Origin of the sequence: Schlesneria sphaerica (assembly GCF_044336245.1) — a bacterium.
Classification (GTDB): Bacteria; Planctomycetota; Planctomycetia; order Planctomycetales; family Planctomycetaceae; genus Schlesneria; species Schlesneria sphaerica.
Genome location: NZ_CP172346.1, coordinates 427672 through 658357, shown reverse-complemented (window position 1 = coordinate 658357; position 230686 = coordinate 427672). Strand labels below are relative to the sequence as shown.

Annotated in this window: 169 protein-coding genes, 2 tRNA genes, 1 other RNA gene and 1 pseudogene (1 of these 173 cut by a window edge); 72 read left to right on the top strand and 101 right to left on the bottom strand. The window is 55.7% G+C overall.

Going from position 1 to position 230686, the window contains the following annotated elements:
- From ACGY09_RS02370 to ACGY09_RS02355, 4 genes are all read right to left on the bottom strand, one after another.
- Positions 1-1794 carry the 5' portion of a flagellar biosynthesis protein FlhA gene (locus ACGY09_RS02370; protein ID WP_397570330.1) on the bottom strand. It extends 396 nt beyond the left edge of the window, so only the first 1794 of its 2190 coding nucleotides appear in the window; its start codon is at positions 1792-1794; its stop codon lies beyond the left edge, outside the window.
- A gap of 559 nt (positions 1795-2353) precedes the next feature.
- Entirely contained in the window at positions 2354-3685 is a 1332-nt protein-coding gene (locus ACGY09_RS02365) for a replication-associated recombination protein A (protein ID WP_397570329.1), read from the bottom strand.
- 25 nt (positions 3686-3710) lie between these two features.
- A non-coding RNA gene (ssrS, locus tag ACGY09_RS02360) (6S RNA) lies at positions 3711-3908 on the bottom strand.
- A 260-nt stretch (positions 3909-4168) separates the two neighbouring features.
- Complete coding sequence (locus ACGY09_RS02355) at positions 4169-5437, bottom strand: mandelate racemase/muconate lactonizing enzyme family protein (protein ID WP_397570328.1); 1269 nt, start codon at positions 5435-5437, stop codon at positions 4169-4171.
- Positions 5438-5909: 472 nt separating this feature from the next.
- On the opposite strand from ACGY09_RS02355, the gene ACGY09_RS02350 reads away from it, so the two are divergent.
- Positions 5910-7700 (top strand): aspartate kinase, encoded by a 1791-nt coding sequence (locus ACGY09_RS02350; protein WP_397570327.1) that lies wholly within the window; start codon positions 5910-5912, stop codon positions 7698-7700.
- Positions 7701-7955: 255 nt separating this feature from the next.
- Entirely contained in the window at positions 7956-8843 is an 888-nt protein-coding gene (locus ACGY09_RS02345; RefSeq protein WP_397570326.1) for a YihY/virulence factor BrkB family protein, read from the top strand.
- Between the two features lie 111 nt (positions 8844-8954).
- Here the strand turns inward: ACGY09_RS02345 and ACGY09_RS02340 are convergent, their stop codons facing one another.
- From ACGY09_RS02340 to ACGY09_RS02330, 3 genes are all read right to left on the bottom strand, one after another.
- Positions 8955-9293 carry a transporter gene (locus tag ACGY09_RS02340; protein ID WP_397570325.1) on the bottom strand — a complete coding sequence of 113 codons (339 nt, stop codon included), beginning with the start codon at positions 9291-9293 and terminating at the stop codon, positions 8955-8957.
- 138 nt (positions 9294-9431) lie between these two features.
- The gene (locus tag ACGY09_RS02335; protein ID WP_373651694.1) at positions 9432-10790 is read right to left on the bottom strand and encodes a DUF1501 domain-containing protein; all 1359 of its coding nucleotides are present in this window, start codon (positions 10788-10790) and stop codon (positions 9432-9434) included.
- A gap of 155 nt (positions 10791-10945) precedes the next feature.
- On the bottom strand, positions 10946-11275 hold the full coding sequence (locus tag ACGY09_RS02330; RefSeq protein ID WP_397570324.1) for a TfoX/Sxy family protein: 330 nt from the start codon (positions 11273-11275) through the stop codon (positions 10946-10948).
- A 260-nt stretch (positions 11276-11535) separates the two neighbouring features.
- Here ACGY09_RS02330 and ACGY09_RS02325 point away from each other — a divergent pair, with 260 nt between their 5' ends.
- From ACGY09_RS02325 to ACGY09_RS02305, 5 genes are all read left to right on the top strand, one after another.
- The gene (locus tag ACGY09_RS02325) at positions 11536-11934 is read left to right on the top strand and encodes a heavy metal-responsive transcriptional regulator (protein ID WP_397570323.1); all 399 of its coding nucleotides are present in this window, start codon (positions 11536-11538) and stop codon (positions 11932-11934) included.
- Between the two features lie 39 nt (positions 11935-11973).
- Positions 11974-14202 carry a nitric-oxide reductase large subunit gene (locus tag ACGY09_RS02320; protein ID WP_397570322.1) on the top strand — a complete coding sequence of 743 codons (2229 nt, stop codon included), beginning with the start codon at positions 11974-11976 and terminating at the stop codon, positions 14200-14202.
- Positions 14199-14393: a DUF542 domain-containing protein gene (locus ACGY09_RS02315; RefSeq protein WP_397570321.1), complete on the top strand. Its 195-nt coding sequence runs from the start codon at positions 14199-14201 to the stop codon at positions 14391-14393. The genes ACGY09_RS02320 and ACGY09_RS02315 overlap by 4 nt, the downstream gene beginning before the upstream one ends.
- Before the next feature lie 32 nt (positions 14394-14425).
- A complete protein-coding gene (locus ACGY09_RS02310; RefSeq protein WP_397570320.1) occupies positions 14426-14758 on the top strand; it encodes a cupin domain-containing protein in 333 nt (110 codons plus the stop codon).
- A 206-nt stretch (positions 14759-14964) separates the two neighbouring features.
- Complete coding sequence (locus ACGY09_RS02305) at positions 14965-15681, top strand: MOSC domain-containing protein (RefSeq protein ID WP_397570319.1); 717 nt, start codon at positions 14965-14967, stop codon at positions 15679-15681.
- Between the two features lie 33 nt (positions 15682-15714).
- Here ACGY09_RS02305 and ACGY09_RS02300 read toward each other — a convergent pair whose 3' ends face one another.
- The 6 genes from ACGY09_RS02300 to ACGY09_RS02275 all read right to left on the bottom strand — a co-directional run bounded on the left by ACGY09_RS02300 (position 15715) and on the right by ACGY09_RS02275 (position 24600).
- Positions 15715-16062: a DUF488 domain-containing protein gene (locus ACGY09_RS02300; protein ID WP_397570318.1), complete on the bottom strand. Its 348-nt coding sequence runs from the start codon at positions 16060-16062 to the stop codon at positions 15715-15717.
- A 169-nt stretch (positions 16063-16231) separates the two neighbouring features.
- Positions 16232-17458, bottom strand: a complete 1227-nt coding sequence (locus ACGY09_RS02295; protein ID WP_397570317.1) for a zinc-dependent alcohol dehydrogenase — start codon at positions 17456-17458, stop codon at positions 16232-16234.
- A 704-nt stretch (positions 17459-18162) separates the two neighbouring features.
- The gene (locus ACGY09_RS02290) at positions 18163-19488 is read right to left on the bottom strand and encodes a Gfo/Idh/MocA family protein (RefSeq protein ID WP_397570316.1); all 1326 of its coding nucleotides are present in this window, start codon (positions 19486-19488) and stop codon (positions 18163-18165) included.
- A 216-nt stretch (positions 19489-19704) separates the two neighbouring features.
- Positions 19705-20856 (bottom strand): acetyl-CoA C-acyltransferase, encoded by a 1152-nt coding sequence (locus ACGY09_RS02285; RefSeq protein ID WP_397570315.1) that lies wholly within the window; start codon positions 20854-20856, stop codon positions 19705-19707.
- A gap of 62 nt (positions 20857-20918) precedes the next feature.
- Complete coding sequence (locus tag ACGY09_RS02280) at positions 20919-21359, bottom strand: hypothetical protein (protein WP_397570314.1); 441 nt, start codon at positions 21357-21359, stop codon at positions 20919-20921.
- Positions 21360-21369: 10 nt separating this feature from the next.
- On the bottom strand, positions 21370-24600 hold the full coding sequence (locus ACGY09_RS02275) for a DUF1553 domain-containing protein (protein WP_397570313.1): 3231 nt from the start codon (positions 24598-24600) through the stop codon (positions 21370-21372).
- A 345-nt stretch (positions 24601-24945) separates the two neighbouring features.
- Here ACGY09_RS02275 and ACGY09_RS02270 point away from each other — a divergent pair, with 345 nt between their 5' ends.
- Together ACGY09_RS02270 and ACGY09_RS02265 are read left to right on the top strand one after the other, a co-directional pair.
- Positions 24946-31089: an alpha-2-macroglobulin family protein gene (locus ACGY09_RS02270; RefSeq protein ID WP_397570312.1), complete on the top strand. Its 6144-nt coding sequence runs from the start codon at positions 24946-24948 to the stop codon at positions 31087-31089.
- A 764-nt stretch (positions 31090-31853) separates the two neighbouring features.
- On the top strand, positions 31854-33038 hold the full coding sequence (locus ACGY09_RS02265; protein WP_373651708.1) for an alanine--glyoxylate aminotransferase family protein: 1185 nt from the start codon (positions 31854-31856) through the stop codon (positions 33036-33038).
- Between the two features lie 136 nt (positions 33039-33174).
- Here ACGY09_RS02265 and dapF read toward each other — a convergent pair whose 3' ends face one another.
- The 3 genes from dapF to ACGY09_RS02250 all read right to left on the bottom strand — a co-directional run bounded on the left by dapF (position 33175) and on the right by ACGY09_RS02250 (position 36608).
- Entirely contained in the window at positions 33175-34020 is an 846-nt protein-coding gene (dapF, locus tag ACGY09_RS02260) for a diaminopimelate epimerase (protein ID WP_373651709.1), read from the bottom strand.
- 115 nt (positions 34021-34135) lie between these two features.
- Positions 34136-35737, bottom strand: coding sequence for an amidophosphoribosyltransferase (locus ACGY09_RS02255; protein ID WP_373651710.1), 1602 nt, complete (start codon positions 35735-35737; stop codon positions 34136-34138).
- A gap of 382 nt (positions 35738-36119) precedes the next feature.
- Entirely contained in the window at positions 36120-36608 is a 489-nt protein-coding gene (locus ACGY09_RS02250; protein ID WP_397570311.1) for a GNAT family N-acetyltransferase, read from the bottom strand.
- A gap of 1142 nt (positions 36609-37750) precedes the next feature.
- On the opposite strand from ACGY09_RS02250, the gene ACGY09_RS02245 reads away from it, so the two are divergent.
- From ACGY09_RS02245 to ACGY09_RS02225, 5 genes are all read left to right on the top strand, one after another.
- The gene (locus tag ACGY09_RS02245; RefSeq protein ID WP_397570310.1) at positions 37751-38860 is read left to right on the top strand and encodes a DUF1559 domain-containing protein; all 1110 of its coding nucleotides are present in this window, start codon (positions 37751-37753) and stop codon (positions 38858-38860) included.
- A 246-nt stretch (positions 38861-39106) separates the two neighbouring features.
- Entirely contained in the window at positions 39107-39565 is a 459-nt protein-coding gene (locus ACGY09_RS02240; protein WP_397570309.1) for a hypothetical protein, read from the top strand.
- Between the two features lie 77 nt (positions 39566-39642).
- Complete coding sequence (locus tag ACGY09_RS02235; RefSeq protein ID WP_397570308.1) at positions 39643-41373, top strand: tetratricopeptide repeat protein; 1731 nt, start codon at positions 39643-39645, stop codon at positions 41371-41373.
- Positions 41374-41671: 298 nt separating this feature from the next.
- A complete protein-coding gene (locus ACGY09_RS02230; RefSeq protein ID WP_397570307.1) occupies positions 41672-43948 on the top strand; it encodes a transglutaminase family protein in 2277 nt (758 codons plus the stop codon).
- A gap of 177 nt (positions 43949-44125) precedes the next feature.
- Positions 44126-45289 carry a glycosyltransferase family 4 protein gene (locus tag ACGY09_RS02225; protein WP_397570306.1) on the top strand — a complete coding sequence of 388 codons (1164 nt, stop codon included), beginning with the start codon at positions 44126-44128 and terminating at the stop codon, positions 45287-45289.
- 117 nt (positions 45290-45406) lie between these two features.
- Here the strand turns inward: ACGY09_RS02225 and ACGY09_RS02220 are convergent, their stop codons facing one another.
- On the bottom strand, positions 45407-46921 hold the full coding sequence (locus ACGY09_RS02220) for an HTTM domain-containing protein (RefSeq protein ID WP_397570305.1): 1515 nt from the start codon (positions 46919-46921) through the stop codon (positions 45407-45409).
- A 256-nt stretch (positions 46922-47177) separates the two neighbouring features.
- Positions 47178-47795: a hypothetical protein gene (locus tag ACGY09_RS02215; RefSeq protein WP_397570304.1), complete on the bottom strand. Its 618-nt coding sequence runs from the start codon at positions 47793-47795 to the stop codon at positions 47178-47180.
- Between the two features lie 453 nt (positions 47796-48248).
- Between ACGY09_RS02215 and ACGY09_RS02210 the strand changes: the two genes are divergently transcribed.
- Positions 48249-49286 (top strand): isoaspartyl peptidase/L-asparaginase family protein, encoded by a 1038-nt coding sequence (locus ACGY09_RS02210; protein ID WP_397570303.1) that lies wholly within the window; start codon positions 48249-48251, stop codon positions 49284-49286.
- A gap of 197 nt (positions 49287-49483) precedes the next feature.
- Here ACGY09_RS02210 and ACGY09_RS02205 read toward each other — a convergent pair whose 3' ends face one another.
- The 5 genes from ACGY09_RS02205 to leuC all read right to left on the bottom strand — a co-directional run bounded on the left by ACGY09_RS02205 (position 49484) and on the right by leuC (position 56817).
- Positions 49484-50884, bottom strand: coding sequence for a DUF1501 domain-containing protein (locus ACGY09_RS02205; RefSeq protein WP_397570302.1), 1401 nt, complete (start codon positions 50882-50884; stop codon positions 49484-49486).
- 509 nt (positions 50885-51393) lie between these two features.
- Positions 51394-52677 (bottom strand): L,D-transpeptidase family protein, encoded by a 1284-nt coding sequence (locus ACGY09_RS02200; RefSeq protein WP_397570301.1) that lies wholly within the window; start codon positions 52675-52677, stop codon positions 51394-51396.
- 247 nt (positions 52678-52924) lie between these two features.
- On the bottom strand, positions 52925-54175 hold the full coding sequence (locus tag ACGY09_RS02195; protein WP_397570300.1) for a beta-ketoacyl-[acyl-carrier-protein] synthase family protein: 1251 nt from the start codon (positions 54173-54175) through the stop codon (positions 52925-52927).
- Positions 54176-54728: 553 nt separating this feature from the next.
- Positions 54729-55229, bottom strand: a complete 501-nt coding sequence (locus ACGY09_RS02190) for a hypothetical protein (RefSeq protein WP_373651724.1) — start codon at positions 55227-55229, stop codon at positions 54729-54731.
- A 181-nt stretch (positions 55230-55410) separates the two neighbouring features.
- Complete coding sequence (gene leuC / locus ACGY09_RS02185; RefSeq protein WP_397570299.1) at positions 55411-56817, bottom strand: 3-isopropylmalate dehydratase large subunit; 1407 nt, start codon at positions 56815-56817, stop codon at positions 55411-55413.
- Positions 56818-57928: 1111 nt separating this feature from the next.
- On the opposite strand from leuC, the gene ACGY09_RS02180 reads away from it, so the two are divergent.
- From ACGY09_RS02180 to ACGY09_RS02165, 4 genes are all read left to right on the top strand, one after another.
- Positions 57929-58738, top strand: a complete 810-nt coding sequence (locus ACGY09_RS02180; RefSeq protein ID WP_397570298.1) for an MBL fold metallo-hydrolase — start codon at positions 57929-57931, stop codon at positions 58736-58738.
- 516 nt (positions 58739-59254) lie between these two features.
- On the top strand, positions 59255-59677 hold the full coding sequence (gene tnpA / locus ACGY09_RS02175) for an IS66 family insertion sequence element accessory protein TnpA (protein WP_397570297.1): 423 nt from the start codon (positions 59255-59257) through the stop codon (positions 59675-59677).
- On the top strand, positions 59602-60852 hold the full coding sequence (locus ACGY09_RS02170) for an IS4 family transposase (RefSeq protein ID WP_397570296.1): 1251 nt from the start codon (positions 59602-59604) through the stop codon (positions 60850-60852). Before tnpA ends, ACGY09_RS02170 begins: the two co-directional genes overlap by 76 nt.
- 147 nt (positions 60853-60999) lie before the next feature.
- Positions 61000-62727 (top strand): RHS repeat-associated core domain-containing protein, encoded by a 1728-nt coding sequence (locus ACGY09_RS02165; protein WP_397570295.1) that lies wholly within the window; start codon positions 61000-61002, stop codon positions 62725-62727.
- A gap of 458 nt (positions 62728-63185) precedes the next feature.
- Here the strand turns inward: ACGY09_RS02165 and ACGY09_RS02160 are convergent, their stop codons facing one another.
- The 3 genes from ACGY09_RS02160 to ACGY09_RS02150 all read right to left on the bottom strand — a co-directional run bounded on the left by ACGY09_RS02160 (position 63186) and on the right by ACGY09_RS02150 (position 64965).
- Positions 63186-63335, bottom strand: a complete 150-nt coding sequence (locus ACGY09_RS02160; RefSeq protein ID WP_397570294.1) for a hypothetical protein — start codon at positions 63333-63335, stop codon at positions 63186-63188.
- A gap of 243 nt (positions 63336-63578) precedes the next feature.
- Complete coding sequence (locus ACGY09_RS02155; RefSeq protein WP_397570293.1) at positions 63579-64709, bottom strand: transposase; 1131 nt, start codon at positions 64707-64709, stop codon at positions 63579-63581.
- A 64-nt stretch (positions 64710-64773) separates the two neighbouring features.
- Positions 64774-64965, bottom strand: coding sequence for a hypothetical protein (locus tag ACGY09_RS02150; protein ID WP_397570292.1), 192 nt, complete (start codon positions 64963-64965; stop codon positions 64774-64776).
- A 465-nt stretch (positions 64966-65430) separates the two neighbouring features.
- On the opposite strand from ACGY09_RS02150, the gene ACGY09_RS02145 reads away from it, so the two are divergent.
- From ACGY09_RS02145 to holB, 11 genes and pseudogenes are all read left to right on the top strand, one after another.
- Positions 65431-66126, top strand: coding sequence for a hypothetical protein (locus ACGY09_RS02145; RefSeq protein WP_397570291.1), 696 nt, complete (start codon positions 65431-65433; stop codon positions 66124-66126).
- Positions 66127-66232: 106 nt separating this feature from the next.
- A complete protein-coding gene (tnpC, locus tag ACGY09_RS02140) occupies positions 66233-67633 on the top strand; it encodes an IS66 family transposase (protein ID WP_397570290.1) in 1401 nt (466 codons plus the stop codon).
- A 608-nt stretch (positions 67634-68241) separates the two neighbouring features.
- The gene (locus tag ACGY09_RS02135; RefSeq protein ID WP_397570289.1) at positions 68242-68529 is read left to right on the top strand and encodes a hypothetical protein; all 288 of its coding nucleotides are present in this window, start codon (positions 68242-68244) and stop codon (positions 68527-68529) included.
- Between the two features lie 357 nt (positions 68530-68886).
- A complete protein-coding gene (locus tag ACGY09_RS02130) occupies positions 68887-70326 on the top strand; it encodes a hypothetical protein (RefSeq protein ID WP_397570288.1) in 1440 nt (479 codons plus the stop codon).
- Positions 70327-70974: 648 nt separating this feature from the next.
- On the top strand, positions 70975-71445 hold the full coding sequence (locus ACGY09_RS02125; protein ID WP_397570287.1) for a hypothetical protein: 471 nt from the start codon (positions 70975-70977) through the stop codon (positions 71443-71445).
- A gap of 18 nt (positions 71446-71463) precedes the next feature.
- Entirely contained in the window at positions 71464-72429 is a 966-nt protein-coding gene (locus ACGY09_RS02120) for a nucleotidyl transferase AbiEii/AbiGii toxin family protein (protein ID WP_397570286.1), read from the top strand.
- A gap of 89 nt (positions 72430-72518) precedes the next feature.
- Complete coding sequence (locus tag ACGY09_RS02115) at positions 72519-73511, top strand: hypothetical protein (protein ID WP_397570285.1); 993 nt, start codon at positions 72519-72521, stop codon at positions 73509-73511.
- 262 nt (positions 73512-73773) lie between these two features.
- A pseudogene (locus ACGY09_RS02110) lies at positions 73774-73947 on the top strand (SEC-C metal-binding domain-containing protein); the annotation flags it as partial.
- Positions 73948-74079: 132 nt separating this feature from the next.
- The gene (locus tag ACGY09_RS02105) at positions 74080-74526 is read left to right on the top strand and encodes an AAA family ATPase (RefSeq protein WP_397571840.1); all 447 of its coding nucleotides are present in this window, start codon (positions 74080-74082) and stop codon (positions 74524-74526) included.
- Entirely contained in the window at positions 74516-75313 is a 798-nt protein-coding gene (locus tag ACGY09_RS02100; protein ID WP_397570284.1) for a tRNA(His) guanylyltransferase Thg1 family protein, read from the top strand. The genes ACGY09_RS02105 and ACGY09_RS02100 overlap by 11 nt, the downstream gene beginning before the upstream one ends.
- 353 nt (positions 75314-75666) lie before the next feature.
- On the top strand, positions 75667-76743 hold the full coding sequence (gene holB, locus ACGY09_RS02095) for a DNA polymerase III subunit delta' (protein WP_373651742.1): 1077 nt from the start codon (positions 75667-75669) through the stop codon (positions 76741-76743).
- Positions 76744-76888: 145 nt separating this feature from the next.
- On the opposite strand, the gene ACGY09_RS02090 is transcribed toward holB, so the two are convergent.
- From ACGY09_RS02090 to ACGY09_RS02075, 4 genes are all read right to left on the bottom strand, one after another.
- Positions 76889-78583, bottom strand: a complete 1695-nt coding sequence (locus tag ACGY09_RS02090; protein ID WP_397570283.1) for a cyanophycinase — start codon at positions 78581-78583, stop codon at positions 76889-76891.
- A 197-nt stretch (positions 78584-78780) separates the two neighbouring features.
- Complete coding sequence (locus ACGY09_RS02085) at positions 78781-80205, bottom strand: NADH:flavin oxidoreductase (RefSeq protein ID WP_397570282.1); 1425 nt, start codon at positions 80203-80205, stop codon at positions 78781-78783.
- Positions 80206-80377: 172 nt separating this feature from the next.
- Complete coding sequence (gene uvrA, locus ACGY09_RS02080; protein WP_397570281.1) at positions 80378-87931, bottom strand: excinuclease ABC subunit UvrA; 7554 nt, start codon at positions 87929-87931, stop codon at positions 80378-80380.
- 139 nt (positions 87932-88070) lie between these two features.
- Positions 88071-88355, bottom strand: coding sequence for a hypothetical protein (locus tag ACGY09_RS02075; RefSeq protein ID WP_397570280.1), 285 nt, complete (start codon positions 88353-88355; stop codon positions 88071-88073).
- A 267-nt stretch (positions 88356-88622) separates the two neighbouring features.
- Here ACGY09_RS02075 and ACGY09_RS02070 point away from each other — a divergent pair, with 267 nt between their 5' ends.
- The 4 genes from ACGY09_RS02070 to ACGY09_RS02055 all read left to right on the top strand — a co-directional run bounded on the left by ACGY09_RS02070 (position 88623) and on the right by ACGY09_RS02055 (position 94252).
- On the top strand, positions 88623-89150 hold the full coding sequence (locus ACGY09_RS02070) for a hypothetical protein (RefSeq protein WP_397570279.1): 528 nt from the start codon (positions 88623-88625) through the stop codon (positions 89148-89150).
- 360 nt (positions 89151-89510) lie between these two features.
- Positions 89511-91871: an aminotransferase class III-fold pyridoxal phosphate-dependent enzyme gene (locus tag ACGY09_RS02065; RefSeq protein ID WP_397570278.1), complete on the top strand. Its 2361-nt coding sequence runs from the start codon at positions 89511-89513 to the stop codon at positions 91869-91871.
- 148 nt (positions 91872-92019) lie between these two features.
- Positions 92020-92751, top strand: a complete 732-nt coding sequence (locus ACGY09_RS02060; protein WP_397570277.1) for a FadR/GntR family transcriptional regulator — start codon at positions 92020-92022, stop codon at positions 92749-92751.
- An 82-nt stretch (positions 92752-92833) separates the two neighbouring features.
- Positions 92834-94252 carry a DUF1501 domain-containing protein gene (locus ACGY09_RS02055; protein ID WP_397570276.1) on the top strand — a complete coding sequence of 473 codons (1419 nt, stop codon included), beginning with the start codon at positions 92834-92836 and terminating at the stop codon, positions 94250-94252.
- Positions 94253-94352: 100 nt separating this feature from the next.
- On the opposite strand, the gene ACGY09_RS02050 is transcribed toward ACGY09_RS02055, so the two are convergent.
- The 4 genes from ACGY09_RS02050 to ACGY09_RS02035 all read right to left on the bottom strand — a co-directional run bounded on the left by ACGY09_RS02050 (position 94353) and on the right by ACGY09_RS02035 (position 97231).
- Positions 94353-94649, bottom strand: a complete 297-nt coding sequence (locus ACGY09_RS02050; protein ID WP_397570275.1) for a biotin/lipoyl-containing protein — start codon at positions 94647-94649, stop codon at positions 94353-94355.
- Positions 94650-94655: 6 nt separating this feature from the next.
- Positions 94656-95186 carry a molybdopterin adenylyltransferase gene (gene mog, locus ACGY09_RS02045; RefSeq protein ID WP_397570274.1) on the bottom strand — a complete coding sequence of 177 codons (531 nt, stop codon included), beginning with the start codon at positions 95184-95186 and terminating at the stop codon, positions 94656-94658.
- A 145-nt stretch (positions 95187-95331) separates the two neighbouring features.
- Positions 95332-96285, bottom strand: coding sequence for a tetratricopeptide repeat protein (locus ACGY09_RS02040; protein WP_397570273.1), 954 nt, complete (start codon positions 96283-96285; stop codon positions 95332-95334).
- Between the two features lie 418 nt (positions 96286-96703).
- Positions 96704-97231: a hypothetical protein gene (locus ACGY09_RS02035; RefSeq protein WP_373651754.1), complete on the bottom strand. Its 528-nt coding sequence runs from the start codon at positions 97229-97231 to the stop codon at positions 96704-96706.
- A gap of 290 nt (positions 97232-97521) precedes the next feature.
- Here ACGY09_RS02035 and ACGY09_RS02030 point away from each other — a divergent pair, with 290 nt between their 5' ends.
- The 3 genes from ACGY09_RS02030 (at position 97522) to polA (ending at position 102960) form a co-directional block, all read left to right on the top strand.
- Positions 97522-97866, top strand: a complete 345-nt coding sequence (locus ACGY09_RS02030) for a hypothetical protein (protein ID WP_373651755.1) — start codon at positions 97522-97524, stop codon at positions 97864-97866.
- Positions 97867-98035: 169 nt separating this feature from the next.
- On the top strand, positions 98036-100081 hold the full coding sequence (locus ACGY09_RS02025) for a YjhG/YagF family D-xylonate dehydratase (protein WP_397570272.1): 2046 nt from the start codon (positions 98036-98038) through the stop codon (positions 100079-100081).
- A complete protein-coding gene (gene polA, locus ACGY09_RS02020) occupies positions 100078-102960 on the top strand; it encodes a DNA polymerase I (RefSeq protein WP_397570271.1) in 2883 nt (960 codons plus the stop codon). Before ACGY09_RS02025 ends, polA begins: the two co-directional genes overlap by 4 nt.
- Before the next feature lie 232 nt (positions 102961-103192).
- Here polA and ACGY09_RS02015 read toward each other — a convergent pair whose 3' ends face one another.
- Positions 103193-104506, bottom strand: coding sequence for a DUF1080 domain-containing protein (locus ACGY09_RS02015; protein ID WP_397570270.1), 1314 nt, complete (start codon positions 104504-104506; stop codon positions 103193-103195).
- Positions 104507-104606: 100 nt separating this feature from the next.
- Positions 104607-106388 (bottom strand): ATP-binding protein, encoded by a 1782-nt coding sequence (locus ACGY09_RS02010; protein WP_373651759.1) that lies wholly within the window; start codon positions 106386-106388, stop codon positions 104607-104609.
- Positions 106389-106907: 519 nt separating this feature from the next.
- Between ACGY09_RS02010 and ACGY09_RS02005 the strand changes: the two genes are divergently transcribed.
- The 3 genes from ACGY09_RS02005 to ACGY09_RS01995 all read left to right on the top strand — a co-directional run bounded on the left by ACGY09_RS02005 (position 106908) and on the right by ACGY09_RS01995 (position 109110).
- Positions 106908-107267 (top strand): STAS/SEC14 domain-containing protein, encoded by a 360-nt coding sequence (locus tag ACGY09_RS02005; RefSeq protein WP_397570269.1) that lies wholly within the window; start codon positions 106908-106910, stop codon positions 107265-107267.
- Between the two features lie 67 nt (positions 107268-107334).
- Positions 107335-107598, top strand: a complete 264-nt coding sequence (locus ACGY09_RS02000; RefSeq protein ID WP_397570268.1) for a hypothetical protein — start codon at positions 107335-107337, stop codon at positions 107596-107598.
- 87 nt (positions 107599-107685) lie between these two features.
- A complete protein-coding gene (locus tag ACGY09_RS01995) occupies positions 107686-109110 on the top strand; it encodes a carbohydrate porin (RefSeq protein ID WP_397570267.1) in 1425 nt (474 codons plus the stop codon).
- Between the two features lie 752 nt (positions 109111-109862).
- On the opposite strand, the gene ACGY09_RS01990 is transcribed toward ACGY09_RS01995, so the two are convergent.
- Positions 109863-109949, bottom strand: a tRNA-Ser gene (locus ACGY09_RS01990).
- A 657-nt stretch (positions 109950-110606) separates the two neighbouring features.
- On the opposite strand from ACGY09_RS01990, the gene ACGY09_RS01985 reads away from it, so the two are divergent.
- Positions 110607-110975: a hypothetical protein gene (locus ACGY09_RS01985; protein WP_373651762.1), complete on the top strand. Its 369-nt coding sequence runs from the start codon at positions 110607-110609 to the stop codon at positions 110973-110975.
- Between the two features lie 15 nt (positions 110976-110990).
- Here the strand turns inward: ACGY09_RS01985 and ACGY09_RS01980 are convergent, their stop codons facing one another.
- Complete coding sequence (locus tag ACGY09_RS01980; protein WP_397570266.1) at positions 110991-111377, bottom strand: hypothetical protein; 387 nt, start codon at positions 111375-111377, stop codon at positions 110991-110993.
- Between the two features lie 441 nt (positions 111378-111818).
- Positions 111819-113510 carry an MFS transporter gene (locus tag ACGY09_RS01975; protein ID WP_397570265.1) on the bottom strand — a complete coding sequence of 564 codons (1692 nt, stop codon included), beginning with the start codon at positions 113508-113510 and terminating at the stop codon, positions 111819-111821.
- A 526-nt stretch (positions 113511-114036) separates the two neighbouring features.
- On the opposite strand from ACGY09_RS01975, the gene ACGY09_RS01970 reads away from it, so the two are divergent.
- Together ACGY09_RS01970 and ACGY09_RS01965 are read left to right on the top strand one after the other, a co-directional pair.
- The gene (locus ACGY09_RS01970) at positions 114037-114909 is read left to right on the top strand and encodes a hypothetical protein (protein WP_397570264.1); all 873 of its coding nucleotides are present in this window, start codon (positions 114037-114039) and stop codon (positions 114907-114909) included.
- Positions 114910-114941: 32 nt separating this feature from the next.
- A complete protein-coding gene (locus tag ACGY09_RS01965; RefSeq protein ID WP_373651766.1) occupies positions 114942-115919 on the top strand; it encodes a rhomboid family intramembrane serine protease in 978 nt (325 codons plus the stop codon).
- A 274-nt stretch (positions 115920-116193) separates the two neighbouring features.
- On the opposite strand, the gene ACGY09_RS01960 is transcribed toward ACGY09_RS01965, so the two are convergent.
- Positions 116194-116631, bottom strand: coding sequence for a RidA family protein (locus ACGY09_RS01960; RefSeq protein ID WP_373651767.1), 438 nt, complete (start codon positions 116629-116631; stop codon positions 116194-116196).
- A gap of 63 nt (positions 116632-116694) precedes the next feature.
- Positions 116695-117597: an SMP-30/gluconolactonase/LRE family protein gene (locus ACGY09_RS01955; protein WP_397570263.1), complete on the bottom strand. Its 903-nt coding sequence runs from the start codon at positions 117595-117597 to the stop codon at positions 116695-116697.
- A gap of 268 nt (positions 117598-117865) precedes the next feature.
- Between ACGY09_RS01955 and ACGY09_RS01950 the strand changes: the two genes are divergently transcribed.
- Positions 117866-118282: a bacterioferritin-associated ferredoxin gene (locus tag ACGY09_RS01950; protein ID WP_397570262.1), complete on the top strand. Its 417-nt coding sequence runs from the start codon at positions 117866-117868 to the stop codon at positions 118280-118282.
- 175 nt (positions 118283-118457) lie between these two features.
- Here ACGY09_RS01950 and ACGY09_RS01945 read toward each other — a convergent pair whose 3' ends face one another.
- The gene (locus ACGY09_RS01945) at positions 118458-118958 is read right to left on the bottom strand and encodes a metallophosphoesterase (RefSeq protein ID WP_397570261.1); all 501 of its coding nucleotides are present in this window, start codon (positions 118956-118958) and stop codon (positions 118458-118460) included.
- A 230-nt stretch (positions 118959-119188) separates the two neighbouring features.
- Here ACGY09_RS01945 and ACGY09_RS01940 point away from each other — a divergent pair, with 230 nt between their 5' ends.
- The 8 genes from ACGY09_RS01940 to ACGY09_RS01905 all read left to right on the top strand — a co-directional run bounded on the left by ACGY09_RS01940 (position 119189) and on the right by ACGY09_RS01905 (position 126346).
- Positions 119189-120028, top strand: coding sequence for a transketolase (locus ACGY09_RS01940; protein WP_397570260.1), 840 nt, complete (start codon positions 119189-119191; stop codon positions 120026-120028).
- A gap of 163 nt (positions 120029-120191) precedes the next feature.
- The gene (locus ACGY09_RS01935) at positions 120192-121151 is read left to right on the top strand and encodes a transketolase family protein (protein WP_397570259.1); all 960 of its coding nucleotides are present in this window, start codon (positions 120192-120194) and stop codon (positions 121149-121151) included.
- 71 nt (positions 121152-121222) lie between these two features.
- Positions 121223-122209 carry a GNAT family N-acetyltransferase gene (locus ACGY09_RS01930; protein WP_397570258.1) on the top strand — a complete coding sequence of 329 codons (987 nt, stop codon included), beginning with the start codon at positions 121223-121225 and terminating at the stop codon, positions 122207-122209.
- Between the two features lie 83 nt (positions 122210-122292).
- Complete coding sequence (locus tag ACGY09_RS01925) at positions 122293-123546, top strand: RNA polymerase sigma factor (RefSeq protein WP_373651774.1); 1254 nt, start codon at positions 122293-122295, stop codon at positions 123544-123546.
- Positions 123547-123672: 126 nt separating this feature from the next.
- On the top strand, positions 123673-124047 hold the full coding sequence (locus ACGY09_RS01920; protein ID WP_397570257.1) for a YciI family protein: 375 nt from the start codon (positions 123673-123675) through the stop codon (positions 124045-124047).
- A 71-nt stretch (positions 124048-124118) separates the two neighbouring features.
- Positions 124119-124487 carry a YciI family protein gene (locus tag ACGY09_RS01915; RefSeq protein WP_373651776.1) on the top strand — a complete coding sequence of 123 codons (369 nt, stop codon included), beginning with the start codon at positions 124119-124121 and terminating at the stop codon, positions 124485-124487.
- A gap of 251 nt (positions 124488-124738) precedes the next feature.
- Positions 124739-125617 (top strand): GyrI-like domain-containing protein, encoded by an 879-nt coding sequence (locus ACGY09_RS01910; RefSeq protein WP_397570256.1) that lies wholly within the window; start codon positions 124739-124741, stop codon positions 125615-125617.
- 192 nt (positions 125618-125809) lie between these two features.
- Positions 125810-126346 carry an SRPBCC family protein gene (locus tag ACGY09_RS01905; RefSeq protein WP_397570255.1) on the top strand — a complete coding sequence of 179 codons (537 nt, stop codon included), beginning with the start codon at positions 125810-125812 and terminating at the stop codon, positions 126344-126346.
- Here the strand turns inward: ACGY09_RS01905 and ACGY09_RS01900 are convergent.
- Positions 126343-127578: a deaminase gene (locus ACGY09_RS01900; RefSeq protein WP_373651779.1), complete on the bottom strand. Its 1236-nt coding sequence runs from the start codon at positions 127576-127578 to the stop codon at positions 126343-126345. The two genes, ACGY09_RS01905 and ACGY09_RS01900, sit on opposite strands and share 4 nt — an antisense overlap.
- 813 nt (positions 127579-128391) lie before the next feature.
- On the opposite strand from ACGY09_RS01900, the gene ACGY09_RS01895 reads away from it, so the two are divergent.
- Positions 128392-129030, top strand: a complete 639-nt coding sequence (locus ACGY09_RS01895; RefSeq protein WP_397570254.1) for a hypothetical protein — start codon at positions 128392-128394, stop codon at positions 129028-129030.
- A gap of 598 nt (positions 129031-129628) precedes the next feature.
- Here the strand turns inward: ACGY09_RS01895 and ACGY09_RS01890 are convergent.
- From ACGY09_RS01890 to ACGY09_RS01820, 15 genes are all read right to left on the bottom strand, one after another.
- Positions 129629-130798, bottom strand: a complete 1170-nt coding sequence (locus ACGY09_RS01890; protein WP_397570253.1) for a citrate/2-methylcitrate synthase — start codon at positions 130796-130798, stop codon at positions 129629-129631.
- A gap of 241 nt (positions 130799-131039) precedes the next feature.
- Entirely contained in the window at positions 131040-132764 is a 1725-nt protein-coding gene (locus ACGY09_RS01885) for a response regulator (protein ID WP_397570252.1), read from the bottom strand.
- A 767-nt stretch (positions 132765-133531) separates the two neighbouring features.
- The gene (locus ACGY09_RS01880; RefSeq protein WP_397570251.1) at positions 133532-134800 is read right to left on the bottom strand and encodes a DUF1552 domain-containing protein; all 1269 of its coding nucleotides are present in this window, start codon (positions 134798-134800) and stop codon (positions 133532-133534) included.
- A gap of 104 nt (positions 134801-134904) precedes the next feature.
- On the bottom strand, positions 134905-137265 hold the full coding sequence (locus ACGY09_RS01875; protein WP_397570250.1) for a DUF1592 domain-containing protein: 2361 nt from the start codon (positions 137263-137265) through the stop codon (positions 134905-134907).
- Between the two features lie 483 nt (positions 137266-137748).
- Positions 137749-138804 carry a dTDP-glucose 4,6-dehydratase gene (gene rfbB, locus ACGY09_RS01870; RefSeq protein ID WP_397570249.1) on the bottom strand — a complete coding sequence of 352 codons (1056 nt, stop codon included), beginning with the start codon at positions 138802-138804 and terminating at the stop codon, positions 137749-137751.
- Between the two features lie 119 nt (positions 138805-138923).
- Positions 138924-139823: a glucose-1-phosphate thymidylyltransferase RfbA gene (gene rfbA / locus ACGY09_RS01865; protein ID WP_373651785.1), complete on the bottom strand. Its 900-nt coding sequence runs from the start codon at positions 139821-139823 to the stop codon at positions 138924-138926.
- A 78-nt stretch (positions 139824-139901) separates the two neighbouring features.
- Positions 139902-141134, bottom strand: coding sequence for a glycosyltransferase family 4 protein (locus ACGY09_RS01860; protein ID WP_397570248.1), 1233 nt, complete (start codon positions 141132-141134; stop codon positions 139902-139904).
- Entirely contained in the window at positions 141118-142431 is a 1314-nt protein-coding gene (locus ACGY09_RS01855; RefSeq protein ID WP_397570247.1) for a nucleotide sugar dehydrogenase, read from the bottom strand. The genes ACGY09_RS01860 and ACGY09_RS01855 overlap by 17 nt, the downstream gene beginning before the upstream one ends.
- Before the next feature lie 181 nt (positions 142432-142612).
- Positions 142613-143467 carry a glycosyltransferase gene (locus ACGY09_RS01850; protein WP_397570246.1) on the bottom strand — a complete coding sequence of 285 codons (855 nt, stop codon included), beginning with the start codon at positions 143465-143467 and terminating at the stop codon, positions 142613-142615.
- 86 nt (positions 143468-143553) lie between these two features.
- Complete coding sequence (locus ACGY09_RS01845; RefSeq protein ID WP_397570245.1) at positions 143554-144276, bottom strand: CatB-related O-acetyltransferase; 723 nt, start codon at positions 144274-144276, stop codon at positions 143554-143556.
- Between the two features lie 512 nt (positions 144277-144788).
- Positions 144789-145712, bottom strand: a complete 924-nt coding sequence (locus tag ACGY09_RS01840; protein ID WP_397570244.1) for a glycosyltransferase family 2 protein — start codon at positions 145710-145712, stop codon at positions 144789-144791.
- A gap of 153 nt (positions 145713-145865) precedes the next feature.
- The gene (locus ACGY09_RS01835; RefSeq protein ID WP_397570243.1) at positions 145866-147236 is read right to left on the bottom strand and encodes a hypothetical protein; all 1371 of its coding nucleotides are present in this window, start codon (positions 147234-147236) and stop codon (positions 145866-145868) included.
- A gap of 551 nt (positions 147237-147787) precedes the next feature.
- Positions 147788-149281: an oligosaccharide flippase family protein gene (locus tag ACGY09_RS01830; RefSeq protein ID WP_373651792.1), complete on the bottom strand. Its 1494-nt coding sequence runs from the start codon at positions 149279-149281 to the stop codon at positions 147788-147790.
- Between the two features lie 978 nt (positions 149282-150259).
- Positions 150260-151309 carry a GDP-mannose 4,6-dehydratase gene (gene gmd / locus ACGY09_RS01825; RefSeq protein WP_397570242.1) on the bottom strand — a complete coding sequence of 350 codons (1050 nt, stop codon included), beginning with the start codon at positions 151307-151309 and terminating at the stop codon, positions 150260-150262.
- A gap of 144 nt (positions 151310-151453) precedes the next feature.
- Positions 151454-153106: an exopolysaccharide biosynthesis polyprenyl glycosylphosphotransferase gene (locus ACGY09_RS01820; protein WP_397570241.1), complete on the bottom strand. Its 1653-nt coding sequence runs from the start codon at positions 153104-153106 to the stop codon at positions 151454-151456.
- Between the two features lie 1444 nt (positions 153107-154550).
- On the opposite strand from ACGY09_RS01820, the gene ACGY09_RS01815 reads away from it, so the two are divergent.
- From ACGY09_RS01815 to ACGY09_RS01805, 3 genes are all read left to right on the top strand, one after another.
- On the top strand, positions 154551-155693 hold the full coding sequence (locus ACGY09_RS01815) for a polysaccharide biosynthesis/export family protein (RefSeq protein ID WP_373651795.1): 1143 nt from the start codon (positions 154551-154553) through the stop codon (positions 155691-155693).
- A 118-nt stretch (positions 155694-155811) separates the two neighbouring features.
- Positions 155812-156417: a hypothetical protein gene (locus tag ACGY09_RS01810; RefSeq protein WP_397570240.1), complete on the top strand. Its 606-nt coding sequence runs from the start codon at positions 155812-155814 to the stop codon at positions 156415-156417.
- Between the two features lie 117 nt (positions 156418-156534).
- Entirely contained in the window at positions 156535-157083 is a 549-nt protein-coding gene (locus ACGY09_RS01805) for a hypothetical protein (RefSeq protein ID WP_397570239.1), read from the top strand.
- A gap of 759 nt (positions 157084-157842) precedes the next feature.
- Here ACGY09_RS01805 and ACGY09_RS01800 read toward each other — a convergent pair.
- The gene (locus tag ACGY09_RS01800; protein WP_373651798.1) at positions 157843-158238 is read right to left on the bottom strand and encodes a hypothetical protein; all 396 of its coding nucleotides are present in this window, start codon (positions 158236-158238) and stop codon (positions 157843-157845) included.
- Between the two features lie 405 nt (positions 158239-158643).
- On the opposite strand from ACGY09_RS01800, the gene ACGY09_RS01795 reads away from it, so the two are divergent.
- From ACGY09_RS01795 to ACGY09_RS01775, 5 genes are all read left to right on the top strand, one after another.
- Positions 158644-160728, top strand: coding sequence for a carboxy terminal-processing peptidase (locus ACGY09_RS01795; protein ID WP_373651799.1), 2085 nt, complete (start codon positions 158644-158646; stop codon positions 160726-160728).
- 189 nt (positions 160729-160917) lie between these two features.
- A complete protein-coding gene (locus tag ACGY09_RS01790) occupies positions 160918-161904 on the top strand; it encodes an ATP-binding cassette domain-containing protein (protein ID WP_397570238.1) in 987 nt (328 codons plus the stop codon).
- The gene (locus ACGY09_RS01785) at positions 161901-162734 is read left to right on the top strand and encodes an ABC transporter permease (protein WP_397570237.1); all 834 of its coding nucleotides are present in this window, start codon (positions 161901-161903) and stop codon (positions 162732-162734) included. The genes ACGY09_RS01790 and ACGY09_RS01785 overlap by 4 nt, the downstream gene beginning before the upstream one ends.
- Before the next feature lie 53 nt (positions 162735-162787).
- On the top strand, positions 162788-164011 hold the full coding sequence (locus ACGY09_RS01780; RefSeq protein WP_397570236.1) for an MFS transporter: 1224 nt from the start codon (positions 162788-162790) through the stop codon (positions 164009-164011).
- Positions 164012-164123: 112 nt separating this feature from the next.
- The gene (locus ACGY09_RS01775; RefSeq protein ID WP_397570235.1) at positions 164124-165686 is read left to right on the top strand and encodes a hypothetical protein; all 1563 of its coding nucleotides are present in this window, start codon (positions 164124-164126) and stop codon (positions 165684-165686) included.
- Between the two features lie 198 nt (positions 165687-165884).
- Here ACGY09_RS01775 and ACGY09_RS01770 read toward each other — a convergent pair whose 3' ends face one another.
- On the bottom strand, positions 165885-167027 hold the full coding sequence (locus ACGY09_RS01770) for a substrate-binding domain-containing protein (RefSeq protein WP_373651804.1): 1143 nt from the start codon (positions 167025-167027) through the stop codon (positions 165885-165887).
- A gap of 208 nt (positions 167028-167235) precedes the next feature.
- On the opposite strand from ACGY09_RS01770, the gene ACGY09_RS01765 reads away from it, so the two are divergent.
- From ACGY09_RS01765 to ACGY09_RS01755, 3 genes are all read left to right on the top strand, one after another.
- Complete coding sequence (locus ACGY09_RS01765; RefSeq protein ID WP_397570234.1) at positions 167236-170142, top strand: DUF1553 domain-containing protein; 2907 nt, start codon at positions 167236-167238, stop codon at positions 170140-170142.
- A gap of 214 nt (positions 170143-170356) precedes the next feature.
- The gene (locus ACGY09_RS01760; RefSeq protein WP_397570233.1) at positions 170357-171745 is read left to right on the top strand and encodes a DUF1501 domain-containing protein; all 1389 of its coding nucleotides are present in this window, start codon (positions 170357-170359) and stop codon (positions 171743-171745) included.
- Positions 171746-171953: 208 nt separating this feature from the next.
- Positions 171954-173459: a hypothetical protein gene (locus tag ACGY09_RS01755; protein ID WP_397570232.1), complete on the top strand. Its 1506-nt coding sequence runs from the start codon at positions 171954-171956 to the stop codon at positions 173457-173459.
- Positions 173460-173564: 105 nt separating this feature from the next.
- On the opposite strand, the gene ACGY09_RS01750 is transcribed toward ACGY09_RS01755, so the two are convergent.
- The 9 genes from ACGY09_RS01750 to ACGY09_RS01710 form a co-directional block, all read right to left on the bottom strand.
- Positions 173565-174905, bottom strand: coding sequence for a DUF1552 domain-containing protein (locus ACGY09_RS01750; protein WP_397570231.1), 1341 nt, complete (start codon positions 174903-174905; stop codon positions 173565-173567).
- 151 nt (positions 174906-175056) lie between these two features.
- Positions 175057-177432: a DUF1592 domain-containing protein gene (locus ACGY09_RS01745; RefSeq protein ID WP_397570230.1), complete on the bottom strand. Its 2376-nt coding sequence runs from the start codon at positions 177430-177432 to the stop codon at positions 175057-175059.
- Positions 177433-177610: 178 nt separating this feature from the next.
- On the bottom strand, positions 177611-178801 hold the full coding sequence (locus ACGY09_RS01740) for a pyridoxal phosphate-dependent aminotransferase (protein WP_397570229.1): 1191 nt from the start codon (positions 178799-178801) through the stop codon (positions 177611-177613).
- Positions 178802-179116: 315 nt separating this feature from the next.
- Complete coding sequence (locus tag ACGY09_RS01735; RefSeq protein ID WP_397570228.1) at positions 179117-180118, bottom strand: DUF3500 domain-containing protein; 1002 nt, start codon at positions 180116-180118, stop codon at positions 179117-179119.
- A 662-nt stretch (positions 180119-180780) separates the two neighbouring features.
- Positions 180781-180924 carry a hypothetical protein gene (locus tag ACGY09_RS01730; protein WP_397570227.1) on the bottom strand — a complete coding sequence of 48 codons (144 nt, stop codon included), beginning with the start codon at positions 180922-180924 and terminating at the stop codon, positions 180781-180783.
- Positions 180921-181187 carry a hypothetical protein gene (locus ACGY09_RS01725; RefSeq protein WP_397570226.1) on the bottom strand — a complete coding sequence of 89 codons (267 nt, stop codon included), beginning with the start codon at positions 181185-181187 and terminating at the stop codon, positions 180921-180923. The genes ACGY09_RS01730 and ACGY09_RS01725 overlap by 4 nt, the downstream gene beginning before the upstream one ends.
- A 406-nt stretch (positions 181188-181593) precedes the next feature.
- Positions 181594-182094, bottom strand: a complete 501-nt coding sequence (locus ACGY09_RS01720) for a hypothetical protein (protein WP_397570225.1) — start codon at positions 182092-182094, stop codon at positions 181594-181596.
- A complete protein-coding gene (locus ACGY09_RS01715; protein WP_397570224.1) occupies positions 182088-182576 on the bottom strand; it encodes a hypothetical protein in 489 nt (162 codons plus the stop codon). The genes ACGY09_RS01720 and ACGY09_RS01715 overlap by 7 nt, the downstream gene beginning before the upstream one ends.
- A 56-nt stretch (positions 182577-182632) precedes the next feature.
- Positions 182633-182842, bottom strand: a complete 210-nt coding sequence (locus tag ACGY09_RS01710; RefSeq protein ID WP_397570223.1) for a hypothetical protein — start codon at positions 182840-182842, stop codon at positions 182633-182635.
- Between the two features lie 324 nt (positions 182843-183166).
- Between ACGY09_RS01710 and ACGY09_RS01705 the strand changes: the two genes are divergently transcribed.
- The 3 genes from ACGY09_RS01705 to ACGY09_RS01695 all read left to right on the top strand — a co-directional run bounded on the left by ACGY09_RS01705 (position 183167) and on the right by ACGY09_RS01695 (position 184901).
- Positions 183167-183535: a hypothetical protein gene (locus ACGY09_RS01705; protein WP_397570222.1), complete on the top strand. Its 369-nt coding sequence runs from the start codon at positions 183167-183169 to the stop codon at positions 183533-183535.
- A gap of 64 nt (positions 183536-183599) precedes the next feature.
- The gene (locus ACGY09_RS01700; protein WP_397571839.1) at positions 183600-184307 is read left to right on the top strand and encodes a DUF1353 domain-containing protein; all 708 of its coding nucleotides are present in this window, start codon (positions 183600-183602) and stop codon (positions 184305-184307) included.
- Between the two features lie 300 nt (positions 184308-184607).
- The gene (locus ACGY09_RS01695; RefSeq protein WP_397570221.1) at positions 184608-184901 is read left to right on the top strand and encodes a hypothetical protein; all 294 of its coding nucleotides are present in this window, start codon (positions 184608-184610) and stop codon (positions 184899-184901) included.
- A gap of 1013 nt (positions 184902-185914) precedes the next feature.
- Here the strand turns inward: ACGY09_RS01695 and ACGY09_RS01690 are convergent.
- The 11 genes from ACGY09_RS01690 to ACGY09_RS01640 all read right to left on the bottom strand — a co-directional run bounded on the left by ACGY09_RS01690 (position 185915) and on the right by ACGY09_RS01640 (position 195964).
- The gene (locus ACGY09_RS01690) at positions 185915-188155 is read right to left on the bottom strand and encodes a hypothetical protein (protein ID WP_397570220.1); all 2241 of its coding nucleotides are present in this window, start codon (positions 188153-188155) and stop codon (positions 185915-185917) included.
- A gap of 657 nt (positions 188156-188812) precedes the next feature.
- The gene (locus ACGY09_RS01685; RefSeq protein ID WP_397568574.1) at positions 188813-191200 is read right to left on the bottom strand and encodes a DUF3987 domain-containing protein; all 2388 of its coding nucleotides are present in this window, start codon (positions 191198-191200) and stop codon (positions 188813-188815) included.
- Positions 191201-191204: 4 nt separating this feature from the next.
- The gene (locus tag ACGY09_RS01680; RefSeq protein WP_397568575.1) at positions 191205-191462 is read right to left on the bottom strand and encodes a hypothetical protein; all 258 of its coding nucleotides are present in this window, start codon (positions 191460-191462) and stop codon (positions 191205-191207) included.
- 72 nt (positions 191463-191534) lie between these two features.
- The gene (locus ACGY09_RS01675; protein WP_397568576.1) at positions 191535-191915 is read right to left on the bottom strand and encodes a hypothetical protein; all 381 of its coding nucleotides are present in this window, start codon (positions 191913-191915) and stop codon (positions 191535-191537) included.
- Between the two features lie 119 nt (positions 191916-192034).
- On the bottom strand, positions 192035-192586 hold the full coding sequence (locus ACGY09_RS01670; protein WP_397568577.1) for a hypothetical protein: 552 nt from the start codon (positions 192584-192586) through the stop codon (positions 192035-192037).
- Between the two features lie 81 nt (positions 192587-192667).
- Positions 192668-192859, bottom strand: coding sequence for an excisionase family DNA-binding protein (locus ACGY09_RS01665; RefSeq protein WP_397568578.1), 192 nt, complete (start codon positions 192857-192859; stop codon positions 192668-192670).
- Between the two features lie 194 nt (positions 192860-193053).
- Positions 193054-193536 carry a DUF3102 domain-containing protein gene (locus ACGY09_RS01660; protein WP_397568579.1) on the bottom strand — a complete coding sequence of 161 codons (483 nt, stop codon included), beginning with the start codon at positions 193534-193536 and terminating at the stop codon, positions 193054-193056.
- Between the two features lie 28 nt (positions 193537-193564).
- Positions 193565-193819, bottom strand: coding sequence for a helix-turn-helix domain-containing protein (locus ACGY09_RS01655; RefSeq protein ID WP_397570219.1), 255 nt, complete (start codon positions 193817-193819; stop codon positions 193565-193567).
- A complete protein-coding gene (locus tag ACGY09_RS01650) occupies positions 193813-193980 on the bottom strand; it encodes a hypothetical protein (RefSeq protein WP_397570218.1) in 168 nt (55 codons plus the stop codon). Before ACGY09_RS01650 ends, ACGY09_RS01655 begins: the two co-directional genes overlap by 7 nt.
- A gap of 148 nt (positions 193981-194128) precedes the next feature.
- Complete coding sequence (locus ACGY09_RS01645) at positions 194129-194755, bottom strand: hypothetical protein (protein ID WP_397570217.1); 627 nt, start codon at positions 194753-194755, stop codon at positions 194129-194131.
- Between the two features lie 24 nt (positions 194756-194779).
- Positions 194780-195964 (bottom strand): tyrosine-type recombinase/integrase, encoded by a 1185-nt coding sequence (locus ACGY09_RS01640; RefSeq protein ID WP_397570216.1) that lies wholly within the window; start codon positions 195962-195964, stop codon positions 194780-194782.
- A gap of 87 nt (positions 195965-196051) precedes the next feature.
- Here ACGY09_RS01640 and ACGY09_RS01635 point away from each other — a divergent pair.
- The 3 genes from ACGY09_RS01635 to ACGY09_RS01625 all read left to right on the top strand — a co-directional run bounded on the left by ACGY09_RS01635 (position 196052) and on the right by ACGY09_RS01625 (position 197729).
- A tRNA-Ile gene (locus ACGY09_RS01635) sits at positions 196052-196124 on the top strand.
- Between the two features lie 247 nt (positions 196125-196371).
- Positions 196372-197004: a DsbA family oxidoreductase gene (locus ACGY09_RS01630; RefSeq protein ID WP_397570215.1), complete on the top strand. Its 633-nt coding sequence runs from the start codon at positions 196372-196374 to the stop codon at positions 197002-197004.
- A complete protein-coding gene (locus ACGY09_RS01625) occupies positions 197004-197729 on the top strand; it encodes a DUF1643 domain-containing protein (protein WP_397570214.1) in 726 nt (241 codons plus the stop codon). Before ACGY09_RS01630 ends, ACGY09_RS01625 begins: the two co-directional genes overlap by 1 nt.
- 48 nt (positions 197730-197777) lie before the next feature.
- On the opposite strand, the gene ACGY09_RS01620 is transcribed toward ACGY09_RS01625, so the two are convergent.
- From ACGY09_RS01620 to ACGY09_RS01595, 6 genes are all read right to left on the bottom strand, one after another.
- On the bottom strand, positions 197778-198581 hold the full coding sequence (locus ACGY09_RS01620; RefSeq protein WP_397570213.1) for a hypothetical protein: 804 nt from the start codon (positions 198579-198581) through the stop codon (positions 197778-197780).
- Between the two features lie 254 nt (positions 198582-198835).
- Positions 198836-199252 carry a hypothetical protein gene (locus tag ACGY09_RS01615; RefSeq protein WP_397570212.1) on the bottom strand — a complete coding sequence of 139 codons (417 nt, stop codon included), beginning with the start codon at positions 199250-199252 and terminating at the stop codon, positions 198836-198838.
- Positions 199253-199610: 358 nt separating this feature from the next.
- On the bottom strand, positions 199611-199895 hold the full coding sequence (locus ACGY09_RS01610; RefSeq protein WP_373651816.1) for a GlsB/YeaQ/YmgE family stress response membrane protein: 285 nt from the start codon (positions 199893-199895) through the stop codon (positions 199611-199613).
- Between the two features lie 767 nt (positions 199896-200662).
- On the bottom strand, positions 200663-202204 hold the full coding sequence (locus ACGY09_RS01605; RefSeq protein WP_397570211.1) for a sulfatase: 1542 nt from the start codon (positions 202202-202204) through the stop codon (positions 200663-200665).
- A gap of 222 nt (positions 202205-202426) precedes the next feature.
- The gene (locus ACGY09_RS01600) at positions 202427-203785 is read right to left on the bottom strand and encodes a DUF1501 domain-containing protein (RefSeq protein ID WP_397570210.1); all 1359 of its coding nucleotides are present in this window, start codon (positions 203783-203785) and stop codon (positions 202427-202429) included.
- A gap of 193 nt (positions 203786-203978) precedes the next feature.
- Entirely contained in the window at positions 203979-205310 is a 1332-nt protein-coding gene (locus ACGY09_RS01595) for a DUF1501 domain-containing protein (RefSeq protein WP_397570209.1), read from the bottom strand.
- A 600-nt stretch (positions 205311-205910) separates the two neighbouring features.
- Between ACGY09_RS01595 and ACGY09_RS01590 the strand changes: the two genes are divergently transcribed.
- Together ACGY09_RS01590 and ACGY09_RS01585 are read left to right on the top strand one after the other, a co-directional pair.
- On the top strand, positions 205911-206483 hold the full coding sequence (locus tag ACGY09_RS01590; protein WP_397570208.1) for a hypothetical protein: 573 nt from the start codon (positions 205911-205913) through the stop codon (positions 206481-206483).
- 611 nt (positions 206484-207094) lie between these two features.
- The gene (locus ACGY09_RS01585) at positions 207095-209158 is read left to right on the top strand and encodes a TolC family protein (RefSeq protein ID WP_397570207.1); all 2064 of its coding nucleotides are present in this window, start codon (positions 207095-207097) and stop codon (positions 209156-209158) included.
- Between the two features lie 44 nt (positions 209159-209202).
- Here ACGY09_RS01585 and ACGY09_RS01580 read toward each other — a convergent pair whose 3' ends face one another.
- From ACGY09_RS01580 to ACGY09_RS01510, 15 genes are all read right to left on the bottom strand, one after another.
- A complete protein-coding gene (locus tag ACGY09_RS01580) occupies positions 209203-212409 on the bottom strand; it encodes a heme-binding protein (protein WP_397570206.1) in 3207 nt (1068 codons plus the stop codon).
- A gap of 109 nt (positions 212410-212518) precedes the next feature.
- Positions 212519-213493, bottom strand: a complete 975-nt coding sequence (locus tag ACGY09_RS01575) for an AAA family ATPase (protein WP_373653779.1) — start codon at positions 213491-213493, stop codon at positions 212519-212521.
- An 80-nt stretch (positions 213494-213573) separates the two neighbouring features.
- Positions 213574-214422: a DUF4159 domain-containing protein gene (locus ACGY09_RS01570; protein ID WP_373651823.1), complete on the bottom strand. Its 849-nt coding sequence runs from the start codon at positions 214420-214422 to the stop codon at positions 213574-213576.
- Positions 214423-214520: 98 nt separating this feature from the next.
- Positions 214521-217301 carry a tetratricopeptide repeat protein gene (locus ACGY09_RS01565; RefSeq protein WP_397570205.1) on the bottom strand — a complete coding sequence of 927 codons (2781 nt, stop codon included), beginning with the start codon at positions 217299-217301 and terminating at the stop codon, positions 214521-214523.
- A gap of 251 nt (positions 217302-217552) precedes the next feature.
- Complete coding sequence (ilvC, locus tag ACGY09_RS01560) at positions 217553-218557, bottom strand: ketol-acid reductoisomerase (protein ID WP_373651825.1); 1005 nt, start codon at positions 218555-218557, stop codon at positions 217553-217555.
- A gap of 109 nt (positions 218558-218666) precedes the next feature.
- The gene (ilvN, locus tag ACGY09_RS01555) at positions 218667-219209 is read right to left on the bottom strand and encodes an acetolactate synthase small subunit (RefSeq protein ID WP_373651826.1); all 543 of its coding nucleotides are present in this window, start codon (positions 219207-219209) and stop codon (positions 218667-218669) included.
- Between the two features lie 485 nt (positions 219210-219694).
- Complete coding sequence (locus tag ACGY09_RS01550) at positions 219695-219916, bottom strand: hypothetical protein (protein WP_373651827.1); 222 nt, start codon at positions 219914-219916, stop codon at positions 219695-219697.
- Between the two features lie 39 nt (positions 219917-219955).
- The gene (locus tag ACGY09_RS01545; protein WP_373651828.1) at positions 219956-222922 is read right to left on the bottom strand and encodes a PVC-type heme-binding CxxCH protein; all 2967 of its coding nucleotides are present in this window, start codon (positions 222920-222922) and stop codon (positions 219956-219958) included.
- A gap of 511 nt (positions 222923-223433) precedes the next feature.
- Positions 223434-224231 carry a PEP-CTERM sorting domain-containing protein gene (locus ACGY09_RS01540; protein WP_397570204.1) on the bottom strand — a complete coding sequence of 266 codons (798 nt, stop codon included), beginning with the start codon at positions 224229-224231 and terminating at the stop codon, positions 223434-223436.
- 584 nt (positions 224232-224815) lie between these two features.
- The gene (locus tag ACGY09_RS01535) at positions 224816-225142 is read right to left on the bottom strand and encodes a hypothetical protein (RefSeq protein ID WP_373651830.1); all 327 of its coding nucleotides are present in this window, start codon (positions 225140-225142) and stop codon (positions 224816-224818) included.
- Between the two features lie 116 nt (positions 225143-225258).
- Positions 225259-225513 carry a hypothetical protein gene (locus tag ACGY09_RS01530; RefSeq protein ID WP_373651831.1) on the bottom strand — a complete coding sequence of 85 codons (255 nt, stop codon included), beginning with the start codon at positions 225511-225513 and terminating at the stop codon, positions 225259-225261.
- A gap of 344 nt (positions 225514-225857) precedes the next feature.
- Positions 225858-227069, bottom strand: a complete 1212-nt coding sequence (locus ACGY09_RS01525) for a hypothetical protein (protein WP_373651832.1) — start codon at positions 227067-227069, stop codon at positions 225858-225860.
- Between the two features lie 563 nt (positions 227070-227632).
- Complete coding sequence (locus tag ACGY09_RS01520) at positions 227633-228484, bottom strand: hypothetical protein (RefSeq protein ID WP_397570203.1); 852 nt, start codon at positions 228482-228484, stop codon at positions 227633-227635.
- A 69-nt stretch (positions 228485-228553) separates the two neighbouring features.
- The gene (locus ACGY09_RS01515) at positions 228554-229630 is read right to left on the bottom strand and encodes a prenyltransferase/squalene oxidase repeat-containing protein (protein WP_397570202.1); all 1077 of its coding nucleotides are present in this window, start codon (positions 229628-229630) and stop codon (positions 228554-228556) included.
- Between the two features lie 433 nt (positions 229631-230063).
- Positions 230064-230399: a hypothetical protein gene (locus ACGY09_RS01510; RefSeq protein WP_397570201.1), complete on the bottom strand. Its 336-nt coding sequence runs from the start codon at positions 230397-230399 to the stop codon at positions 230064-230066.
- Between the last annotated feature and the right edge of the window lie 287 nt (positions 230400-230686).

The window sequence follows — 230686 nt, the reverse complement described above, 5'->3', positions numbered from 1 at the left end:
CTGTTGACAGATTGTGCGACTGAGGGCATTGCGAACGAGTTCGGTCAACGTCGTGATATTGGTGGTCTGATCTGCGTAAGTTCCGAGAGTCTCCAAGATCGTTTCAAGGTCTCGAACCGGAACGTTTTCTCGCAGAAGATTGCAAAGGATCTGGTGGACTTGAGCTGGTTTCAGGAGCGTTGGGATCAGTTCTTCGACAACCTTGGGTGAGGTTCGGCCGAGTGTTTCCAGTAGCTGATGAACATGCTGTCGGGTCAGCAGCTCGTCTGCATGTGTTTTGACGATCTCGGCCAGGTGAGCCATCAGCACGACGGCGGGCTCGACGACCTTATATCCGCAGACCTTTGCATTCTCGACTTGCGATGACTCAATCCATTTCGCGGCGCGACCGGTGGATGGTTCGATGACGTCCTGGCCGTTCACCTCGCCGCTGACCAGCCCGGTGTTGACCGCCAGCAGCATTTCGGGGCGAAGTACGCCGGAGGCCACCGTGACATTTCGCAGCTTGATTCGATAACCGCAGTCGCTCAATCGCAGGCTGTCGCGAATTTTGACCTTCGGCAGGATGATTCCCAGCTCCAGCGCAATCTTGTTTCGCAACTGAGTGACCCGGTCCATCAGGTCGCCCCCTGCATCGGGGTCGGCCAGCTTGATCAGGCGAAAGCCGAGTTCGAGTTCGATTGGTTCAATGGCCAGTTTATCTTCTGGACGCTGCTCACGCTTGAACTGAGCGGGCGAGACGGAATGTACTTGAGTCGAATTTACTGCCGGAGAGCTGTTCGCAGAGGCCGCGGCTTGGGTTTTCGACGAGGTGACTGATTTGACGCTCAGTCCGATCAGAACACAGCCGACTGCCAAAGTCGCCAGAGGAATCATGGGCAGGCCGGTGAAGGCCAGAGCGGTGGCGAAGGCCGCTGCCAGGAAGAGTGCCGTGGGCTCCTGGAACATCTGGTGAGCCGCATCGTGCGACAGGTTCGACTCGCGAGAACTTCGCGTCGCCAGTAACCCTGCAGCGATCGCGATCAGAAATCCGGGAACCTGCGAGACAAGACCGTCTCCGATAGTCAGGGTTGAGTAGACTTCCAGTGCATTGGGGATGGACATGCCATGCTGAATGACGCCGATAGACAAGCCGCCAACAAGATTGATGACAGTGATCAGGACGCCAGCGATCGCATCACCGCGAACAAATTTACCGGCTCCATCCATGGCGGCATGAAAGTCTGCCTGGTCGGTCAGTTCCTGACGACGGAGTCGGGCCTGTTCCTGAGTGATCGTCCCGGCAGCTACGTCGGCATCAATCGCCAATTGCTTGCCGGGGAGGCTGTCGAGCGAGAATCGTGCAGCGACTTCGCTGATTCTTGTGGCACCCTTTGTGACGACCACAAACTGAATCACCACGATAATTGCAAACAGGATCAGGCCAACGATCAGTTGCCCCTGAGCGACGAATCGTCCGAAGGTTTCGATGACGACGCCGGCGGCCTCTGTTCCTGCGGTGGGCCCCTGAGTCAGAATCAGGCGAGTCGAAGCAACGTTCAGAACGAGCCGAACCAGAGTCGTCACCAGCAGCAGTGACGGAAAGACACTGAACTCCAGTGGTTTACGGACAGAAATCGTCGTCAGCAGGATCAGGACGGATGCGGTCACGTTGGCGGCGAGTAAGAGGTCCAGGACGACTGGCGGCACGGGGGCAATCAGCACCAGGACGGAAAGGACCACCAGGATTGGAAAAACCATTCCCAGGGAACTTCCTGCAACAGAGTGCGGACCGTGTCCGACAGCAGTGGTCATGTTGACTCCACGCAACGAAATGATCGCGTCGCCGAAAGTGACGTGATACGAACGAATTGAATTGGGAAAAGGAGAAGTGCGGGCGATTGATAAGAGAAAGAGAAATGTCTGTCCAGATGAATGGGATCTGTTCGGTGCCCGATTCTACGTCACCATTCCCAAACAGGAGTGACTGCAGGCAGGACTTGCCGGAGCGCCGCCCGAAAGCGTTCAAAACGAGCTAAATTGGCCGCAATTAAGGAATTTGTCTCATTGGATGCGAGCTGACGGAGCTGAATTTCCACTCGCTGCCGGGAAAGCGAGCTGAATGTTGAGGGGAGACTGCATACAGAGAGGGCAATTTATCGAGCGGGAACATGGGGCGTCCCGCACCGTTACCTCTTATTTCTCTGAACAAATTGACACTGGCCCAAGTCACAACGCGCACGTGTCGCCAAAACCTCGCACACGGCTGAGAGCCACCTTATGGCGCCAGAATTGCGCCGGCTCACACATCTCAGGGGATAACCCAGCTTGTTGAAGTTGAGATGGGCACCGTATGTTGGCCATATGACCTGAATTACTCAGGTTGAGAATCCGGTGCCGTTCTGCGCATTTGTCGCAGTTGATCCAGTCGTCGCTTCATCTCTGTTTCCGCGCCCCGCTCAACCGGTTCGTAGTAACTGCGATCGACTCCCAGATAATCCTGAGCGATCCAGCCCTCAGGGGCGTCGTGCGGGTATTCGTAACCCTTGCCATGCTCGAGTCTGGCTGCACCTTGGTAGTGTGCGTCCCGCAGATGGACTGGGACGGGCAGCAGTCGTGAATTGGTGACATCCTCCATCGCAGCGTCGATGGCCTTGTAAGCCGCATTCGATTTCTGTGCGAGGGCCAGATAGGTCACTGCCTGGGCGAGAATGATTCGGCATTCCGGCATTCCGATGAATTCCGTGGCGGCTGCCGCGGACTGGGCCAGGACCAGGCCGTGGGGATCCGCATTACCGATGTCTTCAGCAGCCGAGATCACCAGCCGACGTGCGACAAACCGGGGTTCCTCGCCCGCTGCCAGCATCCGGGCCATCCAGTAGATGGCTGCGTCCGGGTCGCTGCCACGGATACTCTTGATCATGGCGCTCGCTGCGTCGTAGTGATCATCTCCATCGGCGTCGTAGCGAATCTGCTTTTTCTGGATCGATTCTTCGGCCGCGGCCAGATCAAACTCAGCGGTCTTCGGATCGAGCGACAACACGCCGATTTCCAGAGCGGTCAACGCCCGGCGGGCATCGCCATCGCAGACGGTGGCCAGAAATTTCAGCGCCTCAGGTGTCGCTGTGACTTTTTTTGCTCCCAGACCCCGCACGGCGTCTTTGAGTGCGGCTTCGAGCAAGTAAACGACATCCTCCGTCGAGAGGGGTTGCAACTCAAAGATCTGGCTGCGGCTCAGCAAGGGCGAAATCAATGCGAAGAAGGGATTGGCCGTCGTCGCTGCGACAAGTGAGACAATTCCATCCTCCACATCAGGCAAGAGGACATTCTGTTGCTGTTTGTTGAAATGGTGCAGTTCGTCGATGAAGAGAACTGTCCGGTTTCCGCCAGTGGAAACATCCGCGCGTGCTTTGTCGAGCACGTCGCGCAGCTCTTTGACTCCCGCAGCGGCAGCGTTCAACGAACGGAATGTTCGCTTGGTGTGTTGGGCGATGAGTTCGGCCAGGGATGTCTTGCCTGTTCCCGGTGGCCCGTAGAAAACAACCGATGAGATTCGGTCCGCCTCCAGCATCCGGCGGAGAAGCTTGCCGGGGGCGAGGATATGGTGCTGTCCGACAAATTCACTCAGTGTTCTTGGTCGCATCCGCGCGGCTAAGGGGCGAACCGCGTTGCGATGCTCTGCTTCCAGCCGGTCGAACAAGGCCATGAAAAATCGTCTCGCTGGATAAAAAGAAGCCTCCGCCAGTGCCGTTGGAACGCTGAGGTTCTGAACCCAAAGGATTCAGGGGGGAGCCTCATGTCCGGGTTGTGTGAGCCGGGAAGGCACCGAAGTGCGATCGCGGATATACACGCGGCCGAACTAGAAAACTCCCGCATGAAGAAGTTGTAGGGTCAACGCACAAGCCCCGTATCGAACACGGCAGAGGTTTCTCGAATCCCGAAGGATCCGGGATCGATGCTAACGAGGGGCAGGCCCACATTCAAGACGAATGGTGAGCGCAGTGTTCGAACGATCGCCGTTCAGCGGACTCACACTCACGCGCCTCAGACACGCCCCAATTTGACGCCGGTCGGTAACTGATGGCGGTGCAAGACTTAACTGGAATGTGACTGGCTTCGTCCGAACCGAGACGAGATGAGGGCGATCGGAAAATATTCTTATGAAAAACCGGGGACGCAGGTCTGCATTTCACGACACCGCGTAGGTTCTCACAAAGTCCTCATCGACGGTGATTCCCAGTCCCGGACCGGTCGGTACATCGATGAGACCGTCTTTGAGAGGGAACGAGCCCTTGGCGATTCCGTCGCGCCACGGGTTTTCGGACTGATCGAGTTCCAGAAGGGGCGTGTCAGTAGGCAGGCCCCAGTGTGGGTCGGGCAGCAAAGAGACAAGGTGGGTTGTGGCGGCGATCAGGACGTCACTCCCCCAGCAGTGCGGGATGCAGCGGATGCCGGAAAGGGCAGCAGTCTCGGCGATGTAAAGGGCTTCGGCCAGGCCTCCACACAGACTGATATCGGGCTGGATAATGTCCATCGCCCGCCGGTCGATCAGATCCTTGGCGCTGGCTCGGGAGTCAACCACTTCCCCCGCAGCCAACGATAAGGGGAGCTTCCGACGCAATTCTTCATACCCGGCATAGCGAGGGGACTGGGGAAGTGGTTCTTCAAACGCTTCGAAGCCGAGTCGATTCAAAACATTTCCCATCCTGACTGCCGATTCCAGCGTGTAGGCCCCGTTTCCGTCGGCCATCAGCAGAATGTCGGGACCGACTGCGTCTCTGACAGCTTCAGCGACTTTGGCTTCACGGGCGACGGAATATCGTCCCAGTCGCATTTTCATCGCTTTGAAGCCGAGTTTCTTCTTCTCGACTGCCTCTTCGGCATAGTGATCTTCCGGCTGAAGGCCTTCCAGGTAGTTCATGGCCGATGCGTAGGCGGGGATCCGGTCGCGGAGTCGTCCACCGAAGAGTTCTGCAACGGGTAAGTTGAGGGCTTTTCCTCGCAGATCGTTAAGGGCGATGTCCACTCCCCCTACCGCAAGTCCGTTTCCGAAGTTCGCTCCCCACATTTGCCGCCAGAGTCGACGGTATTCAAGGGGATTTTTCCCAATGAGCTGAGGGGCCAGCACCTCGTCGATTGCCGCTCGAATGCCCCCAATCGGAATGGTTTCGCCCCAGCCGACCAGTCCCGAGTCGGATTCAATTTTGACGAGCAGGACTTCTCGCGTGGAATCGAGAGGTACGGAGACGGACACGCCGAAAGGACGCTTCAAAGTTGTCCGGAGCAGATAGGTTTTGACCGAAGCAATTTTGAGCTTGGGAGCCCCAGAAAGCGCTGCCTCTTCGGCAGCTCTCAGCGGTTCCGGAAACCTTCCTCTCCCCATTGCCGAGAGGAAGGCGCCGGATGCCATCGCACCAGAAACCAGAAAATTCCGTCGATTGGTTCGAAATGAATTCATCCGAAAACTTCCGTTGAGGTGATCGAATCAGGGGCGACGACAAGGATTGTCCGGGTGTGTAGAGCTACAACTGCAGAGCCTGAAATCATTTCCGACAGCAGGACAGGGAATAGTGAAAGGAGTCAACGATCAGCAGCCGTTACGTTGAATGATTTATAGACATTGATTTATGCGAGGCTACCCTTGTCAGAAAGGGGCTGTCAAACGCACTCACGGAGCAATGGACGCCAGACGACAACCTGGCTGCAGAAGACCACGCGTTGTCCCAAGGCAGTCCGTTGGTGCTGTCAGCGAAGACGACGCGTTCATCACCGTCGGTCAATGCCCTGAAAAGGCGGAATCTCGTCGCTGTGGAAAACTTCTGCTATTCTATCGGGCTTCATCGGTGCGCCAGAACGACGGGGTTCACTCGAGGTTGTGCCCGGTAAGGGAAGAAATAGTCGTAATCGGATACTTTTTTCGGAAGATTCACGTGGCGTTGATCGTACAAAAATTCGGTGGCTCCAGTGTCGCGGATGCTCAAAGAATCATGTCCGCAGCCAAGCGGGCTGTAGACGCGAAACGAGCCGGCAACCAGGTTGTGATGGTCATTAGTGCTCGTGGAGACAAAACGGACGAACTGATCGACCTCGCCCGCCAAGTCAGTGAAGTTCCGCCTCCACGGGAAATGGACATGCTGCTGGCGACCGGTGAGCAGGAATCTGTCGCCCTGGTCGCTATGGCGGTTCAGGCCTTGGGTGAACCGGCCATCAGCCTGACCGGTTACCAGATCGGTATCCTCACCGATTCGACCTATACGAAGGCACGAATTCGCGAAATCAAAACAGACCGCATGCGGAAAGCCCTTGCCGAAGGGAAGATCGTCGTCGCCGCTGGCTTTCAGGGGATCGATGACGACTTCAACATCACGACCCTGGGACGGGGCGGAAGTGATACCACCGCGACGGCGCTGGCGGCGGTGCTGGAAGCGGATGTTTGTGAAATCTATACCGATGTCGAAGGGATCTTCACGACCGACCCGCGGATGATTAAGGATGCTCGCAAGCTTCCCCGGATTTCATACGACGAGATGCTGGAACTGACCAGTCTCGGCGGCGGAAAGATGCACTCGCGTTCCATCGAGTTTGCCAAGAAATACCGTGTCCTCCTGCAGGTGCGGCCTGCCTACACGGACGGCGAAGGAACACTCATCGCACCGCCTCAAGAAGGCACCGTTCCAATGGTGACCGGCGTGGCTCTCGTCAAGAGCGAGGCGATCGTGAATCTGCGTCAGCTCCCCGACCGCCCTGGGGTGCTGGCAACTCTGTTTACCAAGATGGCCGAACGTCGGATTCCGATCGACATGGTGATCCAGGACATCGCCGAAGAAGGGATCGCCGAGGTCACCTTCACCGTTCCGCAGGACGATCTGGCCGAAGCACTCACCGCGGCCGAACAGGCTGTACGGGCCTTGGGATTCGGGGAAGTCCATCACGGCACAAACGTCGCGAAAGTCTCGGTTGTCGGTGCGGGAATGCGAACCCACACCGGCGTCGCAGCTCAGATGTTCAAATCGCTTTCGGATTCGGGCGTCAACATCCAGATGATCACGACCAGTGAAATCAAGATCTCGGTCCTGGTCAACCGCGACCAGCGTGAACAGGCACTGAAGTCCGTTCACGAAGGGTTCCAACTGGATCAGGAAATCTCGACCCCGCCTGCAATCGGCTTTGCACAGATCGGAAAACCCAAGTCGCACGTTTCGCGTGATGAACTCGAACGAGACGTCGTTTCCCGACTGGCCAGCATGGAAGACATCGTTGTCAGTGAGGTTCAACTCGACACAAACCAGTCCCGGATCACGGTTCGCAATATTGCGGATCAGCCTGGAGTGGCTGCCGAAATTTTCGCGGCGGTCGCCGAAGGTGGCGTGATGGTCGACCTGATTGTGCAGAATATCGGACACGGTCATCAGGCCGATATCTCGTTCACCGTCCCGCGAACGGATCTGGAACGCTGTCTGCTATTACTGCGTGAACTGGTCGAGCGATGGCCGGGGACCAACGTCAGCTTCGAGAAAGAAATCGCCATGCTTTCAGTCATGGGGATTGGACTGCGAAGTCATACTGGCGTCGGCGAGAAGATGTTCCGCGCGCTGGCTTCCGCGGCTGTGAACATTCAGATGGTCAACACCAGTGAGATTCGAATCAGTGCGGTCGTGGCTCCCAAGGACGCCACAAAAGCACATACTGCCCTGCTGAATGTTTTTGGCCGGGAACACTGAGAGTTCCGGTATCGCTGAAGCCGATTTCACGGGATCCTGCAGTCGATTGCGGGGTCCCGTGATTTCATAAAAGCCGTCGGCAGAGGTGAATTTCACTGTCTCAGACCTGCAGCAGTCCAGTTACCGTGATTACCGCATCCTCAACATCGAGTCTGGCTCCGTTTGCTGTCACCGACGATGGACTTGGCCGCATTCACTGACGAGTCGTTTCAGAAAGTGTTACCGCGAGGAATTACGGCAGGAGACCGAACGACCATGTTTCACTTCCTCTGGCGACTCGTATCCGGCTCCATGTCCGAATTTGTCAACGACCGTGGTGCCCGTCTCGGAGCGGCCCTGGCGTTCTACTCAACCTTTTCCGTTGCACCGTTGCTGGTGATCTCAATCGGTATTGCCAGTCTGTTTTTCGGAGCCGATGCCGTCCAGGGACAGCTCAAACAGCAGTTGGATGGACTCGTCGGTGAAGACAGTGCCGAGGGGATCCAGGCCATGATCACTGCGGCGAGTAAAGAAAAGCATGTTGGCCTGGTCTCTTCGATCCTCGGGGTCGTCGCGCTGCTATTTGGAGCGACAGGAGTCTTCGTCGAGCTCAAAGATTCGATGAATACGATCTGGGGAGTGAAAGTGAAACCCGGCCTGGGAGTTTGGGGACTGGTGAAAGACCGGGCCCTTTCGTTTGCCATGGTCCTGTCAATCGGCTTTCTGCTGCTAGTTTCCCTTTGCCTCAGCACCCTGCTGTCGACCATCAGTCACTGGATCGATGTGCCCGTGTTGTCGCCGCAGATTGTCGATTACGTCAGCTCTTCTGTCGTGATCCCGATACTGTTCATGTTCATTTTCAAGTTCCTGCCGGATGCGCACGTGAAATGGCAGGATGTCTGGATCGGTGCCATTGTGACGTCGTTGCTCTTCACATTCGGCCGGTACTTGATTGGATTGTACCTCGCGAAAGCGGCAGTCTCGTCGGCGTATGGGGCGGCCGGATCGCTGGCTGTGTTTCTGTTGTGGACATATTACTCGTCGCAGATCCTGTTTTTCGGTGCGGAGTTCACGCAGGTGTATGCCCAGTTGAGAGGTCATCACATTGTTCCCACTGAACATGCTGTCACGGCAGAGCCTGAAGAACAGCCGGATGGAACTTGAGAGAAGTCTCGACTCTGAGTCGCTGCTGTCGAGTCAATCGCTGCAGTCGAGTCGCGACCGGCCCGGTTGATTTATCACGCTTCTGGAGGGCCCTGCAGCACGAACGATTCGTCAGGAAAAACGCGTTAAGAGAAGGAGCGCGCCGACGGCCATTACCAAGCCGACGATCTCAAGTGAACTGAGACTTTCCTGAAAGAAGACGACTCCCATCGTGGTCAGCAGGAGAACCATTGAGACAGAGTAGACCATGCTGACGGTCGCGAGCTTGAGGTGCTTCATCACGAACAACCACCCAAAGGCGGTGGATGCGTACAAAACGAAACCGACGTAAAACCAGGGGGATCGGAGGGAATCCTTCTGCTGGCTCGCCAGTTTCAGAAAGTAGTCCCCACAGACTCCGACAATGCTGAAGGCCAGAGTGACGATGATCGCCAGGTTCGACTGTTGCATTGGTCACAGTTCTGTGAGGAGACTGTTCTGCTACGGGCGATGAGTACTGAAGCTCTCAAAAAACATCGGGAGCCTCGTGAATCAGAGTTCGTACGAAGCGCTCTGCTTAGAGGGAACGATTTCTCGCTTCCCGTGAAACTATCCCACCAGTTCTGGAATCGGGCGATGGCCGTCGATCAGGTAGCGTGGTCGTCCCCCCGGATCGCGTACAGTGGCGGTTTCGACATCCACCCCCAGATTGTGATAGAGCGTCGCGAGAACTTCGCAGTAATGGACAGGGCGCGATTGAGCCGACTCAGCGAGCCGGTTCGTTGATCCGATCACTTGCCCCGTTTTCATCCCCCCGCCAGCCAGCAGTGCACAACTGACCTGCGGCCAGTGGTCGCGGCCAGCGGTTGCATTGATGCGAGGTGTTCGTCCAAATTCACCCCATGCGACGACACTGACGTCATCGGCCATCCCTCGCTCGTGCAGGTCGTCGACGAGAGCCGTAATTGCCTGGTCGAAGACAGGGAAGACCTTCCTTCCGAATGCAAAGTTGGAACCGTGCCAGTCAAAATCGGCGAACGAGACGGTCACGCAGCGGACACCCGCTTCGACCAGTCGTCGGGCCATCAGGAATCGCGACACGAGCGCCCGGTACCCCAGGTTAGAGTAGGGCAGAATCTGAAGATCATCTGCGCCGTATCGTTCGCGGACCTTGGGGTCTTCCCGGTCCAGGTCCAGTGCCTGCATCACACGACTGGAAGTCAGGACGTCGAGTGCCTGATCGACATGGGTTTCCATGCCGCCGATATGGCGGTGCGCATCTGCCTCGTGGCGGAAGCGATCGAACGACGTTAGCAGCATCCGGCGATCATCCATCCGTGGTGCCAGACTTTCGTTGAGCACCATGTTGGCACGCGTGTCGCCATCAGGCCGGAAGGGCTGGTGGACTGATCCCAGGAAACCCGGTCCTCCCACGTTATAAGGGAGATGCTGCATCATGTCCGAGAGATCTGCGACGGCAGGAACCGCTCGATGTGTCTGTCCCTGCAGGGCCGAGATCATCGAACCAAAGTGGGGTGCTCCTCCGGGAATTTTGTTTCCGTAGGGGGCCCCGGTAACGCACAGGTTTGAGGCGTGGGCACCATCGGACCCGACAAGTGACCGGATGATCGCAAACTTGTCCATCCGCTGAGCCAGTCGGGGCATCAGTTCGCAAATTTCGATCCCCGGGACCGAGGTCGCAATCGGATCAAACTCTCCCCGAACTTCCGCAGGGGCATCCGGCTTCAGGTCATACATGTCCTGGTGGGGCGGGCCCCCCGGCATATAGATCATGATCGCACTGCGTTGACGGGAGGTCGAAGGCTGATTGCCGCTCGAAGAATGTTCCGCTTGTAACAGGCGGGGAAGTGTCAATCCCCCCATGAAGAGACCGCCGACCTGGAGGAAGGAGCGGCGCGTGACTTTGTCACAAAAACGCGAGATTCGGGGGCCCGTCAATGTCAACATCAGCAACTTCTCCAATCGCAGGACATCAGTTGTATCACCGCATAATACATCAACCGTCGTTTACGGGAAACGTTCGTCGGCAAAAAACCAGCCCGCCTCTCTTTGTCCTTGCGAATGGCGTTGTTCGTCTCCCCTGGGGATTCGCCGGAACGCGACTATTTCTTCGGCAGTCTCTTCACAACGGATGTCGCTCGATCAATCCACCCCTTCAATTGATCGTCGTCTTCGACCGCCGGCGGTTCGACCAGGACCCAGTTCCGCATTCTCTTGCCAGTGATATCGAAAGGACGAACAAACGGCTCCCGAAGTGCCAGTTCTGACTCCTCTCTACCAAGCCGTGCAATCAGACAATCCTTTCGAACGCCGGTGAGCAGGTTGCCGTTCAGCAGGAAGCACAGGCAGCCGAACATTTTTTTCGGTTCGATCCCCTTTTTACGAGCAAGCATGTTCCGGATACGACTCGCAAGAATTTCATCGTAGGCCATGAATACTTCCAAAAGATACGACGCATCTGGTGATCGAGTGACTCGACCCTCCCTGTTTGAGCAGGGCAGGGGCGGAAGCTATTTATGGTCTGAGTCGTGAGCGGGAATGGGATATTGAGTTCACGTATCGTACAGTTCGCGGCAGCGGGCGTCTTTCGAATTTGCTTCCCTGATTTGTGCCTTGACTTTGGAGTATACTCGAGAGTGTAAGATCTCGACCTCAATTGAGGTCCGCCCGGGGGTCTACGAAGGGGCTGTCGATGAAAGCGATGAAAATTGGCGAGATCGCCAGACTCTCGGATACAGGGATCGACACGATTCGGTTCTATGAACGGCAAGGTCTGCTGCAGGAACCCGAACGCCGTCCGTCCGGCTACCGACTTTACTATGAGAGAACTGTAGAGCGGCTGAAGTACATCAGGCGCGCGAAGGACCTGGGGTTCACGCTGGCCCAGATACGCGAGTTGCTCGACCTGTCGTTCGTCAACCCTTCCTGCTGCGAGCAGATACGCCAGCGGGCCGAAGCGAAAGTTTGCGACATCGAGGAGAAGATCCAGTCACTTCAGCAGATGAAACGTTCACTCAGCAAGATTGTGAAACGCTGCCGTGGGAATGGAACCTCCCACGATTGCCCACTCGTTCATAAGTCAGTCGAATGAGCTCAGTCACCGACAATAGACCTCCAGCAGGGGCTTTTCATGAAGCGATTGTGGACCGCATTTATCCTTGTCATGGTTCTCTCCTTTCTCGTGCTCGGCTGGATCGGGACTCGCATTTACCAGGAGATGCCCCCGATTCCGTCCAAAGTCACCACGACAGAGGGCCGGCCGCTGATCGACGAAGGTGAAATTCAGGCGGGGCAGGGTGTCTGGCAGTCACTGGGCGGGATGGAAGTCGGTTCGGTCTGGGGGCACGGAAGTTATGTGGCACCCGACTGGACTGCGGACTGGCTCCATCGCGAGGCGGTATTCATTCTTGACCGCTGGGCCACTGCGGACTTTGGAGCCCCGTTTGCCGACCTCGACAGTGAAAAACAGGCTCAACTTCAAGGACGGCTCGCGAAGATCATTCGGACGAACACCTACGATCCGTCGACCCAGACCATCCTCATTGATCCTGTTCGAGCGGAGGCGTTTGAATCGAATCTTGCGCATTACTCGGACGTGTTCATCAATGGTCGAGCCGACTACGCCATCCCCGCGGGAGCGGTGAGCAGCCCGGATCGCCTGCGGAAACTCGCGGCATTCTTCTTCTGGACATCGTGGGGAGCCAGTACGAATCGTCCGGATCAGGACGTGACGTTCACAAACAACTGGCCCTATGAACCACTGGTCGGCAATCGTCCAACCGGCGATACGGTTGTCTGGACTGGCGTGAGCATCATCATGCTGCTGGCGGGGATTTCGGCCATGGTCTGGTGGCACGCGGCCAAAAAGCACGAAGAGGAAGTGACGCCATTGCCTGAAGCGGACCCCCTCGGTCAATGGGTCGCCACCCCCTCACAGCAGGCGACGATCAAGTACTTCTGGGTCGTCTCGGCTCTGATTCTCGTGCAGATGCTGCTGGGGGTTGTCACGGCCCACTATGGGGTGGAGGGGGATGGTTTCTACGGGATTCCCCTGTCGGAGTGGCTGCCGTATAGCGTGACTCGAACGTGGCATATTCAGATGGGCTTATTCTGGATTGCCACAGCCTGGCTGGCGGCGGGATTGTTCATCGGACCTCTGGTCAGCGAACACGAACCACCGGGACAGCGATTGGGCGTGAACATTCTGTTCGCAGCGCTATTGCTGGTCGTGGTGGGGTCGCTGACGGGTGAACTACTGAGCGTTCACAATAAACTCTCGGACACCGTGTCGTTCTACTTTGGTCACCAGGGATATGAGTACGTCGATCTGGGGCGCGTCTGGCAAATCGCACTATTCGCAGGTCTGCTGCTGTGGCTGGTCCTGATGATTCGAGTGCTGCTTCCGGCATTGCGGCGAACAGGCGAGCAGAAACAACTGGTAACGTTGCTGGCAGTAGCCAGCGGCGCGATCGCTTTATTTTACGGCGCGGGGCTCACTTGGGGGCAGCATTCGCACCTGTCGATGGTCGAGTACTGGCGGTGGTGGGTCGTGCACCTCTGGGTGGAAGGCTTTTTTGAGGTCTTCGCCACGACCGTGATCGCCTTTTTCTTTATGCGCCTCGGCCTGGTTCGACCCGGCATCGCTGCTGCCTCAGCCTTATTGTCGGCAACGATTTTTCTTTCGGGGGGCATTATCGGAACTTGTCACCATCTGTACTTTTCCGGAACCCCTACGGTGGCGCTCGCCTGGGGATCCGTGTTCAGTGCCCTGGAGGTCGTACCCCTCACACTGCTGGGGTTTGATGCCATGGAAGACCTGCGTCGGTCACGGCTGACGAAATGGGTGGGACAGTACAAATGGCCGATCTACTTCTTCGTGGCGGTTGCCTTCTGGAACATGATCGGTGCGGGCTTGTTTGGATTCATGATCAACCCGCCGATTGCCCTTTATTATATGCAGGGGCTGAATACCACGCCGCTGCATGGACATGCCGCTCTGTTCGGTGTCTATGGCATGCTTGGGATCGGACTGATGCTGGTCTGTCTTCGAGCGTTGATTCCGGGGCGCGAATGGAATGACGGGTGGCTTCGCTTCTCTTTCTGGTCGCTCAACGTTGGGCTCGCAGCAATGTGTCTGCTGAGTCTGTTGCCCGTGGGGCTGATGCAGACCTGGGCCTCTGTCGAACACGGGTACTGGTATTCACGTAGCGCCGAATTCATGCAAACCGAACTCATGCAGTGGCTTCGCTGGCTGCGTGTTCCCGGTGATACGGTCTTTTTCCTCGGCGCCCTGGCTCTTGTCTGGTTCGTCGCAGGATTGAAGACAGGCCATTCATTCCGGAAGGCGGAAACTCCATGACATCCTGTGATCTCGATACTTCCGTGCCAGACTGGATTATTGAGCATCCCGAAACACTGACTGTGTTTCAGAAACTGGGCATTGATTCTTCCTGCGGCGGAAAGTCGCTCAGATACGCGTGTCAGCAGGAAGGGCTCGATGCCTCAGTCGTCCTGGCAAAGCTGAATCAATGTCTGAGCAGCGATCAATGAGCCCGATGCAATTGCTTTGAATAAGGAGATCGATGATGGCGATATCTCATGCACACCCGGGCGAAGTCATTAACGTACAACCTCTCGGGAAAGAGCTGGCAGCTTCTCAGACACGGACGTTATTCAAGTCAGACAATATTGAAATCATTCGTCTGGTCATGGCGGCGGGTAAGGTGCTGGCAGAGCACAAGGCTCCGCGAGACATCACCCTACAGTGTCTTGAAGGGGTGATCGCCTTCACCGCAATGGGAAAAGTTCAGCAGCTCTCGGCGGGGCAGATGCTTTGTGTCGCCGCCGGAGAACCCCATTCCGTGGAGTGTCTTGAACCCGCGTCGTTTCTGTTGACACTCTATGGTCCCAAGTGAAGGAGTCGACCGATTGAGGTTCTCTCTGTTCACGAAGCTGAGTATTACTTATTTGGTATAGTGTACCTCTCGACGGGATCGGACTGGAGGCACCAACTTTCACTCCTCGGGTTCACCGACCTTGATACACTATGGTGCAGGGTCGCTCGTGGTGACACGGGTACTGTGTGACAAATGCCGTCCAAGCGTGTTCAGGGACTTAAGGCATGACAAGGCCCGTGCTGCAATCGATCCAGGTCGGGTTACCTCGGAAAATGGGGCTCGAGGGTGCCACTGATCCCATGGACCGACCGTGGACAAGCGGATTTCAAAAGTCCCCGGTTCCCGGTCCGGTTCGAGTTGGCAGCACGAACGTGGAGGGAGACGGTCAGGCGGATCTCGAACACCACGGGGGGCCCGACAAGGCTGTTCTGGCCTATTCCGCAGATCACTATGCGCAATGGCGGCAGGTCCTCCAGAAGCCGAATCTTCCCTTCGGCGCATTCGGAGAAAATTTCACGATCGCGGGATTGAATGAGACAACCGTTTGTGTGGGAGACATCTGGCAACTGGGTGACGTTCGACTTCAGGTTTCTCAACCCCGGCAGCCCTGTTGGAAACTGGCCCGACGCTGGCGGATCAAGACACTGGCGCTGCAGGTTCAAGAATCGGGCCGTACCGGCTGGTACTTTCGAGTTTTGACGGAAGGGATGATTACCCCTGGATTGGGATTTCATCTCCAGGACCGGCCGTATCCGGACTGGACGATCGAACGGTCCAACCGAATCATGCACTTTGAAAAAGATGATCTGCGAGCAGCGGCTGAGCTTGCCGCGCTGGCTCCGCTGGCGACAAGCTGGAAATCCACGCTGACAAAGCGAGTCGAGAAAAATGCGAACCCCGATCCCAGCAAACGCTTGATCGGTCCGAACGACCATGGATGATCGTCGCGCTACGATCAACATCCAGTCAGGTGTCTATCGGTGTTTCTCGAGGAAGTCTCTCAACGCGATCGCGCTGTTGTGCTCCTGGTCATGAGACGAATACACCAGGGTGACCGCACCCTCCTCAGACTTCGCTCGCAGGGTCTCCAGCGGCGTCTGGTTTTGTCTCAGTTCCGCCCAGTAGCGTTGACGGAATTCGTCCCACTTCGCCGGGTCGTGCCCAAACCATTTGCGAAGTTCCGTGGTGGGAGCAATTTCTTTAAGCCACAGATCGATTGCCCCCTTCTCCTTGCTCACCCCTCTCGGCCAAAGTCGCTCAACGAGAATGCGTGTTCCATCCTGACTGGATGGTTCGTCGTAGACACGTTTGAGAAAGATCATCACTCGCATCCCAGTTATCAGTTCAGTGCGGGGCACTTTCTCGGTTCCTGCTGCAGGAAAAACGAGGTACCGAGAAAGTACTTCCCCCGCAGTGCTGAGTCTATGCGAGTCTGCAGTCCTCTCCTGTGGGCAAGAATATGCACTTCGAGCAGTTCTGCCCGCCACTTCCCTAAGCGGTGACAGGAAGGCTGAGTTCGACTTTGATCCAGCCTGCGTTTCGCTTGTCAAATTCCTTGTAGGCTTGCAGGACGTTGGTCAGCGGTTCATGTCGTGCGGGAAGGACGGTAAGTGGATCGAGTCGTTGAGAGCTGACCATTTCGACAAGTTTCGGCAGGTACTTACGGTGAGGACAGTTTCCCATCTGGATCGTGATGTTTTTGTTCATCGCAATACCGATGTTGAAGAACTGCGCTGTCTGAGGGTAGACCCCGACGATGGAGAGGGTTCCAGCCTTGGCGATCGATTTCACGGCCCAGTCCAGTACCTGGGACGGGGCATTACCGGGGATCCAGTTGTCGCCGTCTGGCCTCTGGCGCGGAGCGACTTCAGCGACTTGCTCCCGATGTCGGGTTCGTTCCGAGGAAGGGAGCCACGAGGCGATCAGTCCTTCTTCCGGAGCGACGGCATCGACGCCTACCGCGTCAATCACTCGCAGTGCTCCAATGCCGTTTGTTTGCGAGAGAATCGAATTGACGGGATCGGCCTCATTAAAATTGATGGGGATCGCACCGAGTTTTTCGGCCGCTGCAAGTCGGTCGGGCAGAGAATCGATCGCGAAGATCTTACCGGCCCGCATGAGTTTTGCGCTGGCAATGCTGAAGAGGCCCACCGGGCCGCACCCATAGACGGCAACACTGTCCCCCGGTTTGATCTCGGCGATGTCCGCAGCAAAGTAGCCTGTCGGAAAGATGTCCGAGATCAGGATCGCCTGATCGTCACTGACATTCTCCGGCAGTTTCACCAGTCCCGCGTCCGCAAGCGGCACGCGCGCGAACTCGGCCTGCAGTCCATCGAAGGGGCCGGTGGTGGCGGGGCCACCGAAAAAGGCCGTTCCCGCCTGCTTTCCATGCGGATTCGCATTATCGCATTGAGAATGATACCCCGTCTCACAGTATGAGCAGTGTCCACAGGCAATCGTGGATGGGATGACGACACGGTCGCCGACCTGCATGTCGACCACGTCGCTGCCGACTTCTTCGATGATGCCAACCCCTTCGTGGCCCAGGATTGTGCCTGGTACCATGCCCGGCATTGTTCCACGGATCATGTGCAGGTCAGTGCCGCAGATGGCGCTCGCGACAAGTCTGACAATGACGTCCGTTGGTTCTTTGATTTTGGGTTCGCCGACGGTTTCAAGGCGAACATCTCCCACACCGTGAAATACTACAGCCTGCATTTTAAGAGATCTCCTGAGGAAGACTAAGGAAGCGAGGTGCCGCACGCACGGATCAGCGCGTGTGACGACGATGGATCATGCGGCTCCGAAGTTCATCTATGGACGCGGAAACGCAGAGGCGGACTTTGGGGGACAGCTCCGCAATGCTGCAGATGGCCCCTGCTGCTACAGGGGAATGTCGGGGACTTATTCACCGGAGCCAAAACATGCCAATATGGTTGTTGTTCATTCAATTCGACTGAGCGGTTACCAACCTGAGATCAACTCTAATCAGCTCATTCACACAATTGATCCGTAGACGACTCCGGCGAAAGGGCGCCTAACCCTCTCTGGAAGATCGCGTTACCAGATTCACTATTGCAGACGTTCCCCTCCAGCCCTACGCCATAGACGCCACGGCAGGGCTTGCGACGTATCCCTAGTGCATTTCAATCACCAGTATCAGAAGGCTTGTTTCAGGTGGCGGTCATTAACCATGTCTCTGGTATTGGTGACGGAACTACTCTCGCAGCACACGTGCGGTGAGGGTGCAACTGCTGCGCCGCCGAGGGGAGAGCGCCTGCGAGAGATCGCTCGGAAAGCCTCGAGTGATGGACGTGCGGAACCGGGGAGACCGCGCAGAGGATCGGAACCTCCTGGCCCGGCGAGCTGATTCTGGAACTCTGACATTCGGGTTGATCACCGTCCGTCGCTGTTCATCACTTTCAAAGCGACGCCGCGGGCTTCGCCCAATGTTCGCGATATTCCCGTGACAAGAGCTGTGAGGCTTCCGCATCGTCTCGAATCGTCTCGGTGGCGGGGTCGAAGTTCAGAACGCGGCCCGTGCGTGTGGCAATGTTGGCCAGGTGGCACAGCGATGTGGACAGGTGATTGATCTCGATATCGGCGTTCGGGCGTTTCCCGGTGCGGATGCAATCGAGGAAGTTCTGATGGTGTGCGGCGAGATCCGGGCCCGCGCCGGATGACTCTTCAATGAGCTTGTTCTTCGGACCCGTCAGCCGGAACCTGCCGGACTTGCCCATGATCATCATGCCGGATGTTCCGAAGAATGCATTTCCATTTTCGAATCCCTCCTGCACGCAAGGGGACCAGATTCGCTGTTCGTAGACTAGCTGTTGGGGTCTGCCCGATCGCGATGCCCCGGGATACTCGAATGCGACGTACTGGGTATCTGCATGCTGCTGGTCGTCATCGAAGAAGCATTTTCCCCCCAGAGCGGCGATGCGACTCGGATGAGTCGTGACGCCCAGGCCCCACCGGGCAATATCGATGTCGTGAACTCCGTCATTTCCAATATCTCCGCAGCCAAAGTCGTACCACCAGCGCCAGATTCCGGGCAGGAAGTTGGATTGGTAGGGCCGTTCGGGGACCGGCCCCAGCCAGAGATCGTAGTCGAGATTCCTGGGTGGTTGTGAAGGCTTTTGTCGTCCAATGCTGCCGCGAAGCTGGCTGTTCCACGCCTTGGCGACGAGAATTTCTCCAATGATTCCGGAATTCATTTTTTCGAGTGCGGCGGCAATGAAGGGCGTGCTGCGGCTCTGCGTGCCGACCTGCATCACCACATTGTTCTTACGGGCCGCCTCGATCATCAGCCTCCCCTCACGCAGATTGTGTGAGCAGGGTTTCTCAACGTACACATGCTTTCCCGCATTCGCGGCGAGAATTGCTGCTGGCGCGTGCCAATGGTCCGGAGTGGCAATCCACACCGCTTTGATGGCACGATCATCGAGGACTCGTCGCATGTCAGAGACGACCTGAGGGGCATGCCCGGTCTTCTGCATAATCGTCTCTGCCGCTTTAGCAGCACGGTCTGTGTCGACGTCACAGACATAAGCGAGTCGAACGGACGAATTCCCGACCAGTTGGTTGACGTGCGCCATCCCCATTCCGCCGGGCCCGATGATCGCAACAGGCAGGGGCTCTTCTTGACGATCTGATGAGTCCGCAGCAACTCCTGCTGCGGCATAGAGCGACGCGGCAGCGACCGACCCGACTGATTGACCCAGAAAATCGCGTCGTGATTTGGTCATAAGCTCACCCTTGTCAGAGCACCCGGAACGGATAAGAGGTCACTGATGAAGAATGCTACCGAATTCGTGTCCAATCTGTAATGACACCGGGGATGGCGGATTGACAATCTCGGCAATGTAAAAGGACCACGGCGTGCGAACAAAAACAAAACCGGAGGGACCAATTCGATTCCTCCGGCCTCGTTCAAAATCATGCGGTTCGCTCAGGCTCGTGAATTACAGCGACTCGAACGCAGCGGCGATTCCCATTCCGCCGCCGACGCACAAGCTGGCAAGTCCCGATTTCGTGTGACCCGCTGCGATCTGCTGAGCAAGATGGACCGCGAGCCGTGCACCGGAGGCACCGATCGGGTGGCCGACTGCAATCGCTCCGCCAAAGGAGTTGACCTTCTCAAGATCGACCTTCAGTTCGCGCTGGCAGGCGAGTGCCTGAGCAGCAAAGGCTTCGTTGATTTCGATGCGAGCGAAACGATCAACGGTCCAGTCATGCCGCGAGCAGAGCTTTCTGATCGCGTGTACCGGCCCCAGCCCCATCCGCACCGGGTCACAACCCTGCACCGCACCGCCAGAGAGTCGTGCCAGAATGGGCCAATTGTGCTTTCGGGCGAACTCGCCATTAGCGACGACAAGCATGGCGGCGCCGTCGTTGATCCCGGAAGCATTCCCTGCAGTGATTGTCCCGGACGGATTGAATGCCGGTTTCAGACTTGCCAGTTTGTCGAGCACCGTGTCCGCACGGGGGTGTTCGTCTTGCGTTACCTTACCGACGGGAATCACTTCGTCAGCAAAGGCATTCGCGGCGGCTGCGGCGGCATATTGCTTCTGGCTGCGTAGCGCGAACGCATCCTGATCACCTCTTGTGATCTGATAATCCTGCGCAAGTAACTCGACGGAAACACCCATGTGCTTGTGGTCAAAGCTGTCGACCAGTCCATCCTGCAGCAATGAGTCGACGAGAGTGCCGTCGCCCATCTTGTAGCCTTTCCTGGCCTTTGGCAGCAGGTAGGGGGCGTTCGACATGGATTCCGTCCCGCCACACAGAACAGCATGACTGTCGCCCGCGCGAATTGCCTGGGCGGCCAGCAGGACAGCCTGCAGACCCGAGGCACACATCATATTGACCGTGTATGCGGGAACTTCCAGCGGCAAACCAAGTTTCACGCCGACCTGACGCGCCAGGTTCATGCCGAGTCCCGCAGCGAGGACATTCCCGACAATGACCTGATCAATCAGTTGACGATTGATATTCTGAAGGGCGGCCTCGCTCGCCGCGCAGGCCAGCTCAACGGCAGACAAATCCGCCAGCCCGCCAAGAAAGCGTCCGATGGGAGTTCGTTTTCCGGCAACAATGACAACTTCTGTAACCACGTGAATTCCTCTTGATGATTCTGTGCGACGGGTTTGCTGTCCGGCGTCGTCGCGGGTGCTGCTTAATTTCTCTGAAGATCGTCCCAGCGGATTTCCAACGCGACGACCCCGAACAATCCCCCGGGCAGTCCTGGGGATTGGCCGGGATCAAAATCAATCTCGACTTCCAGCGTATTGAACGAGTTCATGTTTGACGTGACCTCGACTTCGATCGACCCTCCCTGAGCGTCGAATTCGCCGAGCTGACGTTGATTCAGGCGGATTCTTGTCTCTCCTCGAATGCCTGAAAACGCGAGGAAGATACGCTCATGCGGCTCAAGATTGGAGGGCCGGTGGAATTTTCTCTGGAATCGAGCTGTTCCGCCCTGGTCGCCGAAAAGCTCTCGCCACTCCTTTGGCATTGTGTGCGTCTCTGGCTTTTGTTCGGCGTCCGAGTGGAGTTCATTGACCTGCGGAGGGAAAACTTCCCAAGGTCCTTTCAATTGAATTCGATGTGCAGGCATTCAATTCCATTCAGCGTTTGGTGACGCATTCGTCAAAGTTCAGAAGGGTTTCCACGACGACAGCCAATGCCGCAACCTCCGTGGGATTGAGGTGTTCGTTTCGCGGTGTTTCACCCACGCTGAGAAATTCTCGTGCGGCTTCCGGCGCGGAGGCGAAGTACCCCTGCTGATCCCGATAGAGACGGGTCAGAATCTGCAGCTCATCGGGTGACGGCTGGCGCGAGAGAACCTGACGGAACGCTTTCCGCAGTCGCGACTCAACGCTGTCGGTCTCGTCGCGAGTCAATATCTCTGAAAGTACGCGAGCGGCTTCCACGAACTGCGGATCGTTGAGCAATACTAAAGCCTGTAGCGGCGTGGCAGTTCGTTCGCGCCTCGCCGTACAGACTTCACGTCCCGTGGCATCGAACGCCAGCATGTTGGGGGGTGGGGAGGTCCGTCGCCAGAATGTGTACAAGCTGCGGCGGTAGAGTCCCGGGCCGTGCGACTGAACATAGTGTTTGCCCGTGCCTGCTTCTTCCCACAAACCGGCTGGCTGGTAAGGCATGACGCTGGGGCCCCCGATCTCGGTCACCAGCAGCCCACTGACAGCCAATGCGTTGTCACGCAATTGCTCGGCCGAAAGTCGATACCGGGGGCCGCGGGCGAGGAGTTTGTTGTCAGGATCGTCGATAAGCAGTTTCGAATCGCCCGGCTGAGAGGACTGCCGATACGTGGCGGAGAGCACAACCTGTTTGCAGAATCGCTTCACATTCCATCCATGCTCGACAAAGTCGCGGGCCAGCCAGTCGAGCAGTTCGGGGTGCGAGGGGGACTGTCCCTGGCCACCGAAGTCCTCGACGGTCACCGTCAGTCCCCGTCCAAAAAAGAGACTCCACAAGCGATTGACCGCGACGCGACTTGTCAACGGATGCTGCGGACTGGTCATCCATCTCGCCAGTCCGAGTCGATTGCGAGGGGCCTCTTCGGGGAAGGGCAGAATGCTCGATGGAACGTCGGCAGTGACAATGTCGCCCGGTGCGTCGTAGGCGCCCCGTTTGAGGATGCGCGTCTCTCGTGGCTGGGGTAGTTCGACCATCGCCATGATCTGGACCACGTTCGAGGCTAGTTCGTTCTCTTCGCGGCGAAGCCGAGTCAACTCACTTAAGGCTTGCCTGTAAGGTTCATCGAACCGCAGCAGATAGTGCTCAAACCGGGCCTCTTCGGCCAGCGTTGACGTTTCGGGAAGGGGAGCTTGGCCCGGCGGTGTGACCTGCCGGCTGAGACCCAGAACTTCCAGTGCAGACAGTTCCTGATCAAACACGAAAAGTTCGTCGATCGCGCCGCCCCGAAAACCGACATCGCGCATCCGTGCTCCTAATGAGAGTTCGATGGGTTGAGCGACGTAATCACCCGATTCCTTTCGGTACCGGATATCACGCGTCAACTTGTCACGGACGACGCTCAGTCGAGCGGGTTGTCCGTTGAGGTAAATGTGCACACCTTCAGCGTGACTGCCGCCGTCGTACGTCACGGCGATATGGGTCCATTCGCCCGCTCGAACCGCCTCTTCAGACTCGACCTGGATGGCGTTTCCGGGCCAGAAATGGATCAGCGAGAACTGCAGTTTTACGTTGTCAAGTACCATGGAGTACCCACGAAATGCAGCGTCTTCTGCCGCCAGACACTGGTGCAGCAGAATAACTCGCGGCTTCAGCTCCGCTGGCTTGATCCAGACTGAAATGCTGAACGGGGACGTTCGACCATATTCTCCGGAACCGGTTCCAGGAAACGCGTCGTCACCGCCAAACTTGATTGCTTGACCGGAAACCCCCTCAACCAGGGTGTTGTCGCCGTTCGGCGTCGCGCTGTCGAAGGAGAGATGCAACTTCGCGACAGGCCCCGTCTGTCGCTGCGGCTCGTTGGGGTTCGCCGGTTGCGGTGCTGCGTCCGTGGATTGACCGACGAACTTTGCGAGCGTGGTTACGTCGGTGGTCGTGAGTTTTGAGAGGGGATGATCTGCGAACCGGCTGCTCGCTTCCGTGCGGATCTGTTTGAGTCCTTCTTCCCGTTGTCGGATTTTTTCCTTCAGCGCGATGTGCCTGGACTTTTGATCCTCGTTGTAGAGCGGAATCGTGGGTGTGGGAGCCGTTTCGGTGAAGTGCGAATACAGTCCGTGTTCGTCAATATTGGCGAAGAATGCGGCCAGACTGTAAAAATCGGCCTGAGAAATTGGGTCGTACTTGTGATCGTGGCAACGGGCACATTCAAAGGTCAGGCCCAGAAATGCAGTTCCATTGGTCACGACGCGATCGGCGATGTAGGACTGACGGAACTCTTCTTCCACGCTCCCCCCTTCATTCGTCTGACGATGCAAACGATTGAACGCTGTCGCCAGCCGCTGGTCGGGAGTGGCATCGGGAAGCAGGTCCCCCGCAGTTTGCCATGTGATGAATTGATCGTAGGGCAGATTGTCATTGAACGCGCGAATCACCCAGTCGCGCCAGGGCCATAAGTGTGTGTCGCGATCACTCTGGTAACCGAACGTGTCTGCATAACGGGCGACGTCGAGCCATTCATTCGCCATACGCTCACCGAATTGCAGCGATCCCAGCAATCGATCGACAACCTTCTCGTAGGCTTGGGGAGAACAATCGGCGAGAAACAGATTAAGTTCAGCGGGTGAGGGGGGCAGACCGGTCAGATCAAAACTGACGCGCCGCAGCCACGTCTCGCGAGTCGCTTCGCTGGCATGCGCGACTCCTTCTTTCGTCAGCCGATCCAGTACGAATGCGTCAATGGGGGACTTGACCCAGTCCGATGTCACCCCGATGGGAGGGATCGAGATCTGTTCGGGAAGGGGAATGAAAGACCAGTGTGGCTGATAAACTGCCCCTTCCTCGATCCATCGCCGGAGTAGATTTTTCTCGTCCAGAGTGAGTGGTTTGTTGAACTTGGGCGGTGGCATGATCGTGTCGTCGTCATGCGAGAAGATTCGTTCCACCAAGGGACTCTGGTCAGGTTCTCCCGGCACTATTGCGCCGGCGGCCATGGCTGCGTCTCGCTGGTCCAGTCGCAGATCGGCTTTTCTGGCCAGTCTGTCCAGTCCATGACAGGCGAAGCAGCGGTCAGAGAGAATGGGACGAATGTCCCGATTAAAGTTGATCTCATCACTTGCGGTACAGAACGAGCCATTCAACAGCGCCAGGGACAACATCGCGATGATCTGGTGACGCTGATTCAATGCAGATTCGTGCTTCATTTTGGATCCGCTTGAGATTTCGGGAACAAAACCAAAGTATCTCGCATCCAAGTCACTTTCGCCAGCAATTCAAGCGATGTCCGCAGCCCCTACAAAGTCAAAAACAATTTACGATGGGAGTGCAAACGTTCTTCGCAGAGCCTTTGAGGTACCTGATTCCAGCGAAATTCACCCTGTAACCGTTCGCAAGCGGCCATGGAAGCTGCGGTCACAGGTGCGATCAATCACAGTGCCTGTGCGGCCGGGAGAATTCGGCATCTGTGACATCTGGAAGACAGTCAAGTATACTGGCACCTCGGGTCGGGAGGACCTGCTTTCCCCATCTCTCAAGGAATGGTTCCTATCATGTCAAAGTTGACGTTCCTGCTCAGTGCGCTCTTTTTCTGCGTTGTCTCATGGTCGGCGCTGGCCGAGGAAGCGGGGGATCCTGTGAATCGCAGTGCGGTACGGAAAGAGTTTGAGGCCGGAAACTTCAAAACAGCCTATGAAGGTGCCCGCAAGTTGTTGCTCGATGAGAAGTCGGACGCCGCGAAGGTCGGCGGGGACCTGGCCCTCGCGGTGCAGTCTCTTCAGAACCTGGGCCGGACGAATGAAGTCGATGAACTGATTGAGGCCGCCGTCAAGACGCACGCCTCCAATTGGCGGTTTCTGGCAGATGCGGGTCGACAGTACGGCGATGTCCTCGTTCACGACGGTTTCCTGATCGCCGGCAAGTTCGAGCGGGGATCCCACCGTGGCGGTGGTCAATACGTGACGGCGGCCAATCGTGACCGAGTTCGGGCTCTTCAGCTTTTCCAGCAGGCCCTGCCATTGGCGCTCAAAGATCCCGACCATAAGGAGGTGGGAAGGCTCTTCATCGACTTTGCTCAGCAGATCAACCGCGTCGCACCATGGAAGTTGCAGACGCTTACCGATCTTGCGGTATTGCCCGATTATGAAGAACAAAGTCCGATGCGCTGGCGAGGGAGGGGGCCATGGGATGAGAGTTCCAAAGGTGCCCCGGTTGATGCTGAAGGTCATCCCGTTCTCCATCAGCTTCCCGCGTCATGGGAGGCTGCAACGACCGACGGAGAACGCTGGCGCTGGGCGCTGATGCAGGCAGTCGAATTTGATAAGACGCTGCAAAACCAAGTCGACTTTTCCTTCGCTCAGTTTCTGCATCAACATTTCGGCGTCCAGACAATCGCCTGGTTGCAGCGGGGTTCGGGACGAAGTGACGACGTGGATGAAAGCGGTCCCTTCGTAGTACAGTCACTCAGCGACGACGAGACAATTGCGAAGCTGGCGACGGGCGTGAAACGCTTCAAGCTGCCCGATGAATTCAACCCCATCAAGCTCTTTCAAACGATTGCGAATCGCGAGCAGAAAGACAGCTACTCGCCTGCTGCGGCCGATCAATTGGCACAGATTTACGAAGATCGTCGACAGTACAAGAAAGCGGCTGCCTCCTGGACGTCGGCGATTCAGAAATTCGGTGCGCAAGAACATCGTCAGCCCCGACTGGATCAGATCGTGAAGAACTGGGGGCGGTTCGAGAATCTGACGGTGGCACCTGCCGGGCGCGGAGCCGTAGTCGATTTCCGTTTCCGCAACGCCAGCGAGGTCTCATTTGAAGCTCGTGTCGTGAAGATTGATAAGCTGCTCGAAGACGTGAAGAGCTACCTGAAATCGTCTCCCGCTCAGCTCGACTGGAGTAAATTCAATATCCAGGATCTTGGCTATCGCCTGGTGACTGAGAACCAGACAGAGTACCTGGGCGAATCCGTTGCCACCTGGAAGCTGGATCTGAAGCCAAAGCCGGATCACTTCGATGATGTTGTTACAGTGACGACCCCGCTCCAGAAGGCGGGAGCCTATCTTCTGACGGGACGTCTGAAGGACGGCAATGTCAGCCATGTCATCGTCTGGCTTGCGGACACGGTACTCGTGCGAAAGCCGCTCGATGGAAAGTCGATGCATTTCGTCGCCGATGCCGTAACAGGCCAGCCGATTGCAAATGCCAATGTCGAGTTTTTCGGGTGGAAGCAGACCCCCGTCGACAAGAACCAGTCACGCTGGAAGTTGACCACAACGAATTTCTCTGAGTTTACGGACGGTAACGGACTGATCTCGCTCCCCTCGAAGCGAATGCCGAACGATCACCAATGGATGATCGTTGCCAGGACGAAAGAAGGGCGACTGGCTTACACCGGCTTCACGCACTCATGGTGGGGACAGAAACATGATGAGGAGTACAACGCGAAACGCGTATACGCCATCACGGATCGGCCGGTCTACCGCCCGGAACAGACAGTGAAATTCAAGTTCTGGATTCAGACAAGCAAATATGATGTGGCTGACAAGGCAGAGTTCGCCAATCGTGAGTTCAAGGTCCTGATCAGTAATCCTCAAGGAGAAGAAGTCTTTCAGAAAGTCTTCACGACGGATCATTACGGCGGGCTCGAAGGGGAATTCCCGCTGCCGAAAGGTGCGATGCTGGGAACGTATCAGCTTGTTGTTCAGAACGAATTCAACCAGGGAGGTTCGTTCCGGGTCGAAGAATACAAGAAGCCAGAGTACGAAGTCAAAATTGATGCGCCGACGGAACCCATCGCACTTGGCGAAAAAATCACGGCGACAATCAAGGCAAAGTACTTCTTCGGTGCTCCGGTCACCAAGGCGAAAGTGAAATATAAGGTTCAACGATCTGCGCATGACAGCCATTGGTATCCCATCGCCAACTGGGACTGGCTCTATGGACGTGGATACTGGTGGTTCGCGTCGGACTACACCTGGTATCCGGGCTGGAGTCGCTGGGGCTGCGTTCGACCCAAAGGATGGTGGATCGGTCACAACCCAGCTCCGCCCGAACTGATCACAGAACAAGAGGTAGAGATCGGCGAGGACGGAGAGGTCCGTGTCGAGATCGACACCCTGGCCGCGAAAGAAATTCACGGCGACGAAGATCACTCCTACACCATCACGGCAGAAGTGGTGGATGAGTCACGTCGAACGATCGTCGGGACTGGGAATGTTCTCGTCGCCCGTCAGCCTTTCAAAGTCTTCACCTGGGTCAACCGAGGTCACTACCGTGTCGGCGATGACATTCACGCTTCGTTTCAGGCCCACACGCTTGATAATAAACCCGTCAAAGGGACAGGAGAGCTGACGCTCTTTCAGATTTCTTATGACGCGGATCAAAAGCCGGTCGAAACAGCGGTGCAAAGCTGGAAACTGGATACGAACGAACAAGGGCATGCCCAGCAACAGATCGCGGCAAGTAAAGCGGGACAATACCGTCTGTCGTACAAGCTGACCGATTCGAAACAGCATTCGATCGAGGGAGGATATGTTTTCGTGGTACGAGGCGACGGCTTCGACGGACGAGAGTTCCGCTTCAACGATCTGGAACTGATCACGGACAAGCAGGAATACGCACCAGGTGACACTGTCAATTTGATGGTCACGACGAACAATCCAGATGGTTGCATCGTGTTGTTCATCCGCCCTTCGAATGGAGTCTACCTTCCACCGAAGGTGATTCGCCTGAAAGGCAAGACGACAGTCGAAGAAGTCGCGGTGATTCAAAAGGACATGCCGAACTTCTTTCTGGAAGCGTTTACGGTCTCGAACGGCAAGTACCATCAGGAGACTCGCGAGGTCGTTGTTCCCCCGGAAAAGCGGATCATCAACGTCGAGGTGCAGCCATCCGCCACGGAGTACCAGCCGGGTGCTGATGCACGGGTGCACGTGAAACTGACCGACCCGACCGGCGAACCGTTCGTGGGATCCACTGTGCTCACCGTTTATGACAAGACCGTCGAATACATTTCAGGTGGAAGCAACGTACCTGAGATCAAAGAGTTCTTCTGGAAGTGGCGTCGTAACCATTTCCCGCAGGGCGACAACACCCTGGATCGCTCGTTCAGCAATCTGATCAAGACTGGCGATATTCCGATGAATGACCTCGGAGTCTTTGGCGGCCTCGACGCAGGAATATCGGGCGATCGCATCGTCTTCCTTTCAGCGGGCAGAGGGCGTGCAGCAGGCGGTCAGAAAATGATGGCAGCACCTGCCGGGGCCATGATGCGGGGAGCGATGCCCATGCCTGCCGCCATGGAGGCGGACTTCGCGTCAACAGGGTCCGTAGAGACGCCGGACGGAGCTGTTGAAGGTGCGATGCAGACTCCCACAATCCGTTCGAATTTCGCCGACACGGCGTTCTGGACGGGTTCGCTGACGACCGATCAGTCAGGTATGGCGGAAGTCAGCTTCAAGATGCCCGAAAGCCTGACCGGCTGGAAGGTGAAGACCTGGGCGATGGGACTGGGCACGAAGGTCGGACAAAGTGAAGTCGAAGTTACGACCAGAAAGAATCTGCTGGTCCGCCTGCAAGCTCCACGATTCTTCGTCGATAAGGACGAGGTCGTCATCAGTGCAAACGTTCATAGCTATCTGAAGTCTGCGAAGTCGGTGGAAGTCACGTTGGCCGTCGACGGCAAGCTTCTTTCGCTGATCGAATCGAATGAACCAAACGGCGGAGAAAATCGCACATGGCCATTGAAGCAGACGATCTCGCTCGAACCGGGAGGCGAGCAACGCGTCAACTGGCGCGTGAAAGTCGCGTCCGAAGGGGTGACTGAAATCACCGTCAGTGCTTTGACAGACGAAGAGTCTGACGCGATGAAGCTATCATTCCCGGTCTATATTCATGGCATGTTGAAGACCGAGTCGTTCAGTGGAGCAATTCGCCCGACGGATTCTGCGGGGCAGGTGACGTTCGTCGTTCCCGAAGCGAGGCGGCAAAATGAATCCAGGTTGGAGGCAAGGTTCTCACCGACTCTGGCAGGAGCGATGGTCGACGCACTTCCTTACCTCGTCGAGTACCCCTACGGGTGTACCGAGCAAACGTTAAATCGTTTCCTGCCGACGGTGATCACGCAACGACTGTTGCTGAAGATGCAACTGAATCTCAAGGACATTCAGGCCAAGCGGACCAATCTGAACGCTCAGGAAATCGGCGATGATGTCGAACGGGCAAAGGGCTGGAAACGCTTCGATCGAAACCCTGTCTTCGACGAAGAAGAGGTTCGATCGATGGTCAAGGAGGGACTCGAGCGACTGACATCGATGCAGGTGTCGGACGGTGGTTGGGGATGGTTCAGCGGCTACGGAGAACGCTCGTGGCCTCACACGACCGCCGTGGTGGTGCACGGTCTACAGGTCGCAAAGGCAAATGATGTCGCGATTGTCCCCGGCGTGCTGGAGCGGGGAATCGAATGGCTGACTCGCTACCAGACTGAGCAGGTCGAGAAACTCAAGAACTGGGGCAAGAAGGATGTTCCGCAAAAGCAGCATGCCGACGCTCTTGATGCGTTCATCTACATGCTGCTGCTGGAAGCAGATGTTTCCAATAGTGCGATGGATGAGTTTCTGTTCAGAGATCGAGTTCAACTGCCGGTCTACGCGAAGGCACTCTACGGTTTGGCCCTGCATCGACAGCAGCAGACAGACAAGCTGAAAGTGGTGCTCGAAAACATTGAGCAGTTTGTCGTCGAGGATGAGGAAAACCAGACCGCCTATCTGAAGCTGCCGCAGGAAGGGTGGTGGTACTGGTACGGAAACGACATTGAAGCGAATGCGTACTATCTGAAGTTGCTGTCGAAGACCAATCCGAACGACCGGCGTGCTTCGCGGTTGGTGAAATACCTGCTCAACAATCGGAAGCACGCGACATACTGGAACAGTACTCGTGACACGGCCCTGTGTATTGAAGCCCTGGCCGAGTATCAGCAGGCCAGCGGAGAAGACAAGCCGAACCTCACTGTCGAAGTCTGGCTTGATGGTCAGAAGCAGAAGGAGGTCAAAATCGATGCCTCAAACCTCTTCACATTCGATAACAAGTTCGTGCTTGAGGGAGACGCTGTGACGACCGGAAAGCACACACTCGAACTCAAGAAGCAGGGAACCGGCCCACTTTACTACAACGTCTATCAGACCAATTTCACTCTGGAAGATTTCATCTCTCGAGCCGGTTTGGAAGTCAAAGTGGATCGCAAGTTCTATAAGCTGACTCGGGTCGAAAAGAAGGTCGACCAGCAGGGAGCCCGAGGCCAGGCCGTCAAGCAGCAGGTTGAAAAGTTCGAACGAACAGAACTTCCGAGTCTGAGTGAGCTGAAGAGCGGTGATCTGGTGGAAGTGGAACTCGAAATCGAAAGCAAGAATGATTACGAGTATCTCCTGTTCGAAGATCTGAAGGCCGCCGGGTTCGAACCTGTCGAAGTTCGAAGTGGCTACAACGGGAATTCGATGGGGGCCTTCGTTGAGTTCCGGGATGAACGAGTCACGTTCTTCGTCCGACAGCTGATGCGAGGTAATCATTCGCTCAGCTACCGATTGCGGGCCGAAACTCCCGGTCAGTTCAGCGCTCTTCCTGCAAAAGCAAGTGCCATGTATGCGCCCGAGCTGAAAGGGAACAGTGACGAGATGAAGGTGAAGATCATCGACTGATTGGTGCCAGATTGACTGACTGAAACGACCCCATTCGAATTCGTTCACTGCGGCATTGCTTTTCTGGCGATCCGCGGTGAACGCCGAACTGGGGTCGGTCTGTTTTCTGATACGGAATCGCGTGGGAAGAACAGCGAATCGAAGGAAAAGCCTGGTGCTGAGACCACTCAGGGGCGACCGGATCTGCGGCACCCAGTCCTGCCGCAACATTTCCGCAGGTATGGAATTCGAATACCGCCGACTGAGGCCCCGAAGGATTCAGTGGCAGAATGGTATCGGTGCCCAATTTTTTGAGACCTGGTTATAATGCCGACGAAGTACAGCCGATCTTTCAATTGCGGAACGGATGCGTCAATTGAGAGCCGCAGTGAGTCCTTCGTTTCATGAGGAACTGGTCGCTTACGCGAAAGCAACAGGGATCACCTGCAGAACATTGTTCGAACTTAAAACCGAGTAAGCAGACGGGGAAAAAGACGACGTGTTGGACAAATCGAGAGAGTGGCCTTGCTCGTGCCGCCGTCGAGTTGCATCTTCTGCTCACACGAAGGAGACGGGCATGAGATGGGCAGGCAGCACTGCTTGAGCCGTCCAGTCACTTCAGCGAAATCTTTGTCAGTTGAATCGCGTGCGAATCTTCATCACTGTTACGGCCGTATTTTATTTGAAAAGGTGCGACGGTCGCCCATCCTGGCTCTCTCCGTCGCTGGCATTGACTGGTTCCCCGCAATCTAACCTCCATCCTCTTTAGAGAGTCACCGAAAACGATGTCTACCGGCATTCCTGCTCCCGTCGCTCCCCCCCGTCGAATTCTCATGGGCCCTGGTCCGAGCGATATTCATCCTCGCGTGCTGCTGGCGATGGCCGCTCAAACGGTGGGCCACCTCGATCCGTACTTCCTCCGGATCATGGATGAAACCCAGGGGATGCTCCGACAGGTTTTCCGCACGCAGAACAAATTGACGCTTGCTGTCAGCGGAACGGGCAGTGCCGGGATGGAGACTGTCGTTGCCAACCTGATTGAACCGGGCGACAAGATGATCGTCTGCGTGAATGGTGTGTTCGGTGGTCGAATGGCCGATGTGGCAGCCCGGTGTGGCGCCGTCGTCATCCAGCTTGACCGCCCTTTTGGAGACATTTTCACGACGGAAGAGATTGAGAAGGCGGTCAAGGAACACCGTCCCAAAGTTGTGGGAATCGTCAACGCAGAAACGTCGACCGGTGCCTCTCAACCCGTCGAGGACATTGCACGCGTCTGTCACGAAAATGGAGCCCTGATTGCGGTCGACTGCGTGACTTCACTGGGCGGTCAGCCCGTTGAAGTTGATGCCTGGCAGCTGGACGCCGTCTACAGCGGTACGCAGAAATGTCTCAGTTGCCCGCCGGGGCTGGCACCCGTCACATTCAGCGATCGTGCCGTCGCCGCCATCGACGCGCGTAAGACGAAAGTCCAGAGCTGGTATCTGGACATGCAGATGGTGAAGGATTACTGGGGAAGTAATCGTGCCTACCATCACACGGCGCCGATCAACATGAACTATGGCTTGCACGAAGCGCTGCGAATCGTTCTTGAGGAAGGCTTGGAAGCTCGATTCGCACGGCACACGCGGAACCATCTCGCGCTAAAGGCAGGCATCAATGCCATGGGGCTTGAGTATGCGGTGAAGGAAGGGCAGCAGCTGCCCATGTTGAACGCAGTTCGAATTCCTGAAGGAGCTGATGACGCTACGGTACGAAAACAACTCCTCAATGAATTCGGCATCGAAATCGGGGGGGGACTCGGACCGATGAAGGGAAAAACCTGGCGCATCGGGTTGATGGGTTCAGGTTCCAGCGCTGCAAACGTCCTTGTTTTCCTTGCGGCACTGGAAAAGTGTTTGCGGGATCAAGGATTGAAAACACCTCCTGGAGCGGGTGTCGCTGCCGCCAACGCCGCATTCCGTCAGTCCTGATCAGCAGGACGACGAACTTTAGAAATGGAAATGGGCACGTCCCGGACGTGCCCATTTTTTAATGCCTGACAATCCCTAGGGCCATCGCGATGCTCCCACGAGGCGCGTGTTCCCATCGTGTCAAATCAGAGGGACTTTACGCGCGATGTGGTTTCCATTCGCCGCTGAAGACTTCTGTTGCCGGGCCCGTCATAAAGACGTCACCGCTTGCGGACCATTCCAGCTTCAGATCTCCACCGCGAAGATGCGCCGTAACCGACCGTTCTGTTCGACCGGTCAGTGCGCCGGCGACCGCTGCCGCGCAGGCACCGGTCCCGCACGCCATCGTCTCGCCACTGCCCCGTTCCCAGACTCGCATGTTGAATTCCGTGGGAGAAATCACCTGAATGAACTCGGCATTCACCCGGCGAGGAAAAGCGGGATGCCGTTCGATCATCGGTCCGATGCGCAGCACCCAATCGTCATTCAGTTCATCGACAAATGTGACGCAGTGGGGGTTGCCCATCGACACGCAGGTGACAGAGATAATCTTGCCACCGACGTCGAGATCGACATTCTTCGGTGGATCACCCGGTAGTAACGTCGGGATACGGTCTGATTCGAGAATGGGGGCACCCATATTGACTCGAACCTGCTCGACGAGCCCATTGGATCCCGGCGTGAGTTGCATCTTCAATACGCCACGCAGCGTTTCGATGTTCAGTTCAGGCTTCTTCGAGATCCCTCGATCGTAAACAAATTTGGCAACGCACCGAATGGCGTTCCCACACATCTCAGATTCGCTGCCATCGGCATTGAACATTCTCATGCGGGCGTCAGCGACTTCGGATGGGCAGATCAGGACGATGCCGTCACCGCCGATTCCCGTATGTCGATCACTCACCGCAACCGCTGTTGAGACGATATCTTCCGGGATGGGCTCCTGAAAACAATCTACATAAATGTAGTCGTTTCCTGCCCCATGCATCTTTGTAAATCGCATACAGTCTTTCTGGTCGGAAATCGACGGCTGGCATTCATTCAATCTCGTGGGACGAACAGAGCCTGATCCGTCAGTCTGGCGAAAACGAGTGCGAGTGACCGGTGGCCCGATCAGATCATTTCACTGTCGCGACGAGTGGCGTGTCAAAGACCCGCGTGCCGGAACACCCTTTACCGCAGTTGGTACTGATATCTTCTTCGTACAGTTTTCTACCCGCTTCGGTGGGGTATCGTCCGTCCACGCACGCCTGACAGAGCGACGAAACGGGCAATTCGATACTGCGGGCGATGGCACCACGCGACAGATATCGCAGGCTGTCTGCACCAATGGCATTCGCCATTTCCTGCTCAATCTCGGGGGTCAAGTCTTCGCCGGGCTCCAGGAACCTGGGGGCAAAAAGCTGTCCGGTCGTCGACATGTCGATGCCGTAAAAGCAGGGAGCGACGATCGGGGGGCAAGCGACACGTACGTGCACTTCTTTAGCGTGACCACGTTCCCGCAACTGCGAGATCAGAACTTTCATGGTGGTCGAGCGGACGATCGTGTCTTCCACGAGCAAGATCCGCTTCCCCGCAAGGACTTCCGGCAGGGGGGTATATTTCATCCGGGCTTTGTCTTCGCGGTTGGTTCCTTCGATGAAGGTTCTTCCCATGTAACGATTTCGGATCAGGCCTTCGAGGCACGGGACACGAAGCGTGTATGCCATGCTGTCGGCAGCAGCCTTCGCGGTGTCCGGGACCGGGACGACGATGGTATCGCCATCATCCAGAGGACACACCGGATTGTTCCGCTCTTGTCTGGCGAGTTCTTCGCCCAGTTGCTTTCGAGTCAGATAAACGCTGCGGTCGTCGAGAGTACTGGCGACATTCGCGAAGTAAATCCATTCGAAAAAGCAGTGTGCCCGGCTGGGACTGGCAACGAACTGTTTGACTTCCAGCTTGCCATTCTGAATCAGTACGGCATGCCCGGGCGGGACATTCCGAATCGATTCCTGTTTGAAACCAAGATTGGCCAGGGCCACACTTTCACTTGCACATGCGAACAGTGAACCCTCGACGGCATAGCACAAAGGCCGGATGCCCAGAGGATCACGCGCGGCGAACATTTCGCCCAGAGCATTCATGAATACGACGTTCCATGCTCCGTCAAGTCGCTCGCTGAGGTGTGAAAGGACTTCCAGCAGCGTCGGCTGACGGTCACCCGACAGCAGCTGGGAAATAATGTGCATCAGCACTTCGGTATCGGTGTCACGAGCGAGATGGAAGTTCGGCTGAGAGAGGATTTCTTCCTTCAGTTCCTTGTAGTTCGCCAGTTGGCCGTTGAAGCCAAATGCGAACCATTTGTGCTTTTCGATGTGATGGCGCTCAAAAGGCTGTGCATTGCCGCGATCGTCCCCGCCACATGTGGCATAGCGTACATGTCCAATGGCGGCCAGTCCTTCGTACTGATCCATCAACTTCGTGGCTTCGTTCTGCTGGTTCAGATTGAAGACCTCAGTGACCGTTCCCACGTCCTTGTACGTGTCGAGCAAACGGGCGTGCCCGGGGCGGTAAACTGTCATTCCCGCAGCGAGTTGTCCGCGGTTTTGAATCTCCAGCAGCAGCCGTGGCATATGCCGTGACACTTGGTTGGGATCTTTTTTCGGAGCCAGTCGACTGGTCTCTCCCGGCAGATGGTAGATCGCGGCAATACCACACTCGTGATAGAGGTCGGCCACAGCGTTTCCTTGGAGAAGGGATTCTTGTCACGTGACTCAGGTTCCGGCAATTATTCTACACCCGAACCCAAGTCTCGCCTTGAATCTTTTGACAGCATCGCGTTTGACAATATCAAAGGAATCAATCATTTGACTCATTCCCAATGGCGTTTATCGGGAACGTACGAAAGCATCATTTAACAAAACGATGGGGATACAATCCCTGTGCCAGAATCCTCAGGTGCATGATTTTCACAGATAATACTCCGTACCGAGTCGCACTCCAACCATCGGACGAAGAACTTCTCGGGATCGAGACAATCATTTCGGGTTGACGCAACTCCGCTCGGCTTTCCCTGCCGAAACTCGCAGAGAGAGCGTTGTTTGCAGCCACTCATCAATATCATCCGTTCCGTTCGAAAAAACGCTCCAGCACCACATAGCCCGCGTGTGTCAGTCCAAGAGTCGCGTAGACGTTCAGTGCCGCTGCGTTGTGCTCTTCTGCGTAAAGCCGAAGTCCAATGACCCCCGGAGTCTGTCGTGCAAGTTCCTCCAGATACTGGAAAAGACGTCGAAAAACGCCGCGCCTCCGAAACTCCGGCAGCACATAGACGCTTTGCAGCCACCAGATCTCACCGTTCCTCCAGTCACTCCACTCCCGCGTGTGCATCAACTGTCCGATGATTTCACCCCCGATCTGGGCGACAAAATAGCGCCCATGCTGGGGGTTTTCGAGCAGAGTTCGTACCCCCCTTGTGATCTGGTCGTGTGACAGCGACTTGTTTTCGGTTTCGTGAGCGAGCCGCTTATTGAATTCCGAGATGACGTCGCAGTCCTCGGCGACAGCGACGCGAATACGGATGTCAACCTGATCGCCCAAATTCTCTTCCATCCTGATATTCCGTGCATTGGGGTGACGAAAATTGAACAATTCGCTTCGAGTTTTCGATTGAGTGTTTCGCGAACTCGTGATGGTGTTTCTTCCGGCCTGAATCTCTTCCCGCTGGCAAGAGGATTTAGGAGGTTGAGGGCGTTGCAGCAAGTCCTCTGATTGAGGGTTTATCTCCGTCGACATCCAGAACGTGGTGGGATCGACTCGCGCTGGCAGATTGCCCAGTTTCGTGGGAGTGCGTTCCTATGGTAGAGAGGGGGGGAGTTGCGGAGCAGACACCACGACCTCGTTCCTGTCAGAAAACCCGATTGGACACTCTGGGATCGACACTGCCCTGTCTTGTGCGGAGGCATTGATTGAACGACCAACGCCCTCCAGAGGCCATTCTCCGTCGAATAGCAATGGCCGGCCGTTGTGCGGCAATCTGCCGTTACTCTGCAGCGTGCTGGAGGAGCTGGGAATGAGTCACGGGTGGAAGCCTCGCAGCGCGCAGGTCGGTAGCTGAAATTACGGCACTCGCCGGAATGCCAACCGGTTTCCCCAATTGATCCCCCGCAGGAAACCACCGGAGAACGGGGCCGCTCGCCCTGGCCATTGCGGCCGAATTGAGATGGGCACGACTGCGAACTCCGTCACCGCCACGATCGAGGGAATTACGAAGTACGACGTATTCTGACACTTGAAGTGTAAGTGCGCTCGATGTGGCCTGACCTCGCGGCATGGAAGTCGATTCCACAAGCGATGCAGGCAGACTCCGCTCTGAACCGAAGGTGGCAGAGGCACGACCGGTCCGCCCTGTAGGTACGTTCATGGGAGATTGGCTCTGGATCTTTGCTGAATGGGCCAGCGGACTCCTGCACAAATGTAGAGGATCAATTTGAAGAGGATGATGCTTGCCCGCCGTGAAGGACGAGTCCGGATTTGTTTGAGATTTTAGGAAAACGTAATCAGACGATATTTAAACTTTCGTAAGATGATGGGTATAGTAGAACCCACTGGCATTCGCCCCCTTCTTAATCTGATCTTTCTGTCATCTGATCTTTCTGTCGATATTCAGTTCTGATTCATGCTTTGACGCGCGAGGTAGGCGCCCTATCCCGACAGCGAGTGTTCTATCGATTCTTGAACAGGAGCATTGTTGAATGTCTTTGACAAATGGAAGAACGCCGAGGCGGCAGCGAGGATTCACACTGATTGAATTGCTCGTTGTTATTGCGATCATCGCCGTGTTGATTGCACTTCTGCTGCCCGCAGTGCAGCAGGCGCGCGAGGCGGCTCGCAGGACGCAATGCAGGAACAACCTGAAGCAATTGGGGTTAGCTTTCCACAACTATGAAGGGACTTTTGGCAACTTTCCCGGTGCGCTGTATGTGGTGAGCGAACAGAGTGGCCCCAGCATTGGCCAGGGAGTCGACAACCAGCCTGCCGGCAGAGCGGATTTCAATGTTCACGCTTGGCCAGAACTGATTCTGCCATACATTGATCAAACAAATCTTTACAACACGATTAATTTTAATGTGGCGATGGGATTCGGCTCAGCCACGGGCGGTGCTCCACCCAACTATGGCAAAGGGGGAACTTACAGCGGTACCCAGAATTTTGCTGCCATTGCCGGTTCGGTGATTCCCTCTTTCATTTGTCCCTCGACTCCGCGATCAGGAAATCTTCGGCCAGCTTATCTTGATGATTGGCTGACGGACGAGTTCGGTTCACCGATGTACCATGCAGGAGGGGCTCTGGACTATGTCGGTATGGCTCCTGCCTGGACGATGAATCAAAACCTTGGTGCGGCAGGAAACTTCTATACCGGGGCCATCCTCGATTGTGAGACCGGAGACGGTGGGCCTTACAGCTGCGGGGTGAGAATCTCTCAGATCACGGACGGTACTTCGAACACTTTGATCTGTGGCGAGTCTTCCCGACCGGATTCCAAAGAATATGCCATGGGTAAAGTTGTTGGAAATCTCACCGATGAGGACGTCGGGTTGATGGGTGATGCCTGGAACGACTGGCAGCACTCATCGGGGCACTTCATGAGTGCAATCGCTCCGGGAAGTATCCGTGGTGCGAAGGCCGACGGCGATTGCACCATCAACTGCAATAACAAATGGAACTTCTATAGCTTCCACGTGGGCGGTGCCCAGTTTGTGATGGCCGATGGAGCCGTCCGATTCATCAGTCAAAACGTTGATCGGCTGACCATGAATCGAGTTTATATCATGGCAGACGGTGCCCCAGTGGGTGAATTCTAAAAAGACTTCACATCTCGACAAACGATCCATCCGTAGGGGGCAGAGTCTGCCTTCGTCATTTCAGTTTTCAGTTCGGACTCAGGTCCTTGCAGGGAAACGCAAAACGAACGAAGGTGGAAACTGGCCCCTTGTTCCTCAGTTGATATCGACAGAGTAAATCACAGCGTCCCTTCTGCTTCGACGAAGCAGGAGGGATCTTACCACAGACGGAATCAGTTGCTTCGAGAAAAAGGACCCGGCAGGGAAATGACGGCAATTAGAAATCTCTTTCTGGCTTGTGCTTTGACTTCCCTTGCTTCAGGCTGCGGGAATGGCAAAGCGGATATGTCCGAGGCGCGTCTGGAGAAAATGGCCGGCGGATCTCTGGAGAAAGTGGTACCAACAAGCGGGATCGTCACCATCGACGGCGAACCCCAAGGAGGCGTGAATGTCTATCTTTACGATAAGACGCCGACAATCGTCCTGAAAAACTGCCGAACTGACGATGAGGGGCAGTTCTGTTTTACGTCGTATCTCTCGTGCGATGGACTGAAGCCGGGTAAATATAAACTTGGGTTTGAGTATGTACCGAAAATGAAAAAGAACGGCACCGGGGTCGATTTGTTCAGCGGCAAGTACAAGAATCCGGTAAAAAATGACTTCAAACTGATCGTCGAAGAGGATAACCCGCAGACGGAGTTGACGTATGAATTGAAATTGAAATAGTCGCTCACGTTCGGATATGGTGGAAGGGCTACATCCGTTTGTGTGACTCGATCGGCTCAATTTCAAAAAGTGACGTCATGGCGGTTGCACCGGTTCAACCTGCAGAAGGTCCTCCAGGGTTTCGGAGAGAGGGGGTTGGATCCAATCATTCCAAGCCCGGCGGGCAATGGATTTTCAATCCTTGGATCGATGCCCTCTTCATCCTGCTGACTCCTCTGGTGGCGTGGCCGGCAGTGCTGATACTCAGTTCCTCGTCGGAACTGATGTCGGCAGAAACTCTGTCGCTCATCGTCACCGCATTTTTTGCGACTGGGCACCATCTCCCTGGTCTGATCCGCGCTTACGGCGACCGGGATCTCTTCCATCGATTCCGCTGGCGCTTTCTCATCGCGCCGCCTCTGGTTTTTCTTGCCTACTTTCCCCTCTACACCTATCACTACAATCTTTACCGACTGATCATTCTTGTCTGGGCGACCTGGCATGGGCTGATGCAAGTTTACGGCTTTGTCCGTATTTATGATGCCAAAGTCGGCTCGAATTCAACGGCGACCGCCTATTGGGACTGGCTCGTCTGCCTGTGCGGATTCATCACTCCGCAACTGTTTCGTGACGAACATGTCGGGACGACACTCGGTCATTGGTATTCCGCGGGCGGACTCTGGCTCTCTCTTCCCGTATTTCAGGCTCTCCGCTGGGCAAGTCTCTTCGTATCAGCAATCGCGTTAACCGGGTTTTCGGCCAAGTACATTGCTCAGATCGTCCGTGGGAAGCAGGTCAGTCCGGTCAAGCCGCTGATGTTGGCGAGTGGGATCGGATTGTGGTGCTTTATCATGCTGTCGGTCGAGAACATGTTGATTGGGGCAGCCCTTTTCGACATCTGTCATGATTTGCAATACCTCGCTATCGTCTGGATGTTTAACTGTCGTCGAGTGAGCTCAAACGTCAATCTTGGGCGGTTCATGACGTTTCTCTTTCGACGTGGCATGGTGCTGCTTTATCTCAGCCTGATTACGGCCTATGGCGCCATCGCGTTTGCAGGGAGTCTGGTTCTGGACGGTACGCTGAGTCGAGTCTTTTACGGGCTGCTGTTCACCTCGACGATCCTTCACTACTACTACGACGGTTTCATCTGGAAGGTCCGAGATACGACAAATCGATCTGGCCTGGGACTGAGCAGCAATGGGGCGTCCGCATCGCAGCGGTCGCTCGCCCATAGCGGCTTCTGGCATCTGCTGAAATGGAGTCCGGTGATCATCGGCCTGGTCATCATGTTCGCAACGGATATGAGTGACCCTGAGCTGACAACAGCGCAGAAGAACGACCTCGAACGAGTCTACGGCCACTCATTGATGGGGAAATCCGTTCTTCCGAAAGGGGAACAAGAGAGGATTTGGCTGTCCTCTCACTTCCAGCAGACACAGGCGATTGCGGACATCATTCCGGATGACATCAAATCCCAATTGAAGGCGGCCGTCCTCCTCGCCAATTTTGGCCGCAATGATGAGGCCCTCGCGCGATTAGAAAAGATACTCTCCCGCCACCCCGGTCACAGTGAATGCAATCTTCTACTCGGGGGAATTCATCTCTACAGAGGCGAAGTCGACAAAGCCTCGCAGTACCTGGAAGCAGCTGTCGATTGCGCGACGACAGCGCGGGATCGTGGAGCTGCCCATATCAAGCTGGGAGAACTTTCCGCTTACCGCGGCGATCAGGAATCAGCTCAACATCATTTTGCTGAAGCGGTACGCAGTGATCCCTCACTGCAAAAAGTTGTCGATGGAATTCGGTCCGCCAACCAGAATCGCTGAAGTGACCTTGAACTTTAGTCTCAAACATTGGCGACCCTTGCGTCCTCACGTTCGCTCATAGGCCACGGCCCAAAAGTACCTCCTTTTCGGCTCCTGATGCCTCGTAATTCAGCTCGGCACATCAGCAGAAGAATGGCGACGGGCGGCCCATTCCGGCCGAAGGACGAAATTTCCAGCAGTGAATCTGACTGTTGGGTGATTAACCCGTCTGATTCTTTCAGTTGAACAACGAAGTTCGACAGACGTAAAATTGGCTCCGCTGCAATCCAGTTCGAGATTCTAACCTGAGGGACTTCGCATGATTTTTGGAACTCGAACGGCGATGCAAAAAATGGCTCGATATTTTGTGCTTTTCAGTCTGGTTCTCGCCCCCATGTCGCTCTGGGCTTCCGATGCGGCGACATTGGTCACTCCGGCCCCCAACAACCTCGAAGTCCCCGCGAAAGCACCGGTGGAAAAATCGGTTCAAGAGTTGGCTGCGACGGTGAAGAAATCGGTCGTCGTCGTGACGTTTACCGGCCGTGACGGACAGAGGCAGGGACTTGGAACGGGTTTCATTGTCTCCGAAGATGGCCTGATCGCGACGAATCTGCATGTGATTGGGGAAGCACGGCCAATCCGGGTGGAGTTGCTCGACGGTCGGAAATTCGATGTTGCGGCCGTTCATGCAACCGAGCGGTTCCACGATTTGGCTCTTTTGAAGATTGACGCTACCGACCTGCCGGCGCTCCCGTTGGGCAATTCTGATGAATTGCAGGAAGGACAACCCGTCGTCGCTATCGGTAATCCACTGGGACTGGAACGGAGCGTTGTCAGTGGAGTCCTTTCCGGACGCCGCGAGATTGATGGTCGGTCAATGCTGCAGATTGCTCTGCCGATTGAACGGGGAAATAGTGGGGGACCTCTACTCGACCTTCAGGGACGTGTGCATGGGCTTCTAACGATGAAGTCGTTAAAGACCGAAAATCTCGGATTTGCTATTGCGGTCAATGCTTTGAAACCGCTGCTTGAAAAGCCGAACCCGGTTCCAATGTCTCGTTGGCTGACCATTGGGGCAATGGACCCGGCGGAATGGACCGTACTACCCGGAGGCCGTTGGCGACAGCGCGCGGGCCAGATTGTCGTCGATGGAATGGGGGGAGGGTTTGGAGGACGCGCACTGTGTCTGGCGACTGAACCAACGCCGCCCGTTCCCTATGAAGTTGCAGTGCAAGTGAAGTTCTCACCAGGCGATGGCGCAGCAGGTCTCGTCTTCAATGCAGATGGTTCCGACCGACACTACGGATTTTATCCCAGCAACGGCGGTCTCCGTTTGAGTCGCTTTGATGGGCCCGATGTTTTTTCCTGGGCCGTTCTCAGAGAAACTCGCTCACCCCACTTCAAAAAAGAGGGCTGGAACTCGCTGAAAGTTCGCGTGGAAGCCGAAAGAACCCTCTGTTACATCAACGGGGAACTGATCTTTGAAACGACCGATTCTGCTTACAAAAGTGGACGAGTTGGTTTGTGCAAATTCCGCCAGACTGAAGCCCAGTTTAAGGGATTTCGCGTCGGCGAATCGCTCAGCGAACCCCGCATCTCCACCGAGTTACTGACCCGGGTCACCTCGACGCTGGATGCACTGCCCGCAGACGATGAATCGAAGGCTAGGGTCGTCAGGGAACTTGCCCGGGAAGACTCGAGTGTGATCGATATCCTGGATGAACAGGTCAAAGCTCTCGAGTCACGCGTCTCACAGCTCAAGCGTCTCGCGAGCGACATCCACCTGACGCGGACGCTCGCCGATTTTCATGCGGCGACAGCGGCAGAGCCAGTCGATCTGCTGCGGGGGGCGTTGCTGATTGCAAGACTCGATAACCCGGAACTGGAGATCGAAAATTACGTCGCGGATGTCGAGCGTCATGCCCGGCAAATCAAAGAAGGGCTGCAAGCGGACGCTTCCGAATATCAGCGGTTGGCGGCTCTCAATCGATACCTCTTTGAAGAACAGGGATTTCACGGAAGCCGGACAGACTACGACAATCGTTCGAACAGCTACGTAAACGAGGTTCTTGACGACCGGGAGGGGCTTCCCATCACTCTTTCGGTTCTCTATATCGAAATCGCGAAACGGGTGGGGCTGAATGTCGTCGGTGTCGGAATGCCCCGTCATTTTCTAGTACGTCATGAACCGCGAGAAGGTTCCTCTCAGTTGGTGGATGTATTCGAAAGAGGACTTCTACTAACCCCCGCCGAAGCTCAAAACAAGTTCGAGGCACTCAGTGATGTTCCCTGGCGTGACTCGTACCTGGACACAACGACTCCGAAAGCCATTCTGGAACGCATCCTTCGCAATCTCTTCAGTAATGCTGCTGACGAGCAGGAGATTGATCGGATGATTCGTTATACGGACGCCATCCTCGTCCTGTCGCCAAACTCGGGGCAGGACCATTTCTATCGCGGCGTGCTCAGCTTCCAGGCTCGCCGCTGGCATGACGCACGTGCGGAAGTGGAATGGTTGATGACTAACGATTCCAATGTCAGTCGAACCGAGGTCGAACGGCTGTCGCAGGCCATCGAAAGCGAGTCGCAGAAGTAGTTCACGCGGTCCGTATCGGGATAAGACCGTGCGATGACGGCGGCCTAGGGCGTGAGACAGGCTTCCTCTGGTGATACCATTTGCCTTCCATCCCCGACAAACACGAAATACAGGCAGTCCCCGCGCCTCCAGTGGCTTGGGCTGCCGCCTGACAATTTTGAAGACAGTAAGTTCCTGATGCACATCGTCCACTACATTACCCGTCTGATTGTCGGCGGTGCACAGGAAAATACGCTTCTCACCGTGGAAGACCAGCATCATCTGCATGGTGATCGAGTCACGCTCATTACAGGGCCCGGAATCGGACCCGAAGGTTCGCTGGAACCTCGCGCTCGGAATGGTGGGATCGACTTGCGGCTGATTTCCGCATCGCAACGGGCAATTCATCCCTGGAACGATTGGCAATCCTATCGAGAACTGCTGCGACTCCTTCGATCCATCAAGCCGGACCTGATTCACACGCACTCTTCCAAGGCGGGCATTATCGGTCGATTTGCGGCAGCCCGTCTGAAGCTTCCCTGTGTTCATACGATTCATGGAGCGTCATTTCATTTCGGGCAGAATCGACTTGCCTTTCAGGCCTATCAGCAGTTAGAGCGATGGGCGGCCCGAGCGACCGATCGATTCATTTCCGTCTGTGATGCCATGACGGATCAATACGTTGCCGCAGGGATTGCTCCGCGCGAGCGGTTCGTGACCGTCTACAGCGGGTTTGACGTGGATCCCTTTCTGAATCCTCCACGTTCTCCTGAAATCGTTCGTGCGGAACTGGGGCTGAACTCAGACCACATTGTGATTGGAAAGGTGGCTCGCCTCTTTCCGCTGAAGGGGCACGAGTACGTTCTCAAGTCCGCGCAGGCAATCGTTGATCACTGCCCTGCGGTCCGTTTCCTGTTCGTTGGAGACGGCATCCTCAGGCCAGAGTTTGAGCGAGAGCTTGAAGCCAGGGGACTGCGAGACCACTTCGTTTTCGCAGGGCTGGTCCCTCCCGAACGGGTACCGGAACTGATTCACGCGATGGACATTGTCGTTCACGCAAGTGTTTGGGAGGGGCTCGCGAGGGTCCTTCCTCAGGGACTGATTGCTGGCAAGCCGGTGGTGAGCTTCGATATTGATGGAGCAAAAGAAGTCATCACGACTAATCAGACAGGGTTTCTCGTAGAACCTCGATCGGCCCCCGGGTTGACGTCCGCTTTATGCCAGCTTGTCGATGATCCCCTGCTGCGGAGACGACTTGGTGAAACCGGGCGAGCCATGTTCACGGACCGCTTCCGGCATCAGACAATGACCCGGGAAATTCGCGAGGTCTACGCCTCTGTGCTGGCGAACCGCCGTCCGTAGTCCGTTTGCGATCACGTCGTCATTAACTTCATCCGCGATTGAAACAGGAACACGACCGACCCGCAGCGCCGGTCGGCCATGTTTATATGAACTGAGAATTCAGAGTCGTTCGTTCTTTTACCGTGAGGCGACGGTTCCGTATTTTGGAAGGACCTGGAATTTCTTCTTGATCACCGGGCGACCTGCCGTCTCGATGTTCAGGGTGTAATCCCCCGGCCGAAGTTCATTGGGAATCGAGAAGTACATATTGACCCGGAACATTTCCCGTGTGGCGATTTCTCGCTTTTTGTCGACGATCCGGTTCTCTTCATCACGAATCTTGCAATCGATGACCAGGTCTTCGTGGGGCGGGATCAGACTGCATTGGGCGATCATGTTTTCGCCCTGTCGGAATGACGTTCGTCGATTGGCAACGATGTCGCTGACAAGGAACGTGCCCATGTCGACAGCGAAGAACTTGTCAAAATCACGCTGTGGTGTCACCGGGGCCAGAAGCTGGCGAGCTCGTTCAGGCTCGATCGCGGTTAACTGATAACGCCCTTCCGGACGACGTTCTCCATAGGGATCGAACTGGTGTTCGATCTGAATTCCGGCCAATGCGACCAACGGGAATGCGGTTGCGAAGACGATACGTGCAGAAGATTTCCATTCCGGGCGACTTCCCATCGCAGACCGAATTTCGATGAGCTTCTGCTGGGCAACCTTCAGCCAGCTTGAGTGACGGATCTTTCGTCGCAGCCAGGCACTTGATTGTTGGACATCGTCTTCATCGATGAAGGCCATGTAGGTGCAGTAGCAGACCATCGGGAACATCAGCAGGCCCAGGGTCAGGGTCGTCATAAAGTGAAACAGCACCCCGATGGGCAGCACGATATGTCGCCAGTAGCTTTTCCACGAACAGAAGATGAACATCAGTTCGAAGACGACCGTGACATAACCAAACGCGACGAGCATTACCGGATAGCCGGCAAGAATTTCTCCCAACCGGTGTTGGTAGTTGAGATGTGTCAACATCCAGTACTGCAACTGATCTCCCGTGAAGAACGCCGGGGTGTGAAGTTTGGTAACGCCCGCACCAAAGTAGACGACTGCAATGTGAAACTGCATCAGCCGGCGTGGCCAGGCGGCAGACTTAGGGTACGCGAACCTGGGTTTTGTGGGATCCAGGTTCTGGCGTCGGCGAGCCATCCAGGCGTCGACGGACCAGATCGAACCGGCCTGAGAAAGCGAAAGGATTAGCAGCATATGCGTGACCATCGCGGTGTACTTCGTCATCGTACTGACGCAGTCCAGCATACTGAAGTAGGTCATCAGAACGCAGGAGACCACGGCGGACGCTCTTGAGCACCAGCCGATGCTGAGTGTCACCAGCGAGAAAATCAGCATCGCGTACAGTGCCGCGACGACGGTGCCCGAGAATTCCGGCAGCATGTCGATATAGCCGAATCCGACGGAAACCTGAGCGGTCGCTCCATCGGCGGAATAAAGCTCGCGACAGACAGACCATCGCGGCAGGACCATGCCCATCAGTACCAGCGGCAAACAAATGCGACACAGTGCCAGTCCGAAGGGGACCTCCTCTGCGTAGAAAAACTTTCGAATCCGATCAGCGGCTTTCTCGGTACTCATCATTTGTACGACCTCTTCTATAAATGCCCCTGCTTGACCGCTCGTGCTTCGTTCAGCTCGGTCAACTGTCAACGCAGGCAGCGTGGTGCTCTTGCCCACACTGACGACTGATCTTGCCTGTCCCGACGAATTCGGCGGATGCGAGTGCTTGAGTCAGGGACGCCCCCAATCCTCCAAGCATCATGAAAAACTGGGCTGCTCAACGGATTTCGCGTCGGGACGATACGGAATGAATCTCTGTTTTTGCCTGATGACGTGATTAGTAGTCTACTGCTTCGGAAGACAATCGCTGATGTGGTGTGAGCACATAATGATCGCGGCCCTGATGCAGATCCCGGATCAACCGTGGATTGTCCGCAACGGTGCTGGTCCGCAGGTACGATAGATAATCGGGGACGTTGCTGATCACGTCGCCAAATTCGTTCATTTCAGAGCGCTGCCAGAAGTAGCTGAAGGGTTCTCGTGGTTCGTCATAGCGCTTGTACCACGAGTAGTCGGACATGTTGTACTTCTTCGCCCAGACCTCTTCGATTACGACGATTCGGTGAATTGGCTCGTGTTCGGTGCGTGCAAGTGCGTTGAGAGCCATTTTGCGATGGGAATTTCCCAACACATCGTAGTGCGTTCGGGGCAAGTCCCCATACGGCATGAACTGCTTCCACGGACCCGGAGCCAGTTCGTATAAGGTGCCGCTTTCACCCTCACCGACTACGTGATAGCGAATTTCATGCGACGACCAACCACAGAACATGTCCCACACAAAGTAGTACATGACAGGGTGCGCAGTCGACGCAAAGTTCATCGTTTGCGCGCCGAGTCCTGCGAAAATCGCCGTGAGGTAGACCCCAATGACGGCGTTGGAAAGCCAACCTTTCATGATGTTCCCTCCTTGGAACAGCGACAAATGTGCGCCAGAAGCGGCGGCGAATCGTCGCAACCTGCGAGTCCTGCCGGTCGAATGCGGCGGAAGCTTACCTATTGGTCCAATTAGGTCAAGATCAAGGTGATTCCCTCAAGCTCCGGAACGCCTGATTCTTCGTTTCTGGAAACCTGCGTGGTCAATCTCATCGTAATCCCCCTCTGCCGAGGACGGGGATTGAGCAAGCGGCAACGCGGCTGGTCGGCTCTGAGGCCTTTGTTGCAGGTTTGTACTCTGGTGAGAGGTGGTCTGCCGGGGTCGCGAGGATTGCTTTGGATTCGGAAACGCCCGGGCAGTGCAGTTCGATGAGGAAATGCGGTTCTCGTGTGCCGTTGGTATACTCGTGTCGCTCATTGCGGTTGGCGTAATGGAACGCCTCTCCGAAAGTGACTTTTCGTGCAAGGTGCCGAGATGATTCGATGGTTTCTCGCTTTGGGAATGGGTATGGGAATGCTCGCGGCAACGAACGGTGCTTCCGCGGTCGATGAAGTCACTCCCAACGTCGTGCTGGGGATTCACGGCGGGATTGGCGAAGACAAAAAGGACATGACGCCTGAACTCGAGGAAAAGGTGCGTGCCGCACTGCATGCCGCCTTGAAAGCAGGGAAAGCCAAGCTGGATGCAGGTGGATCAGGACTGGACGCCGTCGAAGCCGCCATCCGAGTCATGGAAGACGATCCGGTGCTGAATGCCGGAAAGGGAGCCGTCTTCACCCATGAGGGACGAAACGAACTCGATTCGTCGATTATGGATGGCAAGACGAAAAAAGCGGGGGCGGTCGCCAGTGTCACCATCGTCAAGAATCCCATCTCGGCTGCCCGGGCGGTCATGGAAAAGTCGAAGCACGTCATGCTCATTGGCCGAGGTGCAGAAGTTTTTGCCACCCGGCAGGGACTCGAAATCGTCGACCCCGCCTATTTCTGGACCGAGTTCCAATGGAAAGCCATTCAGGACGTCTGGAAGAAAGAAGCCGAAGCGAAGAAGCAATCAGGCGATGCCTCGGACGCACTGGAGATCCCGATCGCCAAGCCCCATTACGGTACCGTGGGGGCTGTGGCACTCGACAAGGACGGGAATCTGGCTGCCGGCACGTCTACAGGGGGAATGACGAACAAAATGTTCGGTCGAATCGGCGATTCCCCGATCATTGGTGCCGGTACCTACGCGGACAACGAAACGGCAGCGATTTCCTGCACGGGACATGGCGAGTTTTTCATCCGTTATTCCGTCTCCCACGAAATTGTGGCTCAGATCAAGTACAAGAAAGTCTCGGCAAAAGAGGCGGTCGAAGACGTCATCAACCGGCAGTTGAAAGACATCAATGCCGAAGGGGCCGCCATCGTTCTCGATAAAGATGGAAAGTTTACGACGGCTCGAAACAGCGAAGGACTCTACCGCGGCTGGATCACTGCAGACGGTAAGGTCCAGGTCCGTGTCTACGACGAATGATTTTCTATCCCTTCATCCACGAGCGTAATGCTCTTCACAAAGCGGTGCGTGGCAAGATCGCCACCACCGCTTTCGCACTTCCGGACACCGTCATGTGCCGGCCCCTAATCGGGTCAGGGGGCCGATCCTGCCGTCCGACGTATTGTTCTCCGCACGTCCAGAAATTAACCGCCAGAGCAGGGCATCGCTCCAGGCGATCACGCCAGAATCGGGGCGATCGGCGATCCATCGCAAATCGTGAGCGGCCGGCCCAGGCTGTCTCGAAGCTGAAGATGAGGATCGATTCCCAAGCTGTGATAAATGGTCGCCACCAGGTCCTGTGGTGCCGTTGGGTTGGAGGCAGGATACGCGGCAAACCGGTCGCTCGAACCATACACGGTCCCTCCCCGGACCCCTCCCCCAGCGAGGACGGACGTAAAGCAACTTGCCCAGTGGTCGCGTCCGTCCGCTCCGGCTCCCGCTCCTCCGACGACTCCCTGACCGATCCGAGGGGTCCGCCCCATTTCTCCCGTCCAGACAATCAGTGTTTCGTCCAGCATGCCCCGCTCCTGCAGGTCGTCGAGCAGGGCACTGAAGGCCTGGTCTGTCACGGGGCAAAGTCTCGTTTTCAGGTCAATAAAGTTTCTGTTGTGAGTGTCCCAGTAAACGCTGACATTGGTCAGTCCGTCGTTGGGCCAGAACACGGTGACGAAGGGGACGCCTGCTTCGACGAGTCTCCGTGCCTGAAGGACCGATTGTCCATGCACGTTCATTCCATATCGTTCTCGAACGGAGGCCGGTTCTTGTGACAGATCGAAGGCCTCGACGGCTCCCTTGGACGAAAGCAGGGTGAATGCCCGTTCGTAGTGGCTGCGAGTCGCCTGGACGAGCTCGTTGCTTTCGATCTGGCCGTCTCGTTCGTCCATTACGCCCAGCAATTCTCGGCGCAGTGATGAGCGAGTGCTCGGTACGTCGGCCAACAGTTCGAAGTCGCCGACTTTGTAGTCGGGTTTGCTCCCGTCCGCATCGATCCGCATCGGATCGAAGGTCGGACCGAGCCAGCCAGCCCCCTGCCCATGCGATGATTCAACGAATCGCGGTGCACCATTCGGGACGACGGGCATCATGGAAATAAACGAGGGAAGAGGGCCCGTACCACGACCCAGTTTTGATACGACAGACCCAATACTCGGCCAATCTTCGCCTAACCCGGCGCCGCGTCGAGGCGTTCTTCGTCCGGTGAGAGGATAGTGAGTCGCGGAAGTATGATCGACGTCGTCATGGGTCATCGACCGGATAACGGCGAGCTTGTCCGCCCGCTGGGCCAGCAGCGGAAGATGCTCGCAGATTTGCAGGCCCGGGACATTCGTGTCAATCGGCCGAAACTCGCCACGGTATTCGACCGGGGCAGTGGGTTTCATGTCCCATGTGTCCTGATGGGCAGGTCCCCCCCACATGAACAGAAAGATACAGGCCTTGGCCCGTGGACGATTGCCGATGGCCCGCTCTTCTGCCATCGCCTGTCTCAGATGAAACCAGCTCGGCAGGTCCAGCCCAAGTAAGCTGAGGCCGCCTGCTTTCAGGCAGTCACGTCGATGGATCTGCTGACACTTCGACATCTGCGCGTCCTGTTTTTGAAGGCTGAATGACCAGCGCGGGCGACCTGAGTCGGTTCCTCATTCCGGAAGCGTGAATGAGATCCTCGCCGGGAACTCTCCTTTCACAGAAAGCCCGGTCAGACCGTTTCGCACCGAATTATTCAGGGGTTCATTTTAGGGAGGCACTTATGGCGTGTTCGCCAGAAGCGACCTGTCACTTCGCAATGCAAATCAACATTTGCTGATCTGTAGTGTGGCCAGTTCTGAGGCTGAAAACAACACCAAACAGTCCAAGGCCGCAGCGATGAAATCAACATTCAGGTGGGGCGAGCAGAGTCATATTCTCGCATGTCAACTGCCGTGTCAGCGGTTGTTCACCTGTTCTTCTCGGCCAGCGGGACCGCAGTTGCAACTCACGCGCATCAGTCGTCTGGGGGGCTCGCCCATTTTCAGTCCAAGAAGGTCTGCCGATGGTGATTGCGGAGCCGATCTGCGGCGCGGGCCGAACCGTTTTCACCTTTGTCGTGCGGCTACTTTCGAATCACGACTTCCGAACCTTTGACGAGGAAGTTATAGACTTCGATCACGTCTTCGTCCCCAAGTCGAATACAACCACGTGACTCGGCCTTTCCGATCGATCCGGGATCGATCGTCCCGTGGATCCCATAGCTGTCACCGAGGTCGATCCAGCGTTCGCCCAGCGGATTAGAGGGATCGTCAGCAGCAATCACTTTTCCATCCGGGCCGGTGTACGGAGGATTCACCACCTTGTTCAGAACGGTGAACTTGCCCACGGGCGAGGAATTGTCTTTACCCGTGCAGACCATGTAGCGCTTCACATAGTACCCCTGCAAATGCACGATCAACTCAAAGCGGTTCAGTTCGACGACGGCGGCGAAGGGCCCCTTCAGCACTTTGAGCTTTTGGCCAATCTGAATGCGTCTCGGTTCAGTTCGATTGAGCTTTGCGAGGTATTCCCACGACAGTTGATACTTCTTTGCGATCACCTCCAGCCGGTCGCCCGATTGAATCACATAGGGTTCGATGAAGTGCGGCTGGCTGTCGAAAAAGATGGACTTCGCAGCAGCGTCAATCTTTTCCTGAAGTTGTGGACGGAGCTCCTGGTGGTTCCAGTACAGTTTTGACAGTATGCGATGAGCTGCCAGGACTTCTCCCGCGGCAAGCTTTTCTTCCGCCGCTGCTAACTGTTCTGACACTCCCCCCTGGGCATCCTCGGTCGTACTGTCAGACTCACTCGGGGGATCTGCGGGGGTTTGATGAGCCGCAGCGCTCACCACACGCCGCGGCTGCGCCCCCTTGCGTGGCTTCGGACTCGACTCCGGGACCGGCTGGCCTGTCCCCTTCTTCAGCAGCCGGATCGGTTTTGAGTTCTCAACCAAGGGCTCCCCTTGATCCGAGTCTGGTAGAGTCAAGGCGGCAGGTTCACGTGACGCGACCTGCTCGGGCTCTTCCTGACGCGCGACGGGAATCACCTGTGAGTAATCCTTTTCCTCCGTCTGTCTGGTCACAGCGATGGTGGAATCCAGATCAGGTTCTGACTGTTGTTCGAAGACGATCGATTCGTCTTCACTTTCGTCGACGGATTCGACTTTCTCTTGTGCGGCGCGGCGTTTACTCGAGGGAGAACGATTCGGGAGCGGCAGTGGTTCCCGCTGCGCAACTTCAATCCCCAGTGTGCCAGTCTTCGCAGGTGCGATGGCGAGGGGGATGTATCCTCGGCTCCAGGAAAAACCAATCGCAAGACCAACGCTAAACACAAGGCACGTCAGAAATGGCAAGTGATTGCGGAACATAGAGCGTCTTCCGTGACGAAATGAGCCGGCATCAGCAACCCCGCAGACACCGTCCAGCCGTACTGAATTGAACGAGCCTTGAGGGATCCGAGTTCGTACTGAGGAAACTGAATGAATGTGGTTTCAGTTGGTGTGCCCGCCGAAACAGGCTTTTAGCACAGGTTGGAAATTGCATCTACACGAATTTCAGCACGGGAAGAGCCGAACATTCCGTCGAATCGATCTGGCACCGATCGTCCTTGCCTGATTATTGCGGAGACTCCGGCCGTGACAGGCAGACCCCCGCCAGGTGGCCTCCGAATCCCATGGAGACCTTCCATGCCTGATTGATGTCCCACTTTCGAGCCTTCTGCGGAGTCAAGTTGAGTCGGCAATCCTCGTCCTGCTCTTCCAGATTCACTGTCGGAGGAATCATCTGATCATGAATTGCGAGTGCCGTCGCTGCCAGTTCGACACTTCCCGCCGCCCCTAAAAGATGCCCCATCCCCCCTTTCAGGCTCGAACACTGGATTCGCCGCGAGGCATCGCCGAAGACTTCCCGAATCGCCCGGCACTCCACAACGTCGTTTGTCGCTGTTCCGGTTCCATGCAGGTTGATGTAGTCCGGGATACGGGTCCGACGACTTAAATCAGACAAGAGTCGTTTCAGTGACGATCCGGTCGTCTCAAGTTGTGTCAGGCTGTTGGCGTCGGACAGGATCTGTCCCTCACGCCATTCGGCGTAGTAAGTGGCCCCTCGTTCCAGAGCCAGATCAAGTCGCTCAAGGATTAGGCAGGCGGCTCCTTCTCCCACGACAAATCCACTTCTCCGATGGTCATAAGGGCGACACGCTGACGCGGGATCGTCGAGTTCCCGCGATAGAACGCCGAGTCTGCGGAACGAGCCGAGCAGGGCGGGCTGCAGCGAGGCATCCGCACTGCCGGCCAACACAAGGTCACAGTCACCGTTTCGGATCAGTTCCGCACCGCGCAGGCAGGCCGCAAGTCCCGTTGCACACGCCATCACTGGGCATAGCACGGGACCGTAGCCACCGATCATCTGACGTAGGACGACCGCCGCGCGGTTAGGAAGGACGTCCAGCCATTCACCAGGATTTGCGGGGAGATCACCTCGTGCGAGATCAGCTTCGAGATCATACGGTTGTCCCAGCAACTGAGTGTAGGTGTGGAGGCCTCCTTTGCTCGTTCCAAACACAACGCCTGTTTCATAGCGGTCGAGACTGACCGAATCGAGTCCCGCGTCGATCAGACTTTCATGAGCCGTCGTCAGGGCCAATTCGATCAGCGGTTCGTGATGACGAAATAATCGTGTCTCGGGAAACCGCACCGGGGCTCCTGCCAGACGAGGTTGCTCGCTCGGCCAGTGCGGGGGGGAGAGCCAGCGAGTGACACTCTTTCCCGACAGCATCCCCTGCCACGTCGATTTGCGGTCAGGGCCATACGGGGTACACAAACCGATCCCGGTGATAACGATTCGGCAATTGTCGCGAGCTGGCATTGAACGGTGTGGTCTAGACCCGGCGGCTTGATCGACAGACTGCGTATCCCGCGGCAGCCATCAGGGCAACAACAACCGCGCCTTCAACATAAAACGGGCGCGACTGCTGTGCGGAATTGGCAGGAGGGATCACGGGGGGCGCCGCAGGGCCCTGGGCCGCGGACTCATTGACTGCGAGGCACAAGCCGATCGACAGGCTCAGCAGAAGGCATTGCAATCTTGTCGTCACAATCAGACTCCGGCCAGATGACACCCACGTCCTCGTTCGTTCCGCCCTCAGACGAAGCGGTATCATACGGAAAACACGTCGTTCGCAACAGGTGGCAGTTTCAATCCCTCAGGACCTGGCGGGACACTGCATCGGCCGCATCGGAAACGGGGCAGGGGGACCCGGTCGTCCACGTCGCTACATTCCCATTCCGCACCCCGGGTTTCGTATCCCGCCGATCGAAATCGCTTCGCAGCAGGGCCCGCCTGGTGAGTGTGAGACATCGCAGTTACGAGGACTTGCTGGCGACGATCTCACACTCGTTCCCGATTCCAGAGCGGTCCACTACTTCGCTGCGGCCGGTGCCGCACCGAATTCTTTTCCGTTTTTCTTCATCGCCGCTTCAAAGGCTGTGCGCGCTGTTTCCCAGGCGGATGACATCAGCGGGATATGACAGCCCCCCTGGCCCTTGCAGGAATTCATCCCGGGATTCTCTCCGCAGCCTCCTTGGCCTTTGCAATCGTTGTGGCCACCGCAAACGGAGTCGGCCACACTCGCGCAGGTCCCCTGTCCGGCACAGGCATTCTCCTTGTCGCGGCCCAGTCCCTTACATGAGTTCAAGCCGCGACACGTGTGCGGCTCGTCCATGATCAACGCTTCTGCTTCAGGAGTCAGGTTGATCTGGTTTGCTGCTGCCGCCGCGCCGGGAGCGGCTGGGGCTGCTGCCGGAGTTCCCGCTCCTCCCCCACCATTGCTGCAGCCCAGGTTCACACCCGCGACCACTCCGCAAAGTGCTGCCAGACTCAGTTGCTGAAACTCTCGGCGGTCCATTCCGGGCTGTGTCATGTGATCTCTCTTCCTTTGGAAATCGTCCGCCCTTGCGAACTACGATTTCAACCACGAGCTGTAATCCAATACTCTGTCTGTCGTTCCCGTCCGTCATCGCATCAGAAGGGATAATTGGGGACAAAGTTCCACTGGCCAGGACCAGTGGAACCCTGGCCGAATCTCTGGTGCGAACCGACTGTTACAGAAGTTCTCGCACGTCACTGACCGAGCCAGCGATGGCGGCTGCGGCAACCATCGCGGGGCTCATCAATAAGGTACGCCCGGTCGGACTTCCCTGGCGACCCTTGAAATTACGGTTACTCGACGAGGCACAGACTTCACGACCCTGCAGCTTGTCCGGGTTCATGGCGAGGCACATCGAGCAGCCCGCTTCGCGCCACTGGAATCCCGCGTTCTCGAAGATCTTGTCCAGGCCTTCCTGAATCGCCTGTTCACGAACGACCTGCGATCCCGGAACCACAAGTGCCTTCACGCCGGGGGCCACTTTACGACCCTTGGCGATCGCTGCCGCTTCCCGCAGGTCGGAAATTCGACCGTTGGTGCACGAACCGATGAAGGCGACGTCAATCTTGACGCCGCGAATCGGCTGCTGCTCTTTCAGATCCATGTACTCATAGGCGTCCTTGATCCCCTTCTGATCGTCCGAACTGAACGACGACACGGCGGGCAAGGTCTCGTTAATTCCGACCGACTGAGCTGGGTTGATGCCCCACGTGACGGTCGGTTCGATTTCGGAACCGTTAAACGTCACGTAGTCATCGAATTCGGCATCTTTCGGTGATGCGAGACTCAACCACCAGGCGGCCGCTCGCTCGAAATCAGCACCGGCAGGAGCGAATGGACGCCCCTTGATGTAGTCGACGGTGGTCTGGTCCGGGTTGATGTAACCGCACCGGGCTCCCCCTTCGATACTCATATTGCAGACGGTCATTCGCTCTTCCATCGACATGCGATCGAAGACTTCGCCGGCGTACTCATAGGCGTAGCCGACACCACCCTGCACGCCGAGCTTGCGAATGATGTGCAGGATCACGTCTTTGGCGAAGACCCCGGGGCGAAGTTTTCCGGTCACTTCGATCTTTCGCACCTTGGGACGGCTGAGTGCCAGCGTCTGCGTTGCGAGGACATCGGCAACCTGACTGGTTCCAATACCGAAGGCGATCGATCCAAATGCCCCGTGCGTGCTGGTGTGACTGTCACCGCAGGCGATCGTCATGCCCGGTTGAGTCAACCCCTGTTCGGGACCGACGATGTGCACAACACCTTGTCGTTTATCTTTGAGATCGAACAGACGAATGCCGAACTCGCGGCAGTTCTTCTCAATCGCCGACATCATTTCTTCGGCCAGGCCGTCCGCGAACGGACGAGACTGCACGTCAGTAGGAATGATGTGGTCGACCGTCGCCAGTGTCCGTTCAGGATAGGGAACCTTCAGCCCGCGGTCACGCAGGATTGAAAACGCCTGAGGGCTCGTCACTTCATGGATCAGATGAAGTCCGATGAACAGTTGCGTCTGCCCTCCGGCAAGCGAACGAACGGAATGGAGATCCCACACTTTATTGAATAAGTTGCGACGGTCGGTCATGTCCTGAAACTCGATTTCCTTGAATGAAAAATAACGGAAACGTCCCACAGTCTAGCAAGTCCGCAGCGGTCATGCGAATGCTGTCGCGGCCAAATCCCGCTGACAAACCACAACGCATCACTTGGCAGGGTAAGGAGATCCCAATCCCTTTCCAGTTTCACGTGGCGCGGCCGGAATTCAAGCCGCCCCCCAACGCCGCGAACCGTTTCATCTACCGGCAGAGCGTTTCTGTCCTGGAATGGCCAAGCATGTCTCCGTAAAACGCATTTGCCAGTGTCGTCCTTCCCTACCGATTTTGACACGGCACCCGCCACGCCCCCCCCCGCGAATCGCTTCAACCCCGCCAGTGAAATGCGCGCTGCACGCGGTTGAGCACCTTGAGCACCTTATTGACCAAACCCCTGTTTTCAGGCATTTTCAATTAGATGCTCAGCTTGAGCATGTTGAGCACCTTGAGCATCTAATCGGTGAGACCGTTTTCGGGCGGGACGGAGTGCTGGTTCTCTTCGTAATCCTTTTGCATAAAACATTTTATGATTCCCATGGTACAGGCGGCAACAGATTGCCACCCTGCGTCAGGGTCCCTCTTCGGGACAACATCGGCTCGATCCGTTCACGCCGTCCGATCGCCAGATCCTCACCAACGCACTGTCCGGCGCCACTTCAGAGCACCTCCAACTTCGCAACTGCATCGTCATCCGCGACAGGGCCGCGGTCTTCTGTCGGATCTTCGCAGTTCTCTCCCCTGAGGAACGGTCGCGCAGGTCAGTAAGCGGTGGTGACCCTTTTCAATTCCTCCGCAAGATTCAGTCGATCATAGCATTAAGAAGTGTTGTCGCAAGTTGTCGTTTCCAATCCTCCGAACGCCGTCTGAGACTCTCTGGGCGAGAACGGTTGGGTCATCTGTACGTGAGGGATGTGGCAGGAATCTGCTCATTCCGAAAACCGTGTCTCGCGCAGTTGGTTCACTGAGTCGCTCGTTGAATTCTGTAGTGTCTTGAGTTGGAGGCGAGCATAACGCTGCCCCCCCACCCCCTGTTTGGCTCGCCGGACCCTCCGTTTCGGGATAGAGTCTCGTCGTTCGCGTCTGACAGTCTCGAAAGGACGAAAAATGCCTAATTACATCTGTTCCACGTGCGGCACGCAGTACGTCGAGACACGGCAGCCCCCTGAGTCCTGTCTGATCTGCACTGATGAGCGGCAGTACGTGAAGAAGTCGGGCCAGCGGTGGACCACGGCGTCCGAACTACGGCAATCACATCACACCACGATCAAGCTCGAAGAGCCGGGGTTGATCAGTATCGGCATCGAGCCTCAATTCGGGATCGGGCAGCGAGCGTTCTTTCTCCGCACACCGCACGGAAACGTCCTCTGGGACTGCATCCCCCTGCTCGACGGCGCGCTCGTGGAAATGCTCAACGCCATGGGAGGGCTGGCGGCAATCGCGATTTCGCACCCGCACTACTACTCCAATGTTGTGGAGTGGAGCCGCGAGTTCGGGAACATTCCGGTCTATCTGCACGCAGCCGACCGACAGTGGGTCATGCGACCCGACGACTGCATCCACTTCTGGCAGGGAGAGACCCGGCCACTGCTCGAAGGGCTGACGCTCATTCGTTGCGGCGGACACTTCGCCGGGGGATCCGTCCTTCACTGGGGAGCCGGCGCAGAAGGGAGGGGAGTCCTTCTCTCCGGGGATATCATCCAGGTCGTCGCGGACAGGAAGAGTGTCAGTTTCATGTACAGCTATCCCAATCACATTCCCCTTGGCCCTGCAGCAATCCAGCAAATCGTGAACGCAGTAGAGCCGTTTCCGTATGATCGAATCTACGGCGCGTTCTGGGATATGGTCATCGAGCGGAATGGAAAAACCGCCGTCAAATCCTCGGCAGAGCGGTATCTGCAGGCGATCAGCCATTGATTGCAGTTTAAGAATCGCACCCTCAATAAGCGGAATTCCCACTCGCAATCACTCGGCCTGAAAAGCCAAAACAAGTCAGCCCGGAGCAAAACGCCGCGACGAACGTCGCACAGCGACGGCTCGGGGTAGCTCCAACATCAAATGTCCAACAACGGCATGCGTACGCGTCCCCCATCGTGGGTTTTGTTCTTCTTCCTGGACTGAAAGGCCAAGACATGACAGCCCGGGGCAAAGCGCCGCGGCCAATGCCGCAGAGCGCCGCCCCGGGATAGTTAAATGGGTGGGCCACGCCCTGTTAAGGGCACAACAAAACGAAAACGGCAGGGAGTCGAAGACGAGTTGCAACCGAGAATCAAAACATGAATCTGGCATGCTCCAATAGTTGTGCGACGTGCTCCGACGCGACGTGCTATGCCCCAATTGACGCTACTCATTCGTAAGCGCACGGTGAAGTGCATCTTGAGCCATGCTTTAGTCTGAGTGGGTTTTGTTACCCTTCAGAGTGGAGATGGCGAGATGTCGCAGGTTGGTTCACGGAGTCGGGAGAAGGAGTCGTACTGGCGTTCCCATTGGGAGCGTCAGTCGTCGTCGGGGGAGTCGATTCGGGGCTATTGTCGTCGTCGCGGGCTTTCGGAGGCGACGTTTCATTACTGGCGGCGTCAGCTCTCGAGTCTCGATCAGGAGTTAACTGTTCGGCGGACCACTGATCCGCAGGTCACCCGCCCGCAGGGAACCGGGATGGCGTGTGTCCCAATACTGTTCGGCACGCCATTTGCGCATGGCCAAGATACTGATTGCAAGATGCCAGAGGGGCATTTTTGCTCGTCATTTGGTCAGTTTATCTGCCATGTCAGCGTGCCCGGATGCCAAAAGAGCAAGCTCCCGATTCGAATGACCAACCAACGCCCAAGATCTCGGTCAAGAATATTCATGGTCTGAAGTACTTTCGGGTGCTGCGGCCCTTCCTGAAGCGTTTACATGCGGTTGGAACCGCACGGGATACAGCGGGAAATCGACAGCTGCACATGGACCAGTATTGCACGCTGGTGCTGCTCTGGTTCTATTCTCCCATCGTCGACTCGCTGCGTGGCCTGCAGCAGGTTTCGCAGCTGAAGAAGATCCAGCAGAGACTCAAGGTTCCTCGGACGTCATTGGGCTCCCTCTCCGAATCGGTGAAGCTCTTTGATCCTGAACCGCTCAAAAAGATTGCTCGCGAGCTGGCTGACCAGTTGCCCGACGCACCAGCCCCGGAGCGCTTCCGAGGGCTGGGTAAGACCCTGGTCGCTGTGGATGGTTCAGTGATTCCCACCTTGGAACGGATCGCTCGACTCGCCTGGATCACCAACTGTTCCGAGAAACCAACGTGCGGCTATCGCCTGCATACACATTTTGAAATCCTGCGTGGTCTTCCGAAGCGGATTGAAGCCACCTCAGCCAACCCGAAGGGAGATGCGGACGAACGAAAAGTTTTGGAGCGGACGATCGAACCAAACCACTGCTATGTTATCGATCGTGGTTACATGACGTTCCGACTCTGGAATAAGATCCATGACGCAGGAAGTAGCTATCTCTGTCGAGTCCGTGACAGGCTGGCGTATGAGACCATTGAGGAACGACCGCTCACGCCCGAGGCGATCGCAGCAGGAGTTCAGGCTGACCAAGTCATCGAATTGCGACACAAGAAGACACGAACCAACCATACCTTGAGGCTGATCTCTGTCCGCTGCTCTGCCCACACCAGCCGCGGTCGACGGCGGGGACGCAAGTTCTCCAGTACAGCTCCCAGCAGCGATGGAACCCTGAGAATCGCCACGGATCTGCTGGACGTTCCCGCAGAACTGATCGCAGAGATGTATCAGCTTCGCTGGACGATCGAGCTCTTTTTCCGCATGTTCAAGCACCTGCTGGGCTGCCGCCACCTGCTGAGCACCCGACAGCAAGGAGTCGAGATTCAGGTTTACTCTGCGCTCATCGCCTGCCTCTTGATCTTGCTTTATACCGGACGCATGCCGACCAAGCGGACGTTTGAGCTGTTGTGCTTTTACCTGATCGGCTGGGTCGACTTCGATGAGATCCAAGGACACATCGATAAGCTTAAGACCGCGTCTTCCTGACGTGAGTCTTTGATAAGAGATCCGTTCCGCGTGAACTACATTCCGCGATGAGAACGGGTGCGCGCCTATATAAATATCCTAAGCGACAACCACTAAATACTAGCCTCACGTCGCGCCGAACTCCTTGTCTCGCGGGATTGATCGGGCGTGAACAGCGACAGAAAGAACGAACCCAAAAAACAGACGAGCCGTATCAAATCTCGTGCCGAACGGTATTGCGTGTGTCCCTGGTGGCTTCTTCAGCCTTATGGGCATCTGGTGAGCGACCGTCGCTCGGGCACCAGCAGCTTCTACCGCTACGACGCCATCCAATCCACCACTGCACTCACAAATAGCGCCGGTACAACAACCGACGAGTTCCGCTACAAGGCCTACGGTTCGGTCCTGTACCACACCGGAACCAGTGATACGCCGTACCAGTACGTGGGCGACCTGGGTTACCGCCAGGACCCGGATACAGGCTCGCTCAACCTCCGGGAACGGCTGTACGCGTCCAAGACCGGGCGATTCGAATCCGAAGACCCGCTCAGGGAAGACGCGGGAGACTCCAACTTCTACCGCTATGTCGCCAATGATCCGATTAACAAAAATGACCCGAGCGGGTTGAACTTCATAGATGGTAAACGCAAATCCATTCCTTTGGGAACTCCACCCGTCCCAATCGGGGACAACGTGGCCAATGCACAATCGAATGGAATAGTTTACGACGGAATCGACAATTTTCACGGCCTAACGTGGTGGCAAAAGCAGAGGCTAAAGTCTGCTGTGCGCGTAGCGATGTGGAATGATCCTCTTTTGTCACCGGGGGAAGCCTACCAGACTGTCGGAATCCCCGTAATTTACGACGGCCAACAGGCAGCACCATCAACGCCCCCGTCACCTCAGCCTGCACCTCCCGCACCGGAACCCGCCCCGCTGCCGCCTCCGCCACCACGTCCGGGTTCAACTCCTGCGCCGCAACCGGACAATGACTTGAAAGCGCCCGGGAATCCCAGTGACTGCAACCAACCGACGGCACAAGGGAATTCGAGCGATACTTTGGCGTCGCTCGATAGCTTCTTCGGATGCTGGGCTGATTCTTTGACGTTTGGCTACAGTACAAAATTACGAGAATTCGGATATGGACCACAAGCGAATGCCAACCTCACCGGTACGCCATGCAATGTGGGATATGGCTTGGGTCTCGTCCACTCCCTGTTCATTGGCGGAATCGCGAAGGGCGCGTCATGGGCTTTGAATGTCGCCCAAGGCTATGGGACGCTCGGCTTCTTGGATAGCACAATTAAATCGATGAATGGATTTTTGAAAGGGGAGTTCACCCTTTCAAACATCGTCGGTATACTTCCATTTGTTGGTCGATATCTTGGTAAGAGTATACCTTCTAACCTGCTCAAAGGACTGAGTGATCGACTCAAAACACTCTTCGATAGGCTAAAGGGGAAACTGGGACGCAATGCTCCAAATGGCAAAGTCACACTCAATGTTGTTGAGGGAACTCAGACTGCTCCTGCCAAATTTGTTCGTACACTAAAGCCGGGGGAGAAGATCCCTGATTTGATTGCTGAGGGGAAATCCGCAACGTGGGTCAACGAAGCCGAACATGCTATTGTCAGTCTTACTGGAGAAGGAAAGATTCGACGGGTTGTCGTAAGTGGCGGGCGAGATGGAATCGACTTCATTCAGAAAGATGGCAAACTCTTCTTCGAGATGGACGGTAGATTGGTCCAAGTCAGGCGAGTGTTGGGTCACACTCACCCACGGGCAACGGGGCCGTCTCAAGGTGACTTGGATGTAATGAAGATTTTAGGGCAATCTCGGTCATACATTTTTGAAATTGGAGGCGAACCCGGTGGGACAATCGTTAGGCCGAAGTGAAGTATTCACAGTCAAAGATTCTTTCGAGATCAAAGATCGGCACGGCACCGGCCATTGCGCCGGAGTTGTAGTCGTATTGGATCGAAGGATTGACTTAGACCCATCATCCCTAAACGGAAAGACCGCTGTTATCGTGCTTCCGAATGATGTGGAACTTTGCCTCACGGTTGACGAAGCCAAGGACCATTTGGCCGCTACAAGCCTTTTCTTCAAAGGAAAGGGACTTCATGAGGTTCCACTCGGGGCAAAGGTCTCGATGTCAACTCCATAAAAAGCAATTCGGGACTCAGTAGAAAATCGTGCCTACTTGTCCTCGGCCAAATTGTGGCCGCAATTCGTGCCAAATTCATTGTATAAGGGGGTGCGGGTGTTGTGAGGGTGGCTAAATTTAGCAGTTTCGACTGATTTTGTAGCAGCGAGTTGCTTAATGGGCGGCTCGCCAGTCATCGTCGGCGAATTTATTGCAGGTCTGGTGTCAGCATGCTGAAGTGAGTTGACGCCGCGAAGTCGGCATACTCACCGTCGAGTTGTTCTTTGGTTCGGCTTCCGTCGTAGACCAACACTCGGTAGCGGAATGTCGCCGACTTGCCGGGCATGGATACGCCCATGGGGACACTGCTTTTTCTGGGGTGAGAGCTGAACACCGGATACTATCCGTCTGATACGGTCAGGATTACGACCGTTGGCACGTCAACGTACGCCAGGCACACTCCAGAAATTGTGGCTGCCTATGTGTTGTTACGGTTGCAGTTCACTCTCGCCTGCCCCGAGTCACGTGCAGCGCGAGCACTTCGGCGACCGCTAGAAACGATCGCTTCAAATCGAGAACTCCTTGGCGCACTACTCCTGCGTCAGGAGAAGACTTCTCGGGTTTCGCTGCGGACGTAGTGTCGGTGCTGGCCGATGCGGCTCCGCGTCAGCTCGATCGTTTGCGGACGACCGGCCACATTGTAGAATAGCCTGCCGAACTTTCTGACCAGAGACAGCCACGTGTTGGTGTTCAGTTCCAGCTTGCCCAGAACTACTTTGAGTTGAGGTGATGTCCGGGGTCGCGTTTCACGGGGGAGTTGCTTTGCCGTCCAGTGGAGTAACTGCAGATAATCCTCCTGTGTCATCGGCAAGAAGCCTTTGTCGCTGCAGCGGGCTCCTGTACGGTTTGCAACCGGACCTGTCTTCCCTTCCCGCTCTTTAAGCGGCAACGGTGCCAGAAATTGATCGACTGACGACGGGTGTTTTTTTGCCGTGTCGTCGGACTTGCTGGCCGAACTGCGGGATTGATTCTTCTCAGCCAATGGGGCATCGCTCGGTTTGCTGGTCTCTCGTGAGGCCGATTGAGGTTGTTGAGCTTGAAGCCGGCGCTGCACAGAGGTGTAGTCGCTGGTCTCCAGACGGTCGGCCATCGCCGCACGAATCGGGTTCAGGTCAACATAAGCAGCACAGGCGACGAGGGCTGCTTCGTCAAGCAGGCGCACCGCCCGAAATCGGCTCTGCCAGAATCGGCCGACCTCTTGGTCTTCGTGGTTGGCGCGCATCGCTACGGTCTGACACAATAACCGCATCCACCAGCCGATGTCGGACAACCGCAAGCGAATCAGCTCCAGCTTGCGGGCATCATTCTGAATGAAATCCAACTCGGCCTGATTCGGCTCCAGGGGATTTCCGTGGTCATCCTTCCGGATGGGACAAAGGAGCAGCCACCGTCTGGCGACCTCCGCATCGTCCCAAGTGGCAACCACATCTGGCCGAGACCGCAGGATCAGATGAAAGTGGTTCGAGAGAATCGCGAAGCCGAGCAGGTCGATCCCAAAGCAAGCGGCATAGCGTTTGAGCAGCTCTTCGATCCACTCCTTTCGGTGATCATAGTTCTTACCGGTCAGCGAATCGGTCCCCAGCAGAAAGCAACGGCGAACAACTCGGTTCATGACATGCACGATCGCGACTTCATCGGGCGAGAAAACTTCCGCACGCGCTAACCGAGCCATGTCATCGCCTCCGATTCAATCGCAAAACCCGAGTAATTCACCCCAACGGCTGCCGACTTCAAGACTATCGAGCTTGTGTAGCAATTGTCAATAGAATATGCTGTGTCCCTATAGCCCCTGTACCCCGGTGGTCATAGTTCTTGCCGGTCAGGGAATCGGTCCCCAGCAGAAAGCACCGCCGGACAACCCGGTTCATCACATGCACAACCGCCACTTCATCGGGCGAAAAGACTTCTGCACGCGCTAACCGGGCCATGTAATCGCCTCCGATTCAATCGAAAAACCCGAGTAATTCACTCCAACGAATTCAAGGCTATCGAGCTTGTGTAGCAATTGTCAACGAAATATGCTGTGTCCCTGTTTGTTTCTCTGTGGAGGGCGGTATGGAGTTCTACTATTTAACTGGCGAGAGGATTTGCGCTGGAGACGCTGTTCTCGCTGGCGGTAAACAGGCGATTGTCGAAAGCGTACTACTCAAGAATACTAACGATGCAAGAAACTTTAGCTGTTATGAGACAGGGGGCGTTCTTTTGGCGTTTCAGGATGGCGATCTCCAGCTTATTCGTGGTAATACATGGTTAAGTAGTAGGTAAAGGGCGAAAAGATGTATTTTTCACTTTACGTGTCAACAGAATAGGCAGCGAGGGCGCGGGGACACTGCATGTTTGCCCTTTGCTGTGTCACTGTTGGATTGCATTAGTGAGTGGAGAGCGTTTTAACTATGGTTTTTGGAAACAACCCTGAGTACCTGTTCGAAAAGGTCATCTCAAACGCGCCATATGCAGGCCCTTCCGCAGAGGTTATAAGTGTTACGATTGACGATGTTGTAGATGATCCCCCATCGACAGCCTGGGCTGATGTATTTGCGCAACTGCTGTTCGCATGTCACGCGGGCGTAGAAGAATCTATAAATTTGGACTACAAGTTTGAATTTCTCGCGGAACGTGTGCCCACTGTGATCGATAAGATTGGATGCGGTGAGGTTTGCAGTCTGGCGCTCGAACATTTCGCCGAGAAACTACAGAACACATTTCCACTCGACGGCAATTTTAACTCTGATAGTCAATTCATATTGGGTATTAGGTGGGCAGTATCTCGCGATCACCTGTTATTTGGAGCGATTCTCTGCGACGATTCATTATCGAAGATAGTTAATCGAGTAAATTTCGTGAGGCCGTCCGTCGTCAATTGGGTCATGAATGTCACAACATCTAGTCGAAGCGCGAATTTTGTGGCATCAGCGATCAATAATGCGATGTGCACAGTGAGCCGGCCGCGGCTTTACGACGAACAGTGCTTTCTTGATGGCGTGAACAACCCTAACATAAGGCGGAAGCATTTCGAATGTGCAAGCGATGAACTATTGCTGTACTTTACCCAGGAGCAGTTTGAATTGGCCGCAGCGATCGTCTGTTGAAGTGGGCAACGCGGACACGACGTGTTCCAAATGACCCGCGAAACGCGTAACTGTTAAGCTATTCTGGGCTTTTCCAGTGGCCAGGGTTTGGTAAATTTTGAGCATCATGGATGATGTTGCGTTACTCAAAGAGCAGGTAGCGGCTTTGCTGCATCGCGTGGCGAAGTTGGAAGCCCAGGTTGCGGAGCGTGATGCTCGGATCTCGGAATTGGAAGCAGAGCTGGAACGGGTTCGCCGTCAGGGTTACAAGCCACAACCCAATCGCAAGCCGCCTGCGGGAAACAAGAAGCAGGATCGTTGCAAGAAGCCATTTCGGCAGCATCCCGGCGTGTTTCGTGATCCGCCGAAGCTCGATGAGATTCCTCCCGGTCAAGTTGAATGTCACGAGGTGGTGCTCGACGCGTGCCCCTGCTGCGGCAGTCGCCGAATCGAGCCGACGGGCCGATTTGATGATCATCTTGTCACTGATATTCCTGAGCCAAAACCTGAATACCATCGCTATCGGCGACATGAGTATCAGTGTCGGGACTGCGGAAAAACCAGCCAGGGTCGTGCGGAACTGGAACTGCCGGGCAGTCATCTGGGACCTCGCGCAAGGCTGCTGAATCTGTATTGCCGGGCTCATCTGGGGATCTCGCTGGGCAAAAGCTGCGATCTGTTGTCGCAGTGGTGGGGAATTCCGTTGAGTCGGGCAGGAGCACTGGGACATCTCGCTTGGGGCGGCAAGCTGTTTGCTCCCGTTGTGACCGATCTGCTCGATCTGTTGCGGCAGCAAAACTTGATTCACGCCGATGAAACCGGCTGGCGCATCAATGGCAAAAACGTCTGGGCCTGGTGCTTCTCGAATCCCAAAATTGCCGTCTACCTGATTCGGCATTCTCGAAGCGGTGCCGTAATTCGCGAGGCACTGGGAGACTCGCTGCCCGGTGTCTTGGTGACGGACTTCTACGCCGCCTACAACGCGATGGAAGCGACCAAGCAGCGCTGCCTGGTCCATCTGCTGCGAGAACTGCACGACCTGCGCCAGAAAGTCCCTGCCATCTGCACAAAGCGGATCATCGAACCACTGATCGCCTTGTTTCAAGAGGCAATGGCACTCGGCAAGCAGCGCGATGAACTGTCGCCGAAGGCTTATACTCAACAATGTGATGCGATTTCAGACCGCTTCGGGGAACTGGCAACGACGATCAGCACAAACACCCATGTTAATCGCATACTCAAGCGATTGCGAAAGTATGCAGATGAACTCTTTACCTTTTTAGATCATCCACACGTCCCCCCAGATAACACACCGGCCGAACGAGACATTCGAAGCGTCGCCGCCACGCGTGCCGACGGAGGAGTGAATCGGACGGATTGGGGTGCGACAGCCTTTGCAAATATCAAATCAATCGTTCGGACATGTCAAAAGCAAGGCTGTCAGTTCCTTCAATACGGACTTGAGTTGATCCGTGCTGTCCAAGCCCGGCAACCCACCCCACTGCCGGTCAGTCAGAACTCCTCTTGAACCACCCACATCCCTCGGGAACCAAGCAAGTCACGATCTGAATCGTCCCCATCATGCGGGAACCGGGGCCGGTGCGCTTAACAGTTACCGAAACGCTGGAAATTGCCGCTGACCCGCCGGTGGTTTCCGTACCAGTTGCAATAGGAGTCAGTTCTGTATGGGATTGAACGTGAGGGCCTGGAGCGAAGGCGCAGGCGTCTTCTCCGGAGCCGTAGCGGAAGGACCACACGTTCGCGTGAACTCCGCCGGGGTCTGATACCCCCGCGAACTGTGAGGTCGCACCTCGCTGTACTGACGTTGCCACGACAAGGCTAAGCTCGCTGCAAAACGCAGTGATTCAGGAAGAAGCCAAGGGGAGACTTCATGTTTTCGATGTGAACAGCGTTCTCCATGCTTTGGACCGGGTCAAGGGGAAAGTCAGTCACACGGAACACAATAGATTCGTGTCGAGTTCCACCGAGGTTGGTTGTCACTCCGCGGCCTCGTGTGAGGTTTCTTTCGCGTCGAGAAGGTATGCTCTGTCCCCCGGGTACGTTCTCCGGGGTATGCTCTACGCCGCTCCCGTTTCTTGTCGTTGAGCCCGATTTTCCTGTTGAAGCTAAACTGGAATGAAACCGAAGACCATCGATATCGAACTGACCCCCAGCGAACGCAAACTCCTGATGCGGCACGGATACCCATTTGAGGGGATCGCAAAGGCCCTGCAGCGAGTGGAGTCCAGTAGAAACATTGAATTGATTCCGATGTCCCCCTTTGAACTCGAAATGCTGATCGGAGACGTCTGCCGTTCGATTAACCGGATGAGAATTGGTCGCACGATGGATCAACTCATGGAACTCTGTGACCGCTTGGAAGTGGCCGAGCGACTGGGCCATGGCATGCTGGACCGAATCTAGCGGGCGGTCCGCTGTCGGAACGCGGGGCTGACAACCACTGCCGTCCGCGTCCCTTGCCAGTAATTTTTGGTTTGCGCCCCAAAAACGACGACTCGTCGGTGTTGCCATCGGCGGAATTCTGATCGTTGTCAGTTGCGACGGCAACTACTTGCGGCTCAGTCAACCCGTTAGCCTGAAATCCGGCCGCCGGGGCCACCCAGCACTGTAGAGACGCACGTTGTGTTGAACAGGCCGGTGCGACTCCTCCGGTTTTCAACGTACGACGTGACGTGTACCATCGGCACGACACTGTGTTGCTCAAATGGCGAACTGACCAGAAGACGATTGAAGTTCCCGCTTTCAAAAGAAAGTACCACGATGAGACACGCCCGGTTGCTGTTCTGTCTGCTTCTCTCACAATTCACTTTCGGCGCATTTGGCAGTGCTGATGCCGCTGCCAGAAAAGAGCTGAAAGCGGGGGCGGCACGCGTCGTCATCAACCCGGACATGGGTGAGCTCATCGTCGGCAATTTCGGAATGCCGCCGGCCACGCAAATTCATGATGACATCACGGCGCGTTGTCTGCTGCTGGACAATGGAGAGGCGCGACTTGCATTTGTGATCGTCGACAGTGTGCATGTTCCACGGGGGATTTTCGACGCGGCACGGGCCCTGATTGCGAAGGATGGCGAGATCCCCCCCGTCGGACTGATCATGTCATCAACGCACACGCATTCCGCAACGTCCTCAGGCGACTGGATGCTCAAGAGCGACGCCCTTTTTAACGTTTACCAGCAGCGGGCCATCAATGGGATTTATGAGGCCGTCAAACAGGCGAGCAGTCATGTCCAGCCAGTACGGGTTGCCTGGGGGAGCTTTGATGAGTCATCTCACCTCAATAACCGAAGATGGTACGTCTCGGATCCCGCGCTTCTGGTGAATCCGATCGGAGGGACAGATCAGGTTCGCATGAACCCTCCGGCCGGATCAGCGGCTCTGGTTCGACCAGCCGGTCCGGTGGATCCCCAGTTTTCCTTTATCAGTGTCAGGACACTGGATGGAACACCGCTTTCTCTACTTGCGAACTACTCGCTGCATTACGTGGGAGGTGTGCCCAGCGGAGTCATCTCGGCGGACTACTTCGGGGTTTTTAATGATCAGATTGGAACGTTGCTGAATGGAGGAAATCCCGTTCCGGGATTTGTGGGACTGTATTCCAATGGGACAAGCGGCGATGTGAATAACGTCGACTTCTCGGGCAAAAACAAGAAAGCATATCAACCATTTGAAAAGATGACGGAGGTGGCAACTCAACTTGCCGAACGAACGGCCGTCGAAGAGAAGAAGCTGCAGTGGCACGACTGGGTGCCGCTGAAACTTGCCGAGACGGAACTCGTTCTGCAGGTCCGTCAACCTGATGAAGCACTTGCCAGGCATGTGGCAGCGGTCCTTACACGCCCCGAAGGAGAAGCGGGGCGACACGGTTTGGAAAGTGTCTATGCTCGCCGGATTAAAAGCCTGATGGATGGACAGAAAGAGATTTCGGCCAGGTTGCAGGCGGCTCGGATTGGCGAGCAGGTGATCACTTCGATCCCGTTTGAAGTCTTTGCAGAAATCGGCCTGGAGATCAAAGAAAAAAGTCCCTTCCCGGCCACGTTCACAATTTCGCTCGCAAATGGGGGCTATGGCTACCTTCCCACGCCTGCACAGCATGCGGTCGGTGGCTACGAAACCTGGCTGGGCACGAATAACGTTCAGTTGGATTCATCAGAAAAAATCGTCGAGCAACTGCTGAAGCTGATCGACACTCTACAGTAGAGAGCGGCGTAGGGGGCACCGCATTTCCTCGTTCAGCATCGCCCGGCGAAGATCGAATTGCAGCAAGCGAATGAGTCCCGGAGTGCAGCTGTTGTTCGTTTCGCTAGCCGGAATGGTCGATACATGTCATCCCGGGCTCTTTGCTGTTGTCACCGCGTCGCACTGCCACTGTGCTGGCCCATCACTGCGTGTCAGGCAGTAGTGGGATTCGATGCGTAACGAGGCGCCGGAAGCAGGCAATGGGCACATTGAATGGATGCACCTTTGATTTGAGAGAGAGTGCTGAGCTGGGGCATCGCCGAACGAAAAGCTGCCTCTGCAAACATCGGCCTCCGAGGAATAACTGGCTTGCCGTTAGGCTGCGAGAATGAGAACTTCCGCGGGGGATTCTTGGTAACATTTGAACGGTTGATCAACATTTAGAAAGCCGGTCTTCCTGTTCAACAAGCCTCGCAGGACTGCGGAACGTTCTGAGAGAGGCGCGCAAGCGTTAACTGAACAGCCTAATCCATGGATTGCTACGAAACACACATTACTGTCGACGCCTGCAGTCCTGAAGTCGCAGAAAGGGTGAGCGATTGGGCCGCTCGGTCTCGGATGAAGTGGACCCACATTTTACTTGAAGGCGGGGAACGACCGTCTCAGCCGATGATCACTTTCTGGGGACAGGGGGCCGTTGAAGAGCAGCTTCGTGTCGCCGCGCAGGTTGGGCAGGAGATTGCTCGGTGGGGACTCTCTGTGGTACGGGTGAAAGTTGAAACGGGTATTGAAGGGGACGAGGTTCCTGAGTGCACATCGGAGGCGTGCGACCGCCTGACTCAGTACTTCGAGCATCATATCAAAGTTGTGCTGTCGGATTTCGAAGCTGTGGATCTGCTGCGGCAGCGGGCGGCAGAACGTGGTGCCCGACTCTCCCAGAACATCAGGCGTCAACGTGCAGATGGGACGGCGGAACGATTCGTGACGCAGAGGGTTTTTGGCCTGGGGCGCGTCGACGCCAGCTCGATACTGAACCAATTGCTGGAGCGACTGCGGGAGTCAGGATTCTGTATTGCCGAAGTGGAACAAGAGTATGTCGTCTTCGACTCGAATCTGGCCGTCGACTCAGGCTGGCTCTGATCCTGAAAGGACTGCCGCGTGTCACTGTTTGAAATCTTGAATCGCTTTCTGGGGAGGAAGAATTCCTCGAAGCAGCCAAACCGTCCGACCCACCCAGCCACTCTCCGTATCGAACTTGCCAACCCGGAGCTCAATCGGCCCATTGTGTTCGATCCGGCATTGAGGCAGTTCACTGCGCATCGGGCAGGTGAACCTGCCTTCGAATCTGGACTTGAAGCGGACATCTGGCATTCCAGTCGCCTGGCAGTCCTGCAGCACATGCTCTGCGTTGTCCGTCAGTCTCGATGGAGCCCGCACCTGATGCTGCGCGGCAGTGCCTTGATGGTGAGTTGGTTTGGGGAACTGGCTCGTCGTCCCGGCGATCTGGATTGGGTCGTTCTTCCCGCCGAGTGGAAAGCCCACGGAAAAGAGTCACGACGCCTGATCGCAGATCTCCTCGAGGGGATCGAGGGGGCGTCGATCGGCGACGAGATTCTGGTCCCACCAGACTCGCACGTGATGGAAGATATCTGGACTTACGAACGCGCCTCAGGGATCCGCATTGTCGTCCCGTGGAATCATACCAATTCCAAATACAACGGATCCGTTCAGATGGACTTCGTTTTTCAAGAAGAGTTTCCCTCTGAGCCACTCAGCACTGCCGTGTCAGTTGGTGATTTCCCGCCTGTGGAACTGTTGGCAGTGAGCCCTCACCAGTCGCTTGCCTGGAAACTGCTTTGGCTTACGTCAGATTCCTACCCGATGGGCAAGGATCTGTACGATGCCGTGCTGCTCGCCGAAAAATTCGGAGCAAGCGTGGACATTATTCGGGAGACCTTTCGCGTTGCCGGGGCAGAACCGACTCAGATCGAACAAATAGGAGTTCTAAGTGAATCGATAGAGTGGAATGAGTTTTTGAAAGAACATCCTCATGTCACTGGCACTGCCGGGGAGTGGCAGCAGCGTCTTACAAACTCTCTCGACTCTGTTTTTAAAAAACGCTGAACCGGAGAGGAAAATCTGTCGTCGGACTCTGACATGATTCCAAGGCGCGAGACTTTCCATTGAGAGCCATACGCCGGATTGATTCTCGAATGAAACTCAGATCGCTCATTATCGTTATTTGTGTCGTGATTGGATGCGAGTCAAATGCGAAGACTCAAAGCGGAAATCAGAGAGAACGGGCGGATCAGGGGACTCGTTTTTTTGCCACGCAAGGCAAGCTCAGGTCTGTACAGATGACGCAGACGCAGTTGTTTGAAATTGCTCAAATGGGCCACTGTCATTCGTCCAAAGATAGGCTTGCGAATTCAATCGTGGCCGCCACTCTCATGACCGCAGGTCCTGCTCAGCTCGACTGCGCACTTCGTCTGGCGGAATGTGAGGACGTCGAGGTACGTAAGACTGCTCTTCTGCTGGCAGCCAATTATCTGCCGAGCATCCCGGAAGCGGGGCGAAACAGCTTGAAAAGCGTTGCGAATTCGGATGCCGCTATGCGGGCTGCGATCATTTTGTCCGAAACCCGGTTAGATGAGCTGGCGATCGGGGCAGTCGATATTTCTGAATTGGTTCGTTCGGCGGCAGCCCGTCGGATCGGTTTTCTGGTCGCGACCCGGAACACCGACGAACTCTCCGCGAAGGGCGTGCTAACCCGACTCATGATCGACGACGACGTTCTGGTTCGGACAAACGCCGTGCTCGCCTGTAGAGAGTTCAGTCCGGCAGCGATTGTGGACCTGCGTCCAATACTCGAGGGGCTGATGCTTGATACCCGAGAGGAAGTACAGATTGAGGACTTGCTGGCAACCGACAACGATGATTCGCTCGTTGAAATGTACTTTCCATCAGAATACCACGGTCATCGCTGGTTGCTTTCGCGCTTTGCGAATGTGCTGGTGCAAAGGGCGCCCAATACAGCTCCCCCGGTCGGCTACGAGCCCTATATCGATCTCACAGGTCCAACCACGATCGGGTGGCGAGCGCTGACGGTGATTAAAGTGCTGGGGGCAGACGATTCGAAAGGTTTCATTGATCGAATGCGAAAAGGGTTTGATCCGCTTTCCCAGCGGCCTCGGGTGCTTGAATGAATCCGTACCAAAGGGCACATGGGGATAGCAGCGCGGGTGTCCCGAAGATGGCGTCGCCCGGATCCATCACATCGCTGGATGGGTCGGCCTTGATCGATTACGTTGCTGGGTTGCTCTGCAATCACAAAATACTTTGCGAACCTGTCGGCGGCTCTCCGTGTCGACGCTGGGCGTTTGAGGTGTCGTGGACATCGGTGGCGGTGTTCGATTGGCTTTTCGTCCGTGACAAACCGGAGGTGCAGCATGTTGACAAACGACGTTCATGATCAGGTGTTTTTTCGAGACGATGAGTAAGCGGCGTCGGGGATTCCCTTCTGAAAAGCAGGTCAAACGTGGCGTGAGGGTGGTGCACGGTGACAAGCTGCTGGAGGAAAAGCTGGGCAGAAACGACCTTTGCCCGTGTGGCTCCCGCAAGCGGTTCAAGAAATGCTGCCTGACAACAGGCTGCTTTCGACGGCGTGAACCGGCACGACTTTTTTCAAAGAGTGACGTTGGTGAAAGTTCGAGCAGGTGCCCCTTTCCGGCGCCGTCGTCGGAGGGGGGCGATCCCATTTTGGGGCCTCAGTTCATGGAAGCCGTGATATTCATCGGTCTGCAGGCCTCGGGGAAATCGTCGTTCTTTAAAGAGCGATTCTTCCGTACCCACGCCCGCATCAGCCTCGACCTGCTCAAGACCCGCAATCGGGAATGGCAGTTCCTGCAGGTTGGTCTGCAGACAGGGCAACGGCTCGTGATTGATAACACGAATCCCACACGTGAAGACCGTGCCCGGTTCATTCGCCCCATCAAGGAAGCCGGATTCCGCCTCGTAGGATTTTACTTTCAGTCTCACATCGATGGCTGTCTGGAACGAAACCGCGATCGATGTCCGGAAGAACGAGTGCCGGACCTGGGGATCTGCTCGACGGCAAAGAAGTTGGAATTGCCGAGTTTCGAAGAAGGGTTCGATCAGCTGTATTACGTCCGACTTGATGCAGGACAGTTTGTTGTCGAGGAATGGCAAGATGAAGTTTGACGACCTCGATCGGAAGATGCGGGTCTACGAAACGGTCGCCGATTATTGCGTGCTACCGGGTGTTCACATGGTCGCCCGCCTGGATGGTCGTAGTTTCACTCGTCTGACCAAGGAAATCTGCAAGTTTGAGGCACCCTTCGATCTACGGTTCCGAGATTTGATGGTCACGACGGCTGAGGGGCTGATGACCTGCGGCTTCCGGGTGATCTATGCCTATACGCAAAGTGACGAGATTTCATTGCTGTTCGATCTCGATGAGCGGCAGTTTGGACGGAAGTTGCGAAAGTTTAATTCCACGCTGGCAGGCGAAGCGAGCGCCCGGTTCTCGCTGCTGCTCGGGAATGTTGCGACGTTTGACTGCCGTATTTCGCAGTTGCCCAACATCGGCCTGGTAGTGGATTACTTTCGTTGGAGAAATGAGGACGCGGCACGCAACGCGATGAGTGCGCACTGCTATTGGATGAGTCGAAAGCAGGGGCTCGATCAGCGGGCCGCTACCGCGAAAAGTTACGGACTGTCCGTGGGTCAGATGAACGAATTTCTTTTCCAGCAAGGGATCAACTTCAATGATCTTCCCAACTGGCAAAAGCGAGGAGTTGGACTTTCCTGGGAGTCGGTCGAACTGGTGACCACAAATCGGAAGACTGGGGACGAAGTCGCGGTGCGGCGACAACGGATCAAACGCAACTTCGACTTGCCGATGAAGGATGAGTACAGTCGGTACATCGAAGCCCTGATCACGAAGCCCGCCAACGACGAGAGGGCGGAAAAGATCAATCTTTCGTAATCCCGTTGGAGCTGACACAGGATTCGCGCCATCTCGGGGCCTGGAATTCGAAGCGATCGTTCGCCGGGTTCACACAGGCCTCCAGCGCAGCCGCGGGATGTGACGACGGGTCGATACGGACGGCCTGTAAACGTTCCGCAGGGGATTGGGAGCCGCAGACGGTCCCGACAGTTGCTGACCGAGGCTACGGCGCAGCCGAGAATCAGCGGCCAAGAAGCCTGTGAGGCCGCAAACGAACCACGATTCCGTGGTGCAGTGGAAGAGTGATCCCGGACTGTTGTCTGCGGTAGCGGGGGAGAAGTGGTCTGCGATACGATGCGACTGCTTTTCACTTTGAACTTGCAGGATTGTCAATGTCGATCTGGTCACCGCTCCGTGGGCATGCCGAACAAAAAGAAATGTTTCGCCGGACGATTCGCCGTAACCGGCTTTCCCAGGCGTATCTCTTCGTCGGTCCCTCGGGAATCGGTAAACGCAAGTTTGCTCAACTGCTGGCGCATGCACTGTTGTGCCAGAATCCCGGTGAGGACCCGCTCGAAGCATGTGGCCAATGTGCGGGCTGCAAGCCATTCCTCGCGGGGGCTCATCCTGATTTCCTCGCCGTCGGGTGTCCCGAAGGTAAGCGAGAGTTGCCGATTGCTTTGCTGCTGGGGCCTGAAGAGCGGCGAGGGCAGGAGGGGTTATGTCACGATCTCTCTCTGGCGCCACTTCCGGGGTCTCGCAAGGTCGCCATCGTCGATGACGCTGACACGATGAACGATGCCAGTGCGAACGCGTTTCTCAAGACGCTTGAAGAGCCCCCTGAACGGGCCATTCTCATTTTGATCGCGTCGAACCTGGATGCACTCTTATCGACGATCCGATCGCGATGCCAGCTTGTGCGGTTCTCGCCATTGGAAACCGAGGATATCCGTGCGATGCTGATCGAGCAGCAGTTGGCTCAGTCAGACGACGACGTCAACTTTGCGGCCGCACTGAGCGAAGGGAGTCTCACCACGGCCACGCAACTGCTGGAGCCTGAGCTTCGTGAGCTGCGAACACTGCTGTATCGGCAACTTGCGCAAGTGAGTTTCAGCGGATTAGGGTTGGCAAAGTCGCTGCTGGAGGGAATTGGCAAGATCAGTTCCGAGACATCAGTGCAGCGGATCAACGCCCAATGGCTGATTCGGTTTCTCGTCGAGTTCTTTCGCATGGCGGTGTGGCAGATCGGCCAGGGGCCGACCGAGTCGGTTCCATTTTCGGCCGAAGTGTCGCAGTTTGTGAATCGACTGATGACCCAGTCAGACGATGTCGAGGTCGTCGGGGGGCTAATTGAACGGTGCGTTGAGGCCGCGATCCATGTGGATCAGAACGTGGCGGTTCCGCTGGTGCTGGAATCGCTCTGCCAGGACCTGTCACGGTTGTTGCGTCTGGCGGCTCCGGCGCATTGATGACCGCTGCGCGCGACGCTCCGGGCGGGGAGCGGGAATAAAAAACGCTGCCTGTCCGGGGGAGGGACAAGCAGCGTGGATGCCGGCCGCTGGAACTGATGCGGCCGGAGTCCTCTTACGATTCCCGAAAGGGGACGTGGCTGAGTTATTTGGGCGTGTCGGCCTCAGCAAGGGCTGTTTCGACGCGACGATGCTGACGCAGGTCATAGCGATCGCCCGATTTCAGGATCGCGAATTCGGGTGTTTCGATTGACGAGTCCGTGGGGCTGTCGAAGACGGTGACCTGATGTTTCCCTACCACCTGCATCGTAGAACCTCGGACGATGAGTGCGGTGGATTCGTCAACACCCAGGCCGATCAGCTCGGGATGAGTCTTCTTGAGTTCCACCATTTCGTTATGCCGTTTGCGTTCGGTGAAGTGCTGGTCGATGGCAACTCCCGGGAGAAAACCGAACCCGCGGTCGTAGCCTTCGCACATGATCTCTTCATTTCCGAGTGGATTACCGCGGACGAGATACTCACCCTGAATCGTCGCACCGGCCGAGGTTCCACCGATGACCCCACCTCGACGCAGAACATCGTGGAACAGTTCCTCGACATTGGTGTCCATGTAGGCATCCACCAATCGCCACTGTCGGCCACCGGTGAACCAGACTCCGCGAGCGGCTTTCAGCAGAGCAATCAGGCTGGGGCTTGAGAGTTCTTCGCCACTTCTTGCGTGCAGCATGGTGACGTTTCTGGCACCTGCGTCCTGTAGCCAGCCGCAGACTTCGCGCTGCTCGGGAGGATAGTCACCCAAGGCATTCGAGACGACGACGATCGGGGCTTCGATTCCTCCCGCCGCTTCCAGGAATGAGTCGATGACTTCTTTCGGGGTGGGGCCACCCCCAGCGATCACCAGGGTTCCGTTCTGAACATCGGGGACGTGACGGTCGGTTGACGCGATGAGCGTATCGACACGTGAGTTTGCGGCACGCTTCAGCGCGATCAGGTCGGCCTTATGTCCGGGAGTCAGTGACTCGATACGGGCAGGCCGTTTTGTGGAAGGGGACAGGCAGATCGAGACGTCGGATTCGCCGATGACTTCCAGCGACCGCCCCTGCACGATCAGGGCTGTTCCTTCGTCAATGCCGAAGCCAACCATACCGGGACGCAACTGCAGGGCGCGCATGAGTCGCTCCTGGCGGTTTCTCTTCTTGAAGTGCTGATCGACGATGGTTCCGGGCAGGAACCCGAGTCCCGAAGAGAGCAGTGGCTCGACTTTCCCGTCGGCAATCATGCTCCGCGACATAATCGCGGCTCCTGCGGAAGTGCCACCAATTACGCCACCGCGTGCTAAAACATTGTGCAACCGTTCTTCGGTGCGGGTACCGACGTAAGTCTGCGCCAGCCAGTTCTGATTTCCCCCGATGAACCAGACGGCGGTGGCAAGATCGAGAATCTGGGAGAAATTTTCATCATCTGCTTCCATTCGTGAACGAGTGTGCAGAATCTGGAGAGATGCGAAGCCATTATCGGCAAGCCGGTCGTACCAGCCTGACATGCGTGCGTGAATGTCGGTATCGGCGATCACGCTGGCTGAGGGGATAATCACGACATGGGCGTCAGGACCACCCCCGAGCTCGATGAAGCGGTCGAGGAGCGTATGGGGCAGAACCCCACCACCACAGATGACGAGCGACCCGGACTTCGTATACAGGGGATCGTTTTCCGTCTGGAAATCGGCGGCGTGCGACTGTGAGGACATGGTAGTGAACACGCTGAGAAACAGCAGAGTTACGAGTGCACAGTAACCGTGTCGACGAATGTGCCACGAGTGGCTGAGTTGAAGCCTCATCATGAAGTCCAGCTCCTTAGAAAAAATCATGAAGAATTTCACGGCCTTCGCATCCGTGCGATCACACAAAAATAGGTTGATCTGTTCGGGTGTGCAAGGTGGCTTTGGGCATTCTTACCGCAAAATCGTTCCTGAAATATTCGTCGGAAAAGTTTGGTTGATCGATGAATTTTGACAGACTTCTCTCTCGTCTATGAAAATTACGTGCCCTTTTTCTTCTCGAGAATGTTTTTCCAGATCGGCCCGTAGGTCTCTTTGTCGAACGGAGGACAACCTGTCGGAGACTGACCCAGCGGGTGATCTTTCGTTCTCATCATGTTTGTACAGTACGAAAAGGTGCGGCAGGTGGTCTTACGACTCAGCCGTCCATGCGTCTCAAGTTGCTGTACGAAGTCGGGTTGTGAGAGCGTTGCCCGCCCCAAACCGACAAACGAACAACGTTTCTGCGTCACGTTTCCGGCAGCAATATGAATCGCGAGCTCCTGCAACCAACTATATGCACTTCCCACAACGTAAACGTGGGGTAGCGAACGCTGGATCAGGGCCGTGGCCTCAAAGTGGCGTAAAACGCCGATTAATGGGTGTTCGGGAGCGAGATACCCATCCATCGGCGGATAGTCCGCAGGACGGAGGACATGTGGGTTCGCATAAGGATTTCCCATAGTGACATTGAGCAGTGAAACGCCCTCTTCCGCGAGCCAGCGTGCCACCTGCAGGGGCTCATCCGGTTTCCAGCGGGTGTGATCGTGTGGATCAACGCCGAAACTCGTCATTAGGGGCCCTGTATGAGGGACAGGGATGCCTACGCCGTCAGCATCTTTGCGATAGGGGATGCCATCGTAGACACCGATGCGTGACCCGATTTCGATGGAAGGAACTTCATCCCGGCAACGTCGGATGATGTTCCGTACCAGCCGGGTTCGATTCTCGAGGCTACCGCCGTATTCGCCTGGCCGGTTGGTCGCGGCGAGCAATTCCGACAGCAGGTATCGATGGCATTGTTTGATATCGATGAAGTCACAGCCGATTCGGGCAGCCAGTTTCGCCGCAACGAGGTACTGGTCTTCGATTCGCTTCAGATCATCATCACTGAGCAGCGGGAACGAGGCGTCAATCGTTTTGCCGGTCGATTTGTCCAGGGTGAACGGATCGAGCAACGGATCGTGCATGGCGATCTGTGGACGACGAAAGCAGTATCGTCCTGAATGCGTCAGTTGGAGTCCGATCACCAGGCCGCTGTCGGAACCATAGACGTCACGGTGAGCAGCGCGACAGCCGTCCAGCATCTGCTCAATCGCACTGGCGCTCCCTTCATGCAGCCAGAGCTGGCGGGGATTCATTCGGGCATCTTCTGCGATGGCTGTCGCCTCGCCCCAGATCAGCTTCGCGCCCCCACCGCCGAACCGGCGATAGCGACGGTAGGTCAGTTCGTCAGGGGCTCCGTCGAGTGTCCCGTCACACCCTTCCATCGGCTGGATGCAGAACCGATTCCCGACATGCAGCCGGCCGACCGTCGCCGGTTCGAAGAGAGGTGAGAAGTCGGCAGACGAGGGCAAATCGCTCCCCAGTTCCTTCGCCTTCTGAACCAGTTCGTCCGCGGTTTTGAAATGAAAGTAGCGTGCCATCGAAATTTGCTCTTGGGAGACGAGCCCGACCGACATCCGGGATGCGCACTTGTGCGGTGAGCGCGGCAAGGCGCAACGCCAGGTCCGGTCCGACGGGGCAACAATGCGACGTCGGGATCATACCGGACTGGCGGTCAGAAATCGCACGCCGCACGTTCACGTCAGGGCTGCGTCAGGATTCAGCCTGAGAATTCGACCAGAGATCCTTCAGGAACTTCTGGAATGGTTTCGAGTTCACGTGTTCGCGCCGGGTGAACCGCAGTTTGACTGCGTCTAGGCCCGCTTTGTCGCGTGGGGCGACTTCCGGATCAATGCCGAATCCCGTGATCTGTCCTAACTGAACCGAGCCCGCCGGAACATAGATCATGCATTCCAGAGCGGCGGGCCGCTTGGTCACCAGACTGACGATCGGGGTCTTGCCGCGGGTGTAGTGCACGACGACCTTGTTCGTCCAATCGACTTCGACAAACGGCAGCAGTTTCTCAAGAAGCGCCGCCATGTCTTCCAGTACGGCCGGTTCCCATTCGATGGTTCCCTGCAGGAAGCCCTTGCGCATCAGGTGCCACTTTCGGCCCAGTTTTTTCCAGGGGGTCAGGTCTTCGAGATTGAGCGCTTCGGGGCGCGCACGACTGACGAAGGCCTCGATGGCTTTCGACAGGAATCGTTTGAACGCGGGACTTTGTGTGTCTTCCGGAGCAACAATCGAGATCGTAATGTCTTCGAATGGACCGTTGGTCGAAGGCCTGATCCGCACACGTGGCTGACGGTTATAGACCGGAATGTCGTCCAGATCGTTGACATCTTTCAGGGCCAGTTCTGCGGCAAGCGTTTCCTGGACGAAGGTTCGTTTCGGCAGTCGGAACTTCAGCGTCAGCAGCCATTCATCACCGGTATAAGCGTGCAGGAACCAGCCGAAGCTACGCGTTTTGGCAGCGATCTCAACGGTGCTTCGTTCTTTCCAGTCAGGCGGACTGAACTCGTCTGTTGCCTCGATTGTCTGGATCAGGCTGGCGAGGATGCTTCCTTTCCAGCGACGCGGTCGCCCATTATTGGCCAGGCCATCCACGGTATGCCACTTGAGGCCGTCGACCTCCCATGGCATCCTGGCATCGGCACCAATTTTGGATGGGTCGAGATCGCCCGACTGTTTCTTCCGAGCGGCTTCCGCGTCGAACGTCTCTCGGTGGCCTCGTCCCCCTTCTGCCAGCACGCCGGCCAGAACCTCGCCCGTAAAGCTGCGATGTGCGGTCCGGGTCGATGAACCGTTGGTGGTAGCGGACGACGCTGCATGGGCGAATTCGCCTGCCTGCTGGACGACGTCTTCGGGAGTCCCTTCCGCGACGATCCAGCCCCCTTCGGCTCCGGCTTGCGGTCCGATATCGACGATCCAGTCGACGGTTTTAATGACATCGAGGTTATGCTCAATGACAACGACCGTATTTCCCGCGTCGACGAGGCTGTTGAGAATCTTGAGCAGTTTGCGGATGTCGTCGAAGTGAAGACCTGTCGTCGGTTCATCAAGTAAATACAGGGTCTTGCCCGATTGGGGGCGAGACAGTTCTGCCGCCAGTTTCACGCGCTGTGCTTCGCCGCCGGACAAGGTCGGGGCGGGCTGTCCCAGCGTAAGATAGTCGAGTCCGATCGCGGCCAGGACGGACAGCGGGCCGCGAATTTTGGGAATGTTGCTGAACAGTTCCAATGCCTGCCCGATCGACATTTCCAGCACGTCGGCGATGCTTTTGCCGCGATAGGTCACCGCAAGCGTTTCGGCGTTATAGCGCTTACCCCGGCAGGTATCACACTCCACCCAGACATCGGGAAGGAAGTGCATTTCGATCAGTTTCTGACCGTTCCCCTCGCAGGTCTCGCAGCGGCCACCCGTTCTGTTGAAGCTGAAGCGTGTCGCACTGTAGCCACGGACCTTGGCTTCGGGCAGTCGCGAGAAGAGTTCACGAATGTGTTCGAAGACACCTGTGTAAGTCGCGGGGTTGGATGCCGGGGTGGTTCCAAGCGGTTGCTGGTCAACCACGATGATCTTACTGAGAAATTCAAGTCCGTTCAGTTCGTCATAGGGACCCGCCTGCGCCGTGGCTCGATTGAGCTTTCGTGAGATGGCGCGGGCAAGCGTATCATCGATCAGGGAGCTCTTGCCACTGCCGCTCACGCCGGTCACTGCGGTCAGGGTTCCCAACGGAATCCGCAGATCGACGTTGCGGAGATTGTGCTGACGAGCACCCAGCAGTTCCAGCCAGCCCCCACCGGGTGGGACCTGATAGGTGTCGTGAATACTGCCGGGGCGACCGCTTTGGGGCGAAGCGACGACGGACAACGTTTCCGCAGGGGGGGCGGCCGCGCTTTTCGACGCTTTTTTCCGGGACTTTTTCGGTGCCGGACCTGTTTGTGGTGTCTCGGTGGAGGTTGCCCCAATTCGCTGCATGCGGCGTTCGAGCGGAATTTTGATCTCTTCGCGACCCGAAAGGAATTTGCCGGTTAGCGAGAGTTCGCTCTGATTGATTTCCGCAGGAGACCCCTGGGCGGTGACCGTACCCCCGAAGCGTCCGGCACCCGGGCCGAAGTCGTAAAGGCGGTCCGCGGCTTGGATCACTTCGCGATCATGCTCGACCATCACCACTGTATTGCCGAGATCTCGCAGCTTGATGAGTGCCGAGAGCAGGCGACCGTTGTCGCTGGGGTGCAGCCCGATGGTGGGTTCGTCGAGGACGTACAGGACGCCGGTCAGGGCGCGACCGATCTGACCCGCCAGGCGAATCCGCTGGGTTTCTCCGCCGGAGAGTGTGGGGAGAGTTCTTCCCAGAGTGAGGTAGTGAAGCCCGACATCGACGAGAAACTTCAGCCGGGACGTGGCTTCGTCCAGCAGGTCACCCGCGATTCTCTTCTGCGAAGGAGTCAGGTTGAGATTGTTCAGGTACTCGAGGGTCTCGCGCAGAGGGAGATCGCAAAGTTGTTTCAGTGTCTTGCCCACGTTTCCGTCAAGATGCGAATGGCTCGTCCGGGAATCGGCGGGGGGCACATCGGCGGCGATCCCCTTGCGCGGGGTCATCAGTTTCACCGCGCTGGCGTCATCTCGCAGGCGACTTCCCTGGCAGGCGGCACAGGGGACTTCTCCGACGAGTTCGAAGAATTTCATACGGTATTCGTAAGATAGACTCGCTGCCTGCTCGATTGCGGGATAGAGACCCTTGTATTGAAAACGAAGGGTTCCACGGGGCGACTTGTCCTTGGCTCCTTTCTTTACGGTCGAGGCCTGATCGGGCGAACCGAGTGACAATGGAATCCAGGTGTCGCCGGTACCGAACAGGACGGCTCGCTGCTGGGCGGCATCGAGTTGCGAGAAAGGGACATCCAGCGGGATGTCGCATTCTTTTGCCATCGAGGCCAGCATCTGTCGGAACAGGGGAGATTTCGCGGGATCGGGCCAGGCACTGACCGATCCTTGTGCCAGGGACCGGGTCTGGTCCGAAATCAGTGCTCCCAGATTCGTCCCTTGCTGAACGCCGATCCCTTCACAGGAATGGCACCAGCCGAGGGGGCTATTAAACGAAAAGTTATGAGGTGCCAGTTCCTCGAATCCCCGCCCGCACGATTCACAAGCGCGGAAGAGGCTGAATGGCTGCACTTTCCACTTTTTCTCATCGCGGTCTTCATCGACGAATGCGACGCGGATCAGGCCCTTACCGATGTCGAACGCCAGTTCGACCGATTCCGCCAGACGGGACCGGCCCGCGCGTGAAAGCGTAATGCGATCGACCACGATTTCGACGTTGTGCTTCCGTTTGCGGTCAATTTCGGGGACCGAATCGAGTGCATGCGTGACGCCGTCGATGCGAACGCGACGATAACCTTGTTCGGCAAGACGTTCCCACAGCTTGGAGTATTGCTGGCCGACGGTGACTTCCTGCGGAGCAAGAATCAGAACTCGTGTTCCCTTACTGGCAGCGGGCGCGGTCTGCCCGTCTGTTGAGGAAGCGTCATCGGCGGGGACGGTCTCGAGCAGTCGCTCGATGACATCATCGACAGTTTGCGACTTCACGGCGATGCCGCAGTCCGGGCAGAACTGCGTTCCGAGACGCGCGTATAGAATACGGAGATAGTCGTAGATCTCCGTGACAGTCCCGACAGTCGAACGGGGTGTATTGCCGACCGTCTTCTGTTCGATGGCAATCGAGGGTTGCAGTCCGTGAATGTGTTCGACGCGCGGCTTGGGCATCTGACCCAGGAACTGGCGCGCGTAAGAGGACAGAGATTCGACGTACCGGCGTTGTCCCTCGGCGTAGAGGGTGTCCATGGCCAGAGAACTTTTTCCCGATCCACTCGGACCGCAGAAAACACTCATCTGGTCTCGCGGAATCTTCAGGTCAAGGTGTTGAAGGTTGTGCTGCGCAGCACCACGAACGACGATCGACGTGTCTGCACCATCGGGTGCCTCGCTGAGCGCAACCGACGTCTGCCACCGGGGTGCACCGGCGGCCAGTGCTGAGTAAGGGGCGAGGGCAGTCACTTCCTCCTTGTTTGCGTTGACCTTTGAAACCTTCTTCTTACCGCGGGGCGTCGAAGCAGGAACCATGCCCGGCACTGTTTTCAGTGCTCGTCCTGTGTGAGATTCCTCGCAGTTCATTACCTCTTCAGGCGTTCCTTCGGCCAGAATTCGTCCACCACCGGAACCCCCTTCGGGGCCAAGGTCAATGACCCAGTCGGCCGTTTTGATCACGTCGAGATTGTGTTCGACGACAATGACGGTATTCCCCGCCTCGACGAAGCCGTGAAGCACTCGCAGCAGGTGTTCAATGTCGACGAAGTGCAGTCCGGTCGTCGGTTCATCCAGAATGTAGACCGTCTTGCCTGTCGAGCGTTTACTCAGCTCTTTCGCCAGTTTGACTCGCTGTGCTTCGCCACCGGACAGTGTTGGCGACGGCTGACCGAGCTTCATGTAGTCCATGCCCACATCGTGAAGCGTCTGGAGCGACTTCACGAGTTTGGGATGGTTTTCGAAATGCTCAAGGCCCTGCTGAATGTCCATTTCGAGGACATCATTGACGCTCTTTCCCTTGAAGCGAACCTCCAGGGTCTCTTTGTTGAACCGTTTCCCCTGGCAGACGGGGCAGGTCACCCAGATATCCGCGAGGAAATCCATTTCCAGTTTGTTGGCGCCATTCCCTTCACACGCCTCGCAGCGTCCACCCGGGACGTTGAATGAGAACCGTCCCGGCTTGAAACCGCGAACTTTCGATTCGGGCAACTGCGTGTAGAGGTCTCGGATCAGATCAAACAGTTTGACGTACGTCGCGGGATTGGACCGGGGGGTTCGTCCGATCGGACTCTGGTCGATGTCGATCGCCTTATCGATCTGTTCAAGACCCGTCACCTGGGTGTAGGACCCCGGGTTGCCGGTTCCTTTATTAATATCGCGGTTGAGGACTTCCCACAGAATGTCATTGACCAGTGAGCTCTTTCCGGAACCGCTGACCCCGGTCACGCAGATGAACTTCCCCAGGGGAAATTTCACCGAGACATTCCGGAGATTGTGGTGGGTCGCTCCGTGAATCTCGATCGCATGACCATTGCCTGGTCGGCGGACCTTGGGAATCTCGATCGAACGACGACCGCTCAGAAAGGCACCGGTCGCACTTCGCTCTGAATTTCGAATGTCTTCGACAGAACCCTGGGCAACGATTTCACCCCCACGAACGCCGGGGCCCGGTCCGAAATCGACGATGTAGTCAGCCGCCTTCATGGTTTCGTCATCGTGTTCGACGACGATCACCGTATTCCCCTGATCACGCAGATCCTTCAGGCTGTCCAGCAGCATCACGTTGTCACGAGGATGCAGGCCGATTGACGGTTCATCGAGGATGTAGACGACCCCCACCAAACCGCAACCGATCTGCCCGGCCAGCCGGATTCGCTGGGTTTCCCCACCAGACAAGGTCGGGGCGGTCCGGTCGAGCGTGAGATAGTCGAGTCCGCATCGCAGCAGGAAGCTGAGCCGGCCGCGAATCTCCTTGAGGGCCTCCTCAGCAATAAACTGACCCGTTTCCGACAGTTCCAGATCGCCGAAAAATTCCCACGCGGCGAGTGTGCTGAGTGAGCAGACTTCGGGTAGCGACAAGCTTTCCACGGCAGTCGCTACCGTCAGTTCACTTTCTCGCGCAGGCTTTTTCCGTTTGGACGTTGCAGTTGGTGTCGCCTGTGCAGCAGAGGGGGACGCGAACTGCTTCTCACGCAGCGTCCGAAGTTCGGTTCGCGCGAGGGACGCACTTCGGGAGGTGAGGCGATAGCTGCTGGCCTCGGGATTCAGTCGTCGTCCCTGGCAACTGTTACAGCCTGTCTCATGCATGTACTTTTCAAGTTGCACGCGCCGCATCGGATTGCGCGTCTTGCGGTATTCGTCCAGAAGTTCCGGGATGAAACCCGCGTACGTTCCGCCCCGTTTCCAGGTGTTACCGCCCGACTTATAGGTAAAGGTGATATTTCGATTGCCGGTTCCGAACAGGAACAATCGCTTTGCCGCTTCGGGCAAATCACGCCATTTGGATTTGAAGAAGCTGTCTTCAGCCAGCCCAAGATCAACTTCAATTGCGCGCCCAACCCCTTTCAAAATATGTCTGCGCCACTTCCCGACGGCACTGAGTTTGCCCAGGACAACGATGGCCCCTTTCTGGATCGAAAGAGAGTCGTCCGGGATCAGTTGGTCGATCGCGAAGTCAAAGCGTACCCCCAGCCCCTGGCAATCGGCGCACATCCCCTGAGGACTGTTGAAGCTGAACAACTGAGGGGATGGCTGCTGGTAGCTGATTCCACAGTGAGTACAGGCGTAGTCACAGGAATAGAGCTGGTCGAACGGGGAAGGGGGATCTTCCGGCGGTTCCTCTTCAGTCGCCTCGCTCCGTCCTTTCTTGCGGCTGGCGGAACTGCTTTTCGTGATGACGGCATCGGTGGAAGTTGCTTCGCTGATGGAGCTGCGGGGGCCTTCGCGCAGGCCCATGTCGGGTTCGCGCGAGATAATCAGTTTCCGCTCGGCCAGATTGAGTGCCGTTTCAATGGCCTCTGCGACACGGGCTCGAGGCGTCTTTCCGGCGATCAGTCGATCGATCACAACGTCGATCGTATGTTTCATCTGCTTGTCGAGCTGCAGATCGTCGGTCAACTGGACAAGTTTGCCATCGACACGCGCGCGCAGAAATCCTCGCTTGAGCAGATCGACGAACAGGTCCTTGAACTCCCCTTTCTGTCGTTGCACCAGGGGGGCCAGAACCTGGTATTTCGTTCCTTCCTCGAGGCGCAGGACACTATCAAGGATGTGGTCCCGTGTCTGAGCGGTAATTGCCCGGCCGCACTGATAGCAACTGGGGGTTCCGACGCGTGCGTAAAGGACGCGTAAATAATCGTAGATTTCGGTGATCGTACCGACGGTGCTGCGTGGGTTGCGACCACTGGCTTTTTGCTGGATTGAGATAGAAGGGGCCAGGCCGGTGATGGAATCGACGTCCGGCTTGGGCATCTGTCCGAGGAACTGGCGGGCATACGACGAGAGTGATTCGACGTACCGGCGTTGTCCTTCGGCATAAAGCGTATCGAATGCCAGTGAACTTTTTCCCGAACCGCTCACCCCCGTCATGACGACCAGTTTGTTGCGGGGGAGTGTAAGACTGACGTTTTGCAGATTGTGCTCGCGGGCACCACGAATCACGATGTCGGCAGCGGGCATGAGCACCACAACGATAAAGAGAACAGGCAAGTGCCTGAAGATGTTCCGAAGACCATCACAAGTATAGGAACCGCTCCTCGCGCTTCAACACTCAAGTACCTGGACGGCTGTCGGAATAGGCTTTGTGGCGATGGCGAAGCTACTGGCCTGCGAGGGCGGTGATCAGGCTCTGAAGTTCGTCGTCCAGTGACATATCCGTAACGGCTGGTTTTCCCGCCCGATGGTACCAGTACCGGGCATTGCCGAGGTCTCCTTCCACGCGGTGCAGGTAGGCGTGGACCCAGGCTGCATTTGAAGACCCGTCGTCCTGAACCAGTTCGTGTGCCCGGTCCCACGCTCCTTTCGCGGCGTGCCAGAGTGCTTGTACCGGCACGGACAGCCCGCGAATTTCGGATTCTGTCATTTCTGTCAGGGATTGCTTCATTCTGTCCGTCTCCTTCGATCCTGAATGGGGGCCACGGCCGCCGCTGCGAGTGGAGACTTTATCGGACAACGCCCGCTGAGCGTACTTACTTGACGGACAAAATGATTGTGTGAGACTGGTACGAAGTCCTGTTGGTTGGCGACTTGTCAGAAGCCAGCGACAGCGAGGTCGATAAGCGGTGGGCGTGGCTGCGCACTCGTCAGGCACTGTTGCGGCAATGAACCGGCCGACGACCGTTTTGACAGAACGTGCCGCCGAGAGAAGAGCATGCAAATTCGCCAAACGTTGTTCCTGATGCTGGTCAGTCCACTCGTGTGGGGTGCGTCATTCGCTGAAGAACCTGCGTCCCGCTACAAGATTGTGACGAAACGCGAACAGGATCGCGTAGAGGTCACGTCCGATGCGGGCAAAGTCGTGTTCTCAATTCGCAGTCCCAACGGGATTGGTCAGGTGAACCTCAGCCGACTCGATGACAAGTGGCCGGACGTCGTAATGTTCCGTCTGCATTTGAGCGGACTGGAACGGTTTCAATTAGCCGTGGGCCAGGTAAAGCTCACCGGAGCTGTCTCAAGCCAGGATGGTTCTGTCCGGGTGTGGCAGGGTGAGGATGAGTCGAAGCCGCTCGATCCCCAGAACCCTAACTGGATCGAAGTCCGCGGGGTGGGGCGAGACGGTCAGCCGACAAAAGTTATTCCTCTTAAAGACGGCTACTTCGAGATTGCTGTTCCCCGGAGGCTACTTGCGGGAAGCGACAAATCGATCAACCTTTCGTGGATCGACTTCTATCGAAACTGACGCGGATCCCTGCGGTGAGTTTTCACGCGACCGATTCCTGATGAGTCAGCACACGTTGGCAATCTTGAATAAATAGTATATATACTGATCGGTCGATCTGGTGCCGGGACGGTTCAAGCAGGGCGAGTCAATTTCAATTTGTCAACTCAGAGGTGGTGCCGTCACCGCGCTGATTCGCGGCGAAGAACGTGTTCTCATCCTGAAATCGGCGAATAAAAGGTATATTTCTTCGTTGGTGCATCGCAGCGACGGGGCGTCAATACGGAGCCGCATGAACGGGCTTCAGCAGTCAGAAACAGGCGGTTAGCAGTCAAAACAGTGTCGGAAACAAGGTGCACGTGATCCGGAGAGCCTCTGACGATGGCAGTCAAACCGACCGACTTTTCGAAGCACGATCAGGAGATCTGGGACGAGGAGCTGCAAGACTTTATTCCCGACCGTGTTTTCGACGCGCACGTGCATTTGTTTAACCCGGTCCATTTGCCTGAGGCAATTCGCGAAAAGCACGCTTGGGGCTACACGGACCTGGCCACGATGCAGCAGTGGGCCGAGCGACTATATCCCGGCCGCGAGACTCACTTCCTGTCGTTAGGTACCCCCATCGCCGGGATCGATGTCGCCGCTCACAACGAATGGTGCATCCAGCAAATCAATCTCGACCCCAATTCTCGCATGAATCGACTGGTGACTCCCTCCTGCTCGGTCCAGCAGATTGAACGGGACATCCGTGAAAAAGGGTTCATCGGGCTGAAGCCATATCGCGTGTTTTCGGTGACCGGCGATATTGCGCAGTGCCGCATTGAAGAATTTCTGCCACATGAGCAACTGGAATTGGCGAACGAACTGGGGCTGTGGGTGACGATGCACCTGTCCCGGTTCCATGGATGCGGGGACGAGGAGAACCTGAAGGACCTGCAGGAGTACACCTGCCGACGCTATCCCAAGGTGAAGTGGATCTTAGCGCATTGCGCTCGCAGTTTTACGTACTGGCCAATTCGCAAGGCGATTGAGCAACTGCGAGAGATGCCCAACATCTGGTACGACGTATCAGCCGTGACGGATGTCCGTCCGATGATCACGCTGTTTACACGTGAAGATCGTCGTCGGATTTTCTATGGTTCTGACGGGGTCGACGCGACCTACTTTCGCGGGCAGTATGCGGCGTTGGGGCGTGCGTGGCAGTATGTCGATACAGATCAGCTCGATATCAAATTCCCCCATTGCGACGGTCGGCCAATCCTGGCGGTCTACGAACAACTCCTTTCGATTAAGCACGCGGCCGAGATTGCTCAATGGTCGCGCGACGATATCGAGCATCTTTTCTGGAAGAATGCGGCAGCGGCGTTCCAGATCCGGTTCAGCGGCGATACCTCGGCGATCTCTGGGGAAGCCGGGTCGCAGACACAAGAGGTCTATCAGCGGGCGAAGCTCAGGATCCCCGGTGGAACTCAGTTGCTCAGCAAGCGGCCTGAGATGTTTGCGCCCGGTCGTTGGCCCGCCTATGCCCGTGAAGCGAAAGGTTGTGAAGTCATCGATCTGGATGGGCGACGGTATATCGACATGACAACCTCCGGAATCGGAGCGTGCCTGCTGGGCTATGCCGACCCTGATGTCACCCAAGCGGTCCAGCAGCGGATTGCGCGGGGTTCGATGTCGTCGCTCAATTCCGCCGAGGAAGTGGAGCTGGCGGATCTGCTGGTCGAGCTTCACCCGTGGGCGGAACAGGTTCGGTATGCGCGTTCGGGAGGCGAATCGATGGCGATTGCCGTTCGAATTGCCCGCGCCGCAACTTCCCGGGACAAAATTGCATTCTGTGGCTATCACGGCTGGTCAGACTGGTACCTTGCCGCGAACGTCACTCCAGGCGGGCCAAATGATGGACTTGGGGCTCACCTCTTGCCCGGTCTTGCGCCGAATGGTGTCCCCAGGGGACTCGCAGGGACGGCTCTTCCCTTTACTTACAACCGGCTGGATGAACTCGAAGATCTGGTCCGAAAGCATGGGGATCAGCTCGCCGCTGTCGTGATGGAACCGACGCGGTCTCATGATCCCGCTCCCGGATTTCTGGAAGGTGTCCGAGACCTTTGTCACCGCTGCGGGGCAGCGCTGGTCTTCGACGAAATCTCGTCAGGATGGCGAATGCATCTGGGCGGCGCGCATCTGAAGTACGGAGTCTTTCCTGATCTGGCCGTATTTGCCAAGGCTATTGGTAATGGTCACCCGATGGCGGCGATCATCGGCCGGCGCGAAGTGATGGACGCGGCTCAGACGTCCTTTATTTCCAGTACGTATTGGACTGAAGGAGTCGGGCCGACGGCGGCACTGGCGACGATCAAAAAACTGAGAAGGGTCGACATCGCTTCCCATACCACGCGAATGGGAGGTCTGGTGCGGGACGGCTGGCGGTCGCTGGGGGAACGAACGGGAGTCCCGGTAAAGGTCTCAGGGCATCCCGCACTTCTGCACGTCGGATTTGAGCACGAGCAGGCAGCGGGGCTGGGGACGTTACTGACGGCGAGAATGCTCGACAGAGGTTTCCTCTGCGGGGGTGGTTATTACCCCAGTTTCGCTCATCGAGAGCGGCATTTGGAGGCGTACTTTGCGGCACTGGAACCTGTGTTTGGGGAGCTGGCCGAAACAATCGAGCGTGGTGACGTGACCCGGAGACTGCAGGAAGCGGGAGTTTCCGTGCGGCATTCCGGGTTCGCAAGACTGTCATAGGTGATCTCCGATTGTGATCGCGAGCCTCGCTCGCGTCGCTTTCGGCAAGACTGGCGGCGACCAAAGAAAGCAGGATGGCACACCGATGTCAGGGATGTTGATATGACGACTGAAGTCTTTTGACGTAGGGCCTGGAAGAGAGCGATTGATGGTGAGTCACGAATCGGCCAGTCGGCCGGAAACTCAAGTCCGGGAACTGGCTCGAATCATTCGGATGCGGATCCAGTCCGAGCAGTTGGAAGAGGGGGCGCTTTTTATGACAGAAGCGCAGCTTGCTGATGAATATAAAGCCTCTCGCACGGTGACGCGCGAAGCGGTCAGCCGACTGCAGGCGCTGGGGATCCTGGAAGGACGTAAACGGAAAGGCCTGATCGTCCGGCGGCCGGATCCACTGAGCCTGTTTCAGCACAGTCTTCCCTCACTGGTGACGTCACCGGAAGACTGGCACGACCTGGGACAGTTTCGTTACGCCTTGGAAGTCGGAGCCATTGAACTGGCGATCCGTAACGCGACCGATGAACAGATTGAACGACTGGCGGAAGTCGAGGCCGAACTCGAACAGGCGGTATTGAAGGATCCTGCCTCGCCGGAGTCCGTTGAGCTGGATATCAAATTTCATTCGCTGATTCTGGAGATGACGGGGTCCCGGATGATTGCCGGTATGCAGCAGATTCTGGTGCAGTTCTTTCAAGAGTCACCACCGACCAATCTGTCCCCTTCGGCGGCCGAGCGAGTATGCTGGGAACATCGTGAGCTGTTGAACGCGATTCGGGACCGGGATGTCGAACGGGCCCGATCAATGATCCGTATTCAGATTCGATCTACGCTCGATTCCGCATCGAGTGTGAGCAGTGGTGAGGCGACGGACGTTTCGCATTAACCGCAACTCGACAGGCTATGGGATGAGTGACCCGGATCAACAAACCGGGATCAACAAACATTGAGTTCGATAGAAGAGAGCCATGAATCATCAATCTTTTCGGAAGTACTCACGACGTGATTTTTTAGTTGCTTCCAGCGTGGGCCTGGCGGTCAGTTCGTTCGGCCGGACGCTTTCGGCAGCATCCACGCCATCCTCGCCGGGCCGAAAAGTTGCGAAGTCGACGATCCTGTTTTTCCTGTGCGGGGGGGCGTCGCATCTGGACATGTGGGATTTGAAGCCCAAGGCTCCACTGGAATATCGGGGCCCCTTCCAGCCGATTGCCACGTCGGCGCCCGGAGTGCAGTTGAGTGAGCATCTTCCTCTGCTGGCGCAGCAGGCCCACCATCTGGCTCTGATCAATTCCGTGGGAGCGACGGTCAACACGAATGATCATCACGCTGGGTACTACCACAATCTGACTGGCCATGTGCCGGACCCGACATTTCTGATTCAGGGGAATAATCGCACTCCGTATCCTGATGACTGGCCTTACATGGGAAGTGTGGTCGCATCGCGTCGTCCGCAAAGGCCGGGCCTGCCGAATGCTGTATCGTTGCCTTACAAGCCGAGTCAGGCTCCTTACACGCGGCCCGGCCAGTTCGGTGCCAAGCTGGGAGTGAAGTTCGATCCCTTGTTCGTATACGGTAAAAACGACAATCCGACGGAATTTCAGGCGCCGGACCTGGCGCTGACGACCGGTGTGACCTCCAATCGATTCAGCCAGCGGAATGGCTTATTGTCGGGGCTGGACGCCGCTCGGCGCGATCTGGATCAGTTCGCCAGTGTGCATACCTGGAACGATCAGCAGCAGCGCGCGATCTCTCTGTTGTCGTCCGCGGCAACGACCCGGGCCTTTGACGTTTCTCACGAGAAGCCAGAGACAATTGCGCGATACGGCAAGACCGTGAATGGAATGAGTCTACTGGCGGCACGCCGACTGGTGGAAGCAGGGGTTCCCTTTGTTACGGTCTTCTGGTCGGAAGAGAACGATGCCGTAGCGAAGAAGTGTCTGAGTGGCGGTGGTTGGGACACCCATGGCAATAACTTCGGCTGCTTGAAAGAAGAACTGTTGCCCGAGTTCGACCGGGGATTCTCGGCTTTGATTGAGGATCTGGCTGATCGGGGTCTATTGGATGAGACCCTGTTGATGGTTACCAGCGAGATGGGGCGAACTCCGAAAATCGGCGATCCTCGCTCGGGAGGCGTCAAAGGAGCTGGGCGCGACCACTGGACTCACTGCCTCACCGATGTCCTGGCTGGCGGGGGAATTCGAGGTGGTCAAACATTCGGATCGAGTGACCGGTTGGCAGAATATCCTGCCAGCCGACCCGTCACGCCTGCGGATGTGACCAAAACCGTCTATCACGCGATGGGGATCGAGAATCTCGAAGCGTTCGACAACCAGGGACGTCCGTTTCATCTCTTGGAAGAGGGACAACCGCTGATTGATCTTTTCTAGGGGAATATTCTGTTCGATCAGGGACAGGGGCCGCGGAAGAGGAGCAGACCTGAATGGGAATTGGGACGGCCCCGGCGACCGCCCCGTGTGAAAAAGCAGACTACGATTCTTGCTCTGGTGTGTCGTTGTCTTCCTGCTCAGCAGGGACGACCTCGTCAATACCATCGTCCAGCCAGCCGAGGATGTCGCCTGTTTTGATCGGGCTATCTGCAAGCTTCTCGATCGTGACGACCCGGCCCGACATTTCTGACAGGATGTCAAACGTCACTGCCGGGATTCTGAGTTCGACAATAAAGTCGCCCGCCAGGATCAGGTCCCCCTCGTCCACCAGCCAGCCACTGACGCAGAGTGGCTCGTTGTCACAGCGCAGATCGGGAACAAGGATGGGAATGCGCATGTGATCTCATTTCCTGGGGCGAAAGGCTTTGATACGTGTTTCATCCGTCGTCAGAAAGGGGCCTTCCAGCAGATCGATACAGTAGGGAATCGCGGGAAAAACGGCGTCGAGGCATTCCTGAATCGCGCGTGGCTGACCCGGCAGGTTGACAATCAGAGCTTGGCCGCAGATGCCTGCTGTCTGGCGCGACAAGATCGCGGTGGGAACTTTTTCCAGTGACACTTTGCGCATGAGCTCACCAAAGCCCGGCATCATCTTTTCGCAGACCGCCTCGGTCGCTTCGGGAGTCACGTCGCGCAGGGCGGGCCCGGTTCCCCCGGTGGTGATCACCAGACAACACTTTTCACGGGTGCACAGTTCACGCAGGGTTTCTTCGATAACAGGTCGTTCATCAGGAATGACTCGGTCGATATGTTCGAAGGGGCTGGTGAGCACATTGCTGAGATACTCGCGGATGGCAGGGCCACCTTTGTCTTCGTATTCTCCCCGGCTGGCTCGATCAGATACGGTCACAATTCCGATGCGGATGGCCTTCATGCGAATGCTTTGATTTTCTATCTCGAGTAAAAAATGATCGGTCAGTGACCATGATTGGTCACTGACACAGGGCAGTGCACAGCAGCAGATCAAGTGCCAGCGTGAACTGGACTCGGGCCGACGAACCGAGCCTCGCCAGCGAGTATTACAGGCTGACTTCCGGGGCGTTGATCAGTTCTTCATGTCCCCGAAGCTCATTGATTTTGCGTTTGACCGCTTTTCGGAGTTCCATCCACTGGTTCACTGCGGTGTGAAACTCTTCCGACACCTCTGCCAGTGCAGATTGTGACTGCGATCCATCTGCCATTGTTCGCTGCAGTTCGATGATGGCGGGTTCGAGCTTTTGTTTCAAGAACTCGATACACCCTTTGGACAAGCGTTCGATCTCCTCCGCGAGATGCTTGACTTCGTGGCGGTCGTCGTAGCGTTCGGCTTCAGAAAGCTCTCGCATCATGGTCACTTGAGAATTCGATTGACGTGATTCGGCGTTGACCAGACGACCGAAGGGGTTTTCGTCATGTTTTGCGGCGTTCGATGCCCGTTCGGCTCGCTTTAATCCTTCGCGGGCTTTGTCGAAATCCGGGCGAACTTCCAGAGCCTTCTTGAAGTAGATGATGGCCATCGGGAGGTTGCCGGAATCCACATAGAGATTCGCGAGATTCTGATACCCTTCAGCAAACTTGGGATTCAATCGAGTTGCTTCTCGATAGGCCGAAATCGCGAGCTGCAACTTATTCTGCTTTCGCTGTGCAATTCCCAGATTGAAGTAGGCTTCGACGCAACGCTTATCTTTCTGAATGGCCTTGCTCAAAACTTCGACCGCTTTCTGATGTTCCTTCATCCGATTGTAGATTGCTCCCAGGTTCGTCAGGTGACGTGCCTCCTGCGGTTGCAGCAGTGTCAGCTTGAGGAAGCGGTCTACGGAGGTGGCAAGGTCCCCTTCGAGGTAGGCAATTGTCGCAATCCCTTCATGAGCATCAATGCAGTCGGGGTCGACCTCAATCGCTTTGTCGTAAAGCTCTTTGGCCTGTTTAAGCTGCTCGAGCTGCAGGCAGTCGCTTGCCAGTTTGCAGAGTCCCTGGGCTTTGGCATTACTCATGTTGAAGAACCTCTGCCATTCGATGACTGGACTTGAGTTCACAGAACACAACATGCACGAGCTGACTGTGCAGAGATCACGCTGCGAAGCCTGCTCGGATCGGTGGCAACTTGATTCAGGGCGAAAAGTGAGGAGGAGTCGTTTTGAGTGGTGTGCGATTATAGAGCGAGTGCGCGCGATTCGTCAAAACGAGATCAAATATCGCTGATGCGAATTTGCGAGCTCGGGCGAGAGCGGAGGGGTTCCCGGGATGGAATTGATTTCACTGGATGACGAAACCCGGCGGCTTATCGAGTGAAGAGATTGGCGGTGTGGGATCCGGGAGGGGAACACTCAGCGTCCTGGCTGTCCCCTTGTTATCACTGTACGGCAGCTTGCATCAGTATGTCGGTCAGACGTGCGAGTCAGGGCTCGACAGTCATTCCAGTTCTTCTTCGAGGTCATCGTCATCGGTCGAGCGCATACTCAGCGAGATGGCTTCCAGCACTTTGCGAGTCTGTTCCAGTTCGTGATCCGTTCCCTGGTAAAGGACCAGAATGGTCTGGTCACTCGTTTGGAACGCCCTGAGGCACGCCGAGTTGATCAGGTCGTAGCACTCGAAATCGAGATCACGTCCGAGTGCGGGGAATCCGCAGAAGCTGCCCACGACATCGACGACATCGATTCCCTCGTAGTCCTGTTCGAATGCGGCCGAGACCGTGTTCAGCACCTCCTCGGGATCGGGCCGGGAAGGGAAGATCACGGCCGTCCAGAACGATGTTCCGGGGCTTTGCACAGTGATGGTCACTTCTTCATCGCTGGCTTGCTCATCCAGGCTCCAGGTGGAAGGGAACTGGAACTGAATGCCGAACTTGCTGTAGTCGTTGAGCTTGCTCGAGGGGGCAGCGTGGCCGCACGTTTCATGATCGTGATGGTCGTGGCCGCACCGATGCTGTGGTTCACTCAAACGGGGATCTCCCAATGCCTGATCTAGAGAATTTGCAATTCCGCAGCGCGAGAGACGACTGCGGGGAGTACCGGGAAGAGTGAATCAAGGGTTGTTCCGATTTCACGATTCGAGTACCTTGGTCTTACACTAATGGTGAGACAGTCAGGCGGCAAGCGGCCTCGTAAGAGATTTCGCTGCTCGACTCTATTTCAAGAATGGGCTAGCTGGGGGACATTCATTCAACTCCGGTAGCATCTGCTTTTCGGAGTTCTTCCGAAGTCCAAACAGCGTAAGAAGAGGAGATAATTGTGGCGTCTGTTCGAGCTGAAGGTGTTGCGGAAGCGCTGTTTGAACTGAAACGACTGGACAAACTGGCGACTTACACACAAGTCGCGACTCGGGCTGGATTCAAGCCCGGCGCGGGTGGCCGAACGCTGATGACATGCCTGGCGGCTGTTCAACGAGACTGGCCCCACCTGCACTGGTGGAGAGCAATTCCCGATGATCGGATGCTCGCCAAAGAATCGGAGCACGCCAAACAACTGATCTCCAGCGGGTACGAAGTCTCTGCCGCTGAAGGGCGCAAGGATATGGTTACGGTCGTGACCATGGATGATACCCTCTTCTCATGGGAAACCCACGTTGTGGCCTGAGGTCTCGTCTGGCGTGAGATGCCTCTACGGCACAATCTCGCCTGACATGCAGGCGGGTTTCTGCAACAATTGATCACAGCCCGACGGCTTGAATCCGTCGGGCTGTTTGTCTTGAATCAACCCTTTCGCCGTCCGAAGACCCTTACAAATTATTCAGGAATCAGGGCATATGACCGGTTCGCTCGACACCCTGCTGGATTCAGCCGACGCAACATTGTGGGAAGTAGTGACGACAGGTGAAGGTCCCCAGGGATCGCTTCCACTGACAGAAGAGATGTTGCTGAACTCACCCAGCGGCGATCTGTTCGGGCTGACTCAGAATGCCGGGATGGGCTGGAATCCGTCAGAACTCCTGCGGAAGCAGTTTCTGATTCTCAGTACGCAAGGGGGAATTCGCGGCGAAGACGGTAAGCCAATCGCACTCGGCTATCACACTGGCCATTACGAAGTCGGTCTGCTGATGCAGGCTGCTGCCGAAGAACTGAAGCGGCTCGAGACACTGCCCTTTGCCGCCTATGTCAGCGATCCGTGCGACGGACGCTCACAAGGAACGGTGGCCATGATGGACAGTCTGGCTTACCGGAACGATGCCGCAGTTGTATTGAAGCGGTTGATCCGCTCATTGCCGACGCGACGGGGAGTGATCGGGGTTGCGACCTGTGATAAGGGGCTTCCCGCCATGATGCTCGCGCTGGCGGCGCAAGATCAGCTCCCCTGTGTCATCGTCCCTGGCGGCGTCACGCTTCCTCCCGCGGTGGGGGAAGATGCGGGGAAAGTCCAGACGATCGGTGCCCGTTTCTCACATGGTGAAATCACCCTCGAAGAGGCTTCGGATGCGGGTTGCCGCGCCTGTGGTTCACCGGGAGGGGGCTGTCAGTTTCTGGGGACCGCCGCCACCGCCCAGGTCGTTGCCGAAGCACTAGGGATGGCGCTGCCACACTCCGCATTGTCACCTTCGGGACAGCCCATCTGGCTGGATATTGCGCGTCGATCGGCACGTGCCGTCTTTGAAATGGAACGCATGGGTAAAACCACGCGTGATATTCTCACTGCTGATGCACTGCATAACGCGATGGTGGTTCATGCAGCCTGCGGTGGCTCAACGAATCTCTTGCTGCATATTCCCGCGATCGCCTTCGAGGCCAAACTCAAGCGGCCGACCGTCGAAGACTGGATCCGACTGAATCGGCAGGTGCCGCGACTGGTTGACTGCCTGCCGAATGGTCCGGTCGGCCATCCGACGGTGCGATTCTTCCTGGCGGGTGGAGTACCTGAAGTGATGCTCCACTTGCGAGAACTTGGCTTGCTCAAACTCGACGCAATGACGGTTGCCGGCAAGTCGCTGGGTGACGTACTTGAATGGTGGGAGCGTTCCGAGCGGCGTGTTCGTCTTCGCGAACTCCTTGTGGCTCGCGATGGGGTTGATCCCGACACGGTAGTCATGTCTCCCAAGGCCGCTCGTGAGCATGGATTGACGAGCACTGTCACGTTCCCGGTGGGAAACATTGCTCCTGAAGGCTCCGTCATTAAGAGCACCGCGATCGACAAAAGCGTGGTCGATTCCGACGGAGTCTATCGCAAGACAGGGCCGGCTCGTGTGTTTACCTCAGAACGTGCTGCCATTGCCGCGATCAAAGGTCGCCCGCTGCGGACACCGAAAGAGGGAACTGCTGCTGCACTGCGAAGTGCAGGGGGAGTTCCCACAGAAAATCTGGCCCCGATCAAGGAAGGGGACGTGATCGTCCTGATGTGCCGTGGTCCGATGGGCTGCGGTATGGAAGAGACATATCAGATCACTTCGGCGCTCCGTTATTTGCCCTTTGGGAAGCATGTGGCCCTGATCACGGATGCCCGGTTCTCAGGTGTCTCGACCGGTGCCTGTATCGGTCATGTCGGCCCGGAAGCGCTGGACGGCGGTCCGATTGGAAAGCTGCGGGACGGTGACCTGATTCAGATCGAGATCGACACCCGCAATCTGACCGGATCACTCAACTTCGTCGGGACCGACGGCTGTGAAGTGACCCCGGAAGAAGGGGGGATGATCCTGGCGGAACGCCAGCCGACACTTCCACTTCATGCTGATCCGAATCTGCCACCGGAAACAAGGCTCTGGGCATTGCTGCAGCGGGCCGGGGGAGGAACCTGGGCGGGGTGTGTTTATGACGTTGATAAAATCGCGGCCGCGCTGGAAGCGGGATTGGCGAGTCAGGAATGAGCGGTACTGTCTACCTGATTGATACGTTCTCGTTGATGTTCCAGGTGTTTCACGCAATCCCGCCGATGACCAGTCCGGCGGGATTGCCGACGAACGCCGTATTCGGCTTCAGTCGAGATCTCATCACGCTGTTGAAGGTACATCAGCCGGCATGGCTGATCTGCGCGATGGACTCATCAGGTCCCGGGACACGCGACGCTCTCTATTCTCAGTATAAAGCGAACCGCAAGGAGATGCCGGAAGACCTTCGCCCGCAGGTTGAACTGCTGAAGGAAGTCATCCGGGCATTCAATCTTCCGCTGATCGAGATGTCCGGCTGGGAAGCGGATGATGTCATCGCGACGCTAACCCGACAGGCCGTGGAACAGGGGCACCAGGTCCGGATTGTGACGAGTGACAAGGATGCACGGCAGCTGCTTGGCCCGCAGGTGCAGCTCTACAACATTCGCAAAAACAGCTATCTGAATGAGGAAGGCCTGCTGCTCGACTGGGGAATCCGCCCCGATCAGGTGGTCGACTTTCAGTCTCTTGTGGGCGATGCGATCGACAATGTTCCCGGCGTGCCGCTCGTCGGTCCTAAGAAAGCGGCTGGGATGCTCAAGGAATTTGGCACGCTCGAGAATGTTCTCGCCAATGCGGATAAGGCGGCCGGGGCGAAGTTGCGCGAGAATCTGAAAACGTATGCGGACCAGGCATATCTCAGTCGTCAACTTGTTCGCCTCAACCAGCAACTTCCCATCGACTTTTCCTGGGATCCAGCCCAGCGACTGTCACCGGATGTCGGACGGCTTCAGGAAATGTTTCGCCGGTTTGGTTTCCGTCGGCTGATCGATGAGGTCGCTCAGTTCGCTCCCCCCGCTGCGAAACCGGAAGTGAGTCCGAATAGAGGATCCGCCGGAGTGGCCTCCAGAAAGGCCAGTCCCGCTGGGAAGGGACAACGGTCTCTCTTCGACGATGATGAGCCTCTGCCGGAAGAACCACTGCCGGAGTCGGGCGAAGCAATCCTGGAAACGAGTGAGACGGATATCCCCGACCCACTCGTGCCGGGTGGTGGGCCTGACCCTGTCTCGCGCGTGTGGCACATAATTGACACGAACGAGACATTCGAAAAATTTCTTGAACTGCTGCGTGGCGTCTCCCGCTTTTGCGTCGATCTGGAAACAACGCATATCGATTCGATGCGTGCCGAAATCATCGGCTGGGCGTTCAGTTGGATCCCGGGAATTGGATATTACCTTCCCGTGCGCGGTCCGGCAGAAAGTCGACTGCTCGATCCGGATCAAACCCTTGAAGCGCTGCGCCCGATCTTCACGAACCCTGATGTTGAGATCATCAATCAGAATCTGAAGTACGATCTGACAGTGCTGAGCCGTGCCCAACTGAAGGTCGCGCCCGAGCAGATCGGTGTCGACACAATGGTGGCGGATTACCTGCTCGACGCCGGGGCCCGTTCGCACAGTCTGGAAGTGCTGATCTCGAAGTATTTAGGAATTGATTCGATTCCCATCTCGGATCTGATCGGAACGGGCAAGCAGCAAAAGAATATGATCGACATCCCCGTCGATAAAGTTGCTGAGTATGCGTCGGAGGATGCCGATCTCACCTGGCGACTTGCCGACATTCTGACAGAGCAATTGAAAAAAGAAGGTCTGTTCGATCTGTACTGGGATCTGGAAAGACCGCTGATTTCAATTCTGTCCGAGATGGAACAGATGGGGATTCGCGTGGATGCGGCGGAGCTTCAGCGGCAAAGCGAGGCCATCACTGAACGTCTGAAAGAGACGATCAAGGAAATCTACGAAATCGCCACGCACGAATTTAATATCGACTCGCCGATCCAACTGCGAAAAGTTCTGTTCGAAGAGCTGCAGCTTCCTGTGCGGAAGAAGACCAAGACAGGGCCCAGCACCGACCAGGAAGTGCTGGAAGAACTGGCACTGATTCATCCCCTTCCCGCAAAGATCACCGAGCACCGGCAACTTTCCAAGTTGAAAGGAACGTATCTCGACGCTCTTCCCGAACTGATTCACCCCGTCACGGGCCGCATTCATTGTTCGTTCAATCAGGTCGTGGCTGCCACCGGGCGATTGAGTTCCAGTGACCCGAATCTGCAAAACATCCCGATTCGAACGTCCGAAGGTCGCCAGATCCGGCGTGCCTTTATTCCGGGGGCTCCGGGATGGAAGCTGGTCTGTGCGGACTACTCGCAAATCGAATTGCGGGTGCTCGCCCATTTCAGCCTGGACGAAGCGCTGATCAAAGCGTTCGAGCAGGGCATTGACATCCATTCGGCTGTTGCTGCGGATGTCTATGGAGTCCCGCTGGAAGAAGTCACATCCGATCAGAGGCGCGTGGCCAAGGCCGTCAACTTCGGCGTGATCTACGGTCAAAGCCCGTTCGGATTGGCGGCCGTATTGGGAATCGAGAAAGATGTTGCCGCAACGTTTATCGGCCACTACTTCGAGACCTATGACGGCGTTCGTCGATTTATCGACGAGACCATTGAATCATGTCGCACGACCGGGTTTGCGAAAACCATTCTCGGCCGACGGCGGGCGATCGAAGGGATTCGTCCGGTGCGTGGTGCGAACATGAGTATGCCCGAGCGGACCGCCATCAATACGGTGATCCAGGGATCCGCCGCCGATTTGATTAAGCGGGCCATGATCCAGGTTCAGTCGCGGTTGAAACGAGAGCAGCATCGAGGACGAATGCTACTTCAGATTCACGACGAACTGGTCTTCGAGGCGCCGCAAGAGGATGTCGCCTCATTAGTCGACCTGGTTCGATACGAGATGGAGCACGCTATGCAATTGCGGGTTCCGCTCGTCGTTGATATCTCCGCGGGTGATAACTGGCTAGACCAGGATTCCGTTTAACCCGAAGACGTTCACCGGATCAACGCCCCCTGCGTGAAGCGGTAATTTACGCGAGGGGCCGAGGGGGCAAGTTTTCGCCAAGCCTGCGACTCAGTCAATGAGGTTGACTCGCAGGCTCAGCAGGGATCTCGAGGTAGAGCAGGTCCATCGCGCTGTAAGCGGAGGACCTGCTCCTCTGGGATAAAACCCTTCGGATCTCACCGCAGTTGTGACCTCACCGTGGCATTGGTGCTCACTTGGAAAGTTCGCGGACAAAGATGTTCGCGAATTCGATGGGGTCTCCATGGTGCTGCAGCGCCAGGGGGCCGCGTTCCGCGATTCCGGGAAGCTGGGCGTTCTCAATTACGAGTTTGCCGTTCAGCCGCACCGTCAGGCGATCCCCTCGCAACGTAATGTAGAACCGATTCCATTCGCCGATGGGGTTGTCGGCGACGATCTTCGGTGTGACGCCAGAACGAACTTCCGCCGGCTGCGCCGCATCGGTTCGATAGCCGTAGACTTCGCCGCTTCCGCAAGGACGGCACCACATATTGACCTGGCTTTTACTGCTTCCTCGCAGGTAGATCCCACTGTCTCCCGCGTCATCGACTTCGATTTCCACCGGCTTGCCATCGGTTCCGATCTCTTCGAGTCCGCTGGGCAGGATCTTCGGCCATTTCCGTTTCACGGGTGTGCCAGTCCAGCGCCAGTCACAGATCATCTCGAGATCGCCAAACTCTTGCTCGGTCCACAGGCTGGGATCTTCCGCATCGGACTTTCCGTCGTAGATCAATTTCCAGTCCGACGGCTCCCAGTGTCCCTGATGCTTTTCTGTCGCCTTCCAACCGGTGAGGTCAAGGCCCGTATAGAGTGACTGGAATCCGGTTGCTTCCAGTGCAATTTCTTCGGGCTTTGGATTTGTGGAAGGGAGTTCCTTGATTCGGACATTCTTGAAATGGCACTCCGAGCCTTCGGATTCCAGGCAGAGATAACCCTTACGAGGTGTGCAGCCGGTCCCCCCCGAGACTTCCTTGCCTTTGACTTCCAGCTTGATCGTGCCGTTATTGCAGGTAACCCGGTAGTGGTTCCATTCAGGGGACGGCTTGCAGCGTTTTTCACTGGGAAGGCATCGTTCCCAGCCCCCCGGATGAATTCGGTCCGGCTTCATGCGGGCTCCCCAAATCGGAAAGATATCGCCGTGGCTGGTGTAGTTAGCCGTTTCATGCCCGTCCAGAATCTGTACTTCGACCCCGCGCGAGAAGGGGACGCCGATATGCGTGATCGGGTCGGCCCAGACGAACAGACCAGCGTTTCCGCCCGCTTTCATGTGTCGCCAGTCGAGTTCGATGATGAAGTTCTCGTACATTTTCTCGGTGCGCAAGGTGCCGGTAGGGATCCCGGTGCTCACGATGAGGCCATCTTTGACACTGAATGTGGACGGGGCGACATTCACAGGGACCCAGCCCGTCAGATCCTGGCCGTTGAACAGAGGCTTGAACCCATCGTCGTCTGAAGCAAGTAGTGGATTCGACAGGCAGAGAAACAGCATCAGGCAGAGGCGACGCATGGTGAGATCCTGGTGGTAAGTGGTGAATTCGTATCAGAGGGTGTCAGTTGCACGAACCAGAATGACTAAAGATTGTCGGACGAACTTAACAGGCGATTAGCTACATCGTTCCGCGACCGGGGCGCGGCGAAGTTGCATCGATGGTGACGGGCTTTGGGTAATCGTCAGGCTGTTTCGCTCCGCGTGATCGCCCAAACGCGGACGGTCGTTCAATCGCCAGATCAATGGCTTCCGTGGTGAGCCAGGGGCGGGACATGTCAGTCTCCGTCGGAACGACCAACTGCATCGGTACGACGACCGTGAAGCGGCTTCCCTTACCGAATTCACTTTGCAGCCCGATACCCCCGCCCAGCAGTTTCGAAAGTTCACGGGTGATGGACAGCCCCAGCCCCGTTCCTTCGAATTCGCGGGTGAGTGGGTCATGGCCCCCCGCAACGGTGGATCCCTGTCGGAATTTTTCGAAGATCCGTTCCTGATCTTCCAGAGGAATTCCAATTCCCGTGTCTTCCACGGTCAGAACCAGCCGGTCTCCCTGGCGAGAAGCACGGACACGAACCCGGCCCCCTTCCGGCGTGAACTTGATCGCATTCGACAGGAGGTTGTTCAGAATCTGCTGCAGTTTGCCCACGTCCTGGAAAACGGGGGGAAGATCGGGTTCGATATCCCAGCTCAGATCCAGGTTCTTCTTTTCAGCAATCGGCATCATGGCCCCGACGACACGATCAACCAGTTCAACAACGGACGTGTTGACGGGGTGCAGTTCCATTTTGCCGCTTTCAATCTTGGCGAGATCGAGAACGTCGGTGATCAGGCTGAGCAGCGTGCGACCTGAAGATAGGATGTGAGCCACGAACCGCTGCTGCTTTTCACTCAGATTTCCGGGGTTCGTCATCAGCACTTCACTGAATCCAAGAATTGAGTTCAGTGGAGTTCTCAGCTCATGACTCATCGTTGCCAGAAATTCGTTCTTCAGATTATTCAGCTCGAAGAGTCTCAGGTTCGCCTGTGCCAGCTCATCGACTTTCCGTTCAAAGCCGCGATTGAGCTTCTGTAAATCTTCCTGAACTGTCGTCAGGTGACGCAACATGCGATTGAACGCCTGGCTCAGTTCTTCAAATTCGTCACCAGTGCGGATGTCGGCACGTTGCTCCAGGTCACCTCTCGTAATCGCGTCGCTGACCTCTTTCAGGTGGAGTACCGGCTTTACAATGACGTAGCGAACAATGACGTAAGTTGCGAACCACGCCAGGGCCGTCGTGATGATCGCCGTGGCCAGCAGCACAGCATTGTTCCAACTGATATCCCGATTGATCTTGGCGAGCGGGTACGAGATTTTGACGATCCCCAAGACATCGTTCTCTTTGAGGTTGGGGTTCTGGTTGTGCTGGACATGGCAATCCAGGCAGAACGTTTTCGCTTTGACTGGGGCATAGTACAGGAACTGAGGAATATCCTTTTCGAGAGTGACCTCCGTTGGCCATTCACTCAGCGCATTCGGGTTGGTCGGAGAGAGTCGCTGAATCGCCTCATGGTCCACTTTTTCGATGGGGCGTGACGCAGCGTCACTGATGTCAGACGATTTCAGTAACGCCCAACTTTGCTCTTTTTGAGTCTCTGGTTTCAGATCGCGAACCATCACGGCAAAGTTGCGATGTTCGGCCGACTTGCGGTCGAAATACTCGGCATGCTTTGCCACGATCGCGGTGGGAACCAGGTTGCGCGCGACCTCGAGGTTCTGTTGCGAAATGATTTTCTGGGTCTGCTTGGAATAGAAATAAAAGCTTCCCGAGATCAGCAGCAGCAGGCCTCCACCAAAGAGCAGGCGGCACTTTCGTTCGAGGCTTGTTTCCCCCAGCAGACGCTTCAACGTTCGATACGACATGTCGATTCCATCCTCACTGACGAATTCGGCACGGGCTGAACGGCAGGATCCCACCCGCCGTCAGATCGCTCGAAGTTCCGTGAACTCGATTTTCCGTGAATTAGAGTCTGAATTGCCATACGGGGTAAAGGTCGCCGCTGTTTCTGCACATGGGAAATTACGTTTTACAACTCGGCTGCCCCCGGTTCCGCGTTGGCCGGTCAGATGCCACGTTGGATTCTGCTGTCGCAAAACAGGGATTGGACCTGCGGCAACCTCGAAAAAGCAGTCGCCGCGCTGAGGTGAATGGGAATGAAGAGGCAAATTGCTTGAATGCATTGAACACACCGACACGCGAGGGAAAGCGGATATTTCACGATCGTTGAGGGAAATTCGACGGTCCGCCAACGGTACGCGCTTCGTCCCGGTCAAGCGAATGAGTGGCAATCTCGCTTGCGAGAGGATTAGAGTGAATACCGGGTGTGACATAACACACGGTGACCTAGAACAACTCTCAGACAGCGAGCGGAGGGACAGCAGATGATCGAGATCCTTTCAGGGGTTCCCGAACACACGGTCGGGTTCAAAATCAGCGGCAAGCTGCACGATGAGGATTACAAGACGTTCGTTCCCCTGGTCGATGCCGAGATTGCCAAAGAAGGAAAAGTGAATTTACTCGTTCAGTTCCAGGATTTTCAGGGTTGGGATCTAGCCGCATTGTGGGACGATATCCAGTTCGCAACGACACATTGCACAAAAATCCAGCGAATCGCGATCGTCGGTGAGAAGTCCTGGGACAAATGGATGGCCCGCATTTGCAAGCCGTTCACGATGGCCAAAATCCAATACTTTGAAGTTTCGGAACTGGATGCCGCCAAGTCATGGCTGAATCATGCCTGATCCAGTGGTATTCCTCGCCTCGACATGACAGCAGTCAGATCTTCGGAAAACATGTCTGGATTCGAGCATGAATGGCGTAGAAGCGGACGAGAAGCCTCGCCATGTGGTGCGGCTTCCCGTCGTCTTAGTGCAAGTCGTCCGCTCACTGCAGGGATGGGTTGCGACCTTGGGGGATTGTGCCGAATTGACGGCGTGTACGGCCAATCTTGAATCATTTCGTTGTGGCCACGATGTGAATTTCCGGAATAACCCGCAAATTGCGCTCGACTCGCTCCTGATGCCGATTCATCAGACAGGGACCCTCACATCCTTCGGCGATCATTTCCGATAGACAGCGACGCAGGCTTCGCATTCGGTACGCGGAATAGGCGGACCCTGCACAGGGATGGTGCCTGATTGATAGCAGGGACGCTGATCGATGCGATGCTTCTATGGAAAACCCGCGCGAATACTCGGATTCTGGCTCGCACTGGTCGTGGCCATTGAATCCACCATCAGCTTCGCCTATCAGCCGTATGATGACGAAGTGATCATCGAGCCGAAGAGTGCTCCTTATCCCGACGAAGGCGACCTGCAACCCGATGTCGACTATGTGCCGATCGACGCGCTCGTTCCACTGCTCTCGGAAAGCGCGTTAGCCGCCGGGACCCCTCCTTTAGAAGGGCCTCTGTTTTCGCGCAAAACTCTGACGGGTGAGTGGGCCGGAGCACGGACACGACTCCGCGAAAGTGGGATTACTGCGGATCTGAGCACCACACAGTTTTACCAGGGAGTTGCGTCGGGAGGGCTCAATCAAGTCTTCCGCTACGGCGGGCGTAACGACTACTTCGTAAACATCGATGGTGAAAAGGCGGGCCTATGGAAAGGGGCGTTTGTCACGCTGCACGGCGAATCCCGCTACGGAGAAACCATCGATAAATACGGTGGCACTTTTATGCCACCCAACTTAATGCTCGACGTTCCGCAAGCTTACGGATCCGTAACGGCACTCACCGAATTCAAGCTAACTCAGTTTCTTAGTGAATCGTTTTTGGTCTATGGCGGTCGATTGAATATGTTTGATACATTTGTGCAGCCAATCACGGGGGCGACTGCTCTTAATGGCTTCATGAATACCGCAATGATGTTCAATCCTGTTTACGCCCGAACAGTCCCCTATTCGACGTATGGGGCTGGGTTTGCAGTGCTGAAAGACCTCAAACCGGTCTTCTCCGCAGCCGTTGTCGACACTCATAACACGCCTACCGTAACGGGATTCAATACACTTTTCGATAACGGCGTGACGTTGCTTGCAGAGCTCAAAGTCCCCACACAGTTCTTCGGAATGCCGGGACATCAGGGTGTGGCAGGAACGTACAGTACAGGAAGTTACTCAGACCTGGAGCCAACGCCTTACTTTGATCCAATCGCCGGTCTGGGGCTCATTGCCAGCAAGCAACATGGGTCCTGGTGTTTCACTTACGGCTTTGATCAGGCACTCTACACCTCCCCCAGCGATCCACGTAAAGTCTGGGGAGTTTTCGGAAATTTTGGGGTCTCTGATGCGAATCCGAACCCTGTTCCCACATTTTTCAATGTGGGGCTGAGTGGTACCAGCCTTATTCCCCAGCGGCTTCAGGACAGTTGTGGCTTCGGCTACTACTATGTCGAAGTTTCTGAGTCCTTGAAGGACCTCGCACCCAGGGTATTGCGACTTCAGGACGAACAGGGGGTTGAGTTGTATTACAACTATCAGGTCAATCCGTGGTTCCATGTGACCCCGGATATCCAGCTTGTGTCGCCATTCCGTGAGCGGGCAGAGACAGCGGTGATTGCAGGCGTACGTGCCAAGGTCGATTTCTAAATCACCGAGCCCAAAACCTGTTTGGACCCTGATTGCTGGCACCCCGATTGACGTATTCTTGCAGCGGCCGGGGTGACATCATTCACAAGAAGTTTCCCATTGTAGGATAACCCTCTGGCCAGTTCTCTGCCGCTGTGCGCGATTGCTTGGAGTCCTTTCGGTCTCAATACTCGGCCGGGCATGGATTATGCAGAGTTCTTAATCAATTTACGGTTGCAGCGCCGTCTTCGCCGCCGCCAAGCAGCTAGGGTGAAAGGTGCGTTCGCTTTTTACTTGGGAAATGCGGACGGCCGGGCAGTTGGTAATACGTTCGATGAAGATTGAACGATATCAGGCATTACCGTGATTCAATCCCTGTTTTCGGGGATCCCGGCACAATGGAGTAGGCTGGCAAAGCGGCTGCACTCGGCGAGTCTGTGGCTGTTATTCTCCGCCGTAGAATCGCGAGGGATTTGACACCTGGTGGTGGTGTTGACCGCGTGCAATGTGCCGTCCAAAGGCGTTGAGGATCGCAGGGGGCCGCGCTGCTGTTCCCGCAGCTCGCCGTTTGGGGTGAGGAACTGAAGTGGAGTCGCGGAAGCAGCCCAGAAGAATGCGTCTTCAACGTGATGGCAGCCGGCCATGGCGTAAGAAGAGAGATTGAGACGGACGATCGCGTCCAGGTGCCTCAAAGTCAACCGGGCTTGCTGCAGAGCTCAAGTTAATGAGGCTGCGATACTCGAATGTCGCCTGTGGAATATTCGAAATCAGAGCGGAGAGGGTGGGATTTGAACCCACGATGCCCTCACGGACATGCCGGTTTTCAAGACCGGTGCAATCGGCCACTCTGCCACCTCTCCGTGCATTGTTTCCGTTGGTCGGGAATCTTAAGTTCTCAGCCTCAATTGGTCCAGCCAACGGGGCGTGTTTCCTGCCCCGAAGGAAAGATTACGGCCGGCTGCAGTGAAAACTGACCTGCGGATCGGCGAAAACCGCTTGCTGAATCCGTCTCGTGAAGTCTCATGAAGCGTACCTGGCAACTTACTTCGGAATGCCACTCGCCACTTCACTGGCGGACTGGACACGCGTTGTATAATCCAGGTGAATCGGGTTGTGATCTCCGTCTTTAGCCTGTCAATGGAAAGTGACAGTCCTGCGCAGCGATCTCAGGTGTGGGGGGAGTTCCACTTGGCGCCAAGTGTCGCGAAGCCCTTGAAAAGTAGGGTGCCATGCCTGGCAGACCATCGGCTTCGAGGCTTGGTCGACTGTTGCAAATTCCCCACAACTGCAGGGCTGCTACCAAGTCGATGAGAGCTCGTTAGATGTTATGGCTGCAAGGTTGATTGTTGTCTACGCTAGCGCAAGATTGAACATTAATGCTGCTCATCACTACCAGAACTTTAGCGTCTCGTAAGCACTTTAGCGTCAAGATGTTGGATGTTACTTGACATTCAACATAGCACCTGCTTCTATAAAGCTTTTACCAGTCCCCAATCTAGCTTTAACGGAGAAAAACCATGGCCAAGAAACAAGCCAACTCAGAATTCAATATGTCCGAAGCCATTCGTGACATACTCAAGGAAAACCCTTCGCTCAGCAGCAAAGAAGCGATCGACGCCATTCTTGCTAAGTATCCTTCCGCCAAGATTAACAAGAACAGCTTCTCGGTTGCTTTCTACACCGGTCGCAAAAAGCTCGGTATCAACTCCACCGGTCGCGGCAAGCGAATCGCCAAGCGCAAGTCACTGGGCGGCGCCACCACCACCGTTCGTTCATCGATTGATTTTGCAGCGCTGCAGGCCACCGCAAAGTTCCTGAGCGAGTTCAGCAGTGCGGAAGCTGCGATCGAAGCGATCAAGCAGGTTCAGGCGGTACAACTGAAGTAGTCAAAACGGACGCTTCTAGAGAGATCGCTTTGACCTTCTGGACACCCGATTTTGCCAGAAGAGGCGGTCATCCGTAAGGAACCCCATCCTGAGCGCACAACGCAAACAATAGCGTTCGTGCTGTCGAGAAACGTAGATCTCGCCGTTCAGGATCAGGTGGAACCAGTCTTGCCCGGGGTGTTTCGAGTAGCAATACACCTTTTCTGAATCTCTCTTAATCTCGGCTTTCCAGTCCTCATTGTCAGGCACATAGAGCCGATGATCCGGGATTGGGTCGTAGTTTTTCAGTTCAGAAGCATCGTTCCTGTCCGAGGTTCCCGCTGGTGTCGCGGGGGCTGCTGCGGATGATGCGGGCTTTTCTGTGGCGGCCGCGTCGTCTGCCAGGTGATCTCTATTTTCCATCTTCGTGCTCATCGCCAAACTGTCTGCCCCAAGGCTTGGGGATGCTTCGCAGCATGAATCCGCAGAGCTGGTGCGTGCGGGTCACTTCGCTCAAAACTCGCAAGCCATCATGCCAGGAAGCTCATCGGTTTGCGAGTCTTAGCGGTCGCTAGCTCTCTTACGCAAGTATGATTACGGGTCATGTTCTAAATATTAGATAAGTCATGACGTATGAGTGACAAGAATCTAGTTTGTGCTGTCATCTTGTTAAGGTAGAAGTGGCGCAATTTGCTGTGTCAGGCGGTTTGTCTTAGTGTGGCCCATTCTGTCCAAAGACCGTTATTCGGCGGTGCAATTGCTTGTAGATTGGTGAGTTCCGCCTGTATTCGCCAGCGCCGCAGACACGAGCGACCCGTCTTCCATGGGTGTGCTGCAGGAGTGATCGACTGACTTGTCTGTGGTTTATTCGGGCAGTGCTTTCCCCTTGGTTTCTGGCGCCACCCAGATCAAGATCATCCCAATCACGTAGACGAAGCAGACCACACTGCAGGCGACCGGATATCCACCTTTCAACCCGGCAAACGTTTCGTAGCGATTCACAAACGCCAGCAGCGAACCAATCTGAAGTGTGCCGATGGCTGCGAGGATACGGCCAAAATTGAAGCTGAAGCCCTGTCCCGTCGCTCGTACATTCGTTGTGTAAAGTTCTGGAAGATACAGTGGCAACCATCCATAGAATGAGGCTGTAAACGTTCCCAGCAGGAACGCCGCAAAGAGAAACTCGGCGTCGAATTGAGAATGAAACTGGTAGAACCAGAGCACGGATGCCATCGACACGAAGCACAGAGCACAGTACGCGATGCGGCGACCGACCCAGTCGCCCAGCATGGCAGCCAGGATTGTACCGATGATCGCCCCCACCGCAGTGACAATCTGCGTGTATTCACGGGGGTTTCGAGTAATGGTCTCATGAATCCACGACGGCTTCGCCGCGGTTGCAGCCATCGCCCGCTCATCAGCCGCTGGTGTTCCTGTCGCGTCGACTGGTTTGACGTTCTGAGTTAATTGACCGGCCCAGGACATGGCCCACTGTGTGGATCCCCAGGTGCCAATCAGTGCGATTCCGCTTAAGCAGGCTCCGAGTAGCATACGGCGAATCGTCTGGCTCGTCTGGTTGGCTGCGTCGCTCGAGTTCGCATAGGTTCGCTGAAGGAATCGTACGACCGGGTAGATATATCCCAAAGTGGCAATGACCAGTCCCATGAATGTGCCTGCGAGACGCCACGTCGTGTTGATTCGTTCGTCGGCCCAGACCCAGACAATCAGACCAGGGCCGATTGCTCCCACCAGTACGCCGATCAGGTCAGACGCCACCCAGTTTGATGTGGAACCGCGGTCATGCTCGCGTTCCCACTTAGTCGATTCTGGCACGAAGAGGCGAAAGAAAAATGTCAGTCCGGCTGGAAGCGTTCCCAGCATCATCATCAGTCGCCAGCCTTTATTCGCGACAAGCATACTCACCGTGGATTCAGGAAGTCCGGTCGAGGCGAGTAATGACTCACACTGAGTCAGGACTGCGGCTAAGCCGATCCCGATGATTCCGACGAGCAGGTAGCCGGCATTTGCTGCTGCTCCGATCAAGCCTGCCATTAACGCACGAGAGCGATTTGGCCAGACTTCCATCACGAGTGCGACGCCGAGGGACCATTCGCCGCCCATTCCCAACGCTGCAATAAATCGCAAGATTCCCAACTGGATCGGCGTCTGAGCAAACCCGCAAAGACCAGTAAAGAGCGCATATGTTAACACGCTGAGGCTCATGGCCCGGACGCGTCCAATTCGGTCTCCCAGCCAGCCGAACAGGACGCCGCCCGTTGCGGCACCCACAAGAAACACAGCAATGACTAGACTGAAGTAAAGTCCAACCTTTTGTTCCGATTCGGGAGAGGGTTGGGAGATCCCCAGCAGATCCTGGATGGCGGCACGGCCCACCATCGAGAATACACCCATTTCCGCTCCGTCAAACATCCAGCCTAATAAGGCAGCGATCAGGGCCATCCACTGGCCAAAGCTGGTGCCGTTTGTCGAAGTGCTATCCTGGAGTGAGTCTTCAATCGTCCGAGTCGAGGCAGAGTGGGGTTCTGGCGCGTTCAACGGAAGGTCTCTCAGTTGAGGTGGGAAAGGAGGCGGATATATCAAGCACTTCGATTGTGTGCTGACTCACTGTCAAAGGCAATTCACACGCGGGATTCTCCTTGACCACCCACTTGATCGACTCCTATGATCAATTAAGTGAGCAGGTGTTTCGTTCGGGTCACGGAGGGCGTATCACTCGTATCGATTGTGCCGGTGAGAGGCTCACCGGAGGAAGGCCGCGAAGGGGGTTTTGCCAGCGTAAAAGTCGTTTCAGGCGCAGAAAATCATCACAAACAATCGGTGGAAGAGCGGTTCGTAAATACTTGAGAGAATCTGCTGTCGTCCTGGCTGACATCGCGTCGATATTTTACCAGCATGGTTTTTCAAGAATGAACAGTGCGGCGGATGTACGAGCGCGAGCGACGACCTGAAGCTAACAACGACGTCTCCGCTTCCGCTAGTCCTCCCGATGAATTGAAGTTGCGTTGAGTCAGCGACGCCCGAAGAGAAACACCCAGACTGCGTTTGCGACAAGGATCTCATAATGAATACGCTTGGCAAAGTCTTCGCATTTCTGGTGGTCATTGCGGCCATCGCCGCTTCGATCCTCACTGCCAAGCTTGTCGAGGTTCGCAACAGTTGGACGGCGAAAACCCTGGCCGCAAGGAATAAGTTTAACGAGACTCAACCCAAGATTGAGACGCTCGAAGCTCAGATCGACTCGCTGCAGAAGGACATCTTCCGCTCGCGCGACCTGTGGGGCAATTTCTGGCCGATCGTGCAGACGAATGTGGTCAGTCCCGATGGCGCAGTGCAGGTGAATGTCGGATCTGCCGCCGGAGTCCGTGAGGGTTTGCAACTGCACGGGTTTGAGCTGCTGCCCGATGGAACGTCGGTCTATCGCGGCTCATTTGTGCCGGCGGAAATCCAGCAGAACGGGTCTGTGCTCAAGCCAAACTGGCGCGCCACACCCGCCGAAGTGGCGACCTGGGGCAAGGCCGGAAACTGGCGCTGGCGAAACCTGGTCCCACCCGGCTACACCGAAAACTTTGACAAGCAGCTCACGACGATCCTGAAGCTCGAGGAAACACTCGGCGATCGGATGCTGACGCTGAAGGGGCAGGCACAACTTCTCGTGGAAGCCAACAACAAGCTCAAGCTGCGAGAAGCAGAGCTGCTTGGAGGCGAAGAGCTTGCTGGCGGAGATCAGCTTGAACCGGAATACCGGGAAGGGCTCGTCGCAGCCATGGAACGTACGGAAGAGGAACGGAACGAACTGCTGCTTAAGATTGACGATCTTCGTCGTAAGGTTCGAAGCGTCAAAGACGACATTGATCGGATCCTGGTGGAAAATACCGAACTGACAAATCGACTGCCGCAACCCGGAACCAAAAGCGAGTTGTCGCAGGCGAAGTGAATTAAAAGCGATTAAAGAGGTCTACACGGACGATGGGCTCTAATAACCGCGACTACATGCGCGATGAAATCGGCTCGGGACTTCCCTCGTGGGGGCATGATGTTCCAACCACAAAATGGTTGATCATCGTGAGCGTAGGTCTGTTTTTTGCGCAGACGATTTTCACTCATGACGTAAGTCTGGATGATTCAGCGGTTCCACGCGTCGCGGTGGCATCTTTGCGGTCCTCGGTCGAGCCCGTTGCTCAGGCGATGTTCGCCGTGACGAAGTCGTATGCTGAAGAATGGCTGCTGCTGGAGCCGGATAAGTTACTTCACGGGCAAATCTGGCGGGCGGTGACGTATGTCTTCTGTCATCCGCGTAACGCACCGTTCGCGATTGTCTTTAACATGATCGCGTTGTGGTATCTGGGTTCCAGTCTGGAACGCATGTACGGATCCCGCGAGTTCTTGTGGTTTTATCTCGCGTCCGCTGCCTTTTGCGCCCTGATCTTCGCGGCGTTCAGCCTCAAGTTGTACCTGCCGCAGCCCCTCATAGGGGCGAATGCGCCTGTGCTGGCGATGCTGGCACTTTACGCCACGCATTTTCCTCGCAGGGAGTTGCTGTTCTTCGGCCTGATACCAATCCAGATACGCGTTCTGCTGCTGATCTACGTGGTCGTCGACGTGTTTCAAATTCTGCAGGCCTTCAAGGGCGAAGGACCCTGGACCCGGGTTGCTTACATGTCCGAGTTGTGGGGAGCTGCATTCGGGTATCTCTATCGACAGCAAAACTGGCGACTCGAAGGCATTGCCGATGTATTCGATTTCGGCAGATTGAAACGCTCGCTACGCCGAGCGACGACGTCCCGGAATCTCAAAGTGTTTCATCCGGAAGTTTCGACTTCGGGGCTCGACGAACAGGTTGATGCGATCCTTGCCAAGATTCACGAACAGGGATCAGAGAGTCTCACCGAACGCGAACGCTCGATCCTCAAGCGTGCGAGTGAACAGGCCAAACACCGGCTGTAGCACTACGAGAATTCACACGCTGCCGATGGGTGTCCAGCAATTTGAGTGTGTGGGATCTGGATCACTCAAAACAGGCTTTGCTATCGCGGTGACTGTCCGTTTCAGCGAGCCGGGTTCCCTGTTCGCCGATTTTCGATCAGGGGATGAAACCGGCTACTGCGGCAATTCACTCTCATGCCTCTGCCACAGTCAATGCGCGCAAAAAAAGTCCGCTCTCCAGGCTGATCGCCAAAGGGGAGCGGACAGATCTCTCAGCTAGTGGCGGCTTCCGGAATCACTTGATTTCGAAGATCGCTTCGACTTCGACGGCGGCATTCGTAGGGAGCTGGGCAAAGCCCAGTGCGCTGCGAGCATGGTAGCCGTCGGTTGTCTTGCCGAAGATTTCGTGCAGCAGGTCTGACGTTCCGTTGATCACGAGGTGCTGCTCGTGGAATTCCAGCGTCGAGTTGACGCAGCCGAGCACCTTCAGGACGCGCAGTCCGTTCAGAGTGCCAAATTCGTTATGGACGGACCTCAGGATCTTGATCGCACAGTCCCGCGCTGCCTGGTAGCCTTGTTCCACGGTGACTCCTGCTCCCAGCTTCCCTTTCAGGTCGCTGACGTGACCTGAGGTGATGAGCAGGTTACCCGAGCGAACGCACAGGTTCAGGTAGCCTGGTTCGATCTTATTGAAAGTCAGACCCAGCTTTTCGGCGGTTTCTTGAGGTGTCATCGGTGCGTTGATCCTTCGTTGAAGTTTCCAGGTGATAGATCAGGATGTGGAAAATGACGCATGTCACTTTCCGGGATTCCAGCGTTTCCAGGCGAGCCCCGGTTTATCGGCACGGAACTGGACCAGCCGCGTATGCTCGACTTCCGTGACGTAGACGGTGCGACCGTCAGGACCACCGAAGCAGAGGTTGCTCGGTTTATTTCCGAGTACATCGATCTCGCGAAGGAGCTTGCCAGTCGGAGTCAGTACCGCAACGGTCCCTTTGCCGTGGCGTGTAATATAGAGGTTTCCGTCAATATCGCAGCGCATCCCATCGAATCCAAAGTCGGGAAATCGGTGAATCAGCTTTTTCTCGCCCACGGACCCGTCTTCGTTGATCGGGAATGACCAGACATTTCGATGAGTTTCCCCATCCACTTTTGCGGTTTCACAAAGGTGCAGGGTCTTTCCGTCGGGGCTGACTTCGATCCCATTCGTCGTTCCCATTCCTTCCGCAAGACGCTCTGTTTTGCCCTTTGTGTTTATCTTCCAGAGCTGGCCGGTCCCCTGATCCCAATTGGGATCGCTGGCGTAGAGTGTTCCGTTCGGATGGATCGCCAGATCATTCGGCTGGTTCATTTGATCATTGTGGGCGAAGACGTCGATCTTGCGTGTCGCCATATCGATTTTCAGGACATTGTGTGCGACATAGTCCGCGACGTACATCTTCCCCTGCTGGTCGAAAACAATGCCATTTCCGGTGCTCTTGCCTGGCAGAGTCACGAAGATTTCGGCTTTGCCCTGAGGTGTCACTTTGCCGATGGTCTGTTGCTTTTCGAAATTCACGACATAGATGTTGCCTTCACGGTCACACTGAGGGCCTTCGATGCCGGGGGTGAACTCGTTTGGCTGGGTCAACGGCGTTGCGACAAACAATTTCTCGTCAGTCTGACTAGCGAGAAGCAATGCCAAGGCAAACTGCAACATCTCGGGAAATCTCCTGGTGCAACGGGGTCGTATCGGAAGAAGGCATATCCTGCCGTCGAGTATCCCATCGCGTCAACCGGTGCAGCAGAATTGGAAGCATCGATTGCGATTTCAGAAGCCCCATCGTCGCATCTTGGGATCCGTTTTCTCCAGACGACTGAAGGACTGCTCTCCGCCCTTCGCAAGGCGATTCGCTTGCTGCCGGAGAAGGATGGCAAGTCATCGCAGATCTCGGCTAATCCGGGATTTGACGGAATGACGACTGTCGTTGACCACGCTCACTGCTATCATTCAGCAAACCTCGACCGCCGAGTGCGGTGATCCTGATGACGCTGGACGACTCATGCAGCTTGATGACACGATTTGCTATTGCTTCCATATCTCCAAGCGGAAGATTCTGAATTTCATCCGCGTGCACCGGCCCCGTCGTGCCAGCCAGATCAGTGAGTGCGGCGGAGCGGGAACGGGGTGCGGGTGGTGTGTGAACTATCTCAAGCGGTACTTTGCCGAATCTCAACAGGATGCGTCGAACTCACCTGGGACGACAGAGGATCTGACGGCTGCTGACTACGCTCGTCAGCGTGCTGCCTATATCAAGGCAGGGCATGGTAAGCCTGCAGCGGGGGCCGTACCGTTACCGACGGATGAACCACCGGAACTTTCGGCGGGTCAGCAGTCGGAGTGAAATGGGGCCAGACCCAAACCTTGGGGCACGCGGGCGGATGAAAGCCGACTTCGTGGCGCATTTTGACGAAGCGAACGAAGAGCGACTCCAACCGCTGCGAATCTCGATCTGCCAAATCGTTTAAGCGACTCGCGAGCGGAATGGCCGCAGCACTCGCAAGCTGCTGGGAAGAACTTCAGTCCCTGGTTCCTTTCAGCGGAACGATCTGAGCTTCAAGTGTCGTGGTCTCCAGCAATGCGACGGTGGGTTTGCCGTAGGACCAGCCGCTTGTTTCTCCCGGGTTGATAAACAGCCGTCCCTGCTCGTCGTGGGTGATGCTCGGTTTGTGAGTATGTGCATAAATAGCGACATCGAAGTCTCCTTCGACACCGCGCAGTGATCGATCCATATGAGTCACGAGGATGCGGCGTCCATCGGGAGTCTTGAAACCGAATGGAGGTTCTCCGATGGTGCCGACGATCCGCATTCCGGCCGTGACTCCGGTCTTGTTTCCTTCATTGTCACCGAAACATCCGACGATTTTGCATTTCAATTGGCGCAACGGAGGAACCGCGAAAGAGGAAACGAGATCTCCTGCGAATACGACCAGCTGACAGTCGGCTTCGTTGAAGACCTCGACCGCGCGGCGAATGTGGTCCAGGTGGTCGTGGCTATCCGCAAAGATACCAATCAGCATCAATGAAACCTGCTTTGTTTGACGGCTCGTGAAGTGTGCTTGATGTCGCTGCCGACTGTGTCACAACGAGTCAGAGACAGGGGAGGGAACCGCCTCCGACATCCTTGCCGCACCTGCAAGGGGGCGGTAGCATACGAAGACATCTCGCAGAAAAAATTTCTCACCGATCTGCTTTACGAGGGAACGTAACCAGTGGCTTATCTTCTGGCTCGCACGTAAGGAAAGCAACCGTGGCCAACGCGACAGGCATGGAGATCGAACGGCTGAAGGAGACGGCGAAAGCCATCCGGCGGCTGATCATCACGATCACCACGGAAGCGGGAAGTGGCCATCCGCCCAGCAGTCTTTCCGCCGTTGAAGTCGTCACCGCCCTGTACTTCGGCGGCTTCCTGCGACATCACAAAGAGAATCCTCGAGACCCGCTCAGGGACCGATTCATTCTCAGCAAAGGACACGCGGTTCCTGTTCTGTACTCGGCCCTCTGTCAGGCAGGCTATTACTCAGTCGACGAAATTCGGACGCTGCGAAAGCTGGGGAGTCCCTTTGAGGGGCATCCCAATATGAAACGTCTAGAGACCATGGAAGCCTCGACTGGTTCACTGGGGCAGGGGCTCTCACTGGGGGTGGGCCATGCGCTGGGCTGTCGTCTCGATGGAATCGACGCTCATACATACGTGATGCTGGGTGATGGAGAGATGGGCGAAGGGCAAGTCTGGGAAGCGGTCGCGTCTGCCGAGAAGTATCGGCTGTCAAACCTGACTGCGATTGTGGACCAGAACGGTTTCCAGCAGACAGGCTCGACAAAGGACGTACTGGATCTCAAGCCGTTCGCTCCCAAGTTCGAAGCGTTCGGCTGGCACACACAAGTAATCGATGGAAACTCGATGGAATCCGTCGTCAGCGCCCTCGAGACAGTGAAGTCTGTAACGGACCGGCCGACAGCCATCATTTCTCAAACGAAAAAAGGATTCGGAATCCTGCCGATACTCGAAGCGGCAGGAGACCTGAACTATCATGGAAAACCACTCTCGCATGAGCTGGCTCAGCAGGCCCTTTCACTGTTGAGCTGAGCGAGAACAAGCTGAACTAAAAAAATGTCATGGCATCAAAGGAGCATCCATCGGGATTGACGTGAGCTGGCGAAGGCATTCATCGTGAACGATGGATGCATCTGACCATGACGTTCGAACGCGTGATCAGATTGACCCAACAAGTGAAGGGCGGAAACTGACGATGGCAATTGGCGAAGCCGCAGGTCTGAAGCTGGGAAAGGCGTCCCGAGATGCTTTTGGCGCTGCGCTGAAGGAGCTTGGGAACGAGTTTCCCAAGTTTGTCACCGTCGACGGCGATGTCGGGAATTCAACCCGGACGGAAGTCTTTGCCAAAGCATTCCCCGATCGAGCGTTCAATGTGGGAATTGCGGAATCCAACATGGTGGGTGTAGCCAGCGGGTTGGCCTCTGCCGGCAAGATCCCGGTCGTCAGCAGCTTTGCGGTGTTTCTGCTGGCCAATGCATTTGACCAGATTCGGATGTGCGTCGCGTATCCGGAAGTGAATGTCAAACTGGTGGGGTCGCACGCAGGAATTTCGATCGGCGAAGATGGTGCTTCGCAGATGGGGATCGAGGATGTAAGTCTGGCCTGTTCGCTTCCCGGCATGACCGTCATCGTCCCCGCCGATGCGACTTCGACCCGAAAGGCGACTCGGGCGATGCTTGAGCATGTCGGGCCGGTTTACCTGCGTTGCGGGCGGATCGAACTTCCCGAGATCTATCAGGCTGACTCCCCGTTTGTGATCGGGAAGGCCAACACAGTGAAAGAGGGGGACGACGTTACGATCATCGCCAATGGACTCATGGTGGGTGTTGCTCTTGATGCGGCGGCACAGCTTGCAAAGGGTGGGACCAGCGCACGAGTCGTCGACATGCATACAGTCAAACCGCTGGACGAAGCGACGATCTTGCGAGCGGCCAAAGAAACGGGTCGAATTGTCGTCGCGGAAGAGCACTTGATGACGGGAGGATTGGGGGCCGCTGTTGCAGCGACGGTCGCACGAACCCGTCCCGTTCCCATAGAATTTGTCAATCTGGGGGATCGCTATGCCGAGAGTGGCGACCCGCAGGGGCTTTTGCAAAAGTACGGATTAACTGCGGAAGCGATTGTCGCGGCCGTGGAAAAAGTTAAACGTCGCTGACGGCAGTGGCGTGTCACATTGCAGAGACCCGGTGTCGATCGACACCGGGTTTCTTTTGCAAAAAAGGTAACATGGTCGTGGTGGCTTACCGCCAGTTTCGAAACTTTGATCCACCGCAGATTTTGCGGTTGTGGAACGAGTCTGGATTGGGACGTGGCGCGGCAACGGGGATCAGTTGTGATGAGTTCGACGGCCTCGTCATTGCTCAGACCTACTTCGACCCTGCAGGCCTGATCGTGGCCACAACAGACAACAGACATCTTGTCGGCTTCGTCCATGTGGGCTTCGGGGCAGACGAAACCAAGTCGCGATTGTGCAGAAAGACAGGAGTCATCTGCGCCGTGATCGTCGATCCGCAATATCGGCGACAGGGGATCGGCAGGGAACTGATCCGACGGGCTGAAGAGTTCCTGCGGGAAGCCGGAGCGGAAACGATCTACGGAGGGGGTGCCGACCCAAACGATCCTTTCTACGCAGGCCTGTACGGCGGAAGTCAACCAGCTGGATTTCTGGAATCGGATCCAGCCGCGGCACCGTTCTTTCAAGCGATGGGATACGTCCCCTTTGAGCGGCACCTGGTCTTCCAGCGTAAGTTGGGCCCGGGGGGGCCCGAAATCATGTGCGTTCGCATGTTGAATGCGAAGCGACAGTCGAAGCTCGCCGCGGCAACGGCCTACGAACCGAAAGACTGGTGGTGGTCGACACGCCAGGGGCGACTCGACTCTATGCAACTGGGATTGATGCCCAAGGCGGGAGGATCGCTGCTCGCCCGAGTTTGTGTCGTCGGCCTGGATATGTACACAACCAGTTGGAAGATGCGGGCGATTGGGATCACGGGACTGCACGTCTCAGAACATCAGCGACGCAAAGGGTACGGCCAGCTTCTGCTCGATGAAGTCTGTCGCAGGGTCCGTGATGAAATGATTCAACTTGCCGAGGCCCACGCGAAAGAAACGGATACTGCGGCGATCGCCGTAATCAAGTCCGCTGGCTTTCAACTCGTCGACGCGGGGGTGGTCTACAAAAAGGCTGCCGGTGCGGTACCGTCGACCGAATGACGCCCGTCGGGAGTCCGTTCGGAAATCTCGCGGGTCAGGCGACTTGAACCAGTTCGTATGTCACCATCTCTTTCGGGTCAACGATGGAACACAGTGATATCCAACTGGTACGAAGGAAGGTCGAAGAAATCTACCGGGTCGAGTCGCGTCGCGTTCTGGCGACGCTGATCCGGCTGGTGGGCGAATTTGATCTCGCAGAAGAAGCCATGCACGATGCATTCGCTTCAGCGGTCGAGCAGTGGGGACGTGACGGTATCCCCAATAATCCCCGTGCCTGGCTGGTATCTGCGGGACGATTCAAGGCGATTGACGTCATTCGACGTCGCTCGCGGTTTGACGCGTCACTCCCCAAGCTGGCGGTCAAACCGGAAGCCGCTGCGGAGATAGAAGAGGATGTCGACGGCGGAGGTGTGGAAGATGACCGATTGCGGCTGATCTTTACCTGCTGCCACCCGGCCCTGTCGTCGAGTACTCAAATTGCGCTGACCCTGCGTGAAGTCTGTGGTCTGACCACGGAAGCCATTGCCACCGCGTTTCTGACGACGCCATCCACCATCGCTCAGCGAATCGTGCGTGGTAAAGCGAAGATTCGCGATGCCAGGATTCCCTATCAAGTCCCTTCGATGGAGGACCTGCCGGCTCGATTGGACTCGGTTCTGGCCGTGATCTATCTCGTCTTCAATGAGGGATATTCGGCTTCCTCGGGTGAATCGCTGACGCGAGCCGATCTCTCGGGAGAAGCAATTCGACTTGGTCGGCTGCTGATGCAGTTGTTGCCGGATCCCGAGGTGATCGGCCTCGTGGCACTGATGCTGCTTCATGACTCGCGGCGTAAGGCTCGTACGGCAGAAAATGGCGATCTGATCCTGCTTGAGGATCAGGATCGCAGTCTGTGGAACTGGCCACAGATTGAGGAAGGTCACCGGCTGGCCGAGCAGGCATTTGCTGCCCCGATGCTGGGCGTCCATGCCATTCAGGCCGCGATCGCGGCCGTTCACACCTCGGCTGCGGACACCACATCGACAGACTGGGCGAAGATCGTCGCGCTGTACGACTTACTCCTTCGAGCAGAGCCTTCGCCGATCGTCGAACTGAACCGAGCGGTTGCCGTCGCGATGCGAGACGGGCCACAAGCAGGTATCGAACTCATCAACGTGATACTCGAACGCGGGCAACTCGCGAGGTACCACCTCTTACATGCGGCCCAAGCCGACCTCTATCGTCGGTTGGGGCAGAAGGTGGAGGCAAGAAGTTCCTATGAATCGGCGCTCAAGCTAGTCTCTCAGGAACCAGAGCGACGATTCATCGAAAAACGGCTTCGCGAACTCGATTCCTGAATTCAAACGACAAACTGTCGATTGTTCAAATCGTCAGTCGACTAATCTGCAGACAGAAACGTGATGATCGATTCACGCAAATTCGTTTCGTGATTTCCCATTCCTCAGATGCGAAAGGCTGCCATCGTGCGATTTATGCTGCTGATTTACTCGGAAGAAGGCTGCTGGGCCGAGGATGAACGAGAAAAATGTTTTCAGGAATCGACCCAGATCGCCAATGCGCTCCACAAAGAGGGGAAGTTCCTCGCCGCTTCGCCACTTCTGCCAGTTTCCATGGCGACCAGTGTACGAGTTCGCGATGGCAAACGATCGCTGACCGATGGGCCCTTCGCCGAAACTCGGGAACAACTGGGTGGTTTCTTCATGGTCGAAGCGAAAGACATCGACGAAGCAGTCGAAATTGCAGCTCGGTTACCTGCGGCGAGGAAAGGGACTGTCGAGGTAAGGCCCGTCCATGAGCTGGAGGGGCTTCCCGGTCGACAGGTGGGTAATTCGAAATAATTTTTGTCGAAGCTGCCAGTCTTCGTCGACTAAGTTCACGAGTGAGCAACCCACGTGCAGGAATTCCTTCGATGAAATACATGTTGCTGTGCTACGACGACGATGATCTTTGGAGGCAAAAAGGTGAGGACGCCTTGAAAGCCGCGATGAACGAGGCGGTTCAGCTGACTCATAAACTGAACGATCGCGGTCAGTACATTGATGCTTCGCCACTCCAACCCGTGGCGACAGCGAAATGTGTTCGGGTCCGCGATGGGGTTCGAACGGTGACAGACGGTCCGTTCGCTGAAACAAGTGAAGTCTTGGGGGGCTATTACCTGATCGAGGTTGAAAATCTGGATGAGGCGATTGCCGTGGCAGCCCAGCATCCGGGTGCCCGAATCGCGACGGTCGAAATTCGCCCGTTACGACAACTCGATGGTTTACCCGGCCCGGTCTGACCGCGGGAATTGCTGAAAGCCTTTTGGACGCGGCAGAGACTCTTTGCAGTTATGGAAAGACCGATGAGCCGCGACTCCAGCGCGTTGTTCCGGAGAGGGGCTTGCTCACGTCCCTCGATTCCCACATTTCTTAAACCAACTCGTGGTGCCTTGATCACGCGGAAGCCGAGAGAGGTCGGCTCCGTTGTCTGGTCGATGTTCTACTCTGAATCCGTGTGCCCTGCGAACTTGAATTGCCAAGGAGATTATCAATGAAGGTGATTGTGATGGTAAAAGCAACAAAGGACTCAGAGGCCGCCGTCATGCCCGATGAGAAACTTCTTGCAGACATGGGGCGATACAATGAAGAGCTGGTCAAAGCGGGAATCATGCTTTCCGGTGAGGGCCTCCACCCAAGTTCAAAGGGGGTCCGCGTTCGCTTTTCCGGCACCAAACGTTCTGTCATCGATGGTCCTTTTGCAGAGACGAATGAGTTAGTCGCAGGGTTCTGGATGTGGCGCGTGAAATCCATGGAAGAGGCGATCGAATGGGTGAAACGATGCCCCAACCCCATGCTCACCGATTCGGAAATTGAGATCCGTCCCGTCTTTGAGGCCGAGGACTTTGGTGAGTCCTTCACACCGGAACTTCGCGAGCAGGAAGCGACGCTCCGCGCCAAGGTGCTCGACCTGAATCTGGATCGATTCGAGGAGGGCCGGGAAATCCACGTCGCCGGGCTGAAGCAGGTTCACAATCTGCAGTCGAAGCATCAAATTCCCGATCAATGGCACAAGTTCGTACCGGACATAGGCAAGGTTCCCGGTGCGATCGACGGGTGCACTTATGGCGTCACCTGGAACTGTAAGGAGAACGGCGATTTCGATTATCTGTGCGGTGTTGAGGTCAATCCTGAGACGCAGGACACCGGGGACTTTTCACAAGTGACTCTGCCCGCCGGTCGCTATGCCGTTTTTACGCATCGTGACCATGTCTCTCGGCTTGAGGAGACGTACGACCGAATCTGGTGCAAATGGGCTCCCGATTCCGGACTGAAAATCCGCAAAGCGCCGTGCGTGGAATGTTACTCCCAAGATTTCAACGCCGAGACGGGGTTCGGTGGGACGGATATCTGGATTCCCATCGAGGCATAGATCTGGCGCATTCACTGTCCAAAGTGACAGCTCGTCCGCGCGACAGGCCCCGCACGATCGAGCTGACAGAGCAGTGAGCGCATCCCGCGTAGAGATCTCTGGTCGGGAGAGGGACGAAGTGAATATCCGCCCGCGGCAAGGCTTCGATGGGCTCTCCGTTGCAGAGCCCCGGTTTTTGAGGAACGAACTTCTATGGTTACTAATATCATCCTTGCCGTCGCGGCCATGCTGGCGGTGTTTCTGGTTGTCGTCGCGCTGCGGCCGTCGACTTATCGTGTCTCACGCTCGATCAGCGTCAACGCGTCGCCCGCGACTGTTTTCGACCACGTGAACGTGATGCAGCGTTGGCAAAAGTGGTCACCCTTTGAAAATGTGGATCCGGCGATGAAACGGGTCTTCGAGGGGCCCGAGGCGGGGGTCGGCGCTGTCTATCGGTGGGAAGGAAATCATCAGATTGGAACAGGCAGCAACACGATCGTGGAAAGCCGTCCGAACGAACTGATCCGGTTCAAACTCGAAATGCTGAAACCGCACTGCGGCACCAACGACGTTGATTTTCAGTTCCAGCCGGATGCCCAGGGGACAAAAGTGACCTGGACAATGCAGGGGAGATTGAACTTCATTACCAAGATCTTAGATTTGATCATCGGCATGGATGCCATGATTGGCAGTCAGTTCCAGGAGGGGCTGAAGCAACTGAAGCTGGTTGCAGAGAATGAACCCGTCTAGGAGATCTGTCGGAAGACCAGGTTGAATGCCCGAGCCTTGAAGCCGTGAAACGGCTTTACCGTGACATGGTTCGCTCGCAGGAAATCGAGCGATTGCTTGACCGGGTAGGCTTCCACGTAGACCACTTTTCGGATCCCTGCATCGACGATGTATCGTGCACACTGAAAGCAGGGAAAGGTCGTGCAGTACAGGGTCGCTCCTTTGGCGGAGTGAGATCCCAATGACCGGATAGCACGCTCCTCGGCGTGAATCGCCGTACAGATTTCCATGTTGCGACTGGGAAAGAACGACAGCTTCAAATTCTCAAGGCAATTCGAACATCGATACGGCTTTTCGATCACCGGATGGAGTGTGCCACATTTAGGGCAATGTACATTGCGCCGCGAATCGAGGCTCTTTTCCATCTCCGAATCTTTGTAACAAAAGCCGTACTGGCTTTTGCAGGGCATCATCGGAGTTGGATTTTCATTGTAGCCCACCGCCAGCGTCATTCCGTTCTCGCCGACGATGGCCGCGCCGACGAAGCGTTTCAGGCAGGCGGACTGATGCGACTGGGCGTATGCGATTGCCATTGCAACTTCGCTGGACGTCGCGGCGCGTCCGGTTCCGCCGGACCTGTATTCGTGAGCTGCCCGCATCAGGTCGACGTCAGAACGGATCTCGCTCCAGACTGCTTTCTCGCGTGCCGAAGCACCCCCTTTGTCGTCTTCGTTCAGGACGACGTAGTCAGCAAACTGGACGCACCGGTCAACCTGCTGGCCATGGTCAAGTTCCTCGTCAGTATCGCGCGCATCGTCTCGATCGAAGTCGGCCTGGTCCCCCTGATATTCGGCCATCAGCCGGTTCCATCGCGTCTCCTTACTCGCCTGAACGGCGATCAGGAAAAAGTTCGGTGCGAACCGGTGCATCAGCTCTTTGGCTTCCTGCAGATTTCGAATGCTGTCAATGACCAGATCGCTTGTCCGGTCGCGGACTTCCCCTTCGTGCAGAATGCCATTCACTTTCAGTGTCTGCTTCACCCAGTACGAGGGATCCTGCGCGCGAAATTCATTACCGATATCCTGGAGCATATGGCGCTTGTCATAAGTCCCTTCAGCCAGTCGGCGCGCTTTTTCCTGTCGGATCACATCCGAGATGCGGAACTTCTTGAACCCATGGGCTTCAAATGCATCTGCGACGGTCGAGACCCCGCTACCGATCGGACCGGTGATTCCGATGACTAACCGAGCCATACTTTGCCATTCCCATAGTTACGGTCACACTGACGAGTTTGAAATCACCCGAGCAAAACCGTTGCTCGCCCCGAACGCCCATCCCCTTATCGCGCATTCGGGTGCAACTCTTCACCAGCGTCGCCGGGGTGACCTTGGTCAGGTTCTGTCGCTGATTCCTTACTGAAGTACCCGTTCTGGAATTCAAGACAAGAGTGCACCGGTTGCATCGGATACTTCGCCCATCGCCGATTCATCAATCCAATCTGGCACATCAAAAACCGGGAGCCCCTGCCCGAGTGGACCACTCGCCGATGCTGGCAGCATTCACAAAGGCTTGGCAGGTGCTGCACGTTGATCCTGTATTCAATGCAAGTCGACTGGAGATCAATGGCTCTCAACCGTGAATAGATCGAAATTTTAGATTGTTTCCACTACCAGTAGTGGTGTTGTGTTTTGTGTAGTCAACATATCGATGTTGCGGCAGAGAGTCAATTGACAGAAAGCTGATCTGATGCTATCCGCAGCCGACTGATCCCGCGCACAATCACTGACCTTGCATTGTGCGTCGCCACCCTCACGCAAATGGCAGAGGGATCCCCGCTCCATCAACGTCGGAATAATGGGCATGCGCGAACAGAGAGAAGTAAGAGGCGTGAGAACTGTTCTTGTGCAGGAATGTGTGCGGTCGCGACAACGGCGTGGCGAATTCGTTGTGGATGTCGGCATTGGTATCTGGCGACTGTTTGAAGCTGATCAATGCGGCAGTGATCTCAGATTGAAATCGCTGAATTAGAGGATTTGGTTGCTGATTTCGAAGCCAAGGAGAATTCAGTGAACGAAGATACGAGCGGCATGATCATTCTCGTGACGTTTTTGACCTCCATCGTACTCAACTTCGTTTTCTACTTCGGCGCGTTGAGGAGACTGTTCATACCTCCGACTCCAAGTCCCGGGTATGTCATGATCGCTGTCTTTGGAGGAGTTCCCGGGATCCCGGCGGTTTACATTTGGGGATGGATTAGGCATCGTCCGGCACGGCTCGGAGCATTGATGCTTGGGTGGACCGCAGCAATAGGGATCCTCGTGGGACTGACGACAGTGTTGAATTTTGCCGAAGGCAAATTTTCTGACGGGCTCATTCTACCAATTTGTACTGTTGTGCTCTTTGTGAATGGCTATTTGGCGGTTCGCATCCTCATACCGTTCTTGCGTGGTGATGGGCGGATGCGGGCTGTGATGCGCGATTTGTCAACCAGCAACGTGTGGAAGCTTGCCGAGCTGCAAGAAGAAGCATTTCCGATTTTGCGGTTGTTGTTAGAAAATGACTATTTACCATATCGCCTGGCCGCTATCGATTGCCTTTCCCTGATCGGTCCATCGGCGGTGCCGTTGCTCGAAGAGATTTGCACTCAAGGCGACACGGAAGAAGCCGCTGCTGCACGAAGCGCTTTACTGGTGACAGCTAAGTGATGAGACCAGGGGTGGCGAGCTATTGGCAACTACTTCGACCAAACAGGTCGCGTTTACATCAACTTCTGGCAACCACCTGACAACTCTAACCACGCCCGCCTTCGCAACAGGTCTCACAGATGGTGTGGCAGCGGGAGCACTGCAGCTTGGCTCGAATCTCGAACAGTTTGCCACCACACGCAGGGCAAACGGGTTCTGCCGGGCTAGGAGGAAGGCTGGGGGGAGCAGAGGTTTCCGTTTCGTGTTTCATCGCGATGCGCACCTGGACCAAGATCTTGCCTGCACCCTGTTTCATAGAGTGTTGTACGACACCGCTGCAGGGTCAACCTGTGTCGCGTTTCCAGTATCCCGGTTTGTCCCCTCCTGCGTCGTGCGAGGTGGCCAATTCCGAGCGAAGTGAGCACTTCAGCACCTGATCAGTCTTTCTCAGGCTCACTCGCCAAAGCTAGCACTCCCGCGAGCATTCGTTCGAGAACGAGGCCGCTAAGGCTCTCGGGACGTAAAAAATGGGATGAAAAATCATCCCATTTCCTGTTGCCGAATTCTGCGAGGGAGTGACATCCGCCGACGAGAATTTCCCTCGCGGAGTTTCTCAGATTTAGCGCTGGTCAATTGAGTGATAGGCACGTTCGACCGGTCCAATGTAGTTGGAGGAAGGGCGAATGATCTTGTTGTCGCTGAGTTGCTCAAGGATATGAGCACACCAGCCCACGATGCGGCTTGCGGCGAAGACGCAAGTGAACATGTCTCCCGGGATCCCCATGTAGGACTGCAGGCTGGCAGAGTAGAAGTCGACGTTGCAGTTCTTGTGAATACTCGTTTTGACTGCCTGTTCCATGGCCAGCGAAATGTCGTACAGCTTGGTGTCGCCGGTCTCTACGCCCAGACGGCGGGAGAGATCCTTCAGGTGAATCGCCCGTGGGTCTTCGACCTTGTAGACCGCATGTCCGAAGCCCATGAACTTGCCCTTCTTGGCACGAACGGCTTCGACCCAGGGGACGACATTTGCGACCTCGCCGATTTCCTGAAGAGTCTTCAGAACTTCCGTGTTGGCCCCTCCGTGCAGAGGACCCTTCAGGGCTCCAATGGCACCAGTCACGGAGGAATAAATGTCAGACAACGTTGCGGCGATGACACGAGCCGCGAATGTGCTGGCGTTGAGCGCGTGTTCCGCGTGCAGAATCAGGATCAGGTCCATCGCTTTTTCGGCGTCTTTTGATGGAACCTTGTCATTCAGCATGTACATGAAGTTCGCGGCGTGGCTCAAGTCATCTCGCGGAGCGACAGGTTCCAGACCAGCCTGAATTCGCCGAATGGCCGCGACAATCGTCGTCATTTCCGCAGTTAACCGGATCGCCTTTTCGAAATTGGCGTTCGGAGAATTATCTTCGGCGGTCGGATCGTAAACGCCTGACATCGAGATGGCGGACCGCAGAGCGGCCATCGGGGGCGTGTGCTTGGGAAGTGACTTCAGGAACGTCAGAATCTGAGGTTCAATTTCACGATGATGGACCAGAACTTTAGTGAAGTCGGCCAGCTGCTGTGAGGTTGGCAATTCTCCCTTGAAGAGCAGGTAAGCGGTCTCTTCGAAGGTGCTGTTTTGCGCGAGGTCGTGAATATTGTAACCGCAGTAGACAAGTTTCCCCTCATCACCATTCACGTCGCAGATTTTCGTATCGGCGGCGATGATACCCTTCAATCCACGGGTCGCCGCTTTTTCTGCAGCGATTTCTTTTTCTGATGCGGAGGATGATACAGCGGCAGTCATTGACGGTCTCACTGGTGAAGCAACGAAAGGGCTGAGGAGCACGGTGGGGAAGCAGTGTTACGGACGCTGCACAATCAGTTTTCCATGCCGAAAATACTTCCGCAGAAGATCGACTCCGGCTCCCGTTTCAAAAAAGTATAACACTCGACCGCTACAGATCAACGAACGGTGACACAACTGTGGCAGAGGCATCTGGTTTCATCGCGGTTCACAGTTAGCGTTTCGGAAATCCGACTCGGATTCATGAACTTAAACCGGCGGGTGGCGTCTCAGCGGTGGAGGAGAATGCCTTGTCCAATTCGGTCAGCAGCAGGTCCAGGCGAAACGGCTTATAGAGAGCCAGTTTAAAGCCCATCAGCAGTGCTTTCACCATGCGGTGAGCACCGTCGTAACCGAATCCCTTCATCAATACTACGGGGATAGTGGCGTTAATGGCGCGAATTTTTTCGAGCGCCTCGATCAGATTGATGTCGGTCATTTCAGCATCGTAGAGCACAACGTCATAGTTGAAGCTCTTGATCATCAGCAGAGCTTCTTCCCCGTTGTGTGCTGTCTCAACTTCACAACCGAACCTGGCCAGAAGTTCATGGCCCGCTGCACGAACAGACTCATCAGCATCGGCGATCAGAACGCGCTTCCCGCGCAATTTCGGTTTCGAAAACGCCTCCCCTCCCATCGGCGCTGAGACTTGCGGGGCCACCTTCTCGCCGATGCCGAAGATCAACTGACGAATCGTGCGGGTCTGCTTCAGCATTCGCTGAAGCCGCTCAGTCGCCTGAGGGTCAAAACCAACGAACTTGTTCTTCAACCAGGCAATGTCGTTCAGAATTTCATCCACTGGTCGAGCCGCCTCACGCAACAGGACGGCTGAACTTTCTGAGGCCACTGTCGCCCGCTCGTAGACGAGCAATTCCAGCGTGTTCAATGCAACTGACAAGTCACGGCAAAAGAGCTCCAGGAACTGCTGATCCTGCTCGGTGAATGCGTTCGCATGTGTACTCTCGACGTTGAATGTACCGAGGACGCGATCGTGACGTTTGATCGGCACGGTCAGCGAACTGCTGGCGTTGTCGATTCCGGTGAGGTACAGCGGATCGTGAGATGTATCGCGACACAGATAGCTGTTGCCTGTCGCGGCCACATAGCCGGTCACGCCGTTATCTGTCGGCAGCGCATAAAGTTCACGTTCGGCCGCCTCTGAGAGGATGCCAACATGCAGCAGCGGTTCAAGCCGATTGGTCCGTTCGTTCAGCAAGCGGACTTCAATCGTTTCAAACTTGAGAACGTCCTTCGTATGGAGGATGATTTTTTCTCGCAGCAGCATTTTGCGAGCATCGACCGACATTGAGACCAGGTCTTCAGGAGCGATGTCCCCCAAGTCCTGACCTGCTTCGTGGATGGCGGTCAGCTTTTCGCCCTGCTGATGCTCTTGAGAAATGTCGCGGACAGTCACGACGACAAGGGTCGGATCAATACCCCCTTCAGGCAGGATCGGAGCGGCGACAACGTCAATGTAAGTCGATTCCCCGATGCGGTACTTCGTTCGGGCTGTCATGCCCGAACCCAGTGCATTGTGGAAGGGAGCAAAATCGGGACCGACGATATGAGGCGTCGCGAAGGCCTCATCAAATGTCAAACCGACAGGGGAAGGCGAACTGTTACCCTTGCGTCCCGTCATCTCGGTAAAGCGGTCATTACACCATTGGATTTTCAGATCGAGGTCGAGAACTGCAACCCCTTCCGGCAGGTGCTTTACCACGGTCTCCAGAGCCATCATGGTGGGGAGATGCTGAAGTGTCTCACCCAGGACCAGAGCGCCCTGAAATTCCCCCTCGGGAGATTTCGTCAGCCATCCGGTGTTGTCGTGGCTGCCGATCAGGGAGTCGGCCGTTCGTACGGATTCCCAAAGGGAACGTCCGGCGTCTTCGTTGGCACCGTAAACTAATATCCGAGGAGTCGTGGACACGAGGCGTAGCTCTCCCTGCTCACTCAACAAAATCGAAACCGAATTATAGAAGCGTCAAGTGCAGCCAGCAACATGTTACGAGATCTCACGACTAAAAATTCGGCTTTCCACTCGGCGGACAAATTGAGAGGAATTCGATTGTACTTCCTGACGAATTTCAGTTGATCCCTGTGCAGAGGTGTGTCAAATCGGATCCAGTTACACGAAGAACGGGGATGAGGAGTTCGCCAAAATTGGGTGAAGTTGGAAGTCGCTCAATGTGGATTCTCATCTCGAATCGGGATCCCAACGCCCTTTGGTGAACAGCGCTCATCACCGACGAAAACGCGACGACCGCGGAGTTTCCCCATCCGGCGTGATGATTCGCGTCTCATGGTTTGCCTCGCTCGATTGGTGCTGAGGATCCTGTCAATTGTCACATCGAATGCGATCCGTATATTCGAAATCGTCTGCTCCACCGTCCTGCTTGAGGAATTCGCCGATTCCTGACGGCACGGGCATTTTGTGCCGCGGCTGCAGCAGCTTGCCGCATAAGTTGCTTTCCGGGACACCGTCAACCGGGATTGACGCTTCCAGAACGTGATCAAATCAAACGCAGGACGTCCGTACTCTCACGCGAGACAGCCCGCTGGAGAGACTCAATCGTGTTACTCTCGGTTTCCTGTCACTATGATGGAGCGAGCGCCATCGTCACGCGGAGTACGAATTTCGGAGTAGGATTGGAATCAGGAGTCACGTTGGATTTCGGGACGCTCAGATCTCCGTAGTCAGGCGCGGTCCAGACCTGACAGGGGCCCCGTGCTCGAGGCAAACTTATCCACTTCTAATCCGAGCTGCTGGAGCATTGAGACGTAGAGGTTGGCCAGCGGTGTGTTCTTGTGGGAATCGAACGCAAGGTATTGGCCATGTCGGAAGCCCCCTCCGGCGAGGATTACCGGCAGGTTACGGTTGTCGTGGCTGTTGGCATTTCCCAGTTCGGAACCTAGCATCACGATCGTCTGGTCGAGTAGCGTCTTATCCTTTTCTTCGGTGCTTTGCAGCTTGCTGAGAAATTCCGCAAACAGTTTCAACTGCGCTGTCTCGATGACCTTCAACTCTGAAAGGCGGGCTGGATCCTGGCCATGATGTGAAAGATTGTGGTAGTCCTGAGTAATCCCTTCCAGGGGGGGAACTGCGTTGACTCCAGGGCTGTGCAGAGTGATTAATCTGGTCGAATCGGTCTGGAGTACCAGATGGATCATGTCATACATCAATCTGGTTCTGCCAATAACATCTGCCAGATTGGGAATGTCTCGCGGCGGTTTGACGTTTACTTGCGGTTTGGGTTTTCTGGCCCATTCTTCCGCCTTCACCAGTTTGGCCTCGGCCGAACGGACGGCTGTGAAGTATTGATCCAGTTTATCGCGGTCGCGAGCTCCCAAACGGCGCTGGAGTGACTTGGCTTCGCCCAGAACCGAGTCCATGACGCTCTGGCCGTCCTTGATCTTCTGAGTCTGTCGTTCTTTGTCGGCGGGGCTCCCTTCGAGAAACAGACGAGAGAATATTCGCGATGGTCGGGACTCGGGTGGGATCTCGACCCCGCCGCGTGAGAAACAGATGCCACGACCAGAGCCGACCGCGAGTGCCAACGAAGCGAAGCGAGTGGCACTCCCGATCTGTTCGGCTGCAACCTGGTCAACAGAGATCGTGTTCTTAAAACTGACACTCGTCGGCTTCGGTGCCGCTGTCAGGAATGAGACGCAAGCGAGATGTCCTCCGTCCACGTCGGGGTGTGATGTTCCTGATATCAGCGTGAAATGGTCACGCAGGTCTTTCAGCACATCAAGATAAGGCGTTGTGTCGTAGTTAATGCCCCCATTTTTGGGGAACAGGTTGGGGGCGTGGAATCCGAATCCCTGGTCGATCAGAACCATTCTACGCTGGTTGTTTGCCGGGCCGTTTGTTTCCTCCTGAGCAGCTTGCATCACATCCAGCAGCGGTAGAAACAGGGAAATCCCCATCCCCTTCAGAAAGTAGCGGCGATCGATGGTTTGCATCTGGAATTTCTTTCAGGGATTGGACGTCTGTGATGACAGTCACTCGCAATGGGGCCAACGTCATTCTGGTTGAGTGAGTTCCTCAGTTGCATACGCGAACGGGATCACCAGCGACGGAAGGTGTCGCTCTGAACGACCTCATGGATGAGGCTGCGGAATCCATAATTTTTCGCTTCAGTCTTCTTCACGATCTCACTCACTGCCTCGCGATCCGAGAATTGAACCTTGCGTCCCAGACTGTAAGTCAGCAGTTTTTCGGTCAGGCACTTCGCCACGCTGGTTTTATCTTCTGCCAGGATCTTCTTGAATTCCGTAATGTCTTTGAATCTGCGTCCATCCGGCATCGTTCCGCTGGGGTCAACCGGTCGACCCGTCTTGTACTGGACCGGTTTAAACCTGATTACCAGGTCAACAGGAGTTCCTTCTCCCAGGCTACGATAGGCTTTTCGCATGCCTCCAATGGGATCGAACGATTCGAGTGCCAATCCGGGGGGATCAATTTTGTTATGACAGCCAGCGCAGGACTCATGATTTCGATGGCGCTTCACCTGTTCGCGAATTGAGACCGCGCCTCGAATATCGGGTTCGATCGAGGGAATATCGGGAGGAGGTGGTGGTGTCGGCTGACCCAGGATGTTATTGAGAATCCACACGCCGCGCACGATCGGCGATGTCGACGTCCCGTTGGCGGTCACTTTCAGCACGCTGGCCTGTGTAATGACGCCGCCACGTCCGCTTTCCGGCGGAAGTCGAACGTGCTGCAGCTTTGCACCACGAATCCCCTTCAGTCCATAGTGTGTTGCCAGACGTTCATTCAGAAACGACCAGTCGGCGTCGACGAATTCGACAACCGACCGATCATCATGCATGATCTCATGAAAGCAGTAGTATGTTTCTTCCAGCATGGAATGACCGAGCATCTCGTCATACTCAGGAAAAAGCGTCGCGTCAGGTTCGGTAAAGTGAATATCACGCAGGTTGAGCCACAGTCCTGTGAAGTTTTGTACGAAGCGTTCTGCTTTGGGATCCAGCAGCAGTCGCTCAACTTGTTGTCTCAGGACATCGGGGCGATGGAGTTGGTTAGATAAACCCAGCGCGAGCAACTCGTCGTCAGGACCAGAGCTCCAGAGGAAATAGGACAGCCGGGATGCAAGTGCAGTGTCCGTGATGAAATCTGGTTCCTGCCCATTTGTCTGCTCGAGGGGTTCCTCTCTCAAGACGAATCCTGGTGAGCACAGGACCATTTTCAGGCCGACGCCGATCGCGTCTTCGAATGGCTTGTCCGCGTCAAGCGCCGCTTGTACGAGTTTCAGTGGGGCATCAATTTCGTCCGGAGTGACTTTTCTTCGGTAGGCTCGAGGGAGTAGTCGTTCGAAAATTTTTCGTGCGTCTGCAATGCCGGGCGAGCGCGACCTGACCCCTTTGAATAGCTCCTTTCTGCTTCGGGAAGGCCATTCCTCAAGCGGTCCTTGAACAGAGACTTCTCCGATCGCCAACCCGGGGCCTTTAAATCGATCGGGTCCCACGAGGGGTGCTGAGAGTCCATAAGGAGCCACACGGTAGGTATGACCTTCTTCGAGGTAATCCTCGAATTCGATCGTCGTCCATTGGTCACCGGGGGGAATGTCGAAGTATTCGACGAGGCGTACCGGACCTGCACGACGGATCACATCTCCACCATACACGGCCATGACGAGCGGTTCGTCAGTCTGATAGACCTTGGCCTGAATCGTGACGCGGTACGTTCCCGTCGCTTTTGCCTGCCCCGCGATAAAACACATGGGACAGTCCAGGTTCTGGAATGCGACGAGTCCGCCGTCGTCTATTTTCACGAACACCCGATTGAGGGCGTGAGTCGCAAACGAATCTCTGGACATCAGTTTTTTGACATCGATCGTAAGCGGTTTACTCGGGGGGCCCATGATTTCACGGACCGCACGGTCTGCCGCCAAAAGATAGGCTTCCAGGTGCTGAGAAGAGATCGTCAACACATCGCCCACCGTATCGAAACCAAACGCCGTCGGATCGTCTGGAAAGAGGTCCTTCACTGAGACGCGAATTCCGAACAGGTCGCTTAGCGTATTCTCATACTCGACGCGGTTGAGCCGCCGGAGTCCCGATCGCTTCTGCGCGAGTTCTGATTGCGTCAACTGCTCCGCGAGATGCGAGGTGAAGACGTTGATGGCCGAACGATCTGGCGGGACTTCACTTTTTGGGGGCATTTCGCGGCGCGAGACCCGATCATGGACCCGCGACCAGATTAGCAACAGATCTGGATCGTCCCAGTCGTCTTCCAGGCGATCCAGATTAATGCCACCCTTCTGCACATGGTCGTTGTGGCAGCTCGTGCAGTGTTGAGTGAGGAAATCATGCAGCTTCCTGTCGCTGGCCGTCGCAGACGACAAGCAGAGGGATAACGCAACGATCCCCAGGAACAATACTGAAAAGAGTCTCTCGGATGACAATCGGCCCTCGCTTCCGTTCTTGCAGCCGTCTCTCGAAATAGCAAGATGAGCGAAATCCAGGTCCGAATCAGATTGACTTGAACTTCAGTACCTCTACACGGCTACTTTCGATTCAACTTGCGTTCACTGTTTTGTGTAGCGAGATTGTACGAGTTGCAGGTGGGGCAAACAACCGTCGAGAACGTTCGCCATGACTCCCCCCTTGACATGGCGGGGGCAGGCAACGGCTCTGTATCAAGCTGTAGGGGGACCGAGGGGCGATCACGGAAACGACGCCATCCGGTGAGCAGACTTGTTGCTGCAATACGGACGCCACAAGGTCAGAAGGGGGGCCGCCACGATCTGGCAGGCGACATCACAACCTTCCTGGCCTGAGCCGACTCTCATCAATACGGTCTATAAATGACTGAATCCCCCATTTCAATGAGGGATTCAGCTTCGAGTTCGTGCCCTTAACGGATTTAACAATGCGGCGGTTTGGGATTAAGTCTTGAGACCCAGTCTCTCGCCTGCGTAACGATCGGCGACGGCTTTGGCGCACCATTCTCGATTCGCGAGGTACCACTCGACGGTCTTCTTCAATCCCGAATCAAACGACTCGAGAGGTTTCCAGCCGAGTTCGCGCTGAATCTTGGCGGCGTCGATTGCATAGCGCTGATCGTGGCCTGGGCGATCCGTCACGAACGTGATCAACTTCTCGTGAGGACGATTCTTCGAATCAGCGACCAGTTCGTCGAGCAGTGAGCAGATGGTTCGGACGACGACTATGTTCTGCCGCTCGCTGTTGCCTCCGATGTTGTAGGTTTCGCCGATCGTGCCCCGTTCCAGTACTGCGATCAGGGCGCGAGCATGGTCGTCGACGTACAGCCAGTCGCGAACGTTCTGACCCGTTCCATAGACCGGAAGCGGCCGACCTTCCAGTGCCGAAGTGATCGTCAGGGGGATCAGCTTTTCGGGAAACTGGAACGGACCGTAGTTGTTTGAGCAGTTCGTCACCAGGACCGGCAGACCATACGTTCGGTGCCAGGCTCGCACGAGATGGTCAGAAGCTGCCTTGGACGACGAGTACGGCGAACTGGGGTCGTAAGGTGTCTCTTCTGTGAAGAGCCCTTCGTCTCCGAGCGACCCGTAGACTTCATCGGTGGAGATGTGGTGGAAGCGGAATTGCTGCTGTTGATCTTCGGGAAGCGTCGCGCGGTATCTCCGGCTCACCTCAAGCAGGTTGTACGTTCCAACCACGTTGGTCTGGATGAATGCGCTTGGACCATCAATCGACCGATCGACGTGCGATTCGGCTGCGAGATGCATGACTGCATCCGGTTTATGCCGTTCGAAGACGCTTTGCAGCGCGGCGGCATCGCAGATATTGACTTTTTCAAAGGCATAACGCGAATCAGACGCAACGGACTGCAGCGTACTCAGGTTTCCTGCATAGGTCAGGCAGTCGACGTTGACCACCGAGTAACCTGTCTCAGCGATCAGATACCGAATCAACGCGGATCCAATAAAGCCAGCGCCGCCAGTAACAAGCAATTTCACAGATCGGTCTCCTGGACCAATGAAGAACAAAGGCGAAGTTGGAAAATAAGGCCCTGAATCAGATTGCAGCGTCTCTGCGATCACTTTCGCAGAAAGTTTCCCGTGAGCGAACGATCGGATTAGCGTTTATCTCCGCTGACCAGATCAATCAGGTACCGTCCATAGTTCGTCTTCGCGAGTGGCTTGGCCAGGCGAAGGACCTGTTCTGAATCAATATACTTCAATCGCCACGCGATTTCCTCGGGACAGGCGATCTTGAGTCCCTGACGGTTCTCGAGCACGGACACAAACGTGGAGGCTTCGAGCAGCGAATCGTGAGTTCCCGTATCCAGCCACGCGCTTCCGCGACCGAAGATCTCGACCTTTAACTGCTGGCGTTCGAGGTAGACCTTGTTCACATCGGTGATTTCGAGTTCGCCGCGTGCGGAGGGCTTGAGGGATTTGGCGATCTGAATGACTTCATTGTCATAGAAATAAAGTCCTGTGACCGCATAGTTTGATCGCGGAACTTCGGGCTTCTCTTCCAGAGAGATGGCCCGTCCTTTGCCATCAAATTCCACGACCCCATAGCTGCGAGCGTCTTTAACGTGGTAGGCGAAAACCGTAGCCCCGTCACGTTGTGCGTCGGCACTCTGAAGGGATTGTACCAGGTCATGACCGTAGAAGATGTTGTCTCCCAGGATCAGGCAGGACGGGGACTTGCCGACGAAGGGAGCCCCGATAATGAAGGCCTGAGCCAGTCCTTCCGGTTTGGGTTGCTCCGCATAGGAGAATTCCATTCCCCATTGCGAACCATCGCCCAGCAGTCGCTGAAACAAGGGCAGGTCCTGTGGCGTGCTGATAATCAGGACCTCGCGGATCCCCGAGAGCATCAGCGTCGACAACGGATAGAAAATCATCGGCTTATCGTAGATTGGCAGAATCTGCTTACTGACGACCTGCGTTGCCGGATACAAACGCGTGCCTGAGCCCCCGGCAAGAATAATTCCTTTGCGGCGGTTCTCGACGTTCTGCGACATGAGCTTCTCTTGTTTAAGTGTTACTGACACAACCGCATCGTATCATCGTTCCGGGGCGTTAATCAGATTCGGCGTGAATTAGCGCCGCTGAAACAAGGCCTCGTAGGCTGCCAGAAGTTTAGGTACTTCATATTTCCATTCCAACTCGTTCTGAACGCGTCGTCGACCGTACTCGCCCATCTTCTGGCGCTGTTCCGGGTTGTCCAGCAGCGAAACAACCTTTTCCGCCATGTCGACGGGGTCGTTGTGCTTCGCGTACAAGGACGCTTCTTGTGCGGAAAATCGCCCTTCCGTCAGATCGAATTGAACAATCGGTTTTCCAAGGGCCATGTACTCCATGATTTTATTCATGGTCGACTTGTCGTTCATGTCGTTCGCGACATCCGGATTAACGCACACATCGGCTGTATTCAGCATTTCAAGGAGCTGCTGATCCGGAACGCGACCGGTGAAAGTGACGTAGTCCGCCACCCCCAGTTCCGCAGCATAGGCTTTCATCTCATCGAGTGAAGTGCCCCCTCCGACGATACCAAAATGAATATCGCTGCGGTTCATGTTGAAAACAATGTGGCGAACCGAATTGAGCAGCAGATCGATTCCTTCCTGCTTCCCCATCACTCCGACGTATCCCACCAGAAAACGTCGACCGCATTTGAGCGATTCAACGGGTGGAACTACTTTGAGTCGATCCAGCATCGGTCCACTGCGAACAACGAAGACACGCTGGGGCGACATTCGTCCCCGTTCGACGGCGATCTTCTTGTAAGACTCGTTCGTAGCGATCGAGACATCCGCGACCCAGAAGGTCCAGCGCTCCCACGCGAGCATCACTTTGTAGAAGAAGTCCTTGCGACCGAATTTCGCCATGTACAATTCGGGATTGATGTCATGGTGGTCGAACAGGAATCGCTTTCCGAGCAGTTTGAAAAACATCCCGATCAGAAAGATGTTGTCCGGCGGATTACAGGCGTGAATTGCATCAAAGCCGCGGGTGAACAGTACCTTCCAGGCCAGAAAGAACTCCCAGAAGAGAGCCGTTGAATATTCAACGGCGTAACCGAGAGCTCCGTCCGCTTCGAGAGGCAATGGGTGTCGATAGATGGCGATGCCATCGATCATTTCATATCGCTTCTCGTAGCCTTTGCCAGTGGGGCAGATGATCGAGACGGTGTATCCCGCCGCGGTCAGCGCCGATGCCTCTTGCCAAACGCGTCTGTCGAACGGTGAAGGTAGGTTTTCGACAATGATCAAAACACGTTGCTTCTTTTTTGCCTGACTGAGTGCAGGCGCTGCTTCACCAGCAGATTCCATCGTATTTACCCTGTTGGCTCGTCGCATCTGTGATTCGGACCAGGTCGACCAGCACTTGATCGCTCTTCAATTTGTCGAGGACTCCGCGGAACTCAGCGGAGCCATTGCCGACGACGATGGTCTGTCCGTGTGCAAGTACACTATCCATGTCGCTTTCCAGCAAGCGACTGATGTGGGGGATGTGATTGAGGATGTAGTCCCGGTTCGCACCGACGAGGCTGGCGATGTTAACGTTGCGATCATAGATCTTAACGTCAAATCCCTTGCCGATGAGCCGTTCGACCAGCTCGACCAGCGGACTTTCCCGAAGGTCGTCGGTTCCTGCCTTGAAGCTGAGACCGAGGATTCCGACCTTGCGGTGACCCTGCTTCGTTACCATCTGGTAACCGATGTCGATCTGATTCTGGTTGCTCGGGAGGATCGAATTGAGGATCGGAAGATCCAGGTCCAGGCTGCGAGCCTTATACGTCAAGGCACGCACGTCCTTGGGCAGACAGGATCCACCGAATGCGTATCCGGGCTTCATGTAGTAAGGAGAAAGGTTGAGCTTCGTATCTTTACAGAAGATGTCGAGCACCTTGTGACCGTCGAGTCCGATCGCTTTACAGATGTTTCCAATTTCGTTGGCAAAACCAACTTTCAACGCGTGCCAGACGTTGTCGGAGTACTTGACCATTTCGGCCGTGGCGACATCGGTCCGGATCAGAGGAGCGTCCAGGGAGGCATAGATGCTGGCGAGAATATCACCGCAGCGTGCATCCGTTTCACCGATGACCGTCTTGGGAGGATGGTACAGGTCGTAGACCGCTGTACCTTCGCGGAGGAATTCCGGGTTAATGCAGACTCCAAAATCGACCCCCGCTTTCTTACCCGATGATTGCTCTAGGGTCGGGATCACGACATTGGTCATGCTTCCCGGCAGCATGGTGCTTCGGACAACGATCACATGGTATTCAGCCTTGCTCCCAATCGTCTTGCCGATCTGTTCACAGACGGATCGAACGTATTTGAGATCCAGGCTACCGTTGATCTGGCTCGGGGTACCGACGCAGATCAGCGAGAGTGCCGTCTTATTGACTGCTTCATGGACGTCCGACGTTGCTCGGAGTTTCCCATCCTTCACTGCCTTGGCGATGATTTCGCCGATCTGAGCTTCAATAACGGGAGTCTGTCCATTATTGATCAGGTCGACCTTGGCCTGCAGCGGATCGACGCCGATCACGTCATGTCCATCCTGTGCGAGACATCCAGCCGAAACGGCTCCAACATAACCCAGTCCAAAAACGCTGATTTTCATCGAGAACTCCGAATCTGATTTGAATGCCACACTTTGTTAGCGGCGAGATTGCCCTTTCGCCACTGTACAGTTGGTTTGCGCGTGACATCTTTCCTGGAAAATTGCTCTGTGCCGTGTCTCGAATCACCCGAAGCTCGATGACCGATTTGTAGTACTATGAATTGCCGACGATCGATTTCACTCAGGCTCGCGACGTATCGTCGCGTTCCCAACGGTAACCCTTTAATTTCTTCAACTGGCGGGAAGCACGCATCAACGCGATCATTTTCACGAAAGTGAAAACGCCAAGTTTGGGCCACATGAGCGGCTGCTTCAACAGGTTGCGATATTCGTCTCGCCCCGTATCTGCTTTCTCCCACTCATTAAACTGGCGCATCAAGTCGGGAAACCGCTGGGCCAGTTGCAACGACCCCAATTTTGCACGTGTCTTAATTTTGATCAGGCCTGCAAAACTTGCGGGAGGCGTCACCGTGAAGTCGCAACTTTCGACTGTCTTACGCTCATCTGGCGTAAAATGGGCATGCACGAACGAGTCATCTGCGATAATTTCGGGAAATACTTCGAAGCGCCGTCGTCCCTCTTCGGATAATGCATACAATCCGGACCCGATCATGCCGCGCGTGTGGTAGGGCGTTCTGAGCCATACGTCGTAAAACGCCCGGATGAACCATGGGCGCCCGGTCAGATTGACGCGCATTCGTGGTGCCGCGGCGAGCTGCTTATTGTCCGTGAGCGCCTCGGTTAACTTCTTGACCGCGTCGTAACTGAGAAGAATGTCGGCATCCAGATAGATGCGGGGAAACGACCGGGCTGCTTCATCGCCCATGTTCAAAGCCAGCGTCTTCGATCCGCGCGGCGTTTCGACGACGCGCACGGGCGGTCCAAAGGATCTTGCGATTTCTGCAGTCCGATCCACGCAGCCATTACAGCAAACAATCACATCGAGCGCTGTCCGATCGGCACCTTCGAGCAAGTAGCTCAGGGCTCGTCCAATAACGGCCTCTTCGTTGTAGGCCGGAATGATAATCGAAACCATTTTGGTTCTCTCGGACTCCTTAAAAGTTTGCACTCGACTGTGTCGGCAGCACGACCGGATGCGGTCGTATCAGTGAACCGGCAACTTCAACTGTTTTGATGGAGCAACTTCGTCAGCTCGGGCAGCCTGCGTTGAACTTCCTTGATCGGTAATAACCACCACTGCGATGCCTGGAGCTTCGCGATGATCTCAGGGGGAAAGCGATCTCGGATTCGTTTGGCCGGATTTCCTGCGACAATGCAATAATCCGGAACATCTTTGGTCAGGATGGCTCCCGCCCCAACAATGGCGCCATTTCCGATGCGTTTGCACCCCGGCAGGATGATCACACTGCTGCCGATCCAGACATCGTGTCCAATATCCAGGCTTCCTCCGGGAAGGTCGATTGGCTGAGCGTTCTCGGTCGCTCCCTCATAGAAATAAGGGTGAGTGGACAGAGTGTCGACGGGGTGGTTCTGCAGATAAGTTTTGACCCCCTCAGCAACAGACGTGTAGCGACCGATGGTGACCCCGCTACGGAAGGCAACAGGATCGAAACAACTGCCGTAGGAGTGAGGACCAATTTTAACACCGTGATATTGCCACATCAGCTGACGGGCCGTGGCCGACCGCATCGGATTCTCAATCCGAATAATCACGCTCAGCAGGAACGTTGCCAGCCGCAGTCTGCGGGGGCAGCCCAGCAATCGATAGACAAGAATAAACAGTGGTGAAAAAAAGGATCTTTGTAGTTCCGGCGAATCAAAACTAAACGACGCTGAATCCGTCGTTTCTATTTGAACCGCCTTGGTCTCTACTGTCCCTGACATCTTGTCAATTTCCTTCCTACGGATCTCTTTGCGGAAATTCTACTTGCGTTGCTTGGTGCAACTCGGGTTCATTGGAGGCAGCGGGAGCTTAAACGGAATCCCTTTAACCATTCGGACATCGTCACGAACCGCTCGTTCGTTTGTCTTAAACCGGTCTTCGTCTAGTTTGGTCCCGCAACACAGAAAACAATTCTTCACAGTCCCGTCGCTCGTTTTACTGAGACTTCACCTTTGAAGGCGTCTCTCGTCGATGGGACGGCATCGCTTAACGTGCACGCGTGACAGCTGTCTCTTTGATCTTTCACAACCATCTGGTTGCTTCGTTGCACCTGCACGTCTCACGGACGAGATTTCTTTTCTTACCGGGTCACCTAGCCGATGCAAATCGATGTCAATATTTGCCACCTTATGAATCCATCCCCACTTCCAGGCAAGTCCGCTTCGCACGGTGCCGTGCAGGGGACAAACCAGATGGAATTGACCTGCGAGCCGTCAAGTTGACGACCTGTCCCTCAATGTTCACGCTGGTATCCTCCCCACCACGAGCCTGGTTGAAACACGATGGGACCGTAAGCTTGCGTCAAATCTTTTCCGCGACTGCTGCGAAGAAGGGTGCTGGCAACGGTTCCTCCTGCAACGCGAATGAAGGCGTGCAACCAGACCAGTGTGCCGCCGAGTACCACCTGCGGGCGGTTCCAGTACTTGCGGAAAAAGTGCATACGGGACTGTGCGATCAACAGGATTCGTCGGGGGCTTTGTTTTTGACCACCGCCCACCAGATGGATGATTTGGGCGCGGGGAGTCATCAGGACGCTCCACCCCTGCTTCTTCAGTCGCTGGCACAGGTCGAGTTCTTCAGAATACATGAAGAAACTGGTGTCAAATCCCTGCAACTGGTTCCACGCATCGCGTCGGACCAGCATAAAAGCTCCGGTGAGGGTATCGACTTCTCCCACTTCCGTAGCTCCTTCCGGTAAAGCCCCGTTCAGGAATCGGCCTCCTCCGAGCGCGCCAGCCGTCAGCCGGAAGAGGGTGGGAACGTACTGACGGCAGCCGGGGTCGTACGAACCGTCTCGCAGTCGAGTGACCCCGCCCACTGCACCAGCTTCCGGGTGCGCCACCGCAGTGCGGTACAGTTCGCCGATCGCATCGTCAGAGACAATGACGTCAGGGTTCAGCAGCAGGATGTAATTTCCCACGGCGTGTTCGGCGAGAAAGTTATTGCCCTTGCCGTAACCGAGATTCTCCGAGTTCTCGATGATCCGAACCTGCGGGTACTTCTCTCTGACGAGATCTACCGTACCGTCGTTCGAGCAGTCTACGAGCAGCACTTCGTATTTACATTCAGAGGACGTGTACTTGTAGACGCCGCTCAGACAGTCGTCGATCAGGTCTTTCGCCTTGTAGCAGACGATCAGGATACTTAAATCAACCATCGCACGCATTTCCCAATCCAGCCAGACTCTATGCAGAATGAAACCGTTGGCTACTCTTCAGCCACACCACACCACCCCACACGAATCGACCCGAAACAAACACTTTTCTATGACGAACAACAATTAATTGTCAGGAGATCCGCAGCTGCAGATTTACATGTACGCCATTTCTTTCGATCGGCGGGCTGCTGCCATCTGCTGAGTATGAGGCAACGCGGTGTTCACTCCTCGCTTTTTCAGGCTCGCTACAGCAGGCTGAACCGCTGAGATCGCCAGCGTGTAGGTCCAAAGCGTTTCGATCTGGCCAAAGTAGGTCACACCGATGAAGTTGACGATGTGGACCAGCAGCGCCACACCGATCGACCATGCCATCAGAGCGTCGGCACTCGAATTGTTCACTTTTCGCCAGAGACGTCCCACATTTGAAAAGGCGAACACAATCATTGTGATGAACAACGTCAGTTGAACGATTCCACCCGAAATTCCCTCGGCAATGTACTTATTGGTGATATCGTTCGCGTAAATGTTCCAGTGGTCGATATGCGCCGTTCCGCAGAGTGCCCACTCCGAGAAATACTCAATGGCGGCGTCGAGAATCGCAACACGGTGCCGTCCTGTATTTCCATCGCTGAGAGTAATACGACCAATCAGCGTGTACACGGGCTTGAGCATCACTCCCTGGAGCGCAATGAGCGCCAGCACAATCCCCCACCTGACTAGCCGCATGTGTCGCCGTATCGGGAAGCAGCAAAAGGCGAGAATGCCCGAAAACACCCCCACAATGGGCGTACTCGAGTTACACAGAGCGATAATCACCAGCGATGAACCAATTCCCAGAAGTGCGAAGACCCGACCGAATCCGGGCGATAGGGCACGCGATACAAATAATTGAACGAGTACTGCATAGAAACAACCTGCCAGAATCGGGTGCGCGTACGCACCTTGACAGCGCAGTTTCCCTTCACGAATCGCAGTAATTTCGGGGACCCCCCCAAAGACGGCGAACATATTTCTCTTCGTGGTGGATTCCACAATAAAGAAGCACATCACCACGGCACCCGTTATGGCAACCCCGGGAATCATGGCGCGAATATCGTCAAGGTCTCGGACCAGACAACGAACGAGAAAGTATGTTCCCATCGAGTCAAAGGTGTTACCAAGTTTGAAAATGACGGTGTGAAAACCATGGGAGATGATGAAAAGGGAGAATGCGGCCATGTTCCAGGCGATGACCACGTAGTCAAGACGATTCCAGCGGAAGTTGCGGTATTCACCTCGCAGCAGAATTCGCGTCCAGGTGAACATCACCATCAGTCGCAAGAACGAAAAGTCGATTCCAAAAATCACCAGGCGTTGACCGCTCGCGATCAGCGAGGCACAAAGGATCAGGACGACCATGGTGTACCTGCGCGGCACACACAGCATCGCAAATCCCAGCACGAGCAACAGTGTAAGGCCGAGCGGATGCACCGTTGTGGTGTTCGCATACTCGGGATTACCTGTGATAAATCGATCGTGGTTCATTGCACCGTGTCCTCTGTCTGATGGGAGATGCGTCCGACTCATCCTTGAGATGAAGCGAGCGATTGGTGTCTGCGTCGTCAAATTCGCTGGAATCTGCGAGTTCTACAAATCTACAAATACGGTTTGGATGGGCTATCTGCCAGACCCAGGGCGAAATCTCGTCTCGGGAGTCTTTCTCAGGGACTCGAGAAAAATCCTTTTCCGGATTCGATCGAGCCTCACGCATCGCTTGAGTAGGGGGGCCGGGTCTCTGCAGCGGATGTCTCATCCTGGCCTTCCTTCAGCGGAAGCCCGGGGAATTCCGAGTAACCCTGGCAACGACTGGGGTTTGGCGAGTGACGGCCGGGACCCTCGGGAACGCGTGAAGTAGTGTGAGTGGATGTGGGGGGCTGAGAAGGGCATCTTCGTGACAGGGAAAACAAACGTTTTCCGACGTGGCATAGGTGCTGGAACGAATCGCACGTCGAGCGATGAGATTCCCGGTTTCAGCCGGCTTCGAAGGTTTTTATCGTTCCGAAGCCGATTCAAGGCCCGGCACCGATCGACACTGTTCATGACTTCTCAACGTCTTGGTGAATAAGGTTTCGCTGGAACCGCGAAAAGAATGGTGTCAGCCTTTCACGTGCTTTAATGACGACCGGACTGTTCGGGTCAAAAAAGGTGACGGCCGCAATCGACGCCATGACTCCCGCAGCGACCACCGTCACGGGGACGACCATCCAACCTGCTTCGGCGCCGCCGATCATCTGGAAAATTCCCATTGAAATCGCAATCGCCAGCAGCAGGAGAACTGTCCATGTCACCAGCGTCAGATCAAAAACAGATCGACGGTAAGCGAGCGAAAGCATCGAGACGACCAGCGAGATGATCTCTCCCAACAGGCCCGCAATCGCAAGCCAGCTCAGGTCGGCTCCCATGCTGGCTGCGGCGATCGCGATGCCGAAACCCGTGCAGCGGGCGACCGTCGTCAGCAGTGTATTGAGCGAGTCGCCGTAGGCGAGAGCTCCGAGTGTCGGAGCCAGTTTGAGCACGCGAACTCCGGTTCCTGCTGCCATCCATCCAAAAAAGGCGGCGACAGGAAGATACTTCTCGCCAAAGCAAAGCGTGACGGCCGCGGGCCCGGCAATGATGAGCAGCACGGTCTGGGCAATTGCCACAAATCCAACGATTCGCGTAATCATGCGAAACCGGTTGTTAAATCGTTCGGCGTCGTCCTGCTCTCTGGCAAGAACGGGCAGGATGATTGTCGTACCAAGCTTTGTCAGCAGCATGATTGGCATGAACGTCACTGATGACGCGATCATGTAGAGACCGACATCGGTCATCGTATATGTGGGAAATGCCGCAATGACGAACCGATCTCCATAGTTCAACAGCATCATCAGGACACCGTTGATCAGCAGTGGCCATCCGAACTTCAGGATACTGATTCCATTGGTCCGATCGAGGCCCAGTCGATAAGGACGCTCGTTGGCAATGTGGCTGAGGATGGCGACGACGGATGCTTGAATCAGAATGACCCAGAGCATGACCGAATAGTTGTTCAGCCAGATCGCAAGCGGCCATGAAGCGAGAAGAGCCAAAACCTGCGATAGTATTTCGACTCGAACCAATGGGCCGAACCTCATCGCGCGGTGATACCGCCACAGATCCTGATGCCAGACACCTCGAATGAGCGGAGCCAAGGCCATCAATTGAAAGGCCCAGGCAGCGTCAGGGACGCCGAACAGACGTGCCAGCGGTCCTCCGAGAAGTAGCAGGACGGCGGCTGTGATTACCCCGCGCAGCAGAGTGTAGGTATGAGCGTTTGCCTGCAGTTGGGGGTCATCTCCGTCTTTCGACTGAATCATCAACTGGTTGACATTGATGTCACTGGCTGACTCGATGACCTGCAATGCGAGTGCGATCGTTGATGCAATCCCCATGTCCTCGATACTGAGGATTCGACCGATGACGATGTTTCGGCCGAATGACAACCCCATCGAGATGAGCTGGCTGAGCCCGACCTGCATACCGCCAGAAATCATGCGCTGTTTTAAGCTCATCTCGCGGCAGCTCCTGCAAGATAAGAAACGCCTGACTCCTGAACCGCTCGAATGAGCCCGAATCGTCGCTCAACGACACGAAGTGCGATCGTCATCCGCGAGGTCGGGGACAACCGGTCCGACGTCTGGCAGAGGAACTCACGTCGTGCCAGTGATGAGCTTTGGCACCGTGCAGCGCAATTTGATTTCGAGCGAGGCTCGCGTTTGGTTCCTTTTCCGATTGACTTCACAGGGGAATCCGTCGTGTAAATGTTCCGATGATTTTGATGTTGATTCTCTGGGCGAACCGGAGCCTTCAACCGCGACGCCACGACAGCCGATGAAGGCATTGTCAGCGACGAAAGTAGTGTTGAAGTGACACCGATCATGAGGAACCCGTCATATTTTGCGGCCGGACGGATGGGGCGAGGATTTTTCCATTCAGGTAACATCTTCGCACGACCGCTTTGCAGTGCCCTTGCAGAATGCTGTCTCTTGAGGCAATCCTTCCCCAGAAACTTTCCACTTGGAGCTTGAAACCCAGCATAAGAGAGTAGGGTGATATTTGCATCCAACTTAACGGGTTCTTTGATCTCGCTTGAGCGAAAGCCATGCCAATGGCCACAACGGATTGCCTGCTCAATACCTGACTTCGCATCAGGCGCTGGATGTGAATGCCTCGCAATTCGGGATGTTGGCCGGCAACCTGAATTACGCACAGCGACAGAGTGCAGCGCGGAGACACTCCGATTCCAGGTCAGGTGTACTTCACGAAATGATGTGTCTCGAGTCATCTCATTCTTCGATACGGCAGCGACGATGACAGGCACCGTTGTGTCATGATTTGAGGGCGTGAGCGATACGGAATTGTCGTTGATCGCAGAGTTTACTGAGAAACCGAAACGCCAGTTACGATTTTGCCGTCTCAACAGCAGGTTGATCCGCGAGCACACTGAAGAACCAGGCAACCAATGCTGGCTATCCGGAAGATGCCTCGGTCTAGTAGTGTCCGACGTATTCATGCCCGGCATCCCGAGCGGACTTCTCCTGTTGAGCCAGTTCCAGGTCTGAATCCACCATCATGTCTGCCAGGCCTTCGAAAGAAACTCGCGGTTTCCATCCGAGGGTAGTTCGGACCTTGCTGGCATCGCCAAGCAGATAGTCCACAGATGCAGGTCGCAGATAGCGCGGATCAATTTCTACAAAGTCGCGGTAGTCCAGGTTAACGCGGGAAAAGCATCGCTCGCAGAACTCACGAACTGAGTGCGTGACGCCCGTGGCAACCACGTAGTCGTCGGGGCGTTCTTGCTGGAGCATCAGCCACATCGCCTCGACATAATCACCGGCGAACCCCCAGTCCCGTTTCGAATCGAGATTCCCCAGATACAGTTTGTCTTGCAGGCCCACCTTGATTCGTCCGACAGCCCGCGAAATTTTCCGCGTTACGAACGTGTCACCTCGTCGAGGTGATTCGTGGTTGAACAGGATTCCACACGACGCGTGAAGATTGTAGCTCTCACGATAGTTCACTGTTATACAGTGGGCGTAGACCTTTGCCACTGCGTAAGGGGAGCGAGGATAGAAGGGGGTTGATTCCGTTTGCGGGGATTCCACGACCTTCCCGAACATTTCCGAACTGGACGCCTGATAGAAACGGATCGGCTGTCCTGAGTGTTCCTGCGTTTCCCGGACCGCCTGCAGCATCCGGGCAGTTCCCAGTCCCGTGATGTCAGAGGTATAGATGGGCTGATCGAAGCTGACTTTCACATGGCTTTGGGCAGCCAGGTTGTAAACTTCGCTCGGCTGGATTGCCTGAATCAGCTTCGCAAGACCGCTGCCGTCAGTCAAATCGCCATAATGCAGGAACAGGCGGCTTCGGGCGTCATGGGGATCCGACTGCAGATGGTCGATACGTGCGGTATTGGGCGAACTGGCTCGTCGGATCAAACCATGAACTTCGTAACCTTTGCCCAGCAGAAGTTCAGCGAGATATGAGCCGTCCTGTCCTGTGATCCCCGTGACAAATGCACGTTTCGCGATAGTAGACAATTTTACTCCAGGAATTTTCCGTGTATCACCTCGACGAATCGGCGACCGGAGCACCAAAACTCCGGTCGGTGAGACACTCCATTACAACCTTGATCGAACCCAAGTTGGGAAGATAACACTTCCCACACCTCCGGGTCCACAGGCTCAGGCCGAACCTTCTCGGAGCAAAACCGTTCGAATCGTTCGCAGGATGATGTACAGGTCAAGCCACAGTGACCAGTTTCGAATGTAGTACATATCCCAGTAGATTCGCATTTCATAGACGCCGCTGTTACGGCAAGTGACTTGCCACATCCCGGTCAGCCCCGGTCGCACTGAGCAGTACACGGCGAACTCGCGAGGATAATCGGTAATGTACGAGGCATCGTATTCAGGAGAATCCACGATCGGACGTGGGCCGACAACACTCATTTCTCCGCAGAGAATGTTCCATAGCTGTGGCAACTCGTCGAGACTGGTCGTTCGCAGGAAACGTCCGATCCATGTCACTCGCGGATCATTTTTCAATTTGTGAGTTTCTTCCCACTCACGACGAAACTCGGGGTTGCTCTGCAGGCACTGCTGCAGCACCTGATCGGCGTTTGGCACCATTGTCCGGAATTTCCAGGCCTTGAAGTTCAGTCCTCCACGACCAACGCGCTTCTGACCGTAGAAGATCGGGCCCGGCGAGCTCAAACGAATTGACAGAGCGATAAAGAGAAGAAGTGGCGAGAAGATGAGGCAGACAGTGCCTGCCACGAAAATATCAACCAGACGCTTCAGGAACAGCGTGGAAGCACAGTGACGTGAACTGGAGAGAAGCAGCCCGCAGGAAGCGCCAATCGTATGCGTCCGGTCCCACATTCCGCAGTCGAATCCCCCCAGGGAAGAGAGGAGAACCCGGTTGGGAATCGCATGCAGGAACGCATCGACTTCGTTGTCTTCATTCCAGGGCTGATCTGCAGTGGCAACATTCCGCTTTGCAACCAGAATCCATGTTGCTTTCGATTTTTGGGCACATTCAAGAATGTCGTGCACTGGCAGGAATGGAACACCTTTCGAGCCAAGTTCGCTTTCAGCTTCCCAATACTTCGCGGAATCCAGAAGGACCGCCACCGGGCGAAGGCCGCGGTCTTCCGTCGTACGGAGGCGGTGAAACATTTCTTCTCCGACGGATGCAGAATCTGCATAGACTAGAGCGGGAGCACCCCACCAGTTACAGCGACGGGCAAGTGCTCGGGCGACGAATCGTGATGTTGGCAGCAGCGGGATCACAAGCAGCAACGTCAGGACTGTCGAAATGATCAAGTAAGGGAACGCACCAGGACGCTGCAGAATTCCAAAGCCCGCGAAAATAAAGAGTGCGGTTGCGGCGGAGCGGACGAGTTGGCGGAATTCGACGGCACTACTAATGCCCATCGCAGGGTACAAGCCTGCAAGCTGAGCGATTGGGAAGAGGAGAAGTGATGCGAGCAGCGCCGTTTCGCTGGTCACCATCGAAGCGGGCTGGCCGAAAACTCTCTCAACCAGAGTTGTTGTCCCGTAGAGCAATACCCAGAGCGTCAGAAAGTCAGCCACAATCAGGGGGATCGACGTCAAGAAGCACTGTACGAGTGAACGACTGGCCAGCATGCGAGAGGCTTGGGCAGCCGCCGGGCTGACCCGGCAGGATGTCACCAGAGACTCAGCGTGCGTCCGATAGACCCGAGGGAGCCGGACGTAGGGGCGAAGGCTACCTTCCTTTGCAAATACTTCGGGAGCATGCGGTGGATCGGAAAATACCGGAACAGGATTGACCATTTGCATCGCAGTATCCATGGGTAAGAACTTCGTTGGAAGCCCGAAAACTCGTCCTCGTTTTCCTGGCTTGTCCGAATCTCTTATTTAGGCAGCTCGTAATGAGCTTGGGGGCAGGTTTTGTTTAATCGAAATCGTCATACGCTACCGAATCGGCAAAGTCATTCAATACGCATGAAAACGTAATCTGCATCCACTGCTTGTCTTGAATGAAACCGCAGTGTTGGTTGGGAGAACCACTTTTTCATAATTCGACCATAAAAAATGACCGGAATCTCGAATTCCCAAATTGTTACGCATTCCCGAGGTTCTTCCACAACTTTTGTTGTCATTATCGCGCGGCTTGCACCGCATCGTATAGACCGCACGTCGAGAACTAGCGGTGGATCCTCTCTTTTTCACTTTCGCATTGCGCAAAATTAAGGCAATGCCTTTCAGAGAAGCGTTGACCTGAAATTTTCATTAAGCCCTTCGGGACTCTCTCGCGTCACCAATGTAACAACGACCAGAAGGCTGCACAATTGGGTGGCTTTCGGCTTAACGTAGATTTCAAATTTCATTGGCCAAAAACTCCCGGTAAAGACTTTTCCTACTCCTGGATCGATCACATTGAGGCGACGTATGTACAGTCAAAAGTGCCGATCGCGTGAATGTTCAGTGGTGGTGTTATAAATATGAGTACATGTGTGAACTGACTGCTTCAGGTTTTCGACCAGTCCGACAAATGATTCTCTGGCAATGTTTTGCGAAAAATGAGAAGCGTCGATGTTGGCAAAATCAGCCGGCAGAGTCGGAGCATAATGCGAGTCACTCTTAAGACCTCCCTGTCGCCGGGTATCAATTGCTGTTGCGTCCCATTTTCCACGTTGGTGTGATTCAAAATACAGCTCGTCAAGTTCAATTCGGCCCGACAAGCTGGTTTTGTAAAATTCGACCTGGTGGGGCTGAATCTCGTTGCCACATCAGGTGAGCATATGGCATGCCAGTATCCGTTAGGGGCTTTATGGGGCCAGATCCGATCATTCTTCTTGCGAAAATGAAGAAAAACTGCGCAGCGAGCGCCTGTTTTCAACGCAACTTAAAGTTGCGCGAAGAGCTAGGGTGGGAAGCATAAATCGGGGCTGCTGATTCGGTCATTTAAAGAAGATATGCGACCTCGCCCTTCTCGTTGAGTCGCTTCCTGGCACGGTCTTGCCGAAGCTGATCCGCTCCTTCCGCACCACACTTTGGGTGGTTTGCTGTTACTTACATTTTGTTCAGATCGGACCCGTGTGGTGTCGTCTGGAAGAATAGGGGGACTGGGGTGAGTCTTTTGGATAGTCTCAAAACTCTGCTGAGGGGGATTCTTTCGGAACGATAGACCGTGATGAATTCGCCGATTGTGTCACTTGTTGAGTTTCGTTTGAACGCAATGGTGTCGAAGGCACTGTGCCCGGCGGCCCAATCATATCAGGAGGGAAAGTCCATGAATTTTGGACGTCACGGACGATCACCGATCGTTTTGGCAATGCTGCTCAGCCAGGTTGTCGCGGCCGGATGTGTAACGCCACCGCAACAGCGTCTCTTGCAACTGCAGGGGGCCAGCGTTCCGCGGGAACTCGACAAGGTCAATCTACCCGACTACGTCGTCGAGCCGCCAGACATCCTGCTTATTCAGGCAATGCATACCCTTCGTTCACCGGACGCGAGACTGATTCCCGGGGATCGCCTTCAGGTTCGACTGAAGAACGGGCTTCCCCTGGATCTGCCTGAAGACGACTCCATCAGTCAATCACAGCGAGACGCCGAACTTCAGATCGAGCTGGGGTTCAAAGTTCTCGCAGGTAACTACCGCGTTGAGAGTAGCGGGGCTTTGGACTTCGGGCCGGTTTACGGAAAAGTCCACGTGGCCCAGATGACAGCAGCGGAGGCCGAAGTCGCGATCACCAGACACCTGATTACCAACGTGGGGGTCAAATCCCCGGAGTTGTCGGTGGAACTGGTGGACCTCGAGGCTCCACAACCTGTTTCCGGGGAACACCTTGTACGTCCTGACGGACGTGTATCCCTCGGGATCTATGGGGAAGTCTACGTGGCCGGAATGACCCTTCCCGAAGTTCGCGCCGCCGTGACACAACAGTTGGCAGAAAACGGGATTCAGGATCCCAAAGTGGCAGTTGACGTCTCAACGTATAATAGTAAGACCTACTACATCATCAGTGACGGTGGCGGGTTCGGTGAGCAGGTCGCACGTTTCCAGTACACCGGAAATGAGACGGTCCTTGACGCCATTGCACAGATTAATGGTCTGGCCGAAGTCTCGTCCAAGAAAATCTGGATTGCTCGTCCTTCACCATCGGATTCCTGTGCCGCACAGATCCTGGAAGTCGAGTGGGAAGACATCACAGCGTTGGGGCAGACTGCGACGAACTATCAATTGATGCCGGGTGACCGAATCTATATTCAGGCCGACCATCTGGTTGCCCTCAACAACAAGATCGAGAAAATCGTCGCTCCTGTTGAACGACTCCTGGGCGTGTCGATCCTCGGGTTCAACGTTGTCCGAAACTCCAAGGGTGTCTACCCGATCAAGTCGATTGGTGCAGGCGGGGGCGGCGGGAATTTCTGACGAATCCCTCCTTGCGGTGTTGATTCTGATAACAGGATAGATCTTTCCCACACGGTAAATCTGATCGATAGAATTTACCGGGGCGTTCTGATTCACGTTCGGACAGAGAGGGTAAGTCATGCGAACAACAACTCCGCTTCGATTGGCGAAATTTTGTGTGCTCTGCATCACAATGAGTTTGATCGAAGTCTCCATTGCCTCGGCACAGCAACCGAAGAACCGGTTTGGTTCTGAATTCCGGAACAGGCCTACTGTCAGTCCCTACTTAAGTATTGTGGACAGCGGGGGAGCAGCGAATCTCTTCAATATTGTCAGACCACGGCAGCAGGCTCAATCGCGTGCCAGGGACTTCCGCCGGGAACTGGATTCTGTGGAATCCAACTTCCAGCAAACGCAAAGATCGTCGACTCAGCCTCCGGAATTTTCAGCTCCGATCACGACGGGGCGAATGGGACCAACCGGGCACGGGGCAGGGTTTGGTGATCTGGCCGGTTACTTTGGAAACCAGGGCGGTCGCGGGTCGAATGGTGCGAGCAAGGGTAACGCTGGTACCGGTCGGGCCGGGTTCGGTGGGATGGGAACAGTCGGCTTCGGTGGTGGCGGCAGTGCTGCCTACGGCGGAGGGTACGGGGGTGGCTATGGGCCCGGTATCTTCGGTGGCGGGGTTTATGGTGGAAATAACGTCTTCGGTGGTGGTTCCCCCTTCATGGGTGGCTTTCGGTGATCTGAGTCAAACGAGGGTCACTGCCGTCTGATTCGCCTGGTTGAAGAGAACGAATAGAACGGAAACTGGATTAACTCGCTCGGTTTTCGAATTGAATTTCAGGAAAGGATTCCTCCTGTGGTCACATATTTTCAGGATCAGAGTAGCAGCAGGTTTGCTGGCTGGGCCAAGTGGATGATGTTCGCAGTTCTGATCAGTCTCGCACCGACCGGACGCGGGATTGCACAAGAAAGCTTCCATCCGTCGGTTGCGACGACGCAACCCTCGATCAATATTCCCTGGTGGCACAGCCTCTACTACAAGTCAAACGGGATGTCCCGGTACGGTTACGGGTTCGGCAACATGACTCGTAATGTTCAATGGCGACTGCCGATTAATCCCCCCATCAGCAGTCCAAGTTACGGATACTTCCAGCCTTGCTGGCGACAGGTGCCAACGGTCCGGCGGTGTGTGACTTGTGAAACGTTCCCCTCCAACCGGGAAGTCCCCCACCTCGACAATCCGACATACTCCAATTCGCTGCCCCCCACCCCGACCATTCCTCCTGCACCTGGAGCATCCGAGACCGATCGATTGCCGAGCCCGCTGCTCGAAGCGCCTGACGAGCCTGAGTCGGCCGATCCGACTGAAGCTCCCAAGGCATCCGATGACGATGACTTTCGGTAATGGGAATGAGAAACGGTCGCATCGTGGTTCAGCATGAATCGCGGCCGTTCTGTCTCTCCCTTCTCGTGAATGAACAGTGATCAAGCCGTTAAGGGGGAAGGCGAGTTACATCCGTTCTGGGGGGGCTGGCTGAAAAGGGTGAATCGGGTAACGTCGCATTCTAAACCGCGGCGCGGCTTGCTCAACCTGCCCGTGCGACTCCAGAGTTTGTCCGGAGAATGGCCACACGAAGGTATGGGGATGGGTAGAGAGATTCTCAGGTAACCAGATGTCTCATTTCCGCGCCCCGTTTTTCTCAGTCTCCTCTGAATTTTTCGTCACCCTCGCGAGGAGAGAAGCAGGGTGATTGATCTGTGCGAGCCTGGAACTCACGTCTTAAAAAAATGACGCCGCTGCTTGGTGTGGGATGTCAATGTCAGGCCAGGCGCGCGGGGCGGGAAGCCGTCGCCAAAAGTCTTGAGTTTCCATGGATATCCCCGGCCAGAGCCGTTGGGGGGGGAGAACTGGCAAGAGGTGATCGGTAGTCTGCAGTTCTGAAAACACTCGGACAAAACCCTCATTGGATGATCGGTAGAAGGCTCGTTCTCGGTGGCTTCGTCGACATGGCTCTTTTCGAGCTATGTCGACGAAGCCATTTTGCATTCTGGCTGCCAGATCCGGTGATTGGAAAACGGGACGCCGGGTGGTGGCCGGGGGAATCTCCTGCCGCAGTCGCAGGTGATTCAAATCGGGGTCTGGCGTGCGGTTTCGTTCCGCGGGTCAGGGCCGGGGCGCAAGCCGATAGCAGCCTGTTGTGGAGTCGTACGTCACCCCTTCTGTGTTATAGAGGCACTGATAGAGAACATTTCTAAAGTTGCTGCTCGACGACTTATAACCGGATGAGAGGATCCGGTCGCTCAGTTGGGCCATCGAGTAGCCCTTCTTGCATTTCCGGAGAATGGTCAGCACATGTGAGCGAAGCGATTTGCCATTCCGCAGACGCCTGCGATGGACGGTCCGACCGGTACCCATGACTTTGACCAGTTCGCGATCGATTTCATCGAGTTGTTTCTGAAGTTCGTTTCGACGCTTCGCTAATTCGATTGCCCTGACTTTGCGATTTTCCAACATTGCTTCGAGCTCTGAAACCGTCATCACGCCTGCTGCTTTATCCATGGACTTTTGACTCCTGGGCGCTTCGGATGATAGGGAATCGTACCACGGCTGAATCCGGAACGGGGGTGGCACAATCAGGAACGAATTGAGAGTTGGTGTGTAGAACTTTTACCTCAAAACCGGACGGATTCCAATTATCCACGTTTCCGCTCGCGGGGCATGGAATTTCTTATTCTGTTCAAACGAAGGCCCCGGGGGCAAGTCGTACGCCTTCGAACGGATCACGCGACCCTCAATGCACTTCTGACTTATCCGCGCTGAAGGATGCCTCTTGTCGCGATTTTGAGGTTCGGCTAGGATTCGAATGGATGGGTGCGGGCCAGCTACGCTGCGAGAACGGAATGCTCCAGCCGCGTCCAACACGTTCAACGGTTTCGAAAATCCTCGACCAAGCGGACATCTCTTATGAAGCACTACGTCCCTTCGCGTACCGTCGGAATCATCACGGTCGGCGCCGTCTTGCTCGTTGCTACGACCATATTCGCTCAGCAGTTCGGCGGAGCTCAGGGTCAAGAGCAGGCAACAGTCAAGCTCGTCTCAGAAATGATTTCCAAGCATCACATTTCACAGAAAGGGCTTGATGACAAGATTTCTGAGATGGTGCTCAAAAGATTCGTCAAAGAACTGGATGGCCAGAAGCTCTACTTCCTGCAAGCCGATATCGACAATTTCTCCCGTTACCGCGACCAGCTTGACGATCTGCTGAAGGTGGGGCAGATCAACTTCGCTCATGAAGTTTTCAAGCTCTATCTGCAGCGGCTGGACGAGAGGGTCGAAGTGGCTCACTCGATGATCAACGCCTCGCACGACTTCACGATTGATGAGTCGATGATTATTGACGGCGAACTGTTGAACTGGGCTGCGGACACGAAGGAACTCAACGAACGATGGCGCAAGCGAGTGAAGTATGAACTGCTCTCGATGCAGTTAGACAAAGTCACTCCCGAAGAAGCTCGTAAGCGCCTTCACAAGCGATACGACACGTTGAAGCGAAACGCTCACGACACCGAGGACGCTGAAGTTCTGGAAATGTTCCTCTCGTCCGTCGCTCATTGCTTCGACCCTCACTCAAGTTACATGTCACCTCAAACCGTCGAAGATTTTCAGATCATGATGCGGCTCAGCCTGCAGGGGATCGGGGCGGCTCTTCGTTCGGAAGATGGGATGACCACCGTTGCGTCGATCGTTCCCGGCGGTGCTGCTGAAAAAGATGGCCGTCTGAAAGTCGGCGACAAGATCATCGGTGTCGGCCAGGAAGATGGTGACTTCCAGGACGTTGTCGAGATGAAGCTCAATCGCGTCGTCCGACTGATCCGTGGTGAGCGTGGTACGAAGGTGCGACTCAAGGTTCTGCGAGACGCCGGGCCAACGGAAACGATTGAGCTCGTCCGTCAGACAATCGAATTGAAGGCATCGGAAGTCAAAGGCGAGATTATTCAGACGGGTGAGCGACTCAGCAGCGGTCAGAAGATGAAGATCGGTGTCATTAACATCCCGTCGTTCTACCGCGACTTCAGCGGTGCTCAGCAGGGTAAGGATGACTTCAAGAGTACCGCTCGCGACGTTGAGAAAGTGCTTGACGATTTCCGCAGCCAGGGTGGTGTGGATGCTGTTGTTGTCGATCTGCGGATGAACGGTGGCGGTGCACTGAGCGAAGCCATCGAAGTCACCGGCTTATTCATCGATCACGGACCTGTCGTGCAGGTGAAAGACACGAACGGACGAATCAAGAGTCATGATGATGAAGACACCGGGGTTGCTTATTCCGGCCCTCTGGTCGTCGTCTGCAATCGACTCTCTGCTTCCGCCTCCGAGATCTTCGCTGCCGCCATTAAGGACTACGGACGAGGAATCGTGGTCGGGGACACGACCACCCACGGCAAGGGAACCGTGCAGAATGTGATGCCCGTCAGCAGTGCAATGTTCCGCGCTCTGGCAGGTGGCAAAGATCGTGGGGCTTTGAAGCTGACAATCAATCAATTCTATCGCGTCAACGGTGACAGCACTCAGAATCGTGGCGTTGAATCCGACGTCGTGCTGCCGTCACTGATCGACAACATGGATCTGGGAGAATCGTTCCTGGACAATGCACTGGAATTCGATCATGTCGAACCCATTCGTCATGCGATGCTTCCTTATGTGACGCCTCAGATTGTGATGTCGCTGCGTGAGAACAGCCAGCGCCGTGTTGCCAGTGACGCCAAGTTCCAGCAGGTCCAGAAGGATATCGAACGATACCTCGCACGGAAGAACCGAAAGTCAGTTTCTCTGAACGAAGTCACCCTTCGTGCAGAACGCGAAGAAGACAAAGCGGCCCGTGAAGTCGAGAAGGAAGAGGAAGAACACGAAACGAAGGCTGACACGGCTCCTGTCTTCGCCAAGACGGAGTACAACGACGAACTTCTCCGAATCACCGAAGACTACACGTCAACGCTGAAGTCGCAGAAGACCGCCGCAACCAGCCGTGGAAAAGTCGACGTTACGAAGTAAAGCTGAAGTGGCTTCCGCTCAGTTTTGATGATTCCCAACTTGCCGTATTGCCAGGCTGCAATACGGCAAGTTGTGCTTTTATAACTGGCAAAGAGTCATTCATCAGAGTACCATCCCTGCTGCCTGAAGCACCTGCTTTGAATACCCACCTTCCATTCAACCTGACTGCGGCATGGCCGCGGTTTGCTCATGGCCATCATTGAAGTCAGCCAACTCGCCAAACAATATCGAATCTACCGCAAGAATGCGGGCTGGATGGCTTCTGTCACGGGTTTATTTCACCGCGACTATGAGGTCGTTCGTGCTGTCAAAGATGTCGGTTTTCGCATCGAACGTGGCGAAATGGTGGCGTTTCTGGGGCCGAACGGAGCCGGGAAAACAACGACTCTGAAGCTCCTCTCGGGCCTAATCTATCCCACATCGGGAACCGCGACCGTTCTCGGTTACGTCCCCTGGCAACGGAGCAACGCGTACCGCAAGCGATTCTCGCTGGTGATGGGACAGAAGAATCAGTTGTGGTGGGATCTTCCCGCCCAGGAATCGTTCATCCTGCATCGCGAGATCTACGACATTCCGCACGACGAATTTCAGCGGCGTCTGGATGAACTGACCGATTTGCTAGAAGTCCGGAAGCTTGTCAAACAACCGGTGCGCGAACTCTCGCTGGGCGAGCGGATGCGGATGGAATTGATCGCGTCGTTGCTGCACTCGCCCGAGGTACTCTTGCTTGATGAACCGACGATCGGTCTGGATGTCGTTTCGCAACGAAAGGTTCAGGGGTTCCTCAGGCATTACCAGGCGGAACAGCAGATGACGGTCTTGCTCACCAGTCACTACATGAAAGACGTTGAAGCACTTTGCCGTCGAGCCATCATCATCAATGAAGGCGAGATCAAACACGACGGGCCTCTGGCTGACATTGTGGACCGGTTCAGCAGTGTCAAACAGATTCATCTGCAGTTTGCCGGCAGTGAGATTCCCGAAGACATCGAGCGATTCGGCAAGGTGTTGGAGCGAGTACCGCCGCGGGTCAAGCTGGAAGTCCCGCGTCAGGAGATTCCCAAGGTCTTGGCGGCTTTACTGGATCGATATGCAATTGAGGACGTGGGAGTGCAGGAGCGACCGCTCGAGGACGCGATTGCCGAACTGTTTACTCAGAAGACGAGACCCGCATGAGGACTCTGTCATCATCTCTGCGTGTCAAGTGGTGCATCCTCAGGACCTCGATTGAAGAGCGTCTTGTTTATCGGGGCGACTTCGCTTTCGCGACACTCGTGCGGTTCCTGCCAATTGTCACACAAGTCTTCCTCTGGGGGGCCATCTATCAGGCATCGGGCCCGAAGGATCCACGGATCATTAATGGCTACACGTACGGAGACATGGTCGCTTATTCGCTGCTGGTCATGGTAGGACGGGCATTTTCGTCGATGCCAGGATTGACGACGGGGCTCGCCCGTGACATCCGCGAAGGCTCGATCAAGAAGTTCCTGATCCAGCCGATTGACCTGCTTGAATATCTGTTCTGGCATCGTGTCGCGCATAAGCTGGTTTATTACGCGGTGGCATTTTTGCCATTTGCGTTTGTCTTCTGGCTCTGTCGCGACTACCTGCACGGCTGGCCGGATGCCCCCATGCTTCTAGGATGGATCGTGTCGCTGCTGATTGCCTTTGCTGTCGGATTTTTGATCGAGAGTCTGATGGGGTTGATCGCGTTCTGGTTTCTGGAAGTGAGTTCGCTCGTATTTGTTTACATGCTGCTCAGCTACCTGTTATCGGGACACATGCTGCCGCTCGACTGGTTGCCGGCACCCTACTCCGACGCGATCCAACTGCTTCCCTTCAAATACCTCGCATTTGTCCCTGCAGCGATCCTGCTGGAAAAGTACAGTCACCAGCAGCTCTGGCTTGAATTGGGTAATGGAATTCTCTGGATCATCGCACTGTGGGGGATCAATCGCCTTGCGCTGGCAAAGGGAGTTCGGCGATACAGTGCGTTTGGGGGATAGTGTTTCGAATCCGACACTTATCGTATTGAAATCTTTGTTCCACCAGCGATTAAATGACCATACCATCGTCGGCCGATCTTCGTGAAGAAACCGCGTCAGCCGTCTACGGGCGGATCTTCTGGCTCGCCTACCTCGCCAATTCTGCACTCGTCATGGCCAACGCGCTGACGTTCCGATTCGCGGAACTGGTTCACTTTCTCGGCGGATCGGAAACGATTGTTGGGGATATTGTGGCGCTGGGGACACTGATCGCGGTGATCGTTCGCCTGAGTGTTTCGCACGTTCTTGATGATTACGGGACGCGACGAGTCTGGCCTGTCTGTTCCGTCTTGTTCATTCTGGGATGTGTCTTGTTCATCGCAGCCACATACGCTTTCTGGTTGCTTTATGTTGCACGCGTCACATTCTTTGTCGGTCTGACGGGAATGTTCGCCTGCTCCATGACCCACATCCAGAATCACGTGCCCCCCAACCGCAGAACGGAAGTCATTGGGAATCTGGGAAGCAGCGGGTTCGTCGGGATGATCCTGGGATCGAACGTCGGTGACTGGATCCTTTATCTGGTCACGCAACCCCGTCTCCAGTTTCTGATTCTGTTTGGGGCCGCAGGACTGATCGGGATCGCGTATTTGATCATTGTCATCGCGCTGACTTACAACGACCGGTCGGAAGTGAGGGATCCATCCCCGATGGCCTTCCGATTACTGTTTCGCTACTGGCCGGGGACAGTCGTCATAGCGGCGATGACAATGGGACTGGGGGTCACTGCGACGCAAACGTTCCTGACGCGATTCGCGACTTCGCAGCACATCGACGGGATCGGGTTTTTCTTTACAGGCTACGCGATCTCTGCGTTCGTCTTTCGTCTGCTGGTGCAGAACTGGAGCCAGACGATTGGGCGGCACTGGATGCTGGTGCGAGGGCTGATCGGTCATACGGTGGGACACTTTCTGCTCGCATTCGTGGCCGACGCATGGCAGTTGATCATCCCTTCAATTGTTTGTGGATTTGGTCACGCCTTGCTGTTTCCCGCCGTTGTCTCGTTGGGCTCGGGAACATTCCCAAAACAGTTTCGCGGAGCGGGGACCGCGATTATTCTCGGATTCACGGACTTCGGTTCGCTGGTGTTCGCCCCCGTACTCGGGCGGATTAGTGACCAGTTTGGTTTTCCCGTCATGTACGGCGTTTCTGCGGCTGTCGCGCTGACGATGGCAATCGGGTATTCCGTGGTGGCCATTCGCCATTCTGATGAAGAGTCTCGCTCGTATGCCACCTGATGCTTTCGTTTTCTTGAAATATCAGAATTCCATCGACGAGCTCTGATCCGTTAGTGTAGGTTCATGGCTGCCTGGTGTTTTGCTCGACCACCTACATTCAATGGAGCCTGCCATGCAGTCTACCACTCGTCGGGGATTTCTTGCAGATGTTGGCCACAGCATGCTCGCCGTCGGCCTGGGGACATCACTTGCGGCTGATCTGGGGTTTTCGACCGCCTTCGCGGAAGAGGGGAACGATTCGATCAGTCTCGGATCTCATCAGTCCCTGGTGGAACTCATGCGGAATACCCCCGCTGAGAAGTTGCAGCCTCTGCTGGCCCAGCTCGTGGCCAAGGGTGAGACTTCACTTAAGGACCTGATTGCGGCGGGGGCATTGGCGAATGCGGTCACGTTTGGCGGATGTGACTATGTGGGATTTCATACGGCCATGGCGATGATCCCAGCTCTGGAAATGACTCGCAAGCTGCCGGTGAAACGGCAACCACTTCCGGTACTCAAGGTGCTCTACCGCAATTCGCAGCAGATTCAGAAAGCAGGAAGTTCCTCCCGCGAGGCGCTCAGGGCATTTCACCTGGCCGAGCATCTGGCAGAACACGCATCCGACGCTGACCTCGGGGTGCAAATCAGGAACGCTTGTCGCGACGTCGACAGCCAATTGGGTGAACGATTGCTGGCAAAGGTCAGCAAGTCTCCCCGCGATGCGTTCAACGCCCTTCAGCCTGCAGTTCAGGATGACATGAACGTGCATCGCTTTGTATTCGCTTATCGTACATACGGGCTGGTCGGGCTGCTGGGTGATGAGCACTCGCAGACACTGCTCAGTCAGTGCGTGCGGCATTGCTGCGACCATGAACGGATGCGTATCGAACATAAACAAGCGGATCCGCCCATTCGAGCGTTATTGCCGAAGCTGCTTGATCAGTACCGCCTGACGGACCGACCGCTGGGACAGCGTGATCCGGGCGACACTGCGGTGCTGGAACTGAGCCATGCGATTTACACGGGACCACGGGATCGGGCGGCCGAGGCGGCGGCTGCGGCGCTGGCCGAGGGAATTTCTCCTGAAGTCGTGGGGGAAGCGATTTCGCTTGCTTCCAATCTCTATGTCTTGAGGCAAGGGAGCGATAAATCCCGCGTTCACGGTGACTCGGCCGGCGTGCACTCTTCAGACGCAACGAACGCCTGGCGGAACATGGCACGACTGGCAGAAACCCGGCACGCAATTTCCGGATTGATCGTGGCGGCCTATCACGCGGGAATTCAGTCAGCGCCGTTCGACACACCCGCTTATCCCCTCGACGAACACTCGGCGTTAATCACCGTCGATAGTCCCGAGCGGCTCCTCGCTGTGACGGAAGACGCCATTCGGAACAACGAGCAGGGACTTGCGACGGCAGCGATTCAGGTCTACGGAAATCGAGGGTTCGAGGTGGATCCGGTGCTGAACCTGATGCTGAAATACGCCGTCAGCGAAGATGGCCGACTGCACGGAGAGAAGTATTTCCAGACCGTCTGCGAAGAGTACAAGACAACTCGCCCGGCCTTCCGCTGGAGGCAGATCGTAGCACTCGCCCGCGTGACCGCCAGTTCGTACGGGTACAACCGGGAAGATAAGCACGGCTTTCGAGCGGCGGGCTACGAAGAGGCCTGTCACCTTCTGGGAGTCGAGGCCTGACCCCGTTCCGATGTGACGTGAGACGCCCGGGAATAAGCGCGTCGTCTTCACTGGCGAGGAAGCTGCGCGCTTGATTTGAAGTACCGTTTCGCTGAACCCCTCGGGTGGACCGAACGCGTCATGCGCCGGGAAACGGACCAGTCAACATTTTTCCTTGTGACAACGATTATTTTGAACGCGAGAGACTGCGAGCTTGCCTTAACCGTTGTGGCGTCGTCGATAGGCCGTTGGTGTTTGTCCCGTCTCCTGACGAAATACCACCGACAGCTGGCGCCCTTCGGTGAATCCGGAAAGCCGGGCTACCTCGGACATGGGAAGTTCGGTCCCTACAAGCAGTGATTTTGCACGTTCGACGTGTCCCCGGCGGATTTCCTGGGAGATCCCGCGTCCGAGGGTTGTGAGGAATCGCCTTTCCAACGACCGTCTTGAGACAGGAATGACTTTGAGGACATTTGCTACGCGAATCGGTTGGTGAACGTGGTCTCGAATATAGCGAATCGCGGCTGCGACGATCTGGTCTTCCATACACAAAATATCTGTCGATTGACGGGCCACGACTTCACGCGGGGGCAGTAGCATTGCCCTGTTCAATGGCTTCCGGCGACTCATCAGCCTGCTGAGCAAGAAGGCTGCTTCATAACCGATTCGCTCAGAGGGAAGAGCCACACTCGACATCGAGGGACGCGTCATCTCGCATAACAAGTCATCGTCGTCGACGCCGAGAATGCCGACGTCCTCGGGAACGCGCAGGCCCGCCGACCGACACGCTTCGGAGACCTTCACCCCTTGAATGTCCTGGCTCGTGAAGACGGCAACCGGCTTCTTCAGTGACCGCAGCCAGGCTGGCAGCTCCGTGTTCCAAGACCAGAGTCCTGTAGGATCAACCTCAGCCAGGTCTTTTTCATAGAATGTGTTGAGGGTACAACCAGCCGCTGCCAAACTCTCGCGAAATCCGGATTCACGACCGACTGAAAAATCGTGATCGGGATAGCCGACGTAACCGAAATGTCGAAAACCTCGATCGAGGAGATGTTCTGCGGCCATCCGACCCACCAGGAGGTGGTCGACCGAGACACGGTAAATGGGTTGCTCTGGAAGCACCCCCGAGACATTAACGACGGGCTTTCGCAGCGCAATCAGCGCTTCAGCAAGCTCGACGCTGTAAACATGAGCGATGAGTCCGTCGAATTTTACTGAGCGCAAGCTCTGTACGGATTGCGAATCGGGAGACAGGGGCGTGAAGATCCAGTCGGATCTCTGCTCGGCGAAATGCTTGATTCCTCGCAAGATATCTCGGTAGTAGGCCAGGCCATAGCCAAATACGAGCCCGATTCGCTGCAAAGCAATGCTCCATCCGACAACGGATTTGTCGCAAAAAGACAAAAGATTTACGCGGAGTGTCATCGTGATAAATCACGCAGAAGAGTTCAATAGGTACTTCAGAAACAGTGATCGCGGTGTTGGACGCATCTCGTACGTCATGACGCGCGGTCAACGGTAGCCATTCACTCGGCCTTAAGGCGAGTAGGTTTGGGAAGGTGCATCGAAGATGTCTGGTGGCTTACATTCATGGATTCACACCGCCCATTTAGTGGCGCTGACGGTGATGTTCGTCGCGACAAATCTGGTGATCGGTCGAGAACTTCCCACGGCCTCGAGCGCGCCGGATACCTCATCGTTTTATCGTGGCGTGAATCTGAACGGCCCGCCCGTCGTCATTGATGGCAATCAATGGGAGGGACACGAGGCAAAATGGCTTCAGTGCAACGATCGCGCTTTCGAGAATCAACTCGTGCCGCTTGATCCTCCGACGGACCCGGAGCGGACAAAAATGATTCGCAGCAGTCGCTGGGGTGGGAACGAAGTGACGATCAATGATATCCCGCCGGGACGATACACCGTCTATTTGTACGTCTGGGAAGATAACGATCCCGAGATCTATCATGTTTCAATCAACGGTGCGGAAGTGCTGTCGCGTCATAACAGCGGCCGAGCGGGGCATTGGGACAAGCTGGGACCCTGGCTCATTAATGTGAAAAATCAGCAGATCAAAATCACCAGCAAAGGTGGAGCAGCAAACTTTTCAGGAATTGAGGTCTGGCAGGGAGAACGAGACAGTTCGACCGAGCCATCGACTGCTGAGGCGGAGTTCTTCGAGAAGCGGATTCGCCCACTTCTTGTAAACCACTGTTACGAATGTCACAGCTCAGAGTCGAACGAAGTTCAGGGGCGCCTCCTTGTCGACTCGCGATCTGCCATGAGGAAAGGAGGGGACCGAGGGCCCGCGATTGTGCCGGGCGACCCTGAACTCAGCCTGCTGATCAAAGCCGTGCGGTATGGGGAGTCTCAATTGCAAATGCCACCAGACCGAAAGCTGGCGGACCATGAGATCGCGGATCTGGAGCATTGGGTGAAAATGGGAGCACCCGATCCACGGACGCGGGCCACGAAAGTTTCCCATAAAACGATTGATCTGAATTCCGCACGGAGCTTCTGGTCCTATCGGCCACTCGTCACGACCGTGGTGCCGACACCGACGAAAAGCACTGCTCGAAACGAGATTGATTCGTTCATCGAGGCAGAACTCGAGAAACGGGAACTCACTCCACTTCCCTTGGCCGACAAACGGACACTGATTCGACGGGCGACGTTCGATTTGACAGGACTTCCGCCGACTCCGGAGGAAATCGATGCGTTTTTGGCAGACTCGTCAGAACACGCATTTGAATCAGTAATCAATCGCTTGCTCGAGTCACCTCACTATGGAGAACGCTGGGGACGACATTGGCTGGATGTCGTGCGGTATTCCGATTCCGCCGGTGACAATTCCGATTTTCCCATTCCTCAGATGTACCTGTATCGGAACTGGGTGATTGACGCTTTCAACCGAGATCTACCCTATGACCAGTTTGTCCGCGAACAACTGGCAGGTGACCTGATGGAGTCGAACAGCTGGGATGAGCGAAACCAGCGCGTGATTGCGACGGGGTACCTCGCCAACGCCCGACGTTTTGGATCGCGCGTTGATGACTATCCGACACATCTGACCATTGAAGACACCATCGATAATCTGGGGCGGACATTCCTGGGCCAATCAATCAACTGTGCTCGCTGTCACGACCATAAGTTCGATCCCATAACGATCGACGATTATTATGGCCTGTATGGCTTTCTCAGTAGCACGCGCTATCCATGGCCAGGAATCGAACTTGATCAGATGCAGCGTGACCTGGTCCCTCTCGTTCCCGCGGAACAGGCCCGCAACGCTTTGATCGCTCATCAGAATCGCGAGAAAGAACTGGAAGCCGAACTGGCACGACTCGAGAGAGAGCTGTCTGAAGCAGACAACGCCAATAGGCCAGCCTTGAAACAGCAGTTGGCCGCGGCGCGTAAGCAAGTTAATCGACACAAGAAAACTCTCCCCGACATCCCGTATGCGTACGCTGTTGCCGAAGGGACTCAAGTCGATGATGTCGCGATCCAGTTCAAGGGGAATCCTGAAACCAGAGGAGAAGTGGTCCGTCGCCGGTTTCCGACTGTTCTTGGTGGACAGGAACTGTCCGTCAATGATTTATCGAGTGGTCGCATGGCACTTGCCGACTGGATTGTGGACTCGGCCAATCCGCTGACATCACGGGTCATCGTGAATCGAATCTGGCTTCATCATTTCGGAAGGGGACTGGTTACAACGCCAAATGAATTCGGGAAGCAGGGAAAACCACCTTCCAATCCTGCACTGCTGGACTGGCTGGCGAGCCGATTCATCGAGTCGGGATGGTCCATCAAGTCGATGCATCGGCTCATTATGCAATCTCGCACCTATCAAACTGAATCGGTTCAGGACCCGGCCACGATACCGGGTGATCCTGCGAATGAGTTCTTATCAGGATTCCACCGCAATCGGCTGGATGCAGAGACGATTCGCGACACATTGCTGTTTGTCGGTGGGAATCTTGATACTCGATCCGGGGGACCGCATCCATTCCCTCCCAGTTCAGAATGGGGTTTCACACAGCACCACCCGTTTAAGGCGATTTACGAGACGAACCAGCGAAGCGTTTACCTGATGACGCAGCGAATTCAGCGACACCCGTATCTTGCGATATTTGACGGACCCGATACGAGCGTCAGTACGCCCCAGCGAGCAACGAGCACCACCCCGCTGCAGTCCTTGTACTTCATGAATAATTCCTTCGTTCATCAGCAGGCAGAACTGGTCGCCGCACGATTGAGAAGCGAACGATCGGACGACAGCTCACGAATCGATCTCGTCTATGTCCGACTACTGGGGCGTCCACCATACCAGGAGGAGCTTTCCGCCGGACTTCACTATTTGAAGGCTGTGAATGTCGTGCTGGCCGAGGCGGGCAAGACGAGCGAGGAATCGCAGGCACAGGCTTGGGTCTCGTATGTCCGCTCCCTGTTTCTCTTGAATGAGTTTGTCTATGTCGATTGAGCGTAATTGTCACAGAAGGCCACGCTGAGAATTTGAGGTTTCCAGATTGAAGATGTAAGACAGCGAAATTCTTATGGGATCAACCGTTGTTACGTGTCGACCGTATGTCCGGAAATGTCGTTTCCGCCCGTCGCCGGATTTCGTTTCTGTCCGAGCGTCGAGACATAAATCTCGCTCGCTTGGATTCATCTCCTGTACTTGAAAAGACTCAATCATGCCCGGATTCACGCATGCTCCGACGCGGCGCGAGGTGCTTCAGTCGCTCGTCGGTGGTTCCCTTCTGTTCCCCGGGATTCTCTCGGAACTGCTGTCCTCCGAAGTCCAGAATCCCGCGCCACTCGCCCCTCGGTCGGCACATACTCCGGCGAAAGCGAAACGGGTCATCTTCCTGTTCTCTACAGGGGGCGTATCCCACATGGATACGTTCGACTACAAACCCAGGCTGTTTCAGGCCGATGGCAAAACGATGGGGGTCGGGGGCGGACTTTCCAATCAGCAGCGTGTTCTGCTGCGTCCCAAGTGGGAGTTCAAGCCCGGGGGGGAATGTGGAACACTGGTCAGCGATCTGTTCCCTTGTCTTCGCGAATGTATGGACGACATTTGCCTGATCAGGTCGATGAAGTCTGATGACAACGAACACTATCAGGCCACGCTGGCCATGCACACAGGCTCGTTTTTCTTTTCTCGACCCAGCATTGGTTCCTGGGTCAGTTATGGGCTGGGAACCGAGAATCAGAATCTTCCCAGCTTCGTTGTCCTGGCTCCGCATCTTCCCTATGCGGGGACGCAGGTCTATGCGAATGACTTTTTGCCTGCCTACCATCAGGGAACTCGGGTCGTTCCGGGCCCCGACCCCATCTCTGATCTCCGGCCCCGCACGAAAGTACCGCATCTACAGGAACTGGAATTGAAGTTGGCCCGCGATCTGAATGACGCTCACTTGCGACGGCATGCCGCTTCATCTGATCTGGCAGCACGGATGCAGTCGTTCGAAACCGCATTCCGCATGCAAACCGAAGCTCCTGATGCCTTTGACTTATCGCAAGAATCTGACTCCACGCTTGAGATGTATGGCCTGACACGTGGACAGACGGATGGTTTTGGTTGGCAATGTCTCATCGCGCGACGGCTGTCGGAACGGGGAGTCCGATTTGTGGAATTAATCGACTCAGGCTCATCGGGCAATTGGGATTCGCATGGTGACATGGCTGAGCATGCACCGCTTGCAAAAAAGATCGATCAGCCCATTGCCGCACTGCTGAAAGATCTCAAGCGTCGCGGCATGCTGGAGGACACACTGGTCGTCTGGACCACTGAGTTTGGTCGGACTCCCGGCGTGGATGGGAAACACGGTCGCGGGCACCACAGTGCCTGTTTCTCGTCCTGGATTGCGGGGGGATCCGTCAGGGGAGGCACCACGTATGGCGAGACTGACGAGTTGGGGGCGACGGTCGCCAGCGACCAGGTTCATGTTCATGACTTTCATGCGACCCTTCTACACCTGCTGGGATTTGATCACACGAAGCTGACCTACCGCCATGCGGGGCGCGACTACCGACTTACGGATGTGCATGGCAAAGTCGTTCAGGGCATTCTGTCGTGAACGGCTGGGACAACTGCAAACCTGACCGGGGCACTCATCGAAGCCGGATTGCTGCGACTCAAATGCCGCGCTGGCGCTGCATTCCTGGTCCGTTGCATCGTGCAGGAGCTACGTCGCACGTATGATCTTTCGGGAGGCCGTACGCTACCCGGCCCTCTCCGTGCGAATACCTCTTACTGCTGTAAGTTCTCTGGCTGAACGTCTCCCTATGCCCAATTCATCGAAAAAGTCGATTCCCTCTCGCCCATCGACGATTGATTCGACGAGTAATCCGCTGACGACGCGAACGGTCGATTTAAACTCAAGCGTGAACTCAATCATCATCCTGGTTCTTCTGGCGGCAGCCGCGACCCGTTTGGCCAGTGCGCTGGGGGATCTGGCGATTGATGAAATCTGGTCGTGGTACTTTGCCAGTCAGGCCATTCACAAGCTGTCCGATGTCTTCGCGCTGCGGCACGACAACAATCACTTGCTCAATACCATTGTCATGTACACCTTGGGGCCAGCGGTCCCGGACATCGTCTATCGTCTTCCGGCAGCCCTGGGTTCGATCGCTTCCGTAATCACCGCGACTTGGATTGCCGGGCGGCGCGGCAACGGAGTCAATTCCCTGTTCACTTCTGTCCTCGTGGGAGCCTCTTATCTGCTGATCCTCTATGGCTCGGAAGCGAGAGGTTATTCGTACGCGGTCGTATTCGGTTACTTGTCGTGGTTCTGTCTGCTGCGAATGGATAAAACGCGGGATTGGCGGGATGCTCTTGGATTTGCACTGTGCGCAAGTCTCGGATTCCTCGGTCATCTCACGTTTCTATACTGCTTCGCCGGATTCGCTGTGTGGGGATTGTGGAAATGGCTTGTGCGACCTTCCTGGCTGATTCCCATTGCATTTGTTCCCCCGACGACCGTGGCTGGACTGCTTTATCTCTATTTCATTCGCGGGATGGCGATTGGGGGAGGGCCCGAGTCGACGTTGATTTCTGCGTTGATCTCAACCCTGTCGCTGGTCTCAGGAGGCCCGATGTATGACGATCTGGCTTTGCTGATGGCAGGCCTGTCGACGGTATGGCTTGCTGCCGGATTCGTCCACCTCTGGCGGACGGACCGGGCCATCGCCTTGAGCCACGTTACCATCATCGTCGCAGCGCCGGCGATCGTGCTGTTTTTCACGGGACACCAACTGATTTATCCTCGGTACTTTCTCATTCCGATTGCGTTCGCGTTGCTCGTCATGGGGGATGTCAGCGCCAGTTGGTGGAAACAAGGAGGCCGATTCGGACAGTTGTGCACAGTCGGAATGGTTGGGCTATTTCTGGTCGGCAACGCGAACTGGACTCGCCTCCTCATTCCTGATGGTCGCGGCGACTATTCAGGAGCGATGCGCTGGATGGCACAACAGACGTCCGAACCTCCGGCCACGGTCAGCAGTGATCATGATTTCCGGAATGGTCTGATCTTCGCCTATTACTCGGAACGCTTGTGGTCGAAGGAACCACCACTGCGGTACCTCGACCAGCGCACCCTGCAGGGACGTCCTACTGACTGGCTTATTCGTCACAATTTTGAAGGGGATCCGACGCTGCCCTCGCAGCTCGTCGATCCGGCCGGGAATGCGTATGAACTGCAGAGGGTGTTTCCGCACCGCAGCCTGACAGGGTGGAACTGGAGGGTCTACCGCAAAAGCAACGCGAACTTGAAGCAAGCTCAATTTCGATGAGTTGCTCCAAGTTCGCGTGGTAAGCCGTCGGCCTCTGATGAGTCGCCCGCATACTCCAATTCGATGCGGACGACTTGGGATGTGTGCTGCTAACCGGGCAGCAGATCAACTCATCAGGTTATGAAGAGCCCCCGTGCTGTCGCCCAGGAATGGAACCTTGACGTCCATCCGTTCGAGCATCGAGAGCCACAGGTTGCTGATGGGGGTCTCGTTCGGATAGCGGATGTGACGTCCGGTCTGGATCGTACCACCACCTTTTCCTGCCAGCAGCACAGGAAGATCGTCATGGTTATGAGCGTTACCGTCAGAGTTGGCACTGCCGTACGCAATCATACAGTGATCCAGCAGCGTCCCATCGCCTTCCGGAATCGATTTCAATTTCTGAAGCAGGTACGAGAACTGTGTGACATGGAACTTGTTGATGTCGCGAATCTTTTCCTTCTTCTTGGCATCGTTCCCGTGGTGTGACAGTTCGTGATGTCCTTCGGGGACCCCGATGAATGGATAGGCCTTGTTGCTCCCTTCGTTGGTCAGCACAAACGAGCAAACACGAGTCAGATCTGTCTGGAAGGCAAGGACCATTAGATCGCACATCAGACGCACGTGTTCCTGGAAGTCGCCGGGAACTCCAGCGGGTACTGGATAGTCCGGCGTTTTGACTTCCGGCAACGACGCCGCGCGTGCGATTCGCTGTTCAATGTCGCGGATTGAGCTGAAGTATTCATCGAGCTTCCGCTGATCGTTGCGGCCAAGTTTTCCGGCCAGTTCTCGAGTGTCGTCGCGGACGTAGTCGAGAATACTTTTACGAAGCTGATCGCGCTTGGCTCGATCAGCACCAGCACCGGAACCGAACAGCCGTTCGAATACCAGCTTGGGATTCACTTCCTTGGGGTTAGGCTGCGTGGCGGAGCGCCAGGACATCGTAGATGAGTAGACGCAGCTGTAGCCCGAGTCGCAGTTACCGGCCATGGCACCTGCTTCGCAGCCGATTTCAAGCGAGGGCAAACGGGTCTGATCACCGATACGTGAAGCGGCAACCTGGTCCACCGAGATACCATTACGGATATCGGTTCCGTCCGTTTTCACGGGATGGGCACCTGTCAGGAAGGAGGCAAGAGCCCGTGCGTGGTCTCCACCGCCGTCGCCATGAGCCCGGGCACCATCGGCCGTCAAACCGGTCAGGACCAGCAGATCATCTTTGACTGGTGCGAGTGGTTCGAGAATTGGTGTGAGATGGAAACTTGATCCTTCCACGGCTGGCGTCCAGTCCGCCATGTTTTTTCCGTTGGGAACGTACACGAACGCCATCCGGTTGGGCGCCGTCTTCGTTACCGAAGCTTCTTCTGCCCAGGACGACAGGGGTCCCATAATCTCCAGCCAGGGCAAGGCAATCGCGGTGCTCATGCCCTTCAAGACGGTTCGTCGCGAAATGGGATCTCGTTTCATCTTCATTTCCAGTCTGTCCCCTCGTTTGGCAGATCGCCCCGCGAGAGTGGGTCACGGATTTGTCATTCGGGCTGCACTTCGAAAGTCTTCGAGAGAAAGTCTTTTCGAAGTCTCGCACGACGAGCGTCGACATCTCAGTCTTGCACCAAAATCAATCTTGCGCCACCGGATCGCTTCCCCGCCGCATCCGGAAGGGATCGCTTTTCACTATCTCAATCACGATTGTTGAGAACCGATTATCTTTCTCCAACGCTTCCTGAATTTTGACAACGGATCTACGGTCATAATATTCCAGTCCGCGTCCCAATCCATAAGTCATCAGCTTTTCTATGAGGTTTCGTCCCACTTTGGCCTGCTGCTCGACAAGAATCGCCTTCAATTCGGCCGGGCCGTTGAAAGATTTGCCGCCTGGCAAAACTCCAGCGGTTTCAATTGGGAATTCCCCGTCTTTTTCTCGGAATCCTCCGATTGCATTATAGTTCTCAAAGGCAAAGCCCAGCGGGTCCATTTTGGCGTGGCAGTTGGCACATGCCGGATTGGCCCGATGCTGCTCCAACCGCTGCCGCAAGGAACCTGACAGTTCGGCATGTTCACCTTCAGGCAGTTCAGGAACGTTCGGCGGTGGAGGAGGAGGGGGGGCCCCGAGAATCTGCTCAAGAATCCACCGTCCCCGTTTCACGGGTGAGGTCCGTGTCGGATTCGACGTCACGGTCAGCACGCTGGCCTGCGTCAGAAGCCCCCCGCGAAGTTTGTCGGGTAGCGTTACACGCACAAACTCGGAGTTGCCTCCGCGGCGACGAGGTTGTCCTTCAGCAGGTGCGGGCATGATCGATTCGAGCCCGTAGTGCCGGGCCAGCGGTCTGTTCAGGAACGTGAAGTCAGCGTCGATGAGATCATTGATGCTGCGGTCTTCGTTAATGATCGCCTGGAAAAACAGTTCCGTTTCTTTCAGCATGGCTGCTTTCAGCTGATCATTGAACGTCGGAAACTGCTTCATATCCGGTGCGACAGTTTTCAGACGCCTCAGTTGCAGCCACTGCATGGCGAAGTTTTCCACCAGAGAATCTGACTTCGGATCCTGAAGCATTCTCCGAACCTGAGGTTCGATATTCGCGGTCAGTTCGCCGCGGCTCGCCAGATCGAAAAGCTCCTGGTCTGGCATCGAACTCCACAGGAAGTATGACATCCGTGATGCAAGCTGGTACTCGTCCAGTGGACGGGGCTCGGGGCTGTCAGGACGGTCATCAAGTTCCAGTCGGAAAAGAAATTTGGGGGAAACGAGCACAGCCATAAACGACCGCTGCATGGCCTCCTCCCAGCTCAATCCTTCGTCCAGTGAGTGGAGCGCCAATGCGACAAGACGATCGACTTCCTCTGTTGTTGCGGGACGTCGGTACGCGCGTGTGGCTAATCGGCTGAGGATCTCACGTGCCTGATCGGCCTTCGGAAGTTCCGGGTTGGTGGCCAGCAATCGCCGGTGAGAAGTTGGCACCATGTCGAGTGGTCCTTCGAACTCGGACCATTCAACGAACAGTGTCCTCTGTCCTTCTTCCGGTTTCTCCGCAGCGGGGTCGGTGAACTCGTTCAAGAAGGCGATTGAGATCTTATGTTCACCCGCAGAGACCTGGATCGGTTTGGCCTCGTAAATGACCTTGTCCTTGTCGACCCCTGTTGCCTTCACTTCGACCGTTTCGAAGGAATTGTCGTCGATCTGGAATGCCGCTTTGACGGGCTCGTCACCGATCTGACGTCCCCAGCCACGGAAACGGAGCTTGTACTCGCCGTCGACGGGCAATTTGTGTGTGATCGACAGCTTGCCATTCATCTCGAGACTTCGGACCCCGACTTCGCGGAACTCTTCTTTCTTCGTGGATTGAAAGAAGGTGGCTGCCGTTCGTCGCTTGGGCGGTTTGGGTGGTTCGCCAACAAGAATCGCTTTTTGAACGATCGACTCGGCCGCAGCCAGATATCGTTCCATCAGTACGGGCGACATGGTCAAGACGTCACCGATATTGTCGAATCCGTGACCGATGTCGTCGGACGGAAAATCCTCAGCAGGGTTGAAATCAATAAAAACCAGATCGCGAACGGTGTGGTTGTACTCCGTCCGATTCAACCGCCGGACGGTCACGCGGCCGGGATCCGGTTTGGCCCGTAAATCGGCTTCATTAAACAGATCCCGTACGACATCGACAAACCGATCAATCTCGGCCTGTTCCGGGCGGGGTTTATCCGACGGGGGCATGGTGCCGTTGACGACCATGTCGATCACGTTTTCCCACACAACACGACGTTTGGTGAGCACGTTCGGATCATTGTCGAACGCAAGGTTCAGATCGGCATTGGGGTCCTTTTCGCCGTGACATTCAACACAGTGCTTCGCCACAAAGGCAACAACACTCTCCTGAAATGAAGTGGCAGGAGGAGGCGTTTCCTGAGCGAGGACGCGTGCCGAATCGTTCCCGGCCACAGCCAGCAGGAATGCCAGTGTGAGGAAGAATGCCGACGGGAGAGGAATGTATTTCATGCTGTTTAATTCGCGGCAATTCAGGAGGGCGTGACAATGCACGAAATCAGGCAGGTTTCACATTAAACGTTGTATCGATAATCTCCTTCGCGTGCCAGCACCGTTTCCTGCGGCTATCCGATTTTTGCGGCATCGAGAAGTCTCTTTTTTCGGGCAATTCATGCGTCGAAACGGCTGTTCACTTTGCAAGCCAGCTGGGTGGACTCGCTTTCAGACGATCGCGGATACGAAGTAATCGTTCCCCAGCCGCTTTCAGTGTTTCATCCTTTTTGGCAAACATGAACCGCACCTGAGTATGACCCCGTTCACTTGGCCGGTAGAAGCTGCTGCCCGGTACCGCCGACACACCGATTTCGCGGATCATCCAGTTCACAAACTCGGTGTCGTTGGTGGCTCCGAACCCCGAGATATCCGTCATCACGTAGTAGGCCCCTTCGACGTCATTGAACTGGAATCCCGCTTCTCGCAGATAGGGGAGAAACAGGTCCTTCCGTTGACGGTAGCCGTCTTTCAAATACTCGTAGTAGGAGTCCGGCAGGGCCATCGCCGCTGCACCGGCCATCTGCAGTGGATGGGGCGCTCCCACCGTCAGGAAGTCGTGCGCTTTACGAATTCCATTGGTCAGTTCAGCCGGGGCGATGCAGTACCCCAGCCTCCAGCCGGTGATGCTGAAAGTCTTCGACAGCCCGCTGATGGTCACAGTTCGGTCCTGCATCCCGGGCAAGGTCGCAATGCTCAGATGAGGCTTGTCGGAGTAGTTAATGTACTCATAAATTTCATCCGCCAGGGCGTATGCATCATGCTCAATGCACAAAGACGCAATCAGATCGAGCTCAGCACGTGAGAAAACGTGTCCGGTTGGATTGTTGGGCGTGTTCACGATGATGGCCCGTGTCTTTGGTCCAAACGCTTTGCGCAACTCGTCCGCATCGAAGCTCCAGTCGGGTGGATTGAGGTGGACCCAGACCGGTTTGGCCCCGGTCAGCAGCGCATCCGGACCGTAGTTTTCATAGAACGGCTGAAAGATGATGACTTCGTCGCCGGGATCGACCAGTGCCATCATCGTTGCCATCATACATTCGGTGGCACCGCAGCAAACGGTGATGTTGGTATCCGGATCGCAATCGATTCCATTGAATCGCCGGGCCTTTTCCGCGATGGCACGTCGCAATGGCGGCGCACCCCAAGTGATGGCGTATTGGTTGTAGCCGTCGTGGATCGCGCGGCAGGCTGCCTCTTTGACTTCCGCTGGAGCGTCGAAGTCGGGCATTCCCTGACCGAGGTTAATTGCATCGTATATTGCTGCCAGTCGCGTCATCTCACGAATGACAGACTCACTGAAGTATTGAACCCGTTGTGCCAGACCCACGCTTTGTCCTAATTCGACGAAAGAAAGAGACGATCCACTCGCCAGGATCCCGGCGCAGCCGGTAAGCGGAGTTCGCAGATTACCGTTCAGGCAACTCCGTGTCCGCGTCGTTGCTCTTGTGCTTCGACGCCCGCAATTCTGAATCCTGACCATCGAAATGGTGGTCGATTGCAGTCAAATTGTCGAGCGGTACGACCGTATCAAGCCGGCCGGAGCAACACGCCGCGAGTCGTGACATGACTCGGCGGTGAGGACAGTAAAGATAGATGACCGCGCGGCGCTGATATTGGCATCAGCGCCTCGCGGTCGAAGTCCTTACCCGACGATGCCAATGTTGATGTAGGCATGGACGTGGGGGGCTCCGCGGAAGTGCCAGACCAGTGACGGCCCTTCGACGCGCCAGATGTCCCAGACTCGATCGTTCAACAGATCACCTTCCTGGTAGAAGGCGAAGTGGAGTTGTTCCATTCCCCCCGTCGCTTTCAGGATGGCGAAGACTTCATCAACGTCTTCCTGACGGTAAGGAGCCAGCAGGACTTTCAGCGTCTTCTCGACTAGCTCTTGCTGGTCCCTGGTAAGAGCTGTATAGGCGATCCCGGGGTAGGTCTTGCCCGGTCCTTGAAGAGCGACAGCCGCTTCGCTGGGAGCCTTCGTAATGATGGCTGCTTCGGCCTGTTTTGGGTCGAGCGCTTTGAAGACTTCGTTGACCTGCTTGGTCTGATAGAGGAACAGGTTCTGATCAGGATCTTCTTCGCCGTGGCCGTAAATAATCGGGCCGCCAAACGCGACCTTATCGACGCTGTCGCCGTCTGCTCGCAGAGTCAGGTGACGACCAGTCAGTTCAAACTGGAATGGTCCCGATTCAGGATTTCCGAATAGGGCGATGCTGTATCCACCAAACCCGCCATCGTCATATTCCGTCTGTTTTTCCAGACGCTCGAATCCATCGGGACTGGTCACGTTGCGGACAATTTCCGTGACGAGCTTCCGCTGAGCGTCGGTATAGAAATCGTCACGGATAATCGGCTTGGTGATGTGCCAGTTCGCACTGATGCGCTTGCGCAGTTCGTGCTCGAAGGGAAAGACCAGAACTTCCTTTTGAGCTTTCGACAAGGATTGATAGAGCTGCGCCACGCAGGTCTCTGCAGCGCTTTTAGGAGTCGGTGCGGCCCAACTGAATTTGGGAGACAGTCCGGCAGCAGCCGCGGCCCCCGTGACGACGGCACCGCCAACCGATTGGAGAAAGGTCCGTCGACCAACGATCAATTCTTCACCCGCAGATGAGGATTCAGCAGACGAAGGTTCGGGTTTAAGCATGAGATGTCTCCCTGTATGCCAGCGTAAAAATCACGCGCGAGTTCCTGGAACGCTTCAAGCATCGATTGCCCGAGTCACCAGCAAGCAACCAGCTTAACCAAGCTTTGCATCATCGCCTATTAATCTTAACCTCACATGAAACAGAGCGGAACACTTCAAAAATCCCCGATATTTCTCCCCAGGAAACCAGTCCCCAGCAGGGCACAACCGCAGAATCAGCGGTGTATGCCGAGTGCTTCTCGTGGGATTTCTCAGTGGATCGCGCTTGCAGGCTAAGGCGTTCCTCGTGATACTTCGCTCGCACCGTGCCAGAACGAAACAACTGATCGCGATGAGGGGATCGCATCCGATTGTGACACCACGTTGAATCGACGACCCGGCAGACGAAAGTACTTTTCACAAAACAGCTTGGGGCTGTAGCTCAACGGTCAGAGCAGAGGACTCATAAGGAAATCTCAAAATTTCCTGAATTGCCTGAAATACCGCAATTTGTAGCGTTTCGGTGATTTTTAGAGAACTTGAAAAACCCCTGAAAACCCCCGGTTTCCGGTCGTTTCGGTGGTCGCGACCACCGGGCCTTTTCAGGGGATCATCGCTCCTCTGCTCTAACGAAAAAGCCCCATCCACCACATGGCAGACGAGGCTTGAACCATCAGGGTTAACTACTCGTTCAACTTGTCCAGAACCCATTCCGCCCCATCGGGGTCGGCTTCCCGCAGTTCCTCCAGGGCTTGAACGATCAGCTTCAGAACCCGATGGCGTTCAACCTGCTCTGCCAAGCTAGCTTCGACTTCTTCGATTGTCATGCTTCAAGCCCTTTCTGGTTGTCGGCCAGTGCGGCCACTTTGACGGTTTCGACGCAGGTGAGACACGAAAGCCGGTCGATCACCAATACGGATTCATTCCGGTGGGTGGACAATCCTGTCTGACAGTGCGAACAGCGGGGGTCCCACCGGATGAGATCCTTCCAGAACATTTCACGCTCAGCCTCGGCTTTCGAGTTGGCGGCATGCTGTCGTTCCTGTTCCGCTTCGGCTTTTCGCTTGGCGAGTTCCTTTTCACCCAGCATTGAACCCTCTCCTATTGTTGCCTGCTCCAATCGCTTCCAGCCACCTTGGCGAACGGCGCTCACGCACTTTGGGCAGTACAACTTATTCCGGCAGCAGCACGCCGAATTCGGCAGCTGGGACTTCTCCACAAGCCGGATTCCGCACGTCGTGCAATGTGGATTTTCGAACATCAATTGGTTCTTCGCGATCAGTTTGAGTTGTCGTCGGGTGAACTGCCTGGGCTCGTGGTTTCTCATCTGGATTCCGTTCGGTTGGTTGATCGTCGGATCATGCCGCCAGTAAATGACGGTGGGAAAATGGTTGTTGCGGTGACGCGCTGAGTTTTCTGCCGTCGCTGCCATTGGGCTTCGATCGCGGCTGATGTCCTGGGATTGGTGACTGTCTTCGAACCGCTTCCGCTTCTGCTCACGCTTCACCTGCCTTCGTGTTGTCGGCTTCCGCCTTGATGGTTTCACGAACGGCTCGACGGCAGGTTCTGCACGCCAGACGGTCAACGATTAGGTGGGCTTGGTTCTCGGTGATCGCCGTTTCGAGCCACTTACCGCATCGGCAGCAGGCGGGGTTCTCTGCCATCAGCCGGGCTTTCAACTGATCCTGCTGCTTTTCGTAGCGGAAGCGATTGACCTGGGCTTGGCCCTTTGTTGTCAGCTCGGGTCGAATGCTGGCGATATCGAGCCCGTTCCGCCTCCTAATCTTTCCGATGCAGTTCTGGCAACTGAGTGTGTCACCAACCAGATGGGCGGAATCGTCCCGAAGCGAAACGTCCGTCAGGTGAAGCCCGCAACCCTTACAGGTGGGATTGGCTTCCAGAAGTTCCCGCTTCCGTCTGGCTCGCGGGGTCTCCGGCGTGTGCTGCTTGGCGGGGGCGGGCGTGAAGGAAACGAAGACAGGACGGGTTATCAGCATGGAGCCACCATCCCTTCTGTCGTCAGTGGACGAACAGAAACCGTCCACGACCTGGGAACGTGTGCGACTCTGTGTCGCTCCTCGTTCTCGGACTTCATCAGGAATTCTGCCCCTTCGAGTGTGTAGCCAACGCGGACGCATGGCGGAAATGCTGTCGGGTCGCTCGGTCGGTCTTCATCAGGGATGCCGGTCAGAATCAGGATATGACCGTTCGTCATGACCACTGCCCATCGGCCCCGCGTCTTGGCTTGCTGGGATCGATTGAAGGTGATCGCGAATTCGATCGCGATTGCTTCCTCCATATCGTCGGTGAGCGACGGCGGGAAGGACGTTCGCTTCTTTGGTTGCCAGTTCAATACGTCGAGCGTCACGAGCCCGAAAGCGTTCGTCTTGGCGTACTCTCGCCAGATCTCCTTTTGCTCTGCTTCGCGGGTGTTGAAGACCTTCGTTCCTGGGGCGGACTGAATCACGTAGCCTGTCATTTGAGACTCCTTTTTGGCTGGTTTGTGCGTTCGTGCGTGCGGAATTGGTGGTTGAATCACTTCAGCTTTGATGACTTGCCGGTGAAGTTGCCGACCATTTCACCCCGTTCCCGTCGCATTCGTTCCTCATCCGACCATTCACCCTGAATAGCGAGACAATGGGCCGCGATCTCGTCAGGCGTAGGGATGAAGCTTAACTGGCGTGATTCGCGAGCCGGGGGAAGGGGCTTGGGGCTGCATGTGGACGTACCGGTAGCGCAGAGCATGGGCGAAAACTCCATTTGGTTGTGGGCGCACCGGGAGCCCGGAAGGGCGTTCAGGGCTGGTGCGAAGATTCGACGTTGACCACTTGGCAGCGTGACGGCTTGCCGGGTCATGGAAAAGAAAAACCCTGCTGGGAATCGCTCGTTACCACACGAAGCTTGCCCCAGCAGGGTTGAAACTGACTCAGGATATTTAGGACGTTCGCTTCGTGTGGTAGGGGAAAGAGTACAACCGGCAGAATCGGCTGTCAATCAGTAATTTATAAAACTGACAAAATTACTTCCGGAGTAGTTTCCACCCGAAATGGACTTGGTTTTAATCCGTGGATGGCGCGCAATCAAAAAACTCCAGAACAGATCGAAAGTATCGCTCAACGGCTCATTGTTGCGTCAGAAACCCTAAAAATGATCGCAGATTCGATGCGAGAAGGTGGTATGCCAGACGCATTGATACATTCGACCATGCCGGAAAACACCCATATCCCAGCCATTGAAGACTGGGCAGATAAGTTAAAAATTGACGTCCGATCGCAAATTCGATCATACGTGGCCGGAGTGCAGTCAAAGGCAGAGCTTAACAAACAAAAAACTGTGACTCAGAACCAAGCGGCCGCCAGGAAAACGAAGAAGAAGCCGTCCACGCCGAAGACCGCGAAGAAAGTGGTGGGGAATCGAATTGGCGAAGAGAAGGAATGAGATTCACTGGTTATCCCAAAGAGCTGTTTATTGGGCCTTCAGCGCAGGGCTCGTTCTCGGCTGCGTGTTGGCCACCGGAGTCATTGCATCTGGCGTGTTGGAACCACGGCGAACACACCTTCAAGGAGAAGCGACTGATCTTGGTTGGGGACGGTTTCCCGAAAAGCCGCAACTGGAGTTTATTGCTCCTCAGGAGGCATCGCTTCTGCGGTCTTTCGTCTACATAGACCCAAGGGAAAAGGTGTGGGTAGCAAAGAAAGGTGATACCACAAACGGAGCTTCAATCCCCCGAGCTCTCTGGAGTATCGTCGGTGGACCATTCGAGGGGAACTATCTCAACGCTTCGATTGTCCATGATGCTGCTTGCGTCGAGAAATCCGAATCATCATCGGATGTCCATCGAATGTTTTATGAAGCTTGCCTGTGCTCTGGCGTAGAGGAGAAAAGGGCAAGGCTCCTCTACGCTGCTGTATTGTACAGGGGCCCACGCTGGTACTTCATCACAACAGCATCTAGTGATTCATCAACGATCGTACGTGACGTTGCTACGGCTATCATGACAACTCAGGAGGCTTCGCGACTTGAGAGTGCAATCGGGGACGGTGAATTAACCCTCCAAGAGATTGAATCCGGTGAGGGAATGGTGATCAGGTCCATCCTAGGCGATATTCCTAGTGGACGGCGTATTTCGCCAGCCGCCAAAGCACAACCCAACGCAACACCAGCAAACTCACCTGCTCCTCCAACTGAGGCGCCGAAGCGGGCTCAGTGACCTGTCATGCTAATATCTCGCACAATTCAGTTGAGGTCACTCACTGCCCGGACGGCATACGGATTATCCCTCCCGCTAGCCTTGGCGTCGCGGGGCCCGTAACCGCTCGTCAGAATCTTTAACAGCTTAGGCTGGGCTTTGAAGTATTTGCCATCGACCTTTTTAGGCTCGATCGCGGTTTTCGGCTTACTATCTGCTATCCCGCGAGGGAATGGCACGGAATTTCAGGTAGAGCGGGTTGGCCAATAGAGACGAAAGCAGTTCGTCACCATGCATCAAAACTCAGGCAAGGATTCGCAGATGCCGCCGAAAACTTTTAGCCAGGTCGAACTGTCTGAACGACTCCGTCCGATCGTCGAAAGCTTTGTTTCGCTGTTGGCGGAGCAATTAAGCGTCCATGCCCGGAGTGAGAACAAGCCAGCGAAGCTTTCCACCAGTGAGGCAGCCAGCTTCATTGGGATCACCTTCGGCACTCTATCCGGGTGGCGATCACAGGGACGCGAGAACCAGCCACGGTACTACAAGACCGGAAGTCGTGTGTGGTACAAGAAGGCCGATCTGGAAAAGTGGATTGAAGCGAACGCCCACGAGTGATGACGCACCCCTCACTGACTCCGCTCCCAATCCTCACGCGGGCAAGGCTCCTCACCGATCCGCAGCATGTCTTCGACGTAGGTTTCCCAAGCCTCATCTGAAACTTCCCGGCGCCGCGACCACTGCCATGAACGACCGGACACATCGTCAGGAATGCTGATCCTCAGAACAAGCGTTTCGGGGTTCCCGCCGCGTTCAACCAGCCAGTGCCGACCGCAGCCAGTGCAGATGAAGAAATGCCCCGCGTGGGAATCTTCCGTCGCGGGGGCGTCCAGAACGATCCGTTCAGAGCAGGCCCAACATGGCAACGACCCCGCCAGGGCGAGCCAGTTGATAAGAGGGGCGGAACGAAGTGATCCGATCGGCTTCCAGGGGATGCAGCGGTCGCATCGAAAAAGAAACGAAGTCGGCGTCTGGTTGTCCATCTTCGATTCGCTGACATTATGGGACACGGAATCGAATTATGGATAACAGACGGGGTCTCTTGCCGCAATCGTCGGGTCAAGTGACACTGCTGGCGCGAGTTTCAAGCCAGCACGCCAGAGGGGGCGATACCGTGTGGGGGTTCTTTCGGGGATGGAAGCGGAAAGTGGGATGCGTGACGCTGTTGATGGCGTGTCTTTTCACAGTGGGATGGTTTCGCACCTTTTGCGGGGGCGATGCAATCGACACTGTACGTGTTGCTGTCGTCTCGTTAGGTGGGTTGATCGTGATCGTGTGGCATGATGATGGTCGACTGGTTTTTCCCTATAGGATTCATTTTGACGCGGACGAAGCGAAATCGGAATTGAAATCACTTCAAGATCATCTCACTGGATCAGAGCCATCAGAATTTTCCCTCGGATTTCTGGAAATGATAATAGACTCCTACTGTACCGTGTGGGTCGTGCCGTACGCCTATTTTGTCCTCCCTTTGTCCCTGGTTTCCGCCTACCTCCTGCTCAGCAAACCCAACCCACGAAAGGAAAGGGGCTCGCCAGAATGACGAGCCCCTGAATTCCCCTCCAACCAGATCAGTTCAATGATCCAATCTGAGAGCGTGCCGAATCCGCCCCCCGTCTCGCCCCTTGCTTCATTCCACGGGCCACTGCCGTCAACTGCTCAACCGATTGCTGCAGCGCGTTGGCCCTCGCGGCTTCCTGTGCCAGAGTGTTCATAACCTCCCCGAGTGCCTGGGCAGTCTGCTCCGAGATCCTTTGCTGCTGCTGAAGCCCCGCCAGGCTTTGTTGGGCAACCTCAGCCTGGGCCTGAACAACTTCATTTTCGTTCAGGTTCCCGTTCTCGAAGTCGCGGTTGGCTGAATTTCTCCCTCGATTCATGGCCGCTTGCTGATTTCGGTTCCATTTGGCGATTGAGGCCTTGTCCCCAGCCATTGCTTGCTGACCAAGAGCGGAATCCCGTTCTGCCTGTGCTTGTTGCTCCTGCAATGATCGGTTGGCCTGCAGCTGCTGCAGAACCTTCCGGGGATCAGTTGAGTTCAGGACGTCATTAACAGGGAATGCCTTTTGGAGTGCCTCGTTCTGAAGGGCCTTTGCCTTCTCCCGCTGCTCCTGCTCGGCCGCCAGCACTGCCTGCTGCTGGGCGAGCTTGTGCTTTGCTGTAATGGCGTCCTGTTCGCGTTCGAAGCGGCCCCTTTCCTCAAGCCATCGCTTGTTTGTTTCGAAAAAGAGCCTATCAGCGTCCGACTTCAGCTTGATCAGCTTCTTGTTGTACTCGACTTCCGAATCATTGGAGCGGTCTAACTCAGCCTTCTGCCGATCGATATCGGCCATCTTCTGACTGAGTTCGTCGTGCATCTGCTCAGCCTTGGCGGTGTGAATTTCCGCAGCAAGTTCTATATCCATCTCAGCCATTCGCCGCTTGATCTGTTCCTCTGTGGCTCCCTGAGACTTGAGCCGATCGGTTACGAGTTCCTTTTGAGCCTCGCTCTGGTCTTTTGCGGATTCCAGGGCAGCCTGTGCAGCTTGATTTCGCTCTGCCGCGTCCAGGTCCCGGCTAAACCCCGCTTTCTCCGCAGCCCGTTTCATTTCCAGGTCGTGAAGTTCCGTCGCGGATTTAGCCTGCTCGTCGACGAGCTTCTGATATTCCTTCTGCTGCTGCTGGAATTCGTCAGCCTCTTTCTTTCGGGCATCGGCGATTGCCTTGCTGGTCTCAGCCACAATGTCAGCCCGGCGCTTTTCCAGGGAAATCATCAGATCATTGACACGCTTCGATTCCTCGGCCGTGAATTCAAGGTTCGTCCCCTGGGCGCCCATCTGCTCTTTAATCTTCTGGATCTCAGAGTCGATGGCCTCGGTTGTCTTGATGCTGGCGATTCGCTGAGCCTCCGCTCTCGCGTTAGCCCTGTCCTCAGCCTGCTGATGAATCCCGCGAATTCGCTCGAAGTGTTCCTTTTCTTTTCCCCGCTGAACATCCATTTTGGCGTGCCAGTCGGAGAGCTTCCGCAACGACTCGATTTCCTTACGATAGGCTTCCCCACCGCCTTCGGTCATCTCGACGTAAAACTGACGCAAAGCCAGGGTGGACTCATCATAGGCTTTCGTTGCCAGGTTCGTTCCTGCAACCATCTGCTCAGTGGCTTGGGTTGCGGCCGCGTCGATTTGTTTCCAGATTTCGGGGAGATGCAGCAGTTCGCTTGCGACTGCCACCACGGACGATCCGGCCTCTGACATGGTTCGGCCAACTGTGTGGCCGAATTCCCCTACGGACTCATTCACGCGGTCAAGGTTCGTCTGAATCTTCGTGGTCCCGTCCGCCAATTCGACGGTCTGCTTTCCCGTTCGATCCAGAATCGCGGAGACACCCATCCAGCCGACTTTCGCGGCGATCAGGGCCGTACCAATTCCTGTTGCATATCGAAATGCGGCCGATCCAGTAACCTCGGCAGCAACCGCGACGGCCTTCCAGCCCGCTCTCTCAGCCGCGAAGAACGCTGCACGTTCAGCCAGACTATCTTCGTCACCAAGTAGTCTTGTCGCCTTAATGGCGGATTCAGCAGCCCCCTTGATCTCGTCATACGCATCAAGCCCCGCTTTACCAATCTTTGCCAGTGCCGTTGCTGACGTGGTTGCCAGTTTGAGCCAACTGGCTTGCGTGTCTTCGATGGCGGCCTGCTGCTCTAGCTGGGCATCGGTTAAGGCTTCCGCTCCCTCAGCAGCAATCTCGGCCGACTCGGCCGTCTGCTCAAGAGTTGCGTTCAGTTGTTCCAGGCCCTCCGTGGCCTGATCGTTAAGATCGATCGTTAGTGCTGGCATGTGCGCGTCCTTGCAAAAATTTCTAGTTCAGAAAATTCGCCCGCCAAACACTGACGGGCATTCGGTTGACCAACGACGTGTTGGTCGGAAATCGATCAGGTGTCAGTTGTTCATGGGTCCTCTTGCTGGTTTGGGTGAAGCTCCTCTTACGATGGGCCGTCCTGGCTAAACACAGACTTTTTGTTTGCGCGAAATCCCCGTGTTTTCATGCAGCAGAAGGCGAAAAAAACTGGCGAAAAAGTGTCTTTGTTTAGTCAGTATGGCACAGAGTAAGAGGAGACTTTTCCATTTCGTCGGGAGGACCCATTCAGCTTCCCCATCAGCATTCGATTCTCTTCGCGAGGATCGCGTTAGCCGCTGTCCCCCGTGCTTCCGTGAGCCAGTCATCGGGCACGAAGGGCAGTGGCTTAGACGCGATGTGATTTACACCACCATTGCCTTCCGTGTTTCAGACATTCCGTCTGACAGTTGCTTCAATTTCAAGGGGGTGCCCTTAAAACACCTGAAAAGCATGAGGAAAAGAGAGAAAATACAATTCATATATATTATTGAAGCAACTACTTAAGTCCTTGTGGCCGTAAGGGGAAGACGCTTCAAGAGTGACTGTTGACTCCACCCTGAAGCATCTCGCCCGACAAGTCACTTCAAGGGGACGTTTCAAGCGATGGAACTGTAGACGGTGGTATCTTGCCCACCCCGTTTTGAAGCGGGTAAAGTGGCCTCTTCTATCAGCTCTGCCGCAACCAGATCCTTCAGCATTCCGTCCCGGACATACTTGGTGAGGAACTGCGTCTTCCGGGTGATGACTGAAAGCGGGGCTGGTCCATGGTCTCGAATGATCTTGAGCAGTTTCTTTTTGTTCCGATCTTCGTCGTTGTCTGCGACCTGGGAGAAAATTCGATTAATCATTAGGCGGGTTGACCAATTGGCCTGCCGTATGGCCGCTTCTGCATCGGCCAGGGTGACTCGAATACCGAACGGCCCGCGACTGGCAGCGAAGATCAGGGCCAGCTTCTGAGCGGATGCAGAACATCGCGACCAGATTGGGCGATGCTCTTTTGGGTCTTTCGGCAACTGGTCCTCGATCGCGTTCATGTGATCAGACAGGCGGTCGAATGCGTCGGGATCATTCGGGACAATCACGGCGGACGGTTCCTTGTCGCTCATGTCCCCTTTCCCCGCGACAAACCGGTCCCAATCCTTGAGGATGTCGACGATCATTTGAGGAACGGGACTGCTTTTCACCATACGAAGCCTTGGATGGTGTTCCTCCGCTTCAACAACGAGCATTCGGGCCAGGAACCCATCGGCCGCGTCAGCATTCGTAACGCAATTCCAGAAGCCTTCGATCGTCGATGTCCCGTAGATGCAGAGATGCGGAAAGGCGATCGTTTTTTTCTTGCTTCGATCCGCCCAACTCTTCGGAACCCAAGCCGGATTTTGCGCTGCTCCCGTCAGTTCAAGGAATTTGGTGTTCAGGGCCTTCAGGTGACTACTGACGTTCGCGGACGGCCCCCGCGTCGTGGCGAAGAATTTTGCCACTTCGTCAATCTGCATAAGCAAACTCGGCTGGTCTTCCAGCTCTCCAATTAGCGCCACGTCCGATGATGGGTTTTCGGCTCCAAGATACTGAGTGCAACCCGCCTGGGTGACGGCAGCGATATTGTCAGCCCTCGGCCGTTCCTTTCCGCTTCCCGACGGGGCCAGGCCAATGCCATAGATATTGGTTCGAAGTCCAGATTCGGTTTGAATTTTGCGCCCTGAAAAGGCTCCAACCAGAACCTCGGACGCGATCAACGAGAGTGCTGGTTGTGGGCGCGGGGCGAATAGCTTGTGGAACTTGACCATCTCCCCGATCACGCCTGGGATCTCATAAAAATCATCTGTCATCTTGTTGGGATCAACCGGCGTCTTCCTGACCGCGGGTCGATTCACGGCTGTAATAGTGACCGTGGGGGCTGGGGTTGGTTCCTCCCCCATCGGATCAACTGCCGGGATATCTCCGGCCACGGCGGGTACGGGATTCGGGAAGTCCTCGGGCTTCACCTGTCCAAAGTATCCCGTGAAATCGCTCCAAGATTTGAAACCACAGCTATCATGGAAACATTTTCCCGCGAGCATGCCTGACGCGTCTTGCCAGATTGAGCAATCGGAATCCGCATTCTTCGACGAATGGGATTCGATCCCTGGGCATCGAATAAAGAATCGCCGTGATCCATTCCAGTCATCCTCACGGATGACCGACACGCCACGATTTCGAAGATAGGAGGCGAGGTCGACCGAATCCCCCCCACCTTGGGGACCGCTCGTTCCGGGCTTCCGCGGGGCCTGTCGGGCCAGCCATTCCAGGCAATCGGGGTGAACGACTTGGAGATTGTCGGGAACCTCGACCAGTCTACTTCGACGATGCGGCCGGTCGTTGGTGGAATCACCCTTTCGGGCCATCGTGCCATACAGCTTCGTGATTCGAGCAGCGTTGAACGTCGATGTGTCGACCTGGGAAAACTTCGCCGCGAGGGCCTTCAGGCAGTTTTCCACCGTCTTATCATCTGCGGGCAGATCCACGCGGTAGAGCAAGTGCCAGCCGTTTCCACTCATCGCAACTACGGGCGAGGGCCAGCCGTTCTCGTGAAGCCACCCTTGGCACTCCGTTGCCTGAGCTTGAGCGGCGGCAAGTTCGGCATCGGTCGACGACACCCCGGCAGGTCGCGCGGGGTCAATGTCGATCAGCATCCATCGACGGGAAACAATTTCTCCGTCCTTCGTCGTGCCATCCCGCTGGGCCTTCTTCACGCGATTGGCTGACCGGGCCAGCAAGTCAGGTGAGGTGGGATTCAGGGTGATATAGACGCCCGCCGCGTGAAACGAAGTCTCCAGGTGAAGGGCAGCTTGTTTGGCCTCCGCTAAGTGCTGGACATCGAAATATCCGCTCTGCGTGGATAGGACATCGGGCTTCCAGTCCCAGCAGTCAATCGCCCGAATCTCTATTAACCCGCCGTCGGTCGAGAAGAGTTGCAGGGTTCGTTGAATGTCGGTCAGTTCCATCGGGTCAAGCCTCCAACTTGGACTGAAGGCTGTTCACCGCGACACTCAGAGCGAGCCACGCGTTATTACCACAATCGCTTGCTAGCAGCTGGCAATACACCTGATCGCAGATCGACACTCCCGCTTCGATCTCAGCAGCCCGTGCCTTTAGTGCCGCCGCCTGATGTGCTGCACGATTACGGGTATCCAAATATTCTTGCCCATCGTGCGAAATTTTCGTCTTGCCGATAACGTTGTTTTGGGTCATAATCGTTGCTTCCATGCGAGTGAAGTTCGTGTGGATTCGAGACACGGGCGGTTGTGGATTGGTCCCCACAACCGCCTTTTTCGCTTCTTATCGCCGTCGCAACGCATCGAGTTGCTTTTCAATCTGATTAGCGAATCGATTCATACCTTCCGATCGGCCATTGATGCCCCCACGCTGTGATGGCTTCGGATTGGCTGCGGGTGCGGATTCCGGCTTGCTCGGCTCCGTGCTTAGTCCCGGGCAGTCATACACAGCTTCGAACAGACGGGCTCCAAGCCGGTACTCAGTTTCACTGAATGGTTTCCAGGTGCCCGCCTTGAACACAACCGTCCCGTCCGCGTTTGGGGCGGGCTTCGTCGCGTGGTGCTTCTTCAGTGCGTCCAGTGCAACACGAACGCGACTGGCCTTACCCCTTCCGAAATTCGTCGAAGATGACCGGCTAACCGCACGTTCTGCATCGTTCAGCATCTCAGTCATCACCCTAGGGCTAAATCTTTTCATAAGGACTACCATTGCTTTTCGAGGTTTGTTTTAGAAGAAGGGGCGAGTGATCCCGCCCCCACGAGAACGGCTGGCTGTGTGAGAGATCAAAACATCGCTAACGTTTTTTTGCGAGCAATTGCAAGCCGCTCATTGATACGATGCGAGGCGGCAGTGCAGCTCTTCACAAGCTCTTGAAGAGTGCTCTGGAAGCCCTCAATTTCAGTGATCAAGTCTTTTTGGTCCCGAACGGTAACATGCTGGTTTACTGCAGATCGCGGGTAAGCCCCGCGGCCCTCAAGTGAGTTCGCAAAGCCGATCGAAACGAGCTTTTCAACAACAGCCGCTTCAATCTCCGCCAGCCGAGTGAACTCCACTTCGTGGATGGCCTGAAGCTCTGGAATGCAGTGCGACTCAATCCATTTAGCAAATGAAGTGAATTCGGCTTCGTCGTCTTTCTGAATGGACTTCCATTCAGCTTTTACTTTCGCTGCCAGGACATCATCGTCGGTCTGTTCCACCTTGGCGAAAGAGGCAGACCACTTTTTCTTCCGCTCGTCGCGTTTCTTTCTGTCGGCAGCGATCTCTGCGGCCTTCGTTTTCGTTTCGTCGCTCGCCAGTGGGTGAATTGTGATCCCCGGGAACTGTTCAAAGTACATTCGATTCCTTTCGATGTGGACGGCTTATTTGCCGTCCTGTCTCTCTGCTGGCAACCGGAACATCCGATTGCCTTATTGTTCTCAGGTAAGGCTTGCCTCAAACCGGAGAACCTCGTTCAGGTGAACTCGTCTCGCTGAACCAATCTTGACCGCCGCAATTCGGTTATCATCAAGAAGCTCGTAAATCTTTGATCTCGACAGTGACCACCGGCTGGTTAACTCCTCAATCGTGAATAGCGTCTTCCCTTCAGTTGGTATCGCTGCTGTGCCCATAGCATTCCTTTCGTTAGTGTTGCTTCACACACAATAGAATCCGCACGCGTCCATACGGCCCCTTTTCCCCGATGAATGTAGTGATGCCTAGACCTCCTGGTTCGAATCTAACCGCAAAGGTGTTAGATTTAGAAAAAAGTGTCAGAAGTAAGACTTCACGGGCGCGGGATATCGCTTCCGCCAGGACGATTGCTTCAGGCGATTGTTACACCATCTATATCCGCGATCCCTATTGATTCTGCGTGTCGCATAGCGGCCTCAAAATCGGCGTCCATTCGAGCTTCTCGCGCTCTAAGTGTCGCTCGGGTAGACAAGCAAAACGGCAGCGCGTTGCCATTTTGCGGTTCCTGGGGTTTGGAAGTCGTCAATAAACCGATAGCATCCCGAAGACTGAGTGACGGATTCAGATCTCTTTTCGCTCTGATCGTTGACCAGTTGCTTGCGATCCGCATATATGACCGTGCTGTCCGTGGCGAGAATGAAACATTCTCTTGGACCCAGACTTCAAAGCCACCATGAGGGAGCATTCTCTTGGCGTCCTGCAGTGCCTTCCCGGCACGATACGCAAAATCAAGGGCGTCGCTCGCCAGTCGTTCAAAATGTTGGTGGCACGTATTTGCTGTCGTTGCCAGTTGGGGCAGTGTACTGAGTGGTATCGCTGTGGGTTTCTTCAGCATTTAGGGGGTCCTGGTTGATAGTGAGATTTCAGAAATAAGACTTCACTGGTGCGGGATTTCGCCTTCGTCTTGGCACTGGCTTCGGCGCTGGAACGGTTGTTCGCGCCCGCTCGAAGTCTTCCAGGGCTTCGGGTGAGATCAGCCAGCGGGGTTTGCCGCCGTTCTGGTTGGATCCGGCTTGAATCGCGATCAATTCTCTGCTTGCGATCCAAGCTAAAATTTTCTCAACCTTGCACCTGAACCGTGCAGCCACTTCTTTGGGCGTGTAGTGGGGTGTCAGCATGGTTTCACCTCGCGATTCTTCGGCGTCCGGACGAAGGAAAGATTGATCCCGAATTCCGTCCGAAGCCTTCGCAATGCTTCTGCCCTCATCGTGAAGTTCCGCATCAGGTGGGCAGCCCGGCAGATCACAATCAGTTCCGGCAGTCCGTTCACATTTGTCATTGGATTTCCGTTCATTGATTTCCCTTCCGCTTGAGTTTTGTTCGGCCCTCTACAGTTCCGGTCGCTGTTCAGCCCCGAACAAACGAAAAAAGCCGTTTTCCAGTTGGAAAACGGCAAAAGAATTTTTTTCTTGTTCAGTCTGAACAAACTATTCACCGAATTGGTTGCCTTTCGGACGGTCCAATTTCGCTGCATGCCTGAGTTGTGACAGTCGCTTCCACACCTGCGTTCCGGTCACAGTTGCTGCTGAGTAACCAATCCGCGACGCCCATTCGCGGGCTGTCCATGTTTCCGCCGCTACTGGATTAGCAGCTAGGGCAGCTATCATGAGTTCGTTGGGCGTCGACTTCGTCTTCTTTTCCAGTGTCGCTGCGGCGACTGCCTGAACTGGACCCCTCTTGGCAATCCGCCACCGGAGCAATTTTCCGATCCGAAACGCCAAATTAAAGTCCATCACATCTCCGTCAACGATCCCAAGATTAAATTCACAATTAGCAACGTCCCGCCAGTCCAGCCCCGACAACCCGGCCTCAATTCCAAGCTCACGGTAAAGTCGCGGGATGGCTTCTGCTGGGTTGTAGCTCAACTGACCATTTCCACAGTCATAGCGAGGATTTTCGTTCTCAGAATCCCCCGCTGCTGGAAACACGAACGCTTCAGAGCAAACCTGAGCTTCGAAATTTTGGCGTCTCTTATTCTCTTGCTGGTCTTCTTGTTCGCAGGCTTCCAAAAAACTGGCAACCTCGGGCGCCAGGTCCTCATTAGTGTCACTCATGTTGGATACCATCCCTCTAGAAGTTCAAGATGCCTGTTTCTTGGAAGCCTTCTTCACTGGCTTCGGCCAAAGCCATGCGTGGATGTGGTTCGTAACCGCCAGGAGTCGCGTGTCTTCAACCCGCTCCCGGTAAACTGATGACATATCGTTCGCTGGTGGCGCGTGACCCATGATTGAATCAACGGCAACTTGATCTTTCGAGCCCCCGCCAATCGTCTCAAAGGAATGCCTGAGGGAATAGAACCCACGTCGAGAGCCCGCCAACTCCAGCTTCCTGAGAATCTTTCCAAACTCCTGGGCAATACCGTCGATATTTGTACCTTTCGCAGTCACTCGAACAAATTCTGATCCCTTCTTCGTGATAAAGATCAGTCCGGCAAGATTGTCGCTGTGTGGGGCTCGTGGCTTTGCGATTACTTCCCGCAGTGACTCTACCGTTTCCGGCCAGAGCGGGCATCGTCTCTGAATAGCCGTCTTTGAACGTGGGTGACTAACCCAACCGCCGTCCAGATCCAACGACTTCAGTCTTAGTCGAGAGCAATCCATCTGGCCAAATCCGCAGTTAATCCCAAGTAGAACCATCGCCTTCAAGGGTTGCTTTGCAGTGGCGAGCAGGTCGCGAATTTCTGATGCCTCAAACATTCGCTCTGGCTTCGATTGCCGCTCTGCCCTCAATAGCCTTGCCTTCGGCTTCTTGAAGGATTCCCCAAACTTCAGCGGACGGTCAATTAGATCCTCACTCGACGCGAAATTGAAGATTACCCGTGCGTGCTGCACTCGGTTTGCCAGGGTGACTAAACCCACTCCCTTCGCGAACCGACTGCGAAGCCGTTCAAAATCGGCTGGCCTCAATTCTTCTACAATCTGCTGCTTCCCGAAGACCGCGAGTAGCTTCAAGCAAATTCGCTTGTAGCCGTGGAACATGACGTTCGACAGCTCCCCGCTTTTCACCCGGCTTTCCTTGTTCGCCAAAAAGTAGTCGCACAAGTCGACCAAGGTCAAACGGTCGTCATCCGTTCTTTTTGGCGTCCTTCCCGCTTGCAGGTCGTCGCGTTCGTCGAGATACTTCGACCACGCGGCTTCAGGGTTAGACAGAACCCCGAAGTAGTGAAGCTTCCCACGGATCTTTTTCGCGTACTGTCCGTTGGCCCGTGGGTAGAGTGAAAACCCCTTCGGAAGTTGGGGTTCGGTGGTCTTTTTTGAGGGCATTTTGAGAGTTCTGGTGGTCGTAACGGTGGTCGTCATATTTTTGACGGTTGCACAAAAACGCGGAATACTCTACAAAATAGCACACTTGGGGCTGTAGCTCAACGGTTAGAGCAGAGGACTCATAATCCTTTGGTTCTGGGTTCGAATCCCAGCAGCCCCATTTGACTTGCTCGTCAGGTCTGTTGCTGAAGGCTGGCGATCCGCTGTTCTTCGGGGAACCAGTACGGATTGAAATGATCGCATCGCATTTCCTCTGGATGAGGCGAAGCGTGGTTCGGCGCGATCCTCAGAACACGCGTCGTGTGGGATGATCGATTCTGTGGAGACAGAACGCTGCGGCGAATGGCTCCGTCATCCTTGAGTCGGGCTGGGAATTGAACCGGAAAACAATCGATCCTGGAGACAGTATGACTCTCCTAGTAGACGTAATTTCTGATGTGATCTGCCCCTGGTGCTTTATCGGCAAGCGACGCCTGGAAAAGGCGATTGCGGAATATGGGAAGCCTGTGCAGGTGCGATGGCATCCGTATCAGCTCAACCCGCAGATGCCGCGCGAAGGCATTCGTCGTCAGGAATACCGCCAGAAGAAGTTCGGCAGCCTGCAGCGATCTCAGGAACTGGATGCGCAGGTGATTGCGGCGGGGAAAGAGGAAGGAATTGCCTTTGACTTCGATTCCATCGAGACGACTCCGAACACGCAGGACGCTCACCGGTTAATCTGGCTGGCCGAGCAGGAAGGGATTCAGGACGCGGTAGTCGAGGGTCTGTTTCGTGCATATTTCACTCAAGGACGAAACATCAGTCTGCAGGCTGTGATTTTGGATGTGGTGACCGAGGCGGGATTGGACCGCATGAAGGCCGAATCCGTGCTGAATGGTCAGCAGGGACTCGATGTGATCTTGCAGGCGGGTGAGCAGGCAAGGCGACTCCATGTGACGGGAGTCCCTTGTTTCATCATCAATAGACGTATGATGGTTTCCGGGGCACAGTTACCGGAAGCTTTTCTGGACGCATTTCAACAGGCAGGTGCTGACGACTGATGGTTCCGTTTATTCCCGCAGCAGGCTTGAAAGACAAGTTCGGTATCTTCGGTCATTTCTACTCGGTGGAAGTCACCCCGACGTTCTTCGTCGAATGCCGCAGCGTGCTCGAAATTATTGCCACGCAACTGGTGCCGAAACAGTTGTCGTTGATATCGATCCGAAAGCCCGACGCTGTTTTTGTCATGATGAACCCCGGTTCGTCCCGTCCTCTGGTCGAAGTCGACAATCGCATTCACGCTGAAGCCATCGAAGACCTTGCCATCTCTCTGGTCCCGACGAAGCCTGACACGACTCAGTATCAGGTGATGCGGCTGATGCACTTTTGCGACTGGCGACACGTCCGGGTGCTGAACCTCTCTGATCTTCGGTGTTCCAAGAGTGTCGAATTCTTCAAGCAATTCCGGCAACTGGAAGCTCTGCACTCTTTTGATGCCCATTCGTTGTTTTCCAGCCGCAGGAAACGAGAGCTGACGTCTAAACTGACCCGGGAGCGCACGATTCCCATCGTCTGCGCCTGGGGACTGGGGGCGGAGCTCGACCCGCTGATTGAACGCTGTCAGTCGAAGTTCGACAAATCGAGAATCGTCCGAGGGTTAGTGCAGGAAGGGACGACTCACCGATACCTGCACCCTCTCCCTTCGCTGCAACGTCAAAAGCTGTTGTGGGTCAATCAAATGGTTGAGCAATTGCGAAGGGACTCGATGCAGGCCGACGTGGGCTGAGGCAGTTCGCGGATTCTGTCGGACTTTTCCCGGTTGAGTGGTGAGAACTCACTTGTCTGAGAGCTTTAATCCGTCTTTTTGATCCACCACCGCCAGCGTCAGCCGTCCGGAATGAGTCTTGTCTTGGGTGATGCCACCTCGCGCGACGAGGAAGTGGCCATCGGCGAGCGGAACAATTCCCAGGGAGCAATCGAACTCGAATCGCTCCACTTTGGTTAATGCCGTGTCGGCTTTTAGAACCGCCGGAGCCATTGCGGGGGCGCTCGCTGACTTGGCCCTGCCGTAGCATCCAAACCACCAGTCGCCATCAGCGAACGCGGCAGTCTGGATTCCGAGGTTGGTGTGACCACTGGCGAGAACGTGTTTTTTCACGAATTTGAAGTGAGCGTCGTATTCGTAGGCAAGATTTTCACTCACCCCATCCGGCAGGCCCCCGACGACCACAAATCTGTTGTCGTGGCAGGCGATCCCTCCCGCTCCATGGACGACTTCCTGGGTGGGGTGCTTTGCAAGAAGTGACAAGTCTCCTGCGTCGTAGACGTAGACCCACGAGTCTGCATTGCCATTGGGATCGTTGAATTTTCCCAGATTCACTGCCACGTAGACTTGAGACTGATGGAAACAGAGGTCACCGTGATGATTGGCAACATCCACGACCTTGAGAACCTTCCCCTGTTGATCCGTCTTAACCAGCTTCGTGGTGAACGACCAGAAAATGGATTCAGCCTCATCCGTGCACACTCCCTGGAGATGATGTGGGTAAGTTCCTTCGCAAATGACAGGCTGGAAATCTCCTGCAAAGGAAACTGTCAGGGACATCAGAAATGACAGGATGACAGCGAGCAGCTTCATGCAATGTTCTCCAGACAAATGTCATTCAATTCGAGGGGGGACATGAGGGCGACTTGATTTGGGTACCCTTTTTTTGTAGAGCCACAATACCCTTATTCACACGAAAGGTCAGGGGAACCGGTGCGCCCAGGACGGACCGTCAGGTTCAATTGGAAAGAGGCCGAATCGACCGACGCCAGAGCAAGTGTCATGACGGCGATCACGTTGCCGGCTGCCGCCTCGCGAAAGCGATGTCTCGTGCGGGCCAATTGGTGCTATCGACGAGGGTGAAAGAAATACCATCCCAGGGGACTGAGGATACCCCAGAGGTAAGTGACTCTGACTTCGTCTCTTCCGAAAGCTCGGCGATCGTCCATTCGCTCAAGCGGCAGCCAAACGATCAGAAGCATGTGCAGACAAAGCAGCAGCCCAAAAAGCGACTTGAGAACCTGCCGCGCAGGCTTCACGGGTGGTTTCTCGCTTTCCTTAAGGTGGTGGCCGACCAACTGGCTACCGACGAAAGCAAATGTCGCCGCAATCGCCGCGACATGGGACGTCAACGTCAGTTCTTTCGCCACGGAGGTTTGGTCGAACAGGGCGTCTGCCGCAGCAGTCAGTCCTACCGCAAGGATTCCGAACGCGGTTCCAACCAGTCCCCAGCTTCGATTTAGCGTTCGGAAAAGGTTGGCCATGGTTTCCTTTATGCCGCTGTTTCTGGAATTTGAATTGAATCCGGCACACTACTCTATGTGAGTCGCGGTTTCATCCGAATTTCGAACATGCCGACCTTGCGGAAAAACAGGAGACCGGAAGGCGAATGCATACGGATTGTTTCGAACATCGATGGCTGGCTTTACGACATCTTGTCCGATGTTCCGTCAGACCCGCGTTGTGAGAAATACCCAACAAAAAAGACGTTGAATGCTCGGGAGCAGGCGCAAAAACTCAGGGTGGGAAAAGAAAAAACCGGACGGGTCTGGGGAGACCGAACGTCCGGTTGTGTGGAGAATGAATCTTGCGATCCTTGCTGGAGGATCGTTTGATTCACGCTTAAGGGCGAGGAGTAATCCCGCGATTGCCGCGCGTCATGCTGAGGTAAATGATCAGCATCAGCATTGCACCCCCGGTCGCGATGAAGAGCCCCCCTGCATGCACCTCGGGGTCACCGACTCGATAATTGAACACCGCCGATGAGATGAACCCACCGACAATCGACCCGACCATCCCGAGGATCATCGTAAAGAAGAGCCCCATCGGTTGCTCACCCGGAACGAGTGCTCGAGCCAGGAGTCCTGCCACCAAGCCAATCACCATCCAAGAAATAAAGTCCCACATGTAAAATCTCCTTCATCTGAGTGCGGCGTTAAGTTTTCGAGACTGCGAACGTGCAGGGACATGGAAGCAATCTGCATGCCATCCGCAGGCAGGTGGACTTGCCTCGTTGCAGGGCGATGATCTGCTCCGTCGTCCCCTTGTGAGGGGGAATGGTAGGCGCGCCAGAATTCCATGGGGCTATCTTCAGCCGAACAGTGACCTCAGGCTCAGCAAACTCCCTGTTCTCACGAGCGAACAAGTGCTCCGATGAACAAGTGAGGAGATGATCTTGCTGATTCATGCGGATCGTTGATGTTGTGGCGTCGCTCATGAATCTCGCGGCGACCCTTCACCCACTGCCAATCGGCAGTGGGTGAATTGAGAGTATGCCCGATCCCGTTCGTTCAGTTTGAACGCTGACAATTCAAACAACGCGCCCGTCTGACCGAAGAGTGACCATTCTGCTGGACCGCAGTGGCGGCGAGTACCGCTCGATGGGGCAGGGCACTTACCCTGGAGGTGAAAACGAACAATCAGTGATGTGTTGGTGAGAGAGCCCGGTCGAACGCTCCTGATTTACTCGAAAATTAATGGCTGTCACGTTCGGAACCAAAAGAGCGTGTACGTTCTGCGGCTACGATTCAATCCTTGTCCGCCTGTGCTGCATCATGGGAAGGGCTTGCGGAGGTCCGTATCGGTAGTTTTTCCTGAAGCAAGCTCGGACCCCCTGATGTCGTCGTCGGTCCAAAATAACAACGTTGTGAAGTCGCCTTGGACGTTCCGGGGGTCTATTCCGGAATCAGGGAACTCCGTTGGATCGGGGTCCCTTCCCAAGTGGCCTCGTCTGCCGCGCGGTCGTAAGTCAGGATACGATGGGCACTCCCAGGCGCGGGGGCAACATCTTTTTGAGGGAGCCACTTGCGGTGATCCGTGATGGTCTGAGCGACTTCGGGCTGAAGTGCCAGGTTATGCCATTCCCCGGGGTCATGCTTCGTGTCGTAGAGTTCTTCACTGCCATCGGCGTAGCGGATGTACCGCCACCGCTCACTGCGAACGGCGTGGTTCCCCTGATTGTGTGATGTGATGGCGGGTCGCTCCCGTTTCGTCTCCGGATCCTTAAGTTGAGAAACCAGGCTGATCCCTTCCAGGTCATGGCGAGGAGGGAGTCCGCACAGTTCAATCAGCGTCGGATACATGTCGAGCAATTCGGCTGGCTGATGACAGCGACTGGCGGGACGAACGCCCGGTCCAGCGAAGATCAGCGGAACGCGCGTGCTGCGTTCCCACAGCGAGTTCTTTCCGGTGATCCCTTTCTCACCCAGATGCCAGCCGTGGTCACTCCATAGCACGATTACGGTGTTATCTCGCAAGCCTGCCTCATCAATCGCATCGATCAGACGACCAATCTGTGAGTCGACGAAACTGGTGCAGGCCAGATACGAGCGGACCAGATTTCTCCCCTGATGATTCTCGTCAACCCATCTCCATCGAGGTTCCGGCAGTTTCCAGTGCAGGTACCAGGAAAAGCGCGGGGTATCCGTACGGTCGTCGGGTTTAATCAGAGGGAGAATCTGATCGTCGTCGGGAAAGAGGTCAAACCACTTTTGAGTGACGTAGCAGGGGACGTGCGGCAGAAAGAAACCGGTCGCCAGGAAAAATGGCTGATCCTTCGGGGTAGATCGAATCTGCTCGACGGTCCAACTCGTAATCTGGTAGTCACCTTTATCTTCGTCTCGATGCGGGAAGACCCCCCAGTCCATGAGCGGGTGATCCCCCATGGGCGTGGGGCCGATTAACTTCCTCGGAGGCAGCGGCCCGATTGAGCTGCCAGGACCTATCGTTTCAAATTCTGGCTGTCGACCTTCCACCGGTCGGATATCTCCGTGGAAAATTTTCCCCGTCGTGAGTGTTCGGTAGCCGTTTTGCCGGAAGTGTTGCGGTAGGGTCACTCGATCTTTCCAGGCATCGACGGCTCGGAAGGAAGGGACGAGTCCGTAGATGCCCGTCGTCGTGGGCCTGAGACCGGTCAGGAGACTTGCGCGGGAGGGATTACAGAGCGGAGCCTGGCAATGAGCATTAAGGAACGTCGTCCCGCGTTCGGCGAGTCGATCGATGTTCGGCGTCTTCGCGAGGGGACGCCCACCGAGAACGCCGATCCAGTCGTTCTGGTCGTCGATGGCAATGAACAGGACATTGGGTTTCCCGGCGGAGGCGACAGCGGGATGAAGCAGTAAACCGATCAGGGTGATGAGCGTGGCTGCCACGAGATACGATCGGTTAGACGTCCCGTGGCCGTTCTCGAGTGAGTGGTGGGGGAGACAGTTTGGCATGGGGTGACGTCTCATCAATTCATTGCTCGCACGGTCAGTCCGGTTACGACGGTCGACAGACGGCCTTCCAGTCCTTCCATCGGGCGGATACTCCGATCTATTGCGCTCCATTTTTTTGGGGGCGGCTCGCGTGTGTCTTCTCGTCAGCCCCCTATCTGACCATCTCGATGAGTCAATGAATGCGACGGACTCGAACGAGCGCACCCCTGACACGTTGAACCGTTAGGCGAGGATCGATTGGATCACTTGTCCGTTGGTCACGGCATGGGGCCGTCCCTGCAGGTCATGGAACAGGGTTTCGGGCGCGATTCCCAGGCAGTGGAGGATTGTTGCGGTCAAGTCTTCGGGACCGACGCGTCCTGACTTCGGGAAGGCTCCAATCTCGTCTGACGCCCCGTAGACGGTTCCCCCCTGAATTCCCCCGCCGGCGAGTGCGATCGAGAAGACGGCACCCCAGTGGTCGCGACCTCCGGAAAGATTCATACGGGGACTGCGTCCGAATTCTGACATGCAGACGACGAGCGTTTCCTCGAGCAGTCCACGATCTGCCAGATCATCAAGCAATGCTGAAACCGCGTCATCCGTAGGAGGGATCAGCACATTTTTCAGTCGGTGCGTCTCATTGGTATGCGAGTCCCAGCAGGGATTGTCTGTGGGTTCGTCAGGGCCCCGGTACCAGTTGACCTGGACCAGTTTGACGTCGGCTTCGATCAGTCGCCGGGCCAGCAGGCAACTCTGTCCAAACTGAGTCGTCCCGTAACGTAACCGGGTTTCGACAGACTCGGAACTCAGGTCGAAAGCGCCCCGAGACGTCGCCGATGAAAGGACATCATAGGCACGCTGCTGCTGTTCACCAAAAGCTTTCGCGATGCTGACTTCATTCGCAGCAGACAGGGGACGTTCCATCGTGCGGACGAGATCGCGACGAAGCGAGAGACGCCCCAGTGAAATGTCCTCAGGGAGTTGAAACTCGGCAATCCGGTAGTCCGGTGACGCCGGGGCACAGCGGAACAACCAGGGATCGGCGGGGCGGCCGAGCATTCCTCCGTCCTGGCCTGGCCAGGTTGATCCGTCCGTGTTGAAGATGTGGTGAGGCAGGCGAACGGAAGTGGGCAATCCGCGTGCAGGGGGGGATAACCGCTGGAGGAGAGCTCCCCAATTTGGCCAGTCGTTAGGAGCCCCCGGGTTGACATTTTCTGCATTCATCGGGGCGTGAGGCCGTCCGGTCAGCATGTAGTAGCCGCTCGACGAATGGGCATTGTCATTGGTCGAAACCGCGCGCAACACCGCCAGTCGATCGGCTCGCATCGCCAGCTTCGGCATCAGTTCGCCGTAGTGAACCCCGGGAACAATGGTGGGAATCGATCCAATCTGCCCCCGCACTTCCTGGGGAGCATCCGGTTTGGGATCCCAGGTGGAATGCTGCGGAGGGCCGCCCATGAGAAAGAGGACAATGCAGGACTTCGCCCGACCGGCTGAGGCGCGAATCTGGTCTTGCAACCCTTCTCGCGCAAGAGCAGTCCCCTGCGGCATCAGGTGAGACAGGGACAGGCCGCATGCACCGATGCCTCCGATACGCATCAGTTCCCTCCGCGTGACGGATGAGCGGGAACTGGTCGACCGTGACTCAAGGCTGATCATCTGGAATCCTCTTCAAACGAATTGGATCGCTCTCGACGTTATCCGCAGGAGCGCTCCGCAGAAATGGCCGGCATGAAGATCTTGTAGTCTTGTCCATCCTTTTTCTGGCAGGATGAACGATGTGACTGATGGTCTAACCGATCAGCTCACGGATGGGACGAGCATCGTCAGGCATCACAGGTATCGGGCGTTCGTTGATATCCCGCACGAACTCGTGGGGATCGATTCCCAGGTTGTGGTAAATCGTGGCGAGTACATCCCGGTAGTGGACCGGACGGGATTCGGCATAAGCGGCGGTCTTGTCCGTCGAACCGATCACCTGCCCCACCTGCATTCCGCCACCTGACATGAGAACGGACTGAACTGGAGCCCAATGGTCGCGACCGGCATCCTTATTGATTTTGGGTGTACGACCGAACTCGCCCCACACAACAAGTGACACATCGTCAGCGAGTCCGCGCTGATAAATGTCTTCCACCAGCGCGGACAGACCGGCATCGACGACAGGCAGGTTGTTTCTGCAATGGCCGAAGTTATTGCCGTGTGTGTCCCAGAATCCATAGGCCACGGTAACAACCCGTACTCCTGCTTCGACAAGCCGTCGAGCGATGAGAAGTTGGTCATTCCACAACGGAGCACCGTCTCCCTGATGCTTGGACGATCCCAAGGCGTAGCGTGCCCGGGTCTTGGGATCCTCCTTCTCGACATCAAGCGCGTCCAGCAGCTGCGACGAAGTCAGGACTTCGAAAGCACGTTGATAACTCTGATCGAGATCATTCATTCCGCTGCGATCGGCTTCCCGTCGAAAGGCGTCGAGCCCTTCGAGCAGTTTCTGTCGACTATTGAACTGAGCCGATTCAATGTAGCGCAGCTTCATACTGGCAAGGTCTTCGCCATCGGCACGAGTCTGGTGGTACTGGCTGCCGAGGGAGCCCGCACCCGTGCTGTTGTAAGGTCGGTGCTGCATTGTGGGAAACAGGTCAACGAACGGAGGAATCAGAGGGCTCGAAGGGCCTTTGATCTTAGAGACGAACGAACCGAAGTTGGGATAGTGGTTTCGCTGAGTCTCACCCATGGTGTAGCCGGTGAGATTCTGAAAACTCGAATGTTCGTCGCGCTGTCCGACGACGGAGCGAATGATCGCACAACGATCCATCACCGTCGCCAGCTTAGGCATGAGTTCGCAGACGTCCAGGCCTGGCAGCGAAGATGGGATCGGGGAAAATTCGCCTCGGATTTCCGCGGGGGCGTTGGGCTTTAAGTCGAATGTGTCCTGATGAGGAAGGCCCCCCGAGAGGTACACCATAATCACGGCCTTGTGAGACCGTTCTGTCCCGCGCGAATGCTCTGCACGCAGCAATCCAGGCAAAGTCAAACCACCGACGGCGAGGGAACCCATCTGCACAAACGATCGACGACTGATCTTGTCACAAAAACGTCGTCCAGCACCCGCAAACAATCGCATATCGAACCCTCTCCTCAACCTCAGACTTTCGGCATCGCATCAATCTTACTGCATGCACCCGCGCAGAACTACAGCAACATCGGATGAACTCGTCCATCTTCCCACAAAAGTACGGGGGAAAGCGAGTGTCCGTCCAGGCCAGCGCTCGCTGTCAGAAGCGGCAAAACTGGACGTGCGCGTTCCTGTTTCAGTCACCTCGGCGAGTCAAACCTGCGGCGAGAGAGGAAATTGTTCCGTTTTCCGGTTAACCGCACCGGTAAGGAGAGCGGCTCATTTCAGCCCACAGGGCTAACTCTCGTGTGGCAGGGACATTACGGCTCGAGCCTATCATGATCCGCTCGACAGCTTCGGGTTCCTGTCAGAAGAATTGCGAAAGACCTGATTGCAATCAGACACGGCATGGCACCTTCCGTGGTATGATCGTGCGTCGACGACGTCAGAAAAACTTCGGTCTGGTTCCCGTTGCGGAGCCCCAAAGAATGTCGCAGGCCAATCTGCAGGGGGCAAAACGGAGGCCGAACGCCGATTCGACTTGGCGGCAGAGGACTTGGGCGTCTATCAACACTTTCAGGATCGGTGGGACGTCAGGAGGGTAAAAAGATGCGATCTGATGCACGTCGCAGAATCGTTGCCAAACTGGTTGCAGAGGCGGATACGGAAAACTCGGGCGACACCCTGTCGTTGCCGGGGATTGGCGATCCATCTCTTCCCGACGTGTGGACTCCGGAACTGGTTGTGAGATCTGGGTACACGGGCCCCGCGACAGTCTGCTTGCTGGCTGCAGAGGCACGCCCCCTTGATATCGCTAACCTCAGTCCTCAGGGGGAACATCCATCACTCGTGGTTTTTCCCGCTTCGCACCGTGGCGAGGGTGAGGGGGGATCTGCCGAGCGCACGACCGATGGCAATCACTTTTGCCTCATTCTTTCTCCAGAACTGGTGGAACGTTTGGTAAGTCTGGGAATCGAGGACGTTTCATCGCACTTTCGAGGGAAGTCCATTCGCGTCAGTGGAACGATTGAGCGACAGGAACAGGAGCCTCCACACGTCGGTCTGCTTTATCGAATGGCAGTGATTTCGCTGGATCAACTCATTCGCATCAGTCCCGCCGGCGCGGATGAAACGTCGGTGGGGAATGGACTGAAACCTCGTGTGGCTTTGCCACAGCGGTAGCCGCGAAGCCGCGTCAACCGTGGCTACCCTGTGTGTGTATTCGGATCGGGTCGCCTTGGTTGCTGCTTTGAGCTACCAAGGCGGCGGAGCCGCACGAGGTTTTCGACAAGCGGAATCCGACATTGCGGTCTTCAGAGGATCTTGGGTTGAAGCGGGATACCTGTTCGATTGATTGAACCGGAATTGATCCGTGCGGCGCCGCCGAATTCGCTGCAGGTGGCCCACCGCTGACGGTCTGGAAGAAAGTCCCAAGCGTGTAAATGACTCGTGAGTCACTCAGGCCGTCCAAATTGAGTCAAACATGGGGTCACAGTGAAAGATTTCGGTTTTTTTCCCAAATTGATCGGTTAGGTTGACTTTTTTGATCATGTCACCTGTACGAGTTATTCGATAAATACCAGCTAAATCTAATTGTACTTCGAATCATGCGGTACCGCTTCTGACGCCGATACTGGTTGTAGGAGATTCACGAGGCGTAACTCTCACAGCGGTTATGCCTCGTGTGCTTCCGGAAACAGTTATACAGAAATGTATCGGTAATCCCACGGATGGCAGTATTGGCAAGGATGCATCCCATGAGGTGGAGGCGATCGATCCGATGGATCAATGCGTTGTTGATTTCCAGCGCCCTGGTTGGTTGTCGCACCGCGAGGCCTGTCTCTTATTTGGGAGATGCAGAGCTTCGGGACTACGTCGACCGTACGACGGCGATCGAGTATCCGATTATTGAAGAGCAAACATCTCCTGATGTCGTCAACACGCAGCGGCCACACACTGTTCGCGATCGACATGAAGACGAAGTCTGGGACATGAGCTTGATGGAAGCTGTCCATCTGGCTGTGCAGAACAACAAATTGATCCGAACGCGGTCGAACGAGCAGGCAATTCTGCAAGCTCCAGGCACTGCACCGTCGGTCTACGATCCAGCCATCCGCGACTCGGGATACCTCTTCGGTAACCGTGGTGTGGAAGCGGCTTTGGCAGACTACGACGCCACGTTCACCAGTCAGATGTTGTTTGGTCACAATGAAGCGGTCGCCAACACGACGATTCCTTATCCCGGTTTCGTCAGTCGAAACGACTCTGCGAACTTCACATCCAGCCTGGCCAAGACCTTCGCAACCGGGGGGTCGCTCGCGTTCAACAACAACTGGACGTATCAGGGGACGAACGCGGTCAATCCGATGTTCCCTTCGGCGACTTTGTTCCCGTCGAACTACGTGGCGGTCTCACAGGTTCAGTTCGTTCAGCCTTTGTGGGCTGGTTCGGGCGTCGAGTACAACCGAATTGCCGGTCCTGCACGCGCCGGACTGACAGGTGTGACCGGGGTGTCCCAAGGGGTGGCCATCTCGCGTATCAACACAGATATCTCGATTGCTGATTTCGAGAATTCTGTGATCACCATGGTCAAGGACGTAGAAGACCTCTACTGGGAACTGTACCTAGCCTATCGCCAATTCGCAGCCGAAAGTGCCAATCGGGACAGTTCGCTGAGAACCTGGCGTGAAGTCAAAGCCAAGATGGATGTGGGTGCGACGGGGGGTAACGCCAGTAACGAAGCACAGGCTCGAGAGAACTACTTCAATACGCGAGCCAACGTCGAAAATGCGTGGGGTAACATCCTCAGGACTGAGAATGCGTTCCGTAAACTGATGGGACTGCCCGTCAACGACGGTCGAATCATTCGTCCGGCGGACAACCCGCTCGAAGGCGAATACCTCATTCAGTGGGAGTCTGCATTAATCGACGGGCTGACTCGGCGTGTCGAGTTGCGGAAACAGAAGTGGGCCATCAAGAGCTTGCAGCTTCAGGTCAAAGCTGCTGAAAACGTGATCAACCCACAGTTGAACTTCATCTCGTCATACCAGCTCAACGGCTTCGGTGAAACACTGCTGTCGAACAGTTCAAGCGACGGTATGACAGAGAAGGGGTACAATAGTGCTTATGGAGCGTTGACCCGCGGCGATCAGTCAGGGTGGAACGTCGGTCTTCAATTCAGTATGCCGATCGGTTTCCGTGCCTTCCGTGCTCAGTTGCACAACCTCGAACTGCAATTGGTCAAAGCCAGGGCAGGTCTGGCCGCACAGGAACTGGATATCAGTCACGAACTGGCTGATTCGATCCAGAAGGTTGACCTGGCCTATATGACGGCACGAACACATCTCGACCGCAAGATCGCTTCGGAACGTCGTGTCCAGGCGACGACGGCGGAATACGAAGCTGGTGTACGAGACGCAACTCTCGACCTTGTCCTTCGTGCTCAGGCCAGTAACGCGGCCGCAGAAATCGCCTACTACACTTCGCTGGTGAATTACAACAAGGCGATCACAGAACTGCATCAGCGACGCGGAACCCTGCTGGAAAACGATGGGATCCGACTCGCCGAAGGCGAATGGAATACGTATGCCCAGCAGGATGCGGTTCGACGGGCATGGGCACGCAGCTTTGCCTTCCCTGCTCCAAACCTGAAGACTTTGCCGCCCGAGTATGCCTCACCGGTACCCGTGGATCAGACGGAAGTCTATCCAGGAGCACCAGCGGGCTTTATGGGGTCAGGTTACATGGATTCAACGCAACCTGACGAGTACGACGAAATTCTGCCGAGGCCGTCGGACTTGGATTCCGGCGACCCCGGAGATCTTCCCTCACCAATCGGACCCAACCAGATCGAATAAGATCGATTAAGTTGAGTCAGTCAGCCAGGATTCGATGTTTGAACTTATCGTTTGAACATCGAATCCTGTGCATTTCCGCGGGACAACAAGTACGCCAGAAGATCAAGCACTTCGTTTTCGTTCAATTGCTTGAGCAAGTCTTTTGGCATCAGCGAAACATCGGAAAGCTGTTGCGATTCGATGTCGCTCTTTTTGATAGTGACCAGCTTGGTCGAGTCTTCAGGGTCGACGAGAATCGTGATCGAATCAGCGGTCGCTGCAACGATCCGTCCCGTGTGCGTCTTTCCGTCAGCGGTCTCGACGATCGTCGTCTTGTACTGGTCCGAGACAACCTTGCTGGGGTCGATGATCGATTCGGCAAGATCCTTGAACGAGAACCGTCCGGCAGCCTGGGTCAGGTCGTGACCCGTCGATCCCCCGTCGCCAGCAAAGCGATGGCAAACGACGCAGCGTGCAGCCCTGTACATTTTCTCGCCGTTCTTGAAGTCACGACCACGCAATTGAGTGGCAGACAGGGCCACCAGTTCATCGACGGTGTAATTCCGACCTGGGCCCACCGGCTTCGGCAGTTCCGGGGCTTTGTAAGCCTTCCGTGCGCCGCTGGCTTCCAGCACGATTCGTTCTGATTCGGGCAATTGTTCAAATACCGAATTTTCGATGTTCGTCAGGAATTTCTGGTAACTGACACCCCCTGACCAGGAATGGGCTTTCTCGAACCACGAAAAGTACGTCTTTCGAGCTTCCAGCGTCCAGTGAGACTTCAGATTTCGCAGCACGTAAGCGTAGTAGTACTGCTGAAGGTCAGGAGCATTCGCGTACATCGCTTCGATGGCTGCACCGTACTGCTTGTTTCTCGCGAGAACTTCGCCCAGATCCGTGATCTCGACGACTTTCTCTTTGGTCAGCAGCGGAAGAATCTTCTTGATCGTACCGGGTGATTCGACGAAGACCATCAGGTTCGCCAGTTCGCGATTCAAGGCATTGCTATTGGTGGGGAAGACAGAATCCAGTCTTTCACCAATGAGCGCCTTGGTTGCCGCATCGGGAGCCCCAAGTCGGACGAAAGTCAGTTGCAACGCACGCAACAGTCCAAGCTGCTGGGGTTCGGTCAGGTTGCGGGCATCGATACTTCCCAAAGCCATCAGGATCTGAGGAAGCAGGTGTGGCTCACCCTGTCGAGCCAGGCCGATACAACCGGTGATGATCGCATCGGGATTCGTTGCAGAGAAGACCTTGTTCTGCCACAAGTCGACAGGCAGTCGCTCGAGGCCAATCCGGGCAGCGAACCGGATGTGCCGGTCTGCGTGACCAAGGTGGGGGACCAGGAAGTCGACTGCAGCTGCCGGCTTTTCCGAATTGGCCACATGATAGGTTTCGATCTTGCGTCGCAGGGCACGCAGTTCAGCATCGCGGGTATTGCGGGCATCAACAGGAGCTGTCGACTCTTTGCCGACATAGGTGACTCGAAAGAGTTCCGATTGGGTACCGCGACCACCAACGGTGAAGTACATCGCCCCATCCGGATGAGCGACAACGTCGGTCAGAGGCAGCGGCGTTCGCGAAATGAATTCTTCTTTTGTGGCCTTGTAGCTGGCACCGCTGGGCTCAATATGGACCGCGTACATGGTGCCGAAGGTCCAGTCGCAAATGAACAGGGCTTTCTGGTACTTGGCGGGAAACTTGGTCCCATAACCGAACTCAACACCCACGGGCGAGCCAGGTCCGACGTCAACGAGTTGAGGAAGGCTGTCTGGATAATAGGTTGGCCACTTCGCGGTACCGCTGCGCCAGCCGAATTCACTGCCGCTGGTCGCATGCACGACGCGGGTCGGACGGTACCACGGTGATCCGTAGTCCCATTCCATGTCGGCGTCGTAGGCGAAAACTTCCCCGTCGGCGTTAAACGCGAAGTCGTACTGATTGCGGTAACCGGTCGAGAACACGTCCCAGGTCTTGCCATCAGGATCGGTAATTGCAATCCATCCGCCTGGTGCAAGAACACCGACAGCGTGTCCCCCTGCATCCCACTGACGAGGCATCAGTTGATCTTCGTCCCAGTTAGGAACGGAACGGCTGGTGACACCTTCGGGAAGGGTGGCTCGCAGTTGCTGCGGTCGGACACCCGCCATGGTTTGCGGAGGGGAGTTGAGCGTGACTTCAAACGGCAATTTCGTGTGGTTGCCGGCGTCAACGTAGATCGATTTGCCATCGGGAGAAAGACGCAATGCGTGTGGTCCGTGCTCGCCACCACCGGGGATGTCGCGCAGCTTGATGACTTCGTCGTACTGGTCATCGCCATCGGTGTCCTTACAGCGATAGAACGCTGTGGGAATATCGCCGCTGTTGACAATGACGTAGAGGCTGTCGAAGGCACACAGCAGACCCTGTGCACCGGAGAAGGTCTTCCCTTCGAACTTGATGTCCAGTCGCTCGACCTTGGTCGGAGCGCTGCTGCCAATGGGAGGAGGAGTGATTCGGCACAGTCCCAGCTTTCCCTGGTCGCTGACGATCAGTCGCCCTTTCGGATCAGTCGTGATGCTGACCCATGAACCAAGTTCTTCCTTGGGGACTGTGAACAGCCGCTCGACCTGGAAACCAGGCAGCAGATTGAACAGGTCACGAGCCGGTTCGATCGAAAGATCGTCCAGCATTGCCTTACCACCGGGATGATCTTCCAGTTTCAGGACCACCTTTGCGGCTGTGGACTCTTTTGACTCACGCGAGTTCGAAACGGTCCAGGAGTTATCGGTGACGACGTAGCGAACCTTGCCATCGGCACCGGTGATCGCCAGTTTCGCCACGAAGCCTGCAGGGCCGCCCGAGTTGGCGACTTCTGCTTCCAGGAGATTCTCACCCGCTTTCAGGCTGGCTTGAATGTCAATCTGTTCGGGACGGGTGAAGTCATCGCTGGAGGCGATCTTCTTGCCGTTGAGATAGACCGTCATGGAGTTATCGCACGTCGCTCGCAGCCACGCCGACTGTCCACCGCCCTGAAATGTTTTTCGGACAACGTAATTCTTTGCTTCGTCAGCGCCCCAAATCCAACTGGGCGCGGGGCCGTCTTTAAAGAGTGTCGCGGCGGGAACGGCGGGAGTCGGCTGAGCCGAGTCGGGCTGCCCCTTTGCCGGAGCAATCTGAGGAATCTGAGTGAAATGCTTTCCGTCCGTCGTTTCGGCAGTCAGCGCAAATGATTGCGTTGCCAACTGCGAAAGGATCGCGAGGGAAAATAAACGAGTGGCTCTGAAGGACATCGACAATGGTTCCTTACAAAAAGAAGCTGATCAGAGAGGGGAATCATGGTTACTGCAACACGGTTCGTCCACTCAACCAGATCCGGAAAACGGCTTTCAGAACGAAGACTTATAACTCTTTCACCGTGTCGAGGATTCTCGAGATGATATTGTCGACCGTCTGACCCGCGGCTTCCGCGCGGTAGTTAATGAGGACGCGGTGCCTGAGGACCGGGGCGGCCAGGGCGCGAATATCTTCCCAGGTGACATTCGCCCGACCTGCCAGCAAGGCTCGGGCCTTTCCACCAAGGATCAGGTACTGAGCAGCGCGAAGCCCCGCACCCCAGGAGACATACTCGTTGACGAAGTCAGGTGTGTTCGCCTGATTTGGGCGGGATGCGGCAGCCAGGCGCACGGCGTATCGGACAACATCTTCCGCCACGGGAACTTTTCGGACGAGCGCGTGAATCTGCTGGACGTCTTCACCCGTGAACAGGGCCTCGATCGCCTCGGAAGGGGCGGAAGTGGTGCGCGCCACGACGGCGACTTCGTCATCTTCGGGAAGGTAGTCGATCACGACATTGAACATGAAGCGATCGAGCTGAGCTTCGGGAAGGGGATACGTCCCTTCCATTTCGATCGGGTTCTGTGTTGCCAGAACAAAAAACGGCTCTTCCAGTATGTACTTTGTTCCCGCAGCCGTGACCTGGTGCTCCTGCATGGCTTCCAGAAGTGCGGCCTGTGTCTTGGGAGGTGTCCGGTTGATTTCGTCGGCCAGCAGCACGTTGGCGAAAATGGGGCCCTTTACGAACACGACTTGCCGTCGTCCGGATTCGTCCTGTTCAAGAATCTCGGTCCCCGTGATGTCTGCGGGCATCAGGTCGGGGGTGAACTGAATTCGCTGAAACTTCAGATGAAAGACCTGAGCGATCGATTTCACAAGCAGCGTCTTGGCCAGTCCGGGAGCTCCGGTGATCAGACAATGGCCACCGGCGAACAAGGAAATCAAAAGTTGCTCAACCGCTTCGGATTGCCCGACGATGGTTTTTGCAAGTTCCGTGCGAATCCGTTGCCGACTGGTTCGAACCAGTTCAAGCACGCGCATTTCGTCGTCGTCAGCAGGAGAGAGTCGCGTCACGTTCACAAAGGGCTCCGACGTAGTTTGAAGAGATGATCTCGATTCGATTAGTGCGTCATGGCATAGAAGATGATATTGATCCCCAGAGGATAGGCTTTCTTCTCGGAAAACTCGGTGAAGTACCAGGGGTCTTCACCTTCCCGTTCCCAGCCGTCTCCGAGGTCCGTGTTATGACAAATCAGAGCCATCAACCGCCCCTTGTCATCGAAGATGCCGCGGTAGTGGGGCGTCCTGGCGTCCTCACGTTCCCAAGTTCTTCCAGTGGAACGCCCATCCATGGCGACTCCGATGGCAGGAATCTGTGGTTTTTCTTTCAAGTCATAGACGCAGTGGAAAATGGGATGTTCAAGGGGCAATTCCACTGGTTCGCGGTCAGGAAAGACCTGTTTCATCGCCTCGTAGAGTGATCGCCACTCGTCTTCTCCCCAGAAATCATCCACCATCAGAAAACCACCATTTAACAGGTAGCGTCTGAGTGCTGCGATTTCGTCAGGTGACAAATAGATGCCACCAGGTTCGATCAGATAGATGAAGGGGTATCGGAACAGATCCGGATCGGTCAGACGCATGATCCGGCCGTTGGGGTCGACCTTCATCGATGTTAACTGCTGGAGACGATACGAAAGATTCAGGTCCGCGTCGGGGAAGTCAGTCAACCAGGAGCCCGGCCGACGCATTGAATCATATTCGATGCGAACGAAGGTGAAGACGTCGTCTTTGAATGCAGGATCCACTTCCCAGAGAGGTACCCCATTGCGGTTGTCGGGCACAGACGTTTCTAATCGTCCGCTGAACCGCCGGGAAAAGGAGCGATTCTGGGCATACGTCAGTCCGATGACTCCCATAACCGCCAGCAGTAGCGCGAGCAGACTGATCGCGGAAACGAAACGTTTCATGGCGGGTTTTCCTGAGTCGGTCGGTGGCTCATTCATCGAATCGGTTCCGCTTTCCCTGCAATCGGCTCAACAATCTCGTGTTTTTCATCCCGTCGCCCTCAAGGCATTTTTGTCGCGTCGGTAGGAACGGGATTGGCCTCGGGGGCCGTGTTTGAAGGAGGCTCAGTAACTGAATCAGGAGGGCTTGCTTCGGCGGGGTGGGTCCGCACAATTTTGAGAAGTAGCTTTTGCGCCTCGCGATATCGGGGGGCCTCTTCGAGGGCTGCAAGAACGTGCAACTTCGCTTCCGCGTCCCCTTGCCCATTCAACAATCGCGCCAGACGGAAGTGAGCTTCTGCGGGATCTTCCGGATCCATCAGGAGAACCGCCCTTAGTCCCTGAATGGCGTCTTCGACGATACCAAGCTGCTCGCTGGTCATTGCACGTGCTCGCTGGGCCTGAGGAAGCAGAGGATTGACTTCGAGCAGTTTGCGAACGCTGGCTGCGGCGGCAGCCCAGTCACTGGCGGCTGTCTGCAGATCGATTAAACGGAGCAGGGCTGACTTGGCGTCATCTGTGTGAGTGACGTATTGCTCCAGGACCTGACGTTCCTCGCCGGTCTCTTCCAGTTCCCGGTGGATCGCTGCCAGCAGGATGTAAGCGCTGTCGAGCCCCGTTTGCTCCGGGTACAACTCGATCAACTTTGTGAGTGATTTTTTGGCTTTGTCAAACTCGCGTTTCATTACCATCTGATCCGCAAGCATGGTCAATCCCTGGATACTGGTGGGGTGATCTTCTACCCAACGCTCCAGTCGCTCGGGATCGTCATCATCCCGGATGGCCGACAAGTCATACTGTTCCCAGTCAAGTTCCGGAGCGAGACGCCGGGCCATTTCAAGGGCGTAGTCATGAAACTCGTGATCGATCTGATCGAGTGATGACGTGTGCCGCTCGATCGAAACCTCGACAGGAATCCCGGCCCCCAGATCGCCAAGGATGTTTCTCATTGAATCCAGGCCATACTTCTCAATCAAGAATTCCACCAGCAGGGAGGACTGGTAGTAGGCGAACTGAAGATCTTCTGGAGTGTCCGGTCGCATGAACGTGCCGCTCATGTCTCTTACGGATGAGACTCCCCGGTCGAGAATCCGCTTGCGGTGTTTGGGTGACATCCGTTGTCCCCACGTCGCTCCTGCCTGACGCTCTTCGTAGACGGAAATCCCTTCGCTGAGCCATCGCGGCATACGGTTTCGCGTTTTTTCCAGTGTGACCACGTGACAGAACTCGTGCCATAGTACGGACTGCCAGTTGACCGGAGTGTCCTTCTGGGAGGCGGGGCTATTGGCCGTGATGACTTTGCCGAAACAGACCCCCAGGAAACCATCCGCTCCCGGCAGCCCGAATGTTCGGACCGCGAAATCATTGGGATCCGGAAAAATCTCAACGGTAATCACGCTCTGCAATTCGATGCCGTACTTGGGACAGAGTGTGTCCTTGGCACGCTTCAATAGCTGAAGCACATCGTGCCCGTAGATAGCGGCTTCCGTTGCTTCCATACGGACGCGAAAGCCATCTGCTTCCAACGTGGTGAACTTGCTCAGTTCATCACGTAGCTGCATCAGGTTGAAGACCTGTACGTCATACGCATCGTGCTTCAATGCCAGTTCGCTCAGCTTCCACCCTTCTTCCTCATCTCCCAGCCGAAGCAGGTCCTGAGCGAGTTGCACGCGCGCCGGCTGATAGCCCGGATCGAACTTCAGCGCTGTCCGCTGATGCTCTGACCCCTCTGCAAACCGGTACTTTTGTGAAAGCTTCCGTCCAATCTGATAGTCGACAACGGGATTTTCAGGCCAGGGTGTGAGAGCCCGTTCCCGGTACTCCGCTTCCTTTTCTGGCTCATTGTTCAAATGAGCCAGAACTGCTCGGTAAGCCCAGATCAGGGGATTGGCCGGATTGATTTTGAGAGCATCTTCCAGCAGGCTCGTGGCATCGCTATACCGCTCGGCATCAATCGCCTGTGCCGCTCGATGCAGCATGGCGGGGACGTGGTGGGGGTTGAGTCGCAAAGTCTCGGAGAGGTGGTGACTGGCAAGTGGAGGCTGCGAACTTTCGATGGCTCTCGCCATGCCGAAGTGCACGTCAGGATCGTTTGGATGCGCTTTCAGGCCCTCCTGAAATGTCTCCGCGGCGACTGCAAAGTCTTTTTTTGAAAGAGCCAGCTCACCGCTCGCCAGAATGGCACCCCGGTGGCCCGGGCTGACTTTGAGAGCACGGTCAAAAAAAATTTCAAGGACCTGCCGGGCGTCCGCTCCTGTCGCCGCAGCGACTTTGCCCAGCGAGACCAAACTGTCAGGATCACCGTTGTAGCGCCACGCGGCGCGATTGACGATGTCCGCCATCTCTTCTTGCCACTGCGTCCCTTGATCGACATTGCCCGACATTCGAGCCGGTTCGATACCACCCTGTCGCAGTCGGATGCTCCAGGCGTAGCGCGTCAATCCTCCCGAGATGGTCTCAAACGCGTCCTTGTACCGGCCGGTTTGCATCTCGGCTTCTGCTTTGAACGAATACCATTCTTCGCCGAAGACGCGGTCATCAATTGCTTTCGCCGTGACTTCAATGCATTCGTCATACTTCCCGCTGATCAGCAGTTGGCGGGTCGGCTCGACTTCTGCGGCCACCAGGAACGAGACGGGGCCAAGCAGACTGGCAACGAGGCAAAAGTAAAAAATTGCTGTGAGGGCACCGTTTCTTCGAGGGAAACGACGGGGGACTTTGCACCCATGATCCGATGTGATTTCGGAGACCGTACTCGCTGAGCTTGTTTCGCGCGCGGGGCGCCCGGAAAGAGGGCGGATGCAATTTCTCGCCAGGTCACAAGTTCGTACGGCCTCGGGCATTCACGGTCCTCCTGATGAACTCATCCGAGTATAGCGATGGTTCTTTCCTGACAACAGCACGGCGGAAATGGAAGAAGCGGTGACTGAATGCCACCGCTTCTCTTCGATTGGACAGTACTCAGAGGGGGAGCCACGAGGTCTAAGAGTCCGTGGCAGCCTTCTCTGTCCGATCCTGGTTAATCAATACCGCGCGCTGTATCCGCTATTCAATGAATGCCTGCCGATGGCAGTTCGTCTACAGCGTGGGACGATTAATATTCCTTTGCATTGATCCACTTCATCATCCGGCGGAGCTGCTTGCCCGTTTCTTCGAGCTGATGAGTCCGCTCGCGCCGCTTGATGGCCTGGAAGGTTGGCTGATTAGCACGGTTTTCGAGAATCCACTCACGTGCGAACTGGCCGGTCTGGATCTCATGCAGAATCTTCTTCATTTCGGCCTTGGTCGCATCGGTGACGATACGAGGACCGCGGGTGTAGTCACCGAATTCTGCCGTGTTCGAAACACTGTACCGCATGTAGTTGAGTCCACCCTGATAGAACAGGTCGACGATCAACTTCAATTCGTGCATACATTCGAAGTAGGCCATTTCGGGCTGGTAGCCAGCTTCAACCAATGTTTCGAAGGCAGCCTTGATCAGAGCACTGACACCACCGCACAGCACAACCTGTTCGCCGAACAGGTCAGTTTCGGTTTCTTCAGCGATCGTGGTTTCGATCACACCACCGCGAGTTCCACCGATCCCCTTGGCGTAGGCCAGGGCGAGCTTGCGGCTGGTTTCTGACGCGCCGGGGGTCAGGGCGATCAGGCTGGGGACACCGCCCCCTTTTTCGTACTCAGCACGGACGAGATGGCCGGGACCCTTCGGGGCCACCAGTGCAGCATCGACCCCTTCGGGGGGGACGACCTGACCGAAGTGCATGTTGAAACCGTGCGAGCACATCAGCAGTGCACCGGGCTTCAGGTTTGGCTTGATTTCGGTGCGGTAGATGTCGCCCTGAACTTCGTCAGGCAGCAGAATGTTGACGAGGTCAGCCTGCTTGGTCGCTTCGGCGATCGAAACCGGCTTGAAACCGTGGCTGACGGCCAGATCGTAGTTCTTGCTGCCAGGACGCTGTCCGACGACGACGGTGCAGCCGCTGTCGCGCAGGTTCTGGGCCTGTGCGTGGCCCTGGCTGCCGTAGCCAAGAATTGCAATGGTCTTTCCCTTCAGCAGGGACAAGTCGGCGTCGTCGTCATAATAAACCTTGGCGGCCATCGTTGCTTCTCTTCAGAAAAAAGGAATTCTCGGTCCTACCGCTGGGCTGCAACTGCCGATCAGTTGCTCGCAACGGTACTACAGAATTGGAAATCAGCTTTCCACTATCTCAACCGCTGATGGCGGCTTCTTCTTCGTAGGCGGGAGGTGGTTGAAGTGCGTCTTCAACCGACAATGATTTTTCCCGGGCCAATGCGATCCGGCCGGTCCGAACCATTTCGATGATCCCGAATGGACGCATCAGTTCGATAAAGGCGGTCAGTTTGCTCTCGGATCCCGAAATCTCGATCATCACGTGCAAAGAACCGACGTCGACAACTTTTCCGCGAAAGATTTCAACCATTTCACGGACATTGGAGAGCTGGTCACCTGCCGTCGACACCTTGATCAACATCAGATCACGTTCGACCAGATCCTGGTGCTGATAGTCGACAACCTTGACGACAGTCACAATCTTTTCAAGCTGTTTCCGGACCTGGTCCAGAACCTTGTCATCACCGGCGACCACAAAGGTGATACGCGAAAACTCAGGCCGCTCGGTCACGCCGACGGCCAGACTTTCAATGTTGAATGCGCGCGAGGCGAGCATTCCGGAGATGTGGGCCAGCACACCCGGCTGGTTCATCACCATCGCGGACAGCACATGCTTCATCGAACAGGGACTTTCCATGGAGTCTTGACGATCGAAACCGCCAAAAAACACTTTTGATTGACGAGGCTGTCGCCTCGATCCACCACCCGACGGCGGCGACTTTGGTGTTGATTCAACCCTCGACTCGCCAAAAAAATAACTCGTACACATTTGGCGGAGGGTCGACCATCGTAAGCACCGATCGACGCGGAAACAAGTTAAGTGGAATATTGAGGCAACACAATTTCTCAAGCTCAACCGCACAATACGGTCTGCATGGGCGTCAGACACGCCCACTCACTTCCGTGTTCATCCTCTTGGGAAAACTCATTCTCAATGAGAGGCCGCAAGGGAAGTGAGTCTGGTCTCTGAAATCGGCCCTGGCTTGGCAGGATGCATCCGCAGATGACCGATCGAGCCGATCGCAACCTGCGAACGATGGCCATCGTCGACCCGGCCAGAGACTCCTCACCAGCGAATACCGCCAGAGAGGAGATTAACGACTCTCACCACTGAATCGGGCGGACCACCTCAAGTATCAGCAGCAACCCCAATACGATTCCACTTAACGCCAGCCCGCGGACGACCCAGGGGGCCTGAGCGTCACCAAATTGACGGATCAGAAATGCACCTTTTCGGGTGTGTTTCAAGAACCAGTCGCTTTTCACCGCGAGCAAGGCGCAAAGGAGGCAGATCAGACTGCCAACCATAACGTGATCTGGAATCATAAAATACGATCGTCTGGAGGTCGCCGCAGCGAAGTGACACTACTGTGGCTGGGCTTCGCTGCTCAGGTAACTGACAAGGTCTCGCACTTCCTGAATGGAAAGCCGGTTGAGCAGACCTTCGGGCATCATGGAAACCGACTGCTGCTGCCGGTCTTCGATGTCCTGCGTTGCGACGACCACTCGGTCCGTTGCGGTTTGCAGTGTAATCGTGCTCGCGTCTTCCCCCTTCACGATTCCATTGATGACTCGTCCGTCCTTCAACTCGACAATCGTCACGCGGTACGCATGCCCCACGAGTGCGCTGGGGTCCATGACATTGATCAAGATGTAATCGAGATCCGTTCGCTGAGCCCCGGTGAGATCGGGACCAACCTGTCGCCCTTCCCCAAAGAGTGTGTGACATGAAGCACAATTTTTCTGGAAGAGTGCCCGTCCGTTCTTTGGATTGGCCGTTTGTGGGTCACCTTCAAGAACCTGCTTCTTCATCGAGGCAATCTGCTGAGCTCGTTCTTCAGTCGACGGCTTTGCGCCAAACAACTTGTTGACCAGTTCCTTCAACTTCGGTTCCTTGAACCGCTGTAACTGACGGATGTCGAATTCCGACAGATCCTGTCGATCGATCTGACCCGCGTCGACCGCCGAGACGAGAGCCAGAGCAGTCTTTTCACGAGCCGTTAGCGTGCTGATCGCGTCGAGTTTCTCTGCGTCGGTCAACAACGCGTACATTCCAAGCAGGGCACTGCCCACTTCTTCTCGATCAAAACCCGCCAGTCCTCGAATGGCTGAAGCCCGCAGTTCAGAGTCACCAAGACGGTCAAGCAGCAGGTCTGCTACTCCTGGACGCCGCGTGGTCACGAGGTCGGCGAGTGCCCGCTCACGCTGGGCGGCGTCAATTTTGTCATTCTGCACGATCTTGACGAACTCGTTGTAAGACGCGTCGCTCCCCTGAACGAGCGAAATGCGGTGACTCAACTCCCGCACGTTGGCGTCGGAACTCATCGCATAGCGATCGGCAACCGCGGCCCAGCCGGGATCCGCCTTCAGATCACGTCGTCCTTCGATGGCGGAATAGAGCCCCGTCAAAACATCACGCTGCGTGGCAACGTTATCGTCCGACTCTTCCAGCCAACGTAAGACGGGCGCGAATCGGGGGGATGGCCGCGTGGCCAGATGTCGTGCGATAAATTGACGCAACTTGGGAATTTTCGTCTGCAGCGCCAGTGGCAGAACTTCATCGTCCGCGAGCGAGATCAGAGGCTCGATGCCATACCATGTCAGCAGGACAAGGTTCGTATCAGGAGCATCTGAGGCATGGCTGACAAGTCCGGCTGCAATCGCCTTTCGCTGATCGAGTGGCAGGCGTTGAAGGCCAGAGGCGAGCTGCAAACGAACGTAAGGAGACGAGTCTCGGCGGGCAAGTTCCGCCAGACGCGAGACTACTTCAGGAGAAGCGGTTTTCTCTTCCAGGGCCAGGCGCACGCCCCAGCCACGGTGGGTGTCATCGCGTGAGCGGAGCAATGAATTCAGATTGTACTCATTCAATTCGCCAATCGCATGCAGTGTCCAGGCATACTGCAGTGATTTCGACGTTTGACCGTTGCCGGCATCGATCATGAGTGCATCGAAATCTTTGTTAAGCCGGTTACGGGCCTGCGACGACAGTTTCTTCTGAACCGATCGTTCTTGAAGAATTCGACGTGCCGAGTTGGCCCGAAGTCCGTCCTTCATCGACAGCAGATCAATCAATTGATCGTCAGAGAGCTTGGCAAGATTCCCGTAGGCGGGGTGATTGGTTCCGTAAGTGACCTTGAAAATTCGGCCATTCCCGCGGTGGATTGTCAGATCGTCGTAGTTGTGACATTCGCCCGTGTCGGACCAGTCAGTGAAATAGATCCCGTCCGGACCCTGCTTGACGCAGACGCCACGGAACCAGGGATCACCAGACGGGGCAAAATCCGTCTGATGTCGCGCGACATAGCCTGAGGCGTGGCGTTCCAGCAAGTCACGGTTGAGACGCTGACCATGGATATTCAGCGTAAACAGATTGTTGTGGTATTCGGCGGGAAACTGGTCGCCGACGTAAATCATGGCTCCCGAGTGGGCATGTCCCCCACCGGCCTCACCGTGCTTTCCTTTGCCGTCGCGGGAACCTTCCCAGGTCCCCCCCGCCCAGTGGATGTGGTCAGCACAAGTCTGCATCAACTCGAACGTCATCGGGTTAAAGTCCTGTCCAAACATCCGCTTGAAACGGGAGCCCGGGACCACGTGAAAAACGTGTTCGATGACGCAGTTTGTCAGAAATGCTTCTCCTCGGTCGTCAAATGCCAGCCCCCAGGGGTTGGTCGTTCCGTGAGCAACGACTTCGAAATCGTGCCGCACGGGATGATAGCGCCAGATTCCACAATTCATCGGGACTCGCTGGGCGTCCGGAGTTCCCGGCTTGCCGATACGGGAGTTCGAAAGGATTCCGTTGCAACCGTACAGCCAGCCGTCGGGGCCCCAGGTGAGGCTATTGGCCACGTTGTGAATTGCCTTCACGTCGAAACCGTCCAGAAGCACTTGAGCCGGTCCGTCTGGAACGTCATCTCCGTTCGCATCGGGAATGAAGATCAGTTTAGGAATTGCGGTGACGAAAACTCCGCCGAAGCCGAATTCCACAGAACTGAGGTTGACCCCTTTGTCCAGAAAGACCGTCCGCTTGTCGAACTGTCCGTCCCCGTCAACGTCTTCGAGGATCAGGATGCGGTCCGTTCCTTCAGTCACGTTGGCAGGCTGCCACTTGGGATAGGTTCGGCATTCGACCACCCACATTCGTCCTCGATCATCGAACGTGATCGACATCGGCTGCGAAACATCGGGCTCACCGGCAAACAATGTGGCCCGGAATCCTTCCGGAAGCGAAATGCTGGCAGCCGCTTCTTTCGGAGGGAGAGGTCCATCGGCCGCAGCAGCCAGTCCGGGGACCATGAACAACATCATCGTCATCAATGCCGAAGATCGAGTCATCAGTTCTCTCTTTCAGGGGTGAACGTAGTTCGCAATATCGTAATGACCCCGGCTGGAAATGTTGAGTGACCCATGTCGAGCGATTTTTTCTGAGAGCAGAAAGGTAAAAGAGTTGAGCCCGGCGGCATGTCGCAGCTTTTGCGGCCGGTGTCCGAGACGGCAGAGTCAGATCGGAATGGCTTTTGTCGGCGTTGTCCCGAATGCTCGCCCCGGGCTCTCGCGCCGTGGACTTCAATCGATGGGGGCGTTCGGGAGACCCAGAGGCCCAGCCGGGCTGTTGGCACGGGCCGAGCCTTCAAGGTTGATGTGATGAGCCGGTGAGGGGGGAAATGGAGGAGGCTCAACGCCGTCAGTCCAGTCGTCCACATCAGAAATCGCGTGACAGGTGTGGACCGCGACTTCTTTATTTGGCGACTGGACTGATGCAGTTGAGCAGGCTGATTTCTTTTGGGTAAAGCCCTGTCGGCATGCGGCAGGACTGAAGAATGTCGTCCCGCTTGCGACGTCTAGATCAGTGAGTCAGGCCCAGGCTACGGCGGCGGCGATAGGCACCCACGGCGATTCCGATACCGCCAAGCCCTAACAGGGCGAAGGAGGATGGCTCGGGGACATTGGCAGGAGGCTGGATCGTTGTGCTGAAGGTGTGATTGTCGCTTTCAAAACTACTTCCCAATGGATTGGGATAGATGTTCGTAAAGACGATTTTGTCAAAAACATTGCCCGCATCCGTCGAGTAGAAATTCACGAAGACATAGGGTTCTGAGGGGTTGGCTCCGAGGAATGGAGCGTTGGGATTCCCGTAGTACGCGGGTGAGAGCGAGGAAAGGTATGAAGCTGTCGCGGTGAAAGTGTCAACCAGAGTGTTCCCGAGGAAGAACTCGATCTTATTGGCGGCATCCGCGGCCGAGATCCACATGCCGAAATAGGCCTGCGGCGCGTTTTGGGAAGGATCGCTGGTCTTCGTGAGCGTCAACGTGACGGGAAACTGATCCGTGACATTCAGATACTGTCCGTTTCCCCCTGCACCACCGTACTGGTTTGCAGTGTTGTTGAATTGATTGTTGGTATAAGTCGCGGTCAGGTCTCCTGGCAGGTTGAATGTCTGAGAACCATGGTAGCCCGGATTCGCCGAATCGAAGTTAATGGTGGTGGTGTTCACCGCGCTCGAAGTCTGCACTCCGGCTGCTTCATAGGTATGGACTAATCCCGCTTCTGTGGACTGAAAAGTGAGGGAGACTGCCGCGAAGGCAATTGCCAGCACCTTGCGGTAGGCTAATAGAGGTAGACCTAAATTCGAAGTTGGATTCACGTAGTTCGCCTTCTGTTAAAATTGGGCACCGCCTCGTATGAACGCACTGCATTCACTCGAGTTTCGAAATGGGAGGGCCGCTTTCGGCCAACGAAATCAACGTATGTAAGGGCGTGTGATGCCCACGCGACAACACGTCCTATCCCACCTCGCGATGCGAACTGGCGATGGAAGTGCGCGGCACCACCAATTAAGAGAAGCTGAACGTAAGCGCAATTCAGCTTGTTCAGTCACCTCTGCAGAGGGACCTGAACGGATGATGCTAGGAGGGTGTTTCAAGGTGGCCAGCGGAATTTTAAATTTTTTCTGCGATTTCGCGGAAAGTGCCAGATAACGCTTAAATTCTCGACATGAACCGGTCCCGCATTCTTCACGGCATAGCCGATGCGACGCGGTCCTTTCGGCGCTCAGTCAACCCGTAGCGCACAACGTTTTTATCGTAGATGACAGATAATTTGCCGAGGGCGGGACGGGTGGCACGATAGAGCACGGTGCGTAGAGATCCGCCACCCCCGGTCTTATCCCACTCGAACGACGCGCTGGCTATTGAATTCTGGTGAACTGCGTCCAAGGGGATGAGAGGACTACGCCGAGTGTTCGGGATCCACTAACTTCAAATATGCGGTTTCCAGACAATTATCGATGGATTCTGCGATGAGAACGGCTTCTTCGTGGGTTGAACACTGGACTTCAAAACCGTCCGGCATCCCGGGGGATGGGAAGATTTCTACACTGCGGCCGTCACGTGACGGCCTGGCAAAGGGACGATCAGCTAAGAGGCAGCCGACGGAATCGACCTCGGCCCCTTCGATCAGAATCCTGATGGAATAGGTATCCTTGTTCGTATACGGAACGGCAGAGAGCTGTTCTGTTTCGATGGCTCGCAAAAACTGATCAGCGTTCGCAGGCACAATAGAATCCCTCCTCAGTGCGCCGCAACCTCAGCCCAACGCAACGTCGAACCTCGCGAGCCCGACGCGGACGAGAAATCTTCCATCAATTGTTCGTTCAGAGACCAATGTGTTCGTCAATTGACTGAGGGGACCGGAATTCGGCTTCGTTCGCGGAGCGGAACCAGAAATTCCAGGTGTCCGTCCCCTCGATCAGCTTCGACCGGAATGAGGTCATCGTCAGAGAAGCAGGCGTCGTCCACAAGCTCCAGCAGCCTCTGGATCGCGGCTCCAGGCAACCATCCCCCCGCTGTAATCTGTGGTGCGTTATTGAACCAGGCCGTCCAGTGGCTGAGCTTACGCTCGACAGTAATCTTGACGAACATCTTCATGATCTTTTTCCGGAATGGGGCAGTGCCAAGTATCAGCGAGATTCGCAGTTGTCATGCCAACCCCTACTAACCTCGCAAAATCGATCTCGATAAGGCAAATTCATTTAAGGAATTTGCCTTATCGAGATCTTTCAGCCAGCTGCGGAAAAAAGAGGAGTCGTTTGTTCATTATGATTGACTGTTTGTATCGGCAAGTCGCAAGCCAACAAGTGCTCGCCTTTCACAGATCGCTTCACTGCGTCTGAAGCCTCATTGAGAACGCCCGAGCGGCAGACGGGCTCTGCTTTCTCGCACGAGCTAGACCACTCCCGTCGAAGAGCAGATCACCCGATCGGACAGAACTCTCAGCGGAAACCGTCGTCGATCATGAAGCGAACATCTCCGTGATTGCCTGACATCGCCCAGAAGATGAAGATGAGGATTGTCACGAACAGGACTGCAAAGCCAATCTTCACCCAACTGTAAGGTCGATGGCCAGAGACTTCTCCTGTCGCTGCATTCATCATGACCTGATAGGTCTTTCCACGATAACGATAGGCGAGCAACCACACGGGGAGCAGAATATGTTTGAAGGTAACCGCCGAGTAGTTCGTTTGCTGTGAGTGGACTTGCTGGGTGTCTCCCCCAATCCGCTGGCGGACTTCCATCGATAATGAGGACTCAATTCTCTGCCGTGCAAATTGAAAACCGTCGTCCAGTTCAACGTCATACGTACGTGAGTAGAATCCTGCGAGAACTTCCGGGGTGAAGGGAATCATTCGGTCCAGTGGCCAAGGCTCAAGCGCTTCCACCAGATCAAGATGTTGTTGCCCGACAGCAATAATGGGGACATCGTCGAAAAACCGTTGAAAGTCTCCGCTCCGATACGTCCACCGGATTCGTTGTTCTGTTCGCCGGTTGTTTCCTTCCCCCACGGTGACGAGATAGATGTCTCCTCGCTGTCCCGCGTATCGTGTGTAAGTCATGGAGTCATAGGTGAAGAAGGGCATGTAGACCCCATTGAACTTGCCTGTCACTCCCTGCCTCAGGAACTCATTGGGAGCCCACCACAGTGACTTGACCCATGCTCTTAAATTGGCTGCTGCCGTCGCCTGGGGTATCAGAAAAGGGAGGACGCCGTCGACAGGAATGCGACTGACCGAGTCATGGATATTGTCCCGCTGCAGCGGAGAAGCGCAATACGGGCACTGTGAACTGGTCAATGTCCCCTGAAAGATAACGTCGGCGCCGCAAGCGGAACAGCGGATAGCATGCTGTGTGTTCTCATTCTCGGCCTCTGCGCCCTCTTTCTCCTTGATCCTCTTCAGCCGTTCGAGCATCTCGAGGTAGTCCCGTTCGACGATGGGGACATCTCTGGGTGGTTCGATCTGCTTGATGGCCGCACAGTAGGGGCATTGGAGACTTTGCTGGCCGACGGAGAAGACAAGATCCGCGCCACAGCGGTCGCAGGGAAAGATGCGCCCCTTGCCTGCGTCGATCGATTCACCCGGCTTCCGACGAGGAACTCGCGGCGGGTTCGACGAAAAGTGGCCTTCCAGATCAGGTGGAATCGGCATGCTCATACGACTTCTCTATCGGGAACGACGAATAGGGACTTGTTACCACCTGTTCGGACAATCACGTAAGGCACCGGACCTGTCGAGGCTCTGACCTCAGTCCTGACTGGAGCGACGATGGTAGTCAAAGAATGGCGTTCCATAGACTAGCGGCAACCCCGATGAACTTCGAACGAGGTCCTTGTATCCACCCCGTGAGCGCAAGAGACCGCTGAGGGATTTTCTCTCGCTCGGGTTGATGATGATATTCGTGGTTGAGAATGCCGCACCCTCAGAAGCATGTTACGACGTCCCGTTCGTCTCTTGCGCATTGAGTGACACCCAGAGCAGTTGTCCCGATTCTATCCCTCGCTGGGCAAAAACCTGCTGGTGTTTTGCTGCGCAGGAATCGCTAGAGGTGACTTTTCGTTTGGTTGACCACTGCATGGCGCGTGCTCAGGCCGCTGGAGTTACCGGGGCGGGCAAAGGACGACTGTGGGGTAACTCAATCTCGATGGCGAATTGTCCAGTCGGCTTCGAACTGGTTCTCAGCAGAGATTCGCCCTTCGGTATCGGACGTCGACCTACTTCTTTTGGGGAAGGCCGAGGGCGTCGGCACAGTGCGGGTCGTTGAACATCTTCGTGTGGTCATGTTCAACATCCCCGGCAATGACCAGCTTCCATCCAAATGGCCACTGCCGGTCGTCAGCCAGTTTTTTTGCCGCCTTGAACGCGTTCTGACCACGCTCGAACCGTGTTAAACCCTGGACATCGGCAGCAGGCGTGACGTCCAGGTATTCATCCCGTTCGATGTCTTTGGAACCCAGGTAGAGGGTCAGTGGTTGAGCGAGGAAGGCCTTCATTTGATCGTCGGATTGAAGGTGCTGCGGAAGCTGGCCAAATCCGAGTGGGAATTCCGCGCTGCGGCTGGGAAAGAGCAAGGTCCCCGGGTTGGCAGCGACGATCCGCTTGGCGCCAGTATTGACGAACCCCGTGGTCCTCATCAGAAACTGGCCTCCGCCGGAATGGCCGATCAGGTAAAGCGGCATCTCCAGTCGTGCTTCCCTTCGGCGAATCTCCTTCGCGATCCGATTGATGTATTCGCCCGTCCATTCTTCCGGGGGGGCAGCCTCGACTTCCCGCATGATGCCGCCGAACTGATACTTCCGCTTCGGAAACGTCGTGTCATCGAACTTCGGGGCGACAATCAACGCTCCAAAGCGATTTCCCATCTCCACCGAGTCATCCCGGTATTCATCCGCGTTTCGCAGGACACCATGAAAAACCATCAGCAATGGACCGTCGCTGTAATCCGCAGGCTTGTAGGTGTAGAGGGGGATGGAGACCTCCCCAAACTGCACATCGACAACAGATTTTCCGATCGGTAGCGGTTCGACATCCGCGAACAGCAGACTCATCATCATCAGCACATGCATCAGTGCGAATTCCTCAAATCCGTGATCCCCATGAAAGCCGCCGACGTAGAGACGGGAGTTCCAGGTTGATCATTTCGTCTCGTCACATTCCTGCAGGGCCATCACTGCGAAGGCCGTACCAGCGTGAGTAATATAATGCATGCTGTCTGCGTGGAGCGACCGAGTGAACCAGCGGCCACTTTCTCGCTGATGTGACTTCAGCCATTCAATTCCACGCTGGATTCGGGGATCATCCGCGGCCAGGCCACTGCGACGAAGGATGTAAATGACAAAGCCCGTACCATATCCGTCACTGCTTTTCAGATCCTGCTCTTCTCCGTCGGCCCGTTTCCAGTCACCAAGTGTCGCCAGCCCCCACCCGCCATCCTCTTTCTGCAGTGCCAGCAGTTCGCCGACAATCGCGGCGGATTCCTCATCGGTCAGAGTTCCCTTCGCGTAAGTGTTTCCCCACAAGACCATCGCCCGATGATGGAGCGTGGTGCCGGGATTCTGCTTGAAATACTCACGTAACTTCGACAATCCCAGTTGTGCGGATTTCGTTTGAGCGTATCCGTCCGGTGCGACACCGATGGCGATGGCAGCCAGAGTCGCTCCGTAATGATCGTCGGATTCCATCGGTGGCCAGTCGCATTTGATCCACGTGAATCCCCCGTCCTCGCGCTGCAGCGTCAGCATCCGGTCGAGAGCCCGACGTGTAAGAGGATGCAGTGGTTTTTCACTCAAAGCATCGTTGAAAGCCAATGCCGCTCCGGCAGCAACAACCTCAGCGTCCCAGCGAGGTCCTTTATCTTCCCAGCGGTGAGCAACGAGTTCTTCCGCGAACTGGCGAACTTCCGCAGAGGCCTGGTCCGCTGTCTCATGGGTGGGGCGAACATACAGATACGCAAAATTGGTATGACACGTGAAGCACTTTCGTTCCTTCTGCCAGGTCAGGGCTGCCGAGTCCAGAAAGGAAATCGCTTTCTCGAGAGAGAAAGATTTTGCAAGTGGTTCGTCGCGACGGTTTTCACCCGGCGAAACAGCGCTGGCGAGCGTGATGTTCTCTGCCGAATGGGCGATCGGGATCGTCAGACCCGCTACTGCTGACAGTGTTGCCAGACTCGCGACACAGCCAAAGACACCGCGAAGGGAGATTCTGATATGCATGAGGCCGTCCCTTACATTGACCCTGTGGAGGGAACATTCACAACGCGCACAACTTGAGTCACGCTACAGTCGCAACCAGAGAATGTCACGTTCACACGATCATGGTGTGCGAGTTTTCACGTTCACGGGCAGGATCCCGTGCGCGAGGGACGTGAACGTTGAAGGAACGGAATCGCGAACGGCAGGCGTGCTCACTTCGAAATCCCCGAAATGCAGATGGCCCCCGTAGAAATTGCTCGGCGGAGCATTCTACAGGGGCCAGGCAGTCTCAGGTCGACAACCACATTGTCATGCTGACATCTTCGAGTGGCGTGCGAAATCGTCGGAGTGCGGCGTCACGCAGAAACCTCTCACGCTGCGCTGCGAGACAGAGCGGTGCGCCACGGTGCATGTTCCGGCAAGTGGCACACTGGCGTCTGTTCCAGACAAATCACTAGTAGCCGACGCCGTACAATGCAGGAGCGTATCCCACGCGAACACGGCCGAGCGGACCGATGTAGGTGTATGGGGCGACTCCGGGAGTATAGAAGGTGGGGGCCGGAACCGTGGCCGGAACCACGACAGGGGCTGCGACAACCACCGGAGGAGGCGGAAGGTACCGGGGATCGAAGTAGGGACGCGGACCGATCACGGTTGGATAAGCAACGACCGGCGGACCGTACGGAGCGGGATAGTAACCCCAAGGCTGGGCTGATGCCGTTTTGCTGAACATCAGGCTGAGCACTGCGATTGCAAACAACGTTGCACTCATTTGCCGAACTCGAGACATCGAACTTCCTTCAATACAAAAAGTGAACGTGGTAGCCTGACCAGGGACGCAAGGAATCAGCGGGCATCCGGGATTGGTCCTGACATAACGCCAAACCAGCGGCAGAAAGATTTTACGGCGCGGGGATAACGACTTGTCAAAAGTTGCACCTGCTGCTTCGGTAAGAAATGTCTCTCTTCGTCCTACGCGGACAGGGCACAGCCTCCTCGATAGTCATCCCGATCAATCGTCCTGCGAACTACAAATTCGGCGAAGCGGCATTCGCCGTCAAGGCATCGCCACCTGCC

Bases quoted from the DNA above. Each gene is read 5' to 3' on its own strand.
- ACGY09_RS02015 (WP_397570270.1), bottom strand. From the start codon at position 104,506: ATGCGTCGCCTCTGCCTGATGCTGTTTCTCTGCCTGTCGAATCCACTA.
- ACGY09_RS01810 (WP_397570240.1), top strand. From the start codon at position 155,812: ATGCGAACAACAACTCCGCTTCGATTGGCGAAATTTTGTGTGCTCTGC.
- ACGY09_RS01610 (WP_373651816.1), bottom strand. From the start codon at position 199,895: ATGTGGGACTTTATTTCTTGGATGGTGATTGGCTTGGTGGCAGGACTC.
- uvrA (WP_397570281.1), bottom strand. From the start codon at position 87,931: ATGCCCGCTGCCGACATCGTGATTCGTGGTGCCCGCGAGCACAATCTG.
- ACGY09_RS01995 (WP_397570267.1), top strand. From the start codon at position 107,686: ATGCGATGCTTCTATGGAAAACCCGCGCGAATACTCGGATTCTGGCTC.
- ACGY09_RS01775 (WP_397570235.1), top strand. From the start codon at position 164,124: ATGCAGTCTACCACTCGTCGGGGATTTCTTGCAGATGTTGGCCACAGC.
- ilvN (WP_373651826.1), bottom strand. From the start codon at position 219,209: ATGAAGCATGTGCTGTCCGCGATGGTGATGAACCAGCCGGGTGTGCTG.
- ACGY09_RS02245 (WP_397570310.1), top strand. From the start codon at position 37,751: ATGTCTTTGACAAATGGAAGAACGCCGAGGCGGCAGCGAGGATTCACA.
- ACGY09_RS01765 (WP_397570234.1), top strand. From the start codon at position 167,236: ATGTCTGGTGGCTTACATTCATGGATTCACACCGCCCATTTAGTGGCG.
- ACGY09_RS02225 (WP_397570306.1), top strand. From the start codon at position 44,126: ATGCACATCGTCCACTACATTACCCGTCTGATTGTCGGCGGTGCACAG.
- ACGY09_RS02050 (WP_397570275.1), bottom strand. From the start codon at position 94,649: ATGCGCATTCCCATCCTTGTTCCCGATCTGCGCTGTGACAACGAGCCA.
- ACGY09_RS01650 (WP_397570218.1), bottom strand. From the start codon at position 193,980: ATGACAAATGTGAACGGACTGCCGGAACTGATTGTGATCTGCCGGGCT.
- ACGY09_RS01880 (WP_397570251.1), bottom strand. From the start codon at position 134,800: ATGCAAACCATCGATCGCCGCTACTTTCTGAAGGGGATGGGGATTTCC.
- ACGY09_RS01690 (WP_397570220.1), bottom strand. From the start codon at position 188,155: ATGCCAGCACTAACGATCGATCTTAACGATCAGGCCACGGAGGGCCTG.
- ACGY09_RS01510 (WP_397570201.1), bottom strand. From the start codon at position 230,399: ATGTCTCGAGTTCGGCAAATGAGTGCAACGTTGTTTGCAATCGCAGTG.
- ACGY09_RS01915 (WP_373651776.1), top strand. From the start codon at position 124,119: ATGAAATACATGTTGCTGTGCTACGACGACGATGATCTTTGGAGGCAA.
- ACGY09_RS02335 (WP_373651694.1), bottom strand. From the start codon at position 10,790: ATGTTGACATTGACGGGCCCCCGAATCTCGCGTTTTTGTGACAAAGTC.
- ACGY09_RS01905 (WP_397570255.1), top strand. From the start codon at position 125,810: ATGGTTACTAATATCATCCTTGCCGTCGCGGCCATGCTGGCGGTGTTT.
- rfbA (WP_373651785.1), bottom strand. From the start codon at position 139,823: ATGTCGCAGAACGTCGAGAACCGCCGCAAAGGAATTATTCTTGCCGGG.
- ACGY09_RS02155 (WP_397570293.1), bottom strand. From the start codon at position 64,709: ATGGCTCGGTTAGCGCGTGCGGAAGTTTTCTCGCCCGATGAAGTCGCG.
- ACGY09_RS01715 (WP_397570224.1), bottom strand. From the start codon at position 182,576: ATGACAGGCTACGTGATTCAGTCCGCCCCAGGAACGAAGGTCTTCAAC.
- ACGY09_RS01945 (WP_397570261.1), bottom strand. From the start codon at position 118,958: ATGCTGATTGGTATCTTTGCGGATAGCCACGACCACCTGGACCACATT.
- ACGY09_RS01545 (WP_373651828.1), bottom strand. From the start codon at position 222,922: ATGACTCGATCTTCGGCATTGATGACGATGATGTTGTTCATGGTCCCC.
- ACGY09_RS01670 (WP_397568577.1), bottom strand. From the start codon at position 192,586: ATGTACTTTGAACAGTTCCCGGGGATCACAATTCACCCACTGGCGAGC.
- ACGY09_RS02265 (WP_373651708.1), top strand. From the start codon at position 31,854: ATGTCTACCGGCATTCCTGCTCCCGTCGCTCCCCCCCGTCGAATTCTC.
- ACGY09_RS02160 (WP_397570294.1), bottom strand. From the start codon at position 63,335: ATGGGCGTATCCATGCCCGGCAAGTCGGCGACATTCCGCTACCGAGTG.
- ACGY09_RS01735 (WP_397570228.1), bottom strand. From the start codon at position 180,118: ATGCTTAAACCCGAACCTTCGTCTGCTGAATCCTCATCTGCGGGTGAA.
- ACGY09_RS02345 (WP_397570326.1), top strand. From the start codon at position 7,956: ATGTTTCACTTCCTCTGGCGACTCGTATCCGGCTCCATGTCCGAATTT.
- ACGY09_RS01600 (WP_397570210.1), bottom strand. From the start codon at position 203,785: ATGCGTATCGGAGGCATCGGTGCATGCGGCCTGTCCCTGTCTCACCTG.
- ACGY09_RS02330 (WP_397570324.1), bottom strand. From the start codon at position 11,275: ATGGCCTACGATGAAATTCTTGCGAGTCGTATCCGGAACATGCTTGCT.
- ACGY09_RS01800 (WP_373651798.1), bottom strand. From the start codon at position 158,238: ATGGATAAAGCAGCAGGCGTGATGACGGTTTCAGAGCTCGAAGCAATG.
- ACGY09_RS01520 (WP_397570203.1), bottom strand. From the start codon at position 228,484: ATGCATGTGCTGATGATGATGAGTCTGCTGTTCGCGGATGTCGAACCG.
- ACGY09_RS02055 (WP_397570276.1), top strand. From the start codon at position 92,834: ATGAATCATCAATCTTTTCGGAAGTACTCACGACGTGATTTTTTAGTT.
- ACGY09_RS01925 (WP_373651774.1), top strand. From the start codon at position 122,293: ATGGAACACAGTGATATCCAACTGGTACGAAGGAAGGTCGAAGAAATC.
- ACGY09_RS01595 (WP_397570209.1), bottom strand. From the start codon at position 205,310: ATGCGATTGTTTGCGGGTGCTGGACGACGTTTTTGTGACAAGATCAGT.
- ACGY09_RS02190 (WP_373651724.1), bottom strand. From the start codon at position 55,229: ATGACACAGCCCGGAATGGACCGCCGAGAGTTTCAGCAACTGAGTCTG.
- ACGY09_RS02100 (WP_397570284.1), top strand. From the start codon at position 74,516: ATGAAGTTTGACGACCTCGATCGGAAGATGCGGGTCTACGAAACGGTC.
- holB (WP_373651742.1), top strand. From the start codon at position 75,667: ATGTCGATCTGGTCACCGCTCCGTGGGCATGCCGAACAAAAAGAAATG.
- ACGY09_RS02090 (WP_397570283.1), bottom strand. From the start codon at position 78,583: ATGATGAGGCTTCAACTCAGCCACTCGTGGCACATTCGTCGACACGGT.
- ACGY09_RS01630 (WP_397570215.1), top strand. From the start codon at position 196,372: ATGACTCTCCTAGTAGACGTAATTTCTGATGTGATCTGCCCCTGGTGC.
- ACGY09_RS02235 (WP_397570308.1), top strand. From the start codon at position 39,643: ATGGCGGTTGCACCGGTTCAACCTGCAGAAGGTCCTCCAGGGTTTCGG.
- ACGY09_RS02340 (WP_397570325.1), bottom strand. From the start codon at position 9,293: ATGCAACAGTCGAACCTGGCGATCATCGTCACTCTGGCCTTCAGCATT.
- ACGY09_RS01550 (WP_373651827.1), bottom strand. From the start codon at position 219,916: ATGATTCCAGATCACGTTATGGTTGGCAGTCTGATCTGCCTCCTTTGC.
- ACGY09_RS02105 (WP_397571840.1), top strand. From the start codon at position 74,080: ATGGAAGCCGTGATATTCATCGGTCTGCAGGCCTCGGGGAAATCGTCG.
- ACGY09_RS01820 (WP_397570241.1), bottom strand. From the start codon at position 153,106: ATGGATACTGCGATGCAAATGGTCAATCCTGTTCCGGTATTTTCCGAT.
- ACGY09_RS01890 (WP_397570253.1), bottom strand. From the start codon at position 130,798: ATGACTGCCGCTGTATCATCCTCCGCATCAGAAAAAGAAATCGCTGCA.
- ACGY09_RS01960 (WP_373651767.1), bottom strand. From the start codon at position 116,631: ATGACACCTCAAGAAACCGCCGAAAAGCTGGGTCTGACTTTCAATAAG.
- ACGY09_RS01685 (WP_397568574.1), bottom strand. From the start codon at position 191,200: ATGGAACTGACCGACATTCAACGAACCCTGCAACTCTTCTCGACCGAC.
- ACGY09_RS02275 (WP_397570313.1), bottom strand. From the start codon at position 24,600: ATGAAGCACGAATCTGCATTGAATCAGCGTCACCAGATCATCGCGATG.
- ACGY09_RS02195 (WP_397570300.1), bottom strand. From the start codon at position 54,175: ATGCCAGCTCGCGACAATTGCCGAATCGTTATCACCGGGATCGGTTTG.
- ACGY09_RS02150 (WP_397570292.1), bottom strand. From the start codon at position 64,965: ATGGCCCGGTTAGCGCGTGCAGAAGTCTTTTCGCCCGATGAAGTGGCG.
- ACGY09_RS01970 (WP_397570264.1), top strand. From the start codon at position 114,037: ATGAATACGCTTGGCAAAGTCTTCGCATTTCTGGTGGTCATTGCGGCC.
- ACGY09_RS01615 (WP_397570212.1), bottom strand. From the start codon at position 199,252: ATGGCCAACCTTTTCCGAACGCTAAATCGAAGCTGGGGACTGGTTGGA.
- ACGY09_RS02240 (WP_397570309.1), top strand. From the start codon at position 39,107: ATGACGGCAATTAGAAATCTCTTTCTGGCTTGTGCTTTGACTTCCCTT.
- ACGY09_RS01570 (WP_373651823.1), bottom strand. From the start codon at position 214,422: ATGAAACGTTTCGTTTCCGCGATCAGTCTGCTCGCGCTACTGCTGGCG.
- ACGY09_RS01790 (WP_397570238.1), top strand. From the start codon at position 160,918: ATGGCCATCATTGAAGTCAGCCAACTCGCCAAACAATATCGAATCTAC.
- ACGY09_RS01900 (WP_373651779.1), bottom strand. From the start codon at position 127,578: ATGGCTCGGTTAGTCATCGGAATCACCGGTCCGATCGGTAGCGGGGTC.
- ACGY09_RS01565 (WP_397570205.1), bottom strand. From the start codon at position 217,301: ATGCCCGAGGCCGTACGAACTTGTGACCTGGCGAGAAATTGCATCCGC.
- ACGY09_RS02040 (WP_397570273.1), bottom strand. From the start codon at position 96,285: ATGAGTAATGCCAAAGCCCAGGGACTCTGCAAACTGGCAAGCGACTGC.
- ACGY09_RS02130 (WP_397570288.1), top strand. From the start codon at position 68,887: ATGAGACACGCCCGGTTGCTGTTCTGTCTGCTTCTCTCACAATTCACT.
- leuC (WP_397570299.1), bottom strand. From the start codon at position 56,817: ATGACCGACCGTCGCAACTTATTCAATAAAGTGTGGGATCTCCATTCC.
- ACGY09_RS01840 (WP_397570244.1), bottom strand. From the start codon at position 145,712: ATGGTTGATTTAAGTATCCTGATCGTCTGCTACAAGGCGAAAGACCTG.
- ACGY09_RS02270 (WP_397570312.1), top strand. From the start codon at position 24,946: ATGTCAAAGTTGACGTTCCTGCTCAGTGCGCTCTTTTTCTGCGTTGTC.
- ACGY09_RS01695 (WP_397570221.1), top strand. From the start codon at position 184,608: ATGCCGCCGAAAACTTTTAGCCAGGTCGAACTGTCTGAACGACTCCGT.
- polA (WP_397570271.1), top strand. From the start codon at position 100,078: ATGAGCGGTACTGTCTACCTGATTGATACGTTCTCGTTGATGTTCCAG.
- ACGY09_RS02300 (WP_397570318.1), bottom strand. From the start codon at position 16,062: ATGATCTTTCTCAAACGTGTCTACGACGAACCATCCAGTCAGGATGGA.
- ACGY09_RS01675 (WP_397568576.1), bottom strand. From the start codon at position 191,915: ATGCTGAACGATGCAGAACGTGCGGTTAGCCGGTCATCTTCGACGAAT.
- ACGY09_RS02320 (WP_397570322.1), top strand. From the start codon at position 11,974: ATGAAGCGATTGTGGACCGCATTTATCCTTGTCATGGTTCTCTCCTTT.
- ACGY09_RS02280 (WP_397570314.1), bottom strand. From the start codon at position 21,359: ATGCCTGCACATCGAATTCAATTGAAAGGACCTTGGGAAGTTTTCCCT.
- ACGY09_RS02290 (WP_397570316.1), bottom strand. From the start codon at position 19,488: ATGACCAAATCACGACGCGATTTTCTGGGTCAATCAGTCGGGTCGGTC.
- ACGY09_RS02000 (WP_397570268.1), top strand. From the start codon at position 107,335: ATGAATGGCGTAGAAGCGGACGAGAAGCCTCGCCATGTGGTGCGGCTT.
- ACGY09_RS02070 (WP_397570279.1), top strand. From the start codon at position 88,623: ATGCAAATTCGCCAAACGTTGTTCCTGATGCTGGTCAGTCCACTCGTG.
- ACGY09_RS01845 (WP_397570245.1), bottom strand. From the start codon at position 144,276: ATGTCAGGGACAGTAGAGACCAAGGCGGTTCAAATAGAAACGACGGAT.
- ACGY09_RS01590 (WP_397570208.1), top strand. From the start codon at position 205,911: ATGCGATCTGATGCACGTCGCAGAATCGTTGCCAAACTGGTTGCAGAG.
- ACGY09_RS02315 (WP_397570321.1), top strand. From the start codon at position 14,199: ATGACATCCTGTGATCTCGATACTTCCGTGCCAGACTGGATTATTGAG.
- ACGY09_RS01655 (WP_397570219.1), bottom strand. From the start codon at position 193,819: ATGCTGACACCCCACTACACGCCCAAAGAAGTGGCTGCACGGTTCAGG.
- ACGY09_RS02135 (WP_397570289.1), top strand. From the start codon at position 68,242: ATGAAACCGAAGACCATCGATATCGAACTGACCCCCAGCGAACGCAAA.
- ACGY09_RS01910 (WP_397570256.1), top strand. From the start codon at position 124,739: ATGAAGGTGATTGTGATGGTAAAAGCAACAAAGGACTCAGAGGCCGCC.
- ACGY09_RS02075 (WP_397570280.1), bottom strand. From the start codon at position 88,355: ATGAAGCAATCCCTGACAGAAATGACAGAATCCGAAATTCGCGGGCTG.
- ACGY09_RS02295 (WP_397570317.1), bottom strand. From the start codon at position 17,458: ATGCAGGCTGTAGTATTTCACGGTGTGGGAGATGTTCGCCTTGAAACC.
- ACGY09_RS01640 (WP_397570216.1), bottom strand. From the start codon at position 195,964: ATGCCCTCAAAAAAGACCACCGAACCCCAACTTCCGAAGGGGTTTTCA.
- ACGY09_RS01710 (WP_397570223.1), bottom strand. From the start codon at position 182,842: ATGCTCTGCGCTACCGGTACGTCCACATGCAGCCCCAAGCCCCTTCCC.
- ACGY09_RS01750 (WP_397570231.1), bottom strand. From the start codon at position 174,905: ATGAAACGAGATCCCATTTCGCGACGAACCGTCTTGAAGGGCATGAGC.
- ACGY09_RS01965 (WP_373651766.1), top strand. From the start codon at position 114,942: ATGGGCTCTAATAACCGCGACTACATGCGCGATGAAATCGGCTCGGGA.
- ACGY09_RS02005 (WP_397570269.1), top strand. From the start codon at position 106,908: ATGATCGAGATCCTTTCAGGGGTTCCCGAACACACGGTCGGGTTCAAA.
- ACGY09_RS02125 (WP_397570287.1), top strand. From the start codon at position 70,975: ATGATCACTTTCTGGGGACAGGGGGCCGTTGAAGAGCAGCTTCGTGTC.
- ACGY09_RS02085 (WP_397570282.1), bottom strand. From the start codon at position 80,205: ATGGCACGCTACTTTCATTTCAAAACCGCGGACGAACTGGTTCAGAAG.
- ACGY09_RS01815 (WP_373651795.1), top strand. From the start codon at position 154,551: ATGAATTTTGGACGTCACGGACGATCACCGATCGTTTTGGCAATGCTG.
- ACGY09_RS01835 (WP_397570243.1), bottom strand. From the start codon at position 147,236: ATGAACCACGATCGATTTATCACAGGTAATCCCGAGTATGCGAACACC.
- ACGY09_RS02310 (WP_397570320.1), top strand. From the start codon at position 14,426: ATGATGGCGATATCTCATGCACACCCGGGCGAAGTCATTAACGTACAA.
- ACGY09_RS01725 (WP_397570226.1), bottom strand. From the start codon at position 181,187: ATGCTGGGTGAAAAGGAACTCGCCAAGCGAAAAGCCGAAGCGGAACAG.
- ACGY09_RS02010 (WP_373651759.1), bottom strand. From the start codon at position 106,388: ATGTCGTATCGAACGTTGAAGCGTCTGCTGGGGGAAACAAGCCTCGAA.
- dapF (WP_373651709.1), bottom strand. From the start codon at position 34,020: ATGCGATTTACAAAGATGCATGGGGCAGGAAACGACTACATTTATGTA.
- ACGY09_RS01645 (WP_397570217.1), bottom strand. From the start codon at position 194,755: ATGAGTGACACTAATGAGGACCTGGCGCCCGAGGTTGCCAGTTTTTTG.
- tnpC (WP_397570290.1), top strand. From the start codon at position 66,233: ATGGATGATGTTGCGTTACTCAAAGAGCAGGTAGCGGCTTTGCTGCAT.
- ACGY09_RS02220 (WP_397570305.1), bottom strand. From the start codon at position 46,921: ATGATGAGTACCGAGAAAGCCGCTGATCGGATTCGAAAGTTTTTCTAC.
- ACGY09_RS02355 (WP_397570328.1), bottom strand. From the start codon at position 5,437: ATGAATTCATTTCGAACCAATCGACGGAATTTTCTGGTTTCTGGTGCG.
- ACGY09_RS01720 (WP_397570225.1), bottom strand. From the start codon at position 182,094: ATGCTGATAACCCGTCCTGTCTTCGTTTCCTTCACGCCCGCCCCCGCC.
- ACGY09_RS01730 (WP_397570227.1), bottom strand. From the start codon at position 180,924: ATGACAATCGAAGAAGTCGAAGCTAGCTTGGCAGAGCAGGTTGAACGC.
- ACGY09_RS01705 (WP_397570222.1), top strand. From the start codon at position 183,167: ATGGCGCGCAATCAAAAAACTCCAGAACAGATCGAAAGTATCGCTCAA.
- ACGY09_RS01935 (WP_397570259.1), top strand. From the start codon at position 120,192: ATGGCAATTGGCGAAGCCGCAGGTCTGAAGCTGGGAAAGGCGTCCCGA.
- ACGY09_RS01760 (WP_397570233.1), top strand. From the start codon at position 170,357: ATGCCCGGATTCACGCATGCTCCGACGCGGCGCGAGGTGCTTCAGTCG.
- ACGY09_RS01795 (WP_373651799.1), top strand. From the start codon at position 158,644: ATGAAGCACTACGTCCCTTCGCGTACCGTCGGAATCATCACGGTCGGC.
- ACGY09_RS01580 (WP_397570206.1), bottom strand. From the start codon at position 212,409: ATGTCCTTCAGAGCCACTCGTTTATTTTCCCTCGCGATCCTTTCGCAG.
- ACGY09_RS02145 (WP_397570291.1), top strand. From the start codon at position 65,431: ATGGTTTTTGGAAACAACCCTGAGTACCTGTTCGAAAAGGTCATCTCA.
- ACGY09_RS01755 (WP_397570232.1), top strand. From the start codon at position 171,954: ATGCCCAATTCATCGAAAAAGTCGATTCCCTCTCGCCCATCGACGATT.
- ACGY09_RS01515 (WP_397570202.1), bottom strand. From the start codon at position 229,630: ATGCATATCAGAATCTCCCTTCGCGGTGTCTTTGGCTGTGTCGCGAGT.
- ACGY09_RS01930 (WP_397570258.1), top strand. From the start codon at position 121,223: ATGGTCGTGGTGGCTTACCGCCAGTTTCGAAACTTTGATCCACCGCAG.
- ACGY09_RS01980 (WP_397570266.1), bottom strand. From the start codon at position 111,377: ATGGAAAATAGAGATCACCTGGCAGACGACGCGGCCGCCACAGAAAAG.
- ACGY09_RS01575 (WP_373653779.1), bottom strand. From the start codon at position 213,493: ATGCGCGTGCTTGAACTGGTTCGAACCAGTCGGCAACGGATTCGCACG.
- ACGY09_RS01955 (WP_397570263.1), bottom strand. From the start codon at position 117,597: ATGTTGCAGTTTGCCTTGGCATTGCTTCTCGCTAGTCAGACTGACGAG.
- ACGY09_RS02215 (WP_397570304.1), bottom strand. From the start codon at position 47,795: ATGAAAGGTTGGCTTTCCAACGCCGTCATTGGGGTCTACCTCACGGCG.
- ACGY09_RS02305 (WP_397570319.1), top strand. From the start codon at position 14,965: ATGACAAGGCCCGTGCTGCAATCGATCCAGGTCGGGTTACCTCGGAAA.
- ACGY09_RS02200 (WP_397570301.1), bottom strand. From the start codon at position 52,677: ATGTTCCGCAATCACTTGCCATTTCTGACGTGCCTTGTGTTTAGCGTT.
- ilvC (WP_373651825.1), bottom strand. From the start codon at position 218,557: ATGGCCGCCAAGGTTTATTATGACGACGACGCCGACTTGTCCCTGCTG.
- ACGY09_RS02230 (WP_397570307.1), top strand. From the start codon at position 41,672: ATGATTTTTGGAACTCGAACGGCGATGCAAAAAATGGCTCGATATTTT.
- ACGY09_RS02180 (WP_397570298.1), top strand. From the start codon at position 57,929: ATGCCTAATTACATCTGTTCCACGTGCGGCACGCAGTACGTCGAGACA.
- ACGY09_RS01660 (WP_397568579.1), bottom strand. From the start codon at position 193,536: ATGCTGAAGAAACCCACAGCGATACCACTCAGTACACTGCCCCAACTG.
- ACGY09_RS01525 (WP_373651832.1), bottom strand. From the start codon at position 227,069: ATGCCGATTCCACCTGATCTGGAAGGCCACTTTTCGTCGAACCCGCCG.
- ACGY09_RS02210 (WP_397570303.1), top strand. From the start codon at position 48,249: ATGATTCGATGGTTTCTCGCTTTGGGAATGGGTATGGGAATGCTCGCG.
- ACGY09_RS01625 (WP_397570214.1), top strand. From the start codon at position 197,004: ATGGTTCCGTTTATTCCCGCAGCAGGCTTGAAAGACAAGTTCGGTATC.
- tnpA (WP_397570297.1), top strand. From the start codon at position 59,255: ATGTCGCAGGTTGGTTCACGGAGTCGGGAGAAGGAGTCGTACTGGCGT.
- ACGY09_RS01680 (WP_397568575.1), bottom strand. From the start codon at position 191,462: ATGGAAGCAACGATTATGACCCAAAACAACGTTATCGGCAAGACGAAA.
- ACGY09_RS01620 (WP_397570213.1), bottom strand. From the start codon at position 198,581: ATGAAGCTGCTCGCTGTCATCCTGTCATTTCTGATGTCCCTGACAGTT.
- ACGY09_RS01830 (WP_373651792.1), bottom strand. From the start codon at position 149,281: ATGAGCTTAAAACAGCGCATGATTTCTGGCGGTATGCAGGTCGGGCTC.
- ACGY09_RS01530 (WP_373651831.1), bottom strand. From the start codon at position 225,513: ATGAAGATGTTCGTCAAGATTACTGTCGAGCGTAAGCTCAGCCACTGG.
- ACGY09_RS02205 (WP_397570302.1), bottom strand. From the start codon at position 50,884: ATGTCGAAGTGTCAGCAGATCCATCGACGTGACTGCCTGAAAGCAGGC.
- ACGY09_RS01780 (WP_397570236.1), top strand. From the start codon at position 162,788: ATGACCATACCATCGTCGGCCGATCTTCGTGAAGAAACCGCGTCAGCC.
- ACGY09_RS01985 (WP_373651762.1), top strand. From the start codon at position 110,607: ATGGCCAAGAAACAAGCCAACTCAGAATTCAATATGTCCGAAGCCATT.
- ACGY09_RS02115 (WP_397570285.1), top strand. From the start codon at position 72,519: ATGAAACTCAGATCGCTCATTATCGTTATTTGTGTCGTGATTGGATGC.
- ACGY09_RS01665 (WP_397568578.1), bottom strand. From the start codon at position 192,859: ATGGGCACAGCAGCGATACCAACTGAAGGGAAGACGCTATTCACGATT.
- ACGY09_RS02325 (WP_397570323.1), top strand. From the start codon at position 11,536: ATGAAAGCGATGAAAATTGGCGAGATCGCCAGACTCTCGGATACAGGG.
- ACGY09_RS01605 (WP_397570211.1), bottom strand. From the start codon at position 202,204: ATGCCAAACTGTCTCCCCCACCACTCACTCGAGAACGGCCACGGGACG.
- mog (WP_397570274.1), bottom strand. From the start codon at position 95,186: ATGAAGGCCATCCGCATCGGAATTGTGACCGTATCTGATCGAGCCAGC.
- ACGY09_RS02365 (WP_397570329.1), bottom strand. From the start codon at position 3,685: ATGGCCTTGTTCGACCGGCTGGAAGCAGAGCATCGCAACGCGGTTCGC.
- ACGY09_RS02250 (WP_397570311.1), bottom strand. From the start codon at position 36,608: ATGGAAGAGAATTTGGGCGATCAGGTTGACATCCGTATTCGCGTCGCT.
- ACGY09_RS01785 (WP_397570237.1), top strand. From the start codon at position 161,901: ATGAGGACTCTGTCATCATCTCTGCGTGTCAAGTGGTGCATCCTCAGG.
- ACGY09_RS01850 (WP_397570246.1), bottom strand. From the start codon at position 143,467: ATGGTTTCGATTATCATTCCGGCCTACAACGAAGAGGCCGTTATTGGA.
- ACGY09_RS01745 (WP_397570230.1), bottom strand. From the start codon at position 177,432: ATGAAATACATTCCTCTCCCGTCGGCATTCTTCCTCACACTGGCATTC.
- ACGY09_RS02060 (WP_397570277.1), top strand. From the start codon at position 92,020: ATGGTGAGTCACGAATCGGCCAGTCGGCCGGAAACTCAAGTCCGGGAA.
- ACGY09_RS01855 (WP_397570247.1), bottom strand. From the start codon at position 142,431: ATGAAAATCAGCGTTTTTGGACTGGGTTATGTTGGAGCCGTTTCGGCT.
- ACGY09_RS02170 (WP_397570296.1), top strand. From the start codon at position 59,602: ATGCCAAAAGAGCAAGCTCCCGATTCGAATGACCAACCAACGCCCAAG.
- ACGY09_RS02025 (WP_397570272.1), top strand. From the start codon at position 98,036: ATGACCGGTTCGCTCGACACCCTGCTGGATTCAGCCGACGCAACATTG.
- ACGY09_RS01860 (WP_397570248.1), bottom strand. From the start codon at position 141,134: ATGGAATCTGCTGGTGAAGCAGCGCCTGCACTCAGTCAGGCAAAAAAG.
- ACGY09_RS02065 (WP_397570278.1), top strand. From the start codon at position 89,511: ATGGCAGTCAAACCGACCGACTTTTCGAAGCACGATCAGGAGATCTGG.